Source organism: Sphingobacterium daejeonense (genome assembly GCF_901472535.1).
GTDB lineage: Bacteria > Bacteroidota > Bacteroidia > Sphingobacteriales > Sphingobacteriaceae > Sphingobacterium > Sphingobacterium daejeonense.
In genome coordinates, this window is the sequence record NZ_LR590470.1 from 4031458 (window position 1) to 4262143 (window position 230686).

At 37.4% G+C, this 230686-nt stretch carries 205 protein-coding genes, 3 tRNA genes, 2 rRNA genes, 19 pseudogenes and 1 riboswitch (2 of these 230 running past the window's edge); of the genes and pseudogenes, 99 read left to right on the forward strand and 130 right to left on the reverse strand.

From position 1 onward, the window contains the following. From FGL31_RS19300 to FGL31_RS19315, 4 genes are all read right to left on the reverse strand, one after another. A 23S ribosomal RNA gene (locus FGL31_RS19300) occupies positions 1-681 on the reverse strand; it reaches 2211 nt to the left of the window's first position. Positions 682-881: 200 nt separating this feature from the next. Continuing rightward, a tRNA-Ala gene (locus FGL31_RS19305) sits at positions 882-955 on the reverse strand. Between the two features lie 4 nt (positions 956-959). Next, positions 960-1036 (reverse strand) — tRNA-Ile (locus tag FGL31_RS19310). A gap of 126 nt (positions 1037-1162) precedes the next feature. Beyond that, positions 1163-2689: ribosomal RNA gene (locus FGL31_RS19315) — 16S ribosomal RNA — on the reverse strand. Together the 16S and 23S rRNA genes with 2 tRNA genes alongside form the textbook arrangement of a ribosomal RNA operon. Positions 2690-3795: 1106 nt before the next feature. On the opposite strand from FGL31_RS19315, the gene FGL31_RS19320 reads away from it, so the two are divergent. Continuing rightward, positions 3796-5070 carry a hypothetical protein gene (locus FGL31_RS19320; protein ID WP_138093803.1) on the forward strand — a complete coding sequence of 425 codons (1275 nt, stop codon included), beginning with the start codon at positions 3796-3798 and terminating at the stop codon, positions 5068-5070. Here the strand turns inward: FGL31_RS19320 and FGL31_RS19325 are convergent. Next, positions 5067-6218 carry an acyl-CoA dehydrogenase family protein gene (locus FGL31_RS19325; protein ID WP_197734326.1) on the reverse strand — a complete coding sequence of 384 codons (1152 nt, stop codon included), beginning with the start codon at positions 6216-6218 and terminating at the stop codon, positions 5067-5069. The two genes, FGL31_RS19320 and FGL31_RS19325, sit on opposite strands and share 4 nt — an antisense overlap. Positions 6219-6535: 317 nt before the next feature. Here FGL31_RS19325 and amaB point away from each other — a divergent pair, with 317 nt between their 5' ends. The 8 genes from amaB to FGL31_RS19355 all read left to right on the forward strand — a co-directional run bounded on the left by amaB (position 6536) and on the right by FGL31_RS19355 (position 15003). Further along, the gene (gene amaB, locus FGL31_RS19330; RefSeq protein WP_138093807.1) at positions 6536-8065 is read left to right on the forward strand and encodes an L-piperidine-6-carboxylate dehydrogenase; all 1530 of its coding nucleotides are present in this window, start codon (positions 6536-6538) and stop codon (positions 8063-8065) included. Positions 8066-8071: 6 nt separating this feature from the next. Continuing rightward, a complete protein-coding gene (locus FGL31_RS28400) occupies positions 8072-8614 on the forward strand; it encodes an aminotransferase class III-fold pyridoxal phosphate-dependent enzyme (protein ID WP_262709185.1) in 543 nt (180 codons plus the stop codon). Continuing rightward, positions 8611-9360, forward strand: coding sequence for an aminotransferase class III-fold pyridoxal phosphate-dependent enzyme (locus FGL31_RS28405; RefSeq protein ID WP_262709186.1), 750 nt, complete (start codon positions 8611-8613; stop codon positions 9358-9360). The genes FGL31_RS28400 and FGL31_RS28405 overlap by 4 nt, the downstream gene beginning before the upstream one ends. Before the next feature lie 788 nt (positions 9361-10148). Beyond that, positions 10149-10316 carry an NUDIX hydrolase gene (locus tag FGL31_RS22795; RefSeq protein ID WP_171017729.1) on the forward strand — a complete coding sequence of 56 codons (168 nt, stop codon included), beginning with the start codon at positions 10149-10151 and terminating at the stop codon, positions 10314-10316. A 97-nt stretch (positions 10317-10413) separates the two neighbouring features. Continuing rightward, positions 10414-12279: a DNA mismatch repair endonuclease MutL gene (gene mutL, locus FGL31_RS19340; protein ID WP_138093813.1), complete on the forward strand. Its 1866-nt coding sequence runs from the start codon at positions 10414-10416 to the stop codon at positions 12277-12279. 15 nt (positions 12280-12294) lie between these two features. Beyond that, complete coding sequence (locus tag FGL31_RS19345) at positions 12295-13011, forward strand: rhomboid family intramembrane serine protease (RefSeq protein ID WP_138093815.1); 717 nt, start codon at positions 12295-12297, stop codon at positions 13009-13011. A 16-nt stretch (positions 13012-13027) separates the two neighbouring features. Continuing rightward, the gene (locus FGL31_RS19350) at positions 13028-13903 is read left to right on the forward strand and encodes a rhomboid family intramembrane serine protease (protein ID WP_138093816.1); all 876 of its coding nucleotides are present in this window, start codon (positions 13028-13030) and stop codon (positions 13901-13903) included. A 44-nt stretch (positions 13904-13947) separates the two neighbouring features. Continuing rightward, positions 13948-15003 (forward strand): endonuclease/exonuclease/phosphatase family protein, encoded by a 1056-nt coding sequence (locus tag FGL31_RS19355; protein WP_232046986.1) that lies wholly within the window; start codon positions 13948-13950, stop codon positions 15001-15003. Between the two features lie 8 nt (positions 15004-15011). On the opposite strand, the gene FGL31_RS19360 is transcribed toward FGL31_RS19355, so the two are convergent. After that, the gene (locus tag FGL31_RS19360; protein ID WP_138093820.1) at positions 15012-16622 is read right to left on the reverse strand and encodes a S41 family peptidase; all 1611 of its coding nucleotides are present in this window, start codon (positions 16620-16622) and stop codon (positions 15012-15014) included. A 138-nt stretch (positions 16623-16760) separates the two neighbouring features. Here FGL31_RS19360 and FGL31_RS19365 point away from each other — a divergent pair, with 138 nt between their 5' ends. The 3 genes from FGL31_RS19365 (at position 16761) to FGL31_RS19375 (ending at position 19459) form a co-directional block, all read left to right on the forward strand. Beyond that, positions 16761-17327 (forward strand): hypothetical protein, encoded by a 567-nt coding sequence (locus FGL31_RS19365; protein WP_099370545.1) that lies wholly within the window; start codon positions 16761-16763, stop codon positions 17325-17327. 196 nt (positions 17328-17523) lie between these two features. Beyond that, complete coding sequence (gene fumC, locus FGL31_RS19370) at positions 17524-18921, forward strand: class II fumarate hydratase (RefSeq protein ID WP_138093822.1); 1398 nt, start codon at positions 17524-17526, stop codon at positions 18919-18921. A gap of 4 nt (positions 18922-18925) precedes the next feature. Beyond that, on the forward strand, positions 18926-19459 hold the full coding sequence (locus FGL31_RS19375) for a fumarate hydratase (RefSeq protein ID WP_232046987.1): 534 nt from the start codon (positions 18926-18928) through the stop codon (positions 19457-19459). A 147-nt stretch (positions 19460-19606) separates the two neighbouring features. Here the strand turns inward: FGL31_RS19375 and FGL31_RS19380 are convergent, their stop codons facing one another. The 4 genes from FGL31_RS19380 to FGL31_RS26780 form a co-directional block, all read right to left on the reverse strand. After that, positions 19607-20686 carry a toxic anion resistance protein gene (locus FGL31_RS19380; protein ID WP_138093826.1) on the reverse strand — a complete coding sequence of 360 codons (1080 nt, stop codon included), beginning with the start codon at positions 20684-20686 and terminating at the stop codon, positions 19607-19609. Between the two features lie 15 nt (positions 20687-20701). After that, on the reverse strand, positions 20702-21502 hold the full coding sequence (locus FGL31_RS19385; protein ID WP_138093828.1) for a hypothetical protein: 801 nt from the start codon (positions 21500-21502) through the stop codon (positions 20702-20704). 98 nt (positions 21503-21600) lie between these two features. After that, on the reverse strand, positions 21601-22758 hold the full coding sequence (locus FGL31_RS19390) for a hypothetical protein (protein ID WP_232046988.1): 1158 nt from the start codon (positions 22756-22758) through the stop codon (positions 21601-21603). 43 nt (positions 22759-22801) lie between these two features. Next, positions 22802-23119 carry a hypothetical protein gene (locus FGL31_RS26780; RefSeq protein WP_232046989.1) on the reverse strand — a complete coding sequence of 106 codons (318 nt, stop codon included), beginning with the start codon at positions 23117-23119 and terminating at the stop codon, positions 22802-22804. A 131-nt stretch (positions 23120-23250) separates the two neighbouring features. Between FGL31_RS26780 and yiaA the strand changes: the two genes are divergently transcribed. The 4 genes from yiaA to FGL31_RS19410 all read left to right on the forward strand — a co-directional run bounded on the left by yiaA (position 23251) and on the right by FGL31_RS19410 (position 26317). Continuing rightward, the gene (gene yiaA / locus FGL31_RS19395; protein WP_138093830.1) at positions 23251-23718 is read left to right on the forward strand and encodes an inner membrane protein YiaA; all 468 of its coding nucleotides are present in this window, start codon (positions 23251-23253) and stop codon (positions 23716-23718) included. Positions 23719-23885: 167 nt separating this feature from the next. After that, entirely contained in the window at positions 23886-24767 is an 882-nt protein-coding gene (locus FGL31_RS19400) for a DUF2157 domain-containing protein (protein WP_138093832.1), read from the forward strand. Next, positions 24757-25827: a DUF4401 domain-containing protein gene (locus tag FGL31_RS19405; protein ID WP_138093834.1), complete on the forward strand. Its 1071-nt coding sequence runs from the start codon at positions 24757-24759 to the stop codon at positions 25825-25827. Before FGL31_RS19400 ends, FGL31_RS19405 begins: the two co-directional genes overlap by 11 nt. Beyond that, on the forward strand, positions 25814-26317 hold the full coding sequence (locus FGL31_RS19410; protein WP_138093836.1) for a GDYXXLXY domain-containing protein: 504 nt from the start codon (positions 25814-25816) through the stop codon (positions 26315-26317). The genes FGL31_RS19405 and FGL31_RS19410 overlap by 14 nt, the downstream gene beginning before the upstream one ends. A 296-nt stretch (positions 26318-26613) precedes the next feature. Here FGL31_RS19410 and FGL31_RS19415 read toward each other — a convergent pair whose 3' ends face one another. Further along, positions 26614-26988 carry a DUF3127 domain-containing protein gene (locus FGL31_RS19415; RefSeq protein ID WP_099370555.1) on the reverse strand — a complete coding sequence of 125 codons (375 nt, stop codon included), beginning with the start codon at positions 26986-26988 and terminating at the stop codon, positions 26614-26616. Between the two features lie 65 nt (positions 26989-27053). Here FGL31_RS19415 and FGL31_RS19420 point away from each other — a divergent pair, with 65 nt between their 5' ends. The 8 genes and pseudogenes from FGL31_RS19420 to FGL31_RS19455 all read left to right on the forward strand — a co-directional run bounded on the left by FGL31_RS19420 (position 27054) and on the right by FGL31_RS19455 (position 34285). After that, entirely contained in the window at positions 27054-28217 is a 1164-nt protein-coding gene (locus FGL31_RS19420) for a THUMP domain-containing class I SAM-dependent RNA methyltransferase (protein ID WP_138093838.1), read from the forward strand. Then, positions 28198-28866, forward strand: a complete 669-nt coding sequence (locus tag FGL31_RS19425) for an HD domain-containing protein (RefSeq protein WP_138093840.1) — start codon at positions 28198-28200, stop codon at positions 28864-28866. Before FGL31_RS19420 ends, FGL31_RS19425 begins: the two co-directional genes overlap by 20 nt. Positions 28867-28928: 62 nt before the next feature. Continuing rightward, on the forward strand, positions 28929-29777 hold the full coding sequence (locus FGL31_RS19430; RefSeq protein WP_138093842.1) for a phosphodiester glycosidase family protein: 849 nt from the start codon (positions 28929-28931) through the stop codon (positions 29775-29777). A 15-nt stretch (positions 29778-29792) separates the two neighbouring features. Beyond that, complete coding sequence (locus FGL31_RS19435) at positions 29793-30554, forward strand: glycerophosphodiester phosphodiesterase family protein (protein WP_138093844.1); 762 nt, start codon at positions 29793-29795, stop codon at positions 30552-30554. A 1-nt stretch (position 30555) separates the two neighbouring features. After that, complete coding sequence (locus FGL31_RS19440; RefSeq protein ID WP_138093846.1) at positions 30556-31392, forward strand: endonuclease/exonuclease/phosphatase family protein; 837 nt, start codon at positions 30556-30558, stop codon at positions 31390-31392. A 118-nt stretch (positions 31393-31510) separates the two neighbouring features. Then, on the forward strand, positions 31511-32305 hold the full coding sequence (locus FGL31_RS19445) for a DUF4197 domain-containing protein (protein WP_138093848.1): 795 nt from the start codon (positions 31511-31513) through the stop codon (positions 32303-32305). Positions 32306-32412: 107 nt separating this feature from the next. After that, positions 32413-33668: pseudogene (gene pepT, locus FGL31_RS19450) on the forward strand (peptidase T). A gap of 50 nt (positions 33669-33718) precedes the next feature. Next, a complete protein-coding gene (locus FGL31_RS19455) occupies positions 33719-34285 on the forward strand; it encodes a nitroreductase family protein (RefSeq protein ID WP_232046990.1) in 567 nt (188 codons plus the stop codon). A 37-nt stretch (positions 34286-34322) separates the two neighbouring features. Here the strand turns inward: FGL31_RS19455 and FGL31_RS19460 are convergent, their stop codons facing one another. From FGL31_RS19460 to FGL31_RS19505, 10 genes and pseudogenes are all read right to left on the reverse strand, one after another. Then, positions 34323-34907 carry a hypothetical protein gene (locus FGL31_RS19460; RefSeq protein WP_138093852.1) on the reverse strand — a complete coding sequence of 195 codons (585 nt, stop codon included), beginning with the start codon at positions 34905-34907 and terminating at the stop codon, positions 34323-34325. Between the two features lie 50 nt (positions 34908-34957). Then, positions 34958-35494, reverse strand: a complete 537-nt coding sequence (locus FGL31_RS19465; RefSeq protein WP_138093854.1) for an RNA polymerase sigma factor — start codon at positions 35492-35494, stop codon at positions 34958-34960. 53 nt (positions 35495-35547) lie between these two features. Then, complete coding sequence (locus tag FGL31_RS19470) at positions 35548-36801, reverse strand: YeiH family protein (RefSeq protein WP_138093856.1); 1254 nt, start codon at positions 36799-36801, stop codon at positions 35548-35550. A gap of 7 nt (positions 36802-36808) precedes the next feature. Beyond that, a complete protein-coding gene (locus tag FGL31_RS19475) occupies positions 36809-37729 on the reverse strand; it encodes a TIGR01777 family oxidoreductase (protein ID WP_138093858.1) in 921 nt (306 codons plus the stop codon). Next, a complete protein-coding gene (locus FGL31_RS19480) occupies positions 37726-39168 on the reverse strand; it encodes a phytoene desaturase family protein (protein ID WP_232046991.1) in 1443 nt (480 codons plus the stop codon). Before FGL31_RS19480 ends, FGL31_RS19475 begins: the two co-directional genes overlap by 4 nt. Before the next feature lie 109 nt (positions 39169-39277). Continuing rightward, positions 39278-41072, reverse strand: a pseudogene (locus FGL31_RS19485) (acyl-CoA dehydrogenase FadE). Positions 41073-41139: 67 nt separating this feature from the next. Continuing rightward, on the reverse strand, positions 41140-42312 hold the full coding sequence (locus FGL31_RS19490; RefSeq protein ID WP_099370570.1) for an acetyl-CoA C-acyltransferase: 1173 nt from the start codon (positions 42310-42312) through the stop codon (positions 41140-41142). 100 nt (positions 42313-42412) lie between these two features. Further along, a complete protein-coding gene (locus FGL31_RS19495) occupies positions 42413-42778 on the reverse strand; it encodes a four helix bundle protein (protein WP_138093860.1) in 366 nt (121 codons plus the stop codon). Positions 42779-42832: 54 nt separating this feature from the next. After that, positions 42833-45260 (reverse strand): annotated as a pseudogene (locus FGL31_RS19500) (3-hydroxyacyl-CoA dehydrogenase/enoyl-CoA hydratase family protein). A 22-nt stretch (positions 45261-45282) separates the two neighbouring features. Continuing rightward, positions 45283-45729, reverse strand: a complete 447-nt coding sequence (locus FGL31_RS19505) for a MarR family winged helix-turn-helix transcriptional regulator (RefSeq protein ID WP_099370798.1) — start codon at positions 45727-45729, stop codon at positions 45283-45285. A 269-nt stretch (positions 45730-45998) separates the two neighbouring features. Here FGL31_RS19505 and FGL31_RS19510 point away from each other — a divergent pair, with 269 nt between their 5' ends. The 5 genes from FGL31_RS19510 to FGL31_RS19530 all read left to right on the forward strand — a co-directional run bounded on the left by FGL31_RS19510 (position 45999) and on the right by FGL31_RS19530 (position 49621). Continuing rightward, positions 45999-46961, forward strand: a complete 963-nt coding sequence (locus tag FGL31_RS19510; RefSeq protein ID WP_138093862.1) for an isopenicillin N synthase family dioxygenase — start codon at positions 45999-46001, stop codon at positions 46959-46961. A 284-nt stretch (positions 46962-47245) separates the two neighbouring features. Then, on the forward strand, positions 47246-47524 hold the full coding sequence (locus tag FGL31_RS19515) for a hypothetical protein (protein WP_138093864.1): 279 nt from the start codon (positions 47246-47248) through the stop codon (positions 47522-47524). Beyond that, complete coding sequence (locus FGL31_RS19520) at positions 47521-48576, forward strand: sensor histidine kinase (RefSeq protein WP_099370575.1); 1056 nt, start codon at positions 47521-47523, stop codon at positions 48574-48576. Before FGL31_RS19515 ends, FGL31_RS19520 begins: the two co-directional genes overlap by 4 nt. Then, a complete protein-coding gene (locus FGL31_RS19525; protein WP_138093866.1) occupies positions 48569-49252 on the forward strand; it encodes a LytR/AlgR family response regulator transcription factor in 684 nt (227 codons plus the stop codon). The genes FGL31_RS19520 and FGL31_RS19525 overlap by 8 nt, the downstream gene beginning before the upstream one ends. Positions 49253-49255: 3 nt before the next feature. Further along, positions 49256-49621 (forward strand): MmcQ/YjbR family DNA-binding protein, encoded by a 366-nt coding sequence (locus FGL31_RS19530; RefSeq protein WP_099370577.1) that lies wholly within the window; start codon positions 49256-49258, stop codon positions 49619-49621. A gap of 66 nt (positions 49622-49687) precedes the next feature. Here the strand turns inward: FGL31_RS19530 and FGL31_RS19535 are convergent, their stop codons facing one another. Then, on the reverse strand, positions 49688-50245 hold the full coding sequence (locus FGL31_RS19535) for a thioredoxin family protein (protein ID WP_138093868.1): 558 nt from the start codon (positions 50243-50245) through the stop codon (positions 49688-49690). 194 nt (positions 50246-50439) lie between these two features. Here FGL31_RS19535 and dnaK point away from each other — a divergent pair, with 194 nt between their 5' ends. Beyond that, on the forward strand, positions 50440-52362 hold the full coding sequence (gene dnaK / locus FGL31_RS19540; protein WP_099370579.1) for a molecular chaperone DnaK: 1923 nt from the start codon (positions 50440-50442) through the stop codon (positions 52360-52362). A gap of 61 nt (positions 52363-52423) precedes the next feature. Here the strand turns inward: dnaK and FGL31_RS19545 are convergent, their stop codons facing one another. From FGL31_RS19545 to FGL31_RS19555, 5 genes are all read right to left on the reverse strand, one after another. Beyond that, positions 52424-53104: a TIGR02117 family protein gene (locus FGL31_RS19545; protein WP_138093870.1), complete on the reverse strand. Its 681-nt coding sequence runs from the start codon at positions 53102-53104 to the stop codon at positions 52424-52426. A gap of 94 nt (positions 53105-53198) precedes the next feature. Beyond that, positions 53199-53537, reverse strand: a complete 339-nt coding sequence (locus tag FGL31_RS29305; RefSeq protein WP_317131084.1) for a hypothetical protein — start codon at positions 53535-53537, stop codon at positions 53199-53201. Then, positions 53530-53796: a nucleotidyltransferase family protein gene (locus FGL31_RS29310; protein WP_317131085.1), complete on the reverse strand. Its 267-nt coding sequence runs from the start codon at positions 53794-53796 to the stop codon at positions 53530-53532. Before FGL31_RS29310 ends, FGL31_RS29305 begins: the two co-directional genes overlap by 8 nt. After that, entirely contained in the window at positions 53780-54112 is a 333-nt protein-coding gene (locus FGL31_RS29315) for a hypothetical protein (RefSeq protein ID WP_317131086.1), read from the reverse strand. The genes FGL31_RS29310 and FGL31_RS29315 overlap by 17 nt, the downstream gene beginning before the upstream one ends. A 54-nt stretch (positions 54113-54166) precedes the next feature. Next, positions 54167-55714, reverse strand: a complete 1548-nt coding sequence (locus FGL31_RS19555; RefSeq protein WP_232046993.1) for a helicase HerA-like domain-containing protein — start codon at positions 55712-55714, stop codon at positions 54167-54169. A 295-nt stretch (positions 55715-56009) separates the two neighbouring features. Here FGL31_RS19555 and FGL31_RS26785 point away from each other — a divergent pair, with 295 nt between their 5' ends. The 4 genes and pseudogenes from FGL31_RS26785 (at position 56010) to FGL31_RS30445 (ending at position 58677) form a co-directional block, all read left to right on the forward strand. Next, entirely contained in the window at positions 56010-56180 is a 171-nt protein-coding gene (locus tag FGL31_RS26785; protein WP_232046994.1) for a hypothetical protein, read from the forward strand. Positions 56181-56377: 197 nt separating this feature from the next. After that, entirely contained in the window at positions 56378-57718 is a 1341-nt protein-coding gene (locus FGL31_RS19565; RefSeq protein ID WP_232046995.1) for a SulP family inorganic anion transporter, read from the forward strand. Positions 57719-57767: 49 nt separating this feature from the next. Then, a complete protein-coding gene (locus FGL31_RS26790) occupies positions 57768-57956 on the forward strand; it encodes a hypothetical protein (RefSeq protein ID WP_232046996.1) in 189 nt (62 codons plus the stop codon). A 72-nt stretch (positions 57957-58028) separates the two neighbouring features. Then, positions 58029-58677, forward strand: a pseudogene (locus tag FGL31_RS30445) (carbonic anhydrase). A gap of 81 nt (positions 58678-58758) precedes the next feature. Here the strand turns inward: FGL31_RS30445 and FGL31_RS19575 are convergent. Together FGL31_RS19575 and FGL31_RS19580 are read right to left on the reverse strand one after the other, a co-directional pair. Then, positions 58759-59358: a hypothetical protein gene (locus FGL31_RS19575; RefSeq protein WP_138093874.1), complete on the reverse strand. Its 600-nt coding sequence runs from the start codon at positions 59356-59358 to the stop codon at positions 58759-58761. After that, positions 59351-59845, reverse strand: coding sequence for a hypothetical protein (locus FGL31_RS19580; RefSeq protein WP_138093876.1), 495 nt, complete (start codon positions 59843-59845; stop codon positions 59351-59353). The genes FGL31_RS19575 and FGL31_RS19580 overlap by 8 nt, the downstream gene beginning before the upstream one ends. 235 nt (positions 59846-60080) lie before the next feature. On the opposite strand from FGL31_RS19580, the gene FGL31_RS19585 reads away from it, so the two are divergent. After that, the gene (locus FGL31_RS19585) at positions 60081-61754 is read left to right on the forward strand and encodes a glutamine--tRNA ligase/YqeY domain fusion protein (protein WP_138093878.1); all 1674 of its coding nucleotides are present in this window, start codon (positions 60081-60083) and stop codon (positions 61752-61754) included. Between the two features lie 35 nt (positions 61755-61789). Here FGL31_RS19585 and FGL31_RS19590 read toward each other — a convergent pair whose 3' ends face one another. The 6 genes and pseudogenes from FGL31_RS19590 to FGL31_RS19615 form a co-directional block, all read right to left on the reverse strand. Then, on the reverse strand, positions 61790-62224 hold the full coding sequence (locus FGL31_RS19590) for a tetratricopeptide repeat protein (RefSeq protein ID WP_138093880.1): 435 nt from the start codon (positions 62222-62224) through the stop codon (positions 61790-61792). A gap of 1 nt (position 62225) precedes the next feature. Continuing rightward, positions 62226-64256, reverse strand: coding sequence for a protein O-mannosyl-transferase family (locus FGL31_RS19595; protein ID WP_512745635.1), 2031 nt, complete (start codon positions 64254-64256; stop codon positions 62226-62228). After that, positions 64230-64801 (reverse strand): annotated as a pseudogene (locus tag FGL31_RS30590) (glycosyltransferase family 117 protein); the annotation flags it as partial. The gene FGL31_RS19595 and the pseudogene FGL31_RS30590, both read right to left, overlap by 27 nt. A 142-nt stretch (positions 64802-64943) precedes the next feature. Next, positions 64944-65899: pseudogene (locus FGL31_RS19605) on the reverse strand (methylenetetrahydrofolate reductase). 47 nt (positions 65900-65946) lie between these two features. Then, a riboswitch (SAM riboswitch) is annotated at positions 65947-66046 on the reverse strand. An 81-nt stretch (positions 66047-66127) separates the two neighbouring features. Next, positions 66128-66652 (reverse strand): ribosome maturation factor RimM, encoded by a 525-nt coding sequence (gene rimM / locus FGL31_RS19610; protein ID WP_138093886.1) that lies wholly within the window; start codon positions 66650-66652, stop codon positions 66128-66130. 142 nt (positions 66653-66794) lie between these two features. Next, positions 66795-67331: a 30S ribosomal protein S16 gene (locus FGL31_RS19615; protein WP_099370591.1), complete on the reverse strand. Its 537-nt coding sequence runs from the start codon at positions 67329-67331 to the stop codon at positions 66795-66797. 267 nt (positions 67332-67598) lie between these two features. Between FGL31_RS19615 and FGL31_RS19620 the strand changes: the two genes are divergently transcribed. The 11 genes from FGL31_RS19620 to FGL31_RS28425 all read left to right on the forward strand — a co-directional run bounded on the left by FGL31_RS19620 (position 67599) and on the right by FGL31_RS28425 (position 77320). Beyond that, complete coding sequence (locus tag FGL31_RS19620) at positions 67599-70259, forward strand: UvrD-helicase domain-containing protein (RefSeq protein WP_197734327.1); 2661 nt, start codon at positions 67599-67601, stop codon at positions 70257-70259. Positions 70260-70279: 20 nt separating this feature from the next. Continuing rightward, positions 70280-70957: a Dna2/Cas4 domain-containing protein gene (locus tag FGL31_RS19625; protein ID WP_138093890.1), complete on the forward strand. Its 678-nt coding sequence runs from the start codon at positions 70280-70282 to the stop codon at positions 70955-70957. A gap of 9 nt (positions 70958-70966) precedes the next feature. Next, on the forward strand, positions 70967-71569 hold the full coding sequence (locus FGL31_RS19630; protein WP_138093892.1) for a hypothetical protein: 603 nt from the start codon (positions 70967-70969) through the stop codon (positions 71567-71569). Next, positions 71479-73686: a PD-(D/E)XK nuclease family protein gene (locus FGL31_RS19635; protein ID WP_138093894.1), complete on the forward strand. Its 2208-nt coding sequence runs from the start codon at positions 71479-71481 to the stop codon at positions 73684-73686. Before FGL31_RS19630 ends, FGL31_RS19635 begins: the two co-directional genes overlap by 91 nt. A gap of 10 nt (positions 73687-73696) precedes the next feature. Next, a complete protein-coding gene (locus FGL31_RS22800) occupies positions 73697-73867 on the forward strand; it encodes a hypothetical protein (protein WP_171017730.1) in 171 nt (56 codons plus the stop codon). A 22-nt stretch (positions 73868-73889) separates the two neighbouring features. Beyond that, the gene (locus tag FGL31_RS30090) at positions 73890-74123 is read left to right on the forward strand and encodes a helix-turn-helix domain-containing protein (protein WP_138093896.1); all 234 of its coding nucleotides are present in this window, start codon (positions 73890-73892) and stop codon (positions 74121-74123) included. Beyond that, positions 74011-74790: a LysR substrate-binding domain-containing protein gene (locus FGL31_RS19645; RefSeq protein ID WP_232046997.1), complete on the forward strand. Its 780-nt coding sequence runs from the start codon at positions 74011-74013 to the stop codon at positions 74788-74790. Before FGL31_RS30090 ends, FGL31_RS19645 begins: the two co-directional genes overlap by 113 nt. Positions 74791-74862: 72 nt before the next feature. Further along, on the forward strand, positions 74863-75906 hold the full coding sequence (locus tag FGL31_RS19650; protein WP_138093900.1) for a c-type cytochrome: 1044 nt from the start codon (positions 74863-74865) through the stop codon (positions 75904-75906). Between the two features lie 62 nt (positions 75907-75968). Then, the gene (locus tag FGL31_RS19655; RefSeq protein WP_232046998.1) at positions 75969-76382 is read left to right on the forward strand and encodes a DsrE family protein; all 414 of its coding nucleotides are present in this window, start codon (positions 75969-75971) and stop codon (positions 76380-76382) included. Between the two features lie 22 nt (positions 76383-76404). Then, positions 76405-77169 carry a molybdate ABC transporter substrate-binding protein gene (locus FGL31_RS28420; protein ID WP_262709189.1) on the forward strand — a complete coding sequence of 255 codons (765 nt, stop codon included), beginning with the start codon at positions 76405-76407 and terminating at the stop codon, positions 77167-77169. Beyond that, complete coding sequence (locus tag FGL31_RS28425) at positions 77156-77320, forward strand: molybdate ABC transporter substrate-binding protein (RefSeq protein WP_262709190.1); 165 nt, start codon at positions 77156-77158, stop codon at positions 77318-77320. The genes FGL31_RS28420 and FGL31_RS28425 overlap by 14 nt, the downstream gene beginning before the upstream one ends. A 59-nt stretch (positions 77321-77379) precedes the next feature. Here FGL31_RS28425 and FGL31_RS26795 read toward each other — a convergent pair whose 3' ends face one another. From FGL31_RS26795 to FGL31_RS19680, 5 genes and pseudogenes are all read right to left on the reverse strand, one after another. Continuing rightward, positions 77380-77655, reverse strand: coding sequence for a cupin-like domain-containing protein (locus FGL31_RS26795; RefSeq protein ID WP_232046999.1), 276 nt, complete (start codon positions 77653-77655; stop codon positions 77380-77382). 433 nt (positions 77656-78088) lie between these two features. Then, entirely contained in the window at positions 78089-78256 is a 168-nt protein-coding gene (locus tag FGL31_RS26800; protein WP_232047000.1) for a hypothetical protein, read from the reverse strand. A gap of 215 nt (positions 78257-78471) precedes the next feature. Further along, positions 78472-79201 (reverse strand): annotated as a pseudogene (locus FGL31_RS19670) (uroporphyrinogen-III synthase). Between the two features lie 50 nt (positions 79202-79251). Next, positions 79252-79875: a DUF4271 domain-containing protein gene (locus FGL31_RS19675; protein ID WP_138093902.1), complete on the reverse strand. Its 624-nt coding sequence runs from the start codon at positions 79873-79875 to the stop codon at positions 79252-79254. Positions 79876-79925: 50 nt separating this feature from the next. Continuing rightward, a complete protein-coding gene (locus FGL31_RS19680; protein ID WP_138093904.1) occupies positions 79926-80225 on the reverse strand; it encodes a hypothetical protein in 300 nt (99 codons plus the stop codon). Positions 80226-80272: 47 nt separating this feature from the next. Here FGL31_RS19680 and FGL31_RS30095 point away from each other — a divergent pair. Next, positions 80273-80837, forward strand: a pseudogene (locus FGL31_RS30095) (DNA-3-methyladenine glycosylase I). Here the strand turns inward: FGL31_RS30095 and FGL31_RS29330 are convergent. Genes FGL31_RS29330 through FGL31_RS19695 form a run of 3 tightly spaced genes read right to left on the reverse strand, consistent with a single transcriptional unit; the run spans position 80830 to position 83462 of the window. Continuing rightward, positions 80830-80964: a hypothetical protein gene (locus tag FGL31_RS29330; RefSeq protein ID WP_317131088.1), complete on the reverse strand. Its 135-nt coding sequence runs from the start codon at positions 80962-80964 to the stop codon at positions 80830-80832. The pseudogene FGL31_RS30095 and the gene FGL31_RS29330 overlap by 8 nt on opposite strands. A gap of 41 nt (positions 80965-81005) precedes the next feature. Then, the gene (locus tag FGL31_RS19690) at positions 81006-81371 is read right to left on the reverse strand and encodes a phosphoribosyltransferase (RefSeq protein ID WP_317131089.1); all 366 of its coding nucleotides are present in this window, start codon (positions 81369-81371) and stop codon (positions 81006-81008) included. A 3-nt stretch (positions 81372-81374) separates the two neighbouring features. Then, the gene (locus FGL31_RS19695; RefSeq protein WP_138093907.1) at positions 81375-83462 is read right to left on the reverse strand and encodes a transglycosylase domain-containing protein; all 2088 of its coding nucleotides are present in this window, start codon (positions 83460-83462) and stop codon (positions 81375-81377) included. Between the two features lie 114 nt (positions 83463-83576). Between FGL31_RS19695 and FGL31_RS19700 the strand changes: the two are divergent. Next, positions 83577-84638, forward strand: a pseudogene (locus tag FGL31_RS19700) (Mrp/NBP35 family ATP-binding protein). 448 nt (positions 84639-85086) lie between these two features. Here the strand turns inward: FGL31_RS19700 and FGL31_RS19705 are convergent. The 9 genes from FGL31_RS19705 to FGL31_RS19745 form a co-directional block, all read right to left on the reverse strand. After that, on the reverse strand, positions 85087-86589 hold the full coding sequence (locus FGL31_RS19705) for a RagB/SusD family nutrient uptake outer membrane protein (RefSeq protein WP_099370605.1): 1503 nt from the start codon (positions 86587-86589) through the stop codon (positions 85087-85089). 20 nt (positions 86590-86609) lie between these two features. After that, entirely contained in the window at positions 86610-89816 is a 3207-nt protein-coding gene (locus FGL31_RS19710) for a SusC/RagA family TonB-linked outer membrane protein (protein ID WP_099370606.1), read from the reverse strand. A gap of 756 nt (positions 89817-90572) precedes the next feature. Continuing rightward, a complete protein-coding gene (locus tag FGL31_RS19715) occupies positions 90573-91175 on the reverse strand; it encodes an energy transducer TonB (protein WP_138093909.1) in 603 nt (200 codons plus the stop codon). A gap of 204 nt (positions 91176-91379) precedes the next feature. Continuing rightward, the gene (locus FGL31_RS19720; protein WP_138093911.1) at positions 91380-92315 is read right to left on the reverse strand and encodes a DUF1735 domain-containing protein; all 936 of its coding nucleotides are present in this window, start codon (positions 92313-92315) and stop codon (positions 91380-91382) included. A gap of 11 nt (positions 92316-92326) precedes the next feature. Beyond that, the gene (locus FGL31_RS19725; RefSeq protein ID WP_138093913.1) at positions 92327-93931 is read right to left on the reverse strand and encodes a SusD/RagB family nutrient-binding outer membrane lipoprotein; all 1605 of its coding nucleotides are present in this window, start codon (positions 93929-93931) and stop codon (positions 92327-92329) included. A gap of 10 nt (positions 93932-93941) precedes the next feature. Then, complete coding sequence (locus FGL31_RS19730; protein ID WP_138093915.1) at positions 93942-94829, reverse strand: hypothetical protein; 888 nt, start codon at positions 94827-94829, stop codon at positions 93942-93944. Then, positions 94808-95692, reverse strand: coding sequence for a SusC/RagA family TonB-linked outer membrane protein (locus FGL31_RS19735; RefSeq protein WP_171017732.1), 885 nt, complete (start codon positions 95690-95692; stop codon positions 94808-94810). Before FGL31_RS19735 ends, FGL31_RS19730 begins: the two co-directional genes overlap by 22 nt. Next, positions 95652-95948, reverse strand: coding sequence for a hypothetical protein (locus tag FGL31_RS19740; protein ID WP_171017733.1), 297 nt, complete (start codon positions 95946-95948; stop codon positions 95652-95654). The genes FGL31_RS19735 and FGL31_RS19740 overlap by 41 nt, the downstream gene beginning before the upstream one ends. Continuing rightward, positions 95935-97083: a carboxypeptidase-like regulatory domain-containing protein gene (locus FGL31_RS19745; RefSeq protein ID WP_138093921.1), complete on the reverse strand. Its 1149-nt coding sequence runs from the start codon at positions 97081-97083 to the stop codon at positions 95935-95937. The genes FGL31_RS19740 and FGL31_RS19745 overlap by 14 nt, the downstream gene beginning before the upstream one ends. A gap of 397 nt (positions 97084-97480) precedes the next feature. Between FGL31_RS19745 and trmD the strand changes: the two genes are divergently transcribed. From trmD to dusB, 7 genes and pseudogenes are all read left to right on the forward strand, one after another. After that, positions 97481-98158, forward strand: a complete 678-nt coding sequence (gene trmD / locus FGL31_RS19750) for a tRNA (guanosine(37)-N1)-methyltransferase TrmD (protein ID WP_138093923.1) — start codon at positions 97481-97483, stop codon at positions 98156-98158. Between the two features lie 242 nt (positions 98159-98400). Beyond that, positions 98401-99804, forward strand: a complete 1404-nt coding sequence (locus FGL31_RS19755; protein WP_138093925.1) for an anthranilate synthase component I family protein — start codon at positions 98401-98403, stop codon at positions 99802-99804. 1 nt (position 99805) lies between these two features. Continuing rightward, a complete protein-coding gene (locus FGL31_RS19760) occupies positions 99806-100384 on the forward strand; it encodes an anthranilate synthase component II (protein ID WP_138093926.1) in 579 nt (192 codons plus the stop codon). A 20-nt stretch (positions 100385-100404) separates the two neighbouring features. Continuing rightward, positions 100405-100716 (forward strand): beta/alpha barrel domain-containing protein, encoded by a 312-nt coding sequence (locus FGL31_RS29335; protein ID WP_317131090.1) that lies wholly within the window; start codon positions 100405-100407, stop codon positions 100714-100716. Further along, positions 100665-100847 (forward strand): hypothetical protein, encoded by a 183-nt coding sequence (locus tag FGL31_RS29340; protein ID WP_317131154.1) that lies wholly within the window; start codon positions 100665-100667, stop codon positions 100845-100847. The genes FGL31_RS29335 and FGL31_RS29340 overlap by 52 nt, the downstream gene beginning before the upstream one ends. Before the next feature lie 5 nt (positions 100848-100852). Continuing rightward, on the forward strand, positions 100853-101191 hold the full coding sequence (locus tag FGL31_RS29345) for a beta/alpha barrel domain-containing protein (protein WP_317131091.1): 339 nt from the start codon (positions 100853-100855) through the stop codon (positions 101189-101191). Between the two features lie 395 nt (positions 101192-101586). After that, a pseudogene (gene dusB, locus FGL31_RS19770) lies at positions 101587-102583 on the forward strand (tRNA dihydrouridine synthase DusB). A gap of 22 nt (positions 102584-102605) precedes the next feature. Here the strand turns inward: dusB and FGL31_RS26805 are convergent. Genes FGL31_RS26805 through FGL31_RS26825 form a run of 6 tightly spaced genes read right to left on the reverse strand, consistent with a single transcriptional unit; the run spans position 102606 to position 105584 of the window. Beyond that, entirely contained in the window at positions 102606-103082 is a 477-nt protein-coding gene (locus FGL31_RS26805; RefSeq protein WP_232047001.1) for a lipopolysaccharide biosynthesis protein, read from the reverse strand. A 29-nt stretch (positions 103083-103111) separates the two neighbouring features. Then, on the reverse strand, positions 103112-103768 hold the full coding sequence (locus FGL31_RS26810; RefSeq protein WP_232047002.1) for a lipopolysaccharide biosynthesis protein: 657 nt from the start codon (positions 103766-103768) through the stop codon (positions 103112-103114). Between the two features lie 8 nt (positions 103769-103776). Then, positions 103777-104058 carry a polysaccharide biosynthesis protein gene (locus tag FGL31_RS26815; RefSeq protein ID WP_232047003.1) on the reverse strand — a complete coding sequence of 94 codons (282 nt, stop codon included), beginning with the start codon at positions 104056-104058 and terminating at the stop codon, positions 103777-103779. 43 nt (positions 104059-104101) lie between these two features. Further along, entirely contained in the window at positions 104102-104383 is a 282-nt protein-coding gene (locus FGL31_RS19780) for an acylphosphatase (RefSeq protein WP_138093928.1), read from the reverse strand. Positions 104384-104418: 35 nt separating this feature from the next. After that, positions 104419-104775: an amidohydrolase family protein gene (locus tag FGL31_RS26820; RefSeq protein ID WP_232047004.1), complete on the reverse strand. Its 357-nt coding sequence runs from the start codon at positions 104773-104775 to the stop codon at positions 104419-104421. Positions 104776-104834: 59 nt separating this feature from the next. Next, positions 104835-105584, reverse strand: coding sequence for an amidohydrolase family protein (locus FGL31_RS26825; protein WP_232047005.1), 750 nt, complete (start codon positions 105582-105584; stop codon positions 104835-104837). Between the two features lie 354 nt (positions 105585-105938). On the opposite strand from FGL31_RS26825, the gene FGL31_RS19790 reads away from it, so the two are divergent. The 3 genes and pseudogenes from FGL31_RS19790 (at position 105939) to FGL31_RS29350 (ending at position 109342) form a co-directional block, all read left to right on the forward strand. Then, the gene (locus FGL31_RS19790; protein ID WP_138093930.1) at positions 105939-108392 is read left to right on the forward strand and encodes a TonB-dependent receptor; all 2454 of its coding nucleotides are present in this window, start codon (positions 105939-105941) and stop codon (positions 108390-108392) included. 117 nt (positions 108393-108509) lie between these two features. Then, the gene (gene dtd, locus FGL31_RS19795; protein WP_138093932.1) at positions 108510-108968 is read left to right on the forward strand and encodes a D-aminoacyl-tRNA deacylase; all 459 of its coding nucleotides are present in this window, start codon (positions 108510-108512) and stop codon (positions 108966-108968) included. An 11-nt stretch (positions 108969-108979) separates the two neighbouring features. Continuing rightward, a pseudogene (locus FGL31_RS29350) lies at positions 108980-109342 on the forward strand (nucleotide pyrophosphohydrolase). 766 nt (positions 109343-110108) lie between these two features. Here the strand turns inward: FGL31_RS29350 and FGL31_RS19805 are convergent. Continuing rightward, positions 110109-110882, reverse strand: a complete 774-nt coding sequence (locus FGL31_RS19805) for an endonuclease/exonuclease/phosphatase family protein (RefSeq protein ID WP_138093934.1) — start codon at positions 110880-110882, stop codon at positions 110109-110111. Between the two features lie 92 nt (positions 110883-110974). Here FGL31_RS19805 and ggt point away from each other — a divergent pair, with 92 nt between their 5' ends. After that, positions 110975-112627, forward strand: coding sequence for a gamma-glutamyltransferase (gene ggt, locus FGL31_RS19810; RefSeq protein ID WP_317131092.1), 1653 nt, complete (start codon positions 110975-110977; stop codon positions 112625-112627). 212 nt (positions 112628-112839) lie between these two features. Here the strand turns inward: ggt and cydB are convergent, their stop codons facing one another. The 4 genes from cydB to FGL31_RS19830 form a co-directional block, all read right to left on the reverse strand. Further along, positions 112840-113910, reverse strand: coding sequence for a cytochrome d ubiquinol oxidase subunit II (gene cydB / locus FGL31_RS19815; protein WP_138093938.1), 1071 nt, complete (start codon positions 113908-113910; stop codon positions 112840-112842). Between the two features lie 3 nt (positions 113911-113913). Beyond that, positions 113914-115254 carry a cytochrome ubiquinol oxidase subunit I gene (locus tag FGL31_RS19820; protein ID WP_138093940.1) on the reverse strand — a complete coding sequence of 447 codons (1341 nt, stop codon included), beginning with the start codon at positions 115252-115254 and terminating at the stop codon, positions 113914-113916. Between the two features lie 147 nt (positions 115255-115401). Beyond that, positions 115402-116556 carry a DNA recombination protein RmuC gene (locus tag FGL31_RS19825; protein WP_232047006.1) on the reverse strand — a complete coding sequence of 385 codons (1155 nt, stop codon included), beginning with the start codon at positions 116554-116556 and terminating at the stop codon, positions 115402-115404. A 191-nt stretch (positions 116557-116747) separates the two neighbouring features. Continuing rightward, a complete protein-coding gene (locus tag FGL31_RS19830; RefSeq protein WP_138093942.1) occupies positions 116748-117935 on the reverse strand; it encodes a formimidoylglutamase in 1188 nt (395 codons plus the stop codon). A gap of 111 nt (positions 117936-118046) precedes the next feature. Here FGL31_RS19830 and FGL31_RS19835 point away from each other — a divergent pair, with 111 nt between their 5' ends. Next, positions 118047-119015: an NAD-dependent epimerase/dehydratase family protein gene (locus tag FGL31_RS19835; RefSeq protein ID WP_138093944.1), complete on the forward strand. Its 969-nt coding sequence runs from the start codon at positions 118047-118049 to the stop codon at positions 119013-119015. 19 nt (positions 119016-119034) lie between these two features. Continuing rightward, positions 119035-120323 (forward strand): annotated as a pseudogene (locus FGL31_RS19840) (HAD-IB family phosphatase); the annotation flags it as partial. Positions 120324-120630: 307 nt separating this feature from the next. On the opposite strand, the gene FGL31_RS19845 reads toward FGL31_RS19840, so the two are convergent. The 8 genes and pseudogenes from FGL31_RS19845 to FGL31_RS19875 form a co-directional block, all read right to left on the reverse strand. Beyond that, positions 120631-121200, reverse strand: coding sequence for a 5-formyltetrahydrofolate cyclo-ligase (locus FGL31_RS19845; protein WP_138093946.1), 570 nt, complete (start codon positions 121198-121200; stop codon positions 120631-120633). Between the two features lie 66 nt (positions 121201-121266). Next, positions 121267-121827: an elongation factor P gene (efp, locus tag FGL31_RS19850; RefSeq protein ID WP_099370630.1), complete on the reverse strand. Its 561-nt coding sequence runs from the start codon at positions 121825-121827 to the stop codon at positions 121267-121269. A 50-nt stretch (positions 121828-121877) separates the two neighbouring features. After that, positions 121878-122093, reverse strand: coding sequence for an ABC transporter ATP-binding protein (locus FGL31_RS29355; protein ID WP_232047007.1), 216 nt, complete (start codon positions 122091-122093; stop codon positions 121878-121880). 142 nt (positions 122094-122235) lie between these two features. Beyond that, positions 122236-122499: an ABC transporter ATP-binding protein gene (locus FGL31_RS29360; RefSeq protein ID WP_171017734.1), complete on the reverse strand. Its 264-nt coding sequence runs from the start codon at positions 122497-122499 to the stop codon at positions 122236-122238. Between the two features lie 18 nt (positions 122500-122517). Next, positions 122518-123313 (reverse strand): annotated as a pseudogene (gene lpxA / locus FGL31_RS19860) (acyl-ACP--UDP-N-acetylglucosamine O-acyltransferase). 11 nt (positions 123314-123324) lie between these two features. Next, positions 123325-124719 carry a bifunctional UDP-3-O-[3-hydroxymyristoyl] N-acetylglucosamine deacetylase/3-hydroxyacyl-ACP dehydratase gene (locus FGL31_RS19865; RefSeq protein ID WP_171017735.1) on the reverse strand — a complete coding sequence of 465 codons (1395 nt, stop codon included), beginning with the start codon at positions 124717-124719 and terminating at the stop codon, positions 123325-123327. 41 nt (positions 124720-124760) lie between these two features. Next, positions 124761-125796: pseudogene (gene lpxD / locus FGL31_RS19870) on the reverse strand (UDP-3-O-(3-hydroxymyristoyl)glucosamine N-acyltransferase). Between the two features lie 15 nt (positions 125797-125811). Continuing rightward, entirely contained in the window at positions 125812-127074 is a 1263-nt protein-coding gene (locus FGL31_RS19875) for an HD domain-containing protein (RefSeq protein WP_232047008.1), read from the reverse strand. 490 nt (positions 127075-127564) lie between these two features. Here FGL31_RS19875 and porX point away from each other — a divergent pair. The 7 genes and pseudogenes from porX (at position 127565) to FGL31_RS19905 (ending at position 132874) form a co-directional block, all read left to right on the forward strand. Beyond that, a pseudogene (gene porX / locus FGL31_RS19880) lies at positions 127565-129117 on the forward strand (T9SS response regulator signal transducer PorX). Between the two features lie 12 nt (positions 129118-129129). Further along, positions 129130-129270, forward strand: coding sequence for a P-loop NTPase family protein (locus tag FGL31_RS29365; RefSeq protein ID WP_317131094.1), 141 nt, complete (start codon positions 129130-129132; stop codon positions 129268-129270). Beyond that, positions 129233-129541 carry a tRNA (adenosine(37)-N6)-threonylcarbamoyltransferase complex ATPase subunit type 1 TsaE gene (gene tsaE, locus FGL31_RS19885; protein ID WP_317131095.1) on the forward strand — a complete coding sequence of 103 codons (309 nt, stop codon included), beginning with the start codon at positions 129233-129235 and terminating at the stop codon, positions 129539-129541. The genes FGL31_RS29365 and tsaE overlap by 38 nt, the downstream gene beginning before the upstream one ends. A 60-nt stretch (positions 129542-129601) precedes the next feature. After that, positions 129602-130150: an RNA polymerase sigma factor gene (locus FGL31_RS19890; protein ID WP_138093952.1), complete on the forward strand. Its 549-nt coding sequence runs from the start codon at positions 129602-129604 to the stop codon at positions 130148-130150. Continuing rightward, positions 130147-130962: a hypothetical protein gene (locus tag FGL31_RS19895; RefSeq protein ID WP_138093954.1), complete on the forward strand. Its 816-nt coding sequence runs from the start codon at positions 130147-130149 to the stop codon at positions 130960-130962. The genes FGL31_RS19890 and FGL31_RS19895 overlap by 4 nt, the downstream gene beginning before the upstream one ends. 1 nt (position 130963) lies before the next feature. Next, positions 130964-131767: an outer membrane beta-barrel protein gene (locus FGL31_RS19900; RefSeq protein WP_138093956.1), complete on the forward strand. Its 804-nt coding sequence runs from the start codon at positions 130964-130966 to the stop codon at positions 131765-131767. Positions 131768-131827: 60 nt separating this feature from the next. After that, the gene (locus tag FGL31_RS19905; protein ID WP_138093958.1) at positions 131828-132874 is read left to right on the forward strand and encodes an ABC transporter ATP-binding protein; all 1047 of its coding nucleotides are present in this window, start codon (positions 131828-131830) and stop codon (positions 132872-132874) included. Positions 132875-132876: 2 nt separating this feature from the next. Here the strand turns inward: FGL31_RS19905 and FGL31_RS19910 are convergent, their stop codons facing one another. From FGL31_RS19910 to FGL31_RS19915, 3 genes and pseudogenes are all read right to left on the reverse strand, one after another. Continuing rightward, a complete protein-coding gene (locus FGL31_RS19910) occupies positions 132877-133542 on the reverse strand; it encodes an alpha/beta hydrolase (RefSeq protein WP_232047185.1) in 666 nt (221 codons plus the stop codon). Then, positions 133499-133744, reverse strand: coding sequence for a hypothetical protein (locus tag FGL31_RS22815; RefSeq protein ID WP_171017737.1), 246 nt, complete (start codon positions 133742-133744; stop codon positions 133499-133501). The genes FGL31_RS19910 and FGL31_RS22815 overlap by 44 nt, the downstream gene beginning before the upstream one ends. Positions 133745-133747: 3 nt before the next feature. Then, positions 133748-134961 (reverse strand): annotated as a pseudogene (locus tag FGL31_RS19915) (alanine dehydrogenase). 130 nt (positions 134962-135091) lie between these two features. Between FGL31_RS19915 and FGL31_RS19920 the strand changes: the two are divergent. The 7 genes from FGL31_RS19920 (at position 135092) to FGL31_RS19940 (ending at position 140137) form a co-directional block, all read left to right on the forward strand. Beyond that, on the forward strand, positions 135092-136567 hold the full coding sequence (locus FGL31_RS19920; protein WP_317131096.1) for an SDR family NAD(P)-dependent oxidoreductase: 1476 nt from the start codon (positions 135092-135094) through the stop codon (positions 136565-136567). Continuing rightward, complete coding sequence (locus tag FGL31_RS29370) at positions 136560-137018, forward strand: polysaccharide biosynthesis protein (RefSeq protein WP_317131155.1); 459 nt, start codon at positions 136560-136562, stop codon at positions 137016-137018. The genes FGL31_RS19920 and FGL31_RS29370 overlap by 8 nt, the downstream gene beginning before the upstream one ends. Before the next feature lie 82 nt (positions 137019-137100). Then, positions 137101-137778 carry a tetratricopeptide repeat protein gene (locus FGL31_RS19925; protein ID WP_099370645.1) on the forward strand — a complete coding sequence of 226 codons (678 nt, stop codon included), beginning with the start codon at positions 137101-137103 and terminating at the stop codon, positions 137776-137778. Between the two features lie 97 nt (positions 137779-137875). Next, entirely contained in the window at positions 137876-138364 is a 489-nt protein-coding gene (gene ribH, locus FGL31_RS19930; RefSeq protein WP_138093962.1) for a 6,7-dimethyl-8-ribityllumazine synthase, read from the forward strand. 214 nt (positions 138365-138578) lie between these two features. Then, positions 138579-139226 (forward strand): hypothetical protein, encoded by a 648-nt coding sequence (locus tag FGL31_RS19935; RefSeq protein ID WP_138093963.1) that lies wholly within the window; start codon positions 138579-138581, stop codon positions 139224-139226. A gap of 196 nt (positions 139227-139422) precedes the next feature. Further along, positions 139423-139644 (forward strand): hypothetical protein, encoded by a 222-nt coding sequence (locus FGL31_RS26835; protein ID WP_232047009.1) that lies wholly within the window; start codon positions 139423-139425, stop codon positions 139642-139644. Continuing rightward, on the forward strand, positions 139631-140137 hold the full coding sequence (locus FGL31_RS19940; protein WP_232047010.1) for a class I SAM-dependent methyltransferase: 507 nt from the start codon (positions 139631-139633) through the stop codon (positions 140135-140137). The genes FGL31_RS26835 and FGL31_RS19940 overlap by 14 nt, the downstream gene beginning before the upstream one ends. A gap of 403 nt (positions 140138-140540) precedes the next feature. Here the strand turns inward: FGL31_RS19940 and FGL31_RS19945 are convergent, their stop codons facing one another. Next, the gene (locus FGL31_RS19945; RefSeq protein WP_138093965.1) at positions 140541-143027 is read right to left on the reverse strand and encodes a family 20 glycosylhydrolase; all 2487 of its coding nucleotides are present in this window, start codon (positions 143025-143027) and stop codon (positions 140541-140543) included. Positions 143028-143140: 113 nt separating this feature from the next. On the opposite strand from FGL31_RS19945, the gene FGL31_RS19950 reads away from it, so the two are divergent. The 8 genes from FGL31_RS19950 (at position 143141) to FGL31_RS19985 (ending at position 154324) form a co-directional block, all read left to right on the forward strand. After that, a tRNA-Glu gene (locus tag FGL31_RS19950) sits at positions 143141-143212 on the forward strand. A 430-nt stretch (positions 143213-143642) separates the two neighbouring features. Further along, positions 143643-144131 carry a hypothetical protein gene (locus tag FGL31_RS19955; protein ID WP_232047011.1) on the forward strand — a complete coding sequence of 163 codons (489 nt, stop codon included), beginning with the start codon at positions 143643-143645 and terminating at the stop codon, positions 144129-144131. Positions 144132-144274: 143 nt separating this feature from the next. After that, entirely contained in the window at positions 144275-144784 is a 510-nt protein-coding gene (locus FGL31_RS19960) for a helix-turn-helix transcriptional regulator (protein ID WP_138093967.1), read from the forward strand. Between the two features lie 174 nt (positions 144785-144958). Then, complete coding sequence (locus FGL31_RS19965; protein WP_138093968.1) at positions 144959-148165, forward strand: SusC/RagA family TonB-linked outer membrane protein; 3207 nt, start codon at positions 144959-144961, stop codon at positions 148163-148165. Positions 148166-148175: 10 nt separating this feature from the next. Continuing rightward, a complete protein-coding gene (locus FGL31_RS19970; RefSeq protein WP_138093970.1) occupies positions 148176-149876 on the forward strand; it encodes a RagB/SusD family nutrient uptake outer membrane protein in 1701 nt (566 codons plus the stop codon). A 1-nt stretch (position 149877) separates the two neighbouring features. Beyond that, entirely contained in the window at positions 149878-151794 is a 1917-nt protein-coding gene (locus FGL31_RS19975) for a heparinase II/III domain-containing protein (RefSeq protein WP_138093972.1), read from the forward strand. A gap of 44 nt (positions 151795-151838) precedes the next feature. Beyond that, entirely contained in the window at positions 151839-153071 is a 1233-nt protein-coding gene (locus tag FGL31_RS19980) for a DUF2264 domain-containing protein (RefSeq protein WP_232047012.1), read from the forward strand. An 11-nt stretch (positions 153072-153082) separates the two neighbouring features. Next, complete coding sequence (locus tag FGL31_RS19985; RefSeq protein WP_171017738.1) at positions 153083-154324, forward strand: glycoside hydrolase family 88 protein; 1242 nt, start codon at positions 153083-153085, stop codon at positions 154322-154324. 56 nt (positions 154325-154380) lie between these two features. Here the strand turns inward: FGL31_RS19985 and FGL31_RS30450 are convergent. The 4 genes and pseudogenes from FGL31_RS30450 to kduI form a co-directional block, all read right to left on the reverse strand. After that, positions 154381-155152, reverse strand: a pseudogene (locus FGL31_RS30450) (SDR family oxidoreductase). 5 nt (positions 155153-155157) lie between these two features. Beyond that, positions 155158-155505, reverse strand: a complete 348-nt coding sequence (locus tag FGL31_RS28435; RefSeq protein WP_262709191.1) for a DUF4861 family protein — start codon at positions 155503-155505, stop codon at positions 155158-155160. Positions 155506-155515: 10 nt separating this feature from the next. Next, positions 155516-156274, reverse strand: a complete 759-nt coding sequence (locus tag FGL31_RS19995) for a DUF4861 family protein (RefSeq protein WP_262709192.1) — start codon at positions 156272-156274, stop codon at positions 155516-155518. A gap of 1 nt (position 156275) precedes the next feature. Further along, on the reverse strand, positions 156276-157121 hold the full coding sequence (gene kduI / locus FGL31_RS20000) for a 5-dehydro-4-deoxy-D-glucuronate isomerase (RefSeq protein WP_138093974.1): 846 nt from the start codon (positions 157119-157121) through the stop codon (positions 156276-156278). 213 nt (positions 157122-157334) lie between these two features. Here kduI and FGL31_RS20005 point away from each other — a divergent pair, with 213 nt between their 5' ends. After that, positions 157335-158903 (forward strand): MFS transporter, encoded by a 1569-nt coding sequence (locus tag FGL31_RS20005; RefSeq protein WP_138093976.1) that lies wholly within the window; start codon positions 157335-157337, stop codon positions 158901-158903. Here the strand turns inward: FGL31_RS20005 and FGL31_RS20010 are convergent. Further along, complete coding sequence (locus FGL31_RS20010; protein WP_138093978.1) at positions 158893-159918, reverse strand: LacI family DNA-binding transcriptional regulator; 1026 nt, start codon at positions 159916-159918, stop codon at positions 158893-158895. The two genes, FGL31_RS20005 and FGL31_RS20010, sit on opposite strands and share 11 nt — an antisense overlap. A gap of 465 nt (positions 159919-160383) precedes the next feature. Between FGL31_RS20010 and FGL31_RS23905 the strand changes: the two genes are divergently transcribed. The 4 genes from FGL31_RS23905 (at position 160384) to FGL31_RS20020 (ending at position 165185) form a co-directional block, all read left to right on the forward strand. Then, positions 160384-161139: a carboxypeptidase-like regulatory domain-containing protein gene (locus FGL31_RS23905; protein WP_197734329.1), complete on the forward strand. Its 756-nt coding sequence runs from the start codon at positions 160384-160386 to the stop codon at positions 161137-161139. 115 nt (positions 161140-161254) lie between these two features. Further along, on the forward strand, positions 161255-162238 hold the full coding sequence (locus FGL31_RS23910) for a hypothetical protein (RefSeq protein WP_197734330.1): 984 nt from the start codon (positions 161255-161257) through the stop codon (positions 162236-162238). After that, complete coding sequence (locus FGL31_RS23915) at positions 162219-163577, forward strand: SusC/RagA family TonB-linked outer membrane protein (protein WP_197734331.1); 1359 nt, start codon at positions 162219-162221, stop codon at positions 163575-163577. Before FGL31_RS23910 ends, FGL31_RS23915 begins: the two co-directional genes overlap by 20 nt. A gap of 18 nt (positions 163578-163595) precedes the next feature. Continuing rightward, positions 163596-165185: a SusD/RagB family nutrient-binding outer membrane lipoprotein gene (locus FGL31_RS20020; RefSeq protein ID WP_138093980.1), complete on the forward strand. Its 1590-nt coding sequence runs from the start codon at positions 163596-163598 to the stop codon at positions 165183-165185. Between the two features lie 61 nt (positions 165186-165246). Here the strand turns inward: FGL31_RS20020 and FGL31_RS20025 are convergent, their stop codons facing one another. From FGL31_RS20025 to FGL31_RS20055, 8 genes are all read right to left on the reverse strand, one after another. Next, positions 165247-165519 carry a hypothetical protein gene (locus FGL31_RS20025; protein ID WP_138093982.1) on the reverse strand — a complete coding sequence of 91 codons (273 nt, stop codon included), beginning with the start codon at positions 165517-165519 and terminating at the stop codon, positions 165247-165249. Between the two features lie 219 nt (positions 165520-165738). Then, positions 165739-168054 (reverse strand): family 65 glycosyl hydrolase domain-containing protein, encoded by a 2316-nt coding sequence (locus FGL31_RS20030; RefSeq protein ID WP_138093984.1) that lies wholly within the window; start codon positions 168052-168054, stop codon positions 165739-165741. Positions 168055-168077: 23 nt separating this feature from the next. Then, complete coding sequence (pgmB, locus tag FGL31_RS20035) at positions 168078-168728, reverse strand: beta-phosphoglucomutase (protein ID WP_232047013.1); 651 nt, start codon at positions 168726-168728, stop codon at positions 168078-168080. 7 nt (positions 168729-168735) lie between these two features. Continuing rightward, positions 168736-170448: a glycoside hydrolase family 13 protein gene (locus FGL31_RS20040; RefSeq protein WP_232047014.1), complete on the reverse strand. Its 1713-nt coding sequence runs from the start codon at positions 170446-170448 to the stop codon at positions 168736-168738. After that, on the reverse strand, positions 170426-170572 hold the full coding sequence (locus FGL31_RS26840) for a cyclomaltodextrinase N-terminal domain-containing protein (protein WP_232047015.1): 147 nt from the start codon (positions 170570-170572) through the stop codon (positions 170426-170428). Before FGL31_RS26840 ends, FGL31_RS20040 begins: the two co-directional genes overlap by 23 nt. 12 nt (positions 170573-170584) lie before the next feature. Next, complete coding sequence (locus tag FGL31_RS20045; RefSeq protein WP_138093988.1) at positions 170585-171601, reverse strand: SusE domain-containing protein; 1017 nt, start codon at positions 171599-171601, stop codon at positions 170585-170587. Positions 171602-171619: 18 nt separating this feature from the next. Next, positions 171620-173200 (reverse strand): RagB/SusD family nutrient uptake outer membrane protein, encoded by a 1581-nt coding sequence (locus tag FGL31_RS20050; protein WP_138093990.1) that lies wholly within the window; start codon positions 173198-173200, stop codon positions 171620-171622. Positions 173201-173217: 17 nt separating this feature from the next. Beyond that, positions 173218-176181, reverse strand: coding sequence for a SusC/RagA family TonB-linked outer membrane protein (locus tag FGL31_RS20055; protein ID WP_138093992.1), 2964 nt, complete (start codon positions 176179-176181; stop codon positions 173218-173220). 428 nt (positions 176182-176609) lie between these two features. Here FGL31_RS20055 and FGL31_RS20060 point away from each other — a divergent pair, with 428 nt between their 5' ends. Both FGL31_RS20060 and FGL31_RS20065 read left to right on the forward strand, forming a co-directional pair. Next, positions 176610-177425, forward strand: a complete 816-nt coding sequence (locus tag FGL31_RS20060) for a phytanoyl-CoA dioxygenase family protein (protein WP_138093994.1) — start codon at positions 176610-176612, stop codon at positions 177423-177425. Between the two features lie 12 nt (positions 177426-177437). Continuing rightward, positions 177438-179030: an alpha-amylase family glycosyl hydrolase gene (locus FGL31_RS20065; protein ID WP_138093996.1), complete on the forward strand. Its 1593-nt coding sequence runs from the start codon at positions 177438-177440 to the stop codon at positions 179028-179030. Between the two features lies 1 nt (position 179031). On the opposite strand, the gene FGL31_RS20070 is transcribed toward FGL31_RS20065, so the two are convergent. Then, positions 179032-179952 (reverse strand): AraC family transcriptional regulator, encoded by a 921-nt coding sequence (locus FGL31_RS20070; RefSeq protein WP_138093998.1) that lies wholly within the window; start codon positions 179950-179952, stop codon positions 179032-179034. Positions 179953-179999: 47 nt separating this feature from the next. On the opposite strand from FGL31_RS20070, the gene FGL31_RS20075 reads away from it, so the two are divergent. The 5 genes from FGL31_RS20075 to FGL31_RS20090 are packed head-to-tail and all read left to right on the forward strand — an operon-like array spanning position 180000 to position 184397. Then, positions 180000-181121, forward strand: a complete 1122-nt coding sequence (locus FGL31_RS20075; protein WP_138094000.1) for an alpha/beta hydrolase — start codon at positions 180000-180002, stop codon at positions 181119-181121. After that, positions 181118-182233, forward strand: a complete 1116-nt coding sequence (locus FGL31_RS20080; RefSeq protein WP_138094002.1) for an alcohol dehydrogenase catalytic domain-containing protein — start codon at positions 181118-181120, stop codon at positions 182231-182233. The genes FGL31_RS20075 and FGL31_RS20080 overlap by 4 nt, the downstream gene beginning before the upstream one ends. A 3-nt stretch (positions 182234-182236) precedes the next feature. Continuing rightward, entirely contained in the window at positions 182237-182866 is a 630-nt protein-coding gene (locus FGL31_RS20085; RefSeq protein ID WP_197734332.1) for an alpha/beta hydrolase, read from the forward strand. Further along, positions 182847-183044, forward strand: a complete 198-nt coding sequence (locus FGL31_RS30115; protein ID WP_197734333.1) for an alpha/beta hydrolase-fold protein — start codon at positions 182847-182849, stop codon at positions 183042-183044. Before FGL31_RS20085 ends, FGL31_RS30115 begins: the two co-directional genes overlap by 20 nt. A 12-nt stretch (positions 183045-183056) precedes the next feature. Continuing rightward, positions 183057-184397 carry an MFS transporter gene (locus FGL31_RS20090; RefSeq protein ID WP_138094004.1) on the forward strand — a complete coding sequence of 447 codons (1341 nt, stop codon included), beginning with the start codon at positions 183057-183059 and terminating at the stop codon, positions 184395-184397. 17 nt (positions 184398-184414) lie between these two features. Here FGL31_RS20090 and FGL31_RS28440 read toward each other — a convergent pair whose 3' ends face one another. Together FGL31_RS28440 and FGL31_RS28445 are read right to left on the reverse strand one after the other, a co-directional pair. After that, positions 184415-184933: a substrate-binding domain-containing protein gene (locus tag FGL31_RS28440; protein WP_262709193.1), complete on the reverse strand. Its 519-nt coding sequence runs from the start codon at positions 184931-184933 to the stop codon at positions 184415-184417. Continuing rightward, positions 184839-185426 carry a LacI family DNA-binding transcriptional regulator gene (locus tag FGL31_RS28445; protein WP_262709194.1) on the reverse strand — a complete coding sequence of 196 codons (588 nt, stop codon included), beginning with the start codon at positions 185424-185426 and terminating at the stop codon, positions 184839-184841. Before FGL31_RS28445 ends, FGL31_RS28440 begins: the two co-directional genes overlap by 95 nt. Before the next feature lie 219 nt (positions 185427-185645). On the opposite strand from FGL31_RS28445, the gene FGL31_RS20100 reads away from it, so the two are divergent. Continuing rightward, complete coding sequence (locus FGL31_RS20100; RefSeq protein WP_138094006.1) at positions 185646-185951, forward strand: hypothetical protein; 306 nt, start codon at positions 185646-185648, stop codon at positions 185949-185951. Positions 185952-185956: 5 nt separating this feature from the next. Here the strand turns inward: FGL31_RS20100 and FGL31_RS20105 are convergent, their stop codons facing one another. Genes FGL31_RS20105 through FGL31_RS20125 form a run of 5 tightly spaced genes read right to left on the reverse strand, consistent with a single transcriptional unit; the run spans position 185957 to position 193054 of the window. Next, a complete protein-coding gene (locus FGL31_RS20105; protein ID WP_138094008.1) occupies positions 185957-186976 on the reverse strand; it encodes an NHL repeat-containing protein in 1020 nt (339 codons plus the stop codon). Between the two features lie 27 nt (positions 186977-187003). Further along, on the reverse strand, positions 187004-188248 hold the full coding sequence (locus FGL31_RS20110; protein WP_138094010.1) for a chitobiase/beta-hexosaminidase C-terminal domain-containing protein: 1245 nt from the start codon (positions 188246-188248) through the stop codon (positions 187004-187006). Then, complete coding sequence (locus tag FGL31_RS20115; RefSeq protein WP_138094012.1) at positions 188238-189155, reverse strand: c-type cytochrome domain-containing protein; 918 nt, start codon at positions 189153-189155, stop codon at positions 188238-188240. Before FGL31_RS20115 ends, FGL31_RS20110 begins: the two co-directional genes overlap by 11 nt. 12 nt (positions 189156-189167) lie before the next feature. Continuing rightward, a complete protein-coding gene (locus FGL31_RS20120; protein ID WP_099370698.1) occupies positions 189168-190646 on the reverse strand; it encodes a DUF1501 domain-containing protein in 1479 nt (492 codons plus the stop codon). 32 nt (positions 190647-190678) lie between these two features. Beyond that, positions 190679-193054, reverse strand: coding sequence for a PSD1 and planctomycete cytochrome C domain-containing protein (locus FGL31_RS20125; RefSeq protein ID WP_197734334.1), 2376 nt, complete (start codon positions 193052-193054; stop codon positions 190679-190681). A 528-nt stretch (positions 193055-193582) separates the two neighbouring features. Here FGL31_RS20125 and FGL31_RS20130 point away from each other — a divergent pair. Next, the gene (locus tag FGL31_RS20130; protein WP_099370700.1) at positions 193583-194296 is read left to right on the forward strand and encodes an NUDIX hydrolase; all 714 of its coding nucleotides are present in this window, start codon (positions 193583-193585) and stop codon (positions 194294-194296) included. Between the two features lie 562 nt (positions 194297-194858). Here the strand turns inward: FGL31_RS20130 and FGL31_RS20135 are convergent. The 3 genes from FGL31_RS20135 to FGL31_RS20145 form a co-directional block, all read right to left on the reverse strand. Next, a complete protein-coding gene (locus FGL31_RS20135; protein WP_138094014.1) occupies positions 194859-196112 on the reverse strand; it encodes a hypothetical protein in 1254 nt (417 codons plus the stop codon). Positions 196113-196898: 786 nt separating this feature from the next. Continuing rightward, positions 196899-198017, reverse strand: a complete 1119-nt coding sequence (locus FGL31_RS20140; RefSeq protein ID WP_138094016.1) for an acyltransferase family protein — start codon at positions 198015-198017, stop codon at positions 196899-196901. A gap of 193 nt (positions 198018-198210) precedes the next feature. Beyond that, a complete protein-coding gene (locus tag FGL31_RS20145) occupies positions 198211-200517 on the reverse strand; it encodes a tetratricopeptide repeat protein (RefSeq protein ID WP_138094018.1) in 2307 nt (768 codons plus the stop codon). A 225-nt stretch (positions 200518-200742) separates the two neighbouring features. On the opposite strand from FGL31_RS20145, the gene FGL31_RS20150 reads away from it, so the two are divergent. Next, on the forward strand, positions 200743-201048 hold the full coding sequence (locus FGL31_RS20150; RefSeq protein WP_197734335.1) for a nuclear transport factor 2 family protein: 306 nt from the start codon (positions 200743-200745) through the stop codon (positions 201046-201048). Between the two features lie 163 nt (positions 201049-201211). On the opposite strand, the gene FGL31_RS20155 is transcribed toward FGL31_RS20150, so the two are convergent. The 19 genes and pseudogenes from FGL31_RS20155 to mutY form a co-directional block, all read right to left on the reverse strand. After that, positions 201212-202195 (reverse strand): aldo/keto reductase, encoded by a 984-nt coding sequence (locus FGL31_RS20155; RefSeq protein ID WP_138094020.1) that lies wholly within the window; start codon positions 202193-202195, stop codon positions 201212-201214. 45 nt (positions 202196-202240) lie between these two features. Further along, complete coding sequence (locus tag FGL31_RS20160; protein WP_099370706.1) at positions 202241-203044, reverse strand: M90 family metallopeptidase; 804 nt, start codon at positions 203042-203044, stop codon at positions 202241-202243. A 377-nt stretch (positions 203045-203421) separates the two neighbouring features. Continuing rightward, positions 203422-204942 (reverse strand): annotated as a pseudogene (locus FGL31_RS20165) (IS1182 family transposase); the annotation flags it as partial. 139 nt (positions 204943-205081) lie between these two features. Next, a complete protein-coding gene (groL, locus tag FGL31_RS20170) occupies positions 205082-206719 on the reverse strand; it encodes a chaperonin GroEL (RefSeq protein WP_099370707.1) in 1638 nt (545 codons plus the stop codon). Positions 206720-206802: 83 nt separating this feature from the next. Further along, positions 206803-207078 carry a co-chaperone GroES gene (locus tag FGL31_RS20175; protein ID WP_099370708.1) on the reverse strand — a complete coding sequence of 92 codons (276 nt, stop codon included), beginning with the start codon at positions 207076-207078 and terminating at the stop codon, positions 206803-206805. A gap of 221 nt (positions 207079-207299) precedes the next feature. Further along, complete coding sequence (gene secG / locus FGL31_RS20180; RefSeq protein ID WP_099370709.1) at positions 207300-207677, reverse strand: preprotein translocase subunit SecG; 378 nt, start codon at positions 207675-207677, stop codon at positions 207300-207302. 13 nt (positions 207678-207690) lie between these two features. Next, on the reverse strand, positions 207691-208812 hold the full coding sequence (locus FGL31_RS20185; protein WP_138094022.1) for a tetratricopeptide repeat protein: 1122 nt from the start codon (positions 208810-208812) through the stop codon (positions 207691-207693). Positions 208813-208832: 20 nt separating this feature from the next. Further along, the gene (locus FGL31_RS20190) at positions 208833-209351 is read right to left on the reverse strand and encodes an LptE family protein (protein ID WP_232047016.1); all 519 of its coding nucleotides are present in this window, start codon (positions 209349-209351) and stop codon (positions 208833-208835) included. 13 nt (positions 209352-209364) lie between these two features. Further along, on the reverse strand, positions 209365-210633 hold the full coding sequence (locus FGL31_RS20195; protein ID WP_138094024.1) for a sigma 54-interacting transcriptional regulator: 1269 nt from the start codon (positions 210631-210633) through the stop codon (positions 209365-209367). Between the two features lie 27 nt (positions 210634-210660). Further along, entirely contained in the window at positions 210661-212094 is a 1434-nt protein-coding gene (gene miaB / locus FGL31_RS20200) for a tRNA (N6-isopentenyl adenosine(37)-C2)-methylthiotransferase MiaB (RefSeq protein ID WP_099370713.1), read from the reverse strand. Positions 212095-212229: 135 nt separating this feature from the next. Next, positions 212230-212919 carry a YiaD family glycine zipper/OmpA-like lipoprotein gene (locus tag FGL31_RS20205; protein ID WP_373604701.1) on the reverse strand — a complete coding sequence of 230 codons (690 nt, stop codon included), beginning with the start codon at positions 212917-212919 and terminating at the stop codon, positions 212230-212232. Positions 212920-213046: 127 nt separating this feature from the next. Further along, the gene (locus FGL31_RS20210; protein ID WP_138094026.1) at positions 213047-213355 is read right to left on the reverse strand and encodes a hypothetical protein; all 309 of its coding nucleotides are present in this window, start codon (positions 213353-213355) and stop codon (positions 213047-213049) included. Between the two features lie 61 nt (positions 213356-213416). Beyond that, a complete protein-coding gene (locus FGL31_RS20215; RefSeq protein ID WP_138094028.1) occupies positions 213417-213803 on the reverse strand; it encodes a peptidase associated/transthyretin-like domain-containing protein in 387 nt (128 codons plus the stop codon). 56 nt (positions 213804-213859) lie between these two features. Beyond that, on the reverse strand, positions 213860-214261 hold the full coding sequence (locus tag FGL31_RS20220) for a hypothetical protein (RefSeq protein ID WP_138094030.1): 402 nt from the start codon (positions 214259-214261) through the stop codon (positions 213860-213862). 1 nt (position 214262) lies between these two features. Beyond that, positions 214263-215672 (reverse strand): 23S rRNA (uracil(1939)-C(5))-methyltransferase RlmD, encoded by a 1410-nt coding sequence (rlmD, locus tag FGL31_RS20225; RefSeq protein ID WP_099370717.1) that lies wholly within the window; start codon positions 215670-215672, stop codon positions 214263-214265. Positions 215673-215772: 100 nt separating this feature from the next. Beyond that, the gene (locus tag FGL31_RS20230) at positions 215773-216345 is read right to left on the reverse strand and encodes a TetR/AcrR family transcriptional regulator (RefSeq protein ID WP_138094032.1); all 573 of its coding nucleotides are present in this window, start codon (positions 216343-216345) and stop codon (positions 215773-215775) included. 91 nt (positions 216346-216436) lie between these two features. Beyond that, a pseudogene (gene pheS / locus FGL31_RS20235) lies at positions 216437-217478 on the reverse strand (phenylalanine--tRNA ligase subunit alpha). Between the two features lie 60 nt (positions 217479-217538). Then, on the reverse strand, positions 217539-217991 hold the full coding sequence (locus FGL31_RS20240; RefSeq protein ID WP_099370720.1) for a single-stranded DNA-binding protein: 453 nt from the start codon (positions 217989-217991) through the stop codon (positions 217539-217541). Between the two features lie 131 nt (positions 217992-218122). Next, on the reverse strand, positions 218123-219061 hold the full coding sequence (gene mutY / locus FGL31_RS20245; RefSeq protein ID WP_232047017.1) for an A/G-specific adenine glycosylase: 939 nt from the start codon (positions 219059-219061) through the stop codon (positions 218123-218125). Between the two features lie 127 nt (positions 219062-219188). Between mutY and FGL31_RS20250 the strand changes: the two genes are divergently transcribed. Beyond that, positions 219189-220049 (forward strand): M23 family metallopeptidase, encoded by an 861-nt coding sequence (locus FGL31_RS20250; RefSeq protein WP_099370722.1) that lies wholly within the window; start codon positions 219189-219191, stop codon positions 220047-220049. 64 nt (positions 220050-220113) lie between these two features. Here FGL31_RS20250 and FGL31_RS20255 read toward each other — a convergent pair whose 3' ends face one another. The 12 genes from FGL31_RS20255 to ureC form a co-directional block, all read right to left on the reverse strand. Continuing rightward, a complete protein-coding gene (locus tag FGL31_RS20255; RefSeq protein ID WP_232047018.1) occupies positions 220114-222492 on the reverse strand; it encodes a TonB-dependent receptor in 2379 nt (792 codons plus the stop codon). Between the two features lie 61 nt (positions 222493-222553). Further along, complete coding sequence (locus FGL31_RS20260) at positions 222554-223093, reverse strand: GNAT family N-acetyltransferase (RefSeq protein WP_171017740.1); 540 nt, start codon at positions 223091-223093, stop codon at positions 222554-222556. After that, on the reverse strand, positions 223083-223805 hold the full coding sequence (locus tag FGL31_RS20265; protein ID WP_197734337.1) for an ABC transporter ATP-binding protein: 723 nt from the start codon (positions 223803-223805) through the stop codon (positions 223083-223085). Before FGL31_RS20265 ends, FGL31_RS20260 begins: the two co-directional genes overlap by 11 nt. A 60-nt stretch (positions 223806-223865) precedes the next feature. Then, on the reverse strand, positions 223866-224876 hold the full coding sequence (locus FGL31_RS20270; protein WP_138094036.1) for a FecCD family ABC transporter permease: 1011 nt from the start codon (positions 224874-224876) through the stop codon (positions 223866-223868). Between the two features lie 4 nt (positions 224877-224880). Then, entirely contained in the window at positions 224881-225873 is a 993-nt protein-coding gene (locus tag FGL31_RS20275) for an ABC transporter substrate-binding protein (RefSeq protein WP_138094038.1), read from the reverse strand. Positions 225874-225880: 7 nt separating this feature from the next. Continuing rightward, positions 225881-226333 (reverse strand): urease accessory protein UreE, encoded by a 453-nt coding sequence (locus FGL31_RS20280; RefSeq protein WP_138094040.1) that lies wholly within the window; start codon positions 226331-226333, stop codon positions 225881-225883. Positions 226334-226416: 83 nt separating this feature from the next. Continuing rightward, a complete protein-coding gene (gene hypB, locus FGL31_RS20285) occupies positions 226417-227391 on the reverse strand; it encodes a hydrogenase nickel incorporation protein HypB (protein WP_262709195.1) in 975 nt (324 codons plus the stop codon). A gap of 10 nt (positions 227392-227401) precedes the next feature. Continuing rightward, entirely contained in the window at positions 227402-228337 is a 936-nt protein-coding gene (locus tag FGL31_RS20295; RefSeq protein ID WP_138094042.1) for an urease accessory protein UreD, read from the reverse strand. Positions 228338-228346: 9 nt separating this feature from the next. After that, positions 228347-228961, reverse strand: coding sequence for an urease accessory protein UreG (gene ureG, locus FGL31_RS20300; protein ID WP_138094044.1), 615 nt, complete (start codon positions 228959-228961; stop codon positions 228347-228349). 11 nt (positions 228962-228972) lie between these two features. Further along, positions 228973-229659 (reverse strand): urease accessory protein UreF, encoded by a 687-nt coding sequence (locus FGL31_RS20305; protein ID WP_138094046.1) that lies wholly within the window; start codon positions 229657-229659, stop codon positions 228973-228975. A gap of 1 nt (position 229660) precedes the next feature. Continuing rightward, the gene (locus FGL31_RS20310; protein WP_138094048.1) at positions 229661-230155 is read right to left on the reverse strand and encodes an urease accessory protein UreE; all 495 of its coding nucleotides are present in this window, start codon (positions 230153-230155) and stop codon (positions 229661-229663) included. Positions 230156-230161: 6 nt separating this feature from the next. After that, positions 230162-230686, reverse strand: partial view of an urease subunit alpha gene (ureC, locus tag FGL31_RS20315; RefSeq protein ID WP_138094050.1) — the 3' portion only. 1329 nt of this gene lie beyond the right edge of the window; 525 of the gene's 1854 nt are visible here — the last part of the coding sequence; its start codon lies off the right edge, out of view — the gene reads right to left on this strand; the stop codon is at positions 230162-230164.

A 230686-nucleotide genomic window follows, 5' to 3' on the forward strand; every position in this document is an offset into this window, starting at 1 on the left:
CGACTCTGCGCCCTGTTCAGACTCGCTTTCGCTTCGGCTCCTGGCCTTAAGCCATTAACCTTGCCGGACAAGAGTAACTCGTAGGCTCATTATGCAAAAGGCACGCCGTCACGGAATCGCTCCGCTCCGACCGCTTGTAAGCACACGGTTTCAGGTTCTTTTCACTCCCCTGTTCGGGGTTCTTTTCACCTTTCCCTCACGGTACTGGTCCACTATCGGTCTCTCAGGAGTATTTAGCCTTGCCAGATGGTGCTGGCGGATTCCCACAGGATTTCTCCGGTCCCGCGGTACTCAGGATACCACTATGCCTGTATTCTTTGCCTGTACGGGGCTCTCACCCTTGTCGCGCAGTTTCCCACCTGCTTCCAGTTCATAGCACAGTGCAACATCGTGGTCCTACAACCCCATGCATGCCGTGACATGCATGGTTTGGGCTCTTTCCCGTTCGCTCGCCACTACTTGGGAAATCATTGTTATTTTCTCCTCCTACGCCTACTTAGATGTTTCAGTTCAGCGCGTTCGCCTCATTTGATGGCATGCCTTCAGCATGCCGGGTTGCCCCATTCGGAAATCCACGGATCGAGTCGCATTTGCCGATCCCCGTGGCTTATCGCAGCTTATCACGTCCTTCATCGCCTCTGAGAGCCTAGGCATCCCCCGTGTGCCCTTGTTTACTTTCTTCGCGCCACCACCCCTTTTGCCAAGTGGTGGGCTGCATTTGGTGCACCGCATTGCTGCAGTGCGCCTCTGTTGTCTTCTCTTGTTAATCTCTTTTCTTCCAATATGTCAAAGAACTCTTCGTTTCCCGTGCATCCGGTGTCCTGCGGCCGCGTGGACATGCCACCGTGACCTGCATTCACCCTACGATAACGGGCAACCTGTGGAGAATAACGGATTCGAACCGTTGACCCCCTGCGTGCAAGGCAGGTGCTCTAGCCAGCTGAGCTAATTCCCCGCGGTGGTAGTCCCGAGCAGACTTGAACTGCTGACCCCTACATTATCAGTGTAGTGCTCTAACCAACTGAGCTACGGGACTAGCTTATCTCTCTCATCTTCTCTCGGTGACCCTCACCCCGATACCGGGATGGGCACTTTCTTCTGAATGTATCTTCTTTTTCCTTAGATCATGTATGTGGCGCAGCGGCCCCGGCGCGGGCTCTAGAAAGGAGGTATTCCAGCCGCACCTTCCGGTACGGCTACCTTGTTACGACTTAGCCCCAATTACCGGTTTTACCCTAACACGCTCCTTGCGGTTACATGCTTTAGGTACCCCCAGCTTTCATGGCTTGACGGGCGGTGTGTACAAGGCCCGGGAACGTATTCACCGCGTCATTGCTGATACGCGATTACTAGCGAATCCAACTTCACGGGGTCGAGTTGCAGACCCCGATCCGAACTGTGAATGGCTTTTCGAGATTGGCATCACATTGCTGTGTAGCTGCCCGCTGTACCATCCATTGTAGCACGTGTGTAGCCCCGGACGTAAGGGCCATGATGACTTGACGTCGTCCCCGCCTTCCTCTCTGCTTGCGCAGGCAGTCTGTCCAGAGTCCCCACCTTTACGTGCTGGCAACTGGACATAGGGGTTGCGCTCGTTGCGGGACTTAACCCAACACCTCACGGCACGAGCTGACGACAGCCATGCAGCACCTAGTTTCCTGTCCCGAAGGACGCATCCGTCTCTGGATGCTTCAGTAACTTTCAAGCCCGGGTAAGGTTCCTCGCGTATCATCGAATTAAACCACATGCTCCTCCGCTTGTGCGGGCCCCGTCAATTCCTTTGAGTTTCACCCTTGCGGGCGTACTCCCCAGGTGGATAACTTAACGCTTTCGCTTGGACGCTTACGGTATATCGCAAACATCGAGTTATCATCGTTTAGGGCGTGGACTACCAGGGTATCTAATCCTGTTCGATCCCCACGCTTTCGTGCATCAGCGTCAATAACGGCTTAGACAGCTGCCTTCGCAATCGGTGTTCTGAGACATATCTATGCATTTCACCGCTACTTGTCTCATTCCGCCGTCTTCAACCGCATTCAAGCACTTCAGTATCAAGGGCACTGCGACAGTTGAGCTGCCGTCTTTCACCCCTGACTTAAAGTGCCGCCTACGCACCCTTTAAACCCAATAAATCCGGATAACGCTCGGATCCTCCGTATTACCGCGGCTGCTGGCACGGAGTTAGCCGATCCTTATTCTCCGGGTACGTTCAGCCCACTACACGTAGTGGGGTTTATTCCCCGGCAAAAGCAGTTTACAACCCATAGGGCAGTCGTCCTGCACGCGGCATGGCTGGTTCAGGGTTGCCCCCATTGACCAATATTCCTTACTGCTGCCTCCCGTAGGAGTCTGGTCCGTGTCTCAGTACCAGTGTGGGGGATTCTCCTCTCAGAGCCCCTAGACATCGTCGCCTTGGTGGGCCGTTACCCCACCAACTAGCTAATGTCACGCGAGCCCATCCATATCCTATGAATATTTGACGCCGGAACGATGCCGTCCCGGCGTGTCATGCGGTGTTAATCCGGATTTCTCCGGGCTATCCCCCTGATATGGGCAGGTTGCTCACGCGTTACGCACCCGTGCGCCACTCTCACCGGAAGTAGCGAGCTACTCCCGGATCCCGTCCGACTTGCATGTATTAGGCCTGCCGCTAGCGTTCATCCTGAGCCAGGATCAAACTCTCCATTGTAAAATGAAGTGTAAGACCGTGACTATTCATAATAAATAGAAACGTCTTGTTTTAATGTTTTCCTCCCGCTCCGGGATACCTGAATTGATTTATCTTGTATATCTTTTCAGCGTATGCTTCCTTGCGGAAACTCCGCTGCGCTACATGATCATTTAAAGAACTTATCTCGCCTCCGCTTCGCGCTTCGGCTGTATTTCGTAGAGTGCTTGAGCACTCCTGAACTGTCATTTTCGTTGGCTCCGGGCGTCGCGCCCATCGCCGTTTCCCCTGGTTGGGACTGCAAAGGTAGGAGCTTTTTTCGAATCCGCAAAATTTATTTTGAAATAATTTTCGCGGCCCCTTTTCGGCTTCCCGTGCCGGCAATGTGCCGCCTGCGGTGTCGCCCGTCCTTCCCCCTATTTCAGTGGCGTTTCCGCCGTCCCTCCCTTGCGGAGTGGTGCAAAGATAGGGACATTTGCACATTACTTCCAAGACCACGGCACAACATTTTTTGCCCAAGGGGCGTAACTCGCTATCCCATTGAAAGATAATTTTTCGGCCGGGCAGCAGATTACCGGCTCCCGGGTGCGCCATCGGGGGAAAGCGCGCCCCAGGCAGACTCCGGCGGGCACGGAAAAGGAACGGCATTTAAGATATATTTCATGCCCCTGGCATTTGACCCCGATGGGGCTTTTGCTCATCATTACCATCCCTGCTCCACATTTCACCTTTCAGCCTTTCCACATATAATCATGTCAAACATGATTAATCCGATCAATCACAGTTTAACAGGTGGCCGGTGGGGACACCGGCCACGGCGGTTGTTTTGATCTCCTTCCACTCTCCTTCCACTCTCCGTCCACTCTCAGTCCTCTTTCGTTCGCACCTCGTTCGGACCTCGTTCGGGTGTTTTCCGAAGAAGCTCCGAACAAGGTCCGTACAAGGTCCGAACGAGAGACGAACCAGAGTATACCGAGTCAGGAACAAGACCATAACAAGATCCCTCAGAGTAAATAGCAGTCAAATAAACCCCCATCACCTGTCGCTGTTAAAAAACCTTAAATACATAATGTCAGCTTTCGAAGCCCCCAAAAATCAATTATCTTTAATCAAACCCAATCATAACCATGGACAATGATAACCAAAGTGTAAGCTCAGCTTACTTTCCAAGCAATCCTATATTATTCAGGTTCACTTTTTTGTTTATAGTCCTGTTTACACTATTATTCAACAACGGGACATTGATCTTATTGAGTCCGCAACCCCTATTGAAAATTGATGCGCTGCTGGTTTCGGCGAATTGGGTGGCCAACCATATCTTTCAAGATGACCGAACCATCACCTACGGTTTCGGTGGTAGTGGTGACACCAGCTTTCATTGGTACACATTGTTTATTGTTCTAATACTTTCGCTAATTGGCACTCTTGTTTGGTCAATTTTTGCCAAAGGCACGAAGAACTACAACAAACTCTATTATTTACTTACGGTAATTGTTAGATATTATATAGGCCTGATGATGATACAATATGGCATTGCGAAACTTTACCAAAGCCAATTTCCATTTCCTTTCCATCTTACTCTTGTGTCACCTCTTTACAATATGCACCCCATGACATTGGCTTGGACATTTTTTGGAGCATCGTATGGTTATAATATATTTATAGGAATCGTTGAGGTATTGGGAGTACTCTTGCTCTTTAGGAAGACCGCAACATTGGGCGCTCTCATTACATTGGCCACAAGTTTGAACGTCATGGCCATTAATTACTTTTACAACGTGCCGGTAAAAATGGTTTCGACTGCTTTGGTATTATTTTGCCTATTTCTATTAGCTCCAAATATCCAGAGACTGTTTGCTTTTCTCTGCCAGGGCAAATCCACCTCCTTGGTCAGTTTTCCCAATTTGAGCATAAGTTCGAAAATAGGCAGGGTTTCAGTTATTAGTATAAAGTACTTATTGATTGTGATTACTGTTGGCGTGTCTTTAAGTTCGAAAAACAATTCTAGTGAAATAAGGAATGCTTTTAACGATCCAGAATCAGAGCTATATGGAGCTTTCTATATTACAGACAGGGAACAGAAGAACAAAAATCTGATAGGCATATCGGAAAATTGGCAGAAGTTTATATTTATGACCGACACCAAACTGATTATTCAGAATTACGAGTCCAAGAGCACGGATTATCAGATCATAGTAGACCGTAAAAAGAAGGAAGTTAAGATTGTTGCTAAATATGGCGAGAGAGGAATCCATGCCACTTACAAAAAAGGGAATAATGGGAATATTATCTTAACCACGTTAAATTCTGAAACTCCTATAACCTTGGAATTGACGAAAATAGACCTGGACAATATCCCCCTTCATACACAAAAGTTCAACTGGGTCAGGGGCGACATTTAAAATGCGCTGATTCCTGTTATATCATTACCTGTGATCAATAGATGGATATCATGTGTTCCTTCATAAGTGATGACCGATTCCAGGTTCATCATATGTCGCATAATCGGATAGTCGCCTACGATGCCCATTGCACCGAGTATCTGCCGAGCTTCGCGTGCGACTTGCAGGGCCATATTTACATTGTTTCTTTTTGCCATTGATATCTGGGCTGGTGTTGCTTGGTCTTCATTTTTCAATTGCCCCAAACGTAGGGATAGCAGCTGTGCTTTGGTGATTTCTGTGACCATTTCGGCCATTTTTTTCTGTTGCAATTGGAATGATGCTATTGGTTTTCCGAACTGTTGGCGTTCTTTAGCATATTTCAGGGCTGTTTGGTAGCAATCAACGGCAGCTCCGATCGCGCCCCAAGAGATTCCGTATCGGGCAGAATTGAGGCATGACAATGGTCCGCGCATCGAATTCACCTCTGGTAAGATGTTTTCTTTAGGGATATATACTTGATCAAAAACCAACTCTCCTGTTTTTGATGCCCGCAGGGACCACTTATTCAGTGTTTCGGGTGTACTGAATCCTTGGAAGGCTCTTTCTACGATGACTCCTCTGATTTTCTTTTCTTCGTCTCTAGCCCATACCACAGCAATGTCACAGATCGGCGCATTGGTGATCCACATTTTTGCACCATTTAATCTATATCCATCTCCATCTTTTATCAATTTTGTTTCCATTCCAGCTGGGTCGGATCCATGGTTGGGTTCTGTCAAGCCGAATGCACCAATAAGTTCACCTTTTGCTAAACCAGGGAGGAATTTTTGTTTTTGGTCTTCTGATCCAAAACTATATATAGGGTACATGACCAATGAAGATTGTACAGATGCTGCGGATCGGATTGCAGAATCACCATATTCCAATTCCTGCATTATAAGTCCGTATGCGATCTGGTCGAGGCCTGCCCCACCGTACTGTTCGGGGATAAATGGCCCCAGGGCACCAATTCTGCCCAATTTTTTCATCAGATCAGGAATTTCCTTGTGCTCTTGTGCATACTGATCGATTATAGGAGAGATTTCAGATTTGACAAATTCACTTATCGAATCGCGAACCAAAAGCTGTTCAGGTGTTAGTAATTGTTCGATTTGGTAGTAGTCCATATTAGTATTGAGATGTGAGATGTGAGATATTAGATGTGAGATGTGGGATATGAGATATGAGATAAAACTGGTTTAATTATTAGGGTTTAAATATTTATTGTTTTTATAATATGATTATAGTTCTAAATTAAGGTTCTTCTTATCTTTTAACAATGACATTGGTCATCAATTTAAATTTTTGAGACTTGTTATTGGTTAAATTTCTTATTTCTCGTATCACAAAATCTTATAACTCTAAACAATCTACTGTCTAATATATAAAATAACAAAAATAATTCTCTATATTTATGAAAATTTCGAATAATATAAACCATATTATGACATCAAAAGAATTAAAAGCACTTGGGATTGAGTCTGAGAATCTAGGGACCTCTACGGGAAACAAATGGTTTGCTAAGGGTGAATTGATTGATTCTTACTCTCCTACAAATGGAAAGTTGATTGCCAAGGTAAAGTGCACTACAAAAAAGGAATACGATAAAGTTATAGAAGAGGCTGAGAAGGCTAAATTGATTTGGAGGGATATTCCTGCGCCTAAGCGTGGGGAGATAGTCCGTCAATTAGGAGAGAAATTGCGTGAATTGAAGCCTGTTTTAGGGAAATTGGTATCCTATGAAATGGGAAAATCCTACCAGGAAGGTTTAGGTGAGGTACAGGAGATGATCGACATCTGTGATTTTGCTGTAGGATTAAGCAGACAGTTATATGGCAATACCATTCATTCTGAAAGACCTGGCCACAGGATGTACGATCAATATCATCCACTAGGGATTGTAGGAATAATCACTGCATTTAACTTTCCTGTAGCAGTTTGGTCTTGGAATGCTGCCTTAGCATTAGTATGTGGAGATGTTGTTGTATGGAAACCGAGCGAAAAGACTCCTCTATGTGCTGTTGCCTGCCAGAACATCATTGCGGAGATTTTAAAATCCAATAAATTGCCTGAGGGCATTTCATCGGTTGTTACCGGAGATGCTGAGGTAGGGAAATGGATTGCTGAGGATGATCGGATTCCATTGGTTTCGGCTACAGGTTCTACGCGTATGGGTAAAGCTGTTGCTGGAGTTGTGGCACAGCGATTAGGAAAATCATTGTTGGAGTTAGGTGGCAACAATGCCATTATTGTAAGTCCATCAGCAGATTTAAAGATGACGATCATTGGAGCGGTTTTCGGTGCGGTTGGTACAGCAGGACAACGCTGTACGAGCACAAGGAGGTTGATTATCCATGAAAGCATTTACGATAAGGTTAAGAAATCATTGGTTGACGCCTACAAACAAATAAAGATTGGAGATCCATTGGACAGCAAAAACCATATGGGCCCTTTGATCGACACCGCGGCAGTTGATATGTACTTATCAGCTCTTGACAAGATCAAGGCTGAGGGTGGCAAGTTACTGACCAAAGGCGAAGTATTGCAAGGATCAGGTTATGAGAGCGGCTGTTATGTAACACCTGTCATAGCGGAAGTTGAAAATCATTATGAGATTGTACAACATGAGACATTTGCACCGATTTTATATTTGATAAAATACAAGGGTGAGGTTGATGAGGCGATTGCGCTGCAAAATGGCGTAAGACAAGGACTTTCATCAGCGATCATGACCAACAGTTTACGAGAGGCTGAGTTGTTCTTGAGTCAGAATGGGTCTGACTGTGGGATTGCCAATGTTAACATTGGTACTTCCGGCGCTGAGATCGGTGGTGCATTCGGGGGAGAGAAAGACACTGGTGGCGGCCGTGAGTCAGGGTCTGATGCATGGAAAATATATATGCGCAGACAAACCAATACTATTAACTACACAACAAGCTTGCCTTTGGCACAAGGTATTAAATTTGATTTATAAACCATTATGAGAGAAACACATAAAAGATTAGCAAAACATATATTGGCAGATGGGCTACCTGTTGTTATGGACCTGGACAGATCCCACGGTTCTTATATCGTAGACATCGATGGTAAGGAGTATTTGGACATGTTCAGCATGTTTGCATCCTCACCGGTTGGATATAATCATCCATATATTCTGGCGAATGAAAAGCAGCTTGAAAAAGTATCGATTAACAAATTAGCTTTATCGGATATTTATCCTGACGAATATGCTGATTTTATGGATACTTTTGAGCGTGTTGGGATTCCCCAAGAGTTAAGCTACTGCTTTTTTATTGACGGTGGTGGATTGGCCGTTGAGAATGCTCTAAAAGCTGCTTTCGACTGGAAGACGAGGTTGAACCTTTCAAAAGGGATTGACCAAGAGGCAAGTCAGGTGATCCATTTTAAGCAGGCATTCCATGGCAGGACTGGTTATACATTATCCTTGACGAACACAAAAGACCCGAGGAAATACATGTATTTCCAAAATTCAATTGGCCGAGGATTACGAATCCGAAGTTGACTTTTCCATTGACTGAAGAATCTGTTGCTGCTACCGTAGAACTCGAGAAGCAAGCGATACAAGAAATTGAGTCTGCCATTGCGAGCAATCCCAATGACATTGCCTGTTTAATTTTGGAGCCTATTCAAGCAGAGGGTGGCGACAATCATTTCAGGAAGGAATTTTTCCAGAAATTGCGTGAGATCTGTGACCAGCACGATATCATCCTAATTTTGGACGAAGTTCAGACAGGAATTGCGATGACTGGTAAGATGTGGTGCTACCAACATTACGGTATAGTACCGGATGTTATTTCCTTTGGCAAGAAAACTCAGGTTTGTGGCATTTTGGCGAACAGGGAGAAATTCGACCGTGTCGAGAAGAATGTATTCCAGGAGTCGAGCCGTATCAATTCTACTTTCGGCGGCAACTTGGTGGACATGATTCGCTTTAAGTTGATTCTTGAAATCATCGAAAAGGAAGGATTAGTAAACAAGGCAGAAACATTAGGGGAATATCTTCAAGTTAAATTAATGGAACTGGAAGAAAAACACCCAAGCATCAGTAATGTTCGGGGTAAAGGACTTCTCATCGCATTCGATTTGCCTTCTGAAGAAATCAGGGATAAATTTGTGAAGGATGCAATGTCCGAGAACATGTTGATCCTTGGATGTGGCGATAAGAGTATCCGATTCAGACCGCATCTGACCGTCACAAAAGAAGATTTGGACAAAGCAATAGCTATTATTGACAAAATAGTTGATTAATAAATTAAAATCCCGTTTTTAGAAGCGGGATTTTTTATTTGCAAAACAATCCTATTAAAGGAGATTTTAAAGATACAATTGAAACTTGAGCCAGGTTTACTGGTTGGTGGAGACACCAACCAGGGCGGGGTGCTAAAGGTACTAACCAGGGCATGATGCCATGGTCGGTGTCCCCATCGACCACCTTACTGTATAACTAGACTTGAGCCAAGTTTACTGGTTGGTGGAGACACCAACCAGGGCGGGGGGCTAAAGATACCAACCAGGGCTTGATGCCGTTGTCCGCGTCCTCACCGACCACCGTACTTTATAACTAGATTTGAGCCAGGTTTACTGGTTGGTGGAGACACCAACCAGGGCGGGTGTTAAAGATACCAACCAGGGCTTGATGCCGTGGTCGGTGTCCCCACCGATCACCTTACTGTATAACTAGACTTGAGCCAAGTTTACTGGTTGGTGGAGACACCAACCAGGGCGGGGGGCTAAAGATACCAACCAGGGCTTGATGCCGTTGTCCGCGTCCTCACCGACCACCGTACTTTATAACTAGATTTGAGCCAGGTTTACTGGTTGGTGGAGACACCAACCAGGGCGGGGTGTTAAAGATACCAACCAGGGCTTGATGCCGTGGTCGGTGTCCTCACCGACCACCGTACTGTATAACTAGACTTGAGCCAAGTTTACTGGTTGGTGGAGACACCAACCAGGGCGGGGTGTTGGAGGCACCGACCAGGTCTTACAATATTAATGTCAAATAACAGCACTATGGCGAATCATCAAACATTCTTATGGAGCAGGATTGTTTTCTTTACGAATTGATTGAAGATATTCACCCAACCAATGAAATAGAAGAAATTAAGTTTTTTGACATGGAGATGTATGAATTGGAGGAGGCTCAAGTTCCGGGAGTCATAAAAATATTTGACCAATTAATTGCGGATAAACATTTATCATAAAAGGTCTTATGGTTATTCAAAATATTTGACAATAATTAGTTTAAAGAGGTGGGCTAAAATCCTATTGATTGGAGTCATTTTTGTACCTTTGTAGATTATGTCGGATATAATTCAATTGCTTCCAGATTCAGTAGCAAATCAGATTGCGGCGGGCGAGGTTGTACAGCGTCCCTCTTCAGCGATCAAGGAACTGATGGAGAATGCTATAGATGCTGGGGCAGATCATATAAAACTTATTATCAAAGATGCGGGGAAGTCATTGATCCAGGTGATTGACAATGGCTGTGGTATGAGCGTTACGGATGCTCGTTTATGTTTTGAGCGACATGCTACCTCGAAGATTAGGAAGGCAGAGGATCTATTTGCGATTCGTACGATGGGATTTCGAGGTGAGGCGATGGCCTCAATAGCTGCTATTGCCCACGTGGAACTTAAGACCCGACGCATTGAGGATGAGTTGGGTACGGTAGTAGAGATCGAAGGATCAGAGGTTATCCAACAATACCCAGATCAAGCTCCTGCAGGCACGAGCATTTCTGTAAAAAACCTTTTCTACAATATTCCTGCTAGAAGGAACTTCTTAAAAAGCAATTCTGTTGAGCTTCGGCATATCATCGACGAGTTCCAACGTGTTGCTTTGGCACATCCCAATATATTTTTCAGTTTCCATAGCGATGGCAATGAATTGTTTCATTTGCCCAAAGAAACTTTGAAACAACGGATTGTTCACTTATTTGGCAACAACTACAATCAGAGGTTGGTGCCTGTTGAGGAGACGACGAGTATTTTGAACATCAATGGATTTATAGGTAAGCCTGAATTTGCCAAGAAAACTCGCGGTGAGCAGTTTTTTTTCGTAAACAACCGATACATAAAAGATCCTTATTTGAATCATGCTGTCATGAATGCTTACGAGGAGATTTTACCAGCTGATACATTTCCGTTATATGTCTTATTTATCGATATCGATCCATCAAAAATCGACATCAACGTTCATCCTACCAAAACAGAGATTAAATATGAGGATGAAAAGGCGATCTATGCTATTCTTAGGTCAGCGGTAAAGCGCAGTATTGGGAGGTATAACATTGCTCCCACCTTGGATTTTGAACAGGAAACGGGTTTCAACAACTTGATTACTCCGAAACCTTTGGATGAGATTCAAGCGCCCACGATCAACTTCAATCCGAATTTCAATCCATTTGATGATGGTGTAAAAAAACATACACGTAGTTATATTGCACCTGAACAGGTTGAACGGAGGAGCGGTATCCCACAGAATTGGGACAGTTTATATCAGATTACAGAGACGGAAGAAGCGGAGCAACTCAGTCTTCTTCCCGCGGAGGAAGATGCTAAATCAGAGGCTGAAATTATCCAGCCATCCGACCAGCCGAAGAAGCAATTTTTCCAGTTGCACAACCGTTATATAGTATCGCAGATACATTCTGGGTTTATGTTGATCGATCAACAAGCTGCGCATGAGCGCATTCTTTTTGAGCAATTTCAACAACAATTAATTAATAATCAAGGTACGAGCCAGCAGAGTTTGTTTCCACAGACCATTGAGTTGAATCCGGCTGATTTTGCTTTAGTCCAGGATATTTTGCCTGAAATCCACGCATTGGGATTTCAATTACGTCCATTTGGGAAAACTACGTATATTGTAGATGGAATTCCGGCGGATTTGGAAAACATCAATGAGAGCCAGATTATCGAGAAGTTATTGGAGGATTTCAAGAACCAGAGCGACTTGCGTCTGAACAAGAGGGAGCGATTAGCAAAAAGTTTGGCGAAGAATGCTTCGATAAAACCGGGCACGAAATTAGACAATGACGGTATGGCCGAATTGATCGACAAGTTATTTGCTTGTGAGTCGCCGAACATTTCTCTTTTTGGGAAGCCCGTAATTATTACTTATACCCTACAGGAGTTAGCCGAGCGCTTTGGTAGGATCATTTAATTTTGAAATTATTATATGAATAACCTTTTAGGAAATTTACCTACAGTAACGAAGAATCTATTGATCATCAATATTGTTTGTTTTATTGGTTCGATGATTTTTGATCAAGCTACGAGATTCTTTGGAGTTTTTTATCCAGATTCACCATTTTTCAAGATCTGGCAGATTATTACCTACATGTTTATGCATGGAGGTTTTGGCCATATTTTCTTCAATATGTTTGCGTTGGTGATGTTTGGTGCTGTTATTGAGCGAATTTTGGGTCCGAAGCGCTTTCTGAACTATTATTTAATTTGTGGTTTAGGGGCTTTGGTTTTGCAATATGGTGTCCAAGCATTCGAGGTTTATAACATTGCTGGCACTGTTAAAGCATCTCAATTCTTGAACTTCAACTATACTACTGGTATGGTTTCAACGAATTTACCGATTACACAAGATCAATTAGGCACATTACTTTCGATTTACGGCACACCATTGGTAGGTGCTTCAGGGGCGATTTACGGGTTGCTTTTGGCATATGGGTATTTATTTCCAAATGCAGAGCTTATGTTGATCTTTTTACCGGTTCCTATTAAGGCTAAATACTTTATTCCCATTCTGATTGTCATTGAAATTGTTTTGGGTTTTTCGAGTTCAGGCTCATCAATTGCCCACTTGGCACATGTTGGAGGAGCCTTATTTGGGTTTATTCTTTTAAAAATGTGGGGAATAAAAAGAACAAATTATTATTAAGATTGTCTCGATAGATATGAAAAAGGAAAGTGGATTAAAAATGTTCTTCAGGACAACCTATCAAACAGGTTCTCCAATTCCTTATATACTATCTATTCAGATTATTCTATTCGTCCTACTTCATATTGCTGATTTATTAGTTGACCTAGGCGTGATTAGCTTTCCGCTTTATGATTGGATGTTGACCAACTTGACTCTTCCGAATACATTTTCGGAGTTTATTTTGCGTCCATGGACGTTGGTTACCTATCCATTCGTCTACGACGGTTTATTCCGGATTGTATTCGATTGTCTTTGGTTATATTGGATGGGTACAACTTTTCTGAATTTTCTAAACAAGCGGCAATTACTGACCGTTTTCTTTGTTTCATTTTTCTTGAGCGGGTTGAGTTTTCTGGCTTTATCGCAGGTTGAATTTTTGGCTAAGGGGCCTTATTCTTCTTTGTTTTCGAATTCGATGGGATTGGCTTCTTTGGTTGCGAGCATAATGGTTTTGGTTCCGAATTTGGAGATCAGATTGTTTTTGTTTGGGACTGTTCGTTTTCGGACCATTGCTATTGTTTTCTTTTCATTAGAGATTTTATTTTACTTGTTTGCTAATCGAGCTGCGGCAGCAACCTTTCCTATTGCGATTTTATGGGGAGCGATATTCATGTATCAATTACAGGCGGGAAATGATTTGAGCAAGTGGTTTGTTTTTCAACGAAAGAAGAAACTTCGGGTGGTCCATCCTGTCAAAAAAGTTCCTACTTACCGTAGCTACAAAGGAGATCTTCCAAACCAGGAAGTTATAGATGAAATTTTGGATAAAATTTCTCAAAATGGATACGAAAGTCTATCTTCACGGGAAAAAGAAATCCTATTTAGGATAAGTAGAGAAGAGCAAGAATAATGTTAATCAAAAAGAAGAATCTCGGTTTTTTTAGCAAGACCATTATGCTGGGCAACCTAGCTGCTATAGTTGCTCTTTTTGTATGTTATTCAGCTTCTATTATCAATCCCAAATCCTTTTGGCCGAGTTCGTTTTTAGGGTTAGGCTATTTACCCATCTTATTGATTAATTTAGGTTTTATCTTTTACTGGATTTTACGGAAACCTAAGTATTCTTTGTTTTCCCTTATTGCTATTTTAATAGGTTGGAATTTAATGACGAAGCATGTCACGTTCAATTCTGTTGAACCACGGACAAAGAACGATTCATCTTTGCGGGTTATGACTTACAATGTGCATATGTTTGAATCTGTTGAGAAAACTGAGACGCCTGCTAAGGATGTTTTCACGGAAATCATCAAAGATGTTGATCCCGATGTGCTCTGCTTGCAGGAGTTCAGCAGTACGATCAAAGGGAACAAAAAATTCAGTGAGAAGATCAAATCTCACAATAATTTTGACAGCTATTATTTTGCTCCTTCGCAACAGAATGAATACAATGCCTATGGGCAGGTTATTTTTTCTAAGTTTCCGATTATCAATTCGGGTTTGATCAAGAAGAATGAATATGGTATCAACCGGATTATTTATGTTGACATTGTTAAGAACGAGGATACGGTAAGGGTATATAACGTTCATTTACGTTCCTTTGGTCTTCAGAGTGAAGACAAGGAATTCATTCAGAATCCGAAAACTGGAGATGGTACGGAAGAGACCAAAACAAAGCGTGTTGGCAGAAAATTAAAATGGGCATTTGAACAGCGCAGCGACCAGGCTGAATCTTTGTTTGATCATATTGAAGAAACGAAATATCCCAAGATTGTTATGGGCGACTTTAATGATACGCCTATGTCCTATTCGGTTAATTTAATAGGAAAAGATCTGAAAAATGCATTTCAGGAAAAGGGAAATGGTTGGGGTGTTACCCATTATGAGTTATTGCCCATTCTTCAGATTGATTACATTTTCTGTGAAAAGAACTTTACAGTTAACAATTATCAGGTGGTGAAGAAGAAGATGTCTGACCACTACCCTATTTATGCAGACATCAGTCTTAATTAATAGGTTTATTAGGAATTATTGTTGACGACTCCAAGCTGGGCCAATGCAGATTCTATGAAGGCGTCATATCTATTTTTCACTTTGAAATAAGCCTCTCTTCCGAAATAATACCTTCCCAAAAGCGCTTCAATATCACTTTGTATGAGGTCGTGCAAATCTCTTTGTTTCCCAGCGGATATATTCCAACCTCGATCGGTCAAGAATTTAATAAAGCTATTGTATTCTGTTCTTGGGAGGTTATATCCCTGGAGAAAGTTCTCGATTGAATAAGCTGGTAATTTTTTGGTGAATCGGCTGTATACAAATTGTTCTATCAGACTGGACTGTACAAGGTCTTTATACAAAAGACTCACCTCATTAGAATCCACTGGTATTATTATATCTGGCACAATACCACCACCGCTATACAATTTTTTTCCGAGTTTGGTTTGGTAAGCCTGTGCATGAGCATAGGTTGTATCAAGAGACCATAAACCACTGTACATGGATACATAGTCATTCATAATAGACCAATTTGGGCTATACTTACGTTGGATGCTACGTCCTAGAGGGGTGTAATATCTAGCTATACTGAGGTTAATTGTAGAGCCGTCTGAGAAGTCGAACAGTTCTTGCACAGTTGCCTTACCGTAAGTCCTTCTACCTATAATTGTACCTCTATCCCAATCTTGTACAGCGCCGGATACGACTTCACTGGCTGAGGCGGTTCTTTCATTGACTAATACCACCAATCGTCCGTGGTCATAGCTACCTTTTCCTTCGGAAAGATAATCCTGTCTGGCTTCATGAGCTCCTTCGGTATATACCATGAGTCGCTGATCAGGAAAGAATTCGCTGGCCATCTTAATGGCAATGTGAAAATATCCACCACCATTGTCCCTAAGGTCCAATATTAGACTTTTCGCACCTTGTTTTTTAAGGTCAATAATTGCATTTTTAAATTCTTCAGCAGTTTTCAGGGAAAATCTTCTTATTCTTATAAACCCTATGGTTGGTTTAATAAGATAGGCTACGTCAAGAGAGCTGACATTTATCTGATCACGAACAGCTTTTAATGGCGTTGGCATTATTGCAGAATCACGTTCTATTATCATCTGCACTGTTGACCCTCTTTTTCCACGCATTAATTTTTCTACTTCTTCTTTAGACACTGAATGGCCAGCAATGTCTCTTTTTCCGATCTTAAGGATTCTATCTCCTACTTTAAATCCACCTTTATCTGCGGGCCCGTTTGTAATAACGCCTACTACCAATAAGGTATCGTTTAGGTTGAAGTATTCCATTCCAATTCCTTCAAATGTACCTTCCAAGACCTCTGTTTGGGTTTGGGATTCATTTGGGGTCAAGAAGGTTGAATATGGGTCAAGATGGGATATAATATGGTTTATTGCTCCATTCTGAACTGAGTCCATATTAATGCTATCTACATATCGATTTGAAATAAGATCGACTACCTGTTGTATTTTATAGGAGTTATCTGATAATCCAATAGGCACAAGAGATCCTCCGGTATTGAATCCTTGTTGGTCAGAGTAATTCTGTCCGAGGATCAATCCCAATAGAAGAGTAGCAGCATATGTTGCTGCGACAAAGATATTTCGTTTTCTACCTTTTTGCATTTACGGTCTGGTCCGCAAAATTAATGACTTAACAATTTGTTTAAAAGAAAATTATAACAATTATTTTATAACAATTAACAGTCCAAAAAGTAGGTTAACAGGTAATAATTCCGCAATTTTCAATAATTTTACAGATAGATGCATGAATTAGAACCATATTACAACTGGCGCGACTATTATATAGCAGCAGAAGATGAGCGAAGTCCATTTTATGGGACTATTTATAGTGAGTTTGAATACGATAAGAAAATCTACAATTATCTACTTCATCCGCAATGGGATTACTTTGGCTCCCAGACTTTATACCTTAAGATTATCTATGCAGATTATGATAAAGGATATTGCATTATAGAGTTTATTGGGGAATGGAACGATGCCATTTATAATGATATTATGGTACTTAAGCGTGAGCTTATTGACTTATTGATCGATGAAGGAATTACGAAATTCATTCTTATTGGAGAGAATATCTTGAATTTTCATGCTTCTGATGATTCCTATTATGAGGAATGGTTCAATGATATTGAAGATGGATGGATTGCGGGGATCAATTTCCGCGACCATGTGGTGAAGGAGTTTCAAGATAATCACATTGATTATTTTATCAACTTTGGGGAATACCTGAATAATTTTCCATGGCGAACATTAAAGCCCAAACAGGTTTATCACCATATTGAGGAACATATTCAGAAAAGGCTTTCCTGACCTAAAATAAAGAATAATAGCGTCAGTCGCTATTTTTTTTCATTTTGGACAGGAACTACAAGAGTTCCATGTTTTAATTTTCCTTTTCTTTTGGCAAAAATCATTATAAATCTGCTGTATTTTGAATATAGGTTATTAAAAGATTTGCTTATGAAAATCAACAGTCCTAAATTTGCCTATCACAAAATTTGTAATTATGTCATTCAGAATAGAAAAAGATACGATGGGTGAGGTTCAGGTTCCAGCTGACAAGTACTGGGGTGCCCAAACTGAACGTTCAAGAAACAACTTTAAGATTGGTCCATCGGGTTCGATGCCACATGAGATTGTTGAGGGTTTTGCATATTTAAAGAAAGCTGCTGCTTATGCTAACTGCGAGTTAGGAGTTTTATCTGTTGAGAAGCGAGATGCTATCGCTGCTGTGTGCGATGAAATCTTAGCTGGCAAATTAGACGATCAATTTCCATTGGTTATTTGGCAGACAGGATCTGGGACACAATCGAACATGAATGTAAATGAAGTTGTTGCGAACCGTGCTCAAGTATTGGCTGGCGGAAAGATTGGTGAAGGGGAGCCTGTTCTGAAGGCAAATGATGACGTTAATAAATCACAATCTTCGAATGATACCTTCCCAACAGGAATGCACATTGCTGCTTATAAGGCTGTTGTTGAAGTTACGATCCCTGGTGTTGAGAAACTTCGTGATACGTTAAAGAAAAAATCTGACGAGTTCATGAATGTTGTAAAGATTGGCCGTACACACTTGATGGATGCTACTCCACTTACATTGGGTCAAGAACTTTCGGGTTATGTTGCTCAACTGAATTATGGTATCAAGGCTGTCAAAAACACATTAGCTCACCTTTCAGAATTAGCATTAGGGGGTACAGCTGTTGGTACAGGATTGAATACACCAAAAGGGTATGATGTTTTAGTTGCGAAATATATTGCTGAATTTACAGGTTTGCCATTTGTAACTGCGGAGAACAAATTTGAGGCTTTGGCTTCTCATGATGCTATCGTAGAGACGCATGGTGCCTTGAAACAATTAGCAGTTGCATTGAATAAGATTGCGAATGACATTCGTATGTTAGCCTCAGGTCCACGTTCAGGTATTGGGGAAATTTTGATTCCTGAGAATGAGCCAGGTTCTTCCATTATGCCGGGTAAAGTAAACCCAACTCAATGTGAGGCATTGACTATGGTTGCTGCTCAAGTAATGGGTAATGATGTAGCCATCACTATTGGCGGGACTCAAGGTCATTATGAGCTCAATGTTTTCAAACCCGTTATGGCAGCTAACTTTTTACAATCAGCAAGATTGATCGGTGATGCCTGTGTTTCGTTTGAGGAGCATTGTGCGGTTGGTATTGAGCCAAATTACGAACGTATCAAACAGCTTGTTGACAACTCATTGATGTTGGTTACAGCATTGAACACCAAAATTGGTTATTATAAAGCTGCTGAGATTGCTCAAACAGCACATAAGAACAATTCAACATTAAAAGAAACAGCTATCCAATTAGGCTATGTTACAGCCGAGGAGTTTGACGAATGGGTTAAGCCTGAAGAAATGGTAGGTAGCTTAAAATAATATAGTGAACAAAAGAAATACTACATATTCTCAATTAAGAGCATACCTATCTATTTTGGTAGGTATGCTTTTTCTTTTTGCAAGTTGTCAACGACATTCAGATATGCAGGGAGAGGGAGCGGATTACCTTCAAGGTATTTGGGTACAAGACAGTATTCCGGGTCAGGATGAAATGCTGAATTATACATTATATCAGCTGAAGTTCACTTGTGATTCGGTATATGCCGAGATGCGCGTGCATAATAAAGTACAGAGTATCCCTGACAGCTGTTATAATGGTGGTGAGTGGAAGGAATACGCCAAAGGTGTTTATTCCATCCGAGTTGACAGCATGATTGTTGATGGTGTTTATACAAAAGAAAACGGCAAACAAAAGATTTCAGGTTGTCATAAACAAGGGGTCTTTGGCCCAAGGCTTTTGATCAAATCTACTAGTAAGGATAGTTTAGTACTGGAGAACAAGTTTGACAGCAGGCCAATTGTATTGCGGAAGATTGCTGATATTACTTGTGTTCCTAAGAAGAGATGGGAATTGTAGGTGGTCGGTGGAGACACCGACCACGGCAACGATCAATTAAGTGGTCGGTGGGGACACCGACCACGGCTTGGTTGGACACCGACCATACCGTTGAAAAATATAAAAGCCGAGAAAAACCTCGGCTTTTATATTTATGTTGAAGATCAATTAATTGATCAATCTGGTATCATCTGATGATTTCAGGATATGGTTTTTGAGTTCTGTTTCAGCCTGTAATAGTTCACCTTCGGCAACTTTACGTTTTTCACGACCTTCACGTTGAATTCTCAGCACTTCTTCTATGGTTGTAATGATATCGGTATTTGCTTTTTTGATGGTATCCATATCGATTATTCCACGTTCGGTTTCTTTAGCAACATTGATGGTTGCATCTTTTAGCATTTCAGAGTTTCTCTTCAGCAATTCATTGGTTGCATCAGTGATTGCTCTTTGTGCTTCCAATGCGCTTTGAGCGTGAGCGATTCCTAAAGTCAATACCATTTGATTTTTCCATAAAGGGAGGGTATTAACTATACTGGACTGGATTTTTTCCATCAGCGAGCTACTGTTGCTTTGTATCATCCTGATTTGAGGCGCTGTTTGCAGAACCACCATTCTAGTTAGCTTCAAATCATGGACTTTGCGTTCAAAACGCACGACATGCTGTTCCATGTCTTTATACTCTTGTACTTTGTGCTGATCTCCAGTAGCTTCTGCTTCTGCCTTCAATGCTGGCAAAGTAGTATTCAACACTTCTTGCAGTTTTTCCTCTCCTGCTTGAATATGCAGAGATAGGTCTTTGAAATACTGTTGGTTTTGAACAAAAAGTTTATCAAAGATATTGACATCCTTAGCCAAGTTTTTATAATGGCCTTCGAGTTTCAATTCAATCGAGTGAATATTTTTTTCTACGGATGCATATTCAGTTCTCATTCTTCCGATTTTCTTTTTGATATTATCAAAGAAAGGGATTAATGGTTTTTTATTAACCTTATCATCAAATTCACGGATTTCAGATCTGAGGTTTACCAAAATGTCTTCAGCTCCGCCCAGATCTTTAGTTCTGACCTGTTTCAAAATTTCATTGGAGAAATTGCTCACATTACTTTGCGCCCCTACCCCAAACTGTATGATATCCGTTGTGGATGTCAGATTAATTTTGTCTTTATATTGTTTAATAAGTTGTTTTTCCTCGTCAGTAAAATTAACTTTTACCTCTGAGGGCTTATTCTGGTTTTTGATCATCATCTAGATGTGTCAAATCTAAGTTTGCCATATTATTCTTTTAAAAGGTTTTCTACTTTTGAGTGTTTGGATATACACATCTGTTTCGGCAGATACATCCAACATTCCCATTTTAAATTGATTTGTTACTTCCTGTTCCACTGCTACCGCAGCTTGTCTAATGACCTCTTCAAGTTTTCTTTTAGATTCAAAAGTGACTGTATTATTTAATTTTGCATTTTCTAATTCATCATATTGCATCAATACGTTCACAATTGTCGAGTGTCTTACCAAAAATTTCTCAGCTTCTCTTTTGTCTTTTTTCTCGAGCAATTGAAATAGTCGGAGAATATTATCGATATCCTTATGAATTTTTGTGTTGTCAATTTCTTTTCTCCAGTGGAGTAATCTTTCCACAAAAAACTGGGGTGTGTCTATTGTTGGAGCCGACAATTCGATTCTTTTCATTGAATCTGCAGATGCTATCCAATGTAGATCGCGGACTTCCGCGAGTTCCAATCTCTTCAGGTAAGGTTTTGCTTGATTCAACAATAAAGCATTACCTACAATATAAGACAGTACAGATCCACCTAATGTCAACAACATTGCTTGGCTCAATGCCCCAAAGAACATAACAAAAGAAAACAGGAGTCCTAACTCGACTGCCAAAAGCAGCCAAGCCGTTATCATCCAAGTTCTAACTTTCGCTTTCTTTGCCTGCGACATCATCACCAAAGGGTGCACATGTATCGGCAAAGGCAGGAATAGCAGGATGGAAAAAAATGTCCACATCAGTTGCCTTATCTCCCAAGGTCTACTTTTTTTCGTTGCCCAACCCATTCTCTAAATTTAATTATTTTTATAAAAATACACCAATTCTTATTCCAATGTAAACATTCCCTGTCACTATTAGGTGATTGGCACAAAAAGTCCTGTCATTACGTCATTTTTGTCGGTGAAACTTCCACTAAACCTTGGATTAATCTTATTGTTATTTTGTACGGGATTGTTTTTTCCCACCTTGACACTAACCAGGCTATAAAACTGATATTGAAAATATCTCTATTTTCTTCAATCTCTAACATCTTATAAACAGTTGATTGAAAGGTTTGTTGATAGATAATATCAGGCTTTGCTAGAAATTTTTCCACTAACGCGACGAAGTTCAACACCCTTTGTTCATTTACCTGATTTAAATATTTCTTGTATCTTCTTTTAAAGCTCTTTATTCTGGATACTGAGAGTTCCACATTTCCAAATTGGATTTGCATCAATATTTCCATTAAATTCTTTCGGATAGACCATAGCATTCCGAGTTTTTTTTCATACCAAGCATCTATATGGGTTAGCTTAGCCATTATATTCAATGATTCGTCATCATTGAGTTGAGTAAGGAACATTGCTTTTGTAAGCATGAGATCTTCGATATCAGATTGAGAACCATGTTTTGGTAAATCTGCCAGCGCATCTTCGACATATCCTAATCCTTTTTCAGGACTGCCTATATAAAAATAATTGAGTGCAAATAGCAGCTGTTGCCTAGCATAAAGAACTGATTTATATTGTTGTTTATTATCAAATAGAGCTTCCATTTGCCCTAAATAATCTAAGCTTTCAGCAAAGGCTTTATTTCTGAGGGAGAAATTCGCTAAGTAATATAAAACATGGAGTTTGTAAAAAATTTGCGAGTCGGGTTTTTCTTTTTGACTTTCGATGAATTGATGACTTTTGATCAAGAATTTTTGGATCAGGCTGTAATTTTGGTTTATAGCTGCATATTCGTTGGCGATAAATAGAATTTGATATAACGATTTATAATTCATGAAATCAATTCTATTGATTTGGTACTGCTTGATTGTTGTTTCTATTAATTCTGAAAGATTTACCACCTTTCCTTTGAGGTGTATTTCATTCAATTCCTTTCTTAAGTAAGCATAGGCCAACCTTAGTTTTGCTTCTCTCTGCATATGATCTTGATTGATTCGGAACATACTAGTCAGTTTTTCGAGGTCTATGTTGGGGTCCAAATGTGAAAACTGCAGTTTTAACAATAATATTTCATTCACTAGACTGAATTGTTCTTGATTAATAGCCATTCTTTCGGCTTTGTCCAAAGATTTAAAACCAATTTTTGACAGGTTATTTTCTAAAAGGAATCTCGCTACAAACAATATTTCTGAGGATATCATAAATTTCATCATTACTGTTTTCAAATGTTCTTTGTGAAAGAAAAAGTAGCAAGCTATCCTGCAGTCTTTTTCTTAGCGCATGGTATGCATCTTTATTTTTAAAATTTTTATAGATTTTATCTAATGATTTTATATCATCAGTTTCTATCAAATTGAACAATTTGATATTCTTAACATCATTTCTTTTATTTTTTCGATTTAAGTAGGTTTTAAAATCTATTTTATCTTGTTTATCAAGGACATTTACTAATTCTTGCAATGTATCCATAATGAGATATATAAGCATTAAAAATACATAATATTATATTTTATATCGTCAGTTTATTGATAAAATTGAATTTTTATAACGATTAAACTCTATGATATTTGGTTCAGTATTAATCATTAAAACAAAAAAATATGGAACCGCTAAATACAAAAAACGAGGAGATGTTTACTCCACAAAAACAGACCGAAGAACATAATGGGTCATTTAAGCCGACCGCAGCATTTGTTGGTGCTTCATGGGTTGCGCTTCTTACAGGGATTGTTAGCTATTGCATTGGATTATGGAATGCGACAATGGAATTGAATGAAAAAGGCTATTACTTTGTTATCCTACTTTTCGGGCTTTTTGCTGTTATTTCAGTTCAAAAGAGTGTTCGAGATAAAGCTGAGGGTTTACCTGTTACAGAATTATATTATGGCATAAGCTGGTTTGCAACTTTAGCATCGATCATCTTGTTGATAATTGGCCTTTGGAATGCAGATTTATTATTGAGTGAGAAAGGGTTTTACGGTATTTCTTTTATTCTGAGTATTTTTTCTGCGATTGCCGTTCAGAAAAACACTCGTGACGCTAAATTATTTAAGGAAGAAAACATATAACTTAGCGGTTACCCTTCAGTGTCCAAATTGGCCTGCAGGGATTTTTCGACGGCGCTATTTTTCCAATACTCATATTCAACAAACCTTAACATGAGAGATCTTGAACGAAATGACCTTGAGCTTTTATCCCAGCATAGTGATATCAGCAGGTTGAATTACAGAAAACATTGGAGGAGGATATTTATCCTGATCAGGATTCATGGGCCACTTTTATCAGAATCACCTTGATCACTTTAGGAGTTGGTTTTATGGCTGCTGGAATCATATTCTTCTTTGCATACAACTGGGATGATTTGGGCAAATTTGCGAAACTTGGCATAGTCCAAGGATTAGTAGTTTTAGTTACGATCCTAGCATTAGTATTAAAAATAGATACTATTTACAGAAATATTATTCTGACCGGTTCAGCTATTCTTGTCGGAGTTATGTTCGCAGTCTTTGGTCAGATTTACCAAACTGGGGCAAATGCATTTGATTTCTTTTTAGCCTGGACGGTCTTTATTACCATATGGGTTTTAATTTCTAATTTTCCACCCCTTTGGTTATTGTACTTATTCTTGGGCAACCTTACCATTTACTTATACTGGGATCAAGTTGCCAAGCATTGGGATTTTATTTATTTAACTGCGGGTCTTTTTGTACTAAATGCGAGTGTTGTTCTTCTAAGCACTTGGATAAATGATCAGAAAAAAGGAAATATTCCGCTTTACTTCATCAATATTATATCGATTGGAGCAGTGATTTGGGGAACTTACTGCAACTTATATTGGATTCTAGATGGGAAGGCTTCTTTTGCTCCCTTTATCATATTCGCTACAATTTTATTTTATGGTTTAGGGTTATGGCATGGAATAAGAAACAGGAGTATTTTCTATATGGGTTTACTTCCATTCAGTATCGTTATAATTTTATCTGGTGTTATTCTGAAGGTGATGGAATCGAATGATGAGACTGGAATTTTCCTGGTCGGCCTTTTTATAGTATCATCTGTTAGTCTTATTATCTGGAATTTAATAAAAGTACAAAGGAGGGTGAAACATGGAAATTAAGACTGAAATTCAAAATATTTTAAATGTCGTTGAGGCGAAAATAGGTCGAGGTCTGAATGTGGACCATTCAAAAATGGAAATAGGATTAGATCATAACCGTAACAATCAAGCATTGACTATTAAAGTATTGTCAATTTTAGGTGGCATTTTGGCAACTCTTGCTTTTGTTGTATTTCTTTATGTAGCCAGGTTTGACAAATCTCAAACTGCTTTATATTGCTTTTCGGCTTTGTTTTTTATTCTATCACTATGGATGAATAAAAGATATGACAAAGTTCTCTTGGACACCATTTCAGTGTGTCTGTATTTATTAGGGTATGTATTATTTGGAATGGCTACTGATATTTCTAGGGTTGAACCTTTTGTATGCCATCTTTTATTCAGTCTGTTTGCTATAGCCACTTTGATAATTAGCAGGAGCTACATTCTTACTTTTATATCTGTATTGATTTTTACTGGTTCTTTAATAGCTGTAATTTTTGATTTCCATCATCCTGACCTTCTTCATGTGCTGCTTAGCATTACAGCATTAATGACGGTCAACTTTGCGCTAAATGAGGCAAAATTCTTAAAGATTAATTTTACTTCAGGAAAGCGATATCAAGCGATTCGGACTGGTCTTACTTTTTCGTATTTGATATGCCTTTATTTTGTTGGAAGAAGTTTGTCTGACGAAAATTGGGCATATAACTATATCAGTTCAGCAATTTTAATCTCCATATTGATGTGGCTGATCAATTGCTTATTAAATCGGTTCCATTGTGAAGAAATGGGGAAGAAGATATTTATTTTCATCGTTGTTTTGGTCTGTTTGGGGTTTACCGCCATTTCTCCAGCGATATCTGGATCTTTACTGTTGTTGCTGTTAAGTTTCAAAGTTAACTATAGGACAGGAGTTGCTTTGGGCATTATGGGTTTTATCTATTTCATAGGGATGTTTTATTATGATTTGAATATAACCTTACTTCAAAAATCGTTAATCATGTTTGGTTCAGGGGTATTCTTTATCCTTCTTTATTTTCTGATTTTCAAAAAATCGAATTCACATGAAAAAGCTTAATATTATTATAATCGTTTTAAACCTGATCGGTTTATTGGTTTATTTCAACTACAGCATCCGTCAGAAGGAACATATTCTTGACAATGGCCGATTGGTTTTATTGAAGTTAGCACCTGTTGATCCTCGATCATTAATGCAGGGTGATTATATGCGTCTATCATATGGCATTGGTGAGAACCTGTTTTTGGATAGTTTACCTAAAAGAGGTTATGTTGTATTAAAATTGGATGAGAACCAAGTTGGTCACGATGTTCGATTTCAACAAGGCAGAACTCCACTGAATGCTGGTGAAGTTTTGGTAGAATTTACAAGGCCAAATTCATGGAGCATCAATATTGGTGCTGAGTCTTATTTTTTCCAAGAAGGTACCGGTGAAAGATATGAAAAGGCGGAGTATGGCGGGTTAAAGGTTGATGAAAAAGGGAATAGTTTATTGGTGGGATTGTATGATGGGGATGGGGTTAGAATAGATGTGAGATATGAGATGTGAGATATGAGAAAAAGATATAGTTTGCTAATGGTGTCATAGAAGCAGTTTCCCCATCTTGTGATGCGGAATGACATGGATGTTGAAGGGAGATTCGAAAGAGATAGTTGGTGGGGACACCAACCATGGCGGGGTGATGGTCAAGAATTTGTATTCATAGCCCAAGTCTGGCCATTGCCCTGACCAACGCGCAAGACTTGAGCTAGCTCAGCTGAAGATGGTTGGTGGGGACAGCAAGTATGGCGGGGGCAAAAAATAAAAGTCTCGCTTTTGGCGAGACTTTTATTTTTTGCTGTTATTTAGAATGGCAAATCGTCATCATCTGATGAGTTTGCTGATATATCTACTGGCGGCATATCTGCGTATCCTGGAGCTTGAGCTGCTTGCGCATTATTAGCAACTTTTGTTACTCTCCATGCTACTAGGGAGTTAAAATAGGTTGTTACACCTTCTTTGTTTGTCCAAGGACGACCACGTAAGTTGAAAGAAACTTCAACTTCATCCCCTACAGACAGATTATCAAATATATTAACACGGTCTTGTGTTGACTCGAAACGAATATACTCTACAAATTGTGGGTTTTCAGCATAGGCAACGATCAAATCTCTCTTTTTGAAAGACTCAGTTACTTGTTGCGTCGCCCCTATTTCATGTACTTTTCCTCTTATTTCCATAACTTATCTATTAAACCGTAAAATTAAACATTTTTTGCTAAGAGAATAAGTAACTTTGCACAAATATGGCAGAAGTTTTCAACAAACAGGGTAAGGTTATCGTGACTTGCAATCGCAGGCTGTCACCTTATTTAGAACAAGAGATCCGAGAATTAGGATTTGATATCAAGCGAGCATTCAATACCGGTGTAGAGCTACAAGCGTCTGTAAATGAGTGCATCAAATTAAATTTAAACTTAAGAGTTGCGAGTCAGGTTTTATATGAATTAAAATCATTTAAGGCCAAGAATGCAGATGAGTTATATAAGCAGTTGGTGAGCATTGCCTGGGAGGATTTAATTCCAATTGATGGTTATTTTTCGGTAACATCTAATGTTCACAACGAAACGATTACGACTCCTTTATTTGCGAATGTTAAGGTCAAGGATGCTATTGTTGACCGTATCAAGGACAAGAAGGGTGTTCGTCCGAATTCAGGTCCGGACTTGAACAGGGCAGTTATTCATTTACATTGGATTGAAGAGCGTGCTGAGATTTTTTTGGACACCTCTGGTGAGACATTAGCGAAGCATGGTTATCGGAAACATCCTGGGAAAGCACCTATGTTGGAGGCTTTGGCTTCCGCTACGATTATGGCTACCCAATGGGACGGCAAGAGTCCATTTGTGAATCCGATGTGCGGTTCGGGTACTTTGGCGATTGAAGCTGCATTAATGGCACAGAACCGCAAGCCAGGATTGCAAAGGATGAATTATTCTTTTATGCACTTCATAGGCTATAATGAAGAAGTATTTTTTGAGGAGCGCAGGATTTTGAAGGATATTACTGACAAGACCAACTTACCGCATATCATTGCATCTGATATTTCATCGGAGGCTGTTGAGATAGCGATTTTAAACGCACGTACTGCAGGTGTTGAGCACTTGATTGAGTTTGAGACTTGTGATTTTGCAGAAACTACCGTTCCTGAGGGTGCTGGTGTTATTATGTTCAATCCTGAATATGGGGAGCGATTAGGGACGCACAGCAAACTGGAGCTTACATATGCCCGGATTGGGGATTTCATGAAGAAGAAATGTCAAGGCTACCGCGGATATATTTTTACTGGGAATCCAGATTTAGCGAAGAAAATCGGGCTGAAGGCCTCTAGAAGATTTGAGTTTTTCAATGGAAAACTTGATTGTAGACTTTTACAATACGAATTGTACGATGGCTCAAAAGACAAGTAGCCAAGAATATCACATTCAGCTCACTGCCACTTTCATTGAAGAAAAGTTAAAAGGAGCAGAATCAGGTCATGATTGGTGGCATATTCTTAGGGTATGGAACAATACGAAGTTAATATTGAAGGAGGAAGATGCAGATGCTTATGTTTGCGAACTTACTGCATTATTGCATGATATTGCTGATAGCAAGTTTCATGGCGGCGACGAAAGTATTGGTCCAAAGGTAGCAGGAGAATTTTTAGCATCTATTGATGTAGATGCAGATACAATTGAGCATGTTCAAAACATTATCTTGAACATGTCTTTCAAAGCATCTTTGGGAGAGGTTCACTTTCATTCGAAAGAATTAGAGGTAGTTCAGGATGCGGACCGCTTGGATGCAATTGGCGCTATTGGTATTGCCAGAGCATTTAATTATGGTGGTTTCAAGAATAGGGAAATCCATAATCCAGAGATTCCTTTTATAGAGAATCAAAGTAAAGAAGCCTATAAAAGCACTACTGCACCAACAATCAACCATTTCTACGAGAAGCTTTTGTTGTTGAAGGATAAAATGAATACTCCGACTGCAAGAAAAGTTGCTGCTGGGAGGCACGCACACATGGAATTGTTTCTGCAACAATTTTATGGTGAATGGGATGGCGACCGATAAATTAATGATATCTTAATATTAATTGGGTAAATTCGGGACATGTTCAACAATACATGTCCTGAATGAAAGTCCATTATCTACTTAAACTAAGTACATTTTTACTTTTTTATATTCCAACATTAGTCTTTTCACAAGACCAAGATTCCTTGCAAATAGTCCAAGCCCAATGGAACAAAAAGGAAATCAAAAAAGGTGTTATTTGGAATCAGGGACATTTTTCGAATCTTTTTAATTCTGTTCAAGAGATTAATTGGGTTGAGATTGACCTTAGAAAACACCACAAGCACATTCATATAGCTGGAGATTCTACTATATTAAAAACCACCTCGAAATTTGCGGAAGAAAACATGGCTTTAGTTGCCATAAATGCTTCTTTCTTTGATATGAAGAATGGTGGTTCAGTGGACTATTTAAAGGTAGATGGTAAAATTATCAATACTGGCAAGCAGGAGAACAGCAATGTTCGTGCGAATGCTGTTTTCAGTATATCAGACAAAAAGATTAGGATTGAACAACCGAACAAGATAACTGTTCAGGAATCAGATGCCGGTTCTGTTATGGTTGCTGGCCCTTTACTGATTGATGAAAACGAGTATGTTTTACTGCCAAAAAATGCTTTCAATGACAATCGCCATCCACGTACGGCTATTGCTATCACTGGTAACAACAAATTGATATTTATGGTTGTCGATGGCCGTAGTAACCAAGCAAACGGCATGAACTTGCATGAATTGAGTAAAGTTTTCAAGTGGCTTGGTGCCAAGAATGCGATGAACCTTGATGGTGGCGGCAGTAGCACGCTTTATATTCGAAATGCTACAGACAATGGAGTTGTAAATTACCCCTCTGACAACAAGAAATTTGACCATGAAGGCCAACGTTCTGTTGCAAATATTATATATTTAAAATAACAAGATTCGAATACGATGAAAAAACAATTATTATTAGTTGCGCTGACTATGGTTTTCCATGTAGGATTATTTGCTCAAACATCAATTATCGCTCACCGCGGTGCTTGGAAGAATACGAAGGTACCTCAGAACTCAATTGCTTCTTTGGATGCTGCGATTTCACAAGGAGCTTGGGGCAGTGAGTTTGATGTTCATTTAACGAAGGATGACGTTCTTGTTGTCAACCATGACCATGATTTTCATGGCTTGGAAGTCGAAGAGTTAACTTATAAAGAATTATTGGCAAAGAAGCATGACAATGGAGAATCTATCCCTACTGTTGAGGAATATTTAAAAGCTGGATTAAAACAAAAAGGCACAAAGTTGATTTATGAGCTTAAGACGAGTAAGGTGAGCAAGGAACGTACGATGAAGAATGTTGAGTTATCCTTGGCTATTGTTAAAAAGCTAAAAGCAGAGAAGATGGTTGAGTTTATTGCCTTTGATTGGGATGCATGTTTAAAATTCAGGGAGCTTGACAAGAAGATTAAGGTTCATTATTTGAATGGCGACAAATCACCAGCGGAGGTAAAAGCTGCAAATCTGACTGGGGTAGATTATCATTTTTCGATTTTCAAGAAGAACCCAAATTTAATTCAAGAGTTTAAGGATTTGAAATTAAAGACCAACGTTTGGACTGTCAATAAGGAAGAGGACATGAAGTTCTTTATCGACCAGAAGATTGATTTTATTACCACAGATGAGCCAGAATTGTTGAAAACAATTTTAAATAAATAAAATGAAAAAAATAATAATCACCCTAAGCCTAATATTAAGCATTGGATTTTCTTTTGCTCAACAAATGAATGTAGCCACCTTCAATATCCGTATGAAAACTGACGGTGATGTTGGGAATTTATGGCAAGATAGATATACCCATTTAACGGATTTGATAAAATTTCATGAGTTTGAGATTTTTGGAGTGCAAGAAGCTTTCAAAGAGCAGTTAAATGATATGTCCGCTAAGCTTCCCAATTTCAAATATATTGGTGTTGGTCGCGATGATGGAGCTGATAAAGGCGAGCATTCTTCTATATTTTATGATACCAGAAGGTTTGAGGTTGGAGAGAGCGGCACTTTTTGGTTATCTGCTACGGATACAAATACTCCCAATAAAGGTTGGGATGCGGCTTTGCCTAGGATCTGTACTTGGGGAATTTTCAAGGACAAAAAGAATGGCAAGAAATTCATTTTTATGAATACGCACTTTGACCATGTTGGTGTTGAAGCAAGAAAGGAGAGCGCGAAATTGATTCTAACGAAAGCGAAAGAACTTGCTAAGAACTTACCCTTAATCCTTACAGGCGATTTCAATATTGACGAGAACAATGAAGCCTATTTTACGCTTTCAAAAAGTGGAGTTGTTGAGGATACTTATGATTTAACGGAAATCGTTTATGAACCCAACTCCTCATTCAATAGTTGGGGAAAATCGATTAAAGAAAAAGGCAGAATTGACCATATCTTTATTACCAAACCTTTTAAGGTTCATAAATATGGAATTTTAACAGATACCTATATGGGCAAGTTTCCTTCGGATCATTTCCCTGTCTATGTTGAGTTAAACTGGAAATAGAAAATATAATATCCAAATAATCGATGCCCCAAAAACAAATTTTGGGGCATTGTTATTGATTATGGATATCATGTTCAAACAATTATCTAATCAGAATTTAAAAAACTATTTTTGAGCAATGAAAAAGATCAGACACATCCAAATAATGAGCCTAGTTGGCGTTAGTTTATTTTTATCGAGTTGTGAAACCTTGAGTCAAGGTGGATTTACTTTGCCACCGCAAGGTACTGGCTCAACAGGCAGTAACACTGGTGGTTCCGGGAGTTCCGGGAGTTCTACTTCTAGCGGGACTATTACGCAGGCTGAAGCCAATACAGGGATTAAACAGGCTTTAAATAATGGTCTTCAAGCAAGTATTAAGACTTTATCTGTTAAGGATGGTTTTCTTGGGGACGCAGCAGTTAAGATATTAATGCCTGAGGAGGCGAGGAAAGTGGAATCTGCATTACGAGCGATTGGTATGAACAGTTTATGTGATCAATTTATTTCGAGCATGAACAGGGCTGCCGAATCTGCTGTGAAAGAAGCTTCCAGCGTATTTGTTAACTCTCTTTCTAAAATGACTGTTAATGATGCATTCAATATTTTGTTGAGTGGACAGCAAGATGCAGCGACTAACTTCTTCAAAAGGTCAACAAGTTCGGAGCTGACGACAAGGTTCAGTCCAATCGTTGAATCTGCTATGGGCAAAAACAATGTTTCCACCTATTGGAATCAATTAACAACAGCATACAACAAATTGCCATTGAGCAATAAAATTGAGACCAATCTTACTGCATACGTTACTCAGAAAGCTATTGATGGTCTATTTGTAAAAGTAGCTGATCAAGAATTGAAGATTCGCCAAAATATTGGTGGAGCTAGAAATTCGGGGATTTTGGATAAGGTGTTTGGTTGGGTGGATAAACAGTAGTTTGAGATGTGGGATGTGAGATGTGAGATTTGAGATAGAACGGGTGAAAGAATTGTGTTGGATGTATTTGGGGAATAGATGTGTTAATAAATTAGTAGTTTTGTTTCATGGAAATTAATGATATTAAGGATTTTCAGGTAGCTGAGAATTTTATTAGATATGTTCAGGTTGATACTCAATCAGATGTTCAGTCTTCGAGTGTTCCTTCGGACTGAAAAGCAAAAGGATTTAAGCAGGATTTTAGTAGAGGAATTAAAAGCTATTGGTATCACCGATGCTCATTTGGATGATTTAGGTTATGTTTATGCGACTATTCCTTCCAATAACTGACAAGCATGTTCCAGTAATTTGTTTTTGTTCCCATGTGGATACTTCACCTGATTCATCAGGTACGAATGTGAAGCCATTGGTTCATTCAAATTATCAGGGTGAGGATTTAGTTTTGCCTGATGATGAAAAGATCATTATACGTTTTTCAGAACATCCGGATTTAAAGGAGCAAATAGGAAATGATATTGTTACTGCTAGTGGAAAAACTTTATTAGGTGCTGATGACAAGGCTGGTGTTGCCGAGATTATGGATGCTGCGCGTATTTTAATGTCCAATCCTGAAATTAAGCATGGAGATATTAAGATATTATTTACTCCTGATGAAGAAATAGGTCGAGGAGTTGATCATGTTGATCTCAAAAAATTAGGTGCTGAATATGCATATACGATGGATGGAGAAAAAGCTGGCACCATTGAGGATGAGACTTTTTCAGCCGATGGAGTTAAGGTTAAAATCGATGGTATTTCTATTCACCCCGGTTATGCCAAGGGAAAGATGATCAATGCCATAAAGGTTGCATCTGATATTATTGATAGTTTACCGAAAGACAGATTGTCTCCGGAGACTACCCATGCTAAAGAGGGTTTTGTTCATCCGACTAATATTGAGGGTACTGTTGAGGAGGCTACATTAAGTTTTATCATCCGAGACCATGACACTAAGAAATTGGCGGAACATGAGGCTGAATTGGAGTCGATCGTAAAGGAAGTTCTTTCAAAATACCCAGGTGCTAGTTATAGTTTTGAAGTTTCCGAGCAATATAGGAATATGAAAGAAATTTTGGATCAGCACTCCAAAGTAGTAGAAATAGCTATGATGGGCATTGAGCGTGCTGGGATGAAGGTTGAAAAACGGAGTATCCGAGGCGGCACAGATGGCTCTAGGCTATCATTTATGGGTCTCCCTTGCCCTAATATCTTTGCAGGTGGGCATGCATTCCATGGAAAGCAAGAATGGGTTTCCATTCAGGATATGCAAAAAGCAGTTTTATCCATCTTACATATTGTTGCTCTTTGGGAGGAACTTTCTTAGGGGTCATTATTAATTAAATATTCAATTCTAGAAATAGTAAAAAACACATTATGCATCAGAACGAAGTATTAAAAAATATTCAATTTAGAAGGGCAGTTTTTCAGGCGAATTATACGGATCAAGAAGTGAGCCGTGAGGATTTATTAACGATTTTAGAGGCTGCCAATGCTGCTCCTACTCACAAACGCACCCAACCTTGGCGTTTTGTTGTATTTCGCAATGAAGGTTTGGTACGCTTAGGTGATGAACTTGCGAGGATTTACAAGTCTGTCACGCCTTCAGAAAAATATACTGAATTGACTGAACAAAATATGTCTAAAAAAGCTACTCAATCCAAGGCTGCGGTTGCTATTATCGTCAATTATACTGGTGATGTTCCCGAATGGGAAGAATTGGCTGCTACGGCGTGTGCTGTTGAAAATATGTGGCTAGCTGCCGCTTCTATAGGCATTGGCGGTTATTGGGCTACGCCTGGCTTGATCAATCATATTGGTCCCTTTTTAAATTTAGAGGAGAATCAACGTTGCATTGGTTTTTTCTATATGGGTCATCATGAGTCTGAGCCTAGGGAACCTGTTAGGAGTCCTATTGAGGACAAAATTCGCTGGGAAGAATAAAACAAAGCGGTCAAGGAAATCCTTGACCGCTTTTTCATTATTCTTGAACATCAATCACTATTCCACCTTTTTCCCCTGTCCATCTGATTTTCTGTTCAATAAAGGAGGATAATACCTGAACAAACTCTTGATTGTTCGCTGGACTTATTTGAATATCTTGCGGTTTACCATCCTTTAGGTTGAAATAAACCTGAAATCTTCCTGTTGCATTTATATCTCTCAATTCTGAGTTCAATTCTTCATTGAATTTTTCCCATCCTCCTACAGGTACTGCATTTGCATCATCCAAAATATTTGATTGTACTTTCATGTTTTGATCCATCAAGATAACCTCTGTATTTCTTTCAGTTTTATGGTTCGTGATATATTTGAACATGATTAAGGAGCAAGCTACTAAGAACAGTACAGCTGCTGCCATTGCAATTGTCAAGCGGTGCCAGCTGAAGAACCTTTGTTTTTTATCTTCTGCTTTTGCAGCGATTTTTCTTGCCAGCCTTTGTTGCAGGATACTAAGTTGATTGGAATCTACTCCTTGTTGCAGTTTATAGCCATCAATTGCATCTTGCAGAAAGGGATCATTCAGAGCCTCACGTTCCATTTCATACATCTCTTCTTTACTCATGAGACCCATGACATAATTGTGAATTCGCGATAATTGATAATTATTTTCCATTACTTTCTTTCCATACAAATCTTAAGATTTCGTCTTCCGTTCTGGATATAACTTTTGACTTTAGCTATATCATACCCTGTTAGATCGGCGATATCTTTATAACACTTCTGTTCCAAATAAAATAACCGGATGCATTTTTCCTGTTCATGGTTTAACCCAGCAATACAGGTTTCTAATTTTTCAAAGTCTTTTTCTTCCCATTTTTTATCATCGTTGTCTCGTAGACTTTGTTCAGATTCGTAGAGGTTGTCTTCAATATCCACCTTGGTCATCTGTTTATTTTTTCTGAGTTGCATTAGGCAAAAATTACGCGCATATACATATACCCAACTTTTGAAATTATCCACTTCATATACGCGCAACTTATCTATTAACTCATCAAAGATCTGCATTACCGCATCCTGGCTCTGTTCAGCATCTTGAAGATACTTATAGCAAACCCCATATAACAATGACATGTATGGAGCATACAGTTTGCCCAAGGCGTCTAAACTGCCTGTTTGCTTGTAATGTTGCAATAACTGTTTTTCGTCCATGCTATTTTCTCTACACCTATATGATGCATTCTTGGTTAGGATTGCATAAATTTTTATCCAAATAATGCCATTGCCAATACCAGCGTTACTATAATATTAAATGTTTGAGCTATTAAAAAGGCGTATAATGGTTTTTTATTGTCTTGTTTAAAGAGGTCTTTGAAATTTGTTTCTAGTCCTATTGAAGTAAAAGCCAATGCAAACCACAATCCTTGTAAACTTTTCAAACTATCTTTTATTCCAGCATTTGTTTCTGGAGATATGACAAATGAGAACATCAATGATACAAATACGAATCCTACGACAAATTTCGGGAATCTTTCCCAGATGACTTTTAGTGTTGGTTTATCTTTTTTGGTTTTATCATCTACAGATTTGGAATATGTCCAATATATACTGATAAAAAAGGCTGCAATTCCGAGCAAAACGTTTTGGGAGAATTTAACAATAGTACTGATTTTGAGGGCTTCCTCCCCGACCAATGTTCCAGAAGCTGCTACTGCACCAGTTGTATCTATACTACCTCCTAGCCAAGCACCTGTTACTTCTTGGGATAAATTCATGATTTCTGCCAGGTATGGCATAAAAATCATCATCGGCACCGCCGTAATCAAGACGAGGGATATGACATAAGACAACTTTTTATTGTCACCTTCGATTGCTCCTGAGGTTGCTATTGCTGCAGATACCCCACATATCGATACCGCACTAGAAAGCATAAGTGACATTTCCTTGTCTATTTTGAGTTTTTTACAAATCCAAAATGCAAAATACCACACTGACACCACTACTACTAATGCTTGAACGAGCCCCAATGCACCTGCTTTTAATATATCTCCAAATATAACGGTCGTTCCCAGTAATACTAGCCCGATTTTAACATATAGTTCTGTGCTTAAAGCTTGTTTAAACCAATTGGGTATCTTGAAGAAATTGCTGATTATTAGTCCTATTGCCAAACTGAAAATAACGGCTTCTAAGTTAAAGCTTTTCACTCCTGAATTTCCGGCTAATATAAGTGCCAGAACAGTCAACAAGTAGACTACAGGAAAAACGATCAATAAGGCTTTTAAATCTTTTTTCAACAACAGTGCTCCTATGATTGCTGTGACATAGACGAGCACAAACTGCAGTCCCATTGCTGCAATATTATCACCTGAGAATACTTTAGAGGACAATTCCTGAGAGTTTGACCATCCGAAAGAAGGCACTGGAACTACGAATCCCAACAGAGCTAAAGCAATGATTCCTATTCCCAATACTACGACGGTCCAATCTTCGGAAAGTTGAAATGTTTTACTAGACATAAAAAGTTTAAGTTGATGATTTAATAAGTTGATTTAACGCGGGCTGAATATAGGGAAAATTAAACTTAAACCCGTTTTTTAAAGTTAATATTGTTGTTACGGGCACAGTTTCTAACAATAAAGAAGAATCTACATTTTTCACGACAGATCCGATTTTTGCAATAAAGGTTGGGAGTGGCATACCAAATGTTGCGCCAGCTGATTTTCTAAATTCCTCCATAAACTCTGCATTGCTTACTGGATTTGGACTACAGGCATGGTAAATGGGTTCGTTTTCTTGAGAATTAACAATCCAATCAATAAGTCTGACAAAATCATCTTCATGTATCCAAGATATCATTTGTTCACCATTTCCCACTTTTCCACCCAGTCCTAATTTTACTAAGGGATATAATTCTGCAAACATTCCAGAATTCTTGCTCAAGATTGGGCTCATTCTTAGGATTACTTTATCTGTTTTAGAGACCTCAGCGTCCAAAAAGGCTTTTTCCCAGTCTTGAGCCAACTGTCCTAAGAAATCATTTGAGTATTGTTTACTTGTTTCGTCTTTTATTTGTTTTGCTCCATTGAATAAGGAAACACCTGAGAAGTTAATCCACAGTTTCACTGGATCTTTCAGATTTGAAATAGCTTTTCCCAACAATTTTGTTGGTGTAATTCTGGATGATCTTAATAGTTTTTTATTTTTTTCGGTAAATCTTCGGTTTATTGACAGTCCGCATAGGTTTATCAATACATCGGCTCCATTTAATTTTTCTTGCCAATCACCTAAGTTTTCAGCATCCCATTGTACAAATTCAACTTTTGGGTGATGTTTTACCATCTTTTGTCTTGATAGTACAACGATCTCATAGTTTTGTTCTCTAAATAGTCTAATCAACATGGTACCTAAGTTCCCTGTTCCACCTGCTAACACAATCTTTTTCATACGAAATCAAAATCTAAAGTTATATTGAAATGATCCTTCATGGCTACACGAGCTGCATGAAACCCACACATACCATGAACGCCACCACCCGGAGGTGTTGACGATGATGCAATGTAAACATTAGGATTTGAAGTCCTATAGGGCGTCAATGAATTTGTTGGTCTTGTAAATAATTGCTTAATATCCATTTGCCCACCACTAATATCACCACCTACATAATTAGGATTATACGCTTGCATTTGCATTGTATTCATACTTGACTTAGCTATAATAGTATCCTTAAATCCTGGTGCAAACCTTTCGATTTGATTTTCTATAGCTTCAGTTCTATCCATTGTTGATCCATGTGGAACATGACAATAAGCCCATCCTGTGTGCTTACCTTCCGGCGCACGTAAGGGATCAAACATTGATGGCTGAGAAAAAAGTACAAAAGGCTTATTCACTATTTTACCTTTATAGGTCATAAGTTCGTTATGAGCTATTTCTTCATAAGTATTTCCTATGTGCACAGTTGCAGCTTGTTGGCATCTTTTGTCTAAGAAAGGCGTTGGATCAGATAATGCCCAATCTATTTTAAAGACACCCATTCCGTATTTAAAATCTCCGAGAGCTTTACGGTATTTATCTGTAAGATTCAACCCCTTTAGCTTGAGTATTTGTTGAGGTGTCAGATCCACGATTAGGATTTTATGTTTTGGGAGATCTTGCAGATTATCGATCCAGCAATTTATTTTGCAGTCACCAGCATTGTTTTGATAGTCTGCTAACATGGCATCAGCGATTGATTGGGAACCCCCTTTAGGGATTAACCATCCTGACCGATGTCCCAACGTAGCTAATACCAAACCTATTGCAGAAGTTGCAATTTTTGAAAAAGGAAGCAATCCATGTCCTACCAATCCGGCCCATAAAGCTCTTCCTTCTTGCGTTTGAAACCTATCAGCAGTAGCATTGGCACTTTTCAAAGCATTCAATCCAAATTTTGCCATCAATAATGGATTTTTTGGAATTCTCAAAGGCCCAAGAATATCCCCAGATAATTCATACCAATTTTCAACAAGGCCTTGAATTAGGGATTTATATACTTTTGCATCCGGACCGAGTTCGGCATACATTCTATCTAAACTTTTATGTAAGATTGCTGTATTTCCTGAATCTAAGGGATGTGCAAGTTGATAACCGGCACTAATAAATTCTAATCCAGCCTCAGCAACCATATTGGATCTAAAAAATGGGGACTCCAATGCAAACGGGTGTACAGCAGAACAGACATCATGCTTGAAACCAGGGATTGTGAGTTCTTTCGTTCTCATACCTCCCCCAATCATGCTGTCACCTTCTATGATTAAGGTAGTTAATCCTTGTTTTCTCATAGTTAAGGCAGCTGCTAGTCCATTAGGTCCGGAACCAATAATTATAGCGTCGTAACTTTTCAAATTAGTTGGATAAATTCTAAAGTTAAGACAATCAAATGGTAAACAGACAAGTTTGGGGACAAAAAAAAGCCCCTTCACAGGGGCTTTTATTCATAATCAACCTTAATACTTAGAAACAGTATTTATTTTCTTCAATAAGTTTTTTTGCAATTCTTTGGCGTGCTTCTTTTAAGTTAAATGGTTGCGCTTTAGTAAATCGGCGTAATCCCACCAACATCATATTTAATTCATCGCCTTCAGCGAATGAATATAGTGCTTCTTTACCTGCTGCATTTACTTTGTCAATTGCACCGTAAAGATATATTTTTGCCATATCTGCGGCATAATCGGCATGTTCACCTGGTTGTGTATGCTGTAATTTTTCTGCGCGTAATAGCACAGATTCTGCGACATAAATGTACCCAATGATATCTGCAATATTCATTAATATTTCTTGTTCTTTCGCTAACGACATCATCAACTTTTGCACCGCTGCTCCAGCTATCATTAAGCCTGCTTTTTTGAGGTTTGCAACAATTTTTTTTCTCTGCTTCAAAAGGAGCATCATCTTCAGCTCCAAAATCAGGAATTGACATCAACTCACCTGCTACAGCCTGTGCTGGTCCCATTAGGTCTAACTCCCCTTTCATGGCACGTTTTAGCAACATATCCACTACTAATAGCCTGTTTACCTCATTGGTACCTTCGAATATTCTATTGATACGTGCATCACGATACGCTCTTTCCATTGGTGCTTCCGCTGAGTATCCCATCCCACCGTAGATTTGCACGCCTTCGTCTACTACATAATCTAGCATTTCTGAGCACCAGACTTTGATAATAGCACACTCAATAGCAAATTGTTCAACCGATTTCAATTTTGCTTTTGCTTCATCCATTCCAGATGCAATCAGCGCATCAAAAGCATCATCAATATTTTGTCCTGCACGATATGCTGCGGATTCATTTGCAAACAAACGGGTTGCCATTTCTGCCAATTTATAACGTATTGCTCCAAATTTTGAAATTGGCAGATTGAACTGCACTCTTTCATTGGCATAATTGATAGCAGTATTCAAAACAGAGCGTGCAGAACCAATTGTTGCTGCTCCTAATTTGATACGTCCTATATTCAAGATATTAACTGCTATTTTAAATCCATTTTCTCTGTCTGACAGCATGTTTTCGACAGGAACTGGGCAGTCATTGAAGAATATTTGTCGTGTTGAAGACCCTTTGATTCCTAATTTATGTTCTTCAGGATTCATTGATATTCCTCCGAAATCTTTTTCTACGATAAATGCTGATAGGTTTTTGTCGTCGTCAATTTTAGCAAATACAATAAAAACATCAGCAAATCCACCATTTGTAATCCACATTTTCTGTCCATTGATCAAATAATGTGTTCCTTCGGCGTTTAATTTTGCTGAAGTACGTCCAGAGTTAGCATCAGATCCTGAGTTAGGTTCTGTCAAACAATAAGCAGCTTTCCATTCTCCGGTTCCCAATTTGGGGATGTATTTTGCTTTTTGTTCAGCATTTCCATAATACAGGATTGGTAAAGTTCCGATTCCTGTATGTGCTGATAATGCTACTGCGAAGGAGAATCCTCCACCTACTGCATCCGCTACCAACATGGATGTATTGAAGTTTTTACCGAAACCGCCATATTCTTCAGGGATTGATACTCCCAACATTCCCAATTCTCCAGATTTGTCCATTAGGCTTTGCATCAATCCTTCTTCTTGTGCATCAATACGGTCTAGTTTATTTAAGACTTCCGTATCCAAGAAATCGATACAGGTTTGACGAATCATTTTTGCTTCTTCATCAAACTCCTCAGGGATGAAAATATCTGAATATGCTGTTTCGCGGATTACAAATTCTCCGCCTTTAATTGCTTTATTTTTTACTTCTTCGCTCATGATTCTTTTTGTTTAGAATAAGTGAACAAGCACCTTCTTCTGTTATATATTTTGTTAATACTTTATTTTACAATAATTCAAATATTCCTGCTGCACCTTGTCCTGTTCCCACACACATTGTTACCATTCCATATTTCTTACCTCTTCTTCTAAGTTCGTGTAATACTTGCACGGTTAATTTTGCTCCGGTACAGCCTAACGGGTGTCCTAAAGCGATTGCACCGCCGTTTACATTTACTTTTTCTTCATCGAGTTCCAATTCTCTGATTACTGCTAAAGACTGAGAAGCGAATGCTTCATTCAATTCGAACAGGTCAATATCTTCTTTTTTCAAACCTGCTTGTTCCAATGCTTTTGGTATTGCCACGACAGGCCCGATTCCCATGATTCGAGGCGGTACCCCTGCCACTGCATAGCTTACAAGTTTAGCAATTGGTTTAAGGTTCAACTCTTTCATTTTCTTTTCTGATACGACCAAGACGAAAGCTGCTCCGTCCGACGTTTGGGATGAGTTACCAGCAGTTACTGAACCTTTGGCATCAAATACTGGGCGTAATTTTGCCAATGCTTCCAGCGATGTATCAGCACGTGGACCTTCATCGGTATCAACGACATATTCTTTTGTTGCCATTTTACCATCTTTCACGTAGTTTTCCTTGATGGTAATAGGCACAATTTCTTCTTTGAACTTACCTTCTTTTATTGCTGCTACAGCTTTTTGGTTGGACTTAAGCGCAAATTTATCTTGGTCTTCTCTAGACACATGGTAATCTTTGGCCACTGCTTCCGCCGTTAGTCCCATTCCCCAGTACCAATCTGGATGTTCTTTAGAAACCACAGGGTTAGGCACAATCTTCCATCCTCCGAATGGCATTCCTGACATGATCTCAACACCACCTGCCACTATCATATCAGCCATTCCAGATTTTATTTTTGCCACTGCTGTTGCAATAGTTTCTAAACCGGATGCACAGTACCTGTTCACAGTTATTCCTGGAACTTTGTCCGTATCGAGTCCCATTAGGGATATAAAACGACCGATATTTAGGCCTTGTTCAGCTTCTGGCATTGCATTTCCGACGATTACATCGTCGATATCTTCTTTATTTACATTTGGTACAGATGCCATTAAGTGTTTAATTACATCAGCTGCCAAATCATCCGCACGAGTAAATCTGAAGCCTCCTCTTGGAGCTTTTCCTACCGCTGAGCGAAATCCTGCTATTATGTATGCTTCCATGTCTAATTAGATATTAGATGTGAGATATGAGATTTGAGATAGTAGAAAATCCATAGCTCACTATTATTGATTTATCCTTTGTTATTTAAAGGGTCAATTATTAATTATTTTTATTTTTTGTCAGCTTTCTTTGAAAGCCATAAATCATTTTTTGGATTTGAGTTAATCTGATATAAATATCTTCAGCATCATTTTTTTCAATTAAGCCTAATTTAGCAGCTATGAGTATTTGGGTTAACAATTCATAGGAAGAACCAACAGCTACACCTAAAAAATGGTTAAACTCTTTATCAGAATTTCTGCCAGCCCCTTCAGCTATATTTGAAGCAATTGAAACTGCTGATCTTTTTATTTGTGAGGATAAACCGAATCTTTCATCGTTAGGAAAATTTGCCACTATTCTATATATTTCTGTTGAAAGATCTATTGCCATATGCCAAATTTTAATATCCTCGATTTTATGCACTTTATTTATCGTTTAATATCGCAAATCTCACTTCTCAAATCTCAAATCCAGAAACTAGTTTCTAAGCGGCTTCCCGGTGGTCAACATTGCTTGTATTCTTTCTAGGGTTTTGCGGGTTGCGCAGAGTTCAAGGAATGCTTTGCGTTCCATGTCTAGAAGGTATTGCTCGTCGACTTCGGTTGGTTGTGAGAGGTCTCCTCCGCACATAACCCAGCCTAGTTTTTCTGAGATTAATTTATCGTGTTCTGAGATGTAGTGTCCTGCTTCCATTGATGATGCTCCTACATATACGATTCCTAGTCCTTGGTCTCCCAATACTTTGATGTCCTTGCGTTTTGCTGGCTGGACATAACCTGCATCTGCAAGCTCTAATGCTTTTGCTTTTGCGTCTGCCAATAAGCGAGAACGGTTCATTGTAATGGCATATTTTCCTTCCTGCAGGTAGCCTAGCTCGAATGCTTCTACTGCTGATGTTGAAACTTTTGCTTGTCCAATGGTTAAGAAACGATCTTTTAGGAAGTTCTGATCAATTTGATCTGGACGGAAATCGTCTGATGCTCTTAATGCAAATTCCTTAGAACCGCCACCACCAGGGATTACACCAACTCCAAATTCTACTAATCCCATATATGTTTCAGCATGTAACTGCACAAAGTCGGCATGCATTGAGAATTCACATCCACCACCTAATGTCATTTGGAATGGTGCTGCTACGACAGGAATTGCAGAGTATCTCAGGCGCATTGATGTATCTTGGAACATTTTCACCGCCATATTCAACTCGTCATAATCTTGTTCAACAGCCATCATGAAAATCATTCCGATATTGGCACCTGCGGAAAAGTTCTTTCCATCATTTGAGATTACCAAACCACGATATTCTTTTTCAGCAAGGTCAATTGCTTTATTCAATCCTTGTATGACATCTCCACCAATTGTATTCATTTTCGTATGGAACTCACAGTTAATGATTCCATCACCAAGATCTATAATTGATACACCGGAGTTTTTCCATATTGTTTTTCCTTCTCGGATATGGTCAAGTACAATTAGGTCTTCAGTTCCAGGGATTGGGAGATATGATTTGGATTCAATATCATAGTAATGGCGGACACCATTTTCCACTTTATAGAAGCTTTCGAATCCAGCATCCAACATATCTTTTACCCATTGAGCAACTTCGCCTGTTTGACCTGGGATTCTTTTTTCTTCATTTTTGATTTTTTCAATTGTTTCTCTAACACCTAAAGCGTCCCATACTTCAAAAGGTCCAATTTCCCAGCCGAATCCAGCTCTCATTGCATCGTCAATTCTGAAGAAGTTGTCTGTTATTTCTGGCACACGGTTGGAGACATATTCGAACAAAGGATAATGCATTGCTCTGAAAAGTTCTGCGGCTTTATCTGTTCCTTGTTCGTATACTTTCATTCTCTTTCTGATGTCTTCAACAGGTTTCGTTGCTTCGAGAGTTGAGGACTTCACTTTTTGTTGAGGGCCGTACGTGAGGTCTTTTAAGTTTAGTGATAGGATTTCAGAATTTCCTTTGTCGTCTTTTACTTTTTCATAGAACCCTTTTTTTAGTTTTTTCACCTAGCCATTTATTTTCGACCATTTTGCTGATGAATTCAGGCAGGATGAATACACCTTTAGCTTCATCATCAGGGGCATTTTGTTCCAATCCTTTGGCAACATTCACCAAAGTATCTAATCCTACGACATCTGCGGTTCTGAAAGTTGCTGATTTAGGGTGTCCCATTGCTGGTCCGGTATATTTATCAACTTCTTCTACTGTTAGTCCTAATTTCTCTACGAGATGAGTCACAGCGAGCATTGAATATACCCCGATTCTATTTCCGATGAACGCTGGTGTATCTTTACACAATACGACGGTTTTTCCGAGCATTTTATCCCCATATTCGATTAGGAAATCCACCACTTCTTTTTTTGTGTCTTTTGTGGGAATAATTTCCAATAAAGGAAGATAACGTGGTGGATTGAAGAAGTGTGTTCCACAGAAATTTTCTTTGAAGTCTTGTGATCTACCTTCTTCCATCAAATGAATTGGAATACCGGATGTATTCGTTGTGATCAAAGTTCCAGGTTTCCGGAATTGTTCTACCTTATCAAAAACGGATTTTTTGATGTCCAAACGTTCTACAACCACTTCGATAGTCCAATCTGCCTGTGCAATTTTGCTCATATCGTCATCAAAGTTTCCGGTTGTAATACGCGTTGCGAAGGACTTGCTATATAAAGGTGCGGGGTTTGATTTTATTGCTGTATCCAGAGATTGATTTACAATTCTGTTTCTTACTGCTGGGCTTTCCAATGTCAAACCTTTAGCTTCTTCAGCTGGTAACAGTTCTTTTGGCACAATATCCAAAAGCAATACCTCTAAACCTATATTAGCAAAGTGGCAAGCAATTCGAGAGCCCATCACTCCGGATCCCAATACAGCTACTTTTTTAATATTTCTATTCATATCACGTATATTTTCTTATTTATTAAGGTTCAATTTGCACTTCAGGCGAATAATTCGTTGCCACTTCATTGATTTTTTTCAAGAATTTGACTAGTGTAGCTTTTTCTTTTTCAGAGAAAGAAGTATTTAGATACTCATTAAATTCTCTTACTACATCTTTGGCGACTTTTCTTTTTTCTCGTCCTAGATCTGTTAGATATACTTTTACGGATCTTTTATCAGTATCTGATGTTTCCCTATATATAAAACCTAGGCTTTCGAGGTTATTTAGTACTCGAGACAATGATGTTGTTTTCACTCCTGTTGAGTTTGCGATCTGCGATACTGGAGTACCATCTCGATGTATGTTAATCAAAATATAACCTGCAGCCTGAGTAAAGCCATGTTGAGAGGCTATTACATTATATTTGTTGGCAACAGTTTGCCATGCTGTCTTTAAGAAATAATCGATGGTGTTGTCTTGGCTCATATTCGGGTTTTCTAACATTTATTATGCAAGCATAACAAATTTAAATTATTGAATTGATAAATCAAACAGTTTTGTGATTTTTTAATAAATCCTTGACACAAATAGATAGTTCTTTATTAAAATGTTCATTTTAATAAAAATAGTATTTAGTGTGGAAAACTTTTAGATATTGGGAATCAAATAATTAATGGTAATTTAATAGTTGTTATGAACACTTTATAATTAACGATATTATTATTACATTAACTTTGCATCAAACAAATAAGAACATGGCATTAGTAAATATCCCGAGATTAGATCTGACACATTATACTGAAGGCAATTCAGAATTGCGCAAACAATTCGTTGCTGATATCGGCAAGGCTTTTAACGAAACTGGCTTTGTTACGATTTCCAATCATGGTCTATCCCAAGAATTAATTGATGAGCTATATCAAGTTGTCAAGCAATTTTTTGATCAACCGGAGTCTATCAAAGACAAGTATGAATTCCCTGAACTAGCGGGTCAAAGGGGATATACATCGAAAGGGAAAGAAAAAGCTAAAGATTCGAAGACTCCTGATTTAAAAGAATTTTGGCAACGTGGACAGACTATTGTTGGCGAAGAGTATTCAAAATCAGATTTTCCTGACAACCCTGAAGTTTCTGAATTACCTCGTTTCAATGCTGTCACTGCAGAGATTTACAAGAAATTAGAGGATGCTGGTCGTAATTTACTGAAAGCAATTGCTACTTATCTTGAATTACCGGAGGATTATTTCGAAAGATTTGTAATCAACGGAAATTCCATTCTTCGAGCGATTCATTATTTTCCGATTGAAAATCCGGATTCGATTCCAGCGGATGCTGTTCGTGCGGGAGCACATGAGGACATTAATTTGATTACTTTATTGATCGGAGCTAGTGCAGATGGTTTGGAAGTATTGACCAAAGATGGTGAATGGTTTGCTATCAAAGCAAAAGGCGAGGATATTGTAGTAAATGTTGGCGATATGTTGCAGAGACTAACGAACAATAAATTAAAATCTACTACTCACCGTGTTGTTAACCCACCTAGGGAACTGATGAAAACATCACGTTACTCCGTTCCATTTTTCTTGCATCCAAAATCTAGCATGAGCCTAGCTTCACTGGACTCTTGCATCGATGCTGAACACCCAAAAGCTTATGAAGACTATACTGCAGGTGAATATTTGGATGAAAGATTGAGAGAAATTGGGTTGAAGATGTAGAGGAGATGTGGGATGTGAGATGTGAGATATTAAGCGGGATAAGGATTAGACAAAAGACATTAGACATAAGACATTAGACTGGTTAAAGTTTTGAAGAGGAAAAATCTTTAGCTATGAAGTTTTATAAAAATATAGAGGGTTCTGGGTGGTTGCCAGGAACCTTTTTTTGTGGGATTGATGTTGTTCATCATTTCTTTTTATTAGTTCATCACAAAAATTTTTCGTGCATTGATTCCTTCTATATCATTGTATAAACAAAGAATGATTTATTCAAAAGTGATGATATGGTTTTTTATTATTTTATCAAGTTATTTCTTGGTGTGATGGATATGGATGTTCTGAGTGAGTGGACATTTAATGTTTTTCAGTCTGGTGAAAAAGCTATGATGTCTTATTATGATTATCAAATGATCTATCCTTTTTGCTCTATTGAAGTAAAAGATTTTTCATGTTTAGAATATTCTGACATGAAAAATAGAGACAAAGTTCCCTTCCAACTAAATATTGACAATCTTCCCCATGAAACTAATGGGTATTTTTTTACATTTATAGAAGCTATATGATTACGAATACTGACCAACCGAAAAAAAGCACATTCAGGAGATTCTTCACAGAGTTACTTCTAGTTGTTGGATTGACTTTTATTTTTTCTCTTATAGGCTCGACCATTCATCGTCATTTGGCCATTCTATTTTTATATGTTCCGTTTGCTTATTTGTTGTTTGCCTTAAACAATTATGTTTTATTGGAATTCGTAGCTAAGAAAAAGATTCTTTTCGTTGAATACTTTTTAATTGTTCTTTTAAGCAGTGCAATAATTTTCATTCCTTTCTGGATGATTATTCAAGGTATTCACGGTCGTCCCAGTAAAAAAATAATTATCCTTGGTCTCATCTGTGTCTTGATACTTATTCCATTTACTTATTATTATTTCTTTAGGTTAAGGAGTGATCGGAAGACGATTGCCAGCTTGAGAAAGGATCTTGGCAAAACAGCTGCAGAGTATAAGCTTATGCAGTCTCAGGTAAATCCTCATTTCTTATTTAATGTTATGAACAGCATTTATGGGATTGCTTTACAGGAGGATGCCAGCCGAACTGCTGATTCTATCCAACGGTTGAGCCAAATGATGAGGTTCTTGATTTTTGAGAATCAATTAGATCAAATACCATTATCAAAAGACCTTAATTATTTAAAAGAATATATTGCGATTCAAAGCTTGAGGACAGAGAGTGTTCCTTCTGTTAAAATAGAACATAATATTGTCGATAGTTTTGACAATCTATTTATTGCTCCAATGCTTTTGATTCCATTTGTTGAGAATGCATTTAAACATGGGATCAGTATGGTTAAGCCATCTTGGATAAAGGTGAATGCAGATGTTGTTGATGGACAGTTAAAGTTTTCTGTTTACAACAGTATTCATAATATTGAGGGTACGGATTTGGAGAGGACGAAGTCAGGCATTGGGCTTGACAATGTTAAATCGAGGCTGGATTTAACTTACCCTGATAAATATATGTTGGTTATGGAACAAAACCAGGAAGAATACTTTGTTTTTTTGACTATTGAGCTGCGAGATTCTCCTGAATTAATTGAGCGCGACGATGATTAAAGCTATAGCGATCGATGATGAACCCATTGCATTGGATATCATCAGAAGATACTCCGATCGAGTTCCCTATATAAATTTGGAGAAGCAGTTCTTGAATGGTTTGGAAGCAAGGGATTATTTAATGGAGAATGATGTTAAGTTGTTGTTTTTGGATGTTAGAATGCCTGATATCAACGGTATTGATTTATTCAAGGGGTTAGAAGAGAAACCCTTGGTTATATTTTCTACGGCATATTCTGAATATGCGCTTTCAGGTTTCGAATTAGAGGCATTAGATTATTTGTTGAAGCCTTATAGCTTTGAGCGTTTTGAAAAGGCATGTTTAAGAGCTAAGGAGATGTTGGAGCTGAAGGGTATACTAGAGAACAATCCTACCTTATTTGTAAAGGATGGCTATCAAATGGTAAAAATAGATCTTAAAGAGATTTCTGTTCTTCAAGCTGTGGGGAATTACCTTCGATTTGTGATGGATGGCAGGGAGGTATTGGCACGAATGACGATCAAGGAGTTTCTTTCAGAATGGGCGGACAATAATTTTATTCAAGTTCATCGTTCATATGTTATTAATACGGACAAGGTCAGTAAATTGGACAGGCATGTTATTTGGATCGATGATATAGAAATCCCTATTGGTGGAAGCTTTCAAGATTTTGTTAAAGAAAAGTTTAAATTATAGCGTATGCATATTGAGGAATTGCGTGAATATTGTATCAGCAAGGCATTAACGACAGAGGAGACACCTTTTGGTCCAGACACCTTAGTTTTTAAAGTTTTGGGTAAGGTTTTTTTACTGGTTGGTCTGGATCAGGTTGATGAATTGACTTTTAATGTTAAATGTGATCCTGAGTATGCTATTGAATTGCGGGAGAAGTATGAGCACACTGTTTTTCCGGGTTATCATATGAATAAGAAGCATTGGAACACTGTACATGCCAATCGTCAGTTATCGGATCAAGCCCTTCGAGAATTAATAGATCATAGTTTTGACTTAATCGTTGCTTCATTATCAAAAAAAGATCAGCAGAAATTTATAGATCATAAATAGGAGGTTTTTGGATTGCTGCAAGGTTGTTTTTCTTGCACAAAAAAGGCTGCGGATGCAGCCTTTTTTTTATTCACTTAATAATTTTGTTAATTCTTTTTGGATTTCTTCACCTTTATCTTCGTTGTACCATTTTTGAATGGCTTCTTTAATTTCTTCAAAAGGTTTTCCCTCTGCTTTTTGTTGTTCAAATATATTTTGCAGCGCATCTGGTCTTGGTCCCCATACTACTTTGTCGTGACCTACGTCATTACGAATAATAAGTTTAGGGATTGATTTTCCTCCGTTTGTCAAGTAGTCATCGATCAAGAAAGGTTCAGTATCTCTCAGTTGGATATCAAGATCAATAAAAGGGTTGTCTTTTACAATTTTATAGATCTGTGGTACAGAGTGAGCTGCATCACCACACCAAGGTTCCGTTATTAAGATCCAATGTTGTGGATCTTTTATATTATCGATGCATACTTTCATTTCTGCAGATGGTTCAAATTTTTTCAGCCATCTGTTCATTCTAGACCAATTTAGTTTTGTGTAGTTTAGATAGTCAGCGTTAGTTGAGTATGCTTCGTGTGCTTCTGTATTGTTTAAGATATCCTCGAAGTAACTCAGGTATTCGTCAAAAGTCATGTTGGATTTAATTTTCTCAAAAATACATATAATTCCATTATTTTGGAAAAAATGACATATTGTCACGCTATGATGACAATTCTTTGCAGATATTTCCGACTTTGCTATGACAAACAAAGAAAAAACCGTTTGGCATAAGCGTTGTTATTACAATATAAAATCATTTAAACATTAATAAGATAACACAACAAGATATGTCAAAAATTATAGGAATCGACTTAGGAACTACCAACTCATGTGTAGCCGTAATGGAAGGTAATGAGCCGGTAGTAATTGCGAATAACGAAGGGAAACGCACAACACCTTCAGTTGTAGCATTTGTAGCAGGCGGGGAACGCAAGGTTGGAGATCCAGCAAAACGTCAAGCTATCACTAACCCACAGAACACGATCTATTCGATCAAGAGATTTATGGGTGTAACATATAATGAGGCTAAGGGCGAGATTGATAAAGTTCCTTATAAAGTAGTAAAGGGCGACAATGATACACCACGTGTTGAAATTGGCGACCGTAAATATACTCCACAAGAAATTTCAGCTATGATTGTTCAGAAGATGAAGAAAACAGCTGAAGATTACTTAGGGCAAGAAGTAACGCGTGCAGTAATTACAGTTCCTGCATATTTTAATGATGCTCAGCGTCAAGCTACAAAAGAGGCTGGTGAGATTGCTGGTTTGAAAGTGGAGCGTATCATCAATGAGCCTACAGCTGCAGCATTGGCTTATGGACTTGAGAAAGCAGACAAAGACATGAAGATTGTTGTTTTTGACTGTGGTGGTGGTACACATGACGTTTCAGTATTAGAATTAGGTGATGGTGTTTTTGAGGTAAAATCAACTGACGGTGACACTCACTTAGGAGGAGATGACTTTGATAACGCGATCATTAATTGGTTAGCAGATGAATTTGCTGACGAGAATGGTGGTTTAGATTTAAGGAAAGATCCTATGGCTTTGCAACGTTTGAAAGACGCTGCTGAGAAGGCTAAAATTGAATTGTCAAGCACAACATCAACAGAGATTAACTTACCATATATTACTGCTGATGGTTCAGGTCCTAAACACTTGGTTCGTACCTTATCACGTGCTAAATTCGAGAGTTTAGTTGGTCCACTTATTGACCGTACTATTGAGCCATGTCGTACTGCATTGAAAAACGCTGGTTTCAGCACATCAGATATCGATGAGATTATTTTAGTAGGTGGTTCTACACGTATTCCAGCGATCCAAGAAGCTGTTAAAAAATTCTTTGGAAAAGAGCCATCAAAAGGTGTTAACCCAGATGAGGTTGTAGCATTAGGTGCTGCTATTCAAGGTGGTGTTTTGACAGGTGAAGTAAAAGATGTATTATTATTAGACGTTACTCCACTTTCCTTAGGTATTGAAACTATGGGTGGTGTTATGACTAAATTAATTGAAGCTAACACGACTATTCCGACTCGTAAATCGGAAGTATTCTCAACGGCTTCGGACAACCAACCATCAGTAGAGATCCATGTATTGCAAGGGGAAAGACCAATGGCTGCACAGAACCGTACGTTAGGACGTTTCCAATTGACAGACATCCCTCCTGCTCCACGTGGTATTCCTCAAATTGAGGTAGTATTTGATATTGATGCTAACGGTATTATCAAGGTATCAGCTATCGACAAGGCTACTGGTAAAGAGCAAAACATTCGTATCGAAGCTTCTTCAGGACTATCCGAAGAGGAAGTTAAGAAAATGAAGCAAGAAGCGGAGGCAAATGCTGAAGCGGATAAAAAAGTGAAAGAGGAAGTAGATAAATTGAATGGTGCAGATGCTTTAATCTTCTCGACTGAAAAACAATTGAAAGAGTATGGCGACAAAATTTCTGCTGACAAGAAAGCTCCTATCGAATCTGGTTTAGAGAAGTTGAAGAAAGCACATGCTGACAAAAACTTCCCAGAGATCGAGACTGCGACTACAGAATTGAACAATGCTTGGAGTGCCGCATCTGAAGAGATGTATGCTGCTTCACAACAAGGTGCTGGACAGCAACAGCCACAAGGTGATGCTGGTCAAGCGAACAATGGCGGTGGCAACCAAGGTGGTGGCGCTGACGATGTTCAAGATGTAGATTTCGAAGAGGTAAAATAAGACTTTAAGTTTACCCCCTTATATTAAGAGAAAGCTCGGTTCAAATAGGACCGAGCTTTTTCTATTTTTTATAATGTCTTAAAATACCTGTATCGAATACTGTCCAGACTGCTGAAGGCATATTTGCTTTCTTCAATGCGACATTTGACCAAGTATTGCAAGAATAAAACAGGTTATAAGCTCCTTTCGCTTCATAGAAAGCGTCGTCATCTCCGTACTGTGCATTTGTTTTAATAAGAATTGGTTTTCCATTTTCGTCTTTATCTAATGCTTCCAGTACATAATCTTTTATTGCGTTATATTGATTGGTGTCGATTTGAATTTTATAGCATAAATCATCTTCGACCATATTCTTGTAATAGGTGATATGTAATGCTGTTTCTCCTATTCCTAGACCTGCGATCAATGCGGTTTTCAATGTTAAGTCTTTCCATTCAGGCGTATTTAAATAAAAGCCTTTATCTCCCCATCCTATGGAAACAAAATTATGGTCTTGAGCATTTCCTTTTGTATTTTCTAATGGGAAGATTTCTGTCCAATCTTGCAGTTCATTTTTAATTGGCAAAACAATATCTGTATGTACGCCATTGGACAAAATATAGGCTGTAATATTTTTATTTTGGTTGTTATCATTATGATTTGCGCTTATTCTTGAAAGAATAAAGTCAGCAGCAAAATAGATGGCGGCAAAACCAATGAGTCCAATAAAAATATACAGGATTACCATCATAATTTTCTTCATCGTGTAGATTTATATAGGATAAAGATATCAATATTGTACTAAAACAAAAATGGCAGGACTGAAGCCTGCCATTTTCGTTTTAGATTTTATATTCTTAGAATAATTTTTCTGGATATTCACCATCTGCCACCAATTTAGAAATACTTTCTTGTACGATTGGTTTATCCTCAACATATGTTACCCCGAACCATTTTGAGGAGGTCGGTATAACTTTGAAGTCAGCTTGACCATTTTTTACCATATGGTCAGGAACGGATGGGATAAAGAATTCTGATTTAGGATTATCGCCATTTTCTTCAACGAATTTTGGGAACATCTCCATTGCGACATCGAATATTTTCGGCGTAAATCCCCAGAAGTTCATCGACACGCGTGCATCTGCTGGCAATTCATTTTTCACTCCATTTTCTTCGAACACGATCTTTTTATCCATTGTTTTCTTTATCGTAATAGATGTTGGTTCTTTCGGTTACTGATGCCATATGACCTTCGTTAGTTACTTCACATACTCCTCTAGATACATAACCGTAGTCTGACATTGTATTTCCCAGTTCGAATCCCATTAAAGACATATGTTTATCATCAGCTTCATTAGAAAGGAAATCTGCCATTTTTTTAAATGCATCATAACCGTAGAAATCGTCTGCATTAATTACACAGAAAGGTCCATCGACTTCATCTTTTGCTGACATCACCGCATGTGCAGTTCCCCCACGGTTTAGCACGTTCGATATCTTTGTCGATTCCGAATTTTCTAAGGTCAAAGTTTTGGAAAGCATAAGCGACTTCGATTTTTCCTTCTAATTTTTTGTCGAATTTTTCACGCATTACTTGCTCAAATTCTTCACGGATAATAAAAACCACTTTTCCGAATCCAGCACGTATAGCATCAAAAATGGAATAATCTATAATTGTTTCACCATGTGGACCAAATCCATCCACTTGTTTTAATGAGCCATAACGGCTCGCCATTCCTGCTGCTAGAACTACCAAAATTGGTTTTCCCATAATGTTTTTTAGTTTAGTTTTCGATTTTTCGTACGCAAATATAGTATTTTAAAATTATCTCTTTTTGAATATGGAGTTTAGGATTCCTGTTGCGATTTTTCCTAAGAGCTTAGCTCCTTCTCTTGCCAATGTTCTGCTGGCTTGATTTTGGGCTGCTTCCAAAGGTGTTTGTCTTCTGGATCTCGAGGAGCTGCTTTTACTGGCTGCTTTCTCTTGGGCCGCTTTTGTTGCTTCAGCTTCAGCTTTGGCCTCATTAACTTTTTGTCTTTCTTCTAAAATTTCAGAGGCTGTTTCTCTTTCTACTCTTTCTTGGTATTTGCCTCTATATTCAGAGTTCTGAATAAGTTCTTGATATTTTTCTGTCGAACAAGGCCCCATAATCGCTCTAGCGGGAACTAAATGAGTTGCAACTACCTCTGTTGGGATACCTTTATCATTTAATACTGTTATTAATGCTTGACCTGTTCCTAATGAGGTTAAAACTTTATCGATTTCATAGAACTCAGAGGTTGGATACGTTTTAACTGTTTTTCTTAAGTTGTCCGCATCGTTTGGGGTAAATGCTCTTAGGGCGTGTTGCACTCTATTTCCTAATTGTCCCAAGACAGATTCAGGAATATCTGTTGCTGCTTGAGTACAGAAGAATACGCCTACTCCTTTTGACCTGATCAATCTTACAATTTGTTCGATTTGTGTCAAGAAAGCTTTTGATGCCCCATTGAATAGTAAATGTGCTTCATCGAAAAAGAAGACTAACTTTGGTTTGTCTAAATCTCCTACTTCGGGAAGGTTTTTGAAGAGTTGGGCTAATAAGCTTAATAGAAATGTAGAGAACAATAAAGGTTGATCCTGGATATCGGAGATATTCAAAAGTGTAATCACTCCTTTTCCATCAATTTTTCCAAATAGATCTTCTATATCGAATTCTTTCTCTCCGAAAATATGTGCTAATCCCTGTTGTTCTATAGCTACAATTTTTCTCAATATGGTGTTTGCACTTGCTGTTGAAATCTTGCCATAATCATTTTTTATTTCCTCTGCTCCTGGTCCGTCTGACAAATAGCTAAGGAGTTTTTTGAGGTCTTGGAAATCTACTATTGGTAACTGTGTATCATCTGCATATTTAAATATAGCACTCAATACTCCAGCTTGCGTATCATTCAGATCTAATATGCGGGCTAACAATACAGGACCAAAATCTTCTACAGTCACTCGCATTGGTGCTCCAAGTTTTCCTGACAGAGAGAATATTTCTATTGGGAATTCTGCTGGTTGAAAGGGAATACCGACAGCATTTCCACGTTCGATTAGGGCATCATTTGTTTTTCCTGGCTGAGCGAGGCCGGATAGGTCACCTTTCACATCCAGCATAAACACTGGCACTCCTGCATCGGAGAGTTGCTCAGCCATCAATTGTAGGGTTCTAGTTTTCCCTGTTCCTGTTGCTCCGGCAATAAGTCCATGTCGGTTCATCATTTTGAGGGCAAGATTTACCTTTGCCTCAGTAACAATTTCACCGTTTAAGATTCCTGATCCTAATTGAATAAAAGGCCCTTTAGGGCTATAAGAAGTTGTTATTTTTTGAATAAATTGTTCTTTCATAATTATCTAGCATTAATCCGCTATTTAAATTTATGAATAAAGATATCCTTTTTCAACTTAAGAATTTAAACAAAGTTATGTTAACATAATATTAAGATTTCAGACAAAAGGCACGACTTTTGTAATTTTTTCATAATAAAAATTTCAAAAAAGGTTTTTTTTTTGAAATTAAATTTTATTTTTGTGATGTTATATGATTACACGGGCATACATATTTACAAAAGCATATAGAATATTAGCGGCAAAGCTTTGCTTTTTTATCTTTTTCACGAAGATGCTAATTTCTGTTACGCCTATGTTTGTAGATGTACTTGATCAGGGTACAGTCTTGCAAGTGGTCATGCAATTAGAAATTGAGAACACGGCAAAAGGTGCTAACAGCAATAATGAAGATTTGCATGAGACTGGCATCAAGATTTTTAGGCCAGGTGAGATCAATTTTATGAGTTTCAACCCCCACAGTTGAAAATACTGGCGGCATCAAACACTACCTGAAAAACGAAAAGAGTATTTGTGCCTACCATTCTTCCGTTCCCACCCCACCTCCAAACTGTTAATTCGACTTTCGAGGAATAATTATGTTCTGACGTCATTATTGATGTCTTAATGGGCATATCGAATCATTTTATCATTTGTTGAATTAAAAATTTAAAACGTAAGTTTATGTTTGGTACACGTACGTCCGCTTTTTTGAAATTATCAAAAAGGGACTTAAAATATGATTTCCCTTCTAGTATTGTAGTATTCTTAGTGGCATTGCCATTATGTTTGGGGATTGCAATGGCGTCGGGAGCGCCTTTGTTTGCAGGTATTTTAACTGGTATAATTGGTGGTATTGTAGTTGCCTCAATTTCAGGTTCTCCATTATCAGTTAGTGGTCCTGCTGCAGGATTGACTGTTATTGTCTTAGGGGCAATTGAGAAGTTAGGAGCATATGAGACCTTTATTTTGGCTGTTCTCATTGCTGGAGCGATCCAATTGATTTTAGGAATTATCAAAGCCGGTATGATTGGGAATTACTTTCCATCTGCTGTTATTTTGGGTATGCTTGCTGCGATTGGTATTACGATTATCTTAAAGCAAATTCCATTAGCTTTCGGTTTATCAGAAACTAATGCATTTGATTTTGAGAATGGAGGAATTGCTGCATTTACGAATACCGTTCTTTCCAGTGTAAATTGGGGAGCCACTATTATATGTTTCTTATCCTTGGCGATATTAATATTTTGGCCTAGCATCAAAAAATTAAATAAAGTTCCTGCACCACTGGTTGTTGTGTTATTAGGAGTTGGTTTAGGTTATGCATTTCAAGGAACGAACTTTGCATTAAGCGAGAGCCATTTTGTTAGCATTCCAGTTGTTTCCTCGATAGCTGAATTCCAGGGCTTGTTTATTTTTCCTGATTTCACGCAGATCTTCAATAAAGAGGTTTGGATTGTTGCTTTTACGATTGCTATTATTGCGAGTTTGGAGACTTTATTGAGTATTGAAGCGGTTGATAAGTTAGATCCATTAAAGCGTAACTCACCTACAAACCGTGAGCTTGTTGCTCAGGGTATTGGTAATATGACTAGTGGTTTCCTTGGAGGATTACCGATGACGTCCGTAATTGTTCGTTCATCGGCAAATGCCAATGCAGGTGGTCGCACAAGACAATCCGCTATACTTCATGGTATTTGGTTATTGGTAGCCTTATTAGCTATTCCTAGCATTATCAATTTGATTCCATTAGCAGGACTAGCGGCTATATTATTGCATACAGGATTTAAATTGGCAAAACCAGCTTTGTTCAAGCAAATGATGAAAAAAGGGTTGGATCAATTTATTCCATTTGTAGTAACAGTTGTTGCGGTAGTATTTACAGATTTGTTAACTGGTGTTGGTATTGGTATTTTGGTTGCTACTTTTTACATTTTGCGTGCTAATATGCACAATGCTTACCATCTTAACATTAAGACTACGGATCAATCTGAGAGCGAAACTGCGGTTTTTCACGTTAGCTGAGGAGGTTACCTTTTTAAACAAGGCCCCTATTCAACAGAAGTTATACAATTTGCCAAAAAGCGTTAAGTCTATTATTATTGATGGTCAAAAAAGCAAGTTTATTGACAAGGACGTAATTGATGTAATCAAGGATTTCGAGCAGAATGCGTTAAGCAAAGGTTTAGAAATCGAATTGAACGATGTTACTTATAAAAGAAAGAGCGTTCAAAAAAAACAAAAACTTAAAAAAGTAGTTTAAATATTTTAAAATAATTGCAGAAACTTGTATGGTCTTATTGACGGCCATACTTTAAAAAATAAATCACATATAATGGGAAATAAAGAATTAGAAACAGGATTTAATCAGATTTAGCTGGAAATAAGGATTGGATGAACTTTGTTGAGAAAGATACAAGTGGTAGATTTCAACAATTAGCAAAGGGTCAAAGTCCGGAGATTTTATGGATTGGATGTGCAGACAGCCGTGTTCCTGCGAACGAATTGACTGGTAAGAAGCCTGGTGAAGTTTTTGTTCATCGTAATATTGCAAACATGTGTGTTCACTCAGATATGAGCATGTTAGCTGTATTGGATTATGCTGTAAATGTATTAAAGGTAAAACATATCATTGTTGCTGGTCATTATGGTTGTGGTGGTGTTGCTGCATCCTTAAGTTCACAACAATATGGTATTATTGATAACTGGTTATGCCATATCAAAGACGTATTACCGTCTTCATGCCTCTGAGATTGACTCGATTCAAGATCCAGAGGAAAGAACTAATAAACTGGTTTGAACTGAACGTAAAAGAGCAGGTTTTCAATTTAACTTCTACTTCCATTGTTCAGAACGCTTGGAAAAATGGTGCTGATTTAGCTATTCACGGAATGGTTATCAATATTGGAACTGGAGAATTGATCAACCTTGACACTACCTTTACGAACAATGAAGGAATGGCAAAAGTATTCGCTTATAAATAAACTTATCCCATAGGATTATTTACCATAAACAAAAAGCCGTTCAATTAAATTTAGCGGCTTATTTGTTTTATAGATGAATCTTTATTTCACAAATGTACCATCCAGATTGATTGCTTTTGCGAATGCTGTGGAGAACAAATCCGTCATCACTGCAAACTGTTCGCGAGTAACTTTGCTTTCAGAATTATATTCACCTTCAAATTTGAATTTTGTATTCCAGTCTTTTTTTATCTGTCTATCGACCTCATCACCCTTAAAGGAAATAAATCTGATCAAGCTTATTAAATCTTTCCAAGTAAGGTCTTCATCACGATAATTATCTAAGAACCAAAGTTGGCTTCTTGTGTAAATATCATTAAGTACAGGTTTGATTTCTTCAAATCTTACTGCTGCATTTTTATCAAAAATATATTTATTGCCTTGTTCTTTACCTAAAAAGAAACCTGTGAGATAGCATTTGACGATTGCTTTAAAATGGCTGTCTTCGGCCCTTACATCTTGATAAGGGATTATTGCATTACTGAAGTTGATCAGTTCAGCCTGCAATTTTCTGACATCAATTTTGCTTGCATCAGTTTTAAAAAATGCAAGATATCCTGCTGTGACACCAAGAGCTTTTGAAAATGCGATTGTACCTGAGTCATTCTGTTTTTCATTCAGTAAATATTTTCCTCTACCCAATCCAAAAAAGATTATCTTTTTGAGCTTTTAAGATGTCCTCCAGGAAAACTACTTTATTTATGCTATCTGTTGTATTTAATGTAGCGACAGTGGTTCTGCTAAGTGGTAGAGTCATCTCTTTAGCGAGGGTAAATTCTTCTTTTATTGGAGTTTCAAAATCCAGCGTACCCATTTTCACTAAATCTGAATTTTCAGTTGCATCAATTATAGCTATAACGTTGAATTTTTGATTATCTGAGAGTGTAACCTGCCAGCCTCTTTTTGTTTTATCTAACTTCTTAATCGTTCTGTTTTCAATTTCAGTTAATAATGGATTTACCGCGTCATTAACTTTATTGAAGCCAACTGTTCCTAATTCAAGTGCATCTATTGAGTCTGGGTCTTTGTTAAGGGAATCAGGTTTATGGTTATTTTTTAATGATTCAGCCCATTTATTTAAGTTAAATTGTGAATTGATGGGTTCATTATATACCGATACTGTTGGCACATTGGATTGTGTTGCTTGCACTGCTGCGGTCCAAGCGACGGCATTTGAGCCATATATTAGCAATCTTGGTTTTTTCCTTTTTTTGTGCCAGAGCACCTAATGGAATTAACATGCAAAGGAGCATAAAGGCTCTCAAATTCATAGTTCTCTAATTTTATATCGAAAATAAGCAAATTCAGGCATTTATCGTTCATGCACTTATTCATAATATCGATGAAATAGCTAACTTTGCTACATGTTAGAAGAAGAAAAATCATTGAATTTTATTGAAGAGATTATCGAAGAGGATCTTCGAGAGGGGAAGCATGATGGGCGTGTCCTCACCCGTTTCCCACCTGAGCCGAATGGCTATCTTCATATTGGGCATGCAAAGTCAATCTGTCTAAATTTTTCTTTAGCACAGCGTTATAATGGCAAGACTAATTTACGTTTTGACGACACCAACCCCGTAACTGAGGATGTTGAGTACGTAGATAGCATCAAGAAAGATATTCAATGGTTAGGATTCCAATGGGCTGATGAGCTTTATACTTCCGACTATTTTGACACTTTGTATGCTTTTGCTGTTGAACTGATTAAGAAGGACCTAGCATATGTTGATGACAGTAACTCGGAGGAAATTGCTGCTTCGAAGGGGAGTCCAACAGTACCTGGAGTACCTACAGTATATCGCAGCCGTAGTATCGAAGAGAACTTGAGACTATTCGAAGAAATGCGTGATGGAAAATATAAGGATGGCGAGAAAGTATTACGAGCTAAAATTGATCTTGCGAGTCCTAATATGCATATGCGCGATCCTATTTTATACCGTATCAAGCATGCACACCATCACCGTACGGGTGATAAGTGGTGTATATATCCTATGTATGATTTTGCACATGGCCAATCAGACTCCATTGAAAAAATCACACATTCAGTTTGTACATTGGAATTCATTCCACACAGGCCATTATATGATTGGTTAATTGATAGATTGGAGATTTTCCCATCCAAACAATATGAATTTGCGAGATTGAATCTTTCCTATACGGTTATGAGTAAGCGCAAGTTACTACAATTGGTAAATGAGAAGTTTGTTGAGAGCTGGGATGATCCACGTATGCCTACTATTTCAGGTTTGCGCAGAAGGGGTTATACTCCTGAAAGCATTCGTAATTTCTGTGAGCGCATTGGGATTCAGAAGCGTGAAAACATGATTGATGTTAGTTTATTGGAGTTCTGCATCCGTGAGGACCTCAATAAGACTGCATGGCGTAGGATGGCTGTATTGGATCCTATCAAATTAATTATCAATAATTATCCGGACGGGAAAGTTGAAGAACTAAACGGTGAGAACAATCCTGAAGTTGAGGGAGGTGAAGGTAGCAGAGTGATTCCATTTTCGAAAGAATTATGGATTGAGCGTGATGATTTCATGGAAGATGCGCCTAAGAAATTCTTCCGTTTAGGACCAGGTCTTTCTGTTCGTTTAAAACATGGATATATTGTTACGTGTACAGATTTCAAAAAGGATGAAAATGGAAATGTAACTGAGGTTTACTGTGACTATGTTCCAAATTCAAAATCTGGGGAGGATACATCTGGAATGAAAGTTAAGGGAACTATCCATTGGGTTTCCGTTCCTCATGCTAAAGAGGTTGAGGTTCGTTTATATGACCGTTTGTTCCAAGATGAAAATCCAGCTGCTGCTGAAGATTTCAAATCATCTATCAATCCAAACAGTTTGCACATTATCGAGAAAGCATATGCTGAACCTGATCTAGCAAATGCTGAAGTTGGAAAAGGGTATCAGTTTATTAGACTTGGATACTTTACGCTAGATGACAAACATTCAAATAACGAAAAGTTAGTTTTCAATAGAACAGTTACCTTAAAGGACTCTTGGGCAAAAGAGGCTAAAAAGGGATAAGAAAAAAAACGAAAAGGAGGCAATCGCCTCCTTTTTTACATCCAAACTTCTTTATATTTTTTATCTAGCATTGTTGCTTCTGCTAATAAATTAGCGTCACCCAATTCTTTTAAGGAAGGGATATACCTTTCTAATGACGCTATTCCCAATTCAACGGAAATTTGATCAAACCCCATTTTTGATTTTTTTGCAATTTCATATTGAAAGTCCAAATTTTCATTGATTGCTTTCAATTGTTTACTTGCCAATGATTTAGCTTTTTCTACCTCCTTAACTTTGACAAGAGTATCCAACAATACCGAATTTGAATATACTTGTCTCATACTTTTGACCACTTTGGGTTGGAAGTCGTAGGCTTGTAAGGCCAAATCCTTTGCTTTGTCAAATTTACCTTGCATCATTAAGGTTTGCATTCCATCCACGTATACATTTGGATATATCCAACCTTCATAATGAAAATTGGAATCCACATCAAAAATATTCTAAATGATCTATTGAACTCCAATTAAATTTATTTATTGCATTTTCGTGAATCTTGTCTGAGTTTACTAATGTAGATCTATCTGAAGCTTGTCCCATATCTATTGGCATTAATTTTTTCACCAAGCCTTCAGAGGCTAAATACTTGTCCATTCCCATCGATGTTGCCGATGCGGAAGATGAAATAAAATAAATTGGTCTTTCCCAATTATTGTTCGTTAAAATCGACATTAAACTTAAATCCGCTCTAGAAACATAATTATTTTTTAATTCCCATTGCATATATTCTGGAATAAATTGTTGCCATTCTTTCGGAACATTGGCGTTCTCTATTACCTGGTTTTTATTGATTTTCAACTGAAGTCTGCGGTTAGGCATTACGTTTACAAACTCTCCCCTACTAGTTTCCAACATGTCTTTTTTATTGTCAGACAGCATAACTTCTAATAGTTTGTCAACATCTGAATATCCTTCAATTCCAAAGTCCATTACCTGTATTCCATCCCTTATTCCTTTTTTCACTTTATCATGGCTAAAGCCAATAGGCAATGCTTCTGAATTGTTGATATCCTCCATTGCTTGTTTAACATACCAATCTGACTGGAGGTATCCATAGTTCAATACTCGAACATCAGTACGTATTCCTTCGACTTCCTGCAGATACCATAAAGGAAAGGTATCGTTATCTCCGTAAGTAATTACGATTGCATTTGGTTCACAAGAATTTAAAGTATTTAATGCTACTTCTCTGGTCATATTTCTTTCGGAGCGGTCATGGTCATCCCAATTCTCCTTTACCAATAAAATTGGACCTGCTAGCATACATATTGTAGCTGTAGAATATGTCAATGTATTGATTGAAATTCGCTGAGCCTTTGTTTTTAAATAATCCATAATTCCTAAAACTCCCAACCCAATCCAAATTGCAAACACATAAAATGATCCTGCATAGGAATAATCACGTTCTCTAGGCTGTAAAGGTGATTGATTTAAATAAATAACTATGGCCAAACCGGTGAAAAAGAACATCAGGGCAACAATTGCTGTATCTTTCTTATTTTTCTTTAATTGCCAAAGTGCACCTATAATCCCTAATATTAATGGCAGGAAAAAATAGGTGTTTCTACTAGGGTCATTTTTCATGTGTTCCGGTGCAGCATTTATTCCAGGAAGCCGAATTTCATCTAAAAAATTTAATCCTGAGATCCAATTTCCGGATGTAATTTCACCTTGTCCAGGGGTATCATTTTGGCGACCGACGAAATTCCACATAAAATATCGAGAATACATATGTCCAATTTGATAATTGAAGAAGAACTTCAAGTTATCTGTAAAGGTTGGAGTTTCTCCCTCTGATAAATTTAAATATTGCTTATAAAAATCAGCATGTTTACTACTATATAATCGCGGAAAAACAACTTGTTTATCATATTCATACCCCTTTACATAATCAATCTCAGCATATTGCTTTTCATCTTTTCTATATGTTTTGCCTTCATTTACATCAATAATATTTGAATTAAATGTTGGTCCTTTAAATAATGGTTCGGATATATATTGTTCTCTACTTAAATAGCTTAAAAATGAAAAAGCATTATCCGGCTGATAATTGTTTAATGCAATATTTGTTTGTGCTCTAATTAAAACCATACTAAAAGAAGTAAATCCAAAGCATAGCAAACAGATTCCTAGAATTATTAAATTCAATAATGGTTTGTTTGTCTTAATAGAGTATATGATGCCATAAACTGCACAAGCTATGATTAACAAAATAAAAAATGCTATACCTGTTCCGAACGGCATGCCTAACGTATTCACGAAAAACACATCAAAATTTGATGCTATTCGTACTGAATACTGAATAACTCCCCATAAAATAAATGCTAACGCAAGGACGCCCCAACCAAATGATATCACTGCTCCTTTCCAGTTAACATGTTTTGCTTTTCTAAAATAGATCATCAATGCTAAGGCGGGGATTGTTAAAAGGTTTAATAAATGGACACCAATTGATAATCCCATGACAAAAGCGATCAATAAAAGCCATTTATTGGAGTCAGGGTTATCTGCTCTTCGCTCCCATTTTAGTGCTAACCAGAATACAATCGCTGTACAGAGTGAAGACATAGCATAAACCTCCGACTCAACTGCCGAATACCAAATGAATCCGTAAAGCTATAGGCTAATGCACCCACTATACCTGCTGAAAATATTTGGATGTATTGGATTGATGAACCTTCTTTATTTCCCAAAACAATTTTTCTAGCCAAGGCTGTAATAGTCCAAAAAAGAAAAACAATGGTCAGAGCAGAACAAATTGATGATCCAATATTCATCCATAGAGCGATATTGGAATTATTTCCGAGAGCAAAATTTGAGAATATGTTTTGGATCATTAGAAATAATGGTGCACCAGGTTGGTGAACAACTTCTAGATTTTTACTTGCTGCAATAAATTCACCAGTATCCCACCAGCTCACTGATCTTTCTACAGTAAAAGAATATACTAGAAGGGCAATGAATCCACAAAGCCATCCAAGATAATTGTTGATTTTATTATAGTTCATAATACATGGTTAGATATCAAATAAATTTAAGAAAGTATATCTATAAGAATTTCACCTTAACAATATTTAACAGCGGTAAAAAAACAGGCGAATGATTTCTCATTCGCCTGTTTGTATATTATTTATAATAATGGATTGTATCCTATACTAATTTCTCTACGATTTTTTTGGTTGGCCCTGGGTTACTCATGGTGTAGAAATGCAGGACTGGAACTCCAAAATCAATTAATTCTTTACATTGTTGGACTAGCCATTCTTCTCCAACCTGTCTTACATCAGCATTTGTTTTGCAGGATTCGACTGCATCGCTTAAATCTTCGGGAATATCTAGGTGGAATATCCGCGGTAGTGTTATAAGTTGTTTTTTTGTTGTCAATGGTTTTAATCCGGGAATAATAGGTACATGTATATCATTCTCGCGGCATTTCGTTACGAACTCTTTATATTTTCTACGTTGAAAAACATCTGAGTTACGATAAACTCTGCTCCCATTTCTACTTTTTTCTTCAACCATTTAAAGTCAGTATTGAAGTTTGGGGATTCGAAGTGTTTTTCTGGGTAGCCAGCGACACCTATACAGAAGTTTGTTTTTTCGGAGCTTCCTATATCTTCGTGCAGATATGATCCTTCATTCATATCCACTACTTGTCTTAGGAGGTCTGTAGCATAAGCATGTCCTCCAGGTGTTGGGATAAAATCTGCATCACCTTTTCTGGCATCTCCTCTTAGTACCAATACGTTGTCAATACCTAAGAAATTCAGGTCAATGAGTGCATTTTCGGTTTCTTCTTTAGTGAAACCACCACAAATCAAATGAGGTACTGCATCGACTTTATATTTACTCATGATTGCGGCGCAGATTGCTACTGTTCCTGGACGTTTTCTATAGGATACCCTTTCCAACAATCCATTAGCGTGTTGTTTGTAGAGGTAATCTTCGCGATGGTAGGTCACGTCGATAAAGGGAGGTTTGAATTCCATAAGTTCGTCCATTGTTTGAAAGATACTTTGAATTCCCTGTCCTTTTGCAGGCGGTAACAGTTCAAAAGAATATAATGTCTTGCCTTTCGCGTTTTTGATATGATCTACGATTTTCATAAAAATATATTAAGGCTTAGAGAGAACACAGCGGATCCTGATTCTTTGGCTTATCTTTCCCTAATCGGGGTAGAATGTAGCACCTTGACTGGTGTCAGGTTGCTAAGGCTTCAGCGGGTCTATTCCCTCTGCCTTTCTCTATAAGCGAGGGCTAATATCGTTATTAGCAACTTAATCTCAAAATGTTATGCGAAAAAAGAAGGGAATTCATGTGAATTCCCTTCTTTTTTATTCCAAATACATGTCTATCAATCCTTCAGGTAACTTGAGGACGATTATTTTTTCTTCTGGATCTATACCTACAATAAAATCTTCATTTAGTGGGAACATGGCATCTCTACCATCAATGTCCACTGTTGCTATAAATTGTTGGGGCATTTCTTGTACATGGGTTATTTCTCCCAGTTCTCCTTCGCCTTCTTCGATTGCTATAAATCCGACTAAATCATGGTATGTAAAATCATCAGGATCACGTTCGGGCATTTTGTCATTTGGCAGATATACGCTTTTTCTTAATAGCGGTTGGGCTTTATCGATATGGTCAATATCTTCAAAATTGACATAGGCAGTGCTATTATTCTGTAGTTTAATTTTATCTACGAAGAAAGGGACTAATTTTTTATCTAATTCCAAAAACACCATTTCCAAATCCAAGTCCATATAATTATCGAACTCGAAGAACATTTGTACTTCTCCTTTCAACCCTCTGGTTTTGCTAATATATCCTATATAAAAACACTGATCCTTAGTCATACTTTAATATTAATTTGCAAAAATACGAATTATTAATAGGTAATATTTAATCTTCCTAATTTATCCTTTTTCTGGAGTTTGTATTTATAAAAAAAGCCGATCTAAGATTAGACCGGCATTTTCAAATACTTTAGAGTAAGGATTAACCTTCAGTTTCTTCAGTGTTTTCTGCAGCATCAGCAGCTTCTTCTGCTTCTTCTGTAGCTGTTTCTTCAGCAACAGGGGCATTTTTAGCAGCGATAGCGGCAGCTTTTTCTTCTTTTTTCTTAGCTTCAGCAGCTAGAGCAGCTTTTTTAGCATCATCTTTAGATTTTGCCAAGCCTGATTTTTTGCCTTCGATTTGTGCATCTTTTCCTTCAGTCCAAGCTGCGAAAAGCTCTTCAGCTTTAGCTTCATCAAAAGCACCTTTTTTCACACCACCTTGTAAGTGTTTTTTGTACAATACACCTTTGTAAGAAAGGATAGCGCGAACAGTGTCAGTAGGTTGAGCACCTTTGTTCATCCAGTCCAATGATTTCTCGAAATCCAAGATAATTGTTGCTGGGTTAGTGTTAGGGTTATAAGAACCTAAACGCTCAATGAACTTACCATCACGTGGTGAACGTGCGTCTGCTACTACTACATGGTAAAAAGGTTTTCCTTTTTTACCGTGTCTTTGCAATCTGATTTTAGTTGCCATGTTTTAATTTTATTTATGTATTCAACATATCCCCCGTGCTACATGCAGGAGGGGACGCAAAGATACAAAGTATTATTAATTAATGCAATAGTAGGGATATGAGATATGGGATATGGGATTTGCGATAGAAAACGAGACAAAAATCAGGATCGAAATAAGATAACTGAAATATTTATATCCTCGCTATCTTATCTCATATCTCACTTCTCATATCTCAAATCTAAATTAAATTGTCGATATTCAAGCTCTTCTAATTATTGTCGTTTTATGCAAAGAATTGCTCCATTAAAAATTGTAAAGGCCTCTGCTGGATCTGGTAAAACCTTCAGTTTAACGGTTCATTATTTGACTTTATTGTTATCTAAGGAAAGTAGTTATAGGGAAATTTTGGCAGTAACTTTTACAAACAAGGCTACTGCTGAGATGAAACACCGGATTATGACAGTTCTTCACGGCTTGGCGACTGGTGCTGATAGTGATGAAATTGAACAATATAGATCTCAATTACAACAGATGGGGTCATGGGATAGGGTTTCAATTCAAGAGAAAGCAAATAGGGTTTACCGCCGAATCCTTCATGACTACAGTCATTTTTCCGTAAGTACTATTGATGGATTCTCTCAAAAGGTAATTCGCAGTTTTACATATGAGCTGAATTTAGATTCCGGCTATGCCATAGAAATGAACACCAATAAAGTGAAAAGAGATTTAACGGTGATGTTAAATCAGTTATTGGATGAGCGACCAGAGCTGTTGGAATGGATCATCACCTATGCAGAGCAAAAAATCAGCAACAATGAAAATTGGAACTACCGTCAACAATTAATGGGTTTGGCTGGTTTAATCTTTTCGGAGAATTTTCAGGAGTTTGACAGCTTTATGATTTCTTCTGACACGAATAAGATTTTCAATCTTTTGAATAAAGAAATAGAGGATAAAACGAATTCATTTTTAGAAGCACTTTCCCAAAGTTTAGAAACATATAAATCTGTTTATCAAAGTTTAGGGGTTGATGAAACAGAGATGAAAGGAAAATCCAGAAATAAGTTTGTATCATCTAGCAAGTTGAATATCGATGTTCGAAAAATATCGATTTCTGATATACAGAGTAAGGTTTTCGACAAGTTTTCTGAATTGGTTGATAATGAAGATGCCTTCACAGATTCCAATAAAGTCGTTCGTTATGAATATATGTCAGGTATAAAACCGACATTGGATGCCATATTAACCCTTCAACAACATTTTGCCAGCTATATTGGTTACCAGTCGGTGCATACGAATCTGTATTTTTTGAGATTACTTAAGGAGATGAGTGATTTGTTGAGTTTATGGAGGAAGGAAAATTCTGCTCAATTGATATCGGATGCACAAATTTTATTGAATAAACTGGGTTTGGATGAGCATGCTGATCCAACTTTTATCTGGGAAAAGATAGGAAATAGGTATAATTATTTTTTATTTGACGAGTTTCAGGATACCTCCAGAATTCAATGGAAAAACTACAGTCCGTTACTATTAAATGCCCTTTCTGTAGCTACGGGAAAAATAAGCGAACATTTGGTTGTTGGAGATGTAAAGCAGAGCATTTACCGTTGGAGAAATGGAGATTGGCGTATTCTCTTGCAGCAAATCGACCAACAGGTTTCAAACCATTTCCATTTAACAGAGCATAATGTCGTTGATTTTATTGAGAACGGCACATTAGACACCAACTATAGGAGTCTTCCAAATATAATCAAGCTTAACAATTATTTGTTTGATAAGATACCCAAAATGATGCAGGCGGTTCTTAATGAAAAGGTAGCGGAAGGGTTATCCGAGGAAGGTTTGGTATGGTGGAATTCATTAGGAAATAACAATCTATTGATTAAAGCTTATGAAAATAGCGAGCAGTTGATTCCTATATCCAAAACAGACCCTGAAAAACCTCAGGGCAGTATCGAAATCAATTTTTTGCCAGTTACAAGTGGTCGTTCAAGAAATAACCAAGTCATTGAGGAATCTGTTAGGGACCTATGTACAAAAATTGGAGATTGGATTTCAAGTGGGAAATACAAACCTTCAGATATAGGGATTTTGGTTCGCAGTAATGCTCAAGCGAAACTTATTATCCAGGAACTGATGCGTTATAAAAATGAGGCAGGTCTCAGTTTTGAGGTTATATCAGGTGATGCGTTGAGCCTTATTTCCAATAATGCGATTAATCTTATTCTTGAGACTTTAAGATCTTTGGTTTTTCAGTCGGACAAGCATGTTATCCATCATGCTAACATGGCTTACCTATATCAATTATCTCATGGAAGATCGAAATTTGAACACAGCAATTGGTTAAAATTTAAAGGGAATAATCTACAGGACCTTTCTGAAGTACTTCCCATTGAATTGATTGAATCTTGGTCAGCATTGCAAAAAATGCCTTTGGTCCATTTGGTTGAAAAATTGATTGAATTATATCATCTTGGGGATGAAGGAAGTATCCACCTTCCATATTTATTGGCCTTCAAAGATTTAGTTACAGCTTTTTCTACTTTAGGTGAAAGAGGTATTATTCAATTTTTGGAATATTGGGATGAGGATGGTGAAAGAGCAGTTTTACCTTCAAATGGCAAGATAAACGCCATTGAGGTTACGACGATTCACAAATCAAAGGGATTAGCTTATGAGGTCGTAATGATTCCTTTTTCTTCTTGGAAGCTTGATGGATTAACCAACGGTGATTTTTGGATCGATGTATTGGAAAGCCCATTTTCAGATCTTGGAAAAATACCTGTCAAATACACTCAATCTCTAGGAAGGTCTATTTTTTATAAGCAATATTATGAGGAGATGCTATTCAATTATATGGATGCATTAAACACCTTCTATGTAGCAACAACTAGGGCAAAGAGCCACTTATATATTACTGCTCCCAATTTAAAGATGAGGTAGATAAAAAGACTGGAGAAATTTTGGGTTCAGAAATTAGGAATGAATTTATAAGTGACATATTAATTCAAGTATTATCCGAACCTGGATCAGTATTCCGTTTAGATAACAATTCATTAAATATTCTTGACGATAACATTAAGAAAGAAGAACATATCAAAACGGATAATACTTCCAAGATAGAGCTTAAAAATTATCCGCAATCTTTGGCTTTAGAAACAGCTTTAGAAAAATCCACCAAGCGTAATATAAACAACATATTGATGTTGGAAAAGGCTGCACAATATGGTGTCTTAGCACATGAGATAGTTTCCTTAGTTGAGAATGAAGATGAGATTTTATTTTATGTCAATCAATTTATAGAAGAAGGAATCTTAGGATTAGATGAAAAGGATTCTCTCTTAGGGGAGATTAAACAAATTTGGCATCATCCGCTCATCCATGGATGGCTTACTGGAGATTATAAGGTTTGGAATGAATCCAGTATTATTTTGGAAGACGGTAGTACTCAAAGACCGGACAAAGTTTTTACGAATGATAAGGAGACCATCGTCCTTGACTTCAAATTTACGCAGGGCGATTATATTAATCACAAAACGCAGGTAGGAAGGTATATGAACGCATTAAAAAATGTTGGTTATCATAACATTAAGGGATATCTATATTATGCTAAATCCAAGGAATTGGTTGAGGTGAAATAAAAATAAATCATGGAGAAAGCATTTTTAAGACTAGTAGCGGAAGACATTCAAGCGAAATTTGGCAAGGATATTTCAGATAATGCCATTGTATTCAATAATAAAAGGCCTATTACCTACCTTAAGAAACACCTTGTTGATGTTTTTGGTCAGGCTATCTGGTCGCCACAATTTTTTACGATTCAAGAATTTTTTGCTTTATCTTCCAAGAAGGTTCAAGCAACTCAATTGACTCAGTTTTTTTATCTTTTTGAATTGCACAATAATCTTTTGGAAAAGGAAGGAAAAGAGCCAGAGACTTTGGAGGAATTCTATCCTATTGCCGAGATTATATTGAGTGATTTTGGTCAATTGGATTATGATTTGGTTCCTATTGATCAAATTTACATGGAATTATTCGATACTACCGAAATCGATATTACATTCCAACATTTTACAGAAGAGCAACAGGTTTTCATTAAGCAGTTTTGGAAATCCTTCAGTATGAAAGGACATACTGCTGTTCAACAAAGATTTTTGGCATTGTGGAAGAGATTACCGATTCTTTACAAATCGTTCAAGGAGAAGCTAAAACTGAAAATCAAACTAATTTCCCGACCTTATATAGAGATTTAGCAGAGGGAAGAGGAGAAAACCAAGGATTTATAAACCAATTTAAGAAGGTCATTTTTGTTGGGTTCAATGCATTAAACAAAGCAGAAGCAGGACTTTTTAAGCAATGGCAAGAGGAAGATAAGGCGATATTTTATTTCGATGTCGATGCTCATTATTTAGATGATAAAATTCAAGAAGCTGGTCTTTTTCTTCGTCGGAATTTATTTCAAACTGGCTTGGTAAATGCATTGGGTGAGGCCCCAAACATCATAGGCAATAGGGATATCGATGTTAATCTATACCAAACCTCGGGCAAGAATAGTGAGGCTAAACTGCTGCATGATATACTTTTAAATACTGGTGGGATAGACTTTAATAATGAAACTGCTGCCATTTTACTTGCAGATGAAAGTTTGTTAGTTCCATTGCTCCAGAGTTTACCACAAATGGATATTAATATCACTACTGGATATCCTTTGATCCAATCTCCGATATATGGATTATTTGACCTTTGGTGTGAAGTTCAACTCTATATTTCACATCAAAAGAAAGAAAAACTCCCCTATCAGTTGTTGGAAACTTTTTTAAGTCATCCGCTGACAAAGATTTCAAAAAAACAGAAACAGCAAATTCAAAAGGAATCCTCCGAGAAACAATTGTTTGAAGTTTCCATTGCGGAAATTGATGTTAGTAGTTCTGTTTTACCTAATTTTTTCAAGCCTATAAAAAACTCTGCGGAACTAATTCCTACGATGGTCAGAATGATTGAGGATTTAGTGCAAAGCATATCTCTTGAAGGTACGACAAAAGTCATCGAGTCTAATTTATTGATTGAAACTAAGAAAGTGTTGAACCAATTACATTTAGGTTTTGACAAACTTGGTCATCTTAGTATTTCTTTCCAAATAGGTTTGATCAAAAAAGCTTTAGCTCCTATCAATTCTGCCATTGAGGGAGATCAATTATATGGTTTGCAAATTATGGGTCTATTAGAGAGTAGATGTTTAAATTTCGATCATGTTTATGTTTTAGGAGCGAATGAGGGAATATTGCCTAAGACATCTAGCGCAGCAACATTTTTGCCCAACAATTTGCGTAAGGCATATGGCCTTCCAGTTTTGGAAAATCAAGATGCACTTTCTGCATATTTATTTTATAGGCATTTTCAATATTCTAATGATATTCACTTATTTTATAATGGTATTGTAGACGAAAATAGCACAGGTGAAGAGAGTCGATTTATCAAGCAATTGAACTTTGAAACTAATTTTAAGTTCATAAAAAGATCACAGCAACAACCATTATTATTTCCTGTTCAGCCGGAAGAATTAGTCATTGACAAAAAAGGAGATATTTGGGATAAGTTATATGGCTCATATATAAAGGACAGGAAAGCCTTATCAGCATCCGCCTTTACGACATATTTGATGTCACCACTACAGTTTTTTCTAAAGTATGTAGCAGATATAAAAGAACCGCCATCAATTTCCCAAGAGTTTGAGATGAACAAATTAGGGACAGTAATCCATGAATGTATGGAGCAATTATTATCTCCCTACAAGGGTTCTACTGATTTTACCCCTACCTCAGAACTTGAAAAAGCACTTGAAAAAGTTGATTCTACAGTCATAAAAGAAATCGGGAAACAATATCAAACAGAACTAACCAAACTGGAAGATTTGAATAGTTTGCAAAGAATCATGCATAAGATATCATCTGAATACATCAAGATGTATCTACAATATGATATTGACCAGTATGAATCTTTTAGGATAGTGGAATTAGAGAACGACCAGGATTATTTTTTGGATTTTGAGATAAACATACAGGGTGTTCCCCAAAAAATAAGACTCTTCGGTATTATCGACAGAGTTGATGAAGTAATCAGCAAAAATGGACAACGGAAATTACGGATCGTAGATTATAAAACCGGAGCGGACCAAGTAATTTTTGGGAATTTGGACAAGGTCTTTTCAGATAATACGGAAAATAAAGCTCTCTTACAAACCTTATTCTATGCGTATGTGTATGAGCAAGTTTCGGGATTAAGAGGTTTGGAACCTCATTTATATGTTGCACGACGTATGCGAGAGGATGGAACTTTATTCAGGAATAGAAGTGGTAGTTTTAGTATTTGAAGACTTAATATTGGAAGATCAAAAAAAGGTTTTCGTTGAATTCTTGAGGGAAAAGCTTGAAGAACTATTCAATCCAGATATTCCATTTAAACATAATCCTGATGCTATTGTTTATCCATCAGATCCATACACTTTATTTTACAAGTATAGTATTTCCGAGAAAGCCGAGGAAGAAGATTAATACCTGAACCAGGGTCACACTTATGTTAGAAATAAATTTTAGGATAAAAGTATTTTATCATGCTGCTAGGGATTTAAGTTTTACAAAAGCATCAAGAGAACTTAATATTAGCCAGCCTGCTGTTTCCAAGCATATCCAAGAGTTTGGAACATACGATTGGTCAGGCTTTATTTATAAGAAACGGCAGCAGATTGGTTTTGACGGAAGCTGGTTCTACTCTTTTGGAATCCGTGCAGGTCATTATTCAAGAATATGAATTAGCAGATTATAAATTAGGTTTGCTCAACAATCAAGTTCGAGGCAATTTAATCATTGGTGCAAGCACGACCATTGCCCAATATATTCTACCTAAAATTATTGCAGAGTTTTCAAGTGAGAATCCTTCGGTAAACATCAAATTATTTACGGGAAATACGGCACAGGTTGTCCGATGGTTATATGAAAGAAAAATAGGTTTAGGTTTTGTTGAGGGCATTGCAGAGGATCAATCTCTTAAGTACAGCAAGATCTTAGATGATCAGTTAATTTGGGTTGCGAGAAATTCTCATCCTTTATTTGATCAAGAACCAATCAGTCTTGAATATGCCAAGCAACAGGAATTCATCTTTAGGGAGCCTGGGTCAGGAACGAATGATATTGTCTTTCAAAAATTCAAAGAAAATGGTCTTCATGCGAATGATTTGATAAATCGAGTTCAAATGTCTAGTTCAGAATCCATCAAGCAATATATTAGATACAGTAATAGCATTGGCATTCTTTCCCGATATGCGGTTAAAAACGAGTTGGAAAATGGAATTTTAAGGCAAATTGAGATCGAGGGGAAAGAAATTAATCGGGAACTTTATTTAGTTCATCTACACGGAGAGCTTTCGGGTCTTCCCAAACAGTTTATCCGCTTTCTAAATCAAACACTTAAGTCATAGCATAACTTTAGGTTATAGCCTATAACATTTTACCGTTTTAGCAAGTGCATAGACAGGCTTATGTTTGTCTATATGAAAAACAATTTAAACCAATCACAAAATCTTTTTAAGGAGGTAAATAAAATAGCCCAACAGACAAGAATTGTTGCTGGACTATTTATTTTCATAGTTCTTGTTGTAGTTTTTCAAGCATTGGGTTTTAATACTCAGATCTTGCAATCCCCAGCAGTGAGTCAAGAAACAGAGAAGATTGTTTCTCATAATTCCTTGCGCGACATTAAGGATTTTAAAGTTTCTCCTTATCCAGAAACGGAAGAAGGGAAGATTGCTGCATATGGTGAAAAATTAATCAAGGAGACCCAAAAATATCTTGGTCCCAACAATAAGTTTGGAGAGGTTTATTCAGGTAATAATCTGGCATGTACTAGTTGTCATCTTAATGGTGGCACAAAGGCATACGCTGCTCCTTATATAGGTTTGAGTGCACTTTTCCCAATTTATAGTGGACGTGAGGGGAAAGTCGCTACTCTTGAGGAGCGGATTAATGGTTGTTTTGAAAGGAGTATGAACGGCAAGAAACTTCCCGTGGAAAGTGATGAGATGATTGCCATCGTGAGTTATATCAAACATCTAAGCAAAGACGTTATGGTTGGTTCACGTATTGAAGGGCAGGGATTTGTAAAAATTGATGTACCCAATAGAAAGGCAGATTTGACTCATGGCGAAACTGTTTTCAAATCACAATGTGTGAGTTGTCATCAATCTGATGGGCAAGGCTTGGTCAAAAAATCGGGTTCGATGGAAGAGGGATACATCTATCCGCCTTTATGGGGCAATGATTCTTTTAATGATGGTGCTGGTATGGGTAGAATGTTGACTGCTGCTAAGTTTATCAAAGGTAATATGCCATTAGGTGCTACCTCAGAATCTCCGATTCTTACAGATGAAGAAGCTTATGATGTCGCTGCTTATATTAATTCATTTGAAAGGCCTTCAAAACTTGCCAAGGAAAAAGACTATCCAGATTTGAGCAAGAAACCTAAAGATAGTCCCTATCCCCCATTTGCTGACAATAAACCTCAAGAACAACATAAATACGGACCTTTTAATTTTTAAGAATATGAAACAGATTATTATTTTATGCAGTATTATTTTTATGTGCACAACGCAGCTTTCACATGCACAATCCATTGACAAAAAACTTTTGGAAAACGCTAAGTTTTCGGGTGCCGACACTCCATAACCAACATTACAAAGCAATCTACCAACTGGACAGCAACAATCCTGATGTTGTAAAAAAAGCATTCCGTAACATAAAAAATGTTCTCAATGACCCACGTTTGAAAGGTAAAATTGATTTAGAGCTAATCACGTTTTCTGGGGGAACAGAAGTGATGCTAAAGGATTCAGGATATGCTGATGCCCTAAAAGAACTTATTGACAAAGGTGTAATTGTTGCGCAGTGCAGCAATTCACTCCAGGAAAGGAGCTTAAAAAAAGATCAATTATATGATTTCATAGGCTATGTTCCAAGCGGAAATGGAGAGTTGGTAATCAGAGCATCCGAAGGATGGGTAATTGTAAAACCATAGATTATAATATAAAGACATTGATATGAATTTAAAACGATTGATAGTATTTGCTGTTATTTTGATTATGAACAAAGCTTATTCCCAAGACAACTATAAATATGATCCTCCATGGAACACAGCTCCGGAATCCTCTGTAAATTTCACTGTTCACAGAATTGATAATGTTCCCGATTTATTTGGTGATATTGTCGATCCGCAATTAGTTATATTTTTCGCGGGGAATCAATTTATGGTGATGGATGATTTAATTGAAGCCTTCAAGAAGAAACATCCAAAATATGAACGGATTTTTGTTGAGACTCTTCCACCGGGAATACTTGCCAAACAAATTGAGGGTGGCTCCATTACTATTGGTAATATGAGGATTACTCATCAGCCAGATGTATATGCCGCTGGAAAGAATAGGATTGACAGTATGAAAAATCATTTTTCAAGAACAGAGATTTATGCTTACAATAAATTGGCAATCATGGTTCCAAAAGGCAATCCCAAATCAGTTAATTCCATTCAAGACCTTGCAAAGGAAGATATAAGAATAGCGATGCCCAATCCTGCCTGGGAAGGTATCGGTCGGCAAATAGTTTCTGTCTACAACAAATTGGGCGGCGAAAACCTGGAGAATACTATTATGAAAGATAAGGTTGGGAAGGGCACTACATATTTGACCAAAATACATCATCGGGAAAGTCCGATGAAGATTTTGTATAAAGAGGTAGATGCTGCTCCGGTTTGGTATTCCGAAGTTGTCTATCAGAAGTTATTAAATCACCCGGTTGAACTGGGTTGAAATCCCTGCGGAGGAAAACATAAAGGCTACCTATATGATTGCTGAGATGAAAAATGCACCTCGCGCACAAGCTGGAAAGGATTTTGTAGATTTTATGAAATCGGATGTTGCTAAAAACATCTATAAGAAATATGGATTTGAAACACCATAGTTTGTTTAATCGAAAAGGGTTCCAAATAATTTTGGAACCCTTTCTATTAATATAAAAAACTATCTTTTGTATTTCTTGATTGCTTTATTTGCTCTCTTTTTGGCAGTATTAATTTTATAATCAAACCATTTATCTTTGAAGATTTTTCTCATGGTATCATCAAAGTGTCGAGTAACAAATAGGTTTCTTGCTCCTTTTAATTTTTCGCTGATAGAGTTTGCTAATGCACGGACAGAAATTGAATATCCTTCAGTTTCATATTGTATATAGTGCCACCAACCAGCCGGCATATACAGTGTTTCTCCAGCGTTTATAACAGCTTCGTATCCATCCAAAAATTCCAATCCTGGGTAATCTTCTACTTTACTTATTTTTCAGATTTGCTATACTATGAAAGTTGTACGGCAGTTTATACATTAGATCAGATTGGTTATTTGGGAACAACCAAAATACGTTTTTGCGCCTTGAAATTGAGAGATAAAAACATGTGACATGTCAATATCAAAATGATTTCTTGTTGCTGATCCTTCACCTCCAAAGAACATATATGGTAACCATTGCAGAACTTTACCACCGGTAACATCATTAAAGATGACATCTTTTTTTGAGTTCGGGTCTAATTTTCATCAAATTAAACAAGAACAATCTTAGTTCGGTTGGTTCTTTACGAATTAGATCTAGATACTCTCCGAAGCTCATCCTTCCCCACTGGAGGACTAGCGGCATGGTTTTTGTGATTCTTCTTCACGACCATAAACGTCGATTTGCTCATTTACCCGCTATTTCCTTGAAATAGTCGTAACTCCACTTGTTCCAGCATGGACTATCTTTGCTGATAAAATCCTTGATGATAACAGGCTGGCTTTTATTTAGATAGTCCCTAACAAAGTCCTTAGGAGCTATTCCTGAGATACTATTAACAGGTTTTAATTTCACAATATTCCCATTTTTGAGTTAATGCAAACATAAAAAAAATATTCCTACAATAAATATACCCAACCTCCCTGAGGATGATATTTATATTGATTGTTGGCAAATTATGCAGAATTAATTATTAAAAAATGATAAACATCAAATTTACAAAGGTCTTACACAATGTTCAACAAAAAAGGCTATCCATTTTGGGATAGCCTTTAAATATTTTCAGCAATTTATTTATTTACTTGCTTTATATATTGCTCTATTGCCATTGTCATGCTAGGTGCATTAGGTGTTGGAGCTGGGATATCAAGAATCAAGTCATGTTCTAACAATGCTTGTTGGGTTGTTGCTCCAAAAGCAGCAATTCTGGTTTTGTTTTGAACAAAGTCTGGGAAATTCTCATAAAGAGACTGTACAGAAGAAGGGCTAAAGAACACAATGATGTCATAGAACACATCTTTAAGATCTTTGATGTCCGAGATTACTGTTCTGAACAACACTGCTGGTGTGAAATCATAGCCATTTTCTTGCAGCCAACGTTGAGTTTCTTCATTTGCAACATCCGAGCAAGGGAAAAGGAATTTTTCTTTATTGTGTTTTTTCAACACATCTTCCAGATCTTGAGCTGTTTGTTTACCGAAGAAGATTTTACGTTTACGGTATTGGATATACTTTTGAAGATAAAGGGCTATTGTTTCCGATATACAGAAGTATTTTAAATCTGCTGAGACTTCAAAGCGCATTTCTTCACAGACCCTAAAAAAGTGGTCAACTGCATTTTTACTTGTGAAGATTACTGCAGAAAAATCTGCAAAATTCACTTTTTCTTTTCTGACATCCTTTGCAGAGACGCCTTCTACATGAATAAAACCTCTAAAATCTAATTTTAAATTATACTTCTCTGCTAGTGTGAAGTAGGGGAGATTTATCGTTTTCAGGCTTTGGTAAAGTAACTAAAATGCTCTTTACTTTTTTTGGATCTTTCTACATCAATCTGCATATACTCTTTCTTAATTACTTAGTGACCTCACTAATATCAAAATTGGTGCTAATTCGAGACTGCAAAGATAAAGAATTAAATAAAAAATAGAAAATTTGAAATGACCGAATAAGTGTAAAGCGGTCCTTAAGAACCTGTAACTGAATAAAATTATTACTAAACAGATGTAAATTATTGATATAGATTTGAAATAATTGGCAGGAATAAACACCACAGCCAATAAAAATGGCATGAGGAAAAACATGCTGTTAAAATAAACTAAGTAAAGAATTGCTATATATTCACGAACAATTTTTTCCAACTGAAACACGAATGATACAAATCGAATGATTAGAATCTTGGCAATAAACAAGAATGCTACAAATCCAGAATTTTTTAGGAAGTTTTCGAAAGTAAGATAATTTTTGTCGCCGAAACTCGACACAATAACCACTACAAATAATCCTAAGGACAAACTAAAAACAGCATATAAAAATATATATGGCCATGAAGTTGCTAAGTTGTCTTCCTTACTGACTTGTAGCAATAATCTTTCCTTGTAATATGCATCCACTATTATTTTCAGTTCCACTGGAAAAACGATTCTCAATACCCAAGGATTAGAAACAGAATAAAAACAATAAGGAGAATCCATGCAGGTCTATAGTTTTTTTCAGTTCCTTCCAGCAATACCCCAGGTTTATTTTAGAATGTACAGTATCCATCCCAAAAAACAGGTCTTGCTTTCCAGTACTCTTGACAGAATCTATTTCCATTTTTCAAATAATTTATTCCCTTATCGGGGAACAGGATTATTTTGACTATTTTAAGGCTGATATCTAATGAATCAAACACAGCGAGCCTAGCCAAAGAGTCTTTAATAGCAATGGAATCCACTACTGCTGTAGAGTCGACGGCAGGAAGTTGAGCATAAGATTTAGGAGCAATAAATATGCTGCTAAAAATCAGGAAGAATATTAATCCAAATGCTTTGATGTGTTTCATGAAAGTCGTAAAGTTAGAACAAAATAATTGCTTTAGAAATTGAAAAAATGAGTAAAAATGAAATTGTAAGGTGCGGTTGGTGCGGAACTGATGAATTGTACCAATCTTATCATGATAATGAATGGGGAAAACCTGTGACAGACGATAATATTCTTTGAATTCTTGATTTTGGAATCAGCACAGCAGGATTAAGTTGGATCACAAATTCTGAGAAAAAGAGAAGGCTATAGAAAGGCATTCTCAGACTTCAATTACAAGAAGATAGCAAAATACACTGATCAGGATATTGAGAGGCTGCTTGAAGACCCAGGAATAATAAGGAATAAATTAAAAATAACCAGTACCATAAATAATGCTCAAAAATTTATGGAAATTCAGAAAGAATTTGGAAGTTTTTATAACTATCTATATTCATTTCTACCGCAACAGAAACCGATTATCAATAAGGTATCTGCTCTGGATGCTGTTCCTGCAACTACCGAGCTTTCGGATAGGATTTCAAAAGATCTTAAAAAGAGAGGGATTAAATTTTTTGGTTCTACTACTTGTTATGCCTATATGCAAGCTGTTGGCATGGTAAACGATCATTTAATCAATTGTAGTTTTAGGTAGAAGGAATGTTCTTATAAATATTTTGTAGGTTACGGCATTGACCATTATAGTCTAATCCATAACCTACAACAAATTCTTTTTCGATTTCAAATCCTACATACATGATATTGTCAAACGAATAGAGCAAACATTCGGGCTTCAACAACAATGTAGCTACAGATATACTTGCTACTCCAAGCGCTCCAACGCTTCAATGGTGTGTACCAATGATCTCCCCGAGTCGACAACGTCCTCAACAATAACCACATGTCTTCCTTCCAATGACATTCCAACCCCTATTAGTTCATGGAGTTCGCCTTGCTTAGTGCCTGAATAAGATGCAAGTTTCACAAATGACATTTCACACGGAATGTGCACCTGTTTCATTAAATCAGCCATAAACATAAAGCATCCATTCAAAACACCTATAAATACAGGATGTTTATCTTCATATTTTAGATTGATGTCTATTCCAATAAGACGTATTCTCTTTTGAATCTGTTCGTAGTCGATCATTAACTCAAACTCAAGACCATCTATGAATATATTTTTCATTGCTTAGTTGTTTTTTACAGTCTCCTCTTCACTTGGTTTTCCAAAAAGTCTTTCCAATAAGGTTTTTCGGATTTTCTCTTCCCTATCGATTTCATCAACCATATCCTTAATGTCGTCATGGGTCATCATGGAGTCTGGCACACCTTTAGGTCTCGGCGGTCTCAAATTCGGTTGCAGCTGGACTTGATAGAATCCATAATTTGCAGGGACATTCTCTCCTTCCAATTGATTCATTTTATTCATGATATAACCATAAGTATTAAAATGTTTCATTACCCACGGTTTCAATTGACCTGTATAATCAAATGATGAAAGTCCAGTTTTTGGCCTCGGAATTATACTGGAAAGATATAAGCTCTCTCCTATTTTTAATTCTGATGGTTTAGTTCCAAAATAATATTTCGATGCCTCAGATATTCCATATACATTCTTTCCCCACTCAATAATATTCAAATAAATTTCCAGCATTCGATCTTTACTGACTTGCTTGGATTGTTCCATCAACCAGACCAATAGGATTTCTTCGAATTTTCGCATCATTGTTTTATTACGATTCAGGTATAGGTTTTTCACCAATTGCATCGAAATCGTACTTGCGCCACGTTTGAATTTTTTTTCTTTAATATTGGTCACAATGGACAGTTGGAATGCCTCTAATTCAAATCCATTGTGCTTATAGAAAAATGGATCTTCCGTATTGAGGACTGTTTTCCTTAATATGGGTGCTATTTGGTTTAATGGGGTAAAATTCGGATTTGAAGGATCAAGGGTAATATCGCGCATTTTCAAGGTGTCTTCGTATGCTTCATATACGAAAGGTCCATTTAACTCTGCAATGTTGGCTTTCCCCCATTTCTCAACTTTTAGATTTGCATCATCGATTTTCGAAGCGAATGTAAGGTTATCGGGGTCATCCAAGTCAACTTTGAAGTCCATATCATATTGTATATCTCCTGCAACCTTAATCCCATCTAGATTTTCGAACAAACCTACCGGTAGGGCATCGAAGAAATCTTGCGCTTTGAATTTTCCAGTATGGACTGCCATTTCTAAAACTTTTTTCGGCTTTTTACTGTATTTAAGTTTCGGTTCAAATGAGAAGTCTTTTACTTGCACCTTGGTACCAGTAAGTAATTCAATGGTATTTTCGGACACTAAAAACCCTCCATCAGCAGAACCTCCAGGTAAAACAATCGTATCTAAGGATAATCGATGATGATTAACCCGTAGGTTTTTAGCACTGATCCCTCCTTTTATTTCTAGGTTCTCCTTCCCTCTTCGAGCAACATCATCCAAATGGAAACTCAACTCATCAAAACTGACTTTCAAACCAAACCTTCTGGCTATGAAAGGGATTTGAGCATCTTTATTGTCAGATGATATTATCACATTTGCTGTTTGTCGGCTTGAATTAATATTTCCTTTAAAATTCCATTTTGCCTCTTGTTCATTTAGGAAAACATCAATATCATAATCTCCATCATCAATTTTTCCTTCTGGTATTTTAACTACCTGAGTTGAAGCTGAATCTTGGAATGATAGACTCACATTTTCTAAATTCAAATTGTCAGGAACTGCCTGGAAAGCTCTTTTCAAAAGATTATCTACCGTTTCTGCCAATGTTCTGGCTGGGCTGGTATCCTTAGTCGTGTCAGACTCATTTTTCTTTCGGAATAAGAAATCATAGTTTGAGCTGCTGTCTTTTTTTACGAGGGTAATTGTAGCATTCTTAAGGTCAAGTTCATCAAGTTTTACATTTCCTGAAAGGAGTGGAAATAACTTTACAGAAACTTTGAACTGATCAATAGCTGCCAATTGCTCTCCAGTATCTGGATATAGTTTTACTTTTTGAAAATCAACTGTTGTTAATCCAGCAAATTCGTATTTATTGACTTCAAAATTCAGTTGATAGTCATCCTTTAATTTCTTCTGAACTTTCGCTACAGCTTTATTCAACATATCTCCTCTCAAGGACATTGCCCAAATAAAGCCAATTAACAGTATTCCCACTACAGACGCAGCAGTGATTATAAACCACCTCTTCTTCACAAAACCCAATTCAGGCAGCTTAATGTTTTTAAAGTCTAACATATATTAACGTGTAACCTTTAGAATAAAGTAAAAATATGCAAAAATCATTAAAAACATCATTATGACAAGATATTGAGCATCTTTCTTTAGCTTTGTTAACTTAATTTGAATTCCATGATTACTAAAGAACAGATTTTACATGCTTTAGGTCATGTGGAAGAACCAGATTTAAAAAAAGATTTGGTAACACTGAACATGATTGAAAACATTGAAATATTACCCAATAAGATAAAATTTGATGTGGTCTTGACCACACCTGCATGCCCATTAAAAGGTCATATTGAGCATGCTTGCCGTAATGCTATAGCATTGTTTGTCTCCAAGGAAGTTGATGTAGACATTAATATGACGGCTAGGGTACGTGCAGTAGAAAATGTGCAGTTAAAAAATATAAAGAATATTATTCTAGTATCATCTGGGAAAGGTGGTGTTGGTAAATCTACAGTTGCTGCTAATTTAGCTTTGGCATTGGCAAATACAGGTGCTAAAACTGGATTGTTAGATGCGGATATTTACGGACCTTCAGTACCTATCATGTTCGGTGTTGAGGATGCTAAGCCTCAATCTAGCCAAGGAGCTGATGGCAAAAACAGGATTGTACCAATTGAAAGGTTCGGACTGAAATTATTGTCTATCGGTTTTTTCACAGATCCTAATCAACCTATTCCTTGGCGTGGCCCAATGGCAAACATCTGCCATAAAACAATTGTTTGGAGATACAGACTGGGGAGAATTGGATTACTTAATCGTAGATATGCCTCCTGGCACTGGAGATATTCATATCACTACAGCACAGAGCTATCCTATCTCCGGAGCAGTAATCGTAACTACACCGCAACAAGTAGCATTGGCTGATGCCATCAAAGGAATGGCAATGTATCAAATGGAAGGTGTGAAAGTTCCAATTATTGGTGTAATTGAAAATATGTCTTATTTCACTCCTGCGGAGTTACCTGACAATAAATATTATATTTTCGGCAAAGATGGTGGCAAAAGATTGGCGGAGGTAAATAATGTACCTTTCTTGGAGAGATTCCATTGGTAAAATCCGTGGCCGATGCTGGAGACAATGGGTTCCCAATTGCATTGGATCAGGATGAGCCAGTTGCAGCAGCCTTTGCTGAAATTGCTGGAAGAGTGGCTCAGGAACTGAGTATCCTGGCAGTGAAAGGATAAAGGGAAAAGGTAATTAAATAAGAAAGGCTGCTTATTAATTTGAGCAGCCTAACTTTTTTACAATTAATATATCAACTATTTTGTTTCATAAAATAATTGTTTAGTTAAATAAATATAATAATTAAAAAATATCGGAAATTTTCTAATGTTAATTGGCTATATATAGTTCACAATCCGTTTCAGATATAAATTTGATTAAATTCTTTAATACAATCAATATTTTATAAATAATTTTTGAAATAAAAGAGATTATTAACGATATATTAAAGACAAGAATTATTTAATATTTGTTTAAATGGTGTTTTATGATTTATTCGACAATAATAAATGTATTTTTTACTAATAAGAAATAAAACACTAGATTATGACTGCCAACAGACATGTCATAAAACAAAAAAAGCCTTCAGGATTCCCTGAAGGCTTTAAATAGTATTACCTCCCTATCAGATTAAATCTGAGGGTTGTTTTGAATTTCCACTTGAGGAATAGGGAAAGTCATTTGATCCGAATTGTATTTGAAAGACTGTCCAGAGAAATACAAGTGGTTAGAACCTCTTGTTACTGTAGCTTTATTACGTTTCATAGCCAAATAAGATTTTCCTTCACCCCAAAGCTCAATACGGGTTTGCAAGTAGATTTCATTTTTTAATGCTTGTCCTGACAACGAAGTCAAATAACTTGTATTATCCAAACGAAGATCAAGAAGTTTTTTCAATGATGCGATAGCAGCAGCTTCATTTCCAATGTTTGCATTTGCCTCTGCATTCAATAAAACCATCTCATCAACACGCATATAAAGATAATCTGTTACAACTTGACGCTCACCCATAGGTACACGTTGAGGAGTATAGAATTTATTCGTTGGCAATAAACGAGCGTTGAATTGTTTTTTACGGATATCATTATCAGGGATTTTATCAAATAATCCTTTATCGATAATTTTAGGATCTCCAGCAGCTGCATAACTGTAAGTGAAGTAATCTACTTGTCCCCACCATGATACCAAGTCAAGGTTACTAGCCAAAGTTAAATCAACACCCCACATCCAGCTTGGAGTTGCCACATTATTGAATCCACCGTCAGTATTTGTTAAAGCACCAGCTGCATTGAATTGAGCAACAGTTTGGCTTTTTGTCGTCAACGGGAAACCACCATTCGTGATGATATCATTTGTCAATGTCGCTACCCTTTGCCAATCTGCTTGTGTACCTCTTGCACCTAAAGCGTATGCCAATAAACCTTCAGCAACATATTTGTTTACTTTGTGTTTACCATTTCTATCATAATCGCTCAAGTACTCAACTGCAGTTTCTAAGTCAGAGATGATTAGATCATAAACTTCTTTTGTAGTTGAAAGAGGTTGATTTGGCTGCTCCGTATTTGTATAAATAGGAAGAATTTTATCATTTCCAGAACCATATTCAACTCCGTATAAGTTAGCCAAATAGAAGTATGCATATGCACGCATTGCTTTAGCTTGACCAATTACATATCTAGTTTCTTTGTCATCTGCCGGGACCTCTACTTCCGACCCACCAACTGCATCCATTGCATAGTTTGCAGCCATGATAACTTTATAGTAGTATCTCCATGGTTTAGCAGCTTCAGTACGAGTATAGTCAGTGGTAGCATTGTATCTCACAACGTTTGAATACCAACCGTAGTTCAATGCACCTAATACCATATCTGAACTCAACATATCCATATAGATATCATAACCTTTTTGTCCGAAATCATCGTGATCCTCATCTGCAGGAATTGCAGAGAAAGTACTATACATAGTAGCATAGATACCTAGGATATAACCGTTCAATACAGAAGGGTCATCTTTACCAGCTTCTGAAATTTGATCAGTAGATGGTTTTTCTGTTGGTTGAGCATCTAGGAAGTCTTTTCCACAAGAAGAAAATAACAGCGCAGATCCCAACAATATATATAATGACTTTTTCATTTTATTTCTCTCTTAAAAAATTAAAATCTAACTCTTAATCCACCGCTGATCGTTGATAATGGTGAATATCTATACATGCTAGATGCACCAGCTTGGTGAGTTGAAGGGTTAAAACCTCTTCTTGCAGAAGCAATTGCAAGGTTATCTGCTGAAACCCATACTGACAATGCTTGTGCACCAAAAGCTTTGATCCAATCAGACTTAAAGTTATAACCTAAACGTACGTTGTTCAACATTAGATAATTAGCTTTTGTCAAGAATCTTGTTGAAGTAGAAACCACGTTAGCATCTAAATCGTTGTTGATTCTTGGAACATCAGTTACATCACCTGGTTTTTGCCAACTGTTGTGGATATCTTTATGCCAGTTATTTCCACCAATCGGGTCATTGCTCATCAATGTTGCGTAAGCTCCATCATATGCATAACCACCTAGGCTATATAATACTTGCGCACTTAAGTCAAATCCTTTGTAACCTGTTCTCAAGTTGAACGCACCTCTAATAGCTGGAATTGCTGATTTACCTACATAGTATTGAGTTGCTTGAGAATATGTTTTAGTAGTTGATTCTTTGATCTCTTTATTATCTGGGTTTGTAAACAAAGCCATTGAAGAGATTTGTTCACCAGCAGTAAATTCACCGTTATTGTCATTATCAGTGTAATATACTTTCCACATGCTTTTTCCATCTTCAGCATCAACACCTACGAAATCTCTCATGTAGAAATCATAAATAGAGTGTCCTTCTGCCCAACCATAAATTCCTTGGATATCGATCGTTTTAGGAAGGTTTGTTGAAGCTTCGATTGGCATTTTCGTGATTTTGTTTTTGAAACTTTCACCGTTGATACCTAAGTCTAAATAGAAGTTTTCATTTTTGAAGATGTGACCTACTAAATCAAACTCGATACCTTGGTTTCTTAATTGACCATCATTAACCAAGATTGTTGGGTAACCTAATGAAGGACCTAAACCAAATTGGAAGATCAAGTTGTCCGTATTCTTGATATAGTATTCAACTGTACCTGATAAATACTTACCAATCTCAAATTCAACACCAGTTTGGAACATTTTTGACGTTTCCCAAGTCAAATCTGTATTACCCATATCGTCACCGATTTTAAGACCTAACTCAGTATTTACGTTTTCTGGAGTAACCAAAGTGTAACCAGGGTAATAACCAACACCTGCTTGATCACCGATCAAACCGTATGAGATTTTATATTTCAAGAAATCAAATATATCTTGATCCTGCATGAAAGATTCGTTAGACACGATCCAACCTGCACCAATGGAGCCAAAAGTTCCCCATTTATCAGTTTTGAAACGAGATGATCCATCACGTCTGATACTTCCTGATAAATAGTATTTATTTTGATAATCATAGTTGATCTGACCGAAATAACTTTCTAGAGCATATTCATTGGTAAATGAACTAACTGGATTTGAAACTACAACGTTGTTGAATTCCAACACATCGTTGCTGATTAAATTGTAACCAGAGTTATCAAGGATGTTGCTTTTCCATTTAACAGCCTCATGTGCCGCTAAAGCTTCAAAAGAGTGATCTCCGAAATCTTTTCTATAACGCAATAAGTTCAAAAGGTTGTAATAGTTCAAATCTTCACGTCTTTGGTATAATGAACCGTTTTGACCTGCTGAACTACCGTAGAATTTATTACCTCTATCATTATAAAGGTTATTGTACAATTGAATACCTAAAGAGTTTTCAAAAGTCAATCCTTCGATAATATTAAAGTTCACGTATGCTCTACCATTTAATTCATTACGGTTATGACGTTTGATATCATAAGTAGCATCAGCGATCGCATTGGTTAATGAACCGAATTTACGAGCTGAGTTGATTCCGTAATCATAAATTGAACCACCGAAAATAGGATCAGGAAGAGTATTTCCATCTGCATCTCTCTCAAACAATGGGTAGATAGAAGGAATGTTGTCTACGAACCAGAAAATACTTCCTGAATCTTCAGATTGACCACCAGTATTACGCTCAGTTTTTGCGTAATTCATGTTCATACCCACATTGATGATTTTGTTTACTTTATGGTCAACACTTACACGACCAGTCAAACGCTCAAAATCAGAATTGATCGAATATCCTTTATCACCTAAATAACCGAATGAAGTGAAATAGTTAGTTTTGTCACTTGAACCACCAAATCTTACGTTGATATCAGTTCTTGCAGCATTTTGGAACGCGTAATCTTCCCAGTTCTCAGGGTTGAATTTACGAGTGACATTACTCTTAACTTTTCTAGTTTCAGGGTCAATTAAATCAGCGATAGAATTAACATTCCAAATGTTGTTCAATGGATCGATACCTCTATCGGAGAACAAATTATCATTTGCATATTTTACACCATCAACACCATTTGCCACACCCTCATTGTACATTGCTTGCCAGCTTAGGCCAATGTACTCTTCAGGTGACTTAATCACGTCATAACGTGGGATAAGTGACATATTAGTACCGAAATTTGCATCTGCTTCTACATAAGAAGTTGCTCCACGACCGGTTTTAGTAGTTACAACGATAACACCGTTTGCACCTCTAGAACCATAAATTGCAGTAGCTGCCGCATCCTTTAACACAGTTACGTTTTCAATATCCGCATTGTTGATAGAGGAAATACTTCCGGAGAAAGGAACTCCATCCACTACATATAATGGGTCACGGTTACCATTTACAGAACCGAAACCACGGATACGGATTGTTGAAGAACTTCCAGGCTGTCCAGATGTATTAACTACTTGTAGACCCGCAACCTCACCTGCAATTGCTTGCGAGATATTGGATACATTTTTTTGCTGAAGCTTAGCGCCATCAACTTTTTTCGCTGATCCTGTAAATGCTTCTTTCGTTGTGCTACCGTAACCGACAACTACAACCTCATCTAAGGACATTTCATCTTCTACCAACTGAACATTGATAGAAGTTTGTGTTCCTACTTGAACTCTTGTTGAAGTAAAACCAACAAAGGAGAAGTTCAATACAGCATTACTGCCTTCTACAGTAATCGTATAGTCCCCATTTGCATCAGATTGAGCTGCAACTCCAGTTCCCACTAGAGCTACAGACACACCGCTTAAAGGCGCGCCGTCGGTAGCCGAAGTTACCTTACCACTCACTTGACGATCTTGTGCAAACGCTGCTCCGATAAAACAGGTTAACACAAAAATTAAGCTGAGTAATTTGTGTTTCATAAATTTTGCTATTAATTAAAAGTATTAAAACAGAGTCTGTTAAATTTTGTTAAACAGTCGACAAATATAGACTTTGCTTAAATATTTAACAAGTTAATTCAGAATAACTTTAATTTTTATCAAATAGATAATATAAAAGTTAGTTTAGAAACCATTTTTAATAGAAGTATTAATAAATTGAAATAATGAGGATAATTTTGATATAATTTTGGCGATTCTAGATAAAAATCATATCAAATTTTAAGAAAGAATAAGAGGCAAATAATTGATATACAATCAATTAAAGGAGATAATTCAAAAAATCACAAAAATTATAAACTTAAATTTTGTCGATGACATCATTATACTAATCAGAAATATTAAACAATACAGCAACAATGTATACTTATTTAATAGAGTTCGGAATAATCAACAGACAGCTTACCAAAAATCAAAACAAGAGACAAAAACCCATTTGTGAATCAAAATAAAATTCTGAATTACTCTATAATTCTATTTTGAATACTCCTTCAGCTGAAAATTTCCAATATTATTGAGAATTGGAAAGTTTTAAAAAATGTAACATCTACATTACAGGAATAAGCATTGATATTGAACTTCAATAAAACTACATGTTATAACGCTAAAATATATGTTTAGGACTACTACCTGGGCAACTTTCTCTAAAAGAAACTGAAGATGTTTTTAAACTTTCTTATTAAATAAAAAAATCCGGCCAAATAATTGCCCGGATAATCTAAAATTCATTTTAATCTCTTATCTCACACCTCTTCTAAATTCTTTAATATCTAATTTGAATTGATAGGTTGTTTTAGCATTGATATAATTTCCATCTGCATCTTTTGCAGGAATCCATTTCCCTGCTCTTCTTAAAGCTCTTATAGCTGCATCGGCTATTTCATACCCTGGATCATCCAATAATTTAAAATTGGTTGGACTCCCATTTTCTTTTATATCAAATGATATAACATAAGTCCCTTTAATACCGGCTGCCAATGCTTTCTCAGGATACTTAAAATTATTGTAGAACTCTTGATCAAATTCTGCATCGCTTAAGACTGGTTTCGCTGAAATAATAGAATTACTGTCAATAGCAGACCTAACCAAATAAGGTAATTTTACCCATTTGGAAACCACCTTACCATTTTCCTTACCTGGCGTCCAATCTCCAGCTAGATTTATAATCTTAATGAGATCCATAGCTCCATTTTTTCCAACATTTTTAATTATATCAACTGAATCAACCTTCCCGTTTTCAGAGATTCTTAATTCAAGTAAAATTTCACCAGCTAAATTCTTCTCAGATTCTGTCCGCTTATTTGGAAAATTAACATCCAAAAAATCCACAAATTTTTCCAAAACCACTTGGAGGAATTGGATTACTTGATTGGCTAAAAGCCAAGAATGGAATTAAAAATAGAATAGTCAGAAATTTCATAGTTCAATTAATTAGTTCACTTAAATATACTAAAAATTAATCAGCAATTATAATTTTCAATATTTAGAATTATTAAAAAAGGAGGCAAATTTGCCTCCTTTATTTCTAAAATAATAAAATCTAGTCTATCTAGGCCCTTTGTATTTAATAACCATATTGGTAACAACACGCGGGGTTGTAGCAGGGTTCCAATCAAAGTTCAAAGTAAATGTTTTGGTCGCAGGATCATATTTATTTACTTTTCCAGGAGTGTTTTTTAACGTTCCGTTACTCGTTGAAGAAACTGTAACTAAATTGGTAGCAGGATCAACCATTAACTGGATATAGTCAACACCTCCAACTCCTCCAGCGTTATTTCCCCAGTTCAATCCAGTTAAGCTGACTGTGCTTCCATTTACAGACGACAAAGTTACATCTCTATTACCTTTCAACGTACCATTCAAATTATCTCCCGTTGTCGGAGTACCTGGTGCAGAATAACGTTGGATGAATCCATCCTCAGATGAATAAATACCATCATAATTATTTTTAGGAACAGTTGCAATTACTACATGACCAAAATTACCTGAAATTGTACCTTCACTAACTGACTTAATTCTGAAAGCAAGAGCATAGTCTTTCTCAAAGTCAAACTTATCACCTAACAATTTCACATTGAAATTCGCAGAACGATCTCCTTTTGGAATTGTCACTTCATAAGTAGAAACAGTATATTTAGATGGATCTAAAGGGACAAAGCTTGTTTCTTCAGTAGAATTATATTTGGTAATTAATGAATTATCTACTTCTACTACAACTTTAACGTCTGATTTAGGATTGTATACTCCAACTATCTTAATTGGAACATTCAATTCAAAAGAAGGTACCATTTCTACAGATGTAACAAACATAGGTACTTCACTAAACTTATCAGATGATGGAGCGGCAATATTTCCAAACTCTATTATATTTTCAACTGCTCCATCTGCGTCTGGGCCAATCAATTCATCGTCTTTTAGACATGATGTAAATAAGATAGGAACCATTACCGCAATTAATATATATTTAAAAAATCTTTTCATGTTAATCTAATTTATTTTGCCCAAAAAATCTTTGACGTGAATTTATCAACGGCAGGAACATTTGCACCATTATAAGCTAGTTCAGTATTTGGATACGGGACTCTAGTTGGTAATTTATCCCTAGCAGATGCTGATGACTCTGTAGATACAAATGTAAATTTAGCATTCGCCCTGCTATTAGTATAAGGTGCATTTGTAGCAGGATTTATGATAGAAGGATAATTTGTTCTTCGATATTCATTCCACGCCTCATGAGAAAATAAAAGATTAAATGCGATATATTTTTGTGTGATAATCGCTTCTATTTTTTTCTCATTAGTGGTATTCAAGTCGAAATTAACTAAAGCTGAACTAGCATTATCTGCTTTATAATTTGCTAAATAAGTGACAGCATTTGCACCGTTAGTAACTGCGTCCGATTCCCCTTTATTTAAATATAAATAGGCTGCCGCAATACCACTTTCGAAATATGCTTTGGCATCGCCAGACATTATACCTCTAACAACTGCTTCCGAAGCCAAAAAATTAGATTCTGCAGCCAATAATATTGGCTGACCTGCAGCAGGCCCTTTAACAACTCCATAACCAACATAATTAGAAGCGCTAATATTTCCTGATTCTGGATGAAGTACCCAAGTTGAAGGTGGTATACCTATGGCAGTCACAGAAAGATCCCCTAATTGATTTTTTGGAGAGCCTATTCCATCTGCGTAAATTAAGTTTGCACGAGTTTCATCATTAATCTTAGAACCATCATAAAATGCCATTACAAAAGGCGTTGGCAGAAATTGAGTTCCCCAACCTCCTGGACCTGCACCAGATGCTGAATAACCCCATAATTGCCACATTGGATTTTGTTTTCCATCAATCTTAGCAAATTTTGGATTTACAATAGCATCTGTAGTCAAAATACCTATACCGTCAATAGCTTCACTTGCAAATGTAACTTTTCCTTTTCCTTTTACAACCAGCTTCAACTTCAAAGTATTTGAAAGTTTTGCCCAGTTTGTATTATTCCCGCCAAACAAAACATCAGCATTCTTAAATGAACTCGGAACATCACTTGAAGATAACCCCTTGAAAAAAGCAGTCGCAACATCAAGTTTTTTAGCTAAATCTGCATAAATATCTTGTCCTTTATCATACTTTGGGTGAATGTTTGCATTTCCTTGCAATGCTTCAGTATAAGGAACATCATTATACGTATCAACCAACCCCATATAATTATAGGCTTTCATTACTTCTGCTGCCTGAATGAAAATTTCATTTCCTTCTACTGAATTATTAATTACATACTGATAATCAGTTAGGTTATTATATGCATCTGACCAACGAGCAGCCTCATGTCCTGATGGCCAGTTATAATCTAGGAATCCTCCCCCCCATCCACTTACTCCACCGCCATTTGCAATATACATAAGCCTCATACCAGCTGTATTATAAGGAACAACATTTCTAGCTGTTTGCACTAACGCCTGTGGCAATACTAATTCAGGTGTAGAATTGACGGCTTGATTTGGATTGTCATTAATATTTAGCGCCTTTTCACAAGAAGTGAATGTCAGAGCCAAACCTAATCCTAATGACAAAGATTTTATTTTATTTTTAAATAACATATCTATTCTATTAAAAAGTTAACATTACAGAGAAGCCAAGATATCTTGATGGAGGGGTTTGCCCCAAACCAGTTAACCCCACTGCATTACCATTACTTGATCCATTTCCATCTGAATATTCTGGATCTGTATACACGTTAGTAGAAGGTGTCCATAAGAATAGGTTCCTGCCCTGAGCACTGATTCTAGCATTTTTAATTACTCTTTGGCTGGCTAATAAGGATTTTGGCAAATTATATGACAATGACATCTCTCTAAGTTTCCAAAATGCTGCGGATGTAATATATGTTTGGTCAACATCACCTCTACCAGGCCCCATAGTCCAATAATCAGATCCTCCATCATAGGTAGTAATATTAGTATTAGCTATGTATGATTGTGTAGCTTCATCCCAATAAGATGAATTAGGTATAACAAAGCGCTCTCTGTTATACGCTACTGTATTAATTCCTGACCCAGAGAAATCAAATGAGCCAGCTCCATTATTAAAAATATAATTGCCTGTACGATATTCAGCACTCGTATAGAATGTTAAATCCTTATAAGATAAAGTCAGATTCAACCCCATAGTGTGCGTTGGCATTGCTGCCCCTAAATTGATTAATCCTTCAGTATTTTTAGGATATCCAGTAATCCTGTCTACAATAATTCTGCCTTCAGGATCTCTAAGATAACCAATTCCTTTAATCACTGGGAATTTCTCACCCTTTACAGCATATGAGCCAGTAGTACCTCCATAAGTAGCTAAAGATAATTCGTCAAGTCCTTCAGCAATTTCTTCTACTCTATTATCAATATAAGTGAAGTTTCCTGCTAATGTCAACTCCCAATCTGTGGTTCTTATTGGAGTTATTGATAATCTTGATTCAATACCCTTTACCAGTTGTGGTACCTGCATTCAATAAATATTGAACTATACCCTGAAGACCAAGCGATACTAGTAGGTACAGTATTGTCTGTAGTTCTGTTATCGAAATATGTTAAATCTGCGCTCACACGATTATTCCACCAAGCTGATTCAAACCCAATTTCTACTGACCTTGTCATTTCAGGCCTTAATCCAGCTTGAATAACTCGATCTCCTAAAGTAAATCCACCCATTCCATTAAAAGGATATCCTGCACCTTGAGAAAAAGTAGGAACTGTACTGTACGCTCCAAAATTCGAAAAATTCCCTACGTTTACTTGACCAACTTTAGACCAGCTCGCTCTTAATTTTAAAAAATTCAATGCCTTAAAATCCTGAAGAGCTTCGATCGCATCAGATGCAACAAATGATAGAGTAGCGCCTGGATAGAAGAAAGATCTATTATCAGGATCGAGAATTGAAACCCAATCATTACGACCTGTTAAGCTTAAAAATAAATAGTTTCTGTATGCAATGTCAAGTTTACCAGCCAATCCAAATGTCCTAGCTTTATAATCAGCTTGAGATGCTGTAGGAGTATTTAAACTATTACCTAGATTATACAATTCAGGGATAACCAATCCGTTCACCCCAGCACCTAAGCCTGAATTTTGATTTTGAACATATTGGAATAATGTCGTAAAATCAAATTTGAAATCACCTTCAGTGTGTGTAGCATGAGCATTGAAGTCTGATACAATGTTAGTTGTATAATTAAATCCATCATTTACTGATCCCGTTAAATTTGTTGCTTTATAAGCTCCATGAAGATTAGCTGCATAACTAGTGAAATCAAATTTTCCTACAGTATTTTTAAATGATTGATTTTGAGTAGTCATACCTACACGGCCCATAAAATCTAACCATGTTAACGGGTTTGAAATCAACTTGAAAATTACCCATTAAATAATCATTACGAGTATTTAATCGATTATTCTCAGCCAAAAAATATGGGTTGTTATAATATGCGTTGTAATATCCATTTGGATTAGCAAATGGGTCGGTTTTCCAATCTTTGTAACTAGTCAATGGAATATGACCTGGTGATTGAAGTACAGCATCATAAATACCAGCATTATTTCCAGTAATATTTGATCTATTTTTGCGCATAATATGCTGTGTAAGTAACATCTAGCATATTATTCAATTTTCTAGTACCACTTAAACGTGCTGAAGCACGGTTGTATTTGTCAAAAGGAACCGTGCCAGTTGATTTTAAATATTGTCCAGAAAATCGGAATGAGCTATTCTCTTGTCTTGAGCCAATTGAAACATTCGACATATTGCTATAACCTGTTTCCCAGAATCTATCTTTATCTCCTGACCAAGCATAAGGATAATTTTGTGTGGTTCCATCTTGTAACGGGTCACCTACTAGAACCATCGACCCATCAAATGCAGGACCATATTGTTGATTTTCATAAGGAACAAATTCAACAAAGAAAGGATTAGTACCTGATCCGAATAACTTTTGGACCTGAGGCAAGAAAACCACATTTTCGAAAATACTAGTATTTTCAACTGTTACTTCCATACCTTGAACCGAAGCCCCTTTTTTGGTTTTGAAAATCAAGGCACCATTTGATGCTTGCGAACCATATAGAGCTGCTGCAGATGCACCATTTAAAATGGTAACATCTTCAATATCATCAGGATTTAAATTACCAAGCATTGATGATGGAGAAATAACATTATCAATAACGATCAAAGCTTGGTTATTTCCCGTTAATGAACGCATACCACGTAAAACTACGCGATAATTTGGATTAACACCTGAACCAACTCCTTGTACAGTAAGACCAGCCACTTTACCTGTAAGACCTGTAACTACATTGGTTGGCTTTGCTTTTTGAAGGTCATCAGCCTTAATGGTGGTTTGCGCGGCACCCACTGAACGTCTTGAGGCTGTCAAGCCCGCACCTGTTACAACTACTTCGTCCAATGTATTTTCCGAACTTGTTAATGCAATGTTGATAACGGACTGAGAACCGACAGCAACAGTTTGGGAGGCGAACCCAATATACCTGAAAATTAAGGTTGCATTATTGCCTACTTGAACGGTATAGTTACCATCACTATCCGTTTGAGAACCTGTGTTCGTTCCTTGCACCAGGACCGAAACACCAGCGATTGGGCTTCCGTCAACTGCAGAAGTCACCTTTCCCCTTACTTGCCGATTTTGCGCATAGGCTACGCCAATAAGCATAGTACACAGCAGAAAAACACTGAGTAATCTTTGTTTCATGTTTGTTGTTTTTAGTTAATAAATTTTTGGTTCTATTCTGGCTAATTGTTAATAAATGTTAAACCGATTTCAAATCTATTATTAGAACTAACTTGATACAAAAATTCGTCATTTTATTTTTTAAATTATCGCATTAAACACATATTATTATTCAACTATTTATTTTATTTCCAAACCATTAATGTAAATATTATGTTAACATAGTGTCATTTCTTTATTATTTATTTTTATTACATATTAAATATTAAATAAAATCAAAATAAACACTATTAATTAATTCAAAGATTATGTAAAGTCCAAAATTTTACCTTAATAGCGTTTTATTAATCAATACTAAACCACCTTTCAAACATGCATTTTTAAGCCTATTTTATTTAATAATCACGTACATTTGTATATGCGATTTGATATTATAACAGTTTTGCCACAATTATTGGACAGTCCTTTTGCACATTCTATCCTACAACGTGCACAGAATAAAGGACTTTGCTCAATCTATGTTCATAATCTGAGAGACTATGCTGCCAACAAGCAAAAATCAGTAGATGACTATCCTTATGGTGGCGGTTCTGGAATGGTCATGCAAATTGCCCCTTTCGCAGCATGCATCGATAAACTCAAATCTGAAAGAGAATACGATGAAATCATATATATGACACCAGATGGTGAAACATTGAATCAAGAAATTGCCAATGGATTAAGCTCTGCAAAAAATATAATCATACTGTGCGGCCATTATAAAGGAATAGACCAAAGAATCAGAGACATTTACGTTACTAGAGAAATATCTATTGGTGACTATGTTTTATCTGGAGGCGAATTACCAGCAGCCATTTTGGTGGACTCTATAGTTCGAATTATTCCGGGAGTACTTTCGGATGAAACATCGGCCCTATCTGATTCATTTCAAGACGGCCTTTTAGATGCCCCGATTTACACCCGACCTGTTGACTGGAATGGGCACAAAGTACCGGATATTTTGTTATCCGGCCATGAGGCTAAAATAACAGCTTGGCGCCATGAGCAACAACTCATTAGGACAAAAGAAAGAAGACCAGATTTGCTAAACGACTAAAAATCCAGCCAAATCCTTGCTTTTTTAACAAATAAAGTTTGAATATTCAATTTTTCTATTAATTTTGTCATGCAATGATGACTGTTACTCAATATACTAACCGTTGGTGGCTTCTGACTAAATAAGTCGGGAGGGTGGTATATTTTAGATAAAATTTTTCATAATCAACCAAAACCACTGAATGGTAGCCCGACGAAAATCGTCGGGCTTTTTTTATTTTTGCAAACTATTATATTAATCATATGAACTATAAATTCAGGACGAACCACAAAAAGATCTTAGCAGATACTACCACTCCGGTAAGCATCTACCTACGACTGCGTGATACATTCCCAAACAGCTTATTGCTAGAAAGCTCTGAATATCATAGCAGGGACAATAATATAAGCTATATCTGCTGTAACCCTGTCGCAGGCATTATCCTAGAAAATGACGAACTGAGCATAAGCCTGCCTAATCAACAAAAGATTACAAAAAAATCAAATGAAATAAATCTGAGAGAGGAAGTCTCAAATTTCAGAAAATCCTTCCATTCCGACCCTATTCCAGATGTAAATGTTATTACAAATGGATTATTCGGCTACTTCACTTTTGAAGCCGTGGAATATTTTGAAGACATCGAATTAACGGCAAAAGATAATAATAGAAGAAAAATCCCTACCCTGCAATACCATATCTATAAATATGTAATCGCTATCGACCACTTCAGGAATCAACTTCATGTCTTTGAAAACCTTTTGGAAAACGAAGAAAGCGACCTTGATAGACTTCAGTTCTTGATACAGAACAAAAACTTCCCTGAATATACATTCAATTTAAAAGGTGAAGAAACTTCCAATATGAACGATGAAGAGTTCAAAGCACTAGTCAACAAAATGAAAGAACACATCCAACGTGGCGATGTCTTCCAAATTGTTCCCTCAAGAGCTTTTGAAACTCCATTTTCTGGCGATGAGTTCAATGTTTACAGAGCTTTAAGGTCTATCAACCCATCCCCATATTTGTTTTATTTTGATTATGGCGATTTCAAACTTTTCGGGTCATCACCGGAAGCTCAATTGACTATCAAAAATGATATCGCCACCATATATCCTATAGCAGGAACTTTTAAAAGAACAGGAAATATGGAGCAAGATGAAAAAATAGCCGAAGAACTCAAAAATGACCCTAAGGAAAGTGCAGAACATGTCATGCTGGTAGATTTGGCAAGAAATGACCTAAGTCGACACTGTCATAACGTTCAAGTCAAATCCTATAAAGAAGCACAGTATTATTCACATGTGATCCATTTGGTTTCTAAGGTAAGTGGCATCCTAAACCCAAATACCAATCCGTATGATGTAGTTGGCGACACATTCCCCGCTGGGACACTTTCTGGCGCACCAAAACATATGGCCATCACATTGATCGACAGATACGAAGGATTACAAAGATCTTTTTATTCGGGCGCAATTGGATTTATGGGCTTCAATGGAGACTTCAATCATGCCATCATGATTAGATCATTCCTGAGCAAACAAAACTTCTTACATTATCAAGCAGGAGCAGGAATAGTTTTGGATTCTGATCCCGAAAAAGAACTACAAGAGGTTAATAACAAAATTTCAGCTCTTCGCAGAGCTTTAGAATTAGCGGAAACAATATAAAATGAGCAAGCCAATATTAGTAATCGACAATTACGATTCATTTACCTACAATTTGGTTCACCTTCTTCAAGAGTTGAAGGAAGATTATGTAGTTGTCAGAAATGACAAGTTTAACCTTGATGACGTTGAAAAATACGACAAGATATTATTATCACCTGGACCAGGAATACCTGAAGAGGCTGGATTGTTAATGGATGTTATTAAGAGATATGCTCCGACAAAAAGTATTTTGGGCATCTGCTTGGGACAACAAGCAATTGCTGAAGTTTTCGGCGCAAAACTTTACAATATGCCCAAACCTCTGCATGGGGTAGCAACAAGTATACAGGTTACCGACCCTACAGAACAATTATTCCATGAATTCCCTACAGACTCCAAAATCGGAAGATACCATTCTTGGGCTGTAGACCCTTCAACACTTACAGAAGACCTGAAAGTAACCGCAGTTGATCCAAATGGCGTAATCATGGCTCTTACCCATACAAAATATGATGTTAAAGGAATGCAATTCCATCCAGAGTCGATCTTAACTGACAACGGAAAAACCTTAATAGCAAACTGGATCAACGGATCGAATTAATTGTTTATAAAAGAAGTAACATGACCATACTAGATAAAATTGTAGTCAGGAAAAAAGAAGAGGTAACTGAAGCCAAAGCAAAGGTGAGCCTGGAAGAACTACAAAAAATGCCTCTATTTTCAAGAACCTGTTACAATCTGAAAGAAAGTGTTTTAAATCCAGATAAAACAGGTATAATAGCCGAATATAAACGAGCTTCACCTTCAAAAAGGGCTTATAAACGGTACTTCCACGGTCCAAGAAGTAGTAAAAAGGTTATCAGGATGCTGGAGCATCGGCAATATCGGTACTTACAGACAAAGATTTCTTCCAAGGTTCCCTTGATGACCTAACAGCTGCGCGGGAAGTACTACAAATTCCATTATTGAGAAAAGAATTTATTGTAGATGAATACCAAATAGCTGAAGCAAAAGCATATGGGGGCAGATATAATCCTATTGATTGCTGCATGTTTAGATTCTAAAGAAATTGAGACTCTATCAAAAATATGCGAAAACTCTAGGTTTGAATGTCTTGCTCGAAGTTCACAATGAAGAAGAGTTGAACCGCAGCATCTTCAATAGCATCGATGCAATCGGAGTCAACAATAGAAATCTTAAAGATTTTATCGTCTCCTTAGACCATTCTTATGATTTGGTAAACAAGATACCTAGTACTTTCGTCAAAGTATCCGAAAGCGGAATCTCTGACCCTGATACGATCAAAAACCTTAAGAAGGCAGGATTCAATGCATTCCTAATCGGAGAGAATTTTATGAAAACAGAAAATCCAGCAGAAGCAATTAAGGAATTCGTTGAAAAGATTTAAAATTCAGACAGTAGACAGTAGACAGTAGACATTAGATACTGTATAGCGTGCTAGTGTCCGACTCTAATAAGCCGTGGCGAGTGTCACTAACAAGCCGTGGCGGGTATCACTAACAAGCCGTGGTGAGTGTCGCTAACAAGCCGTGGGTGAGTGTCTTCACCAAAAAGCCGTGGCGGGTGTCTTCACCAAAAAGCCGTGGCGGGTGTTTTCACCAAAAAGCCGTGGCGGGTGTCTTCACCAAAAAGCCGTGGCGGGTGTCTTCACCCGCCACATCATCCAACAGATTTAAAAAAAAAACAGATATTAGTCAAAATGTAGACTACCAAAGGTCTAATGTCTTATGTCTATTATCTATTGTCTTGTCTATTTCGTACTTTTGTAAAAAAAAATCAAAAATGTCAGTAAAGATTGGTGAGAATATTGATTTAGGTGAGTTCCCGTTGTTATTGGCTCCGATGGAGGATGTCAGCGATCCGCCTTTCCGTTTTGTTTGTAAGCAGAATGAAGTGGATATGATGTATACTGAGTTTATTTCTTCAGAGGGGTTAATCCGTGATGCCGCTAAATCGCGCCAAAAACTTGACATTTTCGAATATGAGCGACCTATTGGCATTCAAATTTTCGGTTCTGATATTGAACATATGCGCCAATCTGCAGAAATTTGCACAGCTGCGCAGCCAAATCTTATCGACATTAATTATGGCTGCCCTGTAAAAAATGTGGCTTGCCGAGGTGCAGGTGCTAGCTTACTGCAAGATATCGACAAAATGGTTGCAATGACCAAAGCTGTTGTTGATGCTACCCACCTTCCCGTTACTGTAAAAACTAGACTTGGTTGGGACGACAATACCAAAAATGTATATGAAGTGGCAGAAAGACTTCAGGACATAGGTATTAAAGCTTTGGCAATTCATGGCCGTACAAGGGCACAAATGTACAAAGGACAGGCTGACTGGTCGATGATCAAAGATGTAAAGAGAAACCCAAGGATAAAAAATCCCAATCTTCGGAAATGGTGATGTTGATTCAGTGGAAAAAGCTGCTGCTTGGCGACAAGAATATGAAGTTGACGGAATTATGATTGGAAGAGCATCAATTGGTTACCCTTGGATATTCAGAGAAATAAAACACTTCTTTAATACCGGCGAACGTTTAGATGGCCCAAAAGTATCAGAACGTGTTGATGTCTGCAATACCCACTTGGTCAAATCAATCGAATGGAAAGGGGATAAAACCGGAATTTTTGAAATGCGTAGGCATTACGCCAATTATTTCAAAGGAATTCCAAATTTCAAAGAATATAGAATGAAACTAGTTAGCCTTCAGGACGTAAATGAAATCCAAGAGGTCCTAGAAGAAATAAGATTTAATTTTGCAGAAGAAGTCGCTTAATAAGCGACTTCTTTTTTTTTCCTTAATCACTCTTCAGAATTTTAAGAATATTGTTTTTTTCTACATAAGCCACTACAGCCAAGAACAGAATCAAGATTAAGTTCCCTATCCAGAAATTACTGTAATAGGCTGCCCAGGACACCAAAAATCCCGCTATTAAATACAATATTATCTTATTTGTCTTATAAGGAATTGAATAGTTTTGTTGACCCCAGAAGTACGACAAAGAGACCATAACCAAATATGTACAAGTCGTTGAGATTGCTGCACCTACGTAAGAATACTTTGGAATAAGTAAAACGTTTAAAGCAATCGTAATTACAGCGCCTATAACAGAGATATAAAGGCCATACTTTGTCTGATCTGATAATTTATACCATACCGACAAATTCATATATATACCTAATAACACATAATTGAACAATAATATTGGAACGATAAATAATCCTGACCAATAGGCATCCCTATCCAATTCTCCGCCCCTAATAAAATTCTTCAACCAATCTAAATTAGCACATAAACCAACCATTACAATGAATCATGGCGATTACGAAAATACTCCATAATCATCGCATAAGTTTTCTTCGCATTCTCATTCTTGGAATATGAAAAGAAAAATGGCTCTGCCCCCAATCGAAATGCAGTAACAAATAGATTTAGAAATACAGCGATTTTTGCAACGGCACCATAAACTCCTAAATCAGCATCTCCCTGTTCCCCAGGCAAGAGTCTAGGAAACATAATTTTATCTAGATTCTCGTTTACTATAAAAGAAATGTTCGCTATTAAAATGGGAAAGGAATAAGCTAGCATATCGCGAATCAATTTCGAATCAATCCTGAATCTAAAGGTCAATATTTGTGGAATGAGGAGAAGTAGAGTAACCGCACTAGCAATAAAGTTAGCTATAAACACATTCCCTAACCACCCTTCACGAAACCAACTAGCACTGAATTCCCTGAAAAACTCTGAAGAAATGTTGAGCTTTGGTAACCATGCCAATAAAAATAGATTGATGAAAATAAATACAAGAATATTGATGAGCTTTACAATTCCATAGCGGATAGGACGACCTTCTGCACGTAATTTAGCAAAAGGAACTACAGCAACCGCATCAACCGCTATTATCAATGCAAATAACTTGACATACACCATATAGTCCGAAGTATTTTCTCCTTGACTCAACCAATTCGCTATAGGAGGTAAAAGCGTAAATAACGGTCAACAGAAATAATTACCGTCGTGGTAAGCGTGATGAAAAAACTATTATCAAAAACTTTCTTCTTATCTCCTTCTATTTTTTGAAGATAACGGAAAAAGGTAGTCTCCATTCCAAAAGCTAAGACAGCATTCAGCATGGAAGCTAACGCAAATAGATTGGTGAAAATACCGTAAATAGATGTAGAGAATTTAGCAGTAAAGAAGGGAGTCATCACAAACCCCAGCATTCTTGAAAATGATGGTCGAAAGACCATAAAATCATCGTATCGCTGACAAATTTCTTAATTACCGACACGTTTATTTATTTTTCTTGAAAACCTCAAAATTCCGAAATCCCTTAAGATCTGCGGATTCTTCATAATTCATCTGGTCTACCTCAGCTTTTTCTGGACCTTCCCCACAAAATTCCAACAAAGATTCAAGGGCAAATTTATCGCCTTCTGCTTCGATATAAACTGAACCATCGGATAGGTTCTTTACATAACCTTTTACGCCCAACTGATCAGCAACAGCCTTCGTAGATGCTCGAAAAAAAACACCTTGAACCTTTCCGGTAACCTTAATATTCCAATGTTTCATGAATACAAAGGTATAAGAAGAAATAGAATTAGAAACTATCTAATTCTTCTTACCTTAACTTTTGGATTGAGCTTGAAGGTATCCATACCTTCCAGCAACAATAAACCTGGTCTTTTCCCAACTTCCAATGAACCTAATTCGCTATCTAAATTCAAAGCTTTAGCCCCATTTAAAGTAGCCCATTTGATAGTTTCATTAAAATCCAATTCTGGATATTCTTGGTGAATAACTTTCAATTCCTCTAAAATATCCAACGTATCATTTGACGCCAAACTATCTGTGCCAATAACGATATCCTGACCTCCCAGGATGAAATTATTAATTTTTGGGATTCTATCTTCAATGTAAAGATTAGCTTTGGGACACAAACAGAAATAAACAGATCTGCCCATCCTATCCCACAAAATCCAGATCCTTAATGGACGTATAGGTATTATGGACTAATATCAATTTATTCTTGGCAGGTATAATAAGGCAGGTAAGATTGAATGGAATTTCTTGCTTGCGCCCTGAAATCCTCCATAACCACATCCATCTTTTCAAAAAAGTCCAAGAACTCCCCCTCTTTATATCTAAAAAGCTTGTTCTCCTCATCACTTTCTTGATTATGGATACTGATAATATTATCCTCACTGATTGCTCTTTTCAGAGTTTTAAACAAAAATTTGGAACATGAATATGGTGCATGTGGGGTAATCGAAGAATGTTTATAGTCAAAGTGGAATTCAATTTCCTTAGCAATGTCGATTCTTGTAACTACATCCTCCTTGGTAGTAGCCATGACCTCTACAAAGGTATGATATTTTATAGGGCTAGTCTCTTTGATTTTTGCTGTAACTGCAGAATTCACATGGTCACCTACGGCTTGGATGCCATTCTCGTACATTAATTTGTCAGCTGCTTCGATTGCCTCTTCTAATTTCATCTCATGATTTCCCCGTTCATTGATTACTGTAGAAAGAAAGATTGGAAGACCTGTCCTTCTTGGAACTACACCAAGCATATGCGAGAGTTCCAAATGGCAATGTGCATTAATAAAACCTGGGATTAACGCCCCTTTAAATTGTTCTATCAGAGTCTCATCTATCTCACCTGGATTGAAAACACCCTTAACAACTCCATCTTCGTCCATCGCAACGACCCCCTTTTTTATAGCAAGACCGGCAACGGGAAACACAACATCAGCAGCGTAATAGTTCATAAAAATATAAGTTCCGTTTTTCTAAAAGTTAGCGAATTTAACCCATCGAGGGCATTGCAGGCAATTTACAAAAAATTATAATCAGTTTAACTAATAAAAAAATAATTACGAATTTGTTACAATATTATTAAAATTTTGTTTTTTTCAACCAAAAGCCTAGATTTGCCCTATCTATTAGGGGTGCCTTGTTTAATAACACAAAGACAGGCTGAGATTATACCCTGTGTTTCAACAACATACAAGAAACACAAACCTGATCTGGATAATGCCAGCGTAGGGAAAGGGCGGTTAAATAAAACTTGTTGTAACCCCTTGCAGCAAGAAAGTTTAACTCATTAAAACAAAAAATTTATTATGTTCACCAAGGTTTGGGCTACTATAGCCTTATGTTTGCTAACGCTCATGAGCTATGCACAACAAATCTTCACTGTAAGGGTTTTAGATAGTTCTGGAGCCCCAGCAATAGGTGCAACCGTAACTATTGACGGAAAAACCAAATCTTCAAACAATCAAGGAATCGTCCAATTCAGCAACCTGAAAGACCAATTCTATAACTTAAAAATTTCTTTTATCGGTTATAAATCGGAAGTTTCAAGAATCAATCCCGCTGCTGTAGCTAATTTTTCCATACAATTAAAAGATGAGGATTTTAATTTTGAGGAGGTTTATGTCTCTGCAACACGTGCAAAAGAAAACTCAGCAACAACATTTAAAACACTAAATAAAGAGGAAATCCAGAAAAAAAATCTGGGACAGGATATACCGTATTTATTGGACCAAACACCAGGAGTGGTCATTGGTTCTGATGCTGGTGCAGGTATCGGATATACCAATATGACAATCCGAGGATCAGACAATGAAAGAATTAATGTCACATTAAATGGAGTCCCTCTAAATAACCCCGAGAGTATGGGATCGTTCTTTGTAAATCTTCCAGATTTTGCTTCTAATACAGAAAGTATACAGATCCAACGCGGAATAGGAACTTCAACTAATGGCCCCGCAGCATTCGGAGCATCACTCAATTTCCAAACAGATAGATTGGAAGAAAAACCATATCTGGAATTCAATAACGCATTTGGATCTTATAATTCATGGAAAAATACATTAAAAGCTGGTTCAGGATTGATCGCTAACAAATATGCCTTCAATGCACGCTTATCAAGAATAAGCTCTGACGGATATGTAGATAGAGCATCATCAAATCTTAAATCATTCTATGTAGATGGAGGAATATACACCGATAAGCACACCTTAAAAGCAACGGTATTCTCAGGGAAAGAAAAAACTTACCAAGCTTGGTATGGATTGGCAGAACCTCTTTTCACCGGAAATAAAGATAGAATTGAGGAATATGCAGATAATTTATGGCTATTCGACGCTGAAAGAGAGAGGTTCTTGAATGGAGATCGCAAGTACAACTATTATACTTATGACAATCAAACAGATAATTATAACCAAACTCATGCGCATCTAAATTACTCTTATCGACCATCTGAAAAGATGACCTTCAATACAGCCCTACATTATACACGTGGAGCTGGTTATTATGAAGAATTTAGGCCCATGGATGGTTTAACTCATTACGGAATCGATACTTTACTTCAAAACGGTGAGATTATCAAAAATACCGATCTAATCCGTAGGAGGTGGTTGGACAACCATTTTTATGGCTTGACTTATTCCTTGATATATAAACCTTCAAACAATCTAAATTTCACCCTTGGAGGAGCATACAACCAATATAAAGGCGACCACTATGGCGAAGTGATTTGGGCTAACTTGATTCCTGATGATCAATTAGGAGAAAAGTATTATTTCAGCCAAGCAAATAAAAATGATTTTAACTTCTTTGCCAAGGCTGATTACAGACTGGAAAATGTGCTTTTAAATTTAGACCTCCAATATCGTAATATAGTTTACAACGGTAAGGGTGATGATGACAAAATCAAAGACTTTAAATTTGATGACCACCATAATTTCATAAATCCAAAAGCGGGTATTACATATTTCTTAAATGACAATTCAAACATGTATGCATCCTATGCTTTTGCGAGCAAAGAACCAACAAGAAATGATTATGTAGAGAATCCAATCGGTGCATTCCCGAAAACCGAAAAAATGCAAGATATAGAAGCTGGGTATAGATTTAGAAATGAAAATATCAATCTTGGTGCAAACGCTTATGCCATGCTTTATAAAGACCAATTGATCCCTACCGGCGCATTGAATGATGTTGGATCAGCGGTGCGCATCAATGTGGACAAAAGCTATAGACTAGGATTTGAATTAGATGGTAGCTGGAGGGTACATCCAAAACTCTTATTGGCAGCTACCGCAGCATTGAGCCAAAATAAAATCAAGGATTTTGTAGAACACATACCTGTTTATGATGCAGATTTTAATGTCGTAAAAAATGAACTCATTACCCATAAGTCTACTGATATAGCAAAATCGCCAGCAGTAGTCCTTTCAAATAATATTACATATAAACCTATAGAAGCTTTGAGCTTTAGTTTCTTGAGCAAATATATATCTAGAATATATTTGGATAATACTTCTGACAAGAACAGAAGTATCGCTCCATCCTTCGTCAATAATTTTCAAGCGGTATATACTTTCTCAGCTTTTGGAATAGAAAAAATAGACCTCAACTTAATGGTCAACAATATCTTCAATGAGAAATATGCTACCTCTGGCTACACATACAGCATGATTATGCAATCCGTAGGACAAAGAGACTACTTTAATTTCTACTATCCACAGGCAGAAACCAATGCCATGTTAGGATTGAATATCAGATTTTAAAAATAAACTATAAAGAGGTTGCCGAACTTGCTGTTCCCGGTAACCTCTATTTGCCAAGCTTGAAGTCTCCTCAAATTAAATCTTGTCAAATCCATTTTAACTTAATATTTTTAAACCATGCGAGCAGTAATCCAACGTGTAACCTATGCCTCATGTACCGTAAATGGACAAATCACCGGAAAAATAGACCAAGGCTTACTTATATTTCTAGGAGTAGAAGAAGAAGATGGAAAAGAAGACCTACAATGGTTAGCTCAGAAACTGGTGAACCTGCGAATATTTTCTGATGAGAATGGCCTAATTAATAAATCTATCCGGGATATCAATGGCAACATTTTATTGATCTCCCAATTCACACTTTTTGCCCAAACAAAAAAAGGAAACAGACCTTCCTTTATTCGTGCTGGCAAACCAGATATAGCTAAACCAATGTATGAAGAAATAGGAAAGGTATTATCAGAATTGTTAAATAAAAATGTTCAAATGGGAGTTTTCGGAGGAGACATGAAAATTGAGTTACTAAATGATGGACCAGTAACCATCATCATGAATACAAAGGACAAGGATAATTTCTAAAAAACCCAAATATGACCATCAAAGAAGCACAGGAAATAGTTGATAAATGGATAACTACAACGGGAGTCCGTTATTTCAATGAACTTACAAATACTGCCATGTTAATGGAAGAAGTATGGTGAAGTAGCCAGGATCATGGCAAGACAATACGGAGAGCAATCTTTCAAGAAATCAGACGAAGAAGTAAATTTAGGCGATGAAAATGGCAGATGTATTATTTGTATTGAATATGCCTAGCAAACCAAACTGGAATTGATCTGACATCAGCCCTGGAAAAAAACCTTGACAAAAAAAATATGCGAGATTCAGAAAGACACAAAAACAATCAAAAATTAAAAATAATCCTTTTAAACAACCCCTTTCCCATGGTCTAATGTCTATTGTCTATCTTCCCTAATAAACCCAAATATTCATCCCTATCTTCAAAAACCCATTGATTATTTATTTTTTAATAAATAGCTAAGTAGCCAACTCCAGCTCTTCCTTCTTGTAAGTAAGCATAGAAAAAGACAGCTTGTGTTCCTTTCTATTAAAACCAATATTTGAAAGTCTAACTAATCCATTCGATTTTGGAAAGGTCTTGTAATATTTAAACCACCCCCCCTCATCACCAAATATATCTTTAAAAGAAGAGTGAGTTAATAAAAACTATTTTTTTTTGCGAATGATTTTCAAAATTTAATAAGGTCTTTTTGCTTGTTCTGTTCAAATAAATCCTTAAATCCCTCTTCGTCTAATTTTGGAATTTTAGATACGGCCTCTTGATAAGGAATTCGAACTTCATCTTTCGCAATGACTGTGGGAGTCTCTAATAACAACCATATCACTAACAAAGGAATTCAGAAAAATGGTATAGATATCCAACTTGTCCTTTTCCGTCTGAGAATAAGCAAGAAAAGAAAAATTAATTAACGCAAAAAGTAGAATAAGGGATTTTAGCTTCATAATGATTAGTTTGAACTTAAAGATAAAAATCCTTATACAATCATCATCCATAATAGCTCCCCCCTATATCATTCCCAAAATTAGACAATTCTTTAACACCTATACATCTTATTTCTTACCTATATCCATAACAAATCCCTAAACTCTACCCTTTCTTATGTCTTTTGTCTATTGTCTTATGTCTACTTTCTACTACTATCTAAAAACCACCTCAGCAAATAACGGCAAGTGATCAGATGCATATTCTTCCTTAATAACTCTGTAATCCTTCCATTCAAATTCTTGGTTGTTCAAGACCATGATATAATCAATCTCATTTCTAGCATTCACATTGGGTGAAGTAGGTTGATTATTTTTTGTATTTCTAACAAAGTATTTCTCTAAAACCTGAATAGGTTTCGATTCTGGTTTGGCATTTAAGTCACCAACGAAGATTAAAGGTTTACTGTACAGCTCACCCAATTCATTGATGAATTCTGCTTGTGCAATTCTATTTTCTTCCTTCAGATCAAGGTGTGTATTGGCAAATGATATAGTCTTCCCCCCAGGTAATTCTACATCTACAATTGCCAACGAACGATTCTCACTCTTTACAGGCATTGGAAGATCATATCTTCTTTTCCCTATTATCTTATGTTTACTTAGAATTAAAGTACCATAATATCCCTTTTCTAAATCAATCCCTTTTGAGAAAAAATAATCCATTCCTGTCAATTCCGAAAGTTTCTCGGCCTGATTCATCAATTCAGAACGTGAAACATTGATATCAACCTCTTGAATACCAATAATTTCAGCACCAGATTCATTGATCACTTTAGCTATAGCTTCAATGTCGATTTTATTAGGCTCTGAGGGCGGGTTGGCATGATGAATATTGTAAGTTAGGATTTTAACAGTCTGAGCATTCAACTGTAGGGAAACAAATAAGATAAGGAAAAGGCTAAGTAAACGCATAATTTTAATTTTCATTCAATATAATATAATTCATGTAATTATACCAATTTATTATCTTAGCCACATGAAAAAACCTAATTTGATTTTATTTATTCTTCATCGTCTATTTGCTGGGATCATGCTCAGTAAAACAACAGACTGCCTCTAACCAGACCGAGTTTGATAATGGAGCAGTAGTGACGGCTCACCCGATAGCATCAGAGGTGGGAGTAGCAATCTTGAAAAAGGGCGGAAATGCTGTAGATGCAGCCATAGCCGTAAAATTTGCGCTGGCGGTTGTATACCCCAACGCCGGAAACCTGGGCGGAGGTGGATTTATGGTATTCCGCGGCAGGGATGGAAGTTTATCATCACTAGATTTCCGTGAAAAAGCCCCTGAAAAAGCATTCACTGATATGTACTTAGACAAAGATGGAAACCCAATTACAGATCTAAGCTTGTATGGTCAATTAGCAGCAGGTGTCCCTGGTTCCGTAGCAGGAATGGACGCTGCCTATAAGAAATACGGTACATTGCCTTGGAAAGATTTAGTACAACCAGCAATAGAGCTTGCAGCTAAAGGATTCCCAATAACAGAACAACAAGCCGGAGAATTCAATAGATATCAAGAACGATTCAAAAAATTCAACCCAACAGGTGCAGCGATCATCCGTGATCAAGAATGGAAAAAAGGAGACCAATTTGTACAGCCTGAATTAGCAGAAACATTAACCCGCATTGCTGAACAAGGTAGAGACGGATTCTATAAAGGAAAAACCGCGGAATATATCGTTGCTGAAATGAAGAAAGGGAATGGAATTATCAGTTTAAAAGACCTCGAAAATTATCAAGCTGCATGGAGAGATCCAATCGTCGGAAACTATAAAACATACAAAGTAATTTCAATGCCACCTCCATCAAGTGGTGGCGTTGCATTAATGGCTCTACTCCAATCCGTAGAAAAATACCCCCTGAAGAAATGGGGTTTCCAAAGTGACAGTACCGTACGTGCTATGGTAGAAGCTGAACGTCGTATTTACGCTGACCGTGCCACACACCTAGGTGACCCTGATTTTTACAGAGTTCCAATCGCAAACCTTACCGATGCTAAATTCAACCAAGAAAGAATGGCAAAAGTAAGTCTGGAAAAAGCAACGCCTAGCGATGAAGTGAAAGCTTCTAAATTTCCAGGTTATGAGTCCGAAGAAACTACTCACTACAGTATTGTCGATAAAAATGGAAACGCTGTATCCTTAACAACTACCATAAATGGTTCCTATGGATCTTTGGTATGGGTTGATGGAGCAGGGTTTCTTTTAAACAATGAAATGGATGACTTCTCCGTGAAACCGGGATCACCAAATATGTATGGCTTATTGGGCGGAAAAGCAAACTCCATTCAACCAGGAAAACGGATGTTGAGTGCTATGACACCGACGATTGTCGAAGAAGACGGCAAACTGAAAATGGTGGTAGGAACACCCGGAGGATCAACAATTATCACATCCGTATTTCAAACCATCTTGAACGTCTTGGAATTCGATATGACAGCTCAAGAATCCGTTTCAGCACCTCGATTCCACCACCAATGGAAACCAGATGTTATCGATGTAGAAACAGATGCAATAAACGAAAAAACCCGCCAAAGCCTATCCGAAGACGGTTATAAAATCAACAAAAGAGGCCCAATCGGCCGAGTTGAAAACATCGTAATCCTCAAAAACGGAAAACTTCAAACCGGAGCAGACCACAGAGGAGACGATAAAGCAGCGGGGTATTGATTTTATAGATAGTAGACATAAGACATAAGACATTAGACTTTGTATGGCGTGCTAGTGTCTCGACCAAAAAGCCGTGGCGGGTGTATATTTTTTAGACAGTAGACATTAGACAGTAGAAATAAAACTGTACACATTAGACTGTCGTATACTCTGTTTCAATTAAAATAGCCATACTAGTTCTTTTGTCTTATGTCTAATGTCTAATGTCTAATCTAATGATACCCCACATCATCCAATTTCCCTTTAAACACACGAAATTGGACGATAAAGTAAATGACTACCAATATAAAAGCAATAACAAACCAATTAAATCCTACTGACAAACCGTATTCATGGGCTGCGACGTTGTAGATCGTTAAAGATGGGTTCACGGAATTCGTGGATGGAAGAACATTTGGGAATAATGAAGCTACTGTTGTTGCAAAACTTCCTAAGATAAAAAGAGTGGAAAACAGGAATCCCATTCCGTCTTTTTTGAATTTCTTGATCCAGAATTGACCGAATAAACCAATTCCTGCACAAAGTGGAAAAATCCATAGCCAAGCATGTCCAATCAGATTATTAAGCGGAAATGGTTTAACATGCTGCCATAAAATTGCTGTAAGGATCACAAGAATGACCAAAGCAATATTAAGCTTGAAAATAATGCCTTTCAGCCTTCTGTTGAGATCAGTCGAGGTCTTAAGGATAATCCAATTACCACCATGAATGGTAAGGGTAATGACCGATACGATTCCTATCAAGATAGTAAACCAATCTATAATTCCATGTACATCGGCTAAAGGGTCTAAGGTTGGATTCCAAAGCTGTAGGAAGAAATAATGTGGCTCCTGTGTGGATTGCCCATTTTCAACCATTCCAAGGTTTACTCCCCTCACAACATTACCCAAGGCAGCACCGAAAAATAAAGCTAAAAATAAACTGGCTATTCCAAAGGCCTTCTCCCAGAACAGCTCCCAAAGACGATTGTGAATCTGACCGCGGAGCTCCAAACCTACTGCCCTGAATATTAAAAACCAAAGGACCAACATAAGTGGTAAATAAAACCCACTGAAAGCAGATGCATATAAAGTCGGAAAGGCAAAAAACAAAACCCCACCTGAAGCTATTAACCAAACCTCATTGGCGTCCCAAAATGGACCAATCGCACTTCGAATGGCAGCTCTTTCCTCATCAGTCTTGGCAAATAGTAAATGAACAATCCCTGCCCCAAAATCATATCCATCAAGTACCACATAGATACCCAACATAAAAACAAGTGTGACAAACCAAAATAATTCCATAACTTAAGAGTTTAAAGCCTGTTTAGTTTCTGGACCTTTTCTAATAATTTTCAGAACCAACATCAAAAATAATAGCCCTAACAATAAATATAGTCCTACAAAACCCAACAAAGTGAATAAGGTATTACCAGAGGATACAGTTGGTGATACACCGTCTACCATACGCATGAGGTTATAAACCAGCCAAGGCTGTCTACCCAATTCTGCGGTATACCAGCCTGCCGTATTGGCGATATAAGGAAAAGGAATGGCAAACATCAAAATCCATAAGATCCATTTGGTGCTATAAAGTTTTTTTCGCCACAGCAAAAATGTGGCAATTACCATGATACCGATAAAAATAGTACCCAACCCAGCCATAATATGATAGCTATAATATAATCCAGGTACATTTGTGGGATGTATGTCTTCGTCAAATTCATTCAACCCCTTAATGGTAGCATGCCATCTTTGATAGGTTAAAAAACTCAAAACATTCGGAACAGCGATCTTATTGTCCAATTTTTTATTCTCCATATCAGGTTGACCGATCAAAATAATTTCTGAACCACCTTTTTCTGTCTCAAAAATCCCTTCCATGGCAGCAAATGTGACTGGCTGATGCTTTACCACATTTTTTGCCAACATATCTCCAGTTGGAAAGGCAACAGCAATAGAAGAAATCACCCCAAATATGACCCCTGACTTTAAAAAAATATAACCGTATTCCTTTTGTGTATTGCTAAGGAGATAAAAGGCTCCTACTGCTGAAACGAAGAATGAAGCCGTAATTAAGGAACCTGCCTGATTATGCAAATAAGAAGGCATCAACCACGGATTTGAAAACAAAGCCGAGAAATTATTCAGCACAAATTTTCCGTTCTCCAATATTTCATAGCCCACAGGATGTTGCATCCAAGCGTGGGTGGCAAGAATGAGATATCCTGATGCCCATGACCCAATGAAAACCAATAAACCAGAAACAAAATGTAGCTTCTGACCCAAAAGCTTCTCTCCAAAAATAAACATCCCCAAAAAAGAAGATTCTAAAAAGAAAGAAAACATCCCCTCCATCGCCAACGTCTGTCCTATAATTCCGCCAGTCAACTCTGAAAACTTAGCCCAATTTGTGCCAAATTGAAACTCCATCGGAATGCCTGTCACGACACCCATAGCAAAGTTCAAAGCAAAGATTTTCATCCAAAACTTAGCAGAATCGTTAAATATAACATTATTGGTTCTAAGAAATCTCCACTTGAAATAGACAATCATGAGTGACAAACCCATGGTCAATTGTGGAAAGAGATAGTGAAAGGTAATTGTAAATGCAAATTGCAGTCGGTTGTAGAGGATCATATCTTCCATAAGACGTTCTGTTTTGTGGATGAAACTTTCCTTAAATGTAAGTCATTAAAGCTGTAAATCAAATAAATATAGAGGAATTACCATGTTTTTTTAGAAAAACAACAATGCCGAGAAAATGTAGTAGTTGTAACTTATAATTTGAAGCAATTAATCTTCGATATACTTATCGCCAATCTGTTTATTGGCTTTCGCACCAAGTGTTTTCAATTGTTCTATTTTTCGGATGACATTCCCTGAGCCAGAGCTCAATTTCTTCATCGCGTCTTCATGCTTTTCGCCAGCTTTTTGTATTATGGCTTGCAATTGGTCCATATCCTGAAGAAACCCTACAAATTTATCATATAGTAGGCCGGCTTCTTTGGCAATTTCCAATACATTGCGGTTTTGTCGCTCCTGTTTCCAAACACTCGCAATAGTTCGTAGTGTCGCCAATAAGGTAGATGGACTCACGATCACAACTCTCCTATCCCATGCATCACTAAACAATTCAGGCTTGTGGTTAACAGCTAAGCTCAACGATGATTCGATAGGAATAAACAAAAGCACGAAATCAGGAGATTGAATACCATAAAGAGAATGGTAATCCTTGGCTGAAAGTTCGCGGACATGACTCTCAATAGATTGTACATGCTGTTTAATAAATAGCAACCTATCCTCATCTGTGTCTGCATTGACTGCTCTTTCATAAGCGACTAAGGATAGCTTGGCATCAACAATAAGGTGCTTTTCATCTGGAAGATAGATTACCGCATCCGGTTGAAACCGCCTCCCATCCGCTTCCATCACCGATGCCTGTAATTTATATTCCTGGTCTTTGATTAATCCTGAGCGCTCAAGAACTCGCTCTAAAATTACCTCACCCCAATTTCCTTGCTTTTTATTGTCTCCTTTTAGAGCTTTCGCGAGGTTATTCGCTTCGTCCTTAATCTGTATGCTCTGTTGCATCAGCTGTTCCACAACACCTTTCAGAACGTTGCGCTCCGCTGATTCCTGCTGATATGATTTCTCAACCTTCTCTTCAAAAACCTTGATCTTTTCCTTCAAAGGTTCCAATACTTGAGAAATATTCTGTTGGTTTAATTGAGTGAATTTTGTTGATTTCTCTTCTAAGATTTTATTGGCCAAGACTTGAAATTCATTGTTGAACCGGACTCTCATATTCTGCAATTCAGTCTTTTGCTCAGCAAACTTTTCCTGTTGAGCCTGCAGATAGGCGTTGGTACCTTCAAGGCTTCTCTCAACACTTTGCCTAGTCAGCACTTCTTCTTTAAGCTCTTTTATCAAGCGTTCACGGTCAGCCAACAACAACTTTTCCCGCTCCTGGACCTTGCCGTATTCTACCTGTAAATCCTTTAGCCGTCTTGTTGCCTATTGAATTCTTCACGTGAAACAGATCTTGCTGTCCGCCAAATCAATATGGCGCAAACAATAACCAATACTATTAAAGAAATCAAATAAACAACTTCCATATTCGCTCTACTATTTAAAACTTTTTATTGAAGTTTTTGGTGTGTTTTCCACCATAAATCTGGCATCTCGCCAGATACAGCCATTTGATAGTCTTCATAACGGCATGGAACTAAATAAAAGCGCTCATTTACTGACTTAGAGCCAAAATATGGAACTTGCATCCACCAACGATCAGATTTCTTACTCTTCACAAATACCAATTCATAATCTTCTGCTTCCAAGGTGGTTCTATAGATGATATAATTGGACTTAGGATACATAGGCGCATCTTTCTTCCGGCTATAATATCCATCGATGAAACACCAAATCATTTGAGCAATCAACATACCTGTTTGTCCCATAGGATCAAACGTAGGGTTATATTCATAAATCCCAAATGAACTACATTTATCAGACATACCCGCATAACGTGCTAACTGACACGCTTCATCTCCATAAAGACCATTAGGGCCTGCATTGGCGTTCCCTCCTGCTTCTGAAGCACGTATCGCACCAATATCAAAGCTAACCATATCCGCAGCACGAATGATAGGTTCTGCCTGATCTAATTTACCTGAAAAACTCCCCAAACGCATCGCATTAAAGAAAAGCTTATCATACATATTGATGGATTCTTTACTAACCAAATAGGTCTGAAATCCAATATTGCTTAAATTGAACAAATAATCTGGCTGATGAAGGATAAGGTGATTTAGATAGGTTTGAGAATTCAAAGGCATGTCCTCAGCATTCTCTTGATCCAAATCAAATCTAGAATCAATAATCGCAACATCAACACGCTGTTCTAATTTCTCATAAGCTGTGTATTGAGCATAAGTCAGATCCTGTCCACCACCGATTAAAATCGGAAGAATATCCTTTTTCATCAATTCCTCCATCACCAGCTTAACCGCAACATACGTATCTCGAACGGTCGCGCCAGCCTTAATATTCCCCAAATCAACGATCTTAACCTTATAATCACCTTGATATAAATCATAAAGGTGTTTCCGCACCATATCAGGACCTTTCTGTGTCCCATTGTTGTTGACAGCTGAACGACCCTCCTCGACTCCGAAAATGGCAATCTGCGGATAGTTACCATCTTCCTCCCAATTTCGGAAAGTTTCAGTGTACTTCTCAATTGATTTTCCGAACTGTGAGTTGTAATAGTCTTCTGAAAGACCTAATTCTTTTAGGGAGATGGGCGATAAAAAATCAGCTAATGTCATATTGATTGTCTAAATCCTCAATTTTTCTTGAGATAATCCTCTTGTATTTAGCAAATATGCATTTATTAACTTACTTTTGAAGTACATAATTTTTCAACAATAAGTTAGGAAGTGATATTAGTTACTGGCGGAACAGGTTTTTTAGGGTCTACGTTATTGCAATACCTCATTGATGATGGGCATAGTGTCATTGCCTTAAAAAGAACTTCGTCAATCATTCCTGACCATCTCAAATCTTCATCCCTCATCCAATGGGTAGACGCTGAAATCACCGATTATTTCGCCCTTGAAGATATCATCCCAAAAGTAGACCAAGTATATCACTGCGCAGCAAAAATCTCATACCAAAAGGAAGATGCCAAAGAGGTCGTCCAAACAAATGTAGAAGGAACTAAACATATCGTTAACCTGAGCCTTCAGTACAATAAAAGACTGCTTCATGTAAGTTCAATCGCTGCACTTGGATTTAGTAAAAAAGGACTACCGGTAACCGAAGAGGATAAATGGGAATTTAACCCAAAACTTTCAAAATATTCGCTTGCCAAATACGAAAGCGAAATGGAAGTATGGCGCGGAATCGCAGAAGGATTGGACGCGGTCATCGTAAACCCTTCTGTTATCATGGGAATAGGTTGGGGAGAAAAAGGATCAAGAGCAATATTTGACTTAGTAGAAAAAGGAAATAAAATATATCCGTTGGGATCTGTTGGAATCGTGGATGTCAGTGATGTTGCAAAAATTATGATTGAACTCATGAACAGTGATATTTCTGCAGAAAGGTTTATTCTTAATGCTGAAAATATCAGCAACCAAGATCTATTGACAAAAATCAGCGAGCTGATGAACAAGCCAGCTCCAAGCATAAAAGCCACACCTATGCTGTTGTCTGTTGCCTGGAGATTGTCAAAGGTAGCATCTGTATTCAATGGGAAAAAGCCCGCAATTACGGCGGAAACTGCAAGAGCTGCTAATAGCAAACTACAGTACGATAATTCCAAAATAAAGGAAAAACTAGGCTATACATTCAAACCTTTAGAACAAACTTTAAAGGATGTGTGCTATGCCTATTATGTGAAATAACAATCTAAACAACCATATAGTGAAAAATTATTACATCATAGACTTCGACAGCACTTTCACCCAAGTCGAAGCTCTTGACGAATTGGCAAGGATTTCTTTGGAAAATCATCCTGACCAGGAGAAAATATACCGAGAAATCGAACGTTATACTAACCTCGCAATGGAAGGAAAAATCTCTTTCCGCGAAAGTCTTGCTGGACGTGTTAATTTATTACAGGCAAACCGTACTCATTTGGATAAGTTAATCGCTCATCTAAAGAAAAAGGTATCCAAGTCTTTCAGTAGAAATAAGGAGTTTTTCAAAGAACACTCCGATACTGCATGGATTGTCTCTGGTGGGTTTAAAGAATTTATCACACCGGTAGTAAGTCCTTATCATATCAAAAAGGAAAACATCTATGCTAATACATTCAAATTTGACGCTGAAGGCAATATTATTGGCTATGATGAAGAAAACCCCCTATCGGATGAAGGCGGAAAGGTAAAGCTCCTAAAACAACTAAATATTGATGGCAGAATATTCGGAATCGGCGATGGATATTCAGACTTTCAACTTAAAGAATCAGGGTTGATAGAAAAATTCTATGCTTTCACAGAAAACATTTCACGCCAATCGGTCACGGACAAAGCTGATCATATAGCCCCTAGTTTCGATGAATTCCTTTATGTGAATGATCTTCCAAGAGCAATATCATACCCTAAGAATAGAATCTTATGTCTTATCGTAGGAGATGTGCCTGAAATCGCTGCCCATATCCTAAAAAGAGATGGTTTTTCAATCCGCGTAAAGGAGACGTTGGAAGAGAAATATGTGAAAGATGTAGGAATGTTATTGCTAGCCAATGGTGAATCAATCTCAGATGATGTATTATCACGCTCTGATAAATTAAAAACAATTGGTTACTTGGGAGATGTAAAAGGTCATTTATCCAAAGCTATTTGTAATGAAAAGGGAATTGTAGTTTTTGATGATAAAAAGAATAAAAAAAGAAATGCCGAATTTATTCCTCGCAGAATGGCAGGATTCATCAATAATGGCGATACAGATCAAAGCAGAAATTTCCCTAACCTGACATTGCCAAACCTGACTCGTGCACATAGATTATTGCATATCCATAATAACGTTCCAGGTGTCATGGCGCAGATAAACAATATTTACGCTGAAATAACATTAATATCTTTTCTCAATTTTTGATGACCAGAGGGGAGATAGGTTATGCTGTGACAGATATTGATGCTGCTTATGATAAACAGATGTTAAAGCAACTTAAGCAGGTAGACCACACTATTAAATTTAGAATTCTTTATAATAAAGAAAGTTTTTGTCTAAAAAGCATGGATAAACTAATGTTCTGGCAGTGCCAAAATATTTATGCCATCAATAGCATTACAGGGAGTAAATAACGAAAATTGTTTATTAAGCTTTTTAGACAAACTTTCTTTTATTTTCTGGTAATTCAGCAACTATCGCTGATTGCCCAATTTCTCCATATATTTTAACCTTTAACTAATAGCTTGTGGAGCTATTTGTGATAGGTTTCTTATTTAAACGCTTTATTGTTTCAATAAATTGTAAACAAAAGCTAATAATTCCAAAAACAGAGGAAATAAATCATTAAAGGAAATATGTTTTCATTGGGGTAAAAACCATTGAAATGGGAATATCCCACTCATTGATATCGTCTATCTGTGCTATAGGTTCGAAATATGAGATCCCAGTCCTTAATACTGTAGGTTTGCAGGAAGCAAAAAAACGATCATAAAAACCCTTGCCATAACCAACCCTATTTCCATTCTCGTCAAAAATCAGAAGAGGGGCCAATACAGCATCAATCTCTTTGGGGTCTACCTCGATTGACCCTTCTGGCTCTGGAATACCCCACGAGTTATGGCTTAGGATGGTATCCTTATCCAGAATATAATGCTGTAGCAGATGAGTCTTGAAATCCGATTTGGATATAACAATCTGAATGGATGGATGATTCTTCCAAATCCATTCAATAAATGGCATGGTATCAAATTCCTTGAATTTGGCAATCGCAAGATAGCAATGCAGGTATGTGATGTTGGACCAATCATAGGAAGTCAATTCTTCAAAGATCAACAAGTCCATAGCAGAGACTTGCCCTTCTGTAAGTTCATTTCGCTTTTCCTTGAATATTTTCCTGAGTTCTGCCTTTTTCATAGTAAAAAAAACGGCCTTGTAGCGTGGGAGCTATCAAGACCGAATAATCAACCTAAACCTAAAATCTTATTTAACACGCTCCATGTAATCACCTGTGCGCGTATCTACTTTTACTCTATCTCCTTGATTGATGAATAATGGAACTCGGATCTCAACTCCAGTTTCAACAGTAGCATTTTTCAATGCATTGGTAGATGTATCTCCTTTTACTGCTGGTTCTGTATAAGTAATTTCCAATTCCACACTTGCAGGTGTTTGAGCCATGATAGCTTCTTCGCTTTCGAAAGCAACGATTACGTTCATGCCTTCTTTCAAGAACCTTGCTGAATCACCAAAAAGAACCTTTGGAATGTTGAATTGCTCATAGGTCTCGTTGTCCATAACCACGAAAAATTCACCATCTTCATATAAATATTGGTAGTCATTGGTCTCTACGCGAGCAATTTCTACCTCTTCATCTGTCCTGAATCTATATTCTACTAATTTTCCAGTCTTAACATTACGCATTCTTGCTTGATAGAATGCACGTAAGTTCCCAGGGGTACGGTGAATATAATCCTCTACCGAAACTAATTCCCCATTGAAACGAAGTATATTTCCACTTTTAACGTCTGAAGCCTTTGCCATAATTTTTCTTTATTTCTACCGCAAAAATATAAAAAAAGGTGGTTATCACCTTACTTATAGTCCATTATTTGTAGATATTCATCACAAAAACTGTATTCATGTTCTTGATTTGAACCTACAATCAAAATTCGATCACTCTTGCTGCTTTCCAAAAGATTCAAATACCAACCCTCTCCTTCTTTGTCCAAATTGCTCGTCGGCTCATCCAAAAACAAAACTTGACATTCAGAACAACAGGCCAGAACAAGCTTCACCCTTTGCTTCATCCCAGAGGAAAAATGCCGGATCTCTTTTTGAAATGTGTGTTTGGAAAACCTAAGGTATCCTTCACTTTCTCAACCGTAAAGAATGGAAGGATTTTTTTAAACCTAAAATGAAAATCAATCATTTCATTTAAGGTAAACTCCTCTAGCAACTCAATATAAGGCGCAGCAAGACTGTATCTTTTTGATAAACATGTTCTGCTCCAAGCTCCACTCCCTTGTCCTCAAATCTCATTGTGCCTTCACTGGGTGCCAAAGAGCCTGTCAGAACTTTTAATAGGGTGGATTTCCCAGACCCATTCGGACCTAAGATAGCATAGCTGTTTCCAAAAGAAAAGGTATAATCGAGATGTCTAAAAATCCATTCCCTATTATACCTCCTACCAATATCTTGTAAAATTATATTCAAATAATCTGCTATTTTATATTAAATTCCCGATTTTCCTTGCCCAAATCCCTTAACTACACCACGGTTGGAAGCCCTTACAAAACCTAAGATTTCATCCCTTAGTTCTGTTGCTTCAAATTCAGCCTCAACAATATCCAGAGCTTTACCTAAGTTACTATGTTGAACAAATAACACACGGTTAGATATTTGAATTTCATTGATCTGCTCATTTGAAAAACCTCTTCTCCTCAATCCCACAGAGTTAATCCCCGCATATGAAATAGGTTCCCTTGCCGCTTTAATATATGGAGGCACATCTTTTCTTACTAAGGTACCACCTGTTACAAAAGCATGTGAACCAATTTTACAGAATTGATGCACAGCAACCATTTCCTGCAAGAACCACATAATCACCAACAGTGATATGACCTGCCAACGTACTAGAATTTGAGAAAATACAATTATCTCCAATAAAACAATCGTGGGCAATATGGCTGTAAGCCTGAATTAAGCAATTCTTACCAATCACGGTACGATATCTATCCTTTGTACCTCTATTGATGGTTACACATTCACGGATGGTCGTATTATCACCGATTTCAGCAGTTGTGATCTCGCCCTCAAACTTAAGGTCCTGTGGCTCACCAGAAATCACGGCACCAGGAAAAATCTTGCAATTTTTACCAATACGCGCACCATTCATAATGGTAACATTCGAGCCTATCCAAGTGCCTTCACCAATCTCTACATCCTTATGGATAGTAGAAAATGGCTCAATAACAACATTCTGTGCAATCTTTGCCTCAGGATGTATATATGATAATGGTTGAATCATTCTAATTTTAATTATCCTTTGACCTTAACGATCTGGGCCATCAATTCTGCTTCACTTACTACTTTATCACCAACCATGCCAACACCTTTCATCCTTGCAATACCGCGACGGATCGGCTCCAACAATTCACAAGTGAAAATAACAGTATCCCCAGGTACAACTTGGTTCTTAAATCTCGCGTTTTCAATCTTCAAGAATAATGTCAACCAGTTTTCAGGGTCAGGAACGGTGTTTAAGACCAAAATACCCCCAGTTTGTGCCATTGCCTCAATCTGCAATACACCCGGAAATAATGGAGCCCCAGGAAAATGACCCATGAACAAATCCTCGTTCATCGTCACGTTCTTAAGACCAACCACATGTGTTTCAGATAGTTCCAAGATCTTGTCAATCATCAAAAATGGCTGACGATGAGGCAAAATATTCATGATTTGAACTGTATCATACACAGGAGGTGTATTGGGGTCATAAACCTTTACGTTCTTTTTATTCCTTTCACGTTTCATTTGACCTTTTATGCGTTTGGCAAATGCAACGTTTGCAGCATGTCCAGGACGTGCTGCCATTATATGGCCCTTAATTGGTTTCCCTACCAAGGCAAGGTCGCCAATCATGTCCAACAATTTATGTCTCGCAGGTTCATTCTGATAACGCAATGAAATATTGTTCAAGATACCCTCTTGAGCAACCTCAACACGCTTATGAAATAAATCCTGTAATTTATCTAACTCGCCTTCAGTAACCTCTTTGTCGACAATCACAATCGCATTCGACAAGTCTCCCCCTTTAATCAGGTTTTGACTAACCAAAGCCTCTAACTCATGTAAGAAGCAAAAAGTGCGGCTACCAGCTATCTCTTTGCTGAATTCATCCAGATTGCTCAAGGATGCATGCTGACTTCCCAAAACTGGTGAATTGAAATCAATCATGCAGGTAATACGGTAACCATCAACCGGCATCGCAACAATCTCTACTTTACTCTCTGGATCAGTATAGTGTATATTATCTGTGACCTCGAAATACTCGCGGTCAGCATCTTGATCATGAAACCCTACTTCTTGAATCTTATCGATGAAAATCGCTGAACTACCATCCAAAATAGGAACCTCAGGACCATCTATTTCTATTAAAACATTATCCAATTGCAGGCCAACCAATGCTGCCATCAAATGCTCAATCGTACTAACGGAAGCACCATTCTGTGAAATAGTAGTTCCCCTAGCAGTATTGCTCACATTGTCAGCATCAACATTGACAATTGGTTGACCCTCTAAATCTATTCTCTTGAATTTATACCAGTGATTCTCATCTGCTGGTTTCAATGTTACGTTGACCTGTTTCCCCGTGTGAAGGCCAACGCCCGAAAAATGGACATCAGATTTAATGGTTCTCTGTTTTACATTCATATCTAACATTAGTGTTTTGCAAAAAAAATTATCCGGTAAAGTTAGCTATTATTTTTATCATTTAACTGCTTTTCTAACTCTGCAATGCGTTTTTCGAGCTCCGGAAGCTTCGAATATAACACTTGCGAGCGAAGCTCATTATTGTAAGGAAAAGCCGGACTACCACCCCATTTTTTGTTCTCCTCCGTAATCGACCTGTTGATCCCTGATTGTGCCTGCACTTGAGAACCTTTAGCAATCGTAATATGTCCCACAACTCCGACTTGGCCACCCAACACCACATTCTCAGAAATCTTGGTACTGCCAGATATACCCGTCTGTGCAGCGATGACCGTATTCGAACCTATCTCTACATTATGGGCAATCTGAATCAAGTTGTCTAATTTTACACCACTTAATATTTTTGTTGAGCCAAGAGTAGCACGGTCTACAACCGTATTTGCTCCAATCTCAACATCATCCTCAATAATTACATTCCCAATCTGAGGAATCTTCTCATACGACCCATCTTCTTTAGGTGCAAAACCAAAACCATCACTTCCAATCACTGATCCAGCATGTATAATCACTCGGTTACCAATGCTGCAATCGTTATAAACTTTTACGCCCGGAAGTAAGGTTACCTGATCCCCAATCTTAACATTGTCTCCAATATATACTTGAGGATAAATCTTTACTTTATCTCCTATCACTACGTTTTTGCCGATATAACTAAAAGCGCCAACATAGATATCTTTTCCTAATATAGTAGATTCATGAACATATACTTGATCATCAATCCCTTGTTTATCATTTCTTAATTCATCATAAAGCTTCAAAAGCTCCGTAAAGGCAGAATAAGCATTCTTTACTCGTATCAGAGTGGATTTTACAGGCTTTTGCAAGACTAGGTCTTCGTTGATTACGATAATCCCCGCCTTAGTCTCATATATAAAGTGTTCGTACTTTGGATTCGCCAAAAAAGTAAGGCTGCTGGAACTGCTTCTTCGATCTTGGATAACTGATCAACCATGATCTCCGGACTTCCTTCAACCGTCCTTTTAATAATGTCGCTATTTGTTCCGCGGTAAATTGCATTCAGTAATTCTTGTGTTATATGTTAATAATTATTCTTTGGTCAGTGGGAATGAATCCAACTTCCTTGGGGTAAGTAATCGCGTATTTCTCAACCCTCCTGGATAATGATTCAATGTTGGACAAATCAGATGCCTCAGCAATATCTTTCAACTGTCCATCTTTAAACAAAACACAGATCTTGCTAACAGATGAATCATATGCATTGTTCCCAATAACCTGTTGACATAAAAAATAGTCCAAATCTTCTTCATCAATCTTGAACCGATCCATAATTCGTTCCTTCAGTTCCAAAACATAATCTGCAGAAAATGGGGTATTGCTCAATTCCGTACGGAATAGTTCCCTACGGATCAACTTAGAACATAACGTACTTAAAATCAAATCGTCATGATCTGCCCAAATCTTAATAGCCGATAAAATATCAGTGTCGTCTAAACGAGTGAACCAGGCTAAATGCGACTCATCCGAAAGAAATGTTTCTTTATCGATTTTATTGTTCAAGAAATGATCTAAGGCAGGGGTAGCAAATAGTTTTACTCCTCCATTGCTCAATTCCTTAGCTCTAGCAAGGGCTTTAATCATCATCTGCTCAGCAGTAATGACTGTTTTGTGCAAATATACCTGCCAATACATCAATCTCCTTGCAATCAGAAACTTTTCAACTGAATAAATCCCCTTCGCCTCAACCACCAACTCATCATCCTTCACATTCAGCATCTTGATTATACGGTCGAAAGAAATTACCCCTTCAGAAACTCCCGTAAAGAAACTATCTCTGTTCAAATAATCCATCCTATCTGTATCCAACTGGCTCGAAACCAATTGATGCAGAAATTTTCGATGATATTGATCGTTAAATATGGTGATGGCCAGGTTTAGTCGACCATTAAATTCTGTATTCAACTTATCCATCAGCAGTGAGGAGATAAGTTCATGCGAAACTCCTTCGACTAGTGTATGCTCGAGAGAATGTGAGAATGGGCCATGGCCAACATCATGCAGAAGAATTGCTGCTAATGCTGCTTCTTCTTCAGCCTCGGAAATTTCAACATCTTTACCTCTGAGCGTTTCGATGGCTAAGCTCATCAAGTGCATGGCACCTACAACATGCTGAAAGCGAGTGTGTAATGCCCCAGGATAAACCAAATGAGTCATACTAACCTGCTTTATGTAACGCAGTCTTTGCAAGTAGGGATGTTGAATCAGGTCATAAATAAACCCTGACGGAATCGTTACAAAACCGTAGACGGGGTCATTTATAATTTTTTTCTTGTTCAAATGCCTAAAATAGTGATTAAATTTCTTGCCAAATCTGCATGTATTATGCTGTATATTATGGCTAAGATACGGGCAAAGATACATACATGGTACTTAATAAATGTTAAAAATAAACCAAAAAGAATTAAAACCACCGCAATATGTAATGTTTAACCAACAAAACTCAGGAAAATTGGTAACCTCAAACCATTTATCGAAACAAAATATACCTCCCAATACGCATAGAAATTTCTTTTAGAATATATCCCAGTTCTCATCCGACTCTTGTTCCGCTCTCCGTCCTCTCTCATTCGGACCTTGTTCGGACCTCGTTCGGCGATGTTCCGAACAAGCTCCGAACACGGTCCGAACAAACTGCAAACAAAAGAGGAACAAGAGTCGAACAATAGCCATATTTGACACCTTTCCAAAACCACTTGCCTAAATACTAATCACTTTCTACAAAATACTATCAGAAAAGCCGTAAATTAGCCCTTATAAGGAAAGACACATGCAGAAAATACATATACTTTGGGCTGATGATGAAATTGAGTTCCTAAAGCCTCACATTTTATTATTGGAACATAAAGATTATAAGGTTAAAACCGTAAACAATGGCTCGGATGCCGTAGAAGCATTTCAGAACGAGCCCTTTGATTTGGTATTTCTGGATGAAAACATGCCTGGACTGACTGGACTTGAAACATTGGACAAATTAAAAGCCATCAATCCTTCTATACCCACTATTTTGGTTACCAAAAATGAGGAAGAACACCTGATGGAAGATGCTATCGGAGCCAAAATAGACGACTATTTAATCAAACCTGTAAACCCGAAACAGATTCTTTTGACCATCAAAAGTTTACGGAGAATAAGCGTTTGATCTCTGAAAGAACGTCCATGGCCTATCAGCAAGATTTTCGAGAATTGGGAATGCGCATGAATGATAACCTAAATTATCAACAATGGATCGAAGCCTATAAAAAACTGCTGTATTGGGAACTTTCTTTAGAAAAACTTGAAGATGCAGGCATGCACGAAATATTGACCATGCAAAAGTCAGAAGCAAACTTATTGTTCTCGAAGTTTATTGAGAAAGAATATTTGAACTGGATCATAAACCCTGAAAACGGTCCAATATTGTCTCACCAGCTTTTCAAGACTAAGGTATTCCCCAAAATGGAACCGGAAAAACCTACCTTCTTCTTTTTAATCGACAATTTGAGATATGATCAATGGAAAGTTATCAATGAAGTGATGACCGACTATTATCGTGTTGAAGAAGAAGACAGTTACTATAGTATACTCCCTACAGCAACTCAATATGCACGGAATGCTATTTTCAGCGGGTTGACACCCTTAGAAATGGAAAAAAGATTCCCTAATGAATGGCAAAATGATGATGATGAAGGTGGAAAAAACCTATATGAAGATGTTTTTCTAGCTGATCAGATTAAAAGAGTTTATCGTAGAGACATCAAACACAGCTATACCAAAGTGATTACGATGGACCAAGGAAAAGATGTATTGGAAAACATCAATAAATACATGCTGAATGATCTGAATGTATTGGTCTATAACTTTGTAGATATGCTTTCCCATGCACGTACGGACATGGCGATGATCAGAGAATTGGCAAATGATGAAGCAGCATATAGGTCATTGACACTTTCTTGGTTTGAACACTCCCCTCTGTTGGATGTTCTGAAATGGTTGTCCAAAAAAAATGTTCGGGTAATCATCACAACAGATCACGGGACAATTAGGGTTAAAAAACCAAGCAAGATAATTGGTGACCGCAACACGAACACAAACTTAAGATACAAACAAGGTAAAAACCTCAATTACATAGAAAAGGATGTATTTGTAATCAAAAACCCTTTGGAAGCACAGTTACCTCGAGTACATGTCAGCTCGACTTATGTATTCGCCAAGGAAGATACATATTTTGTATATCCGAATAATTATAATCAGTTTGTTAACTATTTCAATGGAACATTTCAGCATGGAGGTATATCCTTGGAAGAAATGATTATTCCATTTATCACCTACAGTCCAAAATAATTCAAAAATATAATGGAGTTTAAAGTTGCTAATCCTGAAGCTTTGCCTGATGCTGCCAAATGGCTAATAGACAATGCAGGCGACAAAAGAGTATTTGTTTTTCAAGCACCAATGGGTGCCGGAAAAAACTACATTTATAAAAGCAATATGTGATTTTCTGAACGTTGAGGATAGTACTTCTAGCCCAACTTTTTCCATTGTAAATGAATATAGCTCAGCGCAAGGGCCAATTTATCATTTTGATTTCTATCGATTGAAAAATGAACAAGAGGCTTTTGACTTAGGGTATGAGGAATATTTTTATTCCGACAACTATTGTTTTATTGAATGGCCAGAGAAAATCCCTAATTTAATTCCTGAAGACGCAGCCATAGTTCAAATAGAAGTGGCTGATGACCAGAGCAGAACGATAAAATTGAAATAATTTCTTATTCTGTTGCAACCCTTTTAGGCCAACCCGCGTCTTACAATAAACCAGATTACATTGGAGCCTAATAAAGTGATACATATATGGGAGAGATGCAAGTCGAATGAACGACAGGCTCAATCGGAGCTGTATAATTTATTTGCATCCAAGATGTACGCGTTGTGCTTGCGATACGCAAGAGACCAAGATGAAGCAAACGACATGCTACAGAATGGATTTATCAAGGTCTTTAGCAAATGTGAAATGTATGAAGGTAAAGGTTCATTGGAAGGTTGGATACAAAGAGTCATGGTCAACACGGCTATAGAAAGCCTCAGAAAGAACAAGATCCAATTTCTTTCAACAGATCAATTGACTGCTAGGGAAATGGAGTTCTCAAGTACAGCTTCATTAAATCACCTGGACTACAAAGATCTACTGAACCTTATTAAAAGACTTCCGATGGGATATCGGACGGTATTTAATCTGTACGTCATAGAGGGGTACAATCACAAGGAGATTTCAGAAATGCTGAACATATCAGAAGGCAGTTCAAAATCTCAGCTCTCAAGAGCAAGAAATTGGCTAAAAGAGCGTATTCAAAAAATGGAGGAATTAGGAATATGAAAGATCAAGATCTAGACAAAATGTTTTCTGATAGCCTGAAAGAACAAGAAGCAACTCCACCTGCTTCAGTATGGCAGGGAATTGAATCCAAGCTGGACGAAACTAAGGTAATTCCAATGAAACCTAAGCTGAATTGGCAGGTTTGGGCAATTGCTGCTTGCTTATTAATCGCTCTTGGAATCGGCCTGAATATGCCTGATCGAATACTCAATAATGAAACTGTTCAACCTCAGTTAGCAAGCAAAGAAGTAAATCAAGTGGAAAAACTTCCAAATGAAGATCAGCAGAAATTGGAATTGCCTTCGGCAACCATCATTCAGCCAGTTGAAAAAGTGATTTCACAGAGGAATGAATCAGTTTTAGCCGAATCTAAGAATCCCGCAGCTGAAAGTACGATAGCTATTGTAAAAACTATAGCAAAAACTGACGAGGAGAAACTAGATAGATTAGCTGATTCTGGAAACAGGTTAGCCTTGAGTGAAACGAAGAAATCTTATGAAAAGATTGCTCCAGCTAGTGAAATGGAAGTTATTAATGCCATCGAATTAAACGAAATTGACCAAAACAAGGTTGAACTGAGTGCCATAGAGGTTGCTCCTATCCAACCATTGGTAAACATTATTGAAAACGAAGATGTCATGTATGCAGAAGTCAAACAGCAGCCGAAAAAGAAACAAACCATTTTCACCAATATTTTAAACAACATTGCCGAAAACATAAACCCATCAAATAAAACTGTCAAATTCAGCAGTGATGACGAGGGTACCATAAAAGTAGATTTATTTAACAGTATTGCAAAAACCAGAAGATAACATGAATATTAAAAACTATTTATTGACCATTGCTTCAATAGCATTTATTGGGAGTAGCGCATCTGCACAGATCGTTTATAAAAAGGAAAAAAATGACTCTACAGACAGCAAATCCAATTCTTTGAGTATCGGTAAAGTAGATGAGGAGGATAAGGATTCCATCAAAAAGGAGATATCCTACCCAAGATCTTATGGAGGGATTACCTTTACACGTGTTGACTGGGGTTTCTCAAGGTTATCTGACGAGGGTAGTTTCACATTATCTGAAGAAAATCAGTTCATGAGCTATAAAAGATCATCAAACTTTGGTTTTGATATTGCTCAATATGGAATCAGGTTTTCAGATCAGTTTAAAGTTTATTTATCAGCAGGATTTGAGTGGAATTATTGGAGATTGAAGCAGAATATCCAATTATTGGAAAACACCTCTCCAATAGATTATGTGGAGTTGGATGAGTCTGCGAACTATTCTAAAAATGTAATTACATCTACTTACTTAAGGTTACCCCTTTCATTTGAACTAAGAAGCAAACAATTGGAAAATGGAAAACGTGTAAAATTGGCATTCGGTGCAATGACAGGGATTTTGCTTAAAGGAACACAACGCTTAAAAAGTGATGCAAATGGCAAGCAGAAATTCAAGGACAATTATAACTTACAGACTTTTCAGTACGGTGCTTTTGTGAGGATAGGATATGATAATCTAGGTTTGTTTGCTAAATATTATATGAATGATTTGTTTGAGAAAAGCCCTGAACAAGAAGGTCTGAGAAATCTAACATTTGGATTAACCCTAGGTTTTTAATAGCAAAAACGATTCATAAACTGTATTTTTGTGTCGGGTTCAAAAAACCCGACATTTTTTATGGCTCAACAATCTAACTCTTGTCAATATATATTTTCTGATGTCCAAAAGCCTGATCTTCCATTGATCCATGGATCGGATGTGTCGACTGTTTTTGACGGGAAAGTGCTGGTTACGGCAGTAAACCGGGTCAGCTTTGGCATTGAGGAAGGCAAAATAACCGCCATAATCGGAGAATCAGGAAGTGGAAAGAGTACTTTGTTGAAATTGATCTATGGATTATTGGAACCAAGTACTGGTGAAGTGCGATATCGAGGTTGGTTAGTTCCTACAAGAAAAGACAAGTTGATTCCAGGTCATGACGCCATGAAATTGGTTTCCCAGGGTTTTGATGATCTTAATCTTTACGCCAAGGTTTGGGATAATGTGGCATCTCAATTATCAAACACGAATCTGGAACTGAAAGCCAAACGTACTCAGGAAGTTTTGGAACAATTAAGAATTGACCACTTGGCTCAGAAAAGAGTGGCAGACCTTAGTGGTGGTGAAAAACAGCGGGTTGCCATCTCTAGGGCTTTGATCAATGATCCTGAAGTATTGTTGATGGATGAACCTTTTAACCAAGTTGACGCTGCATTCAGGGACGAATTGCAACAGGATATCCAGAACATAGTAGCCAGAACTGGGCTTACCGTTATTTTGGTATCTCATGACCCTGCAGAAGTTCTGGCAATGTCTGATTACCTTTTGGTCATGAAAGCTGGAGAAATTGCAGATTATGGAAAACCAAAGGAATTGTACTCCAAACCCAATACTCCTTATACGGCCAGATTGTTGGCAAAAAGCAATATCCTTTCAGCAAACAAAGCTAAGGTTTTGGGAATTGATACTGGCTCTCTCATATCCATCTTACAAGAGGATATAAATATTGAATCAGATGACAATGGCTCATTTTGGATAAAGGATATCAAATTTCGAGGTTTTTATAATGAGCTGATTGTTGGAAATGATGATTTAACTTTACATACTGTTCAATTTCCAAAAACAGAGATCAAAAAAAATACGAGAATCAAAATTCTCGTATCTTCTTCTCATTCCTTTAAATAGAATTATTTCTTAACCGTCTGTAACCATTCCATCATGACTGCAAACCAATCTCTACTGTCAGTTTTATTGATCAGCCCAAACCCGTGTCCACCTTCTTCATAGGTGAATAGTGTATTGGGAATATTATATGAATTCAATGCTTTCTGATATCTATAGCTATTTTCAATAGGCACAGCTTTGTCATCCTTTGCACTCATCAAAAAGGTAGGCTGATTAGTTTCATCCACTTGTTTTTCTAGTGAAAATAATTCAACATCTTCTGCTTTAAATTGGGGACCTATTAGATTTTGTTTTGATCCTTGATGCGTTACACCTTGTTCCATGGTTAGCACTGGGTAACAAAGGACTGAATAATCAGGTCTCAGATTTGCATTTTCCAAATAAGGTGTTTGCGGGTGTTCGAAAAGATTGGAAAGAGATCCTGCTAGGTGACCGCCAGCGGAGAAACCAATTACAACAACCTGTTTTTTAGGATTTTCTTCACGAATCTGCGCTATAGCATATTGAGCATCCTGTAAAGGACCAAATTTTTTATTGCTCATAGTCTCCTCTTTAGGAATTCTATAAAGCAATACATATGCAGAATATCCCAAATCATTTAATCTTTTTGCAACATCATGCCCTTCATGGTTTATCGCTACACCGGCATATCCACCACCCGGTATCACCAAAAACACCAAATCTTTTTTGGTCTTGTTCTGCTTTATGAACGTAAAGTTTAGGTTTATCCAGTTCTTCCAGACTTTCAACTTTTACCTTTGCGCCAGGAATTTCTTCCGTACCATATAAATATCTCATTTGCCCGGTATCTTGGGCTTTAGAATGCCATGCAATCATGCTCAGAATAAAAAGGATTAAATAGTTTTTCATAGTTTATAAATTTGCCATCACGATCAGGTTGAGATCTTTGCAAGGGATCTGAAACTTCTCGCTCATGTCTTTATTAGTTAGGTTTCCGTGGTATAGATAGATGGCACTTCGAATGCCTTGGTTTGCCCAGATCATATTGTTCATGCCTCCAGCTTCTCCAATTTCAATCAATATTGGAGTAAAAATATTGGTTAGTGCATAAGTGGCAGTCCTGGCAACCCTAGAGGCGATATTAGGCACACAATAGTGTATAACATCGTATTTTCTGAATGTAGGTTTCTCATGGTTAGTGACTTCAGAAGTTTCAAAAACACCTCCTTGGTCAATACTTACATCTATCAAAACTGAATTCGGTTTCATCTTGGAAACGGTATCTTCAGAAATCAAGCATGGTGTTCTACCGTTTTTGGCCCTTACAGCTCCAATCACGACATCGCATGTTTTAACGGCTTTATTGAGAACGATTGGTTGGACCACAGATGTGAAAACTCTGCTGCCAACATTACTCTGCAATCTTCTTAATCTGTAAACAGAACTATCGAATACTTTTTACTTGCGCACCTAAGGCAATGGCTGTCCTTGCAGCAAATTCCCCAACTGTTCCAGCGCCTATAATGACCATTTCAGTTGGAGGTACTCCAGTAACTCCACCTAGCATCAGCCCTTTTCCATCAAATACGTTAGAAAGATATTCTGCAGCTATTAAAACGGAGGTGGCTCCCACGATCTCGCTCATTGCCCTTACAACGGACAGATGTCCGCCTTCATCTTGGAGATATTCAAAAGATAGGGCAGTGATTTGTTTTTTTCATTAATGCCTTAAGGACGTTAAGGTCCATTAAGGATGGTTGTTGAGAACTGAATAGAACCTGACGGTTCTTCATTAATTCTACTTCCTTCAATGTTGGGCTGGAAATTTTTATGATCAAATCGGCTTTATATACTTCCTTTTTGTCATAAACAATGCGTGCTCCTTGTTCACTGTAATGATGATCTTGGAAATTGGAGGCATCACCGGCTCCAGATTCAAGTATGATATCATGTCCATTTTCTACCAACAAACCTACAGACAGAGGTGTCAATGGAATTCGATTTTCCTGAAAGGTATTTTCCTTAGGAATACCAATGGTCAAACTGCCTTTTTTTCGATCTTTAGACAGCAAAGCTTCTTTAGGTTGTAAGACCCCTTCTTGGGCTAATTTTGATACATTTATCATTTACTTAAATATAATGCAAGTTAAAAATACACAATAAATTTTCAACAAATAAACCCTAAACGATTATATTTGGTTTAAATTAGATTATATGAAACATAATAATCGGAAGTTTATAAACTAACCTGTTACAATGAGAATAATTAAGCCGTTGAATCACATTAAGATAGTTCCAAGATGGATTATTTTTATGTTCGACATAGCTGTTTCTGCCTGTGCATTTTTACTTGCATTCACGCTTTACAATAATTTTAATGTTGATTCTTTTTCAAAGTTAGACTTCTCTGTGGAATTTTTATTCTGTATGATCCTAACTGCGATTTCATTTTTAGTATTCAAGCTTTATAGTGGTATTGTGAGGTACACTTCTGCAGTAGATTCGATCCGGATCTTATCTACTATTGTGTTCACCTCGATAATCATGTTTATAGCCAAACTGATCTTTATCGCGTTACAAATACAGATCAACATCCCTACAAATCTCATTATTATTTATGCCCTGTTTGCATTTACAGGACTCACTACCTATCGTACATGTATTAAGATCTTTTTTCAATACACTAAGTCGACAAGGAATGGTCGGAAAAATGCAATTGTGTATGGAGCCGGAGATTTGGGAATTGCAGTAAAACGTACTTTTGAACATGATTTCAGATCAGAAAAAACAATAGTTGCCTATATCGATGATAATGAGGAGAAAATTGGGAAATCAATCGATGGGTTAAAGATTTACGGTTCTAAAGATTTTCTAAGGGCAGTTCATAAATTTGGTGTTGATGAGTTGATTATCGCTTCTTCCAATATCGATATTGAAGTCAAGAACAATATTATTGACCAAGCATTGGAGCATAATGTTACAGTCTTGACATTGCCACCAGTAAGTAAAATCATAAATGGTGACCTCTCGCCTTCTCAGATAAAGCAAATCAAGATAGAAGATTTATTGGAGAGAGCTCCTATTCAAATTTCCAACGAAAAGTTATTGGATCAATTGCGTGGAAAAAGAGTATTGGTCACTGGTGCTGCGGGATCTATCGGAAGTGAAATTTCTAAACAGTTAGGACGTTATGAGCCTCAAATGATCATTTTATGTGATCAAGCTGAATCGCCATTGCATAACCTTCAATTAGACCTTCAGGATCAGTTTAAGAATCAAATCTATCATACTTTTATTGCTGACATTCGTAGCGAAGAAAGAATGAGATTGTTATTTGAAACTTTCAAGCCTCATTATGTTTATCATGCTGCTGCATATAAGCATGTACCTATGATGGAGAACCATCCTAGTGAAGGAGTAAAAACAAATGTATTCGGCACTTATTTGTTATCAAATTTAGCTGTTGAGTTTGATGTTCAGAAATTCGTTTTTGTTTCGACCGACAAAGCTGTAAACCCAACGAATGTAATGGGTGCTACTAAAAGAATTGCTGAAAAATACGTTCAGTCTTTGAACAATTACCTTACTACGGTTAATGGCATTAAATCTACGCGTTTCATCACAACGCGGTTCGGGAATGTTTTGGGTTCAAACGGATCTGTAATCCCTAGGTTTAAGGACCCAAATAGAAAAGGGTGGCCCTGTTACGGTTACTCATCCAGATATTACTAGATATTTTATGACCATCCCTGAGGCTTGTCAATTAGTTATCGAGGCTGGCAATATGGGTAATGGCGGTGAGATTTTCGTATTTGACATGGGCAAATCCGTTAAGATTGTGGACTTGGCCAAGAAAATGATCAGATTGTCTGGATTTACGCCTTTTAAAGATATCGACATCAAATTCACTGGTCTTAGACCAGGCGAGAAATTATATGAAGAGTTGTTGAATGACCTTGAGAACACGATGCCTACACATCATGATAAAATCATGATCGCCAAAGTTAGGGAAAATGACTTTGAATTGGTAAAAAATGAAATTCATGTGCTTTCAAAGGAATTAAACAGCAACAACAACCTCAATATTGTTAGGCAGATGAAGGTGATGGTACCTGAATTCAAAAGCCAAAATTCTATTTATGAACAATTGGATAAGGAAAAAATGGTCAATATCAACTCTTAATGCTGTTAAATATTTTTCCTAAGTTATTGCAAGTATTCTTTAAAAGTGTATTTTTGCGTTCCGTAATCTATTAAAACAAAGAATGTCACAAAATAATCAAAGCGGTTCTTCAGCGGTAAAAACAGGGCCGAAGAAATCATTTTTTCAAGAAAATGAAAAGAGTATCATCTTTATCGTAGCAGGTATCATTGTATTGATCTTGTTATATTTTGGGTACCAAAAATTATACTTAGCACCTAGAGCTGAGAAAGCTGCAAACCAAATGTACCAAGCAGAGTACTACGCAACGATCGATTCATTACAAAACAAAGCGATTGAAGGCGATGGATCATTCCCAGGTTTCAAAGAAATAGCAGATGAGTATTCTAACACTAAATCAGCAAACATTGCAAACGCTTATTTAGGAGGTTTATATTTGCGTCAAAAGAACTTCAAAGAAGCGATCAAATACTTAGAGCAGTATTCTGAAACAGGAAGTGAAATTCTTGACCCATTGATTATTGGTCTTTTAGGAGATGCATATTCAGAAGAGAAAATCTACGATAAGGCAGCAACTATCTACAAGAAAGCTGCAGATAAGAGCAAAAACGGCTATACTACTCCATTATTCCTTAAGAAATTAGGATTGGTTTATGAGGAGTTGAACGACTTCAAGAACGCTGAGGCAGCATACCAAAGAATCAGGGAAGAATATCCTGAGAGCGTTGAATCTACTTCAATCGAAAGTTTTATTGCTCGCGTTCAAGCAAAACAACAGTAGTTTTCTTGATACCAATAGTTCAAAGCTAATCAACAAAAATATTTTAATTAACTTTGAGGGCTACCCTTTGGTAGCCCTTTTTATTTAATGTTATAGTATGTCAAGTACCTTAAAAAACCTTTCAGACTTTTCACATCTTCAGGTGGGGAATGCTGAGAATTTAAAGTTTGCGATTGTAGTTTCTCAATGGAATGCACAGATTACTGGCGCCCTCTTGAACGGTGCGTATAAAGGATTGTTGGATCACGGAGCTAAAGAAGAAAACATTGAACTTATTGAGGTTCCCGGCAGTTATGAGCTGATCTCAGGAAGTGATATTGCTTTACGCAATGCTGAATTGGATGCTGTTATTACTTTAGGATGTGTAATTCAAGGTGAAACCCGCCATTTTGACTTTATCTGTGATGCTGTAGCAAATGGAATCGCAAATGTGGGGATAAAATATAATAAACCTGTAATTTTTGGGGTATTAACTACCGACAATGAACAACAGGCATTGGATAGAGCTGGAGGAAAACACGGAAACAAAGGAGAAGAGGCTGCCATTACGGCAATCCAAATGGCTTTAATACATAAAAATCATTAGTGGTATTGTTTTTGATAACTAGGAGGTTATGAAACATTTTGCACATACGGACAACGCAACTCAATCATTCCCAATTTGATTTTGGGGTTGCAAGATATTGCACGTAGTGTCACCCTCTCATATATCATAAAAATCAGTATTATGAAACAAGGAAAGAATATAGTTTACTATATCTATTTTAATATTTGCTGTCTTAGCATTTTCACCAACCTTGATGTTGGCACAATCTAACAGCATTATTGACAAAATTTGGACCGGCGTAGGCGGTAAGAACAAATGGGAAAGCACAAAATACCTTATGTTCACCGTTTCAGGGAACAGCAAGTATCCTTCTATCAGCGGTAGCAGAAAGTTCTTATTGGACAAACAAACAGGGAATGTTCGTTTTGAAGGAACATTGAACAATGAAAATGTAGTCGCCTTATTGAATGTACAGAACCAAAAATTAAATCATGTATTTGATGAGAATGGTGCTGAAGTGTCATTACAAGAATATAAGGAAGTATTGCCAGATCTAATTGGTCAATACAATATAGACTTGAAAGTATTGTCTTTGCCTATTAGCATTATGGCATCCAATATTAGTTCACAATCCAGCAACAAGATCATCAATGCGGAGAAACTACAGAAACTTGATTTCTCAAACTTCTTGGGTAACTCTGGGAGTTTCTATGTAAGTGAAGAATCTGGCTTGGTGAAAAGATTGGATTTGGACAACAAAAGCTATTTAGTAAATGGCTACAAGGATGTTGGGAATGGATTGATCCTTCCTACCACTTTTAAAGGCAGCGGCGACAGCATTACCTACCAAAAGGTAGCATCCTTTACGGAAATGGAGCCTGAGAAATTTAAGGAGTTCTAAAACCCCATACAAAATAAGAAAGACGTCTTTAGGGACGTCTTTTTTATTGTATATGGGGTTAGACAAAAGACATTAGACAATAGACATTAGAACAGGATAGAAATCACAAATTCATTGGATTATTCGTAAATTTACTATAGCGGTGGTCGCAATTCGAAGGGACTATCGAAGTCTATAGTTTACCAATTTAAATAAGATGAAGAAATCAACGCTTGAAGAAATAGAACAACGGTTTGATGCTGATGTTGAAAGGTTTTCGGATTTGAATACCAGTCAGGCGAATACGCTTGATGCGGTCTTCAATATGGAGCTCATCACTGATGGTATTCAAAAGGTATATCCGAACCTTAAAAACATCTTAGACATTGGTTGCGGCGCCGGTAACTATGCTATAAAAAACCTTAATGAAGACCAATAACAAGGTGAATGTAGATTTGGTTGACCTTAGTCAAAACATGTTGGATAGAGCAAAAGAGAGAGTTCAGGAATATACATCAGGCCAAGTTAATATCTACAAAGGGGATTTTAGGACAGTTGAACTGGAGGACGGAAAATACGATGTTATTATTGCCACGATGGTTTTCCATCATCTTCGCGATGATAAAGATTGGGAGAAGTCTTTCGAGAAATTATTTGGTCTTCTTAAGAAAGGTGGCAGTATTTGGATTTTGGACATGGTTCAGCAAAACAGTCCAGAAATCCAAGAGTTTATTTATAATGAAAGGTATGGAGCGTTCTTGACTGACTTAAAGGATAAGGAATATCAAGAACATGTATTCGCCTATATTGAAAAAGAAGACTCACCGAGACCATTAGTATACCAATTGAATTTATTGGAGAAAGTTGGTTTTAATAAAGTTGATGTACTACATAAACATTTATGCTTTGCTTCTTTTGTGGGGTTTAGGTAGTATTTAGACATTAGACATAAGACATAAGACAGGGTATGATTTGCTAGTGTCTTCATCCAAAAGCCATGCCGGGTGGGTGGTGAAACCCAATAAGCCGTGGCAGGTGTCCCCACCTGCCACTGAAAATATGCCAATCGCCATTTTTTTCTATAATAGTTACACCCCTAGCAGGGTTGTATGGCGTGAAATTCATATTCGATAATAGCACAACCCAATAGGGGTGTAACTATTATAGCAGATTTGTAATCCGACCTTCCAACCCTATAGGAGTATAACTATTAGAAATGTTTACAAAACGCCATGCTGCCCTGTACCAGTGTAAATACTATGAAAATAGAAAAAAGTATAAAACAGTCAACCCTATCTAGGGACTAATACAATTCTAATGTCTTTTGTCTAATGTCTACTCCGTTACATACGTCGACACTCTTCCTACCCTACCTTTGTCATCCACTACTGCCAGATTGATTTTGTCTCCGGATTTCACTTGAATTCCTTCAGCAGGATATTTATTTGAATTGGAGTTTGGTTCGGTTCCGTCAGTTGTGTAATATATCATAAATCCTGGGTACTCTATATTCGCCTTTAACTTATCTCCCTTTTGAGTTACCCCTACGGATGGCAATCTATAATTGAATCCATCAGCAATAAGGTCGAGTTTTGGCAATTCATAAATACCGACCTTATTTACAAAATCAGCATAAGTTTGGTTGAAAGACTTTTCATTGAATTTGGCTTCCGATTCCCATACTCTTTTTGGTGCCCATGCACGTTCGGATAATGCGTACAACCTAGGGAACAACATATAGTCCATTCGTTCTGGAGTAAGAACCGTTTCCGCCCAAAGCGCAGCCTTAACACCCAATAAATTAGACTTTCCTTTTTCCGTAAGCCTTACTTTTGAAGCGATATAATCTTTTTCCAATTTTTTACCTGGATCTGTCAAGCTCATGTTTGAGAAAAAATCCTCAGGCAACAATGAAAATGAGTTGTAAAGATCTGAAATTGCCGCCCATTTAAGTCCGGGTTCTCTGAAATCTTTATCCCATACCATATCTAGGTAGAAGTTGGCGGCTGAAATAAAGATAGTTTTATATCCAGCATTGGCAAGCCTATAAACAAGATCCTCTTGTCCGCCACCAATTACATTTGCCCAAACATCTAAGTACATATTGAGGTGCGACAATTTATCATTTACTACCATCCCCGACCCTTTGTTCACCATTCCGAATTCTTCCCATCCCTGCATGATTAACCCTTTGGAAGCACAGATTGCATTGATCTTTTCAACATAGAATGGCCATACCTCGTAAACGGACTTAAAGCCTTCTTTTTTCATGAGCTCTTGAATAGCAGGAGATTTTTCCCAAGATCCCGCCGGAACTTCATCGCCACCCAAAGAAACTACCTTTAGGGTCAAACCAACTTCCTCGTACATCTTCTTGATATCATCCAGAACAACATCTAAAAAGCGATATACAGAAGGCAGCGCAGGATTCATGACATTATCATCCCAATATTGTGCAGAACTGTATTCCGACTGATCAGCTGCTTCATACAACAGGAACTCCTCGGCTTCTTTTGCCTTCCCTTCTTTCATCAAACGATTATACCTTGTTTCCATGGATTTTATAGCTGCTCGGGCATGTCCGGGAGTTTCAATTTCTGGAATTATCGTTACGTATCTAGAAGCTGCATACTTCAGAAGGTCTTGAAATTGAGCCTTGGTCAGAAAATGACCTTCCGTAACATTGGTACCTGAACCATAAGCTGGCTGTATGCTCGTGCCATCCTGATAGTAAGGTGATCTTTTGGAGCCTATTTCAGTTAATTCTGGAAGTGAAGGAATCTCTAACCTCCAGCCTTCATCATCGATAAAATGTAGGTGAAGCTTATTTATTTTATATTGCCCCATGACATCAATATACTTTTTGATGGTATTGATATCCTTAAAATTCCTAGCAATATCCATCATAAAGCCACGATATTCAAACCTTGGTTTATCATTTACTTCCACATAAGGAAAAGATACTTCTCCATTCCCTTTCAACTCTTCTGCAGAAAGCATAGACTTTATGGATTGAAGGGCATAGAATGCACCGGCGGCTTCGGTAGCCTCAATTGTTACCCCTTTCGCGTTAATCTTAAGATTGTATTCCTCAGGACCTAATCCTTTCTTATACAAAACCTTAATAGCAGCATTCTTTTCATCTTGATTGATAAATGAGTACTGTGTCAATTGTTGGGAAAGTTCCTGAAATGGCTTTAGCGCAAAATTAAAGTGCTCATTGATATAATAACCTACCTGCTGGGAGAATTTATAGGTGCCTTTTCCCATCATTAAATGCGCAGGTGTAGGAAGGACCAACTGCTCTCCTTTGGTAACTCGATTTGAATTTCTTTCAAATAGCTCATTTAGGACCTTATTTTGTTCCTCGACAGAAACCTTTAGAGGATTAACAGTTGGGTGACCAATATTTATTAATTCCCTTGGGTTTGTTCTACTCTGTAGATAGAATCCATTTGGAGTCAATGAAGTGTGCGTAATAGGATAAGGGGATTTATAATCAATTACCATAGAATCCTGTGCACCTATTTTTGCTTGGTCAGCAAAATCAATGGAATAAAGATTCCCGTTACGATTGTGAATAGAATATAGTGGAATATTCTGTTCTTCGATTGGATACATAGAATTGAACCAAAGATTATAACCTTTCAAATCGACCGGCTGTCCATCATTGTTCTTGATGATTATTTTTAGGGCAATATTATCTTTCGGATTATAATTTTCATTGAAGTCCCACTTAACTTCTATATTTTTCTGTTGGGCATTCAATTGCATTGCTGCCAACAGAATTCCGCAGATACTTAAGGCTTTAATTAGTTTCATATGATTTGTTTTCAACCTAAAAATAGCATCTTATATGTAAAGCAGCAATTTTTATGAAAAATATTTTGTGATAATAAAAGTAAATTCTATATTTGCACACCGGAAAACAAAACGGCCCGTTCGTCTAGGGGTTAGGACGCAAGATTTTCATTCTTGAAACAGGGGTTCGATTCCCCTACGGGCTACAGAAAAAAGCGAATCAAATGATTCGCTTTTTTAGTATTTAGTAGTTAGTATTTAGTATTAAGACGACTGCAACCGTGATATCACCAACCTTCTCAATATCAAACTAGCTAAAAAGCGTGGTTTTTATATGCGACTACTCGATGAGGTCGTTACCCAAGTAGTCGAAAAAGGCTCCCTCCCACCAAAAAACAAACCATCTGCTTTATTTCCACCATTAACTTAAAGACATTGGTCAAAGTCTCTGGTTGCTTTGGCATATTACTTTTCCATAAAAACCCATATTTATTTCCATTCTGGTTAAATTTTAACGCATTTCAAGTAATCGTTTTCATGAAATTATTATTGAATAGCTTTTAGTGTGCTTTATCTTAAAATTTATATCCAATTTATAATAAAACCATAGATTAACTATCAACATATCAACCTTAAATGCATTGGTACGATTTGTACCAATATATTTCTTTTCGTATCTTTATGGAAACGTTTAAAGCACCGGGATTAAATGACAACGGAAAGAAGGTCAAGATCATCAAGATGTCCAGTGCCGAACAAGCGGCTGCCCTGATCAGAAAGGGAAAGTTTGCCGAGATGCCCTCCATGCAACAGGGTTGGCGGTTCAATTTTGACAAGGAACTCAGAAAGTTGGCCGGTGCTACCGGATATATTCTAGTTGCCGAAGAAACACCGGACATTTCCGAAGGTTGCATGATTTTCACGCTCAACCAAAAGATGATACCGTACATGGCCTATCTGGAGGTTGCGCCACATAACAAGGGAGACTCCAAGAAATATGACCGGGTGGCAGGATGCCTGATCGCTTTTGCCTACCGCCAGAGCGTATTGCAGGGAAAAGAACATTTCAGTGGTATGCTGTTTTTCGACGTGATGGAAGAAAGCGAGGCCGATGCGAAAAGCTGATGGCACTGTATTCGTCCAAATACCATGCGAAACGGTGGGACGGAACAACCATGGTCATTATGGATGAAGATGGCGAAGCCCTTCTCAGGGAATATCTGCCGGAAGATTAATATGACATAAGAAACATCGTAAAAGAGATCGTTATGGACACAAACAAAAAAAACAGGGAAAAGACAGTCGATGTGACTATCCGCCCCAATGACGGTAGCAAGTGGAGTGCAGAGAAAACAGAGGCCATTACCACTATGGCGAAACTCCGCCACGGCGAACGCAGCAAGGAACGGCTGTTGCAGAATGCTATGGCTGCCGTGCGTTACAAGATGGAAGATTACGTAAATGACGAAGATGTCATGCCGGAAACCATACTCACCATCGAGGATTTTGTAAAAGACTTTTTGAAAGTATTGGGCCTTAAGAAAGGTGAGTTTGCTAAGCACATCGATATTGACGACTCCAACCTGAACAAATACTACCGGAACGATAGGCGTTTCAACACGGTACTTGCCCTGAAATTTGCACATTTCTTCCATACTCCGGCAGACCTGTGGCTGAAAGTTCAGATCAAGAACGAACTTCTGGAACTGCACAGGGAGCAGGAGGCAACGGAAAAATACAGCAAGTACGATTATAAAAAAGTGTTGCAGATGGCGTAAAGGTCATCTGTAATGTTTTGTACAAAAAAACCCATCACAATTCCCTTTCTGGTTAATTGTTAATGCATTTCAAGAAATCGTTTTCGTGAAATTTTCATTGAATAGCTTGTATCGTGGTTTATCTTGGAATTTATATCCAATTTATAATAAAACCATATATAAACTATCAACACAATGAAACTAAATTTCACTCTTTTGCAAAAGGGAGTTCGGCAGCTCAAGCCTAAAGTGAGCTGGTCCCTGCTGCTATCGATTTTCATGGCTAGTTCCCAGCAAATTAACGCCTATGAAATTAATTTTGGTGCAACCGAAATTCTTTCCAACAGTGTTCAAGAAACTATCAAAGGAAGGGTTGTGGATGAAGAAGGAAATCCGATAACATCAGCAACCATCCAGTTAAAAGGAACCAATATTGGCACAAAATCAGATGCTGAAGGTAATTTTGAATTAGCGAGCGTTCCAGCCAACTCCGTACTTCAAGTTAGTTCGGTGGGATTTGCTACAAAAGATGTTGCTTTACAGGGCAATGGTTTTTTAGAGATTACTTTACAGAGCTCCTCGACAGATGTTGAAGAAGTTGTAGTAGTCGGATTCGGTACTCAACGTAAAGAAAACCTAACCGGTGCCGTGTCATCTATTCAAATGTCAGACGTTGTTGGCAGTAGACCAATTACATCTTTATCATCTGGTTTAGCTGGTCAGGCTCCAGGATTATCGGTTACTCAAGGATCAGGTCGACCAGGAGCGGATGGTGGATCTCTACGGGTTCGTGGTCAAGGAACGTTGAACAATGCAAACCCATTAGTTGTAATCGATGGAGTTGTTGGCGACATGAACCTGATCAATCCTCAAGATGTAGAAAGCATCTCCGTTTTGAAGGATGCTGCATCAGCGTCGATCTATGGATCCAGAGCTGCAAATGGTGTTATCTTGATTACTACTAAGAAAGGAAGAAATAATGATTTCAAAGTAATTTATAACAATTACTTCTCTTCTCAGAAGCCTTCCAATGTCATGACGATGATTTCCAACTATGCTGATTATATGGAGTTGGTGAACGAAGGCTACAAAAATGGTGACGCAAACGCAAAGCCTATCTTTTCCCAAGAAAACATTGATCTGTGGCGAGCCAATGAAAATGGAGATCAATTAATGTATCCAAATACTGATTGGGTAGAATCATTGTTTCAGAACAAAATATCACAAAACCACAATTTATCCTTTACTGGAGGAAGCGAAAAAATCAAATTCTTCGGCTCTTACGGGTTATTGGATAATCCTGGTATTGTTGAACAAGCTACATATAAAAGACATACGGGGAGGATAAATCTCGAGGCTGACATAAAACCTTGGCTGACATTGGGAACCAATATCAACGGAGTCGTTTCCAAAACCATGATTGGTACTAACCTCATCAATGATGTCTTTTTATATGCTGCTGCGAGCACGCCTGGGATGGTATTAAGGGCTCCTGATGGTAGATTTGGTTCACCAAACAATCCAGAAGATGATCCACAATCAAATAACATATTACATCGTTTATACGCTCAAAAAGGGGATATAAACAAAAATAGGTTTGTCAGCAGATTCTTTGCTAAATTGAGACCTATCAAAGGTTTGAGCATAGAAGGATCTTATACTTATACCTATAATGATGACTTTATATATAGCCAACCTGTTTTCAATGACCGTTGGAACTTCTTGACTAATTCCGTTGCAACAGCTGGAACTGGAAGAAGTTCAGTGACCAATCAATCTGTCAAGACTTACCGTTATTACATGGATGGTATTGCCAAATATGAAAATACTGCAGCAGATAGCCGTCTGAAATACGAAGTTATGGTTGGTGCCAGTCAGGAATATTTAAAAGATGGTTGGTTTGCTGCATCAAAATTAGATTTGATAGATCCATCATTAAGTGTATTGAATGCTGCAACAATGGATGCTTCAGCATCAGGGAACACCACAGACTGGGCTATGCGTTCATTTTTTGGTCGTTTAAACCTCTCCTGGGACGACAAATATTTATTGGAAGCAAACCTGAGGACAGATGGTTCATCAAGGTTTATGAGTGGCAAAAGCAGATGGGGAACTTTTCCATCAGCATCGGTGGGCTGGAAAATATCATCTGAAGACTTCTACGATGTAAGCTGGATGCCTACGCTTAAATTGAGGGCCTCTTATGGATCCTTAGGAAATAATGGGACCGTTGATGATGTGTTTTTTTACAACGGCGGAATCAACAACTACGAATATCAAACCTTATATAGTTCAGCGAACTACATCCTGAACAACCAATTATTTGTAGGATTTGCTCAAACCGGTTTAAGCAATAGTCTATTGACTTGGGAGAGCACAAATGTGCTAAACTTAGGGTTGGATTTTGATTTATCGAACTATAAATTGAGTGGGTCTGTGGATGTATTTGATAAAACCACAAACAATATCCTGATCAATTTACCTGCTCCTATGGTAGTTGGAGATGCATCAATTCCAAGAACAAATGCAGCAAAAGTTAGAAACAGAGGTATAGAAACCAATTTGACCTATCGTGATAAAATCGGTGAGAACTTTAACTTTAACGTTAGTGGAAACTTCACTTTTATTGACAACAAAGTCATCAAATTCAAAGGTGATGATCGTTCTATTTCAGGCGCCAACTTACTTCAAGAAGGTTATGCCATTAACACCCAATTTATCTTGCTTCATGACAGGATCATCCAAACGGATGCTGATTTACAGTTGGTGGAGGACATGATCAAAAACGCACCGGTGGATCCAGAAACTAATCAACAGTTAAATCCATTTGCAGCTTACGGTAAGCCTGAAAAAGGTGATTTGCTATATGTTGACACCAATAATGACGGCGTAATCAATGATGAGGACAGAGTCGCTGTAGGTCATGGTACTGCTCCGAGAATTACTTACGGTTTCAATTTGGGATTTGATTACAGAGGTTTTGACTTCAATGTATTTTTACAAGGAAGTGCTGGAAATAAATTAGTGTATACAGATTTACATTATACTCCAACCGTTCGATGGGGTTACCAGTTGAATCAAGAGATTGTGGATGGACGATGGACAGAAGGCAGAACGGATGCTACCTATCCAAGACTATTACCATATACCAACACCCGAAACAACATCAACAGTGATTTTTGGTTACAAAACAAATCTTATATGCGTATCAAAAACATTCAATTAGGTTATACTTTTCCTAATGAATTAACGCAAAAGATTGCTGTTCAAAATTTACGTGTATTTGGTTCAATGGAGAACTACTGGACATTTACAAAATACAAAGGATTTGACCCCGAAGTAAATGGAACCAATTATCCGACCATGAAACAAATAGTGTTTGGAATAGGATTAACCTTCTAAATGATTAAAAATGAAAAAGATAACTTTATTATATATTTCAGCTTGTTTGGCATTGAGTTCTTGTTACAAGTTGGACACGGTTCCATATAACCAAGTTAGTGGAAACACATTTTGGCAGACTGAGGATCAGGCGTTGGCTGGTGTTCTTGGTATTTACAATGACCTTAAGAAAGAAGGAACTTTTGGGATTCAGTTCGCTTATGATGATTTAACAGATGTTGGGATTGGTTATGATGTCGGCTTTGGCGATATCATTGCAGGAACATTCACAGACAGAACCGGAACAGTTACCAGCAGGTGGAAAAGTGGATATGATTTGATCCAACGTGCTAACCATGCCATAAGGAATATTCAGAACATGGAAATCGATGCAGAAAAGAAAAACATCATGATTTCTGAAGCTAAATTTTTACGTGGCTTGATGTATTTTCAATTGAGCAATCTATTTGGAGGATTACCGATTTATGATGAGTCAGTTGATCTGAATAAGGATTTTGCAGACCTGAAAAACCCTAAATCTTCCTTAGCTGATGTACAAAAATTTATCATTGATGATTTGACTTTTGCTATTGAGAATTTACCTGTTAAATATGACGACAAATATAAAGGTAGAGTAACAAAAGGTGCTGCTGTGGCATTAAGAGGGAAGGTCTATCTTTATCAAAAAAATTGGGCAAATGCGATCAAAGATTTTGAGGATGTAGTGTACAACAAAACTGCCCCTTATAACTACTCGTTAAGTTCTGATTACAGCTCACTGTTCAAAATGGAAGGAGATAACAGCGCTGAGGCTATTTTTTCTATTCAGAACATGGGTGGAACTGGTTTTCCTTATGGCATGCCGATGGCATTTTACATGGGGTCGAGATCAACATTTGGAAGCTGTTGGAACAACGTGATGCCAAGTACAAGATTTGCGGACAGTTATGAGAACAAGGATGGCTCACCATTCAATTGGGATGACCATTATGCTAATTACAATGCCGACAATGCTGTTAAAAGAGAAGCAATGATGGCTACGCATACCAATGGCACTTATACTCATCTACCTGACACTGCCAAAATCAGAAGCATCTATGCAAACAGAGATCCGAGAATGAATCAATCATTAATTGTTCCTTATTCTGACTATTTAGGTTGGAATGCAAATCAAGAAAGGAACATGAAATTGGTTTTGGCAACTGGCGTCAATGAGAACTTTGGGCAAATTAGAAACAACCGCGGATGGTTGACATATATGTGGAGGAAATTTGTACCAGAGGGCAACCTAAAAGGAGCACTTACAGATCGTGCACATACGCCTATCAACTTCCCGATTATTCGGTTAGCGGATGTATTCTTGATGTTAGCAGAGGCATATAATGAAAACGGAGAACTGAGTCAAGCAATAGCAGAACTTAATAAAGTTAGAACTCGTTCTTCTATGCCAGGACTTAATTCCGGTCCAGCATTTTTAGCAGTATCAAGCAAGCAGGAGATGCAAAACCGGATTTCCCACGAAAGGAAAGTCGAGTTGGCTGCTGAAGGACATCGTTATTTTGACCTGAAAAGATGGAATCAGCTTACCGAAGTTTCCAATAATTTCATTGAGAAGAGCATTGTTGGTGATAACCTGTTAACTCGTGGCTATCAAACGAGACATGTCATCTGGCCAATACCTGGAGCTGAAATAGAAATGAATCCAAATTTAGTACAAAATCAAGGATGGTAATATGAAAAATCTTATCAGCTACATTTTAGTTTTCATTATCAGTTTTTCTGCTTTTGCAAGTGGAAAAACTGATAATCCTTTGGATTTATTGTGCAAGAATTTCAGCCAATCTGATCTAAATAGCAGTTTATTGAAAAATGCCGAATGGGTTCCATATCCATCCTATTCCGATCGTGAAGGTTGGAAAAAATTGACTGAGCCTGTTTACTCGAATATAATTGAAAAGGGTGAACAAGCTTTGACCTATCAATGGCAAGTTGTAAAAGCTACCGATTACTTAGCTTATGAGCGAGATGGTTCTAGGGTCATTATGGAGAAACCGATGAATGAAAATGCTACTGCGCTCAGCAATTTATTTTTTGCGGAATTGGCTGAAGGCAAAGGTAGGTTTTTGGATCAGATCATTAATGGGGTTTGGTATTTTACAGAAATGAGTACATGGTCATTATCTGCTCATGTTCCAGCTTATCAACCCTCGAAAAGAACATTGGCACAAGCAGGTGTGCATGTAGTAGACCTGATGGCGGGTGACATGGGTTCATTGCTGTCTTGGATTCACTATTTCCTAAAGGAGGACATGGACAAGGTGAATCCCGAAATTAGCAGCAGGTTGAAAAGCAATATTTATTCTCGAATCGTTGAGCCCTACATGAATAGAAATGATATGTGGTGGCAAGCACTCGAACTTAAGGAAAATAAAATGGTGAACAACTGGAATCCATGGTGTAATTTCAATGTATTGACCTGTTTATTATTGATTGAAGATAATGAGAATCTAAAGGTTGAAGGTATTTATAAAACCATGAGGTCAGTTGATAAATTCATCAACTATGTGAAGATAGATGGTGCATGTGAAGAAGGACCGTCATATTGGGGACATGCCGCAGGAAAATTATACGACTACCTTGAATTACTGTCCCTATCTACTGGCAATAAAGTGAATTTATTTGATCAAAAAGTCATCAAGGATATGGGAGAATATATTTCTCAATCTTATATCGGAGGTGATTCTTGGGTGGTTAATTTTGCGGATGCTTCAGCCAAAGGTGGTGGCGATCCTTTATTGATATATCGGTACGGTGAGTCTGTTGGTAGCCTTGAAATGAAACAGTTTGCCAAATATTTATTGGAAAATAGACCTAATAAAATATCCATAACCAGAGATGCCTTTAGAAGTTTGGAAAATTTAAGAACTGTGGAATCTATACAAAATGAAACAGCCAAATTACCAAACAACCCAAATAAATGGTATCCTGAGACTGAGTTTTTATATATTCGAAATAAGGATATATTTTTTGCTGCCAAAGGGGGATTTAATAATGAAAGTCACAACCACAATGATATAGGGACTTTTATCCTTTATAAGGATAAACAACCCATGTTTATTGATGCCGGAGTAGGAACTTATAACAAGAAAACTTTCAGTAAAGAGCGTTATGATATTTGGACAATGCAGAGTGATTATCATAATTTACCACAAATAAATGGTTATGAACAACCATTTGGTGCAAAGTACAAATCAAAAAATGCTTCATTTGATGGGAAGACAAACGAGTTCAAACTTGACATTGCAGGTGCTTATCCTGAAGAAGCTAATATTAATTCATGGGTTAGGAAGTATAAAATCAATAACAATGAACTTATTATCACTGATGAATTTGATATCTCAAATCCTAAAAAAGAGAACATTATTCATTTCTTATTGGCTTCAGAACCAAAAATTGAAGACGGGATAGTGATTTTGAATAATGGCAACTCCTCTTTAAAATTTGACCCTAAGTTATTTGAGGCTACACAGGAAACTATCGAGCAAGATGACCCGAGACTAAGTAATGTTTGGGGGCCTAGAATTTATAGACTATCTCTGAAAGCAAAAAAGTTAAATTCGAAAGGAAGTTATAAATTTATTATAAACTAAAATTATGAAACGGAGAACATGGATTCAAAAAGCGGGTTTACTTTTTGGGAGGATTTACCCTTGCAAAAACCAACCTTCATGGTTCTGAAATAAAAATGCAACATAGCATTTCTGAATATGACACATCAAATGATAGAGCATATTGGGTTTCGGTGATCAGCAAAATGGCTACACCCATTCTTGAAAACATTAGCAAAGGTACTTTCCAGAAAAATATGCCAATGATTGTTTCAGAATCCTTTGATAGCAGAAATTCAAAGGTTGGGTATTTGGAAGCTTTCGGACGTTTAATGGCTGGAATTGCTCCTTGGCTTGCTTTACCTGCAGACAATAGCAATGAAGGCAAAATAAGAAGTAAATTTTTACAACAAGCTTTACTGGGTATTCAGCATGGAGTCGACCCTAGTTCTCCGGATTATTTTGCATGGAGAGACAAGTCAACACAGACGTTGGTAGATGCTGCACATTTAGCTTTAGGGTTACTGCGTGCCCCAAAAGCATTATGGGAGCCACTTCCTGAAAATACTAAAAAGCAACTTATTGAGGAGTTTAAGCATATCCGATGGATTACGCCCAATCAAAGCAATTGGCTATTGTTTGCATCTATGACAGAAACCTTTTTACTGACCGTTGGAGTCGAACCTGATAGAAAGAAAATTGACCATGCTATCGATAAATTTGACAAGGATTGGTATGTTGGCGATGGTTGGTATAGTGATGGCGCTAGGTTCAGCTATGACTACTACAATGGATATGTTATTCATTGCATGTTAGTAGAAACATTAAAGCATAATGCCAAAGTATCTCCTGCTTATCAAGAGAAGTATGACCGTGCATATAAAAGGATGCAAAGGTATGCTGAGCATTTGGAAAGAATGATTTCACCTGAAGGGTACTATCCTGTAATCGGCAGAAGTTCAACCTACAGAAATGGCGGTTTTCAGCCTTTGTCAGCTGTTGCATTGGATAAAAAATTACCGGCCACTTTAAAGCCATCTCAAGTTAGAGGAGCTATGACCGCTATGCTCAAAAAGATATATAGCCATGATATTTATGATAAATACGGTTGGTTAGTATTAGGTTTAACATCCTCACAACAAGGAAACATTGCTGATTCCTATACCAATACCGGCTCTTTGTATGAAGCATCATTATCCTTTTTAGCATTGGGGTTACCGGCGGATGATGAATTCTGGACTGCTAAAGCAGAACCTTGGACTTCTCAAAAAGCCTTTTCAGGACAAAAATTCCCTAAAGATTATTACGTAACTTATTAGAACCATCAGATATGAGAATCAAAATCACATCGTTATTAGCTGCTGCGGCATCCGTATTGATGATCAGTATGAAACCGCATCAAGAGGATTTCATTCCTGAAATTTTCAAGAAAGCCGACAAACAATATAATTTCTTAGCTAAAGAAGCAGATGTATTAAACAAATTCCCAAGAACTACCAAAGACGGCAAACTTGTAGGTACAGACGAATGGGATTGGACCGGTGGATTTTTTCCGGGTTCATTATGGTATTTATATCATCAAACTGCGAACGAGGAAACTAAAGCTGAGGCAATTAAATGGACAGAAAAATTAGAAAAAGCCAAAGATTTAGACCAACATCATGATATAGGTTTCGTGATGTATTGTTCCTATGGTAATGCCATTAAATATTTAAAAGATCCGGCAAAGGTTAAAGAATATAAAGATATTATTATCCATTCTTCGAACACAGCATTGAAAAGATTTGATGAAAAGGTCGGGGTAATCAAGTCATGGAATGAAAAGAAAGCTTGGGACAATAGGACTATTTGGAAATATCCTGTCATTATCGACAATATGATGAACTTGGAGATGTTGTGTTATACCTCAGATATAACGGGTGATCCAAAATATAAAAAAGTAGCGATCAGTCATGCCAACCAAACGATGAAAAATCATTTCCGCCCAGATTACAGTACTTACCATGTTGTTGATTATGATGAAACTGGAAAAGCTATACATCATCAAACCAACCAAGGTTATGCTGACAACTCGACTTGGGCACGTGGACAGGCATGGGCAATCTATGGATTTACCATGATGTACAGGGAAACCAAGGATCCGGAATATTTAAAAACTGCTCAACAGGCTGCGAAATTCTACATGAATCATGCAAACCTTCCATCGGATAAAATTCCAAATTGGGACTTCAATGCCCATCAGGAAGGATATAAATCAGATGTGGATTTTACAGGAAGAAATATCTCGCCAGTACCGAGGGATGCATCTGCTGCAGCTATTGTAGCATCAGCTTTGGTAGAACTTTCCACATTTTCCAAAGGCAAGGATAAAAAGATATTCTTGGATTTTGCAAAAGAAAGCCTAAAGACTTTATCAAGCCCTGAATACTTTGCAGATTACAAAACGAATGGTGGATTTCTATTAAAGCACAGTGTAGGAAGTTTACCCCATAATTCGGAAGTAGATGTACCACTTACCTACGCAGATTATTATTACTTAGAGGCATTAACTAGGCTCAAGAAATTAAAATAAAGTTGATAGTTATAATAAATAGTTTAGGGGTTATCCATTGGATAGCCCCTTATTTTTTATCTGCCCATCCAGCCACCATCGACTGTTAGGATAGTTCCATGTACATAATTGGAGGCTTCAGAGGCAAGAAACACCGCAGGACCTTTAAAATCTTCTGCTTCACCCCATCTTCCGGCAGGTATACGGTCAAGGATAGAGGCTGAACGATTGGCATCATTCCTCAAAGTCTCGGTATTATCCGTAGCGATATAACCTGGTGCTATAGCATTTACGTTGACCCCTTTGCTTGCCCATTCATTTGCAAAAGCTTTAGTCAGAGATGCGATAGCGCCTTTAGAGGCGGCGTATCCCGGCACATTGACGCCACCCTGAAATGATAAGAGTGAAGCAGTGAATATAACCTTGCCAGATCCACGAGCAACCATATCTTTTCCGATTTCTCTCCGTCAGGATAAATTGGGCATTTTGATTGATTTCAATTATTTGGTCCCAATATTCATCAGGATGTTCTATTGCCGGCTTCCTTAAAATATTGCCAGCATTATTGAAAAGAATATCGATTGTAGGATGCGAACCTTTCAGCTTTTCAATAAATGAATAAAGATCTTGCCTCTTTGAAAAATCACACTGATAAGCATAAAAATTCCTGCCCAAGGCCTTAACAGATTTTTCTATTTCTGAACCTTCTAATTCTAGATTTGCAGAAACTCCGATTATGTCTGCACCGGCTTCTGCTAAGCCTTCGGCCATAGCTTTACCAATTCCGCGCTTGCAGCCTGTCACCAAGGCTAGTTTTCCTGTTAAATTAAATGAACTTAAAATTGACATGCTATTTATTTTAATACTGTTTTTAGTGGATGCTTTAAATTCTCCTTATAGATTTCAACAGCTTTATTCCACTCATTCTCATTAGTTATTTTCCCAGCTCTATTCCAAGCAGCACCGTTATAATATATAAAGTCTTTTTCATTTTTGACTTTCGAGATCATTAGGGCTTGTTCTGGTCTGACATTGCTATATTTCACATCTTTTTCTGGAACTATTACTGCTACTCCTATTTTTCCACTGTTGTTGATTTCTGGTTCCCAGTAAGTCAATGACGTAGGGTTCTTAGCAAAGGTCAATAATGGGTTTTCTTCTTTCCTTTTTACAATACCGATTGCGATTGGAGTTTCACCCATGTTTTGATTTTCAAATTTTTAGGGTGATTTTATTAAAGTTACTTCCTGCGTCCAAACTGAACATTTTACTGAAGGTAATATGTTGTCCCTCCACATTTTCAGGATCGAATTCTAACAGAAAAGTCGTTCTTAATGGCCCATTATCTAAGATTTTATACCTACGATAATGTTTGGTATACATCAATGAGTCATTGATAAATAGACCTATATCACCAGCTCCCAGAGTCTGCCCTACCGAATAATAATCCAGTCCTTCACCATGATCTTTATGGTAATCTTCTGTTTTATACCACTTGTCAATGACTAATTGATCCGTTCTCTTTGCCCATACATCCATTCCTTGAGCATCATCGGGTCTTCCTTCGAGGGCCTTACCATACATTCTGAAAGCAAGAACATCGTTTTCCCATGCGAAATCATCGAACCTTTCTGGTACATATCGAGCAAAGGTTTTGGATTCAGTGTTTGGGCTTGCTGTTTGCTCTACTGAAAGCTTGAGTTTAGATTTAGGTCCAATATTGACTAAAACAAGCACATTGACTGGATGTACAGCTCCCAATTTCTCCAACTGATGAGGGAGGATCTTGCCTTTTTCATCTTTTATAGTAAAAATACTATCCATGAGAAAATGCGATGTAAACCTATCATAAGGAATAGAAATCAATTCATTTCTAGTATGGTTTGTTGGGTTGCTTATTTGAATATATTTCTGAGCGTATCCTTGTGCAGCAACAGCTATAGTCAGTATGGTTAGCCAAATCTTTTTCATATTACCTAAGTTCTGTTATTGGACTTTTGTCCATATCATCATAGTCCATATTTTCACCTGCCATTCCCCATATGAACGTATAATTGCTTGTCCCTGCCCCGGCATGGATTGACCAAGGTGGAGAAATTACAGCTTGTTCATTTTGCATCCAAATATGGCGGGTTTGATTTACGGGACCCATGAAATGAGAAACAGATTGACCTTCAGGCAGATCAAAATAAAAATAAACTTCCATTCTGCGGTCATGGGTATGGGCAGGCATGGTATTCCATACTGAACCTACTTGCAGCTCTGTCATGCCCATCTGCAATTGACAGGTTTCAATAACTGTATGTAGCAACATCTGATTGATAACTCTATGATTTGAGGTTTCCAATGATCCAAGTTCAATTTTATTCGCCTGTTCTTTAGTTACCTTCTTTGTAGGATATGAATGATGCGCTGGGGTCGAATTCATATAGAATTTTGACGGATTAGAAGGGTCATTACTAATGAAATATACTTCTTTATTCCCTTTACCAATGTATAGGGTTTCCTTAAAATTGAGTTCGAATAGTTCACCATCAACCTCTACTTTACCATTTCCACCAACATTGATAATTCCAAGTTCTCTTCTGCTCAAGAAATAATCTTCCTTCAAAAGATGTTCAATAGTTTCCAGTTTTAGTTTTTCGTTGACAGGCATAGCTCCACCAGCCATATAGCGGTCATAATGGCTATAGGTAAAGTGAATACCATCTCTCAAAAATAATTTTTCGATTAGGAAGTTTTTTCTTAAACCTTCAGTATCTAGGTTTTTTGATTCATTAGGTCCGATTGCGTATCGACTATCAAAGGTTAATTCCATTTTTAATTTGTTTTAGAATTTATAAGTTACCATAAGTTTATACGAATGGTATTAATATCTGCGAAATCGATTTCGATTTAGGGATAAATAAATATTGTATATAAGGAATGTATTAAAATCTTCGAAAACGTTTAAGTAAATATTTCTTTTTATTTCGATGTATTATTTTGATAATTATAGTAATTATAAACTGTTAACCTTATAAGCAGCCTTATGACTGACCAAAAAGCCAGCAAATATAGATGGACTATATGTGCCCTCCTATTTTTCGCAACGACCATTAATTACTTGGACAGGCAAGTACTATCCTTAACGTGGAAAGATTTTATTTCTCCAGAATTCCACTGGACGAATAATGATTATGGTTTGATCACTGCCCTATTCTCGATTTTCTATGCTGTTGGGATGTTGTTTGCCGGTCGATTTATTGATTGGATGGACACAAAAAAAGGTTTTCTATGGGCGATTGCTGTTTGGTCAGTTGGAGCCATCCTCCATGCATTCTGTGGAATAGCTACATCAGGCATTGTCGCAGGAGAATGGTTTGTTGATTTTGAAGGGGCAAAGGAAGCCATAAAAAACGTTCATGATTTTTCTAGGGTTATCAATGTCAGTGTTGTCTTATTTATTTTTGCTCGATTTGTTTTAGCCATAGGTGAGGCTGGAAACTTCCCAGCAGCGATCAAAACAACTGCGGAGTACTTCCCTAAAAAAGACAGAGCGTTTGCCACAAGTATATTTAATGCCGGTTCTACTATTGGTGCATTGATTGCTCCATTGTGTATTCCTGTCATTGCTAAATACTGGGGTTGGGAAATGTCATTTATTATAATTGGAGCATTGGGATTTGTATGGATGGGATATTGGATTTTCATGTACGATAAACCGGAGTCGCATCCGAAGGTAAACCAGGCGGAATTGGAATATATCCAGCAAGATGACATCATCGAAGCACAACAACACGATGTTACAATACCTTTGACGCAAGGAAAGGTGAGTATACTCAACTGCTTAAAACATAATCAAACTTGGGCATTTGCAGTAGGTAAATTTATGACCGACGGAGTTTGGTGGTTTTATTTATTTTGGATGCCCGCATATTTAAGCTCTGTTTATGGAGTTAAGTCTTCCGACTTAAATGGTCAATTAGCTTTGTTTGTGCTATATAGCATTACGATGCTTTCCTTGATTGGCGGTTGGTTACCTTCATATTTCATCAACAAAGGCATGAATGCATATGCGGGGAGAATGCGTGCGATGTTGATATTTGCATTTTTCCCATTATTGGTTCTATTGGCTCAGCCATTTGGGCATTATTCTTTTTGGATTCCAACAATCTTGATCGGTATTGGTGCTGCTGCACATCAATCTTGGTCAGCCAATATATTCTCTACGATTGGAGATATGTTTCCCAAAAAGGCAATTGCTACTGTAACGGGCATAGGAGGATTAGCTGGAGGACTAGGTTCATTTTTCATCAATATCTATTCTGGAAAGTTATTTGATTATGCTGAGACACATTGGAGCGAGGTAAATGGCGAAAATCTGCTGAGCAGATTTCCTGAAATAGCTAACGTAGAAACTAGGAATGCTTTTTTTGAGCAAAATGGTGTTGCCAATATCGAAGAGTTCCTGAAGCAACTTTCTTCTCAGGGTGAAACCGTAGCCAATGGTATAGATCAAGGATACATGATTGTATTTACCTTTTGTGCTTTGGCTTATTTAATCGCATGGATTATCATGAAGATTTTGGTTCCTAAAATGAAACCCGTCAAACTTTAGTAGAGTTTCGGGCAACGATAAATGTATCTAGGATAGTTGTGTCAAAATCCATTTTGAACCTATCCTTAGATTCAATGAGTTGAATTAATTTTTCAACCCCTTTCTGTCCAATTTCAAAAGCAGGTTGGATAATTGTGGATAAGGATGGATTTAAGGACTCTGCAGCCTCGGTATTTGCAAAGCCGATAACAGATACTTGTTCCGGCACTTTTATCCCTAGGTTTGATAGAATTCCGAGGCAAGAAACCGTCAGGGTATCTGTTGTACCTAATATTCCCATAGGTTCAGAATTTTGATTTAATTTATCCTTTAAAATTTGAGTTAGGTTTTTAATTAAATCTTCTCTTGATTGGCCATAATCGACCTGGATTATATTTTCTTTATTAAAAGGTATAAAATTAGCCATCAAAGCTTTATTATATCCGGAAATTCTTTTTTGGTTGATTCCAATATTCATTCCGCAGAGCACTAAAATGTTCTTACGCCCTGAATTGATTAAATGCTGAGTGGCATCATAAGCACCTTTTTCACTGTTCACACCAATTTTAAAAGTCGGCAAATCAAAATCTATTCTATCGACGAGGACTAGGGGACAGATTTGATGAAATTGTTTTAGATATTTGAGATTGCTGTTTGCAGAAGGAGTGATAATTACGCCGTCTACGTTTTGTTGGTTCAAAGTTTTTAAAGATTCTTGTTCGAGCTTCGCATTCTCTCGGCTTTGCATAAAGACAAGTTTGTAATTTCCTTCATAGGCAGCTTGGTGAGCTCCTTCCAAGACCTGGGACTGAAATGGATTTCCTAAGTAAGGAATGATAACTCCAATTGAATTGCTACGGCCAGTTTTAAGGCTTTTCGCCAATATATTAGGTTTATAATTATATTTTTGAGCCATTTTTCTGACCCTAATTTTGGTTTCATCACTAATTTCAAAGCTATTGTTCAAAGCTTTTGATACGGTAGACACCGATAGACCCAATTTTGCCGCCAATTCTTTTAATGTAATGATGCTCATAATCAACTTTAATAATGGTGCTTTTTTTCAATTAAGAAAAGTCCTAAAATAGCACAAATTTAATAATAAAGCGCTTGCTCCATAAATTATGAATTATCGAAAAGAGGAATAACCATTTTTTTAATAATTAGGATTCAAAATTTGCTCAATAATTAGCTTATAAATACTATGAACACATAGCATTGTTACAATGATTAAAATTAGTCTTTATCAAGAATCAAACTAAACAGAAAATGTCCTAATCAGCCTAATTTTGCTGATAAATTCAATAAAGCACAATTTATTAAGTAAAAAATACACGTATTTAAATAACATATTCTTATTTATTTTCCAATCTAAACCGAATTAATAAATAAAATGTTAAAAAATGTAAAACATTACTTTTTATTTTAATAAATTTACTTGTCGATTACCTCTTTAGCTATAAAGACGGTTGCCACATTATGATAAACAAAACAACGAACTATGAAACAAAAAGTACTTAGTATTTTGGTGCTATGTGTGCTCTTGGTTGGAGTCACTTATGCGCAAAATCGAGAAATTACTGGGAAAGTCACCTCCTCAAGTGACGGCAGCCCTATTGCAGGGGTTTCAGTAACCGCAGTTGGGACAACTGTAGGAACACAGACCGATGAAGGTGGTAATTACACCCTCACCTTAACCGAACCAACAACAGAACTTTCATTCTCTTACATCGGTTACAGCTCACAACGAGTTTCCATTTCCAATCAAACCGTTATTAATGTACAATTAGTACGAAATGATGAAGCCTTAGATGAAGTTGTGGTAACAGCATTAGGTATTTCAAGAGATAAAAAATCCTTGGGATATGCTTCACAGGAGGTAAAAGGAGATGTATTAAATGCTGCAAGAGGCGGAAATCCATTGCAATCATTATCAGGAAATGTAGCCGGTGCGGTAATTAATGCTCCATCTTCGAGTTTAGGTGGATCTACACGTATCGTCCTTAGAGGTATTGGATCCCTAACAGGTGAAAACAAACCATTGATTGTTGTTGATGGAATTCCGATGGACAACTCCAATTACAATAATCCAAATACTGACCGTGGTGCAGGTGGTAGGGATTATGGTGATACAGGATTTGACATCAACCCAGATGAAATTGAGTCTGTAAACGTTCTTAAAGGTGGTCCGGCATCGGCGCTATATGGAGCACGCGCAGCGAACGGTGTTGTGTTAATCAAAACAAAAAAACGCTAAAAATGGTCGTGATGAAATCATTTTCAACACAGGAGTTGGATTTGAGTCATTAGGTATTACCCCGAAATTACAAAAATTATATGGTGGTGGTTTTGAAACAGACTTCGCTACGCAAATGATTGACGGTAAAGAATATAAACTAGTCGATTATACAGCAGATGAATCCTGGGGGCCTAAATTGGATGGTCAGGAGGTATTGCATTGGGATGCTTTCGACCCTGAAGACACTCAAAATTATTTAAAAACCAGACCTTGGGTTTATCCATCAAAAGATTATAGATCATTTTTTAATACAGGTGTAAGTTATACGAATTCAATTGCTTTAGCTAAATCTTATGAAAACACTTCTGCTAGATTATCAGCATCAAATGTAACTCAATCTGGTATCGTACCTAATTCAGATCTAAAGAGAACAACCGTTGCTTTAAGTGTGAACAATAAATTTGGCGAAAAACTTACTGCTACAGGAACGATCAATTATATTAGGACCAATGGTTACAACCGTCCTGAACAAGGATATGGAAGTAATTCAATTGGCCAAAAAATGTTCCAATGGGGTCAGGTTCAATTGGATTATGACCGTCTGAAGAACTATAAAACATCTTTGGGAGAACAAAAGACATGGAACAGAACAGCATGGAATAATGCGACTCCTAAATATTCTGACAACTATTATTGGATTGTCAATGAAAATATTGCTACTGACCAACGTGATCGTTTTTATGGAAATGTAGAATTGAAATATGACATTGCTCCTGGCTTGTATGCAACAGGTAACATTTATGGTGACAACTATACGCTTAAAATAACTGAGCGTACAGCCGTAGGTTCACAACCTGTATCTGAATATTTGGAAAACATCCGTGAATTCACGGAGATGAACTATGAAGCTAGAGTTCATTATGACAAAAAATGGGAAGATTTCTCATTAAATGCTTTTATAGGTACCAACAGAAGAAACACCACTAGAGCACTGAATAACACAAGTACTAATGGTGGATTGATCGTAAAAGATCTTTATTCTATTTCAAACAGCTCTCAGGCGCCTTCTGCTTTGGTTGAAAAACTTCAAAAAGAGAGTGAATTCCGTATTCGGTAATTTCTCTTTTGGTTACAAAGATTTCTTATTTGCAGATTTTGGATGGAGAAATGATTGGTCATCTACCCTACCAAAAGAAAACTCATCATATTTCTATCCTTCTGTAACCGGTTCCTTGGTTTTCTCTCAATTGGTTAAAGCAGATTGGTTAAACTTTGGTAAGTTACGTGCAGGATGGTCACAAGTAGGTAATGATACAGATCCTTATCGTTTGAGAGATATCTATTTAAACACGACTTATGCCAACACAACTTATATTGGAAATCCTTATTTCCTTAAGAGTTTAAGTAAAATGAATGAGGAATTAAGACCAGAATCTAAAAAGTCTTATGAATTTGGTGTTGAGATGCAAATGTTCCAGAATAGAGTTGGAATTGATGTAACCTATTACAATGAGACTACCACTGACCTTATCATGAATGTTCAAACCGGTCCAGAAACTGGTTATAATGCGAAGTTTATGAATGCTGGAAAAATGAACAATCAAGGTATTGAAGCTATGCTTACCTTGGTTCCAGTAAGACATGAAGATTATGAGTGGACATCAAACATCAATTTTTCAAGAAACAGAAATAAATTGATTGAATTATATGATGATATCCAAACTCTAACAATCGGAACAGCTCCATTTAATGCAAGTTTAATTGCGATGGTTGATCAACCATATGGACAAATATATACGACTGATATTATCCGTGATTCAAATGGAACTCCAGTAGTGGGAGCAAATGGTCTTTATCTAGGTACAGATGTTAGAAACTTAGGTACGATATTACCTGATTTCAATGCCGGTTGGAGAAACAGCTTTAGATATAAAGCATTTAATCTTAGTGCATTGATCGATATTCAAAAAGGAGGTAAATTCTATTCTATCTCAAATATGTTTGGTAGCTACACTGGTGTTTTGGAAGAAACCGCTGCAAACGGTATCCGTGAGGAGGGAATTATTGTTGATGGTGTAACTGGTGATGTTACTCGTAATCCTGATGGAACTTATACTGTAACGAATACTGCGAAGAACGAAACAAGAGTTGATGCTGAAACCTACTTCAATCATTTCTATGGCGGTCCTACTTCTCAGAACGTTTTTGATGCTGATTATGTTAAGCTTCGTGAAATTACTTTTGGTTACGATCTTCCAACAACTTTCACAAGTAAATTAAGGATCAAGAATGCAACTATTTCTGCTTTCGCTAGAAACTTAGCAGCATGGGGATTGGCAAATAAAAACTTCGATCCAGAAATGGCAACTACAGGTAGTGGAAATATTCAAGGTTTTGAAGGCGGTAACTTACCGGCATCTAAAACTTTTGGATTGAACTTAAAATTACAGTTTTAATTATTTGACCTTAAGCATATGAAAAATATAAAAGCAATTTTACTTTCTTCTGTAATCGGGATTTCCACAATGAGTATGGTATCCTGTACAAAAGATTTAGCTGAAATAAATGTGAACCCCAATAATCCAGAAATTGTACCTACAAATACAATTTTTAATGGGGCAAACAGATTTTTATTCGACAATACCCGTGATGGTTGGTGGATGGCAAGAATGTCAATGCCATGGATGCAATATTCAGCACAGAACAACTATGTTGAAGAAGATAAATACCAATATAGGGCCAATCAAACGAACAATGGCTGGGCAGCTTTGTATCGTGCAGCTAGTAACTACAAAGATGTGATTGATAAATGTGAGACGCCAGAATTAGTAGCTCAAATGGAAGCTTTGGGTAGTATTCCCAACCAAATTGCAGCTTCTAGGATTATGTTGGCTTATGTTTTCGACAACTTGGTTACCCACTTTGGGGATATTCCTTACTGGTCATACGGACAAAAAGATAATCCTGATTTTCAAGCATTAAACATTGAGGAATATCTTGCCCCTGCTTATGTATCTCAAGAAGAAGTTTATAAAGACTTATTGAAGGAATTGAAAGAGGCAGCTGCACAATTGGAGGTAGGAAAAGATGTATTCACAGATGGAGACAATATCTACGGTGGTGATGCTGGTCAATGGAAAAAGTTTGCAAATTCTTTGAGATTAAGAATCGCAAATAGAATAAAGGCCGTTTACCCTGCGGCAAATGCTGAGATCCAAGATGCAATAAATTCGGGTGTCTTCACTTCAAATGCAGACAATGCAATACATGCTTCTGGAACCTCAGATGCAGAAGGAAATCCATTTTGGAAGACTTTCTATGTAGGCAAAAGAAATGACTTCTGGCCAAATAGTTCCTTTATAAATTTACTAAAAGGTACAACAGGCGGATTTGGATTTGACCCAAGATTATATAAAATCGCAGCTCCTAAGAATATCACATTCCCTGAATACAATGCAGGATATGAGGATTCTCCTGATATGAAGTTATATACAGGGATGCCTTACGGGTTGCCAAAAGTTGAGGCATACTTTACTGTCGAAGCTAACTTGAACTTCTTTGCAAAAGATATCCTAAAAGTGGATAGAGGTGAAGTATTGATGGAGTATTCAGAAGTTGCATTTATTCTAAGTGAAATTAATAATTGGAACCAAGCTGATTACATTAAAGGGGTTAGAGCAAATATGGAACGTCAGAATATTGATGCTGCAGCCATAGATAAATATGTAGCTGCTTTACCTGCTGCAAATCAAAAAAATGTGATGACTCAGAAATACATCACTTTATTCTTCAATCCTGATGAAGCCTGGAATGAGTTTAGAAGAACAGGATATCCAGATTCTGACATTCTGTTAATGCCAGGAGAAACTGGACGTAGGCCAAATGATAATTCAACTTATGTGTTTACTCCGCTACAATCAGGAAACGTTGTTGCAACACGCCTTCCTGATCGTGTAAGGTATCCGACAAACCAACAGACGCTAAATCCTGAAAACTGGAAAAAAGCAGCTGCTGAATTAGGCGGTGATGAAATCGACAAAAAACTATATTTCGCTAAGAAATAATAAAAGCAAACAAAGGGCGATATCGAATGATGTCGCCCTTTTAAATTTTATATACTAGAATTTAATCTAAAACTTCTATTAAATATACAGCTCCGTACCATAAAACTTCCGCCGTACAGAATATATTATCATCTGGTTTCCGAACCTTAATGATAATTTGTTTCCCTTTGTTATATTTCCCAGTGAAATTAAGTACGCCAATCTTCTCTGAAGACACCATTCTCCCTGAAAACTTAGAAATTCTCTCACGGTCCTCTTCCCTGAATTCAACCAATTCTCCAAAACATTTTGATTTTTCGTCTAAATAGGTAACAATAAATTCATCTTCGTTCAATTTGGATCCTTCTTTTCACAAGACTGGAACAATACCGAAGAAAACAGAAAAAATGGTACCGCAAATGAGGAAATGACTTTTCTTTTTGATATTAGTGTGATTAAGCTCATAACTTTTTGGTTTATTCGTAAAACGATGATCAGCGAATAATTGCTACAGACCGTGTAGGTAAAAAAAGCGCCATCAAGGGCGCTTTTTCACTATAACTATATAATCAACTTAAACCTTCAAATTTATTTCCAGCGATGAATTTGCCGGAATGCTGTATTCATTGTCCACAACAGCTATTGTAATATCATGATGCGATTTATTTACAATTTCCATAAAACCTTTACTAATTTTTATGGATAATATATCTCCTCTAAATCCGATATGGAATGTAAATGAATTCCATTGTTCAGGAAGGAAAGGCTGGAAATAGAGCTTATTGTTTTTAATGCGCATTCCTGCAAATCCTTGAACTATACTCATCCATGTCCCTGCCATGGAAGTAATATGCAGACCGTCCTCTGTATCGTTGTTGTAATCATCTAGATCTAATCGAGCGGTTCTTAAATAAAACTCATATGCTCTAGATTCATCATTAAGTTTCGCTGCAAGGATATTATGGATACATGGTGACAATGAGCTTTCATGGACAGTACGTGGTTCATAGAAATCAAAATTCCTTCGGATATCTTCTATATCAAACTCATCCTCAAAAAAATACATCCCTTGCAAAACATCAGCCTGTTTAATGAAATTTGACCTCAATATACGGTCCCAACTCCATTTTTGATTCAATGGTCTTTCTGATGCTGGCAAATCTTTAACCAGCCATTGCTCCTTGTCCAAATACCCATCTTGCTGTAGATAGATTTTTAGCCTGTCGTGATAAGGATAATACATGTTCTTCTCAATATCCTTCCATTGGGCCAATTCCCCAGCATTGAAATTAAGCTTGTCGAGAATTTCATCATAACGAAATTTATTGTTTTCTTCGACATACTTCATGGCTTCTTGGGTATATTTTATACACCATACAGCAAGGTAATTGGTATACCAATTGTTGTTGACATTGTTTTCATACTCGTTCGGTCCTGTAACACCGAGCATGACGTATTTCTCCCTTTCCTGGCTCCAATTTACGCGCTGCGCCCAAAATCGAGCGATAGCAATCAATACCTCGATGCCATATTCTTGGAGATAATCCCAATCTTGGGTGTAATTGATATAATTATAAATGGCATAGGCAATGGCCCCATTTCTGTGAATTTCTTCAAATGTGATTTCCCATTCATTGTGACTTTCGGTACCATCCATCGTTACCATTGGATACAATGCAGCACCATTGATAAAGCCCAGCATTTCTGCATTTTCAATTGCTTTATCCAAATGGTTGTATCGATATACCAATAAGTTCTTGCCGACCTCTTGAGGAGCAGTTGCTAGGTAAAAAGGAATACAATACGCCTCGGTATCCCAGTATGTTGCGCCAGCATATTTCTCACCTGTAAAACCTTTAGGACCTATATTAAGACGAGAATCCGTCCCCGTATAAGTCTGAAACAAGTGGAATATATTGAATCTGATCCCTTGTTGTGCTTTTATATCACCTTCAATTTGAATATCACTCTGCTCCCATTTCTTTGCCCAAGCTTCTTTTTGTTCATTCATCAAATTGTCAAATCCTTTTTTACTAGCATCAACAAGTTTTTTCTCACAAGAGGCCATTAATTCATCAGCCTTGTAATTCAATGAAGATTCAACACAGGCAATTTTGACAATCTGGACCTCGAAACCTTTTGATACATCTAAGGAAAATTCCTCAGCTATGTATTTCGGTTTATGATGAACGATGTATTTTAATTTCTCAGCAGGTTCATTATTTACTTTTAGCTTTGTCTGAGCACCCACACAGAGATCAAATTCAGTCTTCAGTGTTTTAGTCTGAAGGAAGATTCCATTATCTGTTGACCGATCTGAAACAGCATTCCAAAACTTAAAATCATAGTTGCTGTCTTCATTTGCAATATCACCGTCAAGCTTTGAAACTATTCGAATATTTGCATCAAAGTCAACAGGGGTTATTGAATATTGTATTGCACCGATTTCATCATCTGCAATGCTGCAGAACCGGATTGCATTCACTTTAACATTCTTGCCAGATTCCAAGCTTGCAATAAAGGATCTTTGCAGATACCCTTCTTTCATATTCAAGACACGCTTGAATTCCTTAATTTGGCATTTGGCAAGGTCCAATATTTCATTGTCAATATAGATATCGATTCCGATCCAATTCGTTGAATTAATAACTTTATCAAATGTTGGTGGATATCCATTCTTCCACCATCCTACTCTAGTTTTATCTGGAAAGTATATACCTGCAACATAGGACCCCTGTAAACTTTCTCCAGAGTAGGATTCTTCAAAGTTTGCCCGCTGCCCCATCTTACCGTTTCCGATACTAAACAAACTTTCAGAAATCTTATTCAGTCTTGGGTCAAAGCCCTCTTCTATGATATTCCACGGATCGGCTTGGATATAATTTTTCATATATTAAATGAATTAGATACGCACTAAAATAGATTTTGAATAGTTTTCAGGTCGATATGTGTTAAATCACTAACGACTAAATGAGCTTTTCCGAGGTCCTTTTCTGCACCTATTCCTATAGCTTTCATTTCTGCTCTCAAGGCTGCTTCTACACCAGCACTTGCATCTTCAAAAACAACGCAGGATTTCGGATCAACGTTCAACAATTCTGCTCCTTTGAGGAATACTGCAGGATCAGGTTTAGATTTGTTGACAATATTTCCATCAACTAAGGCATCAAAATAAGGTGTAAGTCCTGTATTATCCAATATCAGCTTAGCATTTTTACTTGCTGATCCCAGTCCAATCTTGATATGGTTGTTCTTTAGTTCTTCCAAAAGTTTTATTGAGCCTGGTAACACCTCATTAGCAGTCATCTCAGATATCATTTCCACATACCAGCCATTCTTTAAAGCTGCGAGTTCATCTTGTCTTTCCTGAGGGAAGTCTACTCCGCCCCATGCTAAAATCTTCCTTAAACTCTCCACTCTGCTGATTCCCTTCAACTGTTCATTTTCCTCTTCAGAAAAATCAAAACCCAAGGAATTTGCCAATTGTTTCCAGGCCAGATAGTGATATTTGGCAGTATCAACCAATACTCCATCCAGATCAAATAAACATGCTTCTAAACCCATTATAATATTATTTTAACTCAAACACCTGTGTACTTACAGCTGGAACATCTATCTCCTGAATATGGTCCAATGATGCCCCGGTGACTACATTCATTGCTTTGGTTGATGATCCAATTCCTTCCTGAAATCTTTTAGTATTGAGTTTTATATCTTCTTGTTTACTGTTCATAACTACCATCACCCTCTTCTCATTGTCATAGCGGAAATACACATAAACCCCATCTTCCGGAATAAACTGCAACATTTTACCGTGATGCAAAACAGGGTTGTTTTTGCGGTAATTAGCTAAGGTTTTCACATAATTGAAGGCTTCATTTTCCTTTTCGCTACGACCTGTAGCAGTGAATTTATTGACTTTATCTTTTGGCCATCCACCTGGAAAATCCTCACGGACCAACCCATCGGGACTAGCGAAATTCTTCATGAGTATTTCAGTTCCGTAATATAATTGAGGAATACCCCTTGTGGTCAACAACCAAGCTATTCCAGACTTATATTTTTTGAAATCTTCGCCAACGACTGACAAAAATCGACTCAGGTCATGATTGTCCAAAAACACAACATTACGATAAGGATCTTCATACATAAAATCACTTGCAAAGGTGTTATAAAGTCTTACCACTCCATCCATCCAGCCAAACTTTCCGTTCAGTGCTTCGTTGATAGCCCAATATGCTTGGAAATCAGTTACTCCTTGAAGTTTGGTATCTATACCCTGATTAATCTTATCGGCCTTTGTAAAATAGGCTTGATTCGGGATCCCATGTACCCAAGTTTCACCAAAATAGGTCATCTTAGGATATTCAGCATCTATTGCTTTCCCCCACTCTGCCATAAAATCCAAATCATTGTATGCATAAGTATCAAGGCGGAAACCATCAATGCCCATTTCCTCAATCCACCATATATGGCTTTGGGTGATGTAATTTTTTACAAAAGGATTGTGTTGATTCATGTCAGGCATATGTCGGTCAAACCAACCGTTCACCATGATATCCTTGTCTGCTTTTGCAGCATAAGGATCCATATGAACCTGTTCACGGTAGTTTGTTTTAGTAAAGCTATCCCATTGATGGATCCAGTCCTTCATTGGCATATCTTTTACCGTATAATGCTCGGTGCCAAAATGATTGTGTACAAGGTCCTGAACCATTTTGATGCCTCTTTTATGGCATTCGTCGATCAGTTTCCTGTAAGCTTCATTCCCACCAAATCTAGGGTCAACAAAATAGCTCTCCGTATTCGCATAGCCGTGATAGGATGTCTTAGGTTGGTCATTGGTCAACACTGGGTTTAACCAAAGTGCTGTAACTCCCAATTCTTCCAAATAATCTAGATGGTTAATGATTCCTTGAAGATCACCACCATGACGGTAATACATGCTGTCACGATCTAATGTCTGATCTGCCATTCCCTTTATTCTATCATTTGAAGGGTCTCCATTTGCAAAACGATCTGGCATAATCAGGTAAATAAAATCTGAAGCATCTACTCCCTGAAGTTTTCTCTTGGATTCATCACGAGCTTTCAGCTCATAAGGCCTGACGAAGTCTTTTTTTCCTTGTTCTTTAAATACTAGGGATACTTTTCCAGGCTTGGCATCCGATGCTATTTTTAAATCCAAGAAAATATAATTTGGATTTTCTACTCTATGCTGTTTGAGGATTTCTACTCCTGGATAGTCTACCGAAACAGATTTATTGGAGATATTTATTGCCATAGACCAATAATTGTACATTTGGATTGTTCATTCCTACCCACCAATTCAATGGCTCTATTCGGTCCACTTGTGCATAAGATGAAAATTGCAGGCAAATAAAGATTATGGCAATAATGATTCTCATATTTGTTGTTGTTTAGTTTTTAACCATTGTGAAAGTAAGATCGGTCGGATTCATTGTCACAGTATAGTTTCCTGCCTCCGTTACCTGGATATTTCCTCCTCCTAGCGTAAGAGTTCCGTTGCTTCCTCCGAGATTGGTACCCCAATCATGCCCTTTTCGGAATTTAAACTCACCAGGATTAAGATCGGTAGTTAACACCCAATTCCCTTTACCATCGTTAATAAATTTCATGTCTGCATCAACGGTCCAATTTGAATTAGGAACTGCATTACCGATCATACCCCAAATTCCTGTTGCCTCTATGGTAAATGTATTACTGTTCATGTCCATGGTCAGCAATAATGTGCCGGCAGAAGGAGACATAAAATTTCCTCCAGTTGGGCTGATTGTACCATTGCCACCATCCCCAAAATTGACATTCCAGTTCTTTCCAGTAGTAATCTTAAATCCAGAATCCTTTGCTGGGAAATTGATGATACCTGTGTAAATACCGTTACCAGTCAAAGAGATCAAACTATCAGCGGTTGAAGGGTTCCATGCTTGATAATCGCCAGGAATATAGATCCAAGATGTTAATGGAATAGGTTTTGAATTGATGTTGACTACATTACTGTAGACTGCAATATTTGGAGAAATGCTTGATTTTAACCGTACCTCAATATCAGAATTGGATTCGAAAGGCAAATTCATGGCTGATAAAAGATTGTTTAATTCCATACCAGTATATGACCTAGAGGTTACACCATTTGCAAACACCACTTCACGGGCAGGGGAAAAATTGGCTCCTTTTTTCGCAAATTGGAGTGAGTAAGTAATTCCGGCATTATATCCAAAACTAGATTCTGTATAATTAAATTCAAGGACTTTTTCGTCCAGTTTTTCTTTAGTTAAATTGATGGTGCTAGCAGAACTAGTCAAGCTTCCCGACTGACCTTCCCCAGCAATTGTCCTTACCTCATCCTTTTCGCATGAAGTCAGCATCACAGTGCTCAGACAAAATAAAATCAGAAGTTTATTTATTAGGTTCATAATTTCTACTTATTAATATTAATAGCCTTCGTTTTGAGTCAAATTGGTATTTGCAATCACATCAGACGATGGTAATGGCAGCAGGCTTCTAAAATCTTCGATTGAACGACCATCTTTTACTCCACCCTTCCAAGGCCAGATATAATTACTTCCTGTAAATCTTCCAAAACGGATAAGATCTGTCCTGCGATAGCCTTCAAAATACAGTTCTCTAGCTCTTTCTTTGAGGATATCGTCTAAGGTAATTGCTGAAGCATTGCCACTTGTATTTCCATACGCCCTTCTTCTGATTTGGTTGAAATAATTTAGGGCTTGTGCAGTAGAACCACCTGTACCACCTCGCAAAACAGCTTCTGAATACATCAAATAAACATCTGCCAATCGGAACAATGGAAAATCAAGCGAACTGAATGTTCCACCTTGTGACGGCCCAGCAACTCCTGTTGAAGACATATTTTTAAACTTGGTAACTCTTAAGCCGTCCTTGAATTCTCCCAATTCATCATTTTCTATTTTATCTCCGAAGAACATGGCGCGCTTATCCGTTGCTCCACTATAATCGGTGAAAGATAATGGCAATGCTTTGGTTGAGCGGTTACCACCCCATCCACCGGTCGGAACTCCATATGATGCAGGGTTCATTTCGCCGTTGATCAATGAGTTGATCAGGAAAGTTGTACCACCATAATTTCTAGTTTTAACACCATCATAGTTAATGGAGAAAATAATCTCATCTTTACTGGTCACATGGTTATCTTCTAAAAACAGATTAGCATAGTTTGAAGCCAATGCATAGCCTCCATTGATCACTTTATTTGCATAAGTAATAGCTTCGGTATATTTTGCCTGACCGGTATAAACTTGCGCATTTAAATAAAGACGAGCCAATAACGTCCAAACCGCACCTTGATCTGCTCTTCCATATTCGTTCTGTTTTGGACCTTTGATCAAAGGTTCAATGGCCAATAACTCAGTCTCAATATATTTGAACAAATCAGGTCTTTTGATTTGCTCAGGTGACACTTTACCAATTAGATTATCCTCTGTTATAAACGGAGGGTTACCAAACAGATCCAACAACACCCAGTATTGATAAGCCCTTACAAATCTTGCTTCAGCTCTGTAATCTTCAATCTCTGCGGTATTGCTAATTCCTCGAGCCGATAGTTTTTCAGGAGTACTTTCTCTCAAGAATTCATTGACAACGGTAATGGTATATAACGTACGTGTATAGAGTCCTTTGACCATGATATTGTCTGCGTCTGGCATTCCATATACCATATCCGGAACTCCTGGGTCATTCCAACCACATAAAGTTTCATCAGAAGTCAATTGCTGAATGTTCCAGTAAAGACGGAAGAAATCGGACTGTCCTGCGTCAATACCAGCAAGGTCACTTGCACCTTCTCCACCTCCTGATGTCATGGACAAACTTCCATATACTTTTAAGAAAGCTTCTTTATATCCTTGTTCTGAACTATAGACCTGATCGGCTGTTATATCATTCTTTGGAGTTAAATCTAATAAGTCTTCACTACATGAAGTTATAGACAAGATCAGCATGCTGCCCCAAATTGTGTTTTTTATATATCTTTTCATGAAATTCTTATATTAAATTAAAAACCAAAGTTCAACCCTAATGAATAAACCCTTGGTCTTGGATACATCGTGTAGTCAATACCATTGAAAAGTTCGGGATCAATACCTTTGTATTTCGATATCGTGAATACATTCTGAACATTTGCATTAACAGTCATTGTTACTGTTCCTGCCTTGTCCAGATTACCGACGTTATAGATCAATCCTAAGTTGTCCATTCTTAAGAATGAAGCATTATTGATATAGTAATCGCTGTAATATTGGTTGTTGTTAAAATTGGTATTATAAATATCTGTTGTTGCGTTATTAACAAAACGTGAAGGATTGAGGATATTGCGCGCTACTCCAAAATTTGAGGAAATATTGTCATAAACATAATTTCCGAAATTCGCTCTCAACACCGTATTTAGCGTTAATCTTTTATAGTTAATTGAAGTAGTCAGACCCATAAAATAATCTGGAGCTGGTTTTTTATAGTAGTAACGGTCAGCTGGAGTAACAGCACCATCGCCATTTAGATCTTCATAGACACCTTCCAAAGGTTGACCTTGTTGATCATAAACTTGCTTGTAAACAAAATATTGATAGGGAGCCAATCCTACAGTATGGTATTGGATTACGTTTCCTGTACCACCTGTGATCCAACCTGCTGCTAATTGATAATCTGGGTTTTCATTTAAAGTAAGATTGGTTACCTTGCTTTCATTGACAGTCATATTGAAACCGATGTCCCAGTTAAAGTTATCAGATTTGATAGCTTGAATATTGATGCTACCTTCAACGCCACGGTTTTCCATATTCCCTACGTTGGTCAACAATTGGTTACTGTAATTAGTACCAACAGGTATTTCTATAGTCGCTAGCAAGTCTTTGGTCTTTTTGTGATAAGCGTCGATACTACCTGAGATACGACCGCCCCAAAAACCGTAGTCCAAACCAATATTTGTGGTAGCTGTAGATTCCCAACGTAATGTTGCATCATAAGCAATTGGAGAATAAACATGGTAAAATTGATTTCCAACTTGATATTGGGCTTCATTTGAGCTATAGTAATAACTTGGAATAAAACCATAGTTTGCAATTCCATCTTTATTACCTGTTTCACCATAACTTAAGCGAAGTTTCAAATCAGAGATACTGTTGTTGTCTTTCAAGAAGTTTTCACCTTTAATGCGCCACGTAAAAGCAGCAGATGGGAAGATACCCCAACGACCATCAGGATTAAATTTGGATGATCCATCCGCACGGATTGTTCCCGAAAGAATATAACGATCAGCAAAGGAATAAATCAATCTTCCATAATAAGATAATAGTCTGTTTTGCTGCACATCATCTGGAAATGTTGGTGTAGTGATAACTTCATCAAAGGAGTTAAAAGACTGAAAGTTGTATTTAGTTTCTTTGTTGTCATAGTAACCATAACCAGCAGTTACATTCACATTGCTGTTGATGCTTTCAATATCTTTCACATAGCTCAAATAGCCTTCGATAAAGGTATTGTTTGATTTCCCTTTATATCGTTGGAAGAACCCTTTATTGGCAAAATTTGATGCTGCAAAGAACGGGATTGTTGTTGCTCCATTTCCAGCGGCGATATCATAACCTACGTTTACATTTGCATGCAATTCAGGCAAAAAATGAAAAGAATAGTCCAATTGGGCGTTACCAATACTTCTTTTGGCAGCACCTCTATTTCTGTAATTCTCTAACAATGAAACTGGGTTCCTCGGAGACAATGAGTTCGGCACTGCCCCTTCTTGCCATTCAAAAAATCCACCATAAGGACTCGTAGGGTCATAAACTTCTTGAGTTGGATCAAATACAATTGCAGAACCAATAGCTCCTGAATTTGCGAACTCTTGATTGGTCATAGTTCCTTTGAAGTTGATATCTAATTTCAAGTGATTGTCTAAGAAACGAGGAGAAAGGTTAACACCCATGGTTCCTCTTCTCATCAAGTCGGTCTTTAAAATCCCCGCCTGTTCCAGATAACCAATAGAAACCCGATAAGGCATATTTTTCAAACCGCCTGACATAGTAACATTATTGTCTGTTGTCAAAGCATTTTGATAGATGAGGTCTTGCCAATCCGTATTGGCAGATCCCAATAGACCTTTTTGAGCATCCGTACCTTTTTCATTAACAAAAGATCTGATTTGTTCTGCAGTCAATACATTTACTTGACTAGCTATAGTTGATAGTGAGTTTACGGAAGAAAGTGTAAACTTAGGTCTTCCAATCTTACCTGATTTGGTTGTAATCAAAATAACACCATTCGAAGCTCTTGAACCATAGATAGCGGTTGCATTTGCATCTTTTAGAATGGTCATCGATTCGATATCGTTCGGGTTGATCAATGAAAGTGGACTTGCAGATCCTGGTACATTATCACCGCTCAAAGGGTTTCCATCGACCACTATCAGCGGGTTGTTACTTGCTGACAGGGATGCTCCTCCCCGTACTCTAATAGTACTTCCAGCACCTGGGGAACCACCATTTGAGGTAATTGAAACCCCAGATACCTTACCTTGGATTAATTGATCCGGTGAGGTAATTGCTCCTTTTTGAAAGTCTTTGGATTGCACATTTGATACAGCCCCTGTGACGTGTTTCTTTTCAACGGCACCGTACCCGATTACCACCACTTCTCCAATTTCCGCTGCATTCGAGGATAATGTAAAGTCCAAAGTCTGAGAAGATGATAAATTTACGGTCTGTTCTGATGTCGAATGACCTACATAGGAAGCCTCGACGATAATAGTTCCGGCAGATAGTCCTTGTAACACATAGTTTCCCGATGGGTCGGAAGAAACCTGTTTGTTTTGACCTTTAATACTTACCGTTGCTCCAGCAAGAACGTTCCCGGAATCGTCAACAACCTTACCCGATAGTTGTAGATTCTGTTGTGCAGATACAAACTGAAAACTGAAGATGAAGATAATTATTAGCCGAAAGTGCCAAGAGTAAAAATCCCTAATCATATTTTATTTTTTTGTTTATAATCGGCAGGCATACATTTGCCCCCTATTGGTTTGTTACTAAATTATTATAGAATTGTTAGAAAAAAAATAGTTTTTCACTTTTTTTATTTTTAGCAAAAAATCATCTTATTTTTTATTTAATTATCTGATTAATAATATTTTAAAAACATAATATTACAACTAAAAACATCAAAACCTTGACCAATTTCCGAAACCGTTCCCGAAAAGAAAGGCAGTTTTCTTCTTAAAACCTACACTTTAACCTAATTCTTTGATAAAAGTTTACATTAATTTAATAGAGGTAATATTATCAAAAATAAGGTAATGAAATATTCAAAGGATAATATAAACCATATAGATGCGTAAATTCCCCCGAAACAATTGAGATCTTCCTGCTTAACTTTGTGTAAAGACCAAATTTATAAATCATGAGCAATACCCAAAATCAGATACTTGATGAGATTAAACCTATTTCAGCAGCTGAAATAAGCGATTTCCAAAATAATGGCCATATTTTAATTCGGGATATACTGGACAAAGAAACAGTTGACCATTTTCGAGAAGTTATTGGTCAAGCTGCAGAAAAACATAACGAAGAAAAAAGAAAGCTTGAAGACCGCGATACCTATGGCAAGGCATTTCTTCAAATCATGAATTTATGGCGTGTGGATGAGGAAGTGAAGCGTTTTGTGATGGCAAAAAGATTTGCGAAGATTGCAGCAGATCTCTTAGGAGTTGAAAAAGTAAGATTATATCATGACCAGGCATTGTTCAAAGAAGCTGGCGGCGGTCCTACTCCATGGCATCAAGACCAAAATTATTGGCCTTTGGATACCACCAACACCATTACGATGTGGATGCCCTTGGTTGATATTCCTAATTCTGAAATGGGCATGTTAACCTTTGCATCTGGTTCTCATAAAGACAATAATGTATCTGATATTATTATTTCTGATGAGTCTGAAAAAACCTTTTCTGAATATGTAAAGGAAAGAAACTTCAAGATTAGCCAGGCTGATTATATGAATGCAGGGGATGCGACTTTCCACTATGGATATACCATACATAATGCTCCAGGTAATTCTTCTGATAAATTAAGAGCAGTGATGACGATCATTTACTTTGCGGATGGTGCAAAGATAACTGAGCCCAAACACAAATGGCAAGAAAACGACCGTCAACAGTGGTTAATGGGAAAAGAAGCAGGGACTCTTGCAGATTCTGAAATTAATCCTGTTCTGTAACCTCTATTTCATATGATCAGGGCCATAAAATTGACCCTCTTTGTTTTTCTTACGGCAACCACTTTCATTGTTGGTTTCTCCGCATGTCAAGATAAAACAAAGACTAATAATGACATCAAGGATGAAATTATTTATCATGTATTCCAGCGAAGTTTTTTTGACAGCAATGGTGATGAACATGGAGACCTAGCTGGTATTCAGCAAAAATTGGACTATTTGCAAGATTTAGGAGTGACCTCCATTTTGTTGACGCCACTATATGAATCCGTTTATTATCATAATTACTATTCCAGTGATTTTGAAAAAATTGACTCTACTTATGGCAGCAAGGAAGAATACTTGGCGCTTATAAGGGAAATGCATAGAAGAGGAATGAAACTTTATATGGACATGGAAACACAATATGTCACTGAAGACCATCCCTGGTATAAAGAATCATTGGGCAAGCCAGAATCAAAATTTTCAGACTACATTCTATATGATGACAAGGAACAATTGAAACCATCATCCATTGTTTTTGACATCTACGATTTATTGGGTTATGATGGACAAAGAAGAAAAATCACAACCGTTAATTTGCTCAACAAAGAGGTGATCAAATACAACAAAGAGTTATTTGCGTACTGGTTGGATCCCAACCAAGACGGAAATTTTGATGATGGAGTTGATGGTTTCCGGTTGGACCATATGATGGATGACCTTGACAATAAAGGTCGATTGAAGAATTTGTTCAGGGATTTTTGGGTGCCATTGATAGACACATTAAAATCAATAAATCCTAAAATCCACATCATGGCTGAACAAGCCGATTGGGGCTCGTATGGCATTGATTACTTAACGGATGCCAAGGTGGATTGGGTTTTTGCCTTCCGAATTCAACAGGCGATTCGCACGATGGATAAAGCCAAGATTATGGCTTATGCAGACACAACCTTCAAAGAAACTCCCCAAGGGAAAAACCAGATTTTATTTATAGAGAACCATGACATCCCCCGTTTTTCTACCGCAGTAAAACAGGACAAAGGCAAAGAAAAAGTTGGAGCAGCTTTGAATTTGCTGATTGGCGGCATCCCCTCGATTTATTACGGTCAGGAAATAGGCATGTTAGGAGACAGCTTTTTTGGGAAATATGGCGGCATTACGGATTCCAATGAAATACCATATCGAGAAGCATTTGAATGGACTAAGAACAAGGACACTCCGGGTATGGCCTACTGGTATCGTAATTCTGGCCCTTGGTGGGAAACAAGTACCGTGAAAAGCGATGATGGCATTTCTGTAGAAGAACAACAAAATGACCCCAATTCGCTCTTAAGCACCTATAAATCTTTGATAAAGTTAAGAAAAGAACATCCTGTGCTGATCAATGGCAACTATCAGTCATTAAATAACAACAGTAAAGATGTTGTTAGTTTTTACAGAATCAATGATAATACTAAAGCTTTAGTTATAATAAACCTTTCAGCAAACGAGGAGAAAATTGAACTTCCCCTAGAAAAAGGAAATCCAAATTTAGTATATGGAGAAAATAAGGGTGGTTTCAAGGATGGAAAATTAGAGGTAGTCATTTCGGGATCAGCGACACAGGTGTGGCTGATGAAGTAAACTACTCCATAAATTTCTTTCGATAAGCCAAGGGGCTCATGCCCATTTTTGTCTTGAAAGTTTTATAAAAGTAAGACATGTCGTTGAATCCAGATGCGAGAGCGATGGAACTGATAGGATCATCAGTATGCAACAATTGCTGAACAGCGTAATTCATTCTATACTGAACAACCATATCGACAAATGTTTTGCGTGTTAGTTTTTTGAAATATTTGCAGAATGCATTAGGTGTTAAATTGGCAACATTGGCAACATCATCCAAGCTTATATCATTTTTGAAGTTTTCAACGATATAAGCCATGATAACATTGATCCTATTCGTATCGGTGCTACTATTGTTCCCATTTTCCAATGCTCCGATGTTAATGGGATCATATTGTTGTTTGGTCAATTGGTTGAGCAGTTCGAGAAAATTCATGATCCGCTCTACCCCCTGGGATTTACGAAGCCTAAGGATGTATTTGGTTAATTTTTTATGGTTTCGAAAACCAAGGCCTGCCTGACTCTCCTTCAGAAGAGAATTGATGTTGGAGAATTCTGGCTTCTCAAAGAAGTCTTGGCCAAGGAACTCATGTGTAAACTGAATAACAACGGCACTTGCCTTCGGGTCATCTTGGTCCAACTTCCAGCAATGAGGTTGATTGGGACCAATCAATACAAAGTCACCATCGCTGAAATCATCAAGCCTATTTCCGATATATCTTTTTCCTCTGCCATGGATTATATAGGTCAATTCATATTCTGGATGGTAATGGTAAGGTGCAAGAAAAGCCTCATGACCAAAGGTTCTGATCAAAAATGATTCTTGCAATCCATTCTGTAAAATCTCAGGTTTTGCTTTTTGCATATAATGGCTTTTATATTCTTCAATGTAAGTCAATTTTTCCAAAATAACCCATAAATAGATTAATATTTTACGCATATGGACACTTGAAAAACAATAACTTAGTACAACCAATTTATAAACAGATGAACAAAATATTAGTGATAATCATGCTTGTGCTTACCATACAGGTTTATGCCCAAGATGTTAACTTGACCATTCGTGTAAATGCGCCAGCAAATACTCCCCCTCAAGATTCCATCCTCCCAATCGGCAATCAAGGGATTTGGGGATTTTGGATCTACCCAAAAAGCAAAGCCCTTAAAAAGGTTGACAACAATATATGGAAAGGGGTCTATTCGTTTCCGAAGGACACAGATTTGGAGTTTAAAATCACAAGAGGTTCTTATTTCAAGGAGGCGCTCTATAATGGAAATGGTCACAGTGCCCAACCGATCAAACTAAAAATCACAAAAGACACTACGGTGGTTCTCAATCCCAGCAATTGGAATGATATTTATCAAAGGAGCATAGTTGGAACTGTACGCTATCATCATAATTTTTCAAGCACATACTTGAGGAATACGAGAAATGTGGTGGTTTGGCTCCCACCAAGTTATGAGGAAAATCCCAAAAAGAGCTATCCCGTATTGTATGCTAATGATGGACAAAATTTATTCGACCATACAAACTTAAGTGGGAGCGAATGGCGAATGGATGAAATTGCAGATAGTCTGATGAGAAAAGGTGAAATTGAAGAGTTTATCATCGTTGGAATCGCCAATACCAAAGATCGCTGGATTGAATACAACGGAACTCCAGAGGGAGAGAATTACCTGAAGTTCATCGTGACGGAACTCAAACCTTTTATTGACAAAACCTATCGGAGCAAAACAGACAAGTCCAATACTGCGATCATTGGATCTTCTATGGGTGGATTAATTTCCTTCTATGCGCTATATGATTATCCTGATATCTTTTCTAAGGCAGCATGCCTTTCAAGTGGTTTTTTCTTTGATGATGGGGATATTATGTCGAAGATCAAATCCGACTTAAGTCCATTTCACAATAGCAAGATCTATCTTGATTGCGGAGGTAAAGATTTGGATTACGATTTTCTTCCAACCAATCGAATGGTCAAGGAATTGCTAAATAATGACAAGCAAATAAGTGTTTTATACGAGGAATTTCCTGAGGATCCACACAATGAGGTTGCCTGGTCCAGCAGGTTGGATATTCCCTTTAAGTTTTTATTTCCGAAAAAATGATGATAACATGTAAAGCAGCGATTACCGATGGTACGGGCAAATTTTTTGTTGATGAAATTGAAGTTGCTGATCCAGCGAGGGATGAGGTTCTGATAAAGATTAAAGCAGCGGGTATTTGTCATACTGATTATGATTCCTTGAATTGGGGCAAGCCATTTATTTTGGGTCATGAAGGCGCAGGAGTAGTTGAAAGAGTGGGTTCTGCAGTAACGCATGTGAAAGCTGGAGATTCGGTCTTGCTGAATTGGGCGATCCCATGCATGAATTGTTTCCAATGTAATATAGGAAACTATCATATCTGTGAGAAATCTTCTCCTGTTACGGGACAAGGACATAGCACGAATTTAGGCCATGCACATCCTTCTGGTTCACTTTTGAAAGGCCAAGAGATAGAACGGTCATTTAATATTGGAACTATTTCAGAATATACATTGGTTAAAGCTGCTGCGGTCACAAAGATCAGCATAGAGAATTTACCATTTGAATGTGCGGCAATCATTGGTTGCGGAGTAATGACAGGATATGGTTCGGTTGTCAATGCTGGAAAGGTAGAATCTGGCAGTTCGGTTGTTGTTTTGGGAACCGGTGGGGTTGGGTTAAGTGTAATCCAAGGGGCAAAGATTAGCAAGGCTGCAAAAATCATTGCGATCGATATCAATCCGAATCGTTTAGAAATGGCCAAAAAATTTGGAGCCACCCATTGCTTATTGGCAGATCCTAAAGATGAGGGGTTATTAAAAATAGCGGAAGAGGTAAAGGAACTATGTGAAGGCAGAGGCGCAGATTATGCTTTCGAGTGTACAGCAAGACCAGAATTAGGAGCCGCTCCATTAGCAATGATCAGAAATGCAGGAACAGCTATCCAGGTTAGTGGGATTGAACAGGAGATAAAGTTTGATATGAACTTATTTGAATGGGATAAGCTCTATTTAAATCCATTGTACGGAAAGTGCAATCCTAACAAAGATTTTGACCGCATCATGAAACACTATCAAGAAGGTGAATTATTATTGGAAGAAATGATTACCGCTCGATATTCTTTGGATCAACTTCCGCAAGCATTTGAAGACATGCTAAATGGTAAGAATGCAAAAGGAGTAATTATTTTTTAGGCTATGGAAAATAAATTTAGATCATTTGAACATTCTAATCCAGAATTTGGAACGGAGAATTTAAGTTTTATAACGGTAAAGTCGAGTAATCTGAGAGGAAGGGGTGACATTTGTATATATATTCCTGAGAATTGTCCCGATGATGTTTCAGTTACCATTTTATTGCATGGTGTTTATGGAAGTGCATGGAGCTGGGCACTGAGTTCAGGAGTTCATGAGCAAGTTGATAGAGCAATAGCAGCAGGCAAGATACAACCAATGATCCTACTGATGCCTTCAGATGGAATGTGGGGAGATGGATCGGGATACCTCAACCAAGGTGAGATAGATTTTGAGAAATGGATTATAGAAGATGTTATCCAAGCTGCACGACAGTTCTGTCCAGAGTTCATTTCCGATAATTCTAAATTCTTTATCGCTGGTCTTTCCATGGGTGGCTATGGAGCTATTCGCTTGGGAAGTAGACATCCTAAAGTATTTTCAGCATTTTCTGGTCTGTCAAGTATCACCTCCATTCCTGAATTCTCATTTTTTGTGGAAGAAGATTTAAAGCTATATGAAATAGATACAGAATTAGCCTTAATAGATAGTTTAGTTGCCAACAAAAGACACTTTGGTTCCATTTCGATTTGATTGCGGAAAAGAAGATCTCCTGATAGACTACAACAGGAAATTGCATGCACAGCTGCAAGAAACAGGAATTGACCATATTTATGAGGAATTTGAAGGCGGGCATAGTTGGGATTATTGGAAAAATAATATCATGAAAACAATATTATTTTTTAATTTACATACCAAAACCAATTTTTAACATCTACAAATCATGCAACAGACATCTAAAAGATCTAAGCCTCGGCTTACTCGTGCGCAGATTTTCAACATGAGCTTTGGCTTTTTTGGAATTCAATTTGGCTTTGCATTGCAAACGGGCAATGCTTCGAGAATCCTACAAACTTTTGGGGCCGATGTAGAGCATTTATCTCTTTTTTGGCTTGTTGCTCCACTTTCTGGGATGTTGATCCAACCCATTGTTGGTTATTTTTCGGATAAAACATGGACACGTCTGGGTAGAAGGAGGCCTTTTTTCTTGGGTGGAGCTTTGGTCGCTGCTGCTGCATTGGCGCTGATGCCCAATGCTTCTGTTCTGACGCTTCTACTGCCACCCTTGCTGATTGGTGCCGGTATGCTGATGATTATGGATGTCGCATTCAATGTGTCGATGGAACCGTTCAGAGCCCTTGTTGCTGACAACCTTCCAAAAGAACAACATGGTTATGGATATGCCGTACAAACGTTTTTAATTGGAGCAGGTGCGATTATTGGCTCTTTCCTCCCTTTTGTACTTTCTGAATATTTTGGCGTAAGCAAAGTGGCAGAACAAGGACATGTCCCTGACAATGTAATCTGGTCCTTTTACGCAGGTGCAATCGTATTGGTATTGTCTCTTTTATGGACCGTCATCACGACCAAAGAGTATACAACGGATGAACTCAAGTCTTTTGATGAAAATGAAGAGGAAACCGAATCCCATAGCCATAGTTTAGGTTCTATTTTTAAGGATTTTAAAAATATGCCAAAAGCAATGAAACAATTGGGTTTGGTCCAATTTTTCTCTTGGTTTGCCTTATTTTCCATGTGGGTTTTTACGACACCAGCAATAGCACAGCATATTTACCACCTGTCTCCAAGTGATACCTCATCTGCATCTTACGCCGATGCTGGAAACCTAACTGGAGTTCTTTTTGGAGTATATAATTTAGTAGCCACTATTTTCGCGTTGATTCTCCCAAAACTATATCATGCTATTGGCAAAAAGAAAACACATATGTTGGCTTTGGGTATTTCAGGAATTGGATTAATATCTATCTTATTTATTCAAGACCCTAACCTTTTGTATATACCTATGATAGCTGTTGGTATTGCTTGGGCGAGTATATTGGCAACACCGTATTCCATATTGTCTGGCGTAGTTCCTGTGAAGAAAATGGGATTATACATGGGCTTGTTCAATTTCTTTATCACCCTCCCACAATTGGTCAATGGAGTGATCGGTTCTGTTTTGGTTAAACATGTCTTCCAGCAGCAAGCTGTTTATTGCCTTACAATGGCTGGAGTATTTATGTTGTTTGCTGCCATTTCAACCTTGGCAGTTAAAGCAGAATAAAAGGTTTTATGAAATCCTTAGCCTCTGGATGATGCTTTGATAACAAGATCAGAGTTCATGGTGACAAACTTTTCATTTTCTTGAAGAGTTTCACCCGTCAATTGCTTCAATAAAGTGGCAGCAGCTCTTTCCCCTATTTGAATAGCTGGCTGGCGAACAACTGAAAGAGGTGGGTTCAGCAAACCTGCAATTTCCAAACTTGAAAATGCAATAATTTTAATATCCTCGGGGATTTTAACACCAATACGCTGACATACATAATAGGTAGAAAATGCCAAACGCTCAACCGATGCCAAAATTCCATCTGGTTTTTGCTTTAGAATTGCTGTTTCGATAATTTCATCGTTTTCCTCATAAGAGTTTGAACAATCCACTATCAATCTTTTTCTTAAAGGGATCTTATATTTTTTCAATGCATCTTCATAACCCTGCAAACGAGTCTTACCAATAGATAAACTCTTTATTGATAACGAAATAGGCAATCCGTTGGCAACCACTTTGGATAAGATGTTCTGTTGCCATAAAACTACTCTCATAATCATCCGTCACAATCTTCGGGAGATTTATGTCATCATAAATCCTATCAAAAAGAACGATAGGCAAATGGTCATAGTTTATTGACTCTAGGTAACTATGGTCCGTTGATTCTCCTGACACCGACATAATCACTCCATCTACCCTTCCACTGGCCAAGCTGCGAATGAAATCTCTTTCTTTGCTAATATCATCATCGGTCACAAAAATCAAGATATGATAACCTTGTTTCTTTGCTTCCCGTTCAGCTCCTTGAATGATCTGCGTAAAATAATTGTTGGCAAGTTCAGGTAAAACAATAGCAATGGTCTTACTCTTTTGCTCTTTCAAGTTACTTGCGTAATAGTTGGGCTGATAGTTTAATTCCTTTGCTAACTTAAGTATTCTCTCTTTGGTCTTGGGATTGATATCAGCGCTGTCACGGAATGCACGTGAAACTGTTGATTTGGAAATATTCAACACTTTTGCAATCTGAACAATATCAATTTTGGCCATACTAGAGTTTATAATTTCATAATAATTTATTCAACTATGGTTCAACACAAGTTTTTAGCTGAATAAAAAACTGCACTAATATAGTAATTTTGATAACATTCAAAACAGGAAATAATCAGGGTTATAATAACCCCGATAAACATTTACCAAATCTCTTACTTTCAAAACATTAAGTCTTAAATTTACAGTAGATATGAGCATCACAATAAAATCTACCAAATGAATTATCCAATCTTATTAATTGCTGAAAAGCTGCAGGTTGAAAATATTTCCAAGGAGCAATCCTTTCAAGAACAATTTGAGGGACTTGCGAATTATCTCGATCATCTGGTAGCAACTGATTTCAACAGATTGATAAGTATTTTATACCGAATTGATGTTTCAGAGGATAAGGCCAGAAAAGCCTTGGCTGATGAGGCTGGCAAAATATCGCCTGGCCATACCTTAGCAAGGCTACTTATAGAAAGAGAATCTGAAAAGATAAAATTCAGAGAACAATATCGATCCAAGAAATCTGAAGAATAAGCTAGTTAGACTCGAGTTAATTTATAAGGGAATGCTTTTCCTGATGCCCATTGAGCCACATAGATATTCTCGTCATCATCAACGCATACATCATGTGGGTGTGCAAAAATCTTTTCTTGTTGTTGGACTTGGTTTAGCACCCCTTTTGAATATACCGGCTTTGATCCTCCGACATTGCTGATTACCTTATTTTTCTTATCAAGGATAGTTACAAATCCTGAATTTGCTAAATCCATATTCGGAGACCGCAATACCGCAGCATAGATATTTTCACCTTGTACAACTGGTCTGCACACGCATGCTCCAGGTATAGAAATGATTTCAAACAATTTGCCTGAAGTATCGAACCGTTTAAAGCAGTTCCTAGTTCTATCTGTAATCAGTAGAGTTTTTCTGCCGTTTCTGTTGTCGAAAGTGATTCCATGAGCATTGTCAAGATGGGAATCTCCCTCTCCTTTTCCTCCGAAACGATTCAGCAATTTTCCTTTGTTATCATAATGCAAAATATGTTGTGCACCATATCCATCTGCAATAAAAATATCACCATTACTATCGATGGCAGTTTCAGTAGGATTGAATTCTTCTGCTTTATTGTAAACATCCAATGGAGCGTCAATGGTCAATAGGATCTTTCCATCAAGCGTTGTTTTATATACTTGATGTTTATTATTGTCGGTGATATATAAATATTCGGTTCCATTTTCATTATGCAGTGTCAAGCCATGTCCACCTGGAAATTCATGCCCCCAATTGTCTAACACAACTCCATCTTTATTGAATATGATAATATTGTTCTTCGTATCATTTGTTAGCAGGAAAATTCTGCCCTTACTATCTTGAACCATTTCATGACAGTCGTTTACAGTTACTTTTGGATTATGTTTTGATGCCCATGCAGTATCAAGGGTGTATTTCATATTATGGTGTCCATAAACAGGACCTTTTGACTTTGCGAACAAATCCTTCATAATAACTAGACTTCCTGTCAATAAGGAGGATTTTTGAATGAATTCTTTTCTGTTCATTATATAGATTTTGAGGGTTTAGGGATTTTATTTCAATATAATCTCATCGACGAACAACCAAGGAAGATTTCCGTTACCCGGAAATCCTTCAGGGATCTTAGCATAAGGTTTTGTTTTCAAACGGATAAAGGAAACTTCTTGATGGGGAATATCGCAGGCGATTATCCGTCTATTTTTAATCTTGTCTGGTTTTTCTAGAGTGAAATTTACTTTTTTCAATAATTTAAGGTTCAACGAATCTAGTCCCGCCCAGATCTCAATGGATTCTGGAGGATATATATGCTGATTATAGTCTTGTTTAATGCTCAAAGCAACGGTATCCATTTTAACGGGCTTATCAAATGACAATATAGTAGACATGTCAGATCCTTGAAACCCGAGCCATCTACCGTCGGCATTGTTATCACTACCACTTTCAAGATCAAAGAAACTTTCACCTTTTCTGGCTTTATATTGTTGATGTGGCCTTGTTTCGAGGTTTATTCTCTCGGGTTTGAAAATAGCAATATAAAAATTCTGTCTTACTTCAGGGCTTTTCAGCCATCCTTCTTTATCTGCTTTAACCCGTAGCAGAGCATTTTTATCAATTGTTATAGAAGATTTATAAATCTGTGCTCCAGAGCTGTCAGGATCACTACCGTCAAGCGTATATCGCAAGGAAACACCTGGAATAGGATGACTTAAGGAAACTAAAGTTTTGTTCTGAAAGAAACTACGATTAGGAGTTATCTTTGGAGCAGTCAAAGCCAGTTTCTGATTGTCATCCTGAGGAATACCTGCATCAATATTTATTTTGGGGTTCTCTTTCCTGATCTGCTCTAATTCCTTTGGTTGAATAGCGGTATTCCAGACATAGAGTTTCCGTATGCTTGGTAAAGCAACAATTTTATGTAATCCATCTAATTTTATTTGTGTCCCAATCAGACTAAGGCTTTTAAGATTTTTTAGATCATCGATCTGAGATAGATCTTCATTCGATAGCTGGGTATTATTTAAATTTAGGATTCTTAAATTCTTGAACTTTTTGAGAGTTTGTAAATCTTCCTTTGAAACTGGCATAGAGCTCAAGTTTAAGGAAACAACCTGTTCAGCAAGGGGCAGCAATTCTGAAAGTGACACCTTGGTGTAAAAATCTTTGCCATAAAAATTAACATCCAATGCTGGGGATCCTTGGGCCAAGGAATTGATAATCCGATATGGAGTATTCAACTCAGCGATTTTCTCTTCATTTGCAGGACTGAAATCATATTTTTCCGCACCTTCAAAAACCATAAACTGCCTTTACAGATTGAAATAAAGTGTCTTGTTCTCTAAAAGCAGAGAGAGGCACATCAAATTTTCCACCACTTTGGATCCATGATCTCAACAAAGATACCTCATCGATACTTAATTGTGGTTTACCCTTTGGTGGCATCCGATGTTCATTGTCGATATCCATTAATATACGCTCTATCATCAAGCTAGTTAACGCGTTCCCAGCTATAAATACTTTGCCATTTTCACCCCCTTTTAAAATAGAACTGCTATCTGTTAATATTAATCCTACTTTTGCCTTGTCTGCATTGTGACAGCCTGCACATTTCGCTTGTAATATTGGCAATACAGCATCTTCAAATACCATTGCATCCTCTATATTGAGTTCTGTAGATTTCTTTTCTCGCAGTGGAGCAAAAACAAAATCTTCTCCATGGGTAAGAGTGGCGCCAAAATGTCCAACAATCAAAAGCAAAATAAAGGATAGGTTTATACCCACTGTAAATAATAAACGGTTTTTCGAAGATATGTTGAATCGGATAAAGGCTATAAGACCAAGTGTTAGAAACGAAAGGCCAACACCGCTGTATTTATGCCATAAATATGCTTCTCCCTCAAATCCACCTTCTTTCGACAGAAGGAGGCCAAAAATTGCAGTGATTGCAATTGTTAATGCACTTACATAAAATATAAGATTGATAAATCTGCTTGCATTTGGAATTTCTTTTTCTAATGGTCTTCTAAATAGATACAGGAGCCAAGAAAGAATCAATAGTACGATAGGAAAGTGTAGCAATAAGGGATGCATCCTTCCGAATACTTGAAGAAAAGCAGGAATTTGGATGCTTTTTTCGAACAGAATGAAAAACAGGATAAAGCTATTAAGGCCTATCAACACATTGAAATGAGAATTCTTGATGATCATTCAGCTTTTTCTTTACGCTAATATATCTTTCACAACAGTACCTGCAACATCTGTCAGACGATACCTTCGCCCTAGATGTTTATAAGTCAATTTCTCGTGGTCCAAGCCCAATGTATGTAAAATAGTAGCATGGAAATCATGAATATGAACTGGATTCTTTACGATGTTATAGCCTACTTCATCCGTTTCTCCATATACCAGCCCTGGTTTAATTCCGCCACCTGCCATCCAAATGCTGAAGCACCTTGGATGGTGGTCTCTTCCATAATTATCGAAGGTCAATCCACCTTGGCAGTAGTTTGTCCTTCCAAACTCACCGCCCCATATTACCAATGTTTCATCTAAAAGGCCTCTTTGTTTTAGATCGGTTATCAAAGCGGCAGATGCTTGGTCGACATCTTTGGCTTGTAGGGCCATTTCTGCTGGCAATCCGCCATGCTGATCCCACCCTTGGTGATATAATTGAACAAATCGAACACCATTTTCCGACAATTTACGAGCCAGCAGGCAGTTTGCGGCATATGTTCCGGGGACCAGACATTCTGGACCATACATTTTTATAATGTGATCAGGCTCCTTTGAAAGGTCGGTGACCTCAGGCACCGAGGTCTGCATTCTGTAAGCCATCTCATATTGCTGGACTTTCGCCGTAATCTCAGGATCTTTAAATGTTTCATACTGCATACTGTTGAGCTCTGCCAATTTATCCAATAGTTTCCTCCGGCTCATTTTATCGGTTCCTTCGGGATTATTTAAATAAAGTACGGGATCCGGGCCACCCATAAATTGAACTCCTTGATGAACAGAATCCAAAAATCCATTCGTCCACAATTTAGAGTACACTCCCTGTCCATTGCCTTTTCCTTTAGAGACAAGAACACAGAATCCAGGAAGATTTTGGTTTTCACTCCCTAGACCATAGCTTAGCCAAGCTCCCATACTTGCACGACTGCCTTGTTGCGATCCTGTTTGAAAAAAAGTAATTGCGGGATCATGGTTGATAGCATCTGTATGCATTGACTTTATAATACATAGGTCGTCTACTACTTTTGCCATATGTGGGAATAAGCTACTCACCCACGCCCTACTTTGTCCATATTGAGCAAAGTCAAAATAAGAACCTACCAATGGAAATGTAGCCTGTCCGGCAGTCATCCCTGTCAATCGTTGATTCCCACGTATAGACGCTGGCAGATCCTGTCCCATCATCTCTCTTAACTTTGGTTTGTAGTCAAAGGATTCTAATTGAGAAACCCCACCTGATTGGAATAGATAAATCACTCTTTTTGCTTTTGGAGCAAAATGCGGCAATGCTTTTTCAAATGCTTCTTGGCTCCCAGCTTTACCTGAAAACAAATCCGGAATCAATAAGGCACCCAGAGCTACACTGCCAATCCCAATGCTCAGACTCGACAAAAATTGCCTTCTGTTTTGGAACAGCTGAGCTTCCTTTACTTCTTTATCTAAATTTGAGTCTATCTTCTTTCTCATTGCAAACAATCAATAATACAGCAATACTTATCTTATCCTTTCGTCAAGGTTTCCTCCAGATTATAGATGGCATGCACTACTGACATTAATGCCGCCAATTTTTCCTGAGGAATATTGTTATCTATTGGCGCTTCTCCGACTTTCAGAAATGCTAAAGCATCCTCTCTTTTTTTAGTGAACCTATCCAATTCTTCGTTATAATATTCTACCAATAGATTAAGCTCTTTTTCGGATGCATTTCGGCACAACACCTGTCGGAATGCTTTCTGTATATAGTCTTTTTGGACTTTATTGGGCGAATCGGAGATTAAGTTTTCTGAATGGATACGAGCGGCTTCCAAGATGGCAGGATCGTTCATCATCACCAATGCTTGCAAAGGGGTGTTGGTCCTTTGTCTTTGCACCTCACAGACATCACGGTTACTAGCATCAAAAATCAGCATATTGGGAGGCGGCAAGGTCAATTTTATAAACACATACAATCCCCTCCGATAAAGATCCTTGCCATGATCTTGAACATATTGTGCCAGAGCACCACGTCCAGAACTGCTCACCTCCCAAATTCCATCCGGTTGATACGGTTTTATACTTGGTCCGCCAATGGTCCTGTTCAACAGCCCACTAGTTGCCAAAACTTGATCCCTAATCATTTGGGCCGGCAGTCTTATACGCTTTGACCTTGCCAAATAAATGTTCTCGGGATCTTTTTCTAAATGTTTTTTATTAATTTCCGAAGACTGTTTGTACGTTTCAGTCATGACGAGCTGCTTCATGAAGCGTTTAATATCCCAGCCACTCGCTTGGAAATCTACGGCCAACCAGTCCAATAATTCAGGATGGCTTGGCAAATCCCCTTGATTCCCAAAATCAGCTACTGAAGCCACCAACCCCCGACCAAATACCATGGCCCACATCTGATTCACAAATACTCTTGCTGTCAGTGGATTTTTACTGCTGAAGGTCCATTGTGCTAGACCAAGCCGATTGGATGCATATTTTGTGCTATCAAAAGGTAAAACCGACTCGGGGGTTTGAGGATAAACCCTTTCAGTAGGTGAATCGTAAAGGCCTCTGTCAAGAATATATGTTGGTCGGATACTATCTCTTTCACCCATTACCGAAACCGAAACCTCTTCTTGGTCATCCCATTTATTGATGAAATTTAAAATGCCTTTCAGATCTTCTTGCGTGACAGTCATTCGTGGAGTTTTTGATGGACCAGAATTTACTAAGCCCTCCAACCCTTTCTCCATTGAATTATTAAAAAAGGCATACATGCCGTAGTAATTCTTTTGGGTGAATGGATCATATTTGTGGTCATGGCATTGAGCACATTCCATTGTGATGCCTAGAATACCTTTAGCATAGGTATTTGTTTTATCGAGGCCATATGCCACCCGATATTCTTCTTCTACCACACCACCTTCTTCGGTAATTTTATGGTTTCTGTTGAATGCGGTGGCTAATATTTGTTCTTTATTTGGGTTTGGCAACAAGTCGCCAGCCAATTGCCAAGTGACAAATTGATCATATGGCATATTTTCATTGAAAGCATGGATAACCCAATCCCTCCATGGCCATTGCGTCCTGATATCATCGTCTTGATAACCGTAAGAATCGGCATATCTTGCTACATCCATCCAATGTAGCGCCATTTGCTCTCCATATGCGGGGCTTGCAATCAATTCATCAACCAATCTTTCGTAAGCAGCTGCAGAAGTATCATTCAGGAATTTGTCCATTAATTTTTCATCAGGAGGGAGGCCAGTTAAATCTAAGCTCACTCTTCTTAGCAATCGGTTTTTATCAGCTTGAGGATTCGGTTCAAAACCAGCATTCTCCATTTTTGCCAATACAAAATTATCTATACTATTACTTCCCCAATCAGAATCCTCATTCACTGGCACTTCAGGTTTTACAGGTGCGGTAAATGCCCAATGCGGCTTAAACACTGCTCCTTGCTCAATCCATCTTCCAATGAGGTCTATTTCATAATTTGTCAAAGGTAAATTTGCTGAAGTAGGTGGCATTTTAATAGATTCATCCTCTGATGTAATCCTGAGGAAAGCCTCACTAATATGTGGTTTGCCAGGAACAATTGCGTGCTTGTCTGGACTTTCGGCCAATGCCTTGTATGCCCCCTCCTCGGTATCCAGCCGGAGTCCTGCCTCTCTAGTATTGTTGTCAGGACCATGGCAGGCATAGCATTTATCAGATAATATGGGTTTTATATCATAATTATAATCCACATATTTTGGCAATTTATAGTTGCTCGCAGAATTGGAATCGTTGGATTGACATTGAGGAAATAGAATGGCAATAAATGTGGACCCTGCAACAAGTAAACTTATTACAACCAGCTTATTTCTTGAAATATGCAGTTTTCCGAACATCATAACTAAGCTCAAGTAAGATTAAAATTCACCTTATTATCCGAATAACCTACCCATTATAAACACAAACTATTTTATAATCGGTAATTAAAAATTCTCAATACGGTTACTTTAATTTATTTTAGAGCAGTAACACTTTACGCTCTAGGTTTAAGGTTTTCTTTATTTACAAATGGTTATTATAAATTCATTTATATTGAAAGTCTCAAGTAATATCTGAGATTGGATATAAAAGAAGCAATCAATTTCTAAATCAACAACTTGTAGATTCAAGTTAACATTTAATATTTAAAATAGAAAGCATATTCGATTAAGTTTTACAATTAATATATGTAATTGTCCTGTTACAGACATGTTTAAAAGTAATAAATAGAACTGTTTAAAAATAAATTTTTAAGTTTAAAAAAAAATAAATAACCTGGTCATTAAAATTTTACATCCTCTACCAATTGAATTTTATATTTTTTTATTAAATTAAGGACTTGTCTAAACTTCAAGTTGACAAAATGACTTTAGGACATCAATTAAATTTTAAATCTATACATGGAACATTATAAAGATGAACCTAAAACACTGCTTGCTGTTGATTGCATTATTTTTGGATTCAATGGTGAATCATTACAGATATTACTTATTAAGAGGGGGTTCGAGCCCGAAATCAACAAATGGAGTTTGATGGGAGGTTTTGTCCAGCCCGATGAAAGTCCTGATGGGGCAGCATCGAGAATTCTTTTTAAACTGACGGGACTTCAGGATGTTTACATGGAGCAGTCTGCAGTTTTCGGTAAACCTCATCGTGAGAAAATGGACAGAGTTGTAAGCATCAGTTATTTTGCGTTGATAGACATTAGAGAATATCAACATATAAACAGCCAAGAATTCAAAGCTAAATGGTTTCCGATTGACGAATATCCTGAATTGATCTTTGACCATGTTGACATGATCAATACCGCAAAGAGGTTATTGAGAAGCAAAGCCGCATTGTACCCCATTCTTTTTGAATTGTTACCCGAGAAGTTCACACTCCCTCAAATCTCCAATCTCTATGAAGCTGTTTATGAAATTGTCATAGACAAAAGGAATTTCAATCGAAAGCTTTTATCTTCCAATCTATTAATCAAGCTCAAGGAAAAGGACAGGGAAAATTCTAAAAAAGGTGCATTTTTTTTTGTTATTGATAAAGATGTCTACAAAGAGCATATCGTGACATTTTTGCGATTTTTGCCCAGTTGGTCTGCTCAGGATATGGGAAAATAATTTTATATACCCTTTTCATTTACGGTCCCCGAGACCTATAAGATAGTTAAATAGTCCAAATGTGGACCGTAGATCTCTCTTTCCCTTGTCGAAGGCAAACTCTGTTTTTAAAATGTAAACTAATTGATATAATTAATCAAAATGGCCTACAAAAATTCAGATAATTAATTATAATTTATTAAAATGACTAAATCAGGAGCTTTTTTGGCCTTGCCACAAGATTTCGTGATATTAACTGTGAAGACTCTATTAAAATCAAGATTGAAAAAAGGATGGATAACCTAATTTTTGATCCTAATTATGTATGATATAATAACAGCCTTTCAATTCGATATCAACAATGCTAATGTTTTAAAAATTAAATTAAAAAGAATTAAAAGCCCTTATAATTGGCGTGAATATAAAACAATTGAAATGGGAACAGCATAAGGTTAAGCAAAAGTTTACCAAAAATATCAGTAAAATTATTAGCAATGGATAAAAAATATAATTGCACAAGATATATCGATTGGTAATTATGATTGTACTAAATATTTAGAAGCGACAAATTACTGTCGCTTTTTTAATTGAGGAGTGACATTGACTTTTTCTGAAAACAGCTATAAAGTACTGTTCCTATCCCAAAGACCATACAAGCCGACAAGATTAAAAGGGCATGATGTGAACCATTGATATTTAACTTCATGATACCCGATAATCCTTGAACTGCAAGGATTCCTTCATTCAGCCAAACCCCTATCAACAGCACGCATATCCCTAATTTAAAAGTACCAACCCCTACTTTATCCAAGATTAAAACAGAATACACAACAAGAAACATAGAAATCACGACTAGCAGAACCAAATGAAGGTACGCTACAACAATAGGCCTAAATCCGTATACTATTTCACTGATGCCAGGTAATAATGAAATACCTTGAAGTGTCAACTTCAATACTAAACCCATACCCACACAAGAAATAACCAGTTGCAAGATTTTACTCAAGTATTGATGGTGAATAAAAGAATTTACTCTGGAAATTTTCCAAATAAGTTTTATCCATATTGCCAACTGTCCAATGACAGCCAAAAAAACGAGCACCAAAACCGGAGATGAAAATTCTCTTAACCAATTAATAGATAGAAAATAGGTTGGAAAGACTGTTATTAAATAGCATCGAATCATAGAAACAGAGATATATTCCTTTTCGTATTCCCTGTACAGAAAATCTAAGAACAACCCTAAACAGCAAAACAAGAACCATCCATTATATTGAAAATGCAAATAAAAATTAATGGATGAGGTTTGAAAAAACACATCTGGGTTATGGCTGGCCTTTAGAAAAATAAGAGCGAAAGTCCCTAGGCTCGAAATCAAATTGAATGCAAATGCAGCCTTAAATATCAATCTTATTCCTTTAGTAAAATGGGATTTTGACAATAATTTCCAAGCGTAATATACAACCCAATAAGAGATTACAACAGATAGAAAAGAAAGGACAATAGAAGGTACAGAATATCCCGAAATCGCGAAACTTATTAACATTCCATAGGATATAAGTAGATTTGCCAATAGCAATAGCTGTTGATGGTGAGTAAAAGTTTCTCTGTGATTTATTTCACGAGCTGCAGTAAAGAAGAAGACAATCAAAGAGGTTGTTATCCAACCCGTAAAAGCAAAATGGGAGTGAGAATGCAATAAGTTCATTTGATCTATCCAAAAAAATGGATATAAAAATTTTACACGCATCAACAAACCCAAACAGCCCACTATAAAAAAGTTGATCAGTGAAATTATGACCCAATTTCTTACAGTTATTACATTTAAAATATTCATTTAAACCTATGGTATTAATCAATAAACAAAACACAATTATTAAAGAGCTCTGCCCATACAAAAGTAACCTGATTACCTAATTATCCAATTGACAGCCATCAGAGTAAATAATGACATTTATCAATCACAATTTAAGCTCCAAACAATGTTCAATATATAAGCACTACAAATTTAAAAGAAATTCATAATCCATATTATTTTCAAACCATCCTTAACACGTTCACGTTTTATTTATGGTTCAATATTCCACTGTCATTGCTTTTGATTATATAAGAACATTTTTAATCTTAAACTACCTAAAACCAGGTATTCCTACAACCATACTTATTCATTTCTCGGCCCAAGTCTTCTCACACCTTTTACTTTCGATTAAAGTATTGGTAATTAAAACTGAGAGTTACTTTCAGGAGAAAGCACTAATTTCAGTTCAGTTGTAATAACCCCTCACAACTCTACTTGTTAAATGTTGGGTTGATCATTCCATTTTTCATATTACCAAAGCCAGAGTACTCATTGGAGTCTTTTTTGCAGATTACAAATAGCCTATGGTATATTCATAAATTTTGAATCAGACACTCAACAGTCAATTAGATGGGCTCCTATTTTAGAGAAAACCCAATTAGTCCATGTCAAATGAAGCTCGACAAGAACTGGCGTTGGTGCCGGATTAGAGAGTTTATTCGGATATACTAAACAGGATATCTGTAGAACTTATCGAATTTTTCCAGGTTTATTCTTTAGCGAATGTTTGAAATAGGGTTTCGGAAGTTTCAATTGAACGAAAAGCTAATGGTGACTTTCAATCCTTTTCTCACGATCGTTTTCCCTATTATTATAATTTGGCATCCTACCTCCCAAGGAGAACACCAATAATTTTGGGGCTATTTTTAGCAATAAATAATACAACCCAGCGCAAATTGCCAGGCATAAGAATGGGATTGCAAAATAGATTAAGATCTTTCCCCCGCCATTTTCATACATCGTCAATCCATAGAAATACCCCTTTAACCAATTGATGATATATATTTCATGGACAACATATATAAAAAAAGAAAGTGAACTGAATCCTTGCAATAAATTCATTACAGCGAACCGCTCACTTAGATAAGAAAAAAGGTTGAAAATGGACACTACACCAGTTAAAATAAATATTCGTAAAAAATATTCTTGATATTGCTGACCATTATTTGCTAATGATAAAACAAGAAAGCAAATCATTAAAAGATAAGCAGGACTTTTAATCTTATTGAATACGTATAAAATATCTTTTTTCTCGATTGAGAAGTAAGCTCCTAAAGAAAAGAAGAAAATTGCCGTTAAACTCAACCCTGGCACATTGGTATCAAAACTTCCAACGTACAAAACAGCCAGAATGATTATTCCATATCGTTTTAAATATTTTATAAAAAAATAAATCAATGGTGACAAGACTATCATACAGAGCAGGTCCCTGATATACCAAAGGGGAAAATTGGCGGGCAAACCCCAAAAAATATTGTACAGATTTCCCTTTTCCAATATTGAAACATGGTCATCCAATGGCATCCCTAAATAATTGAAAGTATAATTTTTGAAAAACACAGCAATTACTGTCAATACATTCCAAACAACATACGGAATCAGCAGAGTTCTAAACCTACTCTTAAACTGCCTTTTCAAGAATGCTAATAAGTCATCTTTATACCTATTGAAGAAATAATAGCCAGAAACCAAGAAATAGCACCTTACGGAAAGTTTCGCCAGGTGATGGGAAAAAGTTTCAGAGATCAATGTATAGAGTGCATTGGCATTGCTGGGAAAATGTACAACCGGTAATGTGAACGGAACCAGATGAGCAATTATCACAAAGAATATCAAAGGCAATCTCATAATGTCGATCACCTTTGATAGTTCAGAATTATTCATTAACAATTGATTTATTAAATTAAAAATTAATTCTAAAAATTTAAGATATTAACAACATGTCATATGCTCCTTTATTTAAAGGGGCTCTCAATGATTTATATACTTAAATTCATCATTAATTTCGCAAAAATAAATATAAAATTTTTATTAATTTAATTTAAATAATTATTAATTTTAAAATATTAAATGTAACTTAAAACCTGAATTTTGAGAAGAGTCCTGGCTTTTTCCAATTTTGTTTAAAATCTTCGGCAATCGGATTGTGATCATCATAGGATAGAACGTAATTTAATATCTTATGAGCTTCTTTTAGATTTCCGTTTACATAATTGCAATGAGCCTTTGACAACAGTACCTCTTCCGACAAACTATCATATGCCCATTCTTTTTCTGCATAAATTCCTTGAAATCGATCAACTAGCGCATTGACTTGTGATAGGTTGTCTAATTTGTCATATAATTTAATACCATAACTTAACCAAAGTACATATTCTGATGGTTCAAGAGCTTCAAAACAGAATTCATTATATTCAGTAAACATTGCAGCCCCTTCCCGAAGTTGGGTAACTAGAAAATGACTTTTCACAATCATATAGATTGTTTTTGCTTTATCGAAGCTATTTAAAAGAAAGGACTGTTTATTTTCGAGATACAACCTTGCAGATTTATTTACATTTTGATAGTCTTCCAATTCATTGAAAGCTTGCATTAAGTTGAATTGAGGGTTTGCTTCATCAGGATATTTTTCGGCGAGCCCTAAGTAATAATCTTTCCTTTCCTGAGCTGACCGATGTTCATTTTCCTGATACAACACTCCTTCCACGGTGTTCTTGGCGGCTTCAAAATCTCTGAAGTCATAATCCGATATATCTGGGTTTTCTTGATAATGCTCATAAATCTGGAACAATAATTCTTCAGCATCTTTATTTACATCTTCCGCATTTCCCAGCTTATGGCTAACATTTACCCAATCCGCTCTGTGTTGTAGGTGTCTATAAAATGATGCTGTTTGTTCATCATATAAACTGAAATAATTTTCGAGTGCATGTTGAGCTTCCTGGTAGTCTTCTTTTTGCAGTAAAGCATCAATTAAGCTATGGTGGAGTTCAGAGAAGTCAGAATGGTTCAATCCTTCTTGAGCTACCGAAATTGCTTCATCAAATCTTCCCAGAGCAGTATATACGATGCTTAGATTGTTACAGCACATAGCCCAACAATGTTCATCTCCATAGAAGTCACTTTCATATTTAAATTCTTCAAAATACTTTCTGAAAGAATCAAGGGATTGTTGATAGATTTTAGCATCCAAGGTTCTCAGACTTTCCTTAATCGAATCATCGGCCATGTTCTTTAGAAAGTCATCTAGGTTCACCCCTTCATTATAGATATCGCGTGGCAAACTTGAAAACTGTGGTACATCCTGTTCTACCAGCCCTGTCGATAAAAACTGTGACTCTACCATTCTTCTCCAGGTCGTAACATCTGGATTTACCGACACTCCATTCTTTAAAACTATATATGCCTCATCAAAATCTCCCATTTCATATAAGTATGTACCTACGAAATGGCTGGCGGCGAAATTATTTGGAAACTTATCCTTGATCTCCAGCCCATGATGGTAATAAAAATCTTCAGGCACACCCAGTACTTCAGGATAATTACGTTCGATTATTAATTGGTAATAGAATACTTCTGAGTTTTGATATCCGAGTTCGATTTGCTCATTAAACCTTTTATGCCATTTTCCATAAGCATCGATTACTTCCTGACTATGATTATCACCTTTGATCAATTTGAGCAGCACTTTCAGTGCAACATCCCAAGCATTTCCTTCGAAAGCAATTTCGGCAAGATCTAGATATTCCATGTCATGCGGGCTCACGAAATTGTAAATACCTGAATCAATAAGATGAATTAAGTCAGATTTATCCAGCATATTTGTTCGATCCAATAAATAGATTTTTTTCATCCAACAGATTGAAATATTTCGATCTCTTAGATCTCGACTATCTTTGAATTCTATTTCAAAAAGTGCCATAGCTTCGTCTAAGCTCTTTAATAGATCTTCATTATTGTCCAATATTTCATAAATCTTGATTTTAAAATCATGACCATACACCCGATTCAATGGATCTTGCATTAATCGATGGGCATAATCGAGGTATTCTTCTTTATTAGTTTCAGTTAGGTGTTTTCTAGGTCTCGCTATCTGCTCAAGTGTGTATTGATTACCGAGTGGATAATTCAAAATATTGTACAATACTCGAGAATTATTAGGTTCATATTTCAATACCCTCTTCAAGTAGGGTATTACAAACTGTTTAATGGCATCATAGGCTGCCTCATGTCCTTCTTCATATGCTCTATCATGATGCGCCACCGCCATAAGAAATAAGGCATCGGTATCTTCTGGATGGTCTAATAAATATTCTTCACCTTCTTTAATACATAAATCTAATTCTCCGGCATAAAACAACTGCTCTAATTCTTCGTAATTCATCTATCTTATTTTAAACAACCAATTCTGAAATCATTATCGGAACAAATCTTTAAGCAAATTACAAATTTAAGCCTCATAAATAATAGGGATTTTCCGGGATTTTTAACCTTAACATTTATTTAATAATCATCCTTGGCTTGAAAATTCCGTAAAGAATGTATAAGTCAAAGATTAAAAGATATTTACCTTATCTTTATTTTTCCACCATATCTGAGGAGAATATTCATGAAAAGTAGAGAAGAGATTATCGAAAATTATATTGCTGGCTACAATAGCTTTGACATAGAAAAAATGACTGCAGATTTAGATGATAATATCAAGTTTGAAAATATATCCAATGGCAATGTAACAGATAGCCTAATTGGCAAACCTGACTTTATTCATCAGGCGGAGCAGGCTAAATCCTTATTTTCACAGCGTCAACAGAAAATTACTTCCATTACACATCATGAGAACAGCACTGAAGTGACCATTGACTATGTAGCTACTTTGGCAATTGATATCTCCGAGAGTTTTAAAAACAGGGGATAAGATCAAATTGGAAGGGAAATCAATATTTGAATTCAGCCCTGAGGGCAAGATTTTGGTTTTGAGGGATGTAAGCTAGATATAAATCGATAGACATAAGACATAAGACATAAGACATTGGAAAGGTGTCTCATATCTCATATCTCACATCTCATATCTAAAGATTCTAAAAGGCGTCTACGACGGCATTAATAAAATCTATTTCTTCTTGGCTGATGTCGAAGTCCATTGCTTTTGCGTTTTGGACTGACTGGTGAGCATTTCTTGCTCCTGCAAGGGCAATGGTTATGCCGGGTCTTTCAATTGTCCATCTCAGCACCAATTGAGCCAGGGTTACAGCTTTGTCATCTGCTAAGGGTTTGATTCTTTCAAGGAGCACATTGGTTCTTTCGATAAAGTCAGGTTGAAAGTGTGGATGTGATGCCCTATGATCCCCTTCTTGGAACTCATATCCCGGTTTTATCTTTCCTGTCAACAAGCCACGTTCTAGAGGACTATATGCAAGTACTGCCTTGTTGTGTTTAATACAGTATGGTATTGTTTCTTCTTCTACTCCCCTGTTGACCATACTAAATGGGATCTGGTTAGAAACAAGCGGTACAGTTTTTTCAGCTTCTGCCATTAGTTGGGCATTGTAATTACAAACACCTGCATATCTTACTTTACCTTGCTCCATCAATTGGACTACAGCCTCAAAGGTTTCGTCTAATGGTGTTGTCGAATCTGGCCAATGGATTTGATAAAGGTCGATGTAATCTGTCCCCAATCTTTTTAAACTCTGTTCACATTCGTATATGATGCTTTCTTTCCCAGCATACTTATAGATTTCAATTTCTTCGCCATTGTTTTTCTTGCTATGGAAAGCGAAATCACCTTTTTCCAAATCCCAGCGCATCCCATATTTTGTTAGGATTTGGGTTTTGTCCCTTGGGATATCTTTTAATGCTTCACCTACGATTTCTTCACTTGCTCCTTGTCCATAAATAGGTGCGGTATCGATTGTAGTAACACCAACTTCATAAGCGGCAACTATTGCTTCAACAGCATCTTTACGGTCAGTTGAACCCCACATCCAACCTCCTGCTGCCCAAGCACCAAATGCTATGACAGAAGCATTTATTTCGCTATCTCCAATATTTCTATATTCCATGTCAATTAGTTTTTATAATGATTAACAGACCATTAGCTATATGGTTTATTTTAATTCATCTTTGTTTCCGTTATAGATTTCATTCAACATATCATAAAGCTCGGGATGATCTTCCTTGAGCATTTTAGGTTTTTGAAAGAAATATTCTGAGACGACTGCTAAAAATTCCGCTGGATTGGTAGCGGCATAATCTCTGATATCGGATTTATCTCTTCTTATTGCGGCAATTGTAGATTCCATTTCTTCGAGCCAGGGTTGGATTAACTCTTTGGGGATCAGATATTCTGGGACTCCATCTACTTCTCCATCGGCTTTATCGATTAGATGTACAAATTCATGTATAGCGGTGTTGTAATCGCCATCATGATTAAATCCAGACATCAATGCAGGGAGCGAAATAATCATTTTCCTGTGCATTGCACCATCTCCTACCATTCCCAAGATATTTCTTTTATCTTCTTCAGTATTGTATTTTTCATTGAACGTGCCTGGATAGACTAGTACTTCATCCAGATTCTCATATGACCAATTCTGAAAGTGGAACAGTGGAATTGTTGCGCTGGCAGCAATCAATATTTTATGTTCATCATTTACGACTGCTCCTTTTTCTGGAGAAATCTTGGTGGTATGCAAAAAATAAGAAACTCTATTTATAAAAGTTTCTTGTTGCTGTAGGTCTAGTTTATTGAAGAATGAAACTTTTTCATGTAGAACATTTTTAATTAGTGCCACATCTGGAATTTCTGGGTTTATGATTTTTTTATTGCCGACTTTTTTCCAAACAAAAAGGCCCAGGGTAATACCTCCAACAAAAATTATTATTAATACAATGATATTGTAAGCATCCATAAATACAAAATAGCTTTTCTAAGATACAAAATTTGGGTTTAGAAAATTGTTTGGATGATAGTCACACCCCTAGTGGGCAATCTCATTAAGTTAAGAAAAGTTAAGGCCATTGGCATTTTTTCAGTGGCAGGTGGGGACACCTGCCACGGCGAGAAAACCCCTAGCGGGGTTTGGTATCATGTTGATAATAAAAAAAGAAGGTGGTCTAAAAAGGCACCTTCTTCTGTTTTATAGCTTTCTGGAGCTCCATTATAATTTCATGAGCAATATTAGGCTGCAAGTCGATGTTTTGTACTTTTCAGCATGTTGATGGCTTGATTTATCGCAAACAGGGAGTTTTTGCCACCTGGTTTACCGATAAAAGCTTTGTCTTTCCACTTTTTTGCCCATTTTCTGAGGTTATGGGCAATGGCCATCAAACCGAATTCCACAGCGACCTTCTCCAGACCTTTCATTGTGAACCGGGTAAACCTGTTGTTGCTTTTCATCTGGCCGAAAACGGCTTCCACTTCTATGGGTCGCTTGCTCCGATGGTACATTCCCTCTTCCGACAGCAGTCTTTCCCGGGCTTTAGCCTTGAGCTTATTGAGCCTGTGGTTCACTTCAATGAGCCGATCGCCTGTAGCTTTATGGCACCCACTCCGCATCGGGCAGCCTTCGCATCGCCGAGCCTGGTAACAGCTGACCCGGGCAGTGTATCCGTTGGCACTGACTCTGGTTGCATGACCGATAAAGCTGAGCTTCTGTCCGGCCGGACATACATAATAGTCATCCTGCTGGTTGTAATATAGGTTCTGTACCGAGAAAGGATCCTGTTTATGCTTGCGCTTCTGTTCCATATGGAAGTAATTGTACTTCACAAAAGCGGTTATACCCTGTCCTTCCATCAGCTCGTAGTTCTGCTCGCTACCATATCCGGCATCTGCGACGATGGATTCACTCTGTTTTCCGTAATGGGACTCAAAGCCTTCCAGGTGTTCGGGCAGGGTTGTGGTATCTGCGGCCGTTTGATGGATGCTATAATGGGTGATGAACTGGTCTTCGGTGCTGATCTGGGTATTGTAGGCCGGTTTAAGCTGGCCATTTTTCATGTGGTCCTCTTTCATCCGCATAAACACGGCATCGGTATCGGTCTTGCTATAACTGTTGCGATCTCCCAGTACTTCCAGTTGCTCCTCATATTTCTGCAATCGGGGCAGATAGTCGTCTTCAAGCTTCCTCAGCTGCCTATCGGTGGATCTATCCACTCCTTTGAGCTTGGCATTGATCGCTCTGATCTTTTCCTTCAGCTGGGCACTATCGATGGCCTTGCTGACTTGCTGATCCCCTAATGAAGATTGGTCCTGGCTGATCTGTGCATCGATATCCGAAAGGACCGAAGCGATGTTCGCCTCCAGCTTTACCTTGTTCTTCTCGATCGATCTCTTCCAAACGAAGGTATAGCGACCGGCGGCCGATTCGATCTTGGTACCATCTACATACTGGACTTTCAGGCTGACATACTCCATGTCATGCAGCATCCGAACGATACTGGCAAACAGCTCCTGTATCTGTTCCTTAAGACGCTTTCCCCTGAAATAATTGATCGTACGGTAATCCGGCGTACTGTTGCCCGAAAGCCACATGAAATGGATGTTCTCGTGCAGGGCGCGCTCGATCTTGCGGCAAGAATAGATATTGCTCAGATACGCGTAGAACAGTACCTTGATGAGCATCCTGGGATGGAAACTGGTCGTGCCTCCGCCTTTATACTGACGGATGATATGTTCCAGATCCAACTGGTCAACAACCTGACTCACCAAACGAACCGGATGGTTCAAGGGGATACGGTCTAAAATATTCTCAGGAAAAAGACTCGGACTATTGGATGGAAGCGCTTTGAATTGTATGTTTGCCATATTGTTTTTTGGGTGCACCTTAAGATACAAAATCTTGAGGACAAAAAACAGAAAAACCCCGCCATTTTTTAATGACGGGGTTATTTTTTTAAGAGACCTTTTTAGACAGCCCCTTTTATATATCTGTGGGGGGGTGATATTACATCATTCCGCCCATGCCGCCACCCATTGGAGGGCCACCAGCACCTACTTGATTTTCTTCTGGTTCGTCAGCAAGGACACATTCTGTAGTCAACAACATTGAAGCTACTGAAGCGGCATTTTCCAATGCTACACGTGAAACCTTAGTTGGGTCGATAACACCTGCTGCGATCAAGTTTTCAAACTTGTCAGTACGAGCATTGTAACCATAGTCTGCAGTTCCTTCTTTCACTTTTTGAACGATCACTGCACCTTCGATACCTGCGTTATCACAGATTTGGCGCAATGGTTCTTCGATAGCACGTTTGATGATATCGATACCGATTTGTTCATCTTCGTTTTCACCTTTAAGGTTAACTAAAGCCTCTACAGAGCGAATGAAAGCAACACCACCACCAGCAACGATTCCTTCTTCTACCGCAGCGCGAGTAGCATGAAGAGCATCATCAACACGGTCTTTTTTCTCTTTCATTTCAACTTCAGAAGCAGCACCTACGTAAAGTACAGCAACACCACCTGATAATTTTGCTAAACGCTCTTGTAATTTTTCGCGGTCGTAATCAGAAGTTGTTGTTTCGATTTGGGAACGAATTTGAGCAACACGGGCTTTGATATCTTCAACGTTACCAGCACCGTTGATAATTGTAGTATTGTCTTTGTCAACTACTACCTTCTCAGCTTGGCCTAAATAATCTAATTCTGCATTTTCAAGTTTGAAACCCCTTTCTTCGGAGATTACAGTTCCACCTGTTAAGATTGCGATATCTTCCAACATTGCTTTACGACGGTCACCGAATCCTGGAGCTTTTACAGCAGCCACTTTCAGAGAACCACGTATTTTGTTAACTACTAATGTAGCTAATGCTTCACCATCAAGGTCTTCAGCAATGATCAATAGAGGTTTTCCAGTTTGCACTTGTTTTTCCAAGATAGGCAGCAATTCTTTCATGTTGCTGATTTTCTTGTCATATATTAAAATGTAAGGATTTTCTAAATCCGCTTCCATTTTATCTGAATTGGTTACGAAATATGGAGATAAATAGCCCCGATCGAATTGCATACCTTCCACAGTTTTGACTTCTGTCTCAGTGCCTTTAGCTTCTTCTACGGTTATTACACCGTCGTTGCCTACCTTTTCCATAGCTTCAGCGATCAATGAACCGATTACCTCGTCATTATTAGCAGAGATTGAAGCAACCTGTTTGATCTTATTGTTATCTGCACCTACTACTTGGGATTGGGATCTCAAGTTTTCCACTACCGCGGCTACGGCTTTGTCAATACCGCGTTTCAAATCCATTGGGTTCGCACCAGCTGCAACAGATTTGATACCTGGCGCTACGATTGCTTGTGCCAATACTGTGGCAGTTGTTGTCCCGTCACCAGCTTGATCTGCTGTTTTAGAAGCAACTTCTTTAACCATTTGAGCCCCCATATTTTCCAAAGCATCTTTCAGTTCGATTTCTTTAGCAACCGAAACACCATCTTTAGTAATTGCAGGGGAGCCAAATTTTTTCTCGATAATTACATTACGTCCTTTAGGTCCTAAAGTAACTTTTACAGCATTCGCAAGAGTGTCAACACCTTTTTTAAGGGCGTCACGCGCCTCAACATTATATTTTACTTGTTTTGCCATTGTTTAAAATTTGAATATCAGACCATTATTAAAGCTTTTTGCCTTTAATGGTCATATTAAAAAATAATAAAGTTTAGATTAATTTATAAAACTGCGTAAATATCAGCCTCACGCATAATTAAATACTCTTTTCCTTCATAAGAAAGTTCAGTGCCTGAATATTTACCGTAAATTATTTTATCACCAACTTTTACAGTCAATGGTTCTTCGGGTTTCCCAGAACCTACAGCCACAATAATTCCTTGGGAAGGTTTTTCTTTCGCTGTGTCAGGGATATAGATTCCTGATGCTGTTTTTTCTTCTGCTGGAGCAGGTTCTACAACTACTCTGTCTCCGATAGGTTTAATACTTAATGCCATAATTGTATATCAATTTGTTTTTTTCGATTATCGTAACTCAAAAGCATCACTAACTATGCCAATTGAAATAAAGCAAAATATTTTGCCATTTTTGCACTAACTGTCATTTTTCATGTCAACAATCCATCATCTTAATGTCATGATGGCATTCCAGTGATGCATTTAACAAAAAACCCCACCTATTGCTAGGAGGGGTTATATCTTTTAAAGTCTTAGACTACTTATTTAGTTGTGTCAGTTGCGGCAGGAATTTGTGTTGCCGGTGTTTGAGTAGCTGCAGGGTTACCAGTTGCTGGGGTTGCAGTAGGATTAAGGTTCAAGTTTGGAGCCGTCACTGGGGTTTCAATTTGATCACCTAGGCCACCTCTGTTCGATGATGATGGACCAATGATGTTGATTGCAATACAGAAAACCATTAATGCGATTGCGAAAATCCAAGTTCCTTTTTCCAAAATATCACCTGTACGTTGTACCCCAATTAAATTAGCACCTCCTGAAAAGCCTGAAGAAAGACCTCCTCCTTTAGGATTTTGAATCAATACGAAAAATGCTAATAATAAACTAGCTAGGATAATTAGGATAATAAATAAAATGTCCATTTTTATATTTCAATTATAACTTTTGTTCAATCTCTTTAATTCGGGTCGCAAAGTACGATTTTTTTTCTGGATTATCTGAAATTAATTTTCTAAAAACCGAGATTGCTTTTTCATACATGCCCTGTGACTCATAGATATTTGCCAAAGTTTCTGTTACGACTTGCAATTGATCTTCAGAGCTACTTCTAGCTTTATTTTCTGTATTTATCGATTCAGCTTTTGGAGGTTGTATTTGTGGTTCTTCACGTATAAACTTTTCAATGACCTCGTCTACGCGTTCTGTAGATTTAAATTCAACCGTTTCTTTTTTATGCTGATCGCTGAGTTTATCCTCTGGATTCTGCAGGTGAAAGATATTCTCTCGAATCTGCTGATCTAAAATTGCATCATCTAATTTCTTAGGGTCAAATTGACCTTTATGTTGTTTAGGAAGAACAGGAGAAGAAAACGGCTGATATGTATCAGCATGTTCTAATCTAGTTTTATATAACCACCATCTGAAACTATAAGGCATCAACTCATCATTATATAAACTGATGTCTTCTTCTGCCGTTCTTTGATTTTCTTGAACTGCGGGGGTATTGATATCTATTTGATTTTCATGTTCAATTTCAAAGTCTTCATCTTCTTCAACATCTTCATCATCATCTGCGAACTCTTTTTCAATATTGTAACCAGATGGGATGTCAAAAACAGGCTCTGTTTCCAAGATGTTCTGCTGATCTTTTTCTTCTGTAATATCCTCGATATTACCGAGTGGCTTATCCTCTTCTACGAAAGTTTCTAGCAGCTCAGGGTTATCATTTTCTAAATCTTCGGTTTCTACTTCGGTTTCATCAGCTACTACCTTTTCTTCTTCAACATCTTCGTAAGCTATGTAATCGTCTGAATCCACTTCCAATTCAGGAATTTCTTCTACGGGTTTTTGGAGATAATCTCTTAGCCAAAAAGGGTTATTTGAATAAATAAGAGTCTTTTGTTTATCTACAGGATGTCCTTCCAGAAATTTCTTGCGTTCAAATGCATAAATAATAGGCTGAGAATAGGGGTATTTTGAAAGAAGTTGCTCAAATTCAGCAACATTTACTTCCATTGGGTTCTCGAGTGCTTTTCTAAATACATTTACTTGATCCATATTATTCAAAGGCTCTAATTTTACCAGTTATTAAATGCACGGTTAAACACATCCTCAGTCAGCATTTTCACGATTTCCGTATTCAATTGATTTTCTTGGGAACTGATTTCACCACGGAATTCTTTGAACTGAGTAAAGTTTTCTTCAAAATCACTTTCCCCTGTTTCATCTTTTCTATTGACATACTTCACTTTTACTGTGATTGACAATCGATTTAATGCTGCCATATCGGTTCCAGCTTCTACTGCTGCTGGAGTGATGGCATAATTTGTAATAACGCCTGAAAACATGGCATCTCCGTCTTGATTGATCTGGCTGAGCCTAGATTGTGTACGGATTCGTTCTTTCAGGCCTTCAGTAAATGTTTGGCTCAATGTAGGAGACACGAAAGGAGAAATATTCTCAAAGATCTCAACTGAGTATGTTTTCATGTTCTCAGGAATAGTTCCGCCGCTTAGACTATATTTCACGCCACAACCCTGAACAGTAAGTATAACCATGGCAATGATCATCAATTTTATCAGATTGCCAGTTTTCATTAATTTGGACATATTAATCTAAATTCAAATCTTTAATCTTTCTATAAAGAGTTCGTTCTGATATTCCTAGTTCCTGAGCCGCTGCTTTCCGTTTTCCTTTATGCTTTTTCAGGGCTTTCTTGATCAGGTCAGACTCCTTGTCAAGTAAAGATAATGATTCTTCAACCTCTTCTACATCTTGGGTATCATACAAATAATCATTATTATTTCCATTAGCCTGATTAGGGTTATGGATAGTAATTGTTGGATTTGGATTCAATCCGTAATCCTCAGCCGCTAATGATGGTGAAGTAGGCCTTATTTCTTGATATAATTGATTAATATACGGAGAATTTTGGTCCATTGTTCCTTGATTGAAACCTTTCTGCATTAATTCTACGACTAATTTTTTTAAATCAACCATATCCTTTTTCATGTCAAAAAGCACTTTATATAAAAGATCGCGTTCCGAGATATTCTCTTTAGACTGATCTTTTAAAGCCATTGGCAATGTACTTTGATTTTCAACCGGCAAGTAATGGCTAAGGATGTGTGCATTTACCAATCTTTCTTTTTCAAGAACGGCAATCTGTTCCGCAATATTTTTCAATTGTCTGACATTTCCTGGCCAAGAGTAATTTTTCAATAATTCTTGCGCGTCTTCAGTCAATTGAATTCCTGGGGAACGATATTTGTCGGAAAAGTCAACTACGAATTTTCTGAACAATAGTACAATATCTTCCTTTCTTTCTCTGAGTGATGGAATTCGCAATGGTACGGTATTCAATCTATAATAAAGATCTTCACGGAATTTACCTTTCTTTACTGCTTCATATACATCGACATTTGTTGCAGCTACCACTCTAACATTTGTTTTTTGGACTTTAGATGAACCAACGCGGATATATTCGCCTGATTCCAATACCCTCAACAATCTTGCTTGAGTACCTAATGGCAGTTCACCCACTTCATCCAGGAAGATTGTACCGCCATCGACCACTTCGAAATATCCTTTTCTGGCTTCATGTGCTCCGGTAAAAGAACCTTTTTCGTGTCCGAATAATTCTGAGTCGATTGTTCCTTCTGGGATTGCGCCACAGTTTACAGCGATAAAAGGTCCATGTTTACGACCACTCAATTGATGGATAATATGTGAAAAAACTTCTTTACCTGATCCACTCTCACCTTGAATCAAAACCGATATATCGGTTGGTGCTACCTGACGTGCAATATCGATAGCCCGGTTGAGCAATGGAGAGTTTCCAATTATCCCAAACCTGCTCTTAATATCTTGATGAACCATTCTTAATATTTAGTGTTTAGATTAGTGTTAATCAACAATTCTACCTATTAAGGTAGCTGATGTACAGGTTTCGCCAAGTACATTTACATAATCTCCAACCTTGTATCTTTGATCTACTGGAAATACGACCATTGTATTTTGGTCATTACGTCCACAGAAATCTTTGTCTGATCTTTTAGAAGTACCTTCAATCAGCACTTTATGAACTTTTCCTACAAATTTTTCGATCCTATATAGGCTATGTTCTCGCTGTTTATCGACTACTTCCGTTAACCTACGTTTTTTGACTTCTTCAGGAATATCATCTTCATAACGTTTTGCTGCCAAAGTGCCTGGACGTTCAGAATACGCAAACATATAAGCAAAATCATATTTGACATAGTCCATCATAGACAATGTTTCTTGATGTTCATCTTCAGTTTCAGTACAGAATCCTGTAATTACATCTGTTGAAATTCCACATTCAGGGATAATACGTCTGATGGCATCTACCCTTTCCATATACCATTCTCTGTCATAGGTTCTATTCATCAAGTCTAATACTCTAGAGTTACCGGACTGAACAGGAAGGTGGATATATTTACAGATATTTTCATAACGAGCCATTGTATGCAATACCTCATCAGTAATATCTTTAGGGTGTGATGTAGAGAATCTAATTCTTAATTCTGGGCTTACTTGAGCCACTAGCTCTAGCAATTGTGCAAAATTAATGGTAGGTTTTGTTTCTTCTCCTTCTTTTACGGTTGGAGTATATTTATAGGAGTCAACATTTTGTCCTAGCAGAGTAACTTCTTTATATCCTGCATTGAAAAGGTCCTGCGCTTCTTTCACGATTGACTCAGCATCTCTGCTTCTTTCTCTTCCTCGGGTAAATGGCACCACACAGAATGAACACATATTGTCACATCCTCTCATGATAGAAATAAATGCAGAAATTCCATTTGAATTTAAGCGTACAGGGCTTATATCTGCATAAGTTTCTTCTCTTGACAGCAATACATTGACAGCTCTTCCGCCTTCATCTACTTTATCAATTAAATTAGGAAGATCACGGTATGCATCGGGTCCCACCACGACGTCCACTAATTTTTCTTCTTCCAAGAATTTAGCTTTTAGTCGTTCGGCCATACATCCCAAAACACCTACCACCATTCCTGGATTTTTTGCTTTTGCAGATTCAAATTCTTTTAATCTGTTTCTTACGCGTTGTTCAGCATTTTCACGGATTGAACACGTATTTATAAATACAACATCAGCATCTTTATAATCCTTCGTTGTCTCAAAACCTTTCTCAATCAAGATGGAGGCTACAATTTCGCTATCAGAAAAGTTCATTTGGCAGCCATAACTTTCAATATATAGTTTACGGCCGGTTGACTGTCCTGTAGGTACCATATCTAAAGCCTCACCTTGGCGAGATTCATCATGTGTTTTTGTTGTATGTGTTAACTCTAACATAGTCAAATTTCAAAGACTACAAAGTTAGTAATTATCTATTAAACAAATGACAGTTTGTCAGCAGTTGTCTTAAATTTTAACAAAAAAAAGGCGCTAATGTGAATTAGCACCTTATATATATTTTTTTTAATTGTCTTATTGAGCAGCTTCTTGTTTAGCTTCTTGTTGCATTTTTTTGTTAGCAACAATTACGATTTCTACGCGACGGTTTTCAGCTCTACCAGCATCAGTATCATTTGATGCGATTGGCTCCGAATAGTTTTTACCTTCAGTTTTGATACGGCTACCAGCAAGACCTTGAGATACTGCAAATGATTTCACAGATGCGGCACGGCCGTCAGAAACTTTTTGGTTTGCTTGTAAAGTACCTACATTGTCTGTATGTCCTAATACTAAGATATCAGTATTTGGTTCTTTGTTCAATGTTTCAACTAATTTAGCAATATTTTCTTTTGCTGAAGGTTTCAATGCTGTGCTATTGAAATCAAATAAGATACCTGAATCAAACTTCACCAAGATACCTTCACCTACTTGCTCCACTTCGGCGCCAGCTACAGTGTTTTCGATTTCTTTAGCTTGTTTATCCATTTTCTTACCGATCAAAGTACCTGCAGCACCACCAATCACGGCACCAGCGATTGCACCTACTGCAGTGTTACCTGCTTTACCACCTATAAGTGCACCAATTGCACCCCCTGAAGCTGTACCTATGACAGCACCTTTAGTTGTGTTACTACTATTTTGAATGGTTGAACAGCTAGCAAACAACATAGCTGAAGTAGCTACTGTCAATCCGTATACCGCTAGTCTTTTATTCATTTTCATAATCAAATAATTTATCTTTTGTACTAATTAATTTATTGTTGAACTAATAGATTTCCTATTTGCAAAGCCAATGCCAAAATGCAATTTTAACAAAATTTCAAATGACAAAACCTTAATAATCAATAGTTTATTTTTCTTGAACTGGAATATCTAGCTTTGGTAGTTTTTGTGGTTTTGGGCGTCCCTGAGCATTCCAAGTCTTAAATGAAGAATTAATATAATTCATTACGTCATATTGACCCCATTTTTGAGCTGTTGAATAAGATGGTCTATAAAGGTCCATAAATGCTTGTAACTCTTCTCCATGGAGTTTGGTTAAACTTGAAACAAGGGTTTTATTAAATATTCGGTCGACTTTGGTTTGTTCGAGTTCGACATTCATATATTGTTCAAACCTTTTTGCATTCTTAGCTTCTTTACCAAAAAGGTTATACAATGCTGTTGCGGGGCTTGATATATAAGTTCCGAATTTATTATGACCACCATTATAAACACCTTTACTTCCATAATCTTTCCATCATCTGGCGCATTTCGGATTCTTTTGTGCTCCGCGTTACGACTACAGTTTCGATTTGAGTTCCGGCAGTAATATCTACTAAAATATCTTCGAGGGTGTTGATTCTTGTTTTAATAGGCCCGTACCCCACTTTTGAAATGGAGAGCGTATCACCTACGTTTACTTCAACGGTAAATACACCGTATGAGTTTGTCCTTACGTTTTGTTTCGTTCGCAAATTCACAACATTTGCATCACTAATCCTTGTGCTAGTCCCCTTCTCCAGTACTAAACCAGAGACCATGTTATCTTGTTCTTGAGCATTTGCAGCTATTGCTAAGAAAAAGAAAGAACATAGTAGGGCAATATATTTTAATTTACTATACATCCAATTTTAAAGGTAATAATACTTTTGACTAGCAAATGTTAAAAAGTTTTAAATCACTATGAATTATAGGGATAAAAAACAAAGTTTGCTCCTTCAGGAACCACCACAAACAAGCACATGAAGTCATTTGCAGGTTTGAAATTCTTGATAAAGTATTCTTTTTTGTCCTCTTTGATAATTCCATGGTCGACAAACTCTTCCAAAGAACTTGCTTGAATAGTCCATTGGGTGTTGAGTTCGTCCCTGTCTAATATCATTTCACCTAGATCAACCTTTAATTGATGTGCAACAAATATTGGGTAGAGTGTATATCCTTCTGCCATCATTTCTGCAGAAACCTCTTGGATTGATTCTTTGTAAAAATCCAGGTCGCTTTTTAAGCTAACCAAGGGGCTCTTAGGTTTGGATGGGGTTCCTTCCTCTTCCGGTCCTTTATTTAATAGATCTTGTAAATCCATTTTATTTCTTCAATTTTAATAATACGACGTTTTCAACATGCTGAGTATGCGGGAACATGTCGACAGGTTTTATTCGAACTATCTCATACTTTGTTGTTAGACTCTCCAAATCACGTGCCTGAGTAGCTGCATTACAACTTACATAGACTACTTTTTCACTTTCCATTTCCAAAATTCGGTTTACAACATCTGGGTGCATTCCCGCTCTTGGAGGGTCAGTTATTACAACATCTGGCTTGCCATGTTCTGCTATGAAATCTGAAGTCAAAACATCTTTCATATCGCCAGCATAAAATTTGGTGTTTTGAATACCATTAGTTTCAGAATTGATCTTAGCATCTTCGATTGCTGATGGCACATATTCTACACCCACCACTTCCTTAGCTGATCTGGCAACAAAATTTGCAATGGTACCTGCACCGGTATATAAATCATAAACCAATTCATCACCTTTTAAATCTGCAAACTCTCTAGTAATTTTATATAATTCGTAAGCTTGTCTAGAATTTGTTTGATAGAAAGATTTAGGCCCCACCTTGAATTTCAAACCTTCCATTTCCTCATAAATAAAATCACGACCAGCATACACATGGATATCTTGATCAAAGATAGTGTCGTTTCTTTTCTGATTGACTATATATAATAAGGAGGTAATTTGAGGGAATTCATCCTTTATAAAGGACATCAGCATATCAATCTGTCCTTCCTCTGGGTAAGCGAAAACAACGATGACCATGAGCTCGCCGGTTGAAGAAGTTCTAATTATCAGGTTTCTTAGTGCACCTTGATGTTCTCTCAGGTCATAAAAAGACATAAAATTATCTTTTGCGAACTGAAAGACGGTGTTTCTAATATCATTAGAAGGGTCTTGTTGTAAGTAGCAGTGGTCTACGGTAAGAATTTTGTCAAACCTACCCGGAACATGGAAACCCAATGCATCCATTGAGTCGGTTGGTTCGATTTCATCCAAACTCGTCAACCAACGTTTATTTGAAAATGTATATTCTAATTTATTTCTATAATATTCTGTTTGTTCCGATCCTAAGATGGGTTCCATAGCGGAGACATCAACTTTTCCAATTCTTGAAAGTGCATTTCCGACATACTGTTCTTTGAACTTCAACTGGGAATCATAGGTCATATGTTGCCATTTACAGCCACCACATACTCCGAAATGAGAACAGAAAGGATCTATTCTGTATTCTGAAGGTTTTTTGACCTCAGCAATTTTGCCTTCGGCAAAATTCTTTTTTTTGCGTTGGAGCTCCACATCCACTATATCACCTGGCACGGCACGCTCTATGAAAAGCACCAAATTATCGTGCTTAGCTACGCCTTTGCCTTCTTCGGCAATATCAATTATTTCAACGTTTGAAATAAACTTCTTATCCTGAGGTATTCTTCTTCCCATATTCCCGCAAAAATACGGAAATTTTAGATATGAGATACGAGATTTGAGATTTGTGATATTAGATGGATTATTCTACTGAAAACCATTTAAAATCTACCTACTATAACAATGTCGCTTCTACCAAATAGGGTAACATTTCTTTTTGGAACGAGATAAAGTTTTTTCGGACGTCTGCTTCAGAGACTGCTGTGAATGCGAAGGAGAAAACTATGTTTTTACTAGTTTTAATTAGGAAAGTCAAACGCTCTTCAGGGATGATGTTAGCGATTGTTTCATTTTGCATAAAAGAACGCAAAAGGAGGAATTCAAGGTCATCGGACAGCAATTTGAGGTATTCCTGCGCGTTAACTGATTCTCGGATAAACTCCCAGCCTACAAATTCATTACACACCGTGTAAGTTACCCGACTCACTCTCAAAATAGTATTTGCCAAAAACAAAGCCATATCCTTTTCATTGACATTCTTGTTTAAGATATCATAGACATTATCTTGGATATAGTCCATTAGTACCGCATGGAGGATAAGTTCTTTACTGGCGAAATGCTTGTAAAAAGTTGCTTTGGCGATGGAAGCGTTTTTTGCTAGCTCATTTACGCTAGTTTTATTATAGCCATATTTTCTAAATAGATCTCTTGCAGATTTCTTTATTGCTATAACTACTTTATCTTCCATTTAAATGATTGAATTGGGGATTCAGTTTATAATTTATTATTCACCCAAAAACAAGTTTTGTTTTTGGGTGAATTTTTAACCTACAGGTTATTTAAATAATTTCTGTTTCGAATTGCGACAAGAATCTCGCGTCATTTTCTGAGAATAGGCGTAGGTCTCTGATTTCGTATTTCAGGTTTGTAATACGTTCGATTCCCATTCCGAATGCATATCCAGAGTATTTCTTGCTATCGATACCACAGTTTTCCAAGACATTAGGATCGACCATACCGCAACCTAAGATTTCTACCCATCCTGAGTATTTGCACATCTGACAACCTGCACCTTTACATATTGTACAAGATATATCCATTTCTGCGGATGGTTCGGTGAACGGGAAGTATGAAGGACGGAACCTTACTTTAGTATCTTCACCGTACAATTCTTTCACGAAGTGATATAATGTTTGCTTTAGGTCAGCGAACGACACATTTTCGTCAATATATAGTCCTTCAATTTGATGGAAGAAACAATGTGCTCTTGCAGATATTGCTTCATTCCGGTAGACTCTTCCTGGCATAATTGCACGGAAAGGAGGTTGACCGGCTTCCATCAATCTAACTTGCACGGAAGATGTATGCGTTCTTAATACCACGTCATTTCCATCTTGTTTTTTGATGAAGAAAGTATCTTGCATGTCTCTTGCAGGATGTTCTGGTGCAAAATTCAATGCAGAGAAATTGTGCCAATCATCTTCTATTTCATTACCTTCCGCGACGATAAACCCTAATTTTTTAAATATTTCTACTATTTCTTTTCTCACTAGGGATAGAGGATGTCTCGAACCAATTGAGAATCCTTGTCCTGGCAAAGTTAAATCATCTTCACTTTTTGTGGACTTACTATCTGCCTGTCCAGCAAATTTTTCTGAAGCTTCTTTAAAAGATGTTTCAGCCAGCTGTTTGAATTCATTCAATACTTTTTCCCAACACCCTTTTTTCATCAGGGGTTACCGTTTTAAATTCTTCGAACAATTCCTTTACGATTCCTTTGGATACAAGGAATTTGAGTCTGAAATTTTCAACATCTTGAGCTGAGTTTGGCGAGAAAGCCTTAATCTCTTCCGTATACTGCGTTATCTTATCTTGCAACATGTGTCAAAGATACAGCAATTTTAAAAAATAATGAAATGCTACGTTATTTAATTAGGCAGATTAAAAAGGTAGACCGTCGTTGTCCTCGTCGTTTTCAGTAAAATCTACAGTTTGCTCTTTGGTTTCTGTACTTGAAGGCACTCCAGTACTGCCAGTTTGTTGCGGGCTTTGCGGTTCAAAATCAGATCTTCGCCCCAGCAGATTGAAGCTTTCGGCTACTATTTCTGTGGTATAACGTCGTACACCTTCTTTATCTTCGTACGATCTTGTCCTAAGTTTGCCTTCAATATATACAAGTTTTCCTTTGCTCAGGTACTTTACTGCGACATCTGCCAAACCACGCCACAACACAATATTGTGCCATTCTGTTTGTTCTACACGTCTACCATCCTTGTTGAAAGTCTCTGATGTAGCCAATGGAAAACTAGCAACACTTACATTTCCTTCTAAATAGCGGATTTCTGGATCTTTTCCAAGATGACCTACTAAAATAACTTTATTTACTCCTGACATACAATAATTTAGGATTTAGTGAGCACTAAAAATAATGTTCCACAAAGGAACTAATCAGTTTATGTTTAGCTAATTTATCTAAATTTTCTAATAAACAATAATTCCAATGGCTTTTTTTGCCCAATTCCATATTATCGATATTTAAGGTATAAAATTTGGCAAAAAATATTCTGATGGCTCAAAATATGTTTTATTTGTCCTTTAATCTGAATAGGCTGTATATTTCCAAAAGCTTCTTGGTACTCTTTCATTTGTACCAATTCTGCTACATTCAAGTCGGTAGTAGTTTCAATCATTGGAAATTCAAACAGATTGGCCCATACATCCCCTTCTGTTCTTTGAGACATCAGTACAGAATCTTCTTTTTGAATAATAAAGTAATGGAAAAACCGATCTCTGCTTTTTTTAGCTTTTATTTTTTGGGGCAATTGGTCCACCAAATTATCTTGATATGCGACACAATCCAACCTAAGAATACATTCTTCACAGTTTGGATTCTTCGGTTTACATTGCATTGATCCAAAATCCATAATGGCTTGGTTGTATTCCGCAGGATGATTTAGATCGAGCATTTCCGCAGCGAGATTTGCGAATATTTTCTTTCCTGCAGTGCTATTGATTGGTTCGTGAATACCGAAATATCTAGCCAATACTCTAAATACATTCCCATCTAATACAGCATAAGGTTGATTATTTGCGAAAGAGGAGATTGCTGCGGCAGTATATTCGCCTACCCCCGGTAATTTTAACAGATCATGATAATCAACGGGAAAAACGCCTTTATGTAAATCAATGACTTGTTTGCTTGCTTTGTGCATATTTCTGGCTCTGGAGTAATAACCTAATCCTTGCCATAGCCTCAAAATATCGGCTTCGTCAGCGTTTGCGAATTTTGTTACATTCGGATAGTTTTCTACAAATCTTAAAAAATATGGCATTCCCTGTTCAACACGAGTCTGTTGCAGTATAATTTCTGATAGCCAAATAACATATGGATTCTTTGTTTCCCGCCATGGCAGTGCTCTTTTATGGGTAGAGTACCAGGCTAGGATTCTTTCCGAAAACGACATAATACAAAGATGTTAATTTTACCGGTTCGAAGACCGAAAAAAGTTATAAAATGTTAAAATTTCTTGCAATTATTTTAACATCTTCTATTTTTACGCCCGGCTAACATAAAGTGGGAGAGTAAAATATATGACAAAAAAGAAGACTGCCGTTGAAATTCTAGACTCAAACGGCGATTCGAATTTGAAGATTCAGATTCCAACTATTGTAGTAAAGAATTGGAAATATATCCTTGCAGGAGGAATCTTCACTATTTGCTTGATATGTGCAACAATTGTATATGTTGCCACCAAAACGACAAGCGATCATTATGAAAAACAGTTAAGTAAACAGATTGAGGCTCTTGAAGAAGCTCGTCAAAACTTGGCTCTTGAAGAGGCTACCAATCAATTAAGTACCGTCCAGATTCAAAAATCTTTTGATGCTATTGATAGTGCAGTAAACCAAATTAATGCCAAAATGCGCAGAAGAGGATTAAAAGAGTTTGCTCCGAAGCTTAAAAATGCTGGTGGTCCTGTAGAAGAAGAGGTAAATCTTAATGAAATGATTAAGTACTATGAGGCTACGGTGAAGAAATTAGACAAGAAATTAGAGGGTGTTCCATTAGGTAGACCTCACAATGGTAATATTACTTCAAGATTTGGCTATCGTAGAAATCCATTCACCAACAGAGGTATCGAAATGCATTCAGGTATTGACATTAGTGGAAGAACAGGTGAACCAATTATGGCTACAGCCGCTGGAAAAGTGGTTTTTGCAGGTTATAAAGGTCAATATGGCAAGGTAGTCATTGTTGAACATACGAACGGTTGGGAGACCAGGTATGCTCACCTTTCTAGCACCAAAGTAAGTAAGGGACAAAAAGTTGAGGCAGGTCAACAAATTGGCAAACTCGGAAGTACCGGAAGATCAACAGGTCCACATCTACATTATGAGTTGTTGAGTTTTGGAAGAAAGATAAACCCGGAAAAAACTTTGATATTCAATTAAGATATTTTAGTAAAAAAGAAGAGCTGTCCTTTCATTAGGACAGCTCTTTTTGTTATGAAATCTTTTAGAATGAATATCCCATAGAGACCATAAAGTTTCTAGGTGCTCCGACAAACCCTCTGGTGTAATCAAATCCTCCTAAATAATAGTACTTATCAAGTATATTATTGGCATTTAGGGAAAGCCTTACCCCTTTGACATGGTAATAAAGTGCTGCGTTAATTGTGGCATAAGCTGGCCATTTATCCCATTGTTCATTTCCTTGATCATCTTTTCTGGCAAAATTTTCCATTCTCCGGCTTGACACATGGCTTAATCCTGCCCCAAAACCCAATCCTTTTAAAGCATTCTTGGGGATGACGTATTTTGCCCATAAACCAACTACATGCCTAGGGGCATTTGGCAGCATTTGCCCAACCTCCGATTGTATAGATGATGTTTTTACTTCTGTATGGTTAAAACTATAGTTTCCTGAGAGCTGAAAGTCTTTAGTAATCTGTCCTCTGAAATCCAATTCTATACCCTGAGAATACACTTCTCCAGATTGTCTATAAATTGGGAAGCCTGCTTCTGATACTGCTCCTGTGCTCATCAACATATTGCGTCGATTAATATGAAACACAGACATCTCTGTTTGTAATTGATTATTAAAGAATCCCATTTTAAAACCCGTTTCTATTTGGCAGCTTTTCTCTGGTTTAAATGCTGTATTTGAGCCATAGTTTTCATGGTTATGGACAAAATCAGCTCCTACAGGGATATATCCTTGGGAATAACTTGCAAAATAGTTTACCTGATTATTTATTTTATAAGTCAATCCTAATCTAGGCAACCAACTGCTCTGTGACGTATTGTATGTTTCTTGGAGGTCTGCACTGCTTGAACTATATCTTTCATGTCTCAAGCCAAAAATGATATGCCATTTATCACCAATCGTTACTTGATCCTGAATATATATCCCCAACGATTTATATGGATTTAAAAACGGAAAACTTGCTTGAGGTAGCCACACATATGACGATGGACTGATTAGTTCTTTAATTGGGTTATCCAAATCCACAGTTAACCGTACAGTATCTCCGTCCAACACCCTACTTCTTGCTTCTTTTTGAACATTATCTCTATCCGGTGAATATGATGCATAGTCAACACCTAAAATCATTCGGTGCTCAGTATTTCCCCAATGATTAGAATAGGACAAATAAGACACTAAGTTATCGGTGTAGTCTTTCATTTTCTTTTCGAGAAATCTCATATTCATGATTGTATTTGCTGGCGCATCTGAAAATGTATTCAATGTTCTGAGTTCATTTAAATCTTCTTGATAAATAGCTTTCATGTAACTGGCGTGAAAGTTCAGGTTTTCGTTTATTTTTTGAGATAATATTGCCGAAAGGGTTATAAAGTTTGAATGAAAATAGTCGCTTGGTTGATTTACATTAAATCCTCTTGGTAAAGCATATAAATCATTATTTCTAATACCTATCCCTCTATCTAAGAATCCGTTAAAGTTATCATATACCATATCGACATCAATTTGAGTTCCATCGACCGGCTTAAAGGTAAATGATGGTGCAATCAATAAGGTTTTTCTCTGATTATTATCGCGAAAGGTTTTCGAATTTTCGTATCCTACATTCAATCTATATAGGATTTTTTTGGATGAGTCCAATGCTCCAGTGAGGTCAATTGTAGACCTTAAAGTTTGAAATGATCCAAAAGCGAAGTTGACGTCTAACTTCTCTTCTTCGAGCGGTTTTTTGGTGACCATATTGATTGTTCCTCCAGGAACTATGTCTCCGAACAAGGATGCTCCTGGACCTTTTAGAACTTCTATTGTTTCTAAATTAACGGTCAATGGAGATCTAAAATAGCTAGTGCCATACCCATATGCTGACCGCATACCATTTACCAAGCGCAGGCCACTATTGTACCCGCTTCTAAACCCTCTAATCGTAAAGTCATCATAGCTGGAAGCTAGATTGACACCTGCGAGATCTTGTGCCATATCTGTAATCAGAAAGGCCTGTTTATCTTCCATAAACTCTTTGCTGACCAATGATACAGATTGCGGAAGGTCTTTTAAAGTTCCTGAGAACTTCCCTCCCATTTCTACAGAATTTGTGAGGTAAGAGTTGTTCCTTCTTCCAGTTACCAACACTTCATCCAACTCTAAAGACAAAGGAATCATTACGATCCTCCATCCATTGTCTGAAGTTTGATCTACAGTGTCCAGTAACACCTCTTTGTCTTCAAATCCAATTGCTGAAAACTTTATAATTTCCAAAGGTTTTGATCCCTTCTGAAGTTGAAAGTTTCCATTTCGATCGGATTGAATAGTAACATTATTTTTTTTATCCTGCACTGTTACCCCTTGCAGGTTTTTCCCCATAGCATTTTGAACTTTACCTTTCACAGGTGTTTGTCCTTGTGCCGTAATCATGTTTAAGCATAGGTAGGCTAAGCATAAGCTGTTAAACCTTGGCATCCCTACTCATCTCTTTTTATTTATTAATTGTTTTTTGTTTTTCTTTTGACATTAGATACTTGCTCATATGAATGGTTTCAAACTTAGATTCTATGCACTTTTTATCTAAACCATATCCTTGTTTAAGCCAAAACTCATATGCTCCTTTTAAAAAAGGATGTGTATGTAAATACATTAGCTCAATTCCTTTATTGATTGCGATTTGATTTAATTCTTTGACCATTTGAGTTCCTAATGCTAGTCTTCTACATTCTGGTTCAATAAATAGTCGTGCAACTTCTACCACTTTATCATAGGGGTAGTCTAGATGTTGAAATCTATGGTTATACTCCATCATTCCAATAACTCCGAGCAGTTTCCCTTCTTGGTTTCTTGCCTGCAAGAATTCACCTAGCGGATTATTATAATAGGATTCTTCAAATTTTAAGATGTCCCACGGAATCACGGAATGGTCTAACATTGGAAACAATCCTTTTCTGGCGTTTAATATGTATTCTATTATTTCATTCATTTGTTCTGGCCGAACCTTTTCGATGGTAATTTTATTAATCTCCATTTATATTAACTTTAGGTACTATTAAGTGTCCATTTGGATATGGTACATTTTCCAGTCCAACTCCGTATGTTTTTTCAAGGGCTATCAACCTATCATTGATGTTAGTTTCTGACAATTCACTTAACTTGGAGTCCTTCATCAAAAAAAATCTATCCCCATACATGAATGCTAAATTCGGATCATGCATAATGCAAATCACTGTTGTTCCTTTTTTCACCAATCTTTTAATATGGTTCAATACAGCGACTTGATAATGCAAATCGAGGTGGTTTGTTGGTTCATCGAGAAATAACACATCAGGTTCTTGCAGTAAAATCCGGCACAATAGAATTAATTGTCGCTCCCCTCCAGATAAGGAAGTATATGGTTTATCCTTCAGATGCTCCAGTCCGAATGACTGCAATGTATCTAAGGCCATTTTTTTATCTTTCGCAGTGGGAGCATATTTGGAAAATGCTGCCCTTCCAGTTAAAAGAACATCTAGAACTTGGAAAGGAAAAGTACTATGATGAAACTGTGGCATAAAGCCAATTCTTACTTTTGCGTCTTTATGTGGTTTAATTTCTTTTCTTCCTACCCCATCGAAATATACTTCACCATCATATTTACGTTCTAATCCTGATAATATATTGAACAGGGATGATTTACCGGATCCATTTCTTCCAAGGATTACACTTAGTTCTCCTGCATTGAATTCTGCATTGACGTCCACTAAGACCTGTTTGTCCTGGGAATGAAAAAGAGAGGTTTTTTATTTGAATAAATTTTTCCATTAGTTCCAGTTTACAGCATTTTTTCGCATCAGGTAAATAAATAATGGAGCTCCAAGGAGCATTGTGAAAACTCCTACTGGTATTTCAAATGGCATTAATGTTCTTGAAAGGTCATCGATCAACAGCAAAAATGTTCCTCCAATACTTACGTTTGCAAAAACACCGATTTGATTGTTTGGACCAAAAATTATCCGGGTCACATGCGGCACAATTAATCCGAACAGGCTGATCATTCCTACTGCTGCTACGGATGCTGCTGTGATCATTGTTGCTAAGCCCACCATAAGCAATTTCATGCCTTTAGGATTCACACCAACTGCCATTGACTCTTCATCACCCAAAGCCAACAAATTGAGTCTCCATCGGAAAATAATAATGAGCATAATTCCTCCAACAATTGGCAATGCAGAAGTTTTGACTTTTTCCCAAGATGCTGTATGCAGATTTCCCATGGTCCATTGGACTATTGCTTGTAATTTATATGGGTCACTTAAATATTGGAGTACTGTTAAGAACGCTGTAAACACTCCAGAGATGATCATTCCAGACAGGACCATTGTAATCAATGTTGTTCTTGTTTTGGAATAGCTCACTAAATATGTTATTCCTACGGCGAGTACACCGAAAAGAAAAGCCGACAGTGTTATAGAGAAGAAAGACACAAGCATGGAAAGAGCTGCTCCAAATGCTGCTCCAGATGAAATACCTAAGGAAAATGGATCTACAATAGGATTTCTGAATATAGCTTGCAATACAGCTCCTGAAACGGCCAATGCAGATCCAACCATAAATGTCAACAAAATCCTGGGCAGGCGAACCTGCCAAAGGATTGTTGCCATGTTTTGGTCTATTTCAATTTCTTGGCCCAATACTTCCTTTTGGAATAGTGCTGCAATTTGTCCAAAAAGTTCAGATATACTTAATATACCGGTACTGCCCCATGCTAATGAAAACAGGATCAGTATTAAAGGAATAATAAAAAGTAATGCCTTTTTTATTTGAACTCTCATCAGATTATTGATTTATTTCCTGTCCATAAAGGACAGTTAGAGAATTTTTAATATCATTATTTGGGTCATATCCTTTTTCAGGGTAACACCAATGATGTAACTGTTTTGCAAACAATAAAAACTTGAGGGTATGGGGGTCGAAATTAAAAGTCGGTTTCAATTCAAAGACTTGTTTGTTTATTACTGCTGGTAATGCAGCCAATTCTTTCAATTTATACACGTCATTTGGTTCAGAATTCCATAAGATTATTAAATCTGGGTTCCATTGATATATTAATTCTGCTCCGATATTTGGGGCTTCCATTTCCAGAGGGCAAGCATTTTGTGCTCCTGCAGATTCAATGGCCAAATCCATTAAACTTCCTTTTCCTGAAGTTGAAAATATCCTTCCCTTAGACCATGCGTAGTATACTTTTTTCTTAACAGCTTTTGGTTCGGGACGCATTTTCATGAGCTCTCCTTTCACATATTGAATTAATTTATCTGCCCTATCTTCTTTTCCAAAGAGCTTTGATACTTCTTTCAGTTCATTAAAAATACTTGCTTCACCTTTGCTAGAAACTGTAAATACTGGCACTCCTAATTCTTCGAGTTGGGATATTGTTTCGGTATCTACTTCATAAACTACCGCCAAGTCTGGTTTTAATCCTACTACCGATTCGAGATTAGCAGAGCGCCCTCCAAAAGTTGGTGTTGCCAATGTTTTGTTTGCAATTCTTTGGTCCAATTGAGATAAAGCTGAATATGTAGATGGAGTGAGGTACAACTGTTCCGGAATTCCAATAATCTGTTGACCTGCTTGCAGCATATATAGTTGATCCACCATTGGTGCAAATAATACCACTGCTCTTTCTGCAAATTTTTCCAGTTGAACAGTTTTCCCTCGACTATCGACCGCAATAATATCTCCACTCTGATTCTTTTCGGTTTTTTTGTTACAACTAACTAATAACAAAACCATTGTAATGAAAAGCGGTATGATTTTAAAGATTTTCATTTTTGTATTACATAAAATTCCCAAATGGCTTTAACGCTTGATTTGGCAATAGTTTCAATTCTTCCAATCGTACTTGTTCGTTGTACTTTTCTTTCAATGCTTGGAACAATCTAGCATCGTATGAAACCGCAATTTGATTATGCTTAATTTGAAAAATTGGCAAATGGCGGTTTCCGACATCAAAACAAAACCTTCCAATTGTGGTCAAATCTTGAGATTCAAGGACAATCGATAGGCATGGTTTTATCTCGATCTGAAGACTACGTTTTTCGTCCATATAAATTACTTGAGCATCTTGATATGTAATTTTTTCCATCAGCTGGACGTGAACTTTCTCTCCTAATTTGGAACTTCTCTTGATTAAAGTTTTATTTACTTCATACCATTCCAGTTCCAGAGAATCTTGAATCGATGGTTTCTTATCGACCTGTACGTTTGGTAATTCGTTTATGATAATCATTATCCAACTTGTGCAATTGCTTTTTTCTCAGAAACTTTTCTTTGAGCCAATTACACCATTCATCCATTCCATCTCCATTCAAGCTACTTATTGAGATTTACATCTAGATTTGGATTTACTTCTCTTGCATCTTTAGCTGCTGCTTCAACCGAGAATGGGACATAAGGCAATAAATCTGCTTTTGACACGACCATTAATTCGCTTGTCAAGAACATACGCGGATATTTTTTAGGTTTGTCATCACCTTCAGTTGCTGCTAGGACAGTTACTCTATAATCTTCACCTAAATCAAAAGCTGCTGGACACACTAAGTTTCCTACATTTTCGATAAATAAAAGGTCGACACCTTCCAAGTCGATATGATCTAATGCTTGTAAGATCATTTGTGCTTCAATATGGCACATCCCACCTGTTACAATTTGTAATGCATTAATACCAACTTCACGCATCCGAACTGCATCTCTTTCAGTTTCGGGATCACCTACCAATACTGCAATATTAAGATCTTTACCGAGTCGTTTGCCGGTTTCTTGCATTAACGTTGTTTTACCGCTACCTGGAGAGGAACATATATTGATTACGCAAATATTTGGAATACGATCGCGTATTGCCTTAGCTACAAAATCATTTGCTTTTAAAAGGTTCAATGAAGTATTTTCACATTGAACTGAACCAACTGGCATTTGGTTACTCTTTGGTGTATGTATATTCATGATTTTCTTATTAAATGTTACTTTACTTATTTTCAATTCTTCCCCCTGTATTATTTGATCAGAAGGATTACCGCATTCACAAACGAATCGGTGGAATTGTACTTCAAAATTTTTATTGCAGGATTTACAATATGCTATTATTGGAAGGATAGTTACTTCCAGTTCAACATCTTGATATTCCTTAAATTCTTCAACATATGCCTCAAAAGCATTTTGAATTAATATCGGTTGAATATTGCTTAATAATCCTGCCTGGATTTCAATCTTAACAATGTCTTTGTATGTATCGGGATATGCATCTTCCAATGTTTGGAAAATATCTTTTACTATGGACAGTTCGTGCATTATTCGAGTATTATTTCTTTATCCTTAATTTGCTTGACCTTTGCCTTTTAGCCTTGACAGATTGTATTTCTTTTGGGTTTTCCTTATTTCTTGAAGTAATTTCTACATTGCCTTTATTCTTCAATTTTTCTTGCTCTGTGGAGGCCTGATTTTTTTCTGATATTTTATGTTGAGAAAACTCCCAACATAACTGTCCTAGCATCAGCAAGAAGTCATAGAGTAATTCACCATTATTACCTAATGCTCTAAAAATGACTACATCATCTGCTGCTTGCGTGAATCCGTAAGTAATATCTTCATATTCTTGGGCTAATATTTCATCCAATTCAAGTTTCAAGTCTTTTGCAAAAGAGCTTGAAAACAACAGAGTTGCCTGATGGGTATATCCTTCAAAAAACAGCATTTTTTGAATGGGTTGCTTCGCAGGGCTCAGAAACTGGTTATCAATAAAAATCAATTTCCCATTTCGAAAAATTTTAGTGATTGAATGCAATTGCGTGAAGACAAATGACTCTTTCATATGCACTCTTCCTGAGCAAATAATATCTCCCCAAATCAGGACCCCTTCCTTTTGCAAATGGATTTCATTTTTTGCGAGGAATATTGAGTCTTTGAATGGGGTTATTGGATGCGGTATATATTGTAGGATTGCATCATTGTCTACATGTACTGTAGTCAACTGGGTTGCTCCTTCTTTCATTGGGTGCACTTTGTTAAAGGATTGCGTAAACACCTTTAATTCGGCTTCTTCTTTTGCATGCACGTCAATTGTTAGGATATCGCCATCCATTACACCAGGTGAGGCACTCATAATGATCATTTCAAGGTGTTCATGAAATGTTGGAGACCCATAATAAGTCAATTTATATGGGGCACTATGATAACTTTCTTTCAGTACAGTTTTATGGCCTTCCCTCTCCGCATTGACTTTTATAGCACTTTCCATAAAGCTGATTTAATTTTCTAATAGGGCATATTTTCTAATCCAATTTTTCACATCTTCCAACCCATCTAAGGTCATCATGTTGGTGAAAATAAAGGGTCTTTCTCCGCGCATTTTTAGGGTATCTTTTCTCATTACCTCTAAGTCAGCATTTACGTAAGGTGCCAAGTCGATTTTATTAATCAGCAATAGGTCTGATCTTGTGATTCCGGGTCCGCCTTTTCTAGGCATTTTTTCACCTTCCGCTACGTCGAGGACAAAAATTGTTACATCAGCGAGGTCAGGGCTGAAAGTTGCGGTAAGATTATCGCCTCCACTTTCCACGAATATTATTTCTGCATCTGGGAAACGGTGTGCTAAGTCTTCTACGGCTTCGATATTCATTGAAGCATCTTCACGAATGGCTGTATGAGGGCAGCCACCTGTTTCAACTCCCATAATTCGTTCTGCAGGTAAAGCAGAATTCTGTTGTAAGTACATTGCATCTTCTTTAGTATAGATGTCATTTGTGACTACACAGATGCTGTATTCATCAGACATTGATCTAGTTAGTCTTTCGATCAATGCTGTTTTTCCGGAACCTACGGGTCCGGCTACTCCAATTTTTACATAATTTCTTGCTGGCATATTAAAATTATTTATGAAATATAGATTCTTGTATAAAGTTTTTCATGTTGCATGCATCGGATATCCTGTGCTACACAACAATTTCCTATCAGATTTTCTTGTAGGTCTGGTTGTTTTTCAACCAATTCATTAATCAAGGGTTGCAGTTTAAACAGGATCTGTTGTGCATCCATTTGACTTATCGGCACTAATTTGGCACAGTTTGTTACGATTCCATTTAAGGAATTATAATAGAATGCACTGAGGGCATCCTTATATTCAATTTTCTGAGCTTGGGCATACATAGCAAATGCCATGGCATAGTGTCCATGCATTTCGTTGTTTTGAATGCTTTTCAGATATGTTTTGCACCTAGCAACTGGTTGTAATTTTTCTGTAAGTTTCAGGAATCTTATCCCCAACTTCTTGCTGGCATCTCTAATTTCGAAGGGTGCTTTATAGGCTGTTATCAATGCATCAAGTTCTTGTATTTTCTTTTTAGTGGCTTTGTTCTCACAGATAGTCCAGGTTTTGTGAAAGAATGCAGCATCATTATAGAAGAAACTATATTCTAGCATAGATTTAGCATATTCTTTTGCTGACTTACTGTCCTTAACAATTCCTTTTGTGATGTAAGTTTCGAGGCCATAGGAATGGGTGAATCCTCCAATTGGAAAAACCGAATCATTGATTTGCATCAGGGTCAAAAGTGGGTTCATATTATTCCTCTTTAATTAATACAATCTTGTTTTTATTCTTTGAGTAGTTGTGAATCATTAATACATCAGTTTTCTCAATCACTCTATTTTCGACCTTTGGTTGAAAACCTGCTCTTTGGAGCTGGTTGTACAAAGGGGCTTCAAATGCCGTTATAATTTCATTTTCAGAATTAAAAAAAATCGGGACATGTTTATTTCCAATTTCAAAACATGCAACTGCCATATCTTTCATATTCTGAGGTTTAAAAATTATACAAGAGCATGGCAATATCTTAACGACGATACAAATTTCTTCATCCTCATATAGCACATCTCCCTCAAGAAGTGCTTCAGCGCTAAAGTTTTTAAACCCGAGCTCTCTACCACCTTCACTAAATCCACGGATGATTCTTTTCGTTGTATCAAACCATTCCAAATTAAAAGGGTCAATTAGCCTAGAACCTTGGTGAAAGTTTGCGTCATTGATATTGCCTTTTATAGCTCTTGTAACCAGCATTTCTTATTAGAAAAGGAAATATCTCTGTGCCATTGGAATTTCTTTCATTGGCTCACACGTTGCTAATACTCCATTCACCGTTACCTCGTATGTATCTGGATTCACGACAATATTTGGTGTTGCACTATTATGAACCATATCCTTTTTCATTACTTTACGGCAATTTTTTACAGGCAAACTAGTTCTAACCAAGTTTAATTTTCCAATGTTTCCATTATCAATTGATACCTTTGACACAAAGTTTAGACATACTTTAGGCAATGCTTTACCATAGCTACCAAACATTGGTTTGTATAGTACTGGCTGCGGAGTAGGGATTGAACCATTGGCGTCACCCATTTTAGAGCTCAAGATCATACCCCCTTTGATAATCAATTCAGGTTTCACACCGAACATACTAGTCTTCCATAGAACTAGATCGGCATACTTTCCTTTTTCGATTGACCCTATATATTCATCAATTCCATGAGCCTTGGCAGGATTGATTGTATATTTAGCGATATACCGTTTTACTCTATAATTATCATTGTC

Excerpts from the sequence above, each read along its gene's own strand:
- FGL31_RS20270 (WP_138094036.1), bottom strand. The coding sequence starts at position 224,876 with ATGAGAGTTCAAATAAAAAAGGCATTACTTTTTATTATTCCTTTAATA.
- FGL31_RS20205 (WP_373604701.1), bottom strand. The coding sequence starts at position 212,919 with ATGAAAATGAATAAAAGACTAGCGGTATACGGATTGACAGTAGCTACT.
- FGL31_RS22815 (WP_171017737.1), bottom strand. The coding sequence starts at position 133,744 with ATGAAAAACTATTTAATCCTTTTTATTCTGAGCATGATTGCATGGCAT.
- FGL31_RS19730 (WP_138093915.1), bottom strand. The coding sequence starts at position 94,829 with ATGCAGGTACCACAACTGGTAAAGGGTATTGAATCAAGATTATCAATA.
- FGL31_RS19745 (WP_138093921.1), bottom strand. The coding sequence starts at position 97,083 with ATGAAACAAAGATTACTCAGTGTTTTTCTGCTGTGTACTATGCTTATT.
- FGL31_RS19845 (WP_138093946.1), bottom strand. The coding sequence starts at position 121,200 with ATGAAAAAGGCAGAACTCAGGAAAATATTCAAGGAAAAGCGAAATGAA.
- FGL31_RS20005 (WP_138093976.1), top strand. The coding sequence starts at position 157,335 with ATGACTGACCAAAAAGCCAGCAAATATAGATGGACTATATGTGCCCTC.
- ureG (WP_138094044.1), bottom strand. The coding sequence starts at position 228,961 with ATGCCAGCAAGAAATTATGTAAAAATTGGAGTAGCCGGACCCGTAGGT.
- FGL31_RS19650 (WP_138093900.1), top strand. The coding sequence starts at position 74,863 with ATGAAAAACAATTTAAACCAATCACAAAATCTTTTTAAGGAGGTAAAT.
- FGL31_RS19620 (WP_197734327.1), top strand. The coding sequence starts at position 67,599 with ATGCAAAGAATTGCTCCATTAAAAATTGTAAAGGCCTCTGCTGGATCT.
- FGL31_RS20115 (WP_138094012.1), bottom strand. The coding sequence starts at position 189,155 with ATGATCATCAAGAATTCTCATTTCAATGTGTTGATAGGCCTTAATAGC.
- FGL31_RS29365 (WP_317131094.1), top strand. The coding sequence starts at position 129,130 with ATGGAGTTTAAAGTTGCTAATCCTGAAGCTTTGCCTGATGCTGCCAAA.
- FGL31_RS19955 (WP_232047011.1), top strand. The coding sequence starts at position 143,643 with ATGCATTGGTACGATTTGTACCAATATATTTCTTTTCGTATCTTTATG.
- FGL31_RS19895 (WP_138093954.1), top strand. The coding sequence starts at position 130,147 with ATGAAAGATCAAGATCTAGACAAAATGTTTTCTGATAGCCTGAAAGAA.
- FGL31_RS19805 (WP_138093934.1), bottom strand. The coding sequence starts at position 110,882 with ATGAAAATTAAAATTATGCGTTTACTTAGCCTTTTCCTTATCTTATTT.
- secG (WP_099370709.1), bottom strand. The coding sequence starts at position 207,677 with ATGGACATTTTATTTATTATCCTAATTATCCTAGCTAGTTTATTATTA.
- FGL31_RS19425 (WP_138093840.1), top strand. The coding sequence starts at position 28,198 with ATGGCTCAAAAGACAAGTAGCCAAGAATATCACATTCAGCTCACTGCC.
- dtd (WP_138093932.1), top strand. The coding sequence starts at position 108,510 with ATGCGAGCAGTAATCCAACGTGTAACCTATGCCTCATGTACCGTAAAT.
- FGL31_RS19710 (WP_099370606.1), bottom strand. The coding sequence starts at position 89,816 with ATGAAACACAAATTACTCAGCTTAATTTTTGTGTTAACCTGTTTTATC.
- mutL (WP_138093813.1), top strand. The coding sequence starts at position 10,414 with ATGTCGGATATAATTCAATTGCTTCCAGATTCAGTAGCAAATCAGATT.
- FGL31_RS19695 (WP_138093907.1), bottom strand. The coding sequence starts at position 83,462 with ATGTTAGACTTTAAAAACATTAAGCTGCCTGAATTGGGTTTTGTGAAG.
- FGL31_RS20090 (WP_138094004.1), top strand. The coding sequence starts at position 183,057 with ATGCAACAGACATCTAAAAGATCTAAGCCTCGGCTTACTCGTGCGCAG.
- rlmD (WP_099370717.1), bottom strand. The coding sequence starts at position 215,672 with ATGGGAAGAAGAATACCTCAGGATAAGAAGTTTATTTCAAACGTTGAA.
- FGL31_RS20075 (WP_138094000.1), top strand. The coding sequence starts at position 180,000 with ATGAACAAAATATTAGTGATAATCATGCTTGTGCTTACCATACAGGTT.
- FGL31_RS20155 (WP_138094020.1), bottom strand. The coding sequence starts at position 202,195 with ATGGAATATAGAAATATTGGAGATAGCGAAATAAATGCTTCTGTCATA.
- FGL31_RS19415 (WP_099370555.1), bottom strand. The coding sequence starts at position 26,988 with ATGGAAATAAGAGGAAAAGTACATGAAATAGGGGCGACGCAACAAGTA.
- FGL31_RS19940 (WP_232047010.1), top strand. The coding sequence starts at position 139,631 with ATGAAGACCAATAACAAGGTGAATGTAGATTTGGTTGACCTTAGTCAA.
- FGL31_RS19445 (WP_138093848.1), top strand. The coding sequence starts at position 31,511 with ATGAAAAAGATCAGACACATCCAAATAATGAGCCTAGTTGGCGTTAGT.
- FGL31_RS19355 (WP_232046986.1), top strand. The coding sequence starts at position 13,948 with ATGCTGGGCAACCTAGCTGCTATAGTTGCTCTTTTTGTATGTTATTCA.
- FGL31_RS19830 (WP_138093942.1), bottom strand. The coding sequence starts at position 117,935 with ATGACATTAGCTGATTTTTTATCGCCCATCTCCCTAAAAGAATTAGGT.
- FGL31_RS29305 (WP_317131084.1), bottom strand. The coding sequence starts at position 53,537 with ATGGATAAAAAGATCGTGTTCGAAGAAAATGGAGTGAAAAATGAATTG.
- FGL31_RS20275 (WP_138094038.1), bottom strand. The coding sequence starts at position 225,873 with ATGAAAATCTTTAAAATCATACCGCTTTTCATTACAATGGTTTTGTTA.
- FGL31_RS19760 (WP_138093926.1), top strand. The coding sequence starts at position 99,806 with ATGAGCAAGCCAATATTAGTAATCGACAATTACGATTCATTTACCTAC.
- FGL31_RS28400 (WP_262709185.1), top strand. The coding sequence starts at position 8,072 with ATGAGAGAAACACATAAAAGATTAGCAAAACATATATTGGCAGATGGG.
- FGL31_RS20215 (WP_138094028.1), bottom strand. The coding sequence starts at position 213,803 with ATGTATAGTAAATTAAAATATATTGCCCTACTATGTTCTTTCTTTTTC.
- FGL31_RS19530 (WP_099370577.1), top strand. The coding sequence starts at position 49,256 with ATGCATATTGAGGAATTGCGTGAATATTGTATCAGCAAGGCATTAACG.
- FGL31_RS19510 (WP_138093862.1), top strand. The coding sequence starts at position 45,999 with ATGGCATTAGTAAATATCCCGAGATTAGATCTGACACATTATACTGAA.
- kduI (WP_138093974.1), bottom strand. The coding sequence starts at position 157,121 with ATGGAATTAACCTTTGATAGTCGATACGCAATCGGACCTAATGAATCA.
- FGL31_RS29355 (WP_232047007.1), bottom strand. The coding sequence starts at position 122,093 with ATGAAGCAAAGGGTGAAGCTTGTTCTGGCCTGTTGTTCTGAATGTCAA.
- FGL31_RS20135 (WP_138094014.1), bottom strand. The coding sequence starts at position 196,112 with ATGAATATTTTAAATGTAATAACTGTAAGAAATTGGGTCATAATTTCA.
- FGL31_RS29335 (WP_317131090.1), top strand. The coding sequence starts at position 100,405 with ATGACCATACTAGATAAAATTGTAGTCAGGAAAAAAGAAGAGGTAACT.
- FGL31_RS28445 (WP_262709194.1), bottom strand. The coding sequence starts at position 185,426 with ATGGCCAAAATTGATATTGTTCAGATTGCAAAAGTGTTGAATATTTCC.
- FGL31_RS20030 (WP_138093984.1), bottom strand. The coding sequence starts at position 168,054 with ATGAAAAATTATATCCAAGCCGATCCGTGGAATATCATAGAAGAGGGC.
- FGL31_RS19615 (WP_099370591.1), bottom strand. The coding sequence starts at position 67,331 with ATGGCAACTAAAATCAGATTGCAAAGACACGGTAAAAAAGGAAAACCT.
- FGL31_RS20085 (WP_197734332.1), top strand. The coding sequence starts at position 182,237 with ATGGAAAATAAATTTAGATCATTTGAACATTCTAATCCAGAATTTGGA.
- FGL31_RS23910 (WP_197734330.1), top strand. The coding sequence starts at position 161,255 with ATGATTGACGGTAAAGAATATAAACTAGTCGATTATACAGCAGATGAA.
- FGL31_RS20100 (WP_138094006.1), top strand. The coding sequence starts at position 185,646 with ATGAATTATCCAATCTTATTAATTGCTGAAAAGCTGCAGGTTGAAAAT.
- FGL31_RS20195 (WP_138094024.1), bottom strand. The coding sequence starts at position 210,633 with ATGGTTCATCAAGATATTAAGAGCAGGTTTGGGATAATTGGAAACTCT.
- FGL31_RS19345 (WP_138093815.1), top strand. The coding sequence starts at position 12,295 with ATGAATAACCTTTTAGGAAATTTACCTACAGTAACGAAGAATCTATTG.
- FGL31_RS26815 (WP_232047003.1), bottom strand. The coding sequence starts at position 104,058 with ATGGTCTTTCGACCATCATTTTCAAGAATGCTGGGGTTTGTGATGACT.
- FGL31_RS26840 (WP_232047015.1), bottom strand. The coding sequence starts at position 170,572 with ATGAGAATCATTATTGCCATAATCTTTATTTGCCTGCAATTTTCATCT.
- FGL31_RS19690 (WP_317131089.1), bottom strand. The coding sequence starts at position 81,371 with ATGAAAAATATATTCATAGATGGTCTTGAGTTTGAGTTAATGATCGAC.
- pgmB (WP_232047013.1), bottom strand. The coding sequence starts at position 168,728 with ATGGGTTTAGAAGCATGTTTATTTGATCTGGATGGAGTATTGGTTGAT.
- FGL31_RS26785 (WP_232046994.1), top strand. The coding sequence starts at position 56,010 with ATGTTTGTAGATGTACTTGATCAGGGTACAGTCTTGCAAGTGGTCATG.
- FGL31_RS19455 (WP_232046990.1), top strand. The coding sequence starts at position 33,719 with ATGCATCAGAACGAAGTATTAAAAAATATTCAATTTAGAAGGGCAGTT.
- FGL31_RS19405 (WP_138093834.1), top strand. The coding sequence starts at position 24,757 with ATGGAAATTAAGACTGAAATTCAAAATATTTTAAATGTCGTTGAGGCG.
- FGL31_RS19555 (WP_232046993.1), bottom strand. The coding sequence starts at position 55,714 with ATGAAAGAACAATTTATTCAAAAAATAACAACTTCTTATAGCCCTAAA.
- FGL31_RS19545 (WP_138093870.1), bottom strand. The coding sequence starts at position 53,104 with ATGAAGAAAATTATGATGGTAATCCTGTATATTTTTATTGGACTCATT.
- FGL31_RS26835 (WP_232047009.1), top strand. The coding sequence starts at position 139,423 with ATGAAGAAATCAACGCTTGAAGAAATAGAACAACGGTTTGATGCTGAT.
- FGL31_RS28420 (WP_262709189.1), top strand. The coding sequence starts at position 76,405 with ATGAATTTAAAACGATTGATAGTATTTGCTGTTATTTTGATTATGAAC.
- FGL31_RS19975 (WP_138093972.1), top strand. The coding sequence starts at position 149,878 with ATGAAAAATCTTATCAGCTACATTTTAGTTTTCATTATCAGTTTTTCT.
- FGL31_RS19595 (WP_512745635.1), bottom strand. The coding sequence starts at position 64,256 with ATGGGATTATCAATTGGTGTCCATTTATTAAACCTTTTAACAATCCCC.
- FGL31_RS19725 (WP_138093913.1), bottom strand. The coding sequence starts at position 93,931 with ATGTTATTTAAAAATAAAATAAAATCTTTGTCATTAGGATTAGGTTTG.
- FGL31_RS19430 (WP_138093842.1), top strand. The coding sequence starts at position 28,929 with ATGAAAGTCCATTATCTACTTAAACTAAGTACATTTTTACTTTTTTAT.
- FGL31_RS20280 (WP_138094040.1), bottom strand. The coding sequence starts at position 226,333 with ATGATTATCATAAACGAATTACCAAACGTACAGGTCGATAAGAAACCA.
- FGL31_RS19380 (WP_138093826.1), bottom strand. The coding sequence starts at position 20,686 with ATGATGATCAAAAACCAGAATAAGCCCTCAGAGGTAAAAGTTAATTTT.
- FGL31_RS19505 (WP_099370798.1), bottom strand. The coding sequence starts at position 45,729 with ATGAGCCAAGACAACACCATCGATTATTTCTTAAAGACAGCATGGCAA.
- FGL31_RS20080 (WP_138094002.1), top strand. The coding sequence starts at position 181,118 with ATGATGATAACATGTAAAGCAGCGATTACCGATGGTACGGGCAAATTT.
- FGL31_RS19565 (WP_232046995.1), top strand. The coding sequence starts at position 56,378 with ATGTTTGGTACACGTACGTCCGCTTTTTTGAAATTATCAAAAAGGGAC.
- FGL31_RS19365 (WP_099370545.1), top strand. The coding sequence starts at position 16,761 with ATGCATGAATTAGAACCATATTACAACTGGCGCGACTATTATATAGCA.
- FGL31_RS20020 (WP_138093980.1), top strand. The coding sequence starts at position 163,596 with ATGAAAAATATAAAAGCAATTTTACTTTCTTCTGTAATCGGGATTTCC.
- FGL31_RS26825 (WP_232047005.1), bottom strand. The coding sequence starts at position 105,584 with ATGAACTATTACGCTGCTGATGTTGTGTTTCCCGTTGCCGGTCTTGCT.
- FGL31_RS19490 (WP_099370570.1), bottom strand. The coding sequence starts at position 42,312 with ATGGAAGCATACATAATAGCAGGATTTCGCTCAGCGGTAGGAAAAGCT.
- FGL31_RS29315 (WP_317131086.1), bottom strand. The coding sequence starts at position 54,112 with ATGGGAAAACCAATTTTGGTAGTTCTAGCAGCAGGAATGGCGAGCCGT.
- FGL31_RS20145 (WP_138094018.1), bottom strand. The coding sequence starts at position 200,517 with ATGAATTACGAAGAATTAGAGCAGTTGTTTTATGCCGGAGAATTAGAT.
- FGL31_RS20240 (WP_099370720.1), bottom strand. The coding sequence starts at position 217,991 with ATGTCAGGAGTAAATAAAGTTATTTTAGTAGGTCATCTTGGAAAAGAT.
- FGL31_RS19735 (WP_171017732.1), bottom strand. The coding sequence starts at position 95,692 with ATGGGCCGTGTAGGTATGACTACTCAAAATCAATCATTTAAAAATACT.
- FGL31_RS19515 (WP_138093864.1), top strand. The coding sequence starts at position 47,246 with ATGGTTTTTTATTATTTTATCAAGTTATTTCTTGGTGTGATGGATATG.
- FGL31_RS26820 (WP_232047004.1), bottom strand. The coding sequence starts at position 104,775 with ATGGGCAGATCTGTTTATTTCTGTTTGTGTCCCAAAGCTAATCTTTAC.
- FGL31_RS19585 (WP_138093878.1), top strand. The coding sequence starts at position 60,081 with ATGTTAGAAGAAGAAAAATCATTGAATTTTATTGAAGAGATTATCGAA.
- FGL31_RS20140 (WP_138094016.1), bottom strand. The coding sequence starts at position 198,017 with ATGAATAATTCTGAACTATCAAAGGTGATCGACATTATGAGATTGCCT.
- FGL31_RS19900 (WP_138093956.1), top strand. The coding sequence starts at position 130,964 with ATGAATATTAAAAACTATTTATTGACCATTGCTTCAATAGCATTTATT.
- FGL31_RS19755 (WP_138093925.1), top strand. The coding sequence starts at position 98,401 with ATGAACTATAAATTCAGGACGAACCACAAAAAGATCTTAGCAGATACT.
- FGL31_RS19440 (WP_138093846.1), top strand. The coding sequence starts at position 30,556 with ATGAAAAAAATAATAATCACCCTAAGCCTAATATTAAGCATTGGATTT.
- cydB (WP_138093938.1), bottom strand. The coding sequence starts at position 113,910 with ATGGAATTATTTTGGTTTGTCACACTTGTTTTTATGTTGGGTATCTAT.
- FGL31_RS20250 (WP_099370722.1), top strand. The coding sequence starts at position 219,189 with ATGACAAAAAAGAAGACTGCCGTTGAAATTCTAGACTCAAACGGCGAT.
- FGL31_RS20310 (WP_138094048.1), bottom strand. The coding sequence starts at position 230,155 with ATGCTGGTTACAAGAGCTATAAAAGGCAATATCAATGACGCAAACTTT.
- FGL31_RS19965 (WP_138093968.1), top strand. The coding sequence starts at position 144,959 with ATGAAACTAAATTTCACTCTTTTGCAAAAGGGAGTTCGGCAGCTCAAG.
- FGL31_RS19945 (WP_138093965.1), bottom strand. The coding sequence starts at position 143,027 with ATGAAACTAATTAAAGCCTTAAGTATCTGCGGAATTCTGTTGGCAGCA.
- FGL31_RS19995 (WP_262709192.1), bottom strand. The coding sequence starts at position 156,274 with ATGAAAAAGATTTGGCTAACCATACTGACTATAGCTGTTGCTGCACAA.
- FGL31_RS19970 (WP_138093970.1), top strand. The coding sequence starts at position 148,176 with ATGAAAAAGATAACTTTATTATATATTTCAGCTTGTTTGGCATTGAGT.
- FGL31_RS20295 (WP_138094042.1), bottom strand. The coding sequence starts at position 228,337 with ATGGAAAGTGCTATAAAAGTCAATGCGGAGAGGGAAGGCCATAAAACT.
- FGL31_RS19680 (WP_138093904.1), bottom strand. The coding sequence starts at position 80,225 with ATGAAACACATCAAAGCATTTGGATTAATATTCTTCCTGATTTTTAGC.
- FGL31_RS19705 (WP_099370605.1), bottom strand. The coding sequence starts at position 86,589 with ATGAAAAAGTCATTATATATATTGTTGGGATCTGCGCTGTTATTTTCT.
- FGL31_RS20255 (WP_232047018.1), bottom strand. The coding sequence starts at position 222,492 with ATGATTACGGCACAAGGACAAACACCTGTGAAAGGTAAAGTTCAAAAT.
- FGL31_RS19720 (WP_138093911.1), bottom strand. The coding sequence starts at position 92,315 with ATGAAAAGATTTTTTAAATATATATTAATTGCGGTAATGGTTCCTATC.
- FGL31_RS20150 (WP_197734335.1), top strand. The coding sequence starts at position 200,743 with ATGAAAAGTAGAGAAGAGATTATCGAAAATTATATTGCTGGCTACAAT.
- FGL31_RS19920 (WP_317131096.1), top strand. The coding sequence starts at position 135,092 with ATGAGAATAATTAAGCCGTTGAATCACATTAAGATAGTTCCAAGATGG.
- FGL31_RS19985 (WP_171017738.1), top strand. The coding sequence starts at position 153,083 with ATGAGAATCAAAATCACATCGTTATTAGCTGCTGCGGCATCCGTATTG.
- FGL31_RS20110 (WP_138094010.1), bottom strand. The coding sequence starts at position 188,248 with ATGGTTTTTGAAGGTGCGGAAAAATATGATTTCAGTCCTGCAAATGAA.
- FGL31_RS20120 (WP_099370698.1), bottom strand. The coding sequence starts at position 190,646 with ATGAGAAAGAAGATAGACTCAAATTTAGATAAAGAAGTAAAGGAAGCT.
- FGL31_RS20160 (WP_099370706.1), bottom strand. The coding sequence starts at position 203,044 with ATGGATGCTTACAATATCATTGTATTAATAATAATTTTTGTTGGAGGT.
- FGL31_RS19320 (WP_138093803.1), top strand. The coding sequence starts at position 3,796 with ATGGACAATGATAACCAAAGTGTAAGCTCAGCTTACTTTCCAAGCAAT.
- trmD (WP_138093923.1), top strand. The coding sequence starts at position 97,481 with ATGCGATTTGATATTATAACAGTTTTGCCACAATTATTGGACAGTCCT.
- FGL31_RS26780 (WP_232046989.1), bottom strand. The coding sequence starts at position 23,119 with ATGGATACATTGCAAGAATTAGTAAATGTCCTTGATAAACAAGATAAA.
- dnaK (WP_099370579.1), top strand. The coding sequence starts at position 50,440 with ATGTCAAAAATTATAGGAATCGACTTAGGAACTACCAACTCATGTGTA.
- FGL31_RS29310 (WP_317131085.1), bottom strand. The coding sequence starts at position 53,796 with ATGTCAGCAAAAGATGAAGTCGATGGACCTTTCTGTGTAATTAATGCA.
- FGL31_RS19385 (WP_138093828.1), bottom strand. The coding sequence starts at position 21,502 with ATGGGTTGGGCAACGAAAAAAAGTAGACCTTGGGAGATAAGGCAACTG.
- FGL31_RS19925 (WP_099370645.1), top strand. The coding sequence starts at position 137,101 with ATGTCACAAAATAATCAAAGCGGTTCTTCAGCGGTAAAAACAGGGCCG.
- FGL31_RS30090 (WP_138093896.1), top strand. The coding sequence starts at position 73,890 with ATGTTAGAAATAAATTTTAGGATAAAAGTATTTTATCATGCTGCTAGG.
- FGL31_RS19520 (WP_099370575.1), top strand. The coding sequence starts at position 47,521 with ATGATTACGAATACTGACCAACCGAAAAAAAGCACATTCAGGAGATTC.
- FGL31_RS20010 (WP_138093978.1), bottom strand. The coding sequence starts at position 159,918 with ATGAGCATCATTACATTAAAAGAATTGGCGGCAAAATTGGGTCTATCG.
- mutY (WP_232047017.1), bottom strand. The coding sequence starts at position 219,061 with ATGTCGTTTTCGGAAAGAATCCTAGCCTGGTACTCTACCCATAAAAGA.
- FGL31_RS19460 (WP_138093852.1), bottom strand. The coding sequence starts at position 34,907 with ATGAGTAAAGAAGAGATGTATGAAATGGAACGTGAGGCTCTGAATGAT.
- FGL31_RS20060 (WP_138093994.1), top strand. The coding sequence starts at position 176,610 with ATGAGCAATACCCAAAATCAGATACTTGATGAGATTAAACCTATTTCA.
- yiaA (WP_138093830.1), top strand. The coding sequence starts at position 23,251 with ATGGAACCGCTAAATACAAAAAACGAGGAGATGTTTACTCCACAAAAA.
- FGL31_RS20130 (WP_099370700.1), top strand. The coding sequence starts at position 193,583 with ATGGAACATTATAAAGATGAACCTAAAACACTGCTTGCTGTTGATTGC.
- FGL31_RS20305 (WP_138094046.1), bottom strand. The coding sequence starts at position 229,659 with ATGAACCCACTTTTGACCCTGATGCAAATCAATGATTCGGTTTTTCCA.
- FGL31_RS23905 (WP_197734329.1), top strand. The coding sequence starts at position 160,384 with ATGAAACAAAAAGTACTTAGTATTTTGGTGCTATGTGTGCTCTTGGTT.
- miaB (WP_099370713.1), bottom strand. The coding sequence starts at position 212,094 with ATGTTAGAGTTAACACATACAACAAAAACACATGATGAATCTCGCCAA.
- FGL31_RS19475 (WP_138093858.1), bottom strand. The coding sequence starts at position 37,729 with ATGAAAAAGATTGTGTTAGCAGGTGGAACAGGGAACTTAGGTACCATG.
- groL (WP_099370707.1), bottom strand. The coding sequence starts at position 206,719 with ATGGCAAAACAAGTAAAATATAATGTTGAGGCGCGTGACGCCCTTAAA.
- fumC (WP_138093822.1), top strand. The coding sequence starts at position 17,524 with ATGTCATTCAGAATAGAAAAAGATACGATGGGTGAGGTTCAGGTTCCA.
- ribH (WP_138093962.1), top strand. The coding sequence starts at position 137,876 with ATGTCAAGTACCTTAAAAAACCTTTCAGACTTTTCACATCTTCAGGTG.
- FGL31_RS19820 (WP_138093940.1), bottom strand. The coding sequence starts at position 115,254 with ATGGAAGATATGATCCTCTACAACCGACTGCAATTTGCATTTACAATT.
- FGL31_RS20050 (WP_138093990.1), bottom strand. The coding sequence starts at position 173,200 with ATGAAAAGATATATAAAAAACACAATTTGGGGCAGCATGCTGATCTTG.
- FGL31_RS28435 (WP_262709191.1), bottom strand. The coding sequence starts at position 155,505 with ATGGGTGAAACTCCAATCGCAATCGGTATTGTAAAAAGGAAAGAAGAA.
- FGL31_RS20230 (WP_138094032.1), bottom strand. The coding sequence starts at position 216,345 with ATGGAAGATAAAGTAGTTATAGCAATAAAGAAATCTGCAAGAGATCTA.
- FGL31_RS19740 (WP_171017733.1), bottom strand. The coding sequence starts at position 95,948 with ATGCGCAAAAATAGATCAAATATTACTGGAAATAATGCTGGTATTTAT.
- FGL31_RS20220 (WP_138094030.1), bottom strand. The coding sequence starts at position 214,261 with ATGGATTTACAAGATCTATTAAATAAAGGACCGGAAGAGGAAGGAACC.
- FGL31_RS19435 (WP_138093844.1), top strand. The coding sequence starts at position 29,793 with ATGAAAAAACAATTATTATTAGTTGCGCTGACTATGGTTTTCCATGTA.
- amaB (WP_138093807.1), top strand. The coding sequence starts at position 6,536 with ATGACATCAAAAGAATTAAAAGCACTTGGGATTGAGTCTGAGAATCTA.
- FGL31_RS19350 (WP_138093816.1), top strand. The coding sequence starts at position 13,028 with ATGAAAAAGGAAAGTGGATTAAAAATGTTCTTCAGGACAACCTATCAA.
- FGL31_RS19655 (WP_232046998.1), top strand. The coding sequence starts at position 75,969 with ATGCACAATCCATTGACAAAAAACTTTTGGAAAACGCTAAGTTTTCGG.
- FGL31_RS19935 (WP_138093963.1), top strand. The coding sequence starts at position 138,579 with ATGTTGGCACAATCTAACAGCATTATTGACAAAATTTGGACCGGCGTA.
- FGL31_RS20260 (WP_171017740.1), bottom strand. The coding sequence starts at position 223,093 with ATGGAGATTAATAAAATTACCATCGAAAAGGTTCGGCCAGAACAAATG.
- FGL31_RS28440 (WP_262709193.1), bottom strand. The coding sequence starts at position 184,933 with ATGAGAGTAGTTTTATGGCAACAGAACATCTTATCCAAAGTGGTTGCC.
- FGL31_RS19390 (WP_232046988.1), bottom strand. The coding sequence starts at position 22,758 with ATGGCTATTAATCAAGAACAATTCAGTCTAGTGAATGAAATATTATTG.
- FGL31_RS19325 (WP_197734326.1), bottom strand. The coding sequence starts at position 6,218 with ATGGACTACTACCAAATCGAACAATTACTAACACCTGAACAGCTTTTG.
- rimM (WP_138093886.1), bottom strand. The coding sequence starts at position 66,652 with ATGACTAAGGATCAGTGTTTTTATATAGGATATATTAGCAAAACCAGA.
- FGL31_RS19360 (WP_138093820.1), bottom strand. The coding sequence starts at position 16,622 with ATGCAAAAAGGTAGAAAACGAAATATCTTTGTCGCAGCAACATATGCT.
- FGL31_RS19535 (WP_138093868.1), bottom strand. The coding sequence starts at position 50,245 with ATGACTTTTGACGAATACCTGAGTTACTTCGAGGATATCTTAAACAAT.
- FGL31_RS20070 (WP_138093998.1), bottom strand. The coding sequence starts at position 179,952 with ATGCGTAAAATATTAATCTATTTATGGGTTATTTTGGAAAAATTGACT.
- FGL31_RS19630 (WP_138093892.1), top strand. The coding sequence starts at position 70,967 with ATGGAGAAAGCATTTTTAAGACTAGTAGCGGAAGACATTCAAGCGAAA.
- FGL31_RS19420 (WP_138093838.1), top strand. The coding sequence starts at position 27,054 with ATGGCAGAAGTTTTCAACAAACAGGGTAAGGTTATCGTGACTTGCAAT.
- FGL31_RS19790 (WP_138093930.1), top strand. The coding sequence starts at position 105,939 with ATGTTCACCAAGGTTTGGGCTACTATAGCCTTATGTTTGCTAACGCTC.
- FGL31_RS19865 (WP_171017735.1), bottom strand. The coding sequence starts at position 124,719 with ATGAATGTAAAACAGAGAACCATTAAATCTGATGTCCATTTTTCGGGC.
- FGL31_RS19675 (WP_138093902.1), bottom strand. The coding sequence starts at position 79,875 with ATGGATTCTCCTTATTGTTTTTATTCTGTTTCTAATCCTTGGGTATTG.
- FGL31_RS20055 (WP_138093992.1), bottom strand. The coding sequence starts at position 176,181 with ATGATTAGGGATTTTTACTCTTGGCACTTTCGGCTAATAATTATCTTC.
- FGL31_RS22795 (WP_171017729.1), top strand. The coding sequence starts at position 10,149 with ATGGAGCAGGATTGTTTTCTTTACGAATTGATTGAAGATATTCACCCA.
- FGL31_RS20185 (WP_138094022.1), bottom strand. The coding sequence starts at position 208,812 with ATGGATCAAGTAAATGTATTTAGAAAAGCACTCGAGAACCCAATGGAA.
- FGL31_RS20190 (WP_232047016.1), bottom strand. The coding sequence starts at position 209,351 with ATGAAAACTGGCAATCTGATAAAATTGATGATCATTGCCATGGTTATA.
- FGL31_RS19960 (WP_138093967.1), top strand. The coding sequence starts at position 144,275 with ATGGACACAAACAAAAAAAACAGGGAAAAGACAGTCGATGTGACTATC.
- FGL31_RS20045 (WP_138093988.1), bottom strand. The coding sequence starts at position 171,601 with ATGAACCTAATAAATAAACTTCTGATTTTATTTTGTCTGAGCACTGTG.
- FGL31_RS19525 (WP_138093866.1), top strand. The coding sequence starts at position 48,569 with ATGATTAAAGCTATAGCGATCGATGATGAACCCATTGCATTGGATATC.
- FGL31_RS19470 (WP_138093856.1), bottom strand. The coding sequence starts at position 36,801 with ATGTCTAGTAAAACATTTCAACTTTCCGAAGATTGGACCGTCGTAGTA.
- FGL31_RS20105 (WP_138094008.1), bottom strand. The coding sequence starts at position 186,976 with ATGAACAGAAAAGAATTCATTCAAAAATCCTCCTTATTGACAGGAAGT.
- FGL31_RS19780 (WP_138093928.1), bottom strand. The coding sequence starts at position 104,383 with ATGAAACATTGGAATATTAAGGTTACCGGAAAGGTTCAAGGTGTTTTT.
- FGL31_RS19410 (WP_138093836.1), top strand. The coding sequence starts at position 25,814 with ATGAAAAAGCTTAATATTATTATAATCGTTTTAAACCTGATCGGTTTA.
- FGL31_RS19465 (WP_138093854.1), bottom strand. The coding sequence starts at position 35,494 with ATGGACGAAAAACAGTTATTGCAACATTACAAGCAAACAGGCAGTTTA.
- FGL31_RS20175 (WP_099370708.1), bottom strand. The coding sequence starts at position 207,078 with ATGGCATTAAGTATTAAACCTATCGGAGACAGAGTAGTTGTAGAACCT.
- FGL31_RS19905 (WP_138093958.1), top strand. The coding sequence starts at position 131,828 with ATGGCTCAACAATCTAACTCTTGTCAATATATATTTTCTGATGTCCAA.
- FGL31_RS20065 (WP_138093996.1), top strand. The coding sequence starts at position 177,438 with ATGATCAGGGCCATAAAATTGACCCTCTTTGTTTTTCTTACGGCAACC.
- hypB (WP_262709195.1), bottom strand. The coding sequence starts at position 227,391 with ATGCACGAACTGTCCATAGTAAAAGATATTTTCCAAACATTGGAAGAT.
- efp (WP_099370630.1), bottom strand. The coding sequence starts at position 121,827 with ATGGCAAAGGCTTCAGACGTTAAAAGTGGAAATATACTTCGTTTCAAT.
- FGL31_RS20040 (WP_232047014.1), bottom strand. The coding sequence starts at position 170,448 with ATGGCAATAAATATCTCCAATAAATCTGTTTCGGTAGACTATCCAGGA.